This is a genomic window from Paenibacillus taichungensis, from assembly GCF_013359905.1.
Taxonomy (GTDB): Bacteria; Bacillota; Bacilli; order Paenibacillales; family Paenibacillaceae; genus Paenibacillus; species Paenibacillus taichungensis.
On record NZ_JABMCC010000121.1, the window covers coordinates 922,742 to 1,140,002 of the forward strand.

A 217,261-nucleotide genomic window follows, 5' to 3' on the forward strand; every position below is an offset into this window, starting at 1 on the left:
GATTTCGATATTGGTCAACGATCAGCCTGGCGTCCTGCAGCGGGTATCGGGGTTGTTCGGTCGACGGGGATTCAACATTGAGAGTATCACGGTAGGTCAATCCGAGGAACCGGGTTTGTCCCGGATGGTCATTGTGACGATTGGTGATGACAAAACGCTGGAACAGATTGAAAAGCAACTGTACAAAATCATTGATGTCATCAAAGTAGTTGATTTTAGTCTGAAGCCGATGGTTGCCCGTGAACTTGCATTGATCAAGGTCAAAGCAGAGCCATCCGAGCGTCCAGAAATTCTGGGTGTGGTGGAGACATTCCGCGCATCTGTTGTAGATGTTGGTCCAGGCAGCCTGATTGTACAGGTGGTTGGGGATACAGATAAAATTGATGCGATGATTGAATTGCTTAAGCCATACGGCATTCGCGAACTGTCACGTACAGGCGTAACTGCATTGGTACGAGGCAACGTTTAAACAGTCATATTGAAATAAAAGCTTGGTCTGATGCTTATCAACGGAACGACAAAGGTGTGTTAGCAGCATTAAGCTGAGAAATATCGTTAATCTTAGATAGGGTGCCAGTCCCGCATAAGTTGCAATTTAACATTTTAGTGATGTAACGCTTGACAATATAGCCACACACCCGCATTAACGGGCGTGTGTCTGAACGGATCGGATCAGACCAGAGACGCTAAAGCAGGAAAAGCGTGCCGGTCCCTTGAGACACCCGCTCATTAATGAAGGGTTCTTTACAATACAAAGGAGGACTTATAAACATGCCAGTAACTACTTATTATGAACAGGATGCAGAGCTTAGCGTATTGAAAGGAAAAACGATTGCGGTCATCGGTTACGGTAGCCAGGGCCATGCCCAAGCTCAAAACCTGCGTGACAGTGGATTGAACGTAGTCATCGGACTTCGTGAAGGTAAATCTTTTGACACTGCAAAAAATGACGGATTTGAAGTTCTGTCCCCGGCTGAAGCTACTAGCCGCGCAGACGTAGTTCAAATTTTGCTGCCTGACGAAACACAAGCTTCTGTATACAAAAACGAAATCGAACCAAACCTGAAAAAGGGCGCTGCATTGCTCTTCTCCCACGGTTTCAACGTTCATTTCGGTCAAATCGTTGCTCCAAAAGACAGCGATGTATTGCTGGTAGCTCCTAAGTCCCCTGGCCACATGGTACGTCGTACCTACGTGGAAGGATTCGGTGTACCGGGCCTGATCGCAATTGAGCAAGATGCAACAGGTAAAGCAAAAGATATCGGTTTGGCTTATGCTAAAGGTATCGGTTGCACGCGTGCAGGGGTTATCGAAACTTCCTTCCGTGAAGAAACAGAAACAGACCTGTTCGGTGAGCAAGCTGTTCTGTGTGGCGGTGTAAGCGCCCTGGTAAAAGCTGGATTCGAAACATTGACAGAAGCGGGTTACGCTCCTGAAATGGCATATTTCGAGTGTCTGCACGAATTGAAATTGATCGTTGACCTGATGTATGAAGGTGGACTTGCAAGCATGCGTGATTCCATCAGTAACACAGCTGAGTACGGTGACTATGTAACTGGACCTCGCGTGGTAACTGAAGATACGAAGAAAGCAATGAAAGAAGTCCTGACAGATATCCAACAAGGTAAATTTGCACGTGACTTCATCCTGGAAAACCAATCCGGCCGTGCATTCCTGACAGCAACTCGTCGCAACGAAGCTGAACACCCAATCGAAGTGGTTGGCGGACAATTGCGTGAGATGATGCACTGGATCAAGAAGTAAGCATTCATTTTAAGTATTCTAGTAAACTTACAGCTTTAACCGGGAATAGCGGCCGTGCATATGCGTGTGCCGCTATTACTGGTTTAGAGGAACATAAAATACAAGTCTAGGAGGTGCGAGGCGTGCGTAAAATCTATGTATTTGACACAACGCTGCGTGATGGAGAACAATCCCCGGGGGTCAATCTGAATACTCGTGAAAAGGTGGAAATTGCGCACCAGCTCGAGCGGCTTGGTATTGACCGGATGGAAGCCGGTTTCCCCGCGGCCTCTCCAGGCGATTTGGCGGCAGTTAATGCAGTAGCTAAAGCGGTCAAAAACGTTACCGTCATTGGCTTGTCCCGCTCCAGAGAGCAGGATATTGATGCGGTAAAAGAAGCGTTGAAGGGCGCTCAAGACCCGTGTATCCATATCTTTTTGGCAACTTCACCTATTCACCGTCAGCATAAATTGCGCATGGACAGAGCCCAGGTTCTCGATACAGCTCGTTCCGCAATTCGTTATGCGAAGAAAACTTTTTCGAAGCTTGAATTCTCGTTGGAGGACGCAGGTCGTACCGAGTATGATTTCCTCGTTGAGATGGTAAATATGGCTGTGGAAGAAGGCGCAGCTGTTGTAAACATTCCGGATACGGTGGGCTATCTGAGCCCATATGAATACGGTAATATTTTTAAACATCTCAAGGAGAACGTACACAACATTGATAAAGTGCAGCTGAGTGCACACTGTCATAATGATCTGGGGATGGCAACTGCCAACACGCTTGCAGCCATTCTGAATGGAGCCGATCAAATTGAGGGCACCATTAACGGCATTGGTGAACGTGCAGGTAATACCGCGATTGAAGAGATTGCTATGGCACTGGAGACACGTCAGGAATTTTTCCAGGCGAAAACTTCGTTGCAACTTTCTGAAATTGCTCGGACCAGTCGTCTGGTGAGTCGTTTGACGGGGATGGTTGTACCTGGCAATAAAGCGATTGTTGGTGCGAATGCGTTTGCACACGAATCCGGAATTCACCAAGATGGCATGCTGAAGGAGAAAACAACGTACGAAATTATGACACCAGAGACCATCGGTCTGAAGGAAAGTAAGCTCGTACTGGGTAAACACTCGGGACGTCATGCCTTCCGTGAGCGCTTGATTGAGCTCGGTTATGAACTGGAAGATGAAGCCTTGAACCGTGCTTTTGCCCAATTCAAAGATCTGGCTGATAAGAAAAAAGAAGTGACAGATGAGGATTTGCTGGCGGTCATCGAAGAGAAATTGCAGGATGCACCTGAGGTGTTTAAACTGGAATCCATCTTTGTAACGTATGGTGATGAATCCACTCCAACGGCTAAAGTTCGTATTGCTACACTTGATGGTGATACGGTGGAACAACAAGCAGAAGGAAATGGATCGGTAGATGCCATCTATAATGCGATTGACCAAGTGAGCGGAGAAGAAGTAACGTTATCCGACTACTCGATCAAATCGGTTACACATGGTAAGGATGCATTGGGTGAGGTACACGTCGTACTTACTCAAAACCAAATATCTGTACAAGGACGTGGTGTAAGCACCGATATTCTGGGTGCCAGTGCACGTGCTTATGTCGATGGATTGAACAAGTTGATTGAAAAACGCAAGACTTATACGAATCGCGTTAATGTGAACCTGTAACACATCATTTGCAGCAAGCAAAGCTCTTCATTGGACTGGAATTCGTCTGGCTGGAGAAGCTGAGATGGAGTTCCCAGCCCTAAGTATTGTAGTTCAGTGAGGTACATAAAAAGTCTGACCCTCAACATTTGAAGGTCAGACTTTTTTGTTGTTACGTTACGTATAGGATAATTGCATTATTATTTAGAGCATTTTTATCGAAATGACGTACTCAGTTAAGCCGATATGCTCTTACCAAGCATAAGCGTTCGGAGCATGTCCTCCCGGACCTGGGAAGATTTCATCCAAACGTTTGAGGACAGCTTCATCCAAAGTAACATCCAAACATTTGAGCGCAGTTTCAAACTGCTCTAGTGTACGCGGACCAATAATGGGTGCGGTAACTGCCGGATTGGCAGCAACCCAAGCCAAAGCTATGGTATCCTGTGGTTCGCCGAGTTCGCGGCAAAGTGCTGCGAATTGTTCTAATTGAGTTTGATGGGACTCAATCCGTTCAGCAATGCCACCACTGCGTGTACCTTCCAGCTTCTGGAGCGCATTGCGTCCAAGTAACCCACCGTCAAGCGGACTCCATGGAATAACGCCAAGGCCCAGTTCTTTCGCTGCGGGCAGCACTTCGAGCTCAGGCAAACGGCAGTTAAGACTGTATTTATGCTGCTCGGATACAAGACCGAGGAAATGGCGATTTTTGGCTTCACTTTGGGCAACGGCAATCTGCCAGCCAGCAAAGTTACTTGAACCTACATAACCAATTTTGCCTTGATGAACAGCGTTCTCAAACGCGCCCCAAAGCTCGTCCCATGAGATGGCGGGATCAACGTGGTGCATCTGGTACAGTTCAACATGATCAGTTTGCAGGCGGCGGAGGGAACCCTCCAGATGTCGTCTGATTTTGTATGCGGAGAGACCTGCATCATTGTTTGGACCGTCCGTATCATCATGCATGGAGCCATAAACTTTGGTTGCAAGAACGACTTTTTCTCGTCTGCCGCCGCCTTGTTTAAACCATCGTCCAATGATCTCCTCGGTGAGACCTGAATTTTCGCCCCAGCCGTAAATGTTAGCGGTATCAAAAAAGTTCACACCGGCATCGAGTGCCGCATCCATGATGCGGAATGCCTCTTTTTCGTCTGTCGCAGGACCAAAGTTCATCGTGCCGAGACAGATCCGGCTGACTTTAAGACCTGATTTTCCCAAGTACGTGTATTGCATGATTGCAATCCCTCCTGAGTTACCTGAATTTGTCTTCAGGCTTTATTTTAACTCAGTCAGAGGTACAGAACAACCAATCTTAAACCGCTTATAGGTAAAAACTATTAAAGTCATAGATTGTATATCTTGGTCAAATGACCTCCGAATATGATACAAAAGAGAGAGTTAAAAATGACACGTTAATCATTGAAGTGAATAACCGAATGAATGGATATAAGGAGTGGACAACCCATGGCAGACGTGAAAAAAATTGCAGTTATCGCAGGTGACGGAATTGGTCCTGAAGTTGTAGCGGAGGCAGAGAAAGTTCTCAAACGTACGGAGGAAGTGTTCGGATACCGTTTTGAGACAGAGCATGCGCTGTTTGGTGGAATCGCTATTGACGAAAAAGGTACACCACTTCCAGAAGAAACACTGACAGTATGTAAGAGTGCAGATGCTGTGCTGCTCGGAGCCGTTGGTGGTCCAAAATGGGACAACAACAGTAAGGAATTGCGTCCGGAAACAGGCTTGCTTGGTATTCGCAAAGCGCTCGGATTGTTCTCAAATCTGCGTCCGGCAGTGGTATTTGATTGCTTGAAGGATGCTTCCACCTTGAAACCGGAAGTGCTGGAAGGTACGGATCTGATGGTCGTGCGTGAGTTGACTGGTGGAATCTACTTTGGTGAAAAGTTCAGACGTGAAGGTGCACAAGGCGAAGAAGCAGTAGATACTTGCGTATATAATGTAACCGAAGTGGAGCGCATTGTTCGTCAGGCATTTGTAATTGCCCAAGGACGTAGCAAAAGATTGGCTTCAGTAGATAAAGCCAACGTGCTGGAAACTTCCCGTCTTTGGAGAGAAGTTGTTAACCGTGTAGCACCGGAATATCCGGATGTTGAAGTGGAACATGTACTTGTAGACAACTGTGCAATGCAGTTGCTGCGTCGTCCATCCAGCTTTGATGTTATTGTGACTGAAAATATGTTCGGAGATATCCTTAGTGATGAAGCAGCGATGCTGACAGGTTCAATCGGCATGCTCGCATCTGCATCACTGGGTGAAGGCAGTTTTGGTCTGTATGAGCCAGTGCACGGTTCAGCGCCGGATATCGCAGGTCAAGGACTGGCGAATCCGATCGCAACGATCCTTTCGTTGGCATTGATGTTCCGTACAACCTTTGGTTATGCAGAAGGTGCTGACGCAATTGAAGCAGCTGTGTCTGATGTGCTGAATGCGGGCCATCGTACAAGCGATATCGCTGTAGACAAGAGCAAAGCGATCAGTACGACGGAAATGGGCGATCTGATCGTCGCGGCAATTCAGAAACAGGCTTAATAATAGTAAGAACAGTACAGCCCTTTGCTCCGATCCGGAATTGCAGAGGGCTGTTCCTTTATGATTTTTTGCCACGAAAAATCCTTATTTATAATTATTATAATAAAACAACGATTATAATCTTGACTTTGAGAAGTCCGGATGATAACATTTTACTTGTACTTGTTATCAAGTAACAAACCCATTTTAATTACAGGAAAAGCGTTCTCGTTTTTCTTGATGATGAGCATTCAAACTTGAGTGCTTACATAATCCCAAAGGAGGAATTGTTAGTTATGGCAGAACGTTTGGTTGGTAGACCCGCACCGGATTTTGCAATGGAAACAGTATCGGGAGATGGACAAGACTTTGGTTCCGTAAAACTGTCCGATTATCGTGGCAAATGGCTCGTATTTTTCTTTTATCCTTTGGATTTCACTTTTGTGTGCCCAACTGAAATTACAGCTTTGAGTGATGCTGCTGAGCAATTCAAAGCTTTGGATACTGAAGTTCTTGGCGTGAGCGTTGACTCCGTACACAGCCACAAAGCTTGGATCAACACACCTAAAGACAGCAATGGTCTTGGTCAATTGAACTTCCCACTTGCTTCCGACATCACGAAACAAGTTGCTAAAGATTATGGCATTCTGATCGAAGAAGAAGGCGTTGCACTGCGCGGCTTGTTCATCATCGATCCAGAAGGCGAATTGAAATACCAAGTCGTTAACCACAATGATGTAGGCCGTAGTGTTGAAGAAACACTTCGTGTACTGCAAGCTTTGCAATCCGGTGGATTGTGTGCAATGAACTGGAAACCAGGCGACAACAACCTGTAAGCCTGATTGAACTTGAACGTTTATTGTTCAAGCCCTCATCCCTCATGGGATTGAGGGCTTTTTGCACCCTTTTGCGAGAATATAAGGCCTAAAGGGAGAAAAGTGTTTAAACAGGGACGTAAACGTGGTAATGATGTAATAGAAGAAAGCCTTCATTTTATCTCTGGAAAGAGGAATCGAAGGGCCTTAAGGCGAATAGGGTATGGAAACCCGGTAAATATTCCGGTGCTCTGCATTTATAATTTGTACATGAATGTGATACACTGATGGAACTATTCCTTTTTCGGAAGTGCTTGAAGTGTACGGGACTGCTATCCATTATAAAGTCTCGGCACGTTATAAGGAGGGTGAACAAAAATGAGTTACTGTTGTGGGGCAAGTATGGTGGGAACAAAGGGCACGCTGAAGCATTACCGCACCCAGGTTCATAATGTTCCCCTGCTGTTTTGTCCGGTGTGTCACCGGGTAGAAGTGCATTATAAAGTGGAAAATGAATATGAAATTTTGGCTGAATATGCGCATGGAGATGGTGCGTCGGAGATTGATTTTCAAGATTACGTGACGGAAGATGAAGATGCGATTTTTGAAAATTGCGTGAATCGTGAAAGCGAAGATGCTATGGTCATTGTGCAGCGTCAGATCGACATGTCTCTGGATCTACTTCGTCTTGCCAAGGAAATGAAGGATGAGAAGTGGGAAAGTGAACTCAAGCGTCGCTTAGCCGTCATGAGTCAGCGCAGACTCAAAATTCAGCATAACAAGAGTGGACTATAGATTGAATTTAATTATTTAAAATTTAAACTATACAAACGGAGCTTATTCGCTAATCGAGCGAAAAAGCTTCGTTTTTGTTGTATATAGAAACTAATTCACGGTTTTTCTTAAAATAATTTCCATTCGACACTTTCTCCGATTGACTCCCTTCTATAAACTTGTCTATGATAAAAACAGACTTGCAAAAGAGGCGGAGCAAAAAATGTTCGTGTTTGGGAATAGGAGAAGGTTAGAATGGAACAGACGTATAATGTTTTCCGGATCGACTCTTGGTTACCCGGAATAGACCAGCTTGGGTTCCGGACATGCCATCCATATTTTCGGCTCAGCCCCCTAATGAAAGGGCACCGGTAATGAAAAATAAAATCGGCCCTTCCTGTTTCTGTGATGATATGATGTCCGAATGGCAAGTTTATCATTTACGTGAAAAGGAGGAACCTGACATGATTAGTGAATTTCAGGATACAGTGCCTCGACCAACGAATGGATTCCCGCCTGTACATCTGGATAACAACAAGTATGAGAATGTCCTGGAGCATCTGGATAGCGGTATAATGTTGTTTGACAGTAATGGTGTATTGACGTTTATTAACGTTCAAATGGCAAAATTGTTGGAGCTTCCTAGGAGTCTATTGAGCGGCTGCACCCTGATGCAGATGCTGCATCATCCACAGATGAGCCGATTCAAGAAAAAGAAAATTTTACGCATCTATCGGGAAACTATCTTTCATCGTAAGCGCTATCATGAATTGATTGACGAGTATGGCAGGCATTGGCTGGTTACAGTAACGTACGGGGATCAGATGGATGGGGACTTCCTTTTCAGTGTGAAGGATGTCTCCGATTATAAACAGATTGAGCAGACCGCTTATCAAAATGACAAACTTGCAATGTTGGGGCGGATTTCGGCATCGATTGCCCATGAAATTCGCAATCCTTTGACGGCTATCCGCGGATTTATCCAGTTGCTTCGTCCTCATTTGCTGCAATTGGGGAAAGACGAGTACGCTCGAATCATTCTAACGGAGATTGACAGGGCGAACGACATTATCTACGAATTTCTGAATTCCTCGAAACCGTCAGCTCCTCAGAAGACCATTATGTCTGTTAACTCTTTGCTCAAAGAGGTGGTCTTGCTGACAGAAAGCGAAGGATTAATGAAGGGGTGCGAGATAACCCTGGATGAAGCAGAAGTCCCGTTAAATGTGTCCATTGATGTCAAACAGATTAAGCAGGTAATTTTGAATATGGTTAAAAACGCAATGGATGCCATCGAGGATGTGGGCGAAGAGCATACTGGCTTGATTCAGATTTCCACGGGAACCGAGAACAAGTATGTGCAGATCTCTATTGCTGATAATGGACAGGGGATGGACCACAACACCCTTGTGCGCCTGTTTGACCCGTTTTTCACCACCAAGGAGAGCGGAACAGGACTGGGGCTTTCCGTGAGTTATCGCATTATCAAAAATCACGGAGGCAACATCTCTGTGGATAGCAAAAAAGGGGAAGGCACCCGGTTCATCATCATGCTTCCCTTAGTGTAAAGACAGAGTTATGCGAACAGGAATTGGCCTACCCGCCGATTCCTGTTGTTTTTTGTTGGGACGATTAGGGTTATAGTTAGAATGAATGCGAATACATAGCTCAATTTACGGGAGGAAGAACCAATTATGAATATCCAGGGAATGGAACAAATGAACAAACAGCTAATGGACCATGTAGGGAAGATCATTGTGGGCAAAGACCATACGATTGAGCTTGTGATGACAGCAATCATTGCCTCAGGGCATGTCCTGCTGGAGGACGTACCTGGTACGGGGAAAACCATGTTGGCCAAATCAGTAGCCTCTTCACTGGATTGTACCTTCCAGCGTATTCAGTTCACACCGGATCTGTTGCCATCTGATTTGACGGGTATTCATTTTTTCAATCAAAAAGAAGGTGACTTTGAATTCAGACCTGGCCCCCTGTTTGCCAACCTGGTGCTGGCAGATGAGATTAATCGGGCTACACCGCGTACCCAGTCCAGTTTGCTGGAGTGTATGGAGGAACGGCAGATCAGTATTGATGGTTCGACCAGACAGCTGGAACGGCCATTTATCGTCATTGCCACCCAAAACCCGGTAGATAACCAGGGAACTTTTCCATTACCCGAGGCACAGATGGATCGTTTCATGATGAAGATCCGAATGGGCTATCCAAGCAGTGAAGAAAGTGTAGAAATTCTGAGACGTACGGTAGCGAGCCGATCTGTTGCCGATCTGTCCGCTATCATTAGTCGCGAGCAGCTGCTTGAGGCACAGAGCACCTATACATCGGTCCAAATTGACGAAGATCTATTGCGATATATTATCCGTCTGACAGAAGCGACTAGGCAGCATCCCGAGCTTTCACTGGGCGTAAGTCCACGAGGAGCTCAGGCGTTGCTCAAGGCAAGTCAGGCCTGGGCTGCTTTACATGGCAGAGACTTCGTTCTCCCTGATGATATTAAAATATTGGCGGAGCCCGTGTTAGCCCATCGGCTTGTATTCCGCAACCGGGTGAGACAACAAGAGGGCTTGGCAGAGCGTATTATTCAGGAACTTCTGAGCCAGACTGAAGTGCCGACGGAGCATTTTGCTACAGGCAGCGGGCGATAACATATGGCATTACTATGGCTAGTCATTGTCGGAGGCATTGTTATTGGAGTACACGGCATATGGTTCGGCCGTCCGGCTTTACGCAAGCTGAAGTACACCAGAGAATTCAGCAAAATGCGTTGTTATGCTGGGGATGAGCTGGAGATGGTTGAGACGATTGCGAATGAAAAACGAATATCGGTTCCATGGCTCAGACTTGAAGCTATGATGCCAGTTTCATTTGTGTTTCGTTCGGGCTCAGGCATGGATATCAGTCAGGGAGAAATTTATCAGAATCATAAAAGTATCTTCACTTTGAAACCATTTACCCGTATTACGCGCAAGCATCCTTTTGTATGCAGTAGACGTGGGATCTACACGTTAAACACCGTAACCATGACCGGAGGGGACTTGTTCGGCCTTTGGCGTACCTCGAAGCCTATTCCCGTTCATCTGTCCATGGTCGTATATCCTTCACTTGTTCATGCGGAGGATCTGCCTGCGATCTATCAAGTATGGCAAGGTGAGGTTGAGGTATCCCGTTGGATTGTTGAAGATCCTTTTCTGATTCTCGGGGTACGACCGTATGGTGCGGGTGATCCGATGAACCGTATTCATTGGAAAGCGAGTGCACGCACAGGAGAATTGCAGGTTTATAAGCAGGGATGGACTGCGGACCCTCAATCCTGGATTGTGGTTAACATTCAGGAGTCAGCGGACATGTGGAGTGTCGTTACCCGCCCGGAGATGATCGAACGGGCACTTCGTTATGCAGCAACAGCAGCGGTAGATGCAATTGGAAGAGGGTTACCCGCGGGATTTGCTCATAATGGCTATCGTGTGAGTGGAGGGCGCGATCCATTGCGGATTGAGCCGGATTACGGTAGTCCTCATCTGGAAATGTTACTGGAAGCTATGGCAGAGACGGAGCTGAAATGCATGGTTCCCATGGAGCAGTTCCTGAGTGATGAAGTAGAACGGAATGAAGAGGCTCAGCAGGTTCGCAGTTATCTCTTAATTACGTCCTATGTATCTCCAGCTATGGAACATGAAATTGCGCGTTTGCATGAGCAAGGCCACCGTGTGACCATACTCCCCGTAGAGGGCGGGAAAAGCGATTTCAAGGCGGTGAGTGCATGAATGAGACCAAAAGCAACAATACCAAGGGAACAGTACTTATATCCATGTCAGCCGTTCTATTGATTGGGGTATATTTTTATCCGCTATTAATGCTTACTTCTCTCTATTCAACGGGTCATTTTCCATACACATTAATGGCTATCTTTGTTATTGCTGGCTGGTTAGGTCAATGGGTACAGCACAGGTTACCAACCATCAGTGAAAAGAACACGTTTATTCGATGGGGTGCAGCGTTGCTTTTGGGGCTGTTAATCTCATTGGTATTTGCATTAGTGTGGGCGTTTCCTTTACCTGAGTTGCTGACGGCAGTTGTATGGGGAGTTATATCAGCCTATATTGGGTTGAATTTTCAACCTGTCTTCCGTTCGATTTTGATTTGGCGCTTGCAGATTTGGGGTGTTGCCAGTGCAATTGTGCTCAGTGGGGCGGCCAATGGAATTGAATTCATGCAGCCTCTGCTTGCTTACACCGGCACCATATATGCAGCGGGAGTAATCAGTTTTGTTGGTTGGTTGGTAGGTCAATACAGTGTGCAGCTGGATCGTGCGATATTAAATGATGGCTCAAAAAGAATTGTGTTACGTGAGTTTGCCCGGGCGAATCACCAGCGTCTGTTATGGATGCTGATTGTGATCGCGGGAATTGGTGCTTTTCCCAGTCTTGTTGCCTGGCTAGGACCACTGCGTGACCGTCTGCTTGCATGGATCAGAGGTTTAATAGGCTCGAGTTCCAATCAGGAGCCGCCGATTACGCCTACAGCTCCAAATGAACCGCCAATGATACCTGAAGGAATGGAACCGGCAGGGGAGCCCTCTATTTTCTGGGATATCCTGGGGTGGGTCGTCATGGGGGCTGTCGCAGTTGTGATCTTGTGGCTTATCCTGCGTTTGGGTCAGAAGGCGATAAACAAACTTATGGAGCGTTTCAAAGGGCTGCTGCAGCCCGGTCAGAAGAAGGCAGAGCCTCGGACAGAGTATGTGGACATTAGCGAAACGTTAGAGGCGCCTGCAAAAACGCGCAAATCCTGGTTCCGCAAGAAGGAGTCGCTACCCTCACAGGATGACGAACGTGTTCGATTTTATTATCGGAAGTGGATCGACAGAGCTGCACACCGGGGCGTGCATATACAGGGTGCACATACGCCACTGGAGGCTGCAGAGACAATTGTTCAGCATGGGGCCAGAGAAGATGATCAGAAGCTCTCTGCTATGCTACCAGATACCTATAACGCTGTGCGCTATGGGAAGAAATCTCCAGACGATTCCGAGATGAGTGAGATTGATCGGATATGGAAATCTTATCGAAGTAAATAAGTCGGGAATCCCTTTACTTTTCTTGTTACGTTCAAGTATCATGAGAGGAATACACAAGTTGGTCAGAAAAGGAGCAGACATTAATGAAGACAAATCATTGCAAAATAGTAGATTGTACAATCCGTGATGGTGGATTGGTAAATAACTGGGACTTTAGCGTGGACTTTGTTCAACAGCTCTATGCTGGATTGAATGAAGCCGGCGTTGATTATATGGAAATTGGATACAAAAACTCACCTAAGCTCTTGAAAGGTGCAGAAGAAGCAGGTCCATGGCGTTTTCTGAATGATGATTTCCTGCGCAAAGTAATTCCGCAAAAAGGAAATACCAAACTGTCTGCACTCGTTGACGTTGGACGTGTGGACGAGAATGACATTCTGCCGCGCAGCGAAAGCATGCTGGATCTGATCCGTGTAGCTTGCTACAGCAAAGATGTAGACAAGGCACTTGCTCTGGTTCAAACATTCCACGATCGTGGCTATGAAACAACGTTGAACATTATGGCATTGTCTAATGTTATGGAAAATGAACTGCTGGAAGCTTTTGAACTGATCAAGGAAAGTTCTGTGGATGTTGTATACATAGTAGACTCCTATGGAAGCCTGGATCATAACGATGTGAAATATCTGGTGGAGAAGTTCAAGACTCATCTGCCGAACAAACGTCTTGGCGTTCACACACACAATAACATGCAACTGGCGTTCTCGAACTCGTTGGTAGCAGCTGAGCTTGGTGTTGAACTGCTGGATGCTTCCGTATACGGTATGGGACGTGCTGCAGGAAACTGTCCTACTGAACTGCTCGTTGCTCATTTGAAAGGAACAAAATACAACCTGCGTCCAGTACTTGGTGTATTGGAGCAATTGATGGTGCCTCTCCGTGAAAAAGAAGAGTGGGGTTACATTTTGCCTTATATGATTACAGGTACATTGGACGAGCATCCTCGCTCGGCGATGGCACTGCGTTCGTCGGAAGACAAAGATAAGGTTGTTGATTTCTACGATAAATTGACAACACCAGAAGTTAATTTTGATAAATAAGCTTGTTGCATAATTCTTGAAATTGACTTCAAGTCAACAAGAGAAGGGATCTAATACGTCTATAACTTTAGCGCATTAGCGTTTTAAGTCGAAAAGTACACATATGGCGAAAATTAGTCTGAAATACAGTTGCAAACTAAAGAAACATGGACTCCAATGGGGAGTTCATGTTTTTTTAGTTCTTATTGCCTTGTTTTTCTACATATCTATGAATAAATATTCCTAGGAATGCTCATTTTTTTTGTTCACGTCTGCGGAAATAAATGTTATTATGTACCAGATAGCATGTTTTCACATGTGAATTGAACGTTGATAGAGATGAAAATGTCGAATATTGTAACAAATTAGATTTATATCGTTAAGGTTATTTCAGGATAGGCGATCCCGGGAAGGAAAAAACACGGCATGAAGGCTAATCAGCAAGATCAGAGAAAAATAGGTTGGGTCGCAATAGGCGGCTTATTGTGTTTCCTCGCAAGTCAATGGTTTCGTTCCTCCGCAAGCTCTGATCTGATCATATCGGGTTACCCGGTTTTGACACTCTTGGGTGGCTTCGCTGCAGCAGCGGCCTGTATCGGCATTTATAATCAAAGCTGGTTATTTCAGACTCAAAGACTGACCCTCCGTAGGGTCCTCATGACTACGTTATTTTTATTGATTGGTTTGTTTGAGTTGGTTCACATCGTTTCTTTTGCCGAAGAAATGCCAAATGGGGCGATGGTGGAATCGGAATTCTCGCTGAAGATGATTTCGCTTGGATCTCTTGTTTGTGCGGCAGGTTTGCTGTTCATATATGCAGTCAACGAGAGGGAAATTGCGTTACCACGCAAATTTTTAATTTTCAGTGGAACACTCGGTATTTTTATTGTTTTGTATACAGTTGCAATTCAGGAATGGGCTATACTGCCGAACTTGTTGGAGGGGAATGTGCTTGGTGGCATGTTTACCCGAATTCATTTTCTGATCGGAATGCTGTATGGCGTGACTGCGGTCGTGTTATTCGTTCAATGGAAAAAAGGCAAAGATGGTGATCTGCCTACCATTCTTTGTGCAATCCTTTGTTTTTTCTTTGGGGAATGTTACTTTGTCTCTGCTACGAAGATTAATGATCTCAATCTGTTGCTAGGTCTGTTAAGTGATTGTTTGGGCTATTTCTTCATCCAGAAGGGACTGTATTCGTCTGTGGTAGATACGCCTTTCCTGAAACAGCAGGTGGCGGAAGCGAAAATGAACTTTATTGCTCACCATGATGATGTGACAGGGCTGCCGAATCGCCGTCGTCTTTCTCAGCGACTGAAAGTGATGATGAATGCAGCTATGGTAGAGGAGCAGCTTGTCGGTGTCTTGGTATTGAATATCAACCGGTTCAAAACGATTAATGATTCATTAGGCCAACAAGCGGCTAACCGTGTGCTTCGTCAGGTAGGACAGCGTCTGAAGCATTCTTCGCTCCCGGGAGAGGAAGTGTTCGGACTAGGAAGAGACGAGTTCGTATTGACAATGACAGACTTCTGCACAACAGATACGGCGTTGCGGCGGACAAGATCGATCTTACAACTGTTCGAAAAACCTGTAACGGTGGATGGGAACGAGTATCATCTTACGTTGGGTATTGGTATGGCGATATTCCCGCATGACGGAGACACACCGGAAGAGATCATCCAGAATGCGGATACGGCGCTGCATAATGCCAAAGAGCAAGGAATAGAGCTAAACCGATATGCCCATGCGATGCAGATGAAAGCCCAGGAGCGTTTGCAGCTTGAGAATGATTTGCGCAAAGCATTGGATCGTGGGCAGTTCTATCTTGTTTATCAGCCGCAGGTTAATCTGGCGAGTGGGTTGATTGTGGGTATGGAGGCTTTGGTGCGTTGGCAGCATCCGCTGAGAGGCTCAGTATCCCCTGGGGAATTTATTCCTCTTGCTGAGGAGAGCGGGCTGATCGTGCCGCTGGGAGAATGGGTATTGCGTGAGGCCTGTGCACAGAACAAGCGCTGGCAAGAAGCAGGTTATCGCAAGCTTTGTGTGTCGGTTAACCTGTCCATGAGACAATTCAGGCATTCCCATCTGCTGGACAACATCAGCGGTATTCTCAAAGAGACAGGCTTGGAACCTGTGTGGCTTGAACTCGAGATTACGGAGAGCATGACGTTTGACAAGGATCGTGCGTTTGAGCAGTTGCGCAAGATTAAGGAAATTGGTGTGCACATTAGTATTGATGATTTTGGCACCGGGTACAGTTCACTGCACTATTTGAAAGATCTTCCGATTGACCGCCTCAAGATTGACCGTTCCTTTGTCAATGAAGTGATGGAGGACAGCAATAACGCGGCAATTGTGTCGACCATTACGTCGATGGCTCATCACCTGCAGTTGAAAGTGACTGCTGAGGGCGTTGAAAATGAGGACCAGCTTTCATTTCTTCGTGATCAGCATTGTCATGAGGCTCAAGGGTACTTTTTCAGCAAACCGATTGTGGCAGCCGATTTTGAAAAAAAGTTTTTGAGAGATGTGGATAAACCCACGGGGTAAGGATAGACAGGGGCGTGGACACGCTTCTGTCTTGTTTTGTTTCGAAAGGATAGAGGGAAAATGGTAAAAAGAAGTTGCAAGCGTTGGATGATCATGGTATATTAATTTTGTGAAATTCATGTTAATGTTCCTCGGAACTTGACGGGACGTAGCTCAGCTTGGTAGAGCACCTGGTTTGGGACCAGGGGGTCGCATGTTCAAATCGTGTCGTCCCGATCGTCATTCGCGCGGGTGTAGTTCAATGGTAGAACTTTAGCCTTCCAAGCTAATAGCGTGGGTTCGATTCCCATCACCCGCTTAACTAATGTAACACTTGAAACCCTTGTGAAAACAAGGTTTTTTTCTTTTTCTAGAAGTTAGTTAGTGTATTTTAAGTCATGTTTGAGTGGAGAATATCATGGCGCTGAATTGAAAACCTTTGCTTTTTCCCCATCATCTGGTACAATAACGGAGAAATTGATACTACACATGAATGAGAGGTAACCATACGTCCCATGAAGTAAAACACATGAATTCAACCCCAGTAACTGCAGAGAGTTTATGACGCAGTCAGCCAAAAAGCGGCTGAGCAATGAGGGGATTCGTGTGTCCAAATTCAGCTATGGGATCAGGTATGGAAACAGGCAGGCTGTTCTGGCTTAGCTTGTGTATACCCTTTTAAGGGTTCTTTGTTCATACCGTGGGGTATCTTATGCTTGTTTTTTGACGCTTTATCCAATCCTGAATTGCCAGACCGCCGGCTGATGCCAGCGGTTTTTTTTATTTTGAATTGCAGGAAGGATGAGGCCTCATGATGACAATGGTACGCCTACATGAAGTATCGAAAGAGTGGAACGGGAATGAGTTGTTTGCAGGATTAAATCTTGAAATAAATGAAGGTGAGCGGCTAGCCATTCTAGGTCGCAACGGCTGTGGCAAGACCACCTTATTAAGCATCATTCTTGGAGAAGAAGAGGGTGGCGGACGCATCGAACGTCACATTCCGCAGCAGGAGTGGGGTTTCATGCGCCAGCGCTCATTGATCAAGCCTGAGATGAATGTGCTTGATGCTGTCCGACAGGAAAGTGGACGGATTTACGAGGTGAAGCGGGACCTGGAATTACTGGAACAACGGATGAGCAACAGTGGAGCGGCAGATGAGCAGCGGCTGCTCGAAGCTTATACGATAGCGATGGAGCAATATGAGCAATTGAACGGGTATATGTGGGAGACTGAGGTAGAGAAGGTACTGACGCGTCTGGGGTTATCGTCGGAACATTGGAATCGGCCGTATCATTCTTTGAGTGGTGGGCAAAAAACGAAGGCCCGTCTCGCAGGATTACTGGTCAGTAAACCCAAATTTCTGATTTTGGATGAACCGACGAATCATCTGGATGAAGAGAGCATGCGCTGGCTTGAAGAATGGCTTTCCGCCTATGCTGGAACATTGTTGTTTGTTTCTCATGACCGGACCTTTATTGATCAGGTCGCAACGGGTGTCATTGAGTTTAGTCCGGATGCACTGACCAAATATAAAGGCGGTTACACGGATTACAAAGGGCATAAGGAACGCGAATTACGTGAGCAGGAAGCAACCTATCGCAAGCAGGAGCTGGAACGGAAAGCGCTAGAAGAGACGATCCGCAATTATCAGCAGTGGTTTCATCAGGCTCATAATTCAGCAAGCGATGTGGAAGTGAAAATAACTCAGAGCTTTTACAAAGCGAAAGCCAACAAGAACATTTCCCGCTACCATGCCAAGCAAAAGCAACTGGAGCGCCTGGAGAAAGAACGCGTGGATAAACCCCGCGAAACTGCAAAATTGAACATGGAGCTGCAAGTGAACACGCTGGCTGCCCGCCAACTCTTTGCACTGGAAGACGTTAGCTTTGCTTATCCGGGGAGCCAGACATTGCTTCACCATATCCGGATTGCTGTCGAACGTGGAGATCGTCTTGCCGTACGTGGTTCGAATGGCACAGGCAAGACGACACTGCTCAAACTGATGATTGGAGAGCTGGAACCATCCCAGGGCAAAGTGACACGACATCCACAACTGAAGGTCGGTTATTTTTCGCAAGAGCTTGAGGGGTTACCGGAAAGTGAGATACTACTGGATAGTTTGCTCAGTCTTCCATCCATGACACAAAGTGCTGCACGTACCATTCTCGGATGCTTTTTGTTCTCAAGAGATGATGTGTTCAAGCGTATTGGGGATCTAAGCATGGGAGAGAAGTGCAGAGTTGCATTCCTACGGTTGTATTTCGGAGGATCTAACGTGCTAGTGCTGGATGAACCGACCAATTATCTGGATATTGACACACAGGAAGTGATGGAGAATATATTGAAGCAGGCATCCGGAGCACTGGTGCTCGTATCCCATGACCGCATGTTGACCAAAGTACTCGCCAGCCGCTTGCTTGATTTAGAACCCGGCGGGAAGGCTACACTGTATGAAGGTGGAGTGGAGGATTGGGAGCAATCCATTAAATTGCGAGAGTCCGCCCTTGAGGTTCGGGAGTCAGATGATGAACGGTTGCGGCTTGAAATGCGTTTATCCGAGTTATTATCTCCTATGAACAGTGCGGGCAATGATGTGTTGACTAAGCCTGATGATGTAATTGAACGGGCGGCTGAAGTTGCCGAGGTTCGCGAAATTCAGCGTCGTTTGAAACAGTTGCACGAGCTGCGAAAACATAAGTAATCTATTGATGAAGCTTATGCTGTTTTACTTTTTGGCTTAACGTTTGAACATGTGGCTTTACGGCTTGCTATTTCGAGCGATTTTGCATATAATAATGGACGATCATCAGTAAATTTGAAGGTTTATCTGACATGTAAACGTGATGATGGAGACAAGTAAGCAGTGCCTCTGTACAGGGAGGAAGCGCCGTAGATTGAGAGCGCTTCTGTAGAACAAGGCTGCTGAAATTCACTCCGGAGCGGTTCCCTGAACCAAATCTTGCGATACATCGCAAGAGTCAGTAGGGGGTAACGGTTAACGGTCGTTATTCCGTATAGAGTGAGGCAAACATGTTGCAGGCCGGAAGGGCCGGGCAGTACTGAATGTCTAACAAGGGTGGTACCACGGTCTTTTCGTCCCTTCAGGGGAGAGAAGGCCTTTTTTTGTTGCATTTAACCACATAAAGGGGGCATTTACACATGAAAGAACGTTTGGAAGCATTAAAGATCGAAGCGCTGGAGCAACTGTCTGGCGTGAACGATCCACAGACGCTGAGTGATCTGCGTGTAAAGTATTTGGGGAAAAAGGGTGCATTAACCGAGATTTTGCGCGGCATGGGTGCGCTTAGTGCAGAGGAACGTCCGGTGATTGGTCAGGTTGCCAATGATGTTCGCGGCGCGATTGAAGAAGTCATTGATAGCAAGCAGGAGCAGTTCCAGAAGGAAGAGACGGCGAAACGTCTGCAATCCGAAAAAATTGATGTGACCCTGCCAGGACGTCGCGGACGTCAAGGCGGACTGCACCCACTGACCAAAGTGGTACAGGAAATTGAAGATATTTTCATCGGTATGGGATACCGCGTAGCGGAAGGTCCTGAGGTTGAAATGGATTATTACAACTTCGAAGCACTGAACCTGCCGAAGAACCACCCGGCGCGTGATATGCAGGATTCTTTCTATGTAACAGAAGACCTGTTGATGCGTACGCATACGTCTCCGGTTCAGGTTCGCACGATGCAAAGCATGAAAGGTGAAGTGCCTGTTAAAGTCATCTGTCCGGGTAAAGTATACCGTCGGGACGATGATGATGCGACGCATTCGTTCCAGTTCAATCAGGTTGAAGGTTTGGTTATTAGCGAGAACATTCGCATGAGTGACCTGAAAGGTACCTTGCTGCAATTCGTACGCGAAATGTTCGGTTCACACACCGAGATTCGTCTGCGTCCAAGCTTCTTCCCGTTCACAGAGCCAAGTGCTGAAGTGGATGTGACTTGTGTGCAATGTGGTGGCAGTGGCTGCCGTGTATGTAAACAGACAGGTTGGCTTGAGATTTTGGGCGGCGGTATGGTTCACCCGAAAGTACTCGAGATGGGCGGTTATGATCCGGAGAAATACAGTGGGTTTGCATTCGGAATGGGCGTAGAACGTATCGCCATGCTGAAATATGGCATTGATGACATTCGTCATTTCTACAACAGTGATATGGCGTTCCTGAAACAATTCGGACGACTGTAATTACCGAAGTAGCATACAGGGCGAACGCCCGTCATTTGCAATACCAATTCATAGATTAGGAAGTGAACGTCCATGAGAGTATCGACAGATTGGCTGTCTGATTATATCGCGCTGGAAGGCGTGGAACCGCAGGAGTTGGCAGAGAAATTCACCCGTGCGGGGATTGAGATTGATGTAGTGGAGAACCGGAACCAGGGCGTAAACAAAGTGGTTGTTGGTTACGTGAAGAGTAAGGAGAAACACCCTGACGCTGATAAGCTGAATGTATGTGTGATTGATGCTGGACAGGAAGAAGATCTGCAAATCGTATGTGGTGCGAAAAATGTGGATGCCGGTCAAAAGGTAGTCGTTGCCCTGGTAGGAGCGAAGCTCCCTGGTGGACTCGATATCAAAAAAGCCAAGCTGCGCGGCGTTGTATCCCTTGGCATGATCTGCTCTGCGAAAGAACTGGGCATGAACGACAAGTTGCTGCCGAAGGACCAACAGGAAGGCATTCTCGTATTGCCGGCACAAACGGAAATTGGCACACCAATCAGCCAAGTGCTTGGTCTCGACGATCATGTTCTTGAACTGGACCTGACACCGAACCGCTCCGACTGTTTGAGCATGCTGGGTGCTGCTTATGAAGTAGGTGCAATTCTCGGTCGTGAAGTGAAACTGCCTGATCCAACTCAAAAGTTGGTGGAAATCGGTGATGCGGCTGCGAATCATATCTCGGTTGAGATTACGGCTGGCGAACAATGCAGTCATTATGCAGCTCGCTATGTAACTGGGATCAAGCTGGGAGCTTCCCCGCAGTGGATGCAAAACCGTTTGATGGCCGCTGGCATCCGTCCGATCAATAATATCGTTGACATCACGAACTATGTCATGCTGGAATACGGACAGCCGCTGCATGCTTTTGATGCAGATAAGCTGGAGAAGGGCCACATTGAAGTGCGAATGGCCAAAGAAGGCGAAACGATCGTGACGTTGGATAGCCAAGAGCGCAAGCTGGAGCCGCATATGCTGCTCATTACGGATGGCGTAAAACCGGTAGCCATCGCAGGTGTTATGGGTGGCGAGAATTCCGAGGTAACGGAAACTACAGTGAATCTGTTGCTGGAATCCGCCAAGTTCGACGGTGGAACCGTTCGGAAAACGTCGCGCCAACTGGGGCTGCGTTCCGAAGCAAGCATGCGTTTTGAGAAAGAAGTCGATCCGGCTGCTGTCATTACGGCATTGAACCGTGCGGCTGAATTGATCCAGCGTTATGCGGAAGGCGAAGTTCATCAAGGGATCGTGGAAGCTGGAACAGCCGCAGCGGATAAACATGTTGTGCAGCTGTCGCTGGATAAACTGAATCGCTATCTGGGAACTGAGTTGTCCCTGCTTGAAGTGAAAACCATTTTCGCTCGTTTGCACTTTGCGTGTGGTGATGCGCAGCAGGGCTTGCTTGATGTTGAAGTGCCTAGCCGCAGAGGGGATATTACACTTGATGTGGATCTGTTTGAAGAGATTGCTCGTCTGTACGGATACGACAATATTCCAACTACTTTGATCGAAGGACCAACAACACCGGGTGCATATACACGTTCGCAAGCAATGCGTCGTACCATTCGTGGCCTGTTTGCAGGTAGTGGCTGGCAGGAAATGATCAGCTATTCATTCGTACACCCAGATAAAGTATCTTTGTTCCCTGCTCTAACAGAAGGTAGTAAAGCCGTGAAGTTGGCTATGCCAATGAGTGAGGACCGCAGCGTGCTTCGTAAGAGCATCTTGCCTCAAATGCTGGATGCAACGGTGTATAACATGAACCGCAAACATGATTCACTAGCTGTATTTGAAGTAGGCAGTGTGTTCTTCACTGAAGAAGAAAAGCTGACGAAGCAACCGCATGAGATTCCGGTTCTGAGCTTGTTGCTTACCGGAAATCGTGCATCCCAGCAGTGGAATGTGGGAGCAGAGAAAGTGGACTTCTTCGATCTGAAAGGTGCACTTGAGAACCTGTTCGCCTATGTGGGCCTGGAGCAGCGCATTCGCCTGGTAGCAAACAGCCCAGAAGGCTTCCATCCTGGTCGTTCCGCATCGGTATACCTTGAAGCAAAAGATGGCGGAGAGAGCAAACTGATTGGTACGATGGGTCAATTGCATCCTGAACTGCAACAGCAATATGATTTGAACGATGTATATCTCGCAGAGATCGGGCTTGAAGCGATCTATAGTGAAGCGGATGCGGATATCCGTTATCGTGAGCTTCCACGATTCCCGGCAGTTGAGCGAGATATCGCGGTTGTTGTGAGTAAAGATATCGAAGCTGGGGATATGCTGCGTTCGATTCGTGAATCTGCTGGCGAACTGTTGCAAACTGTACAGGTATTCGACGTGTTCACAGGCAGCAAGTTAGGTGAAGACAAGAAGAGCGTAGCGATGGCTCTCGTTTATCGCAACCGTGAACGCACATTGACGGATGAGGAAATTACTGAGGTTCATGCTCGTGTTGTTGCTCGTCTGGAGGAGCAATTTGGAGCCGAATTGCGTAAATAGAACATAAGTCAATTTTTTGAACAAAGATTAGCAGGAATTGCTTGAAGTCACATCGAATCCTTAGCATTAGAGGATCGATGTGACTTTTTTTGTTTTACAGCTTAGAATCAACATACAGACTTTAAGGAGGGCACAACTGTGACTATACCTGATCGTACACGCGTCACCGTAGAGATCTACGGGACTTCCTATAAACTGGTTGGCAGCAGTGCCGACTATATGAAACAAGTAGCTAACCTGGTGGATGAGCGAATGAGCGCCATCTCCAAACATAATTCCCGACTGGATACCCCGCGTATTGCAGTTCTAGCAGCTGTACATATGGCTGAGCAGTCTCTTCAGACTCAGGAAATTCGGAATGAGCTGAAAATGCTGACCGGTGAACGTACCGAAATGAGAAATGAACTTAATCGGCTGAATGCCATACAAAATGAACATCAGCAGGAACTGGAACGCAGGGACCAAGAACTCGCTGAAGCAATGAAGCTTAAGGCTGAGGTGGAACAGGCTATCGCGAAACTCCAGAAGGATCAGCAGGCAGAAGTAGCCAAGCTGAATACATTATTGGAGCAGGAACGCGCTCAGGCAGCAAGTCGCGAGCAAAAGCTTCAAGCCCAAACTGCTGCACAGCTGAAAGCGGCTGAGGAGAAGGCGCAGGCGCGTCTCAAAGAAGCAGAAGAAAAAGCAGCGAATCAAATCAAGAATGCACAGACTCAGGCGGCAGCGCAGCTGAAGGAAGCACAGACACGTTCAGCAAATGAGATGCAGCAAGCCCAGGCCAAAGCGGCTGCACAATACAAGGAGCTGCAGGAGAAGACGGCAGTTCAACTGAAAGAAGCCGAAGCTCGGGCCGTAGCAGAACGTCAAAAAATCGAGATGCAGGCTGCACAGCAGGTACAAATGGCGAAGGAACAAGCGGAAGCGGCAATTTTGTCTGAACTGGAACAAGCCGAAGCTCAATTGCAGAAGGTTCAGGATGAAGCCCAGCTTCAATATCGTGAACTTCAAAATAAGATGGAGCAGCGTATACAGCAGGCAGAGCAAGCTGCCGTCAATCAGGCTCAAGAACTGACTGAGAAGGCAAAAGAAGAACAAGTCGCACTGCAGCAACGAGCAGAGCAGAAGCGATTGGCTGAAATTGAACAGCTGAATGCAGCATTCAAGGAGTCATCCGAACTGGCGGAATTGGAATGGATGGAAAAAGAAGCGGCTTATGAAGAACAGCTTCAGCAAATCCATGAAGCAGCCCAGACCCAGGCGAACGAAGCTGCGGCAACTGCTGAAGCTTTGCTACAAGAAGAGCAAGGCAAGCTGAAGCAGCAGTTGGAAGAAGAGCGTAAACAGGCCAAATCGCGCTTAATCGATGTTGAAGCCCAATTAACCGAGGTACGTAAGCAGCTCAAGAATGCTCAAGAGGTGGTTGTGGATCAGGAGCAACAGCTCCAACACGAGCGTAATCAAACTGAAACGTTGCGCAGTGAACAAGCCGTATACAAACAGGAGCAAGATGTTCAGCTTCGTCGAATTACGGAATTGGAGCAGCAACTGGAACAATTAAAAGCAGATAGTGCTCTGCTGACTGAACAACTCCGCAACACAGAAGCTGAGGCCGAACATTTCCGGGAAGCGGAACAGCAATGGAAACAGCAGTATAACGAGACCGTTGAACGTGAATCTTCTCTGACAGCACAGCTGCGAAAAGTACAGGAGCAGCACAGTCAACTGGAGCAGGAAATCAAGAAACTTCGTGAAGCCGAAGCGAAATCCGAGGATGAGCAGCGCAGGCTGCAAAAAGTGCTTGAGCAGGCCCATGCGGCAGTACGCACATTACAACATGAACTTGGCGCACTGACGCAGAGCGAGCTGTCCTGGAAAGAGCAGGCTGAACAACGTCTGATCGAGATCGGCGAATTGGAGACACAGGTGCTTGAAGCTGCAGAACAGAATGAAACGTTGGAGTCAGGTGTACAGTCTCTTCATGATGAATTATCCGTTGTTAAAGAAGAAGCTCGTCACGCCAGCGAAGAAGCGGAACGTTACATTGCACAAGCTGGTCGTCTGGAGCTACAACATAAAGAGCTTGATGGTGAATTGAATGATGCACGTGAAGAACTGAGCAAGCTGCAGGAAAATTATAAACAAATCCGCAAGGATTATGGTGATGCTCTGCAGCGCGAAGAGGACTATACTCGCAAGCTGAATGAGATGAGCGAAGAAAAGAGAGAGATTGAGCGTGCGCTTGAAGAATCAAGACAGAATGCCAATCAGCTATCTGCTCGGATCGATGAGCAAGGCAGCTTACTGACTCAGACAGAAGAAGAAGCACTTGAGTGGCAGATTAAGCATGAAGAATTGTCTGCCCAACAGGCAGAGCTCTCCTCTCGCCTGCAAGAGCTGACTGCACGGGAAGTTGAACTGAAATCCAGAGTAGAACAAGCTGAACAACAAGCAGAACAACAAGATCAGGTTTGGCAACGTCGTGCTGATGAATGGGCGGCTCAGGAACAGTCCTGGCAAGATCGATGGGCTGCACTGGAGAATGAATTGAATCTCTGGCAGAAAGAAAGTGCTGCCAGTGTGGAGAAGGTAGAAGAGTTGGAACACGAGCGGCAGCAGCTTGCCCAGCAGCGTGCAGAAGCAATCGAAGAAAAGCAGACGATGGAAAATGAACTGCTGGATATCGGTGAGCGGTATGAACTTGCGGCCAATCAGTTACGTTTGCTGCAAGTTGAACGTGAGATGGAGCAGGAGAAGGCGGAGCAACTGAATACGGATTACCGCCAATTGCGGGATGAATATACGAAATTGCAGACGGAATATAACGAATGGATTGAATTGATTGAGCAGGATCAGACCTAGCTGATGATTATGTCATAACTGGAATCCTGGACAGCGCACTCTTGTACAATTTGTTATAATGAAGAAAGAGCTCCCGTCGCTACGGGGGCTCCTTGTCTTGAACACTATTCTTCAACAATAATTTTGGAGATCATACTGCCGTGACCGCTTCCGCAATAGACGGAACAGGACATTTCAAATTCCCCTGCTTTGTCGGGAGTGATCACTTTGGAACTGTTCTGGGTATCCAGCCGAAGGTTCAGCTCAGGTACTAGAACACCATGGTTTCCGTTTGTATTTTCATAAACAATCTTAACCGGGACACCTTTTTTTAAATGGTATTCAGGTTGGTCAAATTCATAGTTGCTTGCTTTGATTACCAGTTCTTCGCTTGCAGTTGCACCCGAGTCGGACTCACCGTTTGATTCTGCGGATTGTCCAGTTCCACCACATGCAGCAAGGACCAGAATCAACATACAGGCTGCAAGCCATGCCAGGCCTTTCTTCATCATATGCCTCCTCAAAAAGCGTGATATGGATAAAATTTGAATGATTTCTCCAGTCATCATACCGCAAATTGAAGATGCCTGTACATGCTGCCTATGTCGTTTTTTTGAACATCAGCATGCGCACAACCTAAAAAAATAAACCTCATCAGGCGTTTAAGCCATCAGAGGTTTAGGGGAAGCCTATGGAGAGTAGGTACGTTGGAGCCTATGCGTGATCTTTGGATCTTCTTCCGGCATCAAAAGGGGTGGAAACCGGGATGAACAGATCAATGATCCCAATGACCAATGCAGCCAGAACAGCACCAAGCAGACTGACATGTACATGATCTACGACATATTGACCAATCCAGATCACTAGTGCGCTGACGATGAAGCCGACTATACCGCGGCCAAAAGGATTAACCCTTTTACCGAAGATGCCTTCAACAACCCAGCCAAGCAGAGCAATAACCAGAGCAAGCATCAGTGCGCTCCAGAAACCACCGACGGCGAATCCGGGTACGATCCAGCTGACGACCATCAATACAATTGCGGCGATGATAAATCGCACGACATGTCCCAGAAAATTCATGGTGTTATACCTCCTTTATTCAAATCGGATTGAGCATTGTACATCCTGTTCACTGGTGAGGTTGCACAATCCTGACACCTGTAGTTTGCGGCGCTATGTCCCAAGTTATGTGTGGAAGGATTCGTTAAATAGCGCTAGAAAGTTTCTTTCGTTATAATACAGTTATAGTTTGGAAGGAGTTGTACACTTGGACACGAAAATTTTACAAACACTGGAATATCGCAAAATTTTAAATACATTGCAAAGCTTTGCCCAGACTACGATGGGAAAAAAGAAAGCGGAACAATTGGAGCCGATCAGTGAACTGGAAGAAGTGAAGAGACTGCTCCAGCAAACCGATGAAGCTTTTACGTTTGATCGTCTGAAAGGCTCTCCATCTTTTGGGGGAATTGTGGATATTACCGCGTCGATCAAACGTGCTGAAATAGGGGGCACGTTGAACCCGCATGAGTTACTGGGAATTTCCAACACCACTTTGGCAGCACGTCGATTGAAACGTCAGATCGCTGCCCTCCACGATGATGAAAAAGTGGAATCCATTTTCTATATCAGTGATCAGTTATCTGAGCAAAAAACGCTGGAAGATGCGATTCGTATCTGTATTGACGACAATGCTGAAGTTTCAGACAGCGCGAGTGTAACACTGGCGCAGATTCGTCGTGAGCTGCGCGGCGGTGAAGCTCGCATCCGTGAGAAACTGGATTCAATGATACGTTCTTCTACGGTATCCAAAATGCTGCAGGACCAGCTGATTACAATTCGGGGAGACCGTTTCGTGATTCCCGTGAAATCGGAATATCGCTCGTACTTTGGTGGGATTGTACATGATCAATCCGGTTCGGGAGCAACGCTGTTTATTGAGCCAGAGTCCATCGTTGCGATGAATAACAAATTGCGCGAGACCCGAATCCGGGAAGAACGCGAAATTGAAGTGATTTTGCAGAAATTAACAGCACTTGTCAGTGAACAGGCAGAATGGTTATTGTATGATGTTGACCTGCTGGGATCGCTTGATTTCATTTTTGCCAAAGCACGTCTTGCCCGTGAACTGAAAGCCACATTGCCACGTATGAACGATCGCGGATTCATCAAGCTCAAAAAGGGACGCCATCCTCTGATCTCGATTGAAAATGTGGTGCCAACCGACATTGAACTCGGCAACGATTATACGTCCATTATCGTAACGGGTCCAAACACAGGTGGTAAGACAGTAACGCTCAAAACGATTGGGTTACTGAGCCTTATGGCGATGTCGGGTTTGTTCGTTCCAGCCGAAGACGGCAGCCAGCTCTGCGTATTTGATGCGATTTATGCGGATATCGGTGATGAACAAAGTATTGAACAGAACCTGAGTACGTTCTCCAGTCATATGACTAACATCATTCGGATATTGAAAAACATGACGACCAAAAGTCTGGTGCTGCTCGACGAACTTGGGGCAGGTACCGACCCAGCAGAAGGTTCTGCGCTGGCGATCTCCATTCTGGAGCATATGCATCAGACTGGATGCCGCATGGTAGCAACAACGCATTACAGTGAGCTGAAAGCTTACGCTTATGAGCGAAAAGGTGTTATTAATGCCAGCATGGAATTCGACGTTAACACTCTGAGCCCTACCTACCGACTGCTCGTTGGTGTGCCGGGACGGAGTAACGCTTTCGCAATTGCGGAGCGGCTCGGCCTGCCAGGATACATTCTGGATTACGCGCGTGGCGAAGTGAAAGAGGAAGACCAGCGCGTAGAGCATATGATCGCTTCCCTGGAAGAAAACCGGCTTACTGCGGAGCAAGAACGTGAGAGTGCAGAGCGTTTGCGCCAAGATATGGAGAAATTGCGCAGCCGTCATCAAGCCGAACTGGAGAAATTGGAACAGCAGCGTGACCGACGCATTGAAAAAGCGGAAGAAGATGCTCGTAACATTGTGGACAAGGCCAGAGCAGAAGCTGAGAAGATTATAGCTGATCTTCGCCAGCTCGCCATGGAAGAAGGCGCATCCGTGAAAGAGCACAAACTTATTGCTGCTCGCAAACAACTGGATGAAGCTGAACCTGAGAAACGCAAGAAGACAGTTAAACGCACTTCAACGGCAACGAAGTCTCGGGCCATCGGACCGGGCGATGAAGTTCTTGTCTACAGTTTGAATCAAAAAGGTCATGTGGTGGAGATGTCAGGCACCAAGGATGCCATGGTTCAATTGGGGATCATGAAAATGAAAGTATCCCTGAATGATCTTGAATTACAACAGTCTGCACCAGCAGAAGCCAAACCGAAGCAGAAACCGGTAACTGGTGTGAAACGAACTCGCGATGATAATGTGAAAAGTGAACTGGATCTGCGGGGGACGAATCTGGAAGAAGCCTTGATGGAGACAGATCGTTTTATTGATGAAGCTTTCCTTGCTAATCTGGGTCAGGTTTATATTATTCACGGTAAAGGAACAGGAATTTTACGTTCCGGTATTCAGGATTACCTGCGTAAGCATAGACATATAAAAAGTTACCGGCTGGGCAATTACGGAGAAGGCGGAAACGGTGTGACCGTCGCAGAATTGGAATAGCCCGACCAGGAATCAAAGAAGTTCTGCCGCCTGACGAGTTCAGGCAGCAGAATGGGGAAGGGGAACGGTGAGTGAAAGGGACGATTGACGAATTGCTGTCTCATCCCTTGGGGATGGTGCTCGGATTTTTCTCCGTAGCGATTATGGAGCTGCTTGTATTTCTGGCTTGCTTTGAACTGGTGACCAAGTACAAATGCTGGCATGAAATCAAGAAGGGCAATGTGGCGGTTGCGATGGCTACAGGAGGCAAAATCTTTGGAATCTGCAACGTGCTTCATTTCTGCATTCAGACCAAATCATCGGTGTATGAAGCGATGACGTGGTCATTTGTAGGATTTGTCCTTCTGCTCATTGCCTATTTTCTATTCGAGTTTCTGACACCGGTGTTCTCCATTGACAAGGAGATTGAAGCGGATAACCGGGCCGTTGGATTGATATCTATGATTATTTCCGTCTCGTTGTCATTTGTTATTGGCGCGAGCATCATGTAGGGGGACCGTTCATGAAAATATTGATACGGATTCTGTTTGCTGCATCGATTGTATTTTTTGCCATTGGCGTCATTTATGTTTTAAACACATGATTATTCGAAAGAGAAAGGTTGATTCAATATGGAACCAACAGTATGTCCATGGTGCCACACCGAGATTGTATGGGATGAGGAGCTAGGTCCTGAAGAAGAATGCCCTTACTGTCACAATGAATTAAAGGGATACCGTACACTAAACATCAATATCGGTGATGAAGAGAACAATGAATCTGAGGAAGACATCTATGATATGGATGAAGTTGAGGACGATGAACAAACTACCGATCTCGCCAATCTGTGGGGTGATGAAGTAGAGCTGAAAATGCCGGAGCTTCGCACATTGACGAAGTATGCGGATGAGGGCAATGATCTGATTCAATACGAAGAAGGCGTGGAGAAGCAACTTGATTTGCAAGAAGAAGTTCCAGAATGTCCACACTGCCGTGAATTCATGATTCTTACGGGTACACAGAAGGCAAGCAAGGATACGTTCAATCCTGTTGCCAATGCCGTAACTGGTACGGATTCGTTGCTTGATGCGCCGTTCTCTGTACAAATGTATGTATGCTCAGGCTGCTTCCAGGTTCAATATAACCTGTCCGAGGATGACCGTCTGCGTCTGATCCAGAATTTGAGTGCGCGGAAATAAGGGAGTATACTGCTCTGAAAATATATAATATTCCGAAAATTCATCATGTTTTCCTTCTGCTTGGGGTACGTTAACCCTGAGACCTTGCCTGTGAAGTGCTGACTTCAGGTGGAATAAGGAGGGAGCAGATGAAGATTTCTCTGGGCCGACAATCCATTCTGCTACTAGGCGTGAATGGATTGTTTGTGTTAGCCGGAGCTTTGTCGGGGACGTTTCTGAACGTGTATCTATGGAAAAGCCGCCCGGATTACGCCATGCTGGGATGGTTCACGATAAGCCAACAAATTGCACTGGGACTCACTTTTTGGCTTGCGGGAAAGTGGGTCAAGGAACATAACAAAATGAGTGCGTTGCGCTTGGGAACAGCCTTGTCAGGTATTTTTTACATGCTTGTGTTATGGGCAGGGCCAAAAGCGGTTGACTGGATATGGCCTCTGGGGATTTTGTTTGGATGTGCACTGGGATTGTTCTGGATTGCGTTCAATGTGGTTTATTTTGAGGTGACTGACCGGGAGAATCGGGACCTGTTCAATGGTTGGGTGGGTTTACTGGGTTCGATGACAGGTATTATCGGTCCTTGGTTCTCAGGTCTAATTATTTCACGGATGGTTGATAATTCGGGTTATCGCCTTATTTTTACGGTGTCGTTGGTAATTTATGTGATTGCCGTTGTGTTCAGTTTTTTTCTGAAAAAAAGGGAGGTCAGCGGAACATACCGCTGGTCTGAACCGTGGCGACAGCTGTCTGCCAAAGATAGCGCATGGAGGCCGCTTGGCATGGGATTGTTTGCGCAAGGCGTGCGAGAAGGCGTATTTGCCTTTCTGATTGCGTTGCTCGTCTATGTGGCAACTAAGCAGGAATATAAGCTTGGGCAGTTCTCACTAATCACTTCTGCCGTAGCACTGGTGAGTTACTGGGCTGCAGGAAAATGGTTTAAGCCGCAATACAGGTCCAGGGGGATGTTAGCCGGTGCGATATTGTTATTCATCGTGTTGATTCCGCTATTATGGAAGGTCAGTTATGGTACGCTTTTAATTATGGGAATTGGATCTGCCTTGTCGATGCCGTTGTATATTTTGCCGATGATTTCGGCAGGATTCGACCTGATGGGGGCGAACGGCGAAAATGTAGAGAAAAGGGTTGAACTTGTCGTATTAAGGGAGCTTTGTTTGATGGTCGGTCGTTTATTTGGCCTTGCTGTATTTATTCTGACGGTTATGAATGGCCCTTCGTTACAAACGTTAACCTGGCTTATTGTGACACTTGGAGCTTTCCCGCTCATTGGCTGGATATTTATGCGCAAAATACTTGGACATTGGGATCAACAAGGACCTTCTGTGTAGCAAAAAAAGGGGACGGCTCAGGAGTTCATTCCTGAGCGCGTACCCTTTTTTTTCGATTAGAGGGGAGAGGGTTTACTCGTTCTGGTTAATGAGAAAAGTTCCAGATCCTTATTCTCTTTCCCTGTTATAGTATCCGTTAAGATGGATGCAGCAATCATGCTGTATACGGTACCATTACCGCCATATCCTTCCAGGAAATAGGAGTGTGGATACTCCGGATGCGGTCCGATAAAGGGAAGTCCGTCATGTGTATTGCCAAAAGTGGCTTCCCAAGCATAATCAATTTCGAGGTCTGGCAGTGGAAAATACTCCGCAACTCTCTCCAGTAGAACCCGTGCTCTGTTCAGAGCTCGAATAGCACGCTGGTCCTCATGAGGCGTATTTTCATCGAGACCACCAGCAATAATCCTGCCATCTGGTGTTGTCCGCATGTACAGATAAGGACGAGATGTTTCCCAAATCATGCTTTGCTTATACCAGTTGCTGAGGTCATTCAATGGTTTGGTCGCAATCGCATAAGTACTCTGTAAATAGGCACCACGATCATTTTTGATCTCCTGCGTTTCATAACCTGTGGAGAAGATTACATTTTTGGCTTTGATCGTGCCATTGGGGGTATAACAGACAACGCCATCTTCCTTAAAGTCACAGTGTGTCATTTCAGTCTGTTCGAATACCCGTGCGCCCTTTTGTACAGACGAATGAAGAAGAGCATGCACTAATCGGTAAGGATTAACTTCAGCATCCCCATATGTATATAAAGCCGCTGAACGGCTAAATGGGAAATGACTCTCGATCTTCTCTTGATTCCATAACTCTACTTCAAATCCATAACGTCTCAGGGTATGATACTCCTCTTCCAGTTTGGTCACATCGTCTTCTGTGCTGGCACAGTATAGACTCGTCCGAGGAATAAACCAAGTATCCATTTCAAGACCCGACACGACTTCCTTTAACTGCTGCATCGCATTGCGGCACAATTCATAAAATCTCACCCCTTGTTCCTCACCAAACGTATTAATGCACGAGGTAAGTGTTTTGTCATTGGTATACTGAAGCAATCCCGTGTTAGCCATGCTGCTCCCCGTGCCTATTTTTCTTTTATCAATGACAACCGTGTCTATTCCACGATCTGTTAAGAGCTTGGCTGAGAGCGCCCCCCCCATGCCTCCTCCGATGATCAAGGTATCACAGGAGAGATTTGTTTCGAGAATGGGATAACTGGAATTTGATTGTAATGTGGTAGGCCAGAATGGATTACCATTTATAAGTTCCATAGGATTCACCTCAGTAAGAATGTATTAAGTGAGTATACTTTTGAGTGACCGGGTTAACAATAATTGCGCATAACTTAATGCCGAGGAGGTCAACCAGAATATGCAGAATCAATCCATGCAAGCGCTGAGTCCGAAAGAGTTAAATTATATTGCGGATTCAATAACCAATGAAGAATTGCTAATCAAACAGTGTGCGGCTACAGCTTCCATCTCACATAATCCGCAAATCCAGCAGGCACTGAATCACTATGTTCGTTCCCATGAACAGCATCTGAACACACTTGTCAATGCTTTGCAGCAACATCAATCTATTGCTCCAACACAAGCACAGTAATAGAAGCCGAATCTAACCGTATAGGAGGAAACTTTGTGTATTCTCAATCTTTATCATCTAATGGATCATTTATGCAGGAGCAGGATTTGTTGAAGTCGATTCTTGCGGATTTAAGACGAACCGCGCGCGAATATACGACAGCAACTACCGAAGCTTCCTGTCCTATTACACGTCGGATGTTCACAGACTTGACCAATGATACACTCCGTTTGCAAGGTGAGCTGTTCAATGTGATGCAGCAGAACAACATGTATTCGGTAGGTTCGAAGGCATTGCGCCAGGATGTGGACAAGCAGATTCAATCGGCCCACCAGACCCAACAGAAATGTCAACAGTTCATTCAGGAAAAGAATACGCAGACGAGTGCTTACAGCCAGGCGCCTAATGTACCCCAGCATCAACCGAATTACGGTAACCCTTATTACATGTAACCTTTGTCATTATGATTTGAAGCAGGTACTGTTGCAGACCATACCACCGCTTGCCCGAATTCAGGGCGGGCGGTTTTTGTCTTTGCATGATCGTTGAATTCATGTAATATAAGTATTAATTCATTTTCAGGAACCTGAATGACGCTGGAGGGAAAGACATGAAGGATCTGAACGATCTGCAATTAAAAGTTCTGGATTTGTTGAAGGAAGACGCGAGAAGGACTCCCGCACTGCTGTCGACGCTGCTGGGGGAGTCGGAAGATAAGATCAAGAACGCCGTGGCCCAGCTTGAACAGGACCACGTGATTGTAAAATACGCAACCGTTGTGAACTGGAGCAAGATTGATGATGAGAAAGTAACAGCCTTGATTGAAGTACAGATTACGCCTGAGCGTGGTCGTGGCTTCGAAGGGATCGCTGAACGCATTTATCTGTATCCGCAAGTGAAATCGGTATATCTCATGTCAGGTGCATATGATCTGCTCGTAGAAGTAGAAGGTGGCAACCTGCGTGAAGTCGCTAATTTTGTATCGGAGAAATTGTCTCCGATTGACTCTGTACTTTCAACCAAAACGAATTTTATTCTTAAAAAATATAAGCAGGACGGGATTATTTTTGAAGACCATCAGGAAGACAACCGTCTCATGATCTCGCCGTAAAGGAAGATGTGTCATGATAGTGAATGAACAGACAACAGGAAACAACAAGAAAATGACTTCGTACTTGGCTCCATTGGTTCAACAGATACCGCCATCCGGCATACGCAAATTTTTTGATCTAGTTGGCGATAACAAAGATATCATCACACTGGGTGTAGGTGAACCGGACTTTGTAACACCATGGCATATGCGTGAAGCTTGTGTGTACTCACTCGAAAGAGGAATGACCAGTTACACTTCCAATGCAGGGATGCCGAAACTGAGGGAAGCCATTAGCGAGTACCTGGATACTCAGTTTGATACCAAGTATGATCCAAAAGACGAAATTATTGTTACCGTTGGTGGCAGTGAAGCCATTGATTTGGCATTACGTGCCTTGATCGTACCCGGAGACGAAATTCTGATTCCAGAACCTTCGTATGTAGCATATTCACCGATCGCTTCGATTGGTGGAGGTATACCGGTTGGTGTAGAAACGTATGCGAAGGATCAGTTTAAACTGACTGCCGAGGCGCTGGAAGCGGGAATTACGCCGAAGTCCAAGGTTCTTATTCTATGTTATCCGAGCAATCCTACAGGTGCCATCATGACCTATGAAGAATGGTTACCGATTGCTGAAGTGATCAAAAAGCATGACCTGATCGTCATTGCGGATGAGATTTATGCTGAGCTGACATATACGCAAAAACATGTTAGTTTCGCTTCGATTCCGGATATGAAGGAACGAACCATTTTGGTGAGTGGGTTTTCCAAGGCTTTTGCCATGACCGGCTGGCGGATCGGGTATATGTGCGGACATCCTGAACTAATTGCAGCCATGCTCAAAATTCATCAGTATACGGTGATGTGTGCACCTGCCATGGGACAGGTGGCCGCGCTTGAGGCATTGACAAACGGTTTAGGTGAGAAGGATAGAATGGTTGAATCCTATAATCAGCGCAGACGCCTTATCGTGCAGGGTTTTAGAGATATCGGGCTGGACTGTCATGAACCCCAGGGAGCATTTTATGCATTTCCTAGTATCCAGAAGACGGGGCTGAGTTCGGATCTGTTTGCTGAGCGTTTGCTAACGGAAAATAAAGTGGCGGCGGTTCCGGGTAATGTATTTGGTCCACAAGGTGAGGGGTTTCTTCGTTGTTCCTATGCAACATCGGTGACCCAATTGAATGAAGCACTGGAACGAATCGGAAACTTTGTTTACAAACTGCAAAAAGAGGGTTAATAGGGATTAGAAGCCTTTGAGTAATATGAACATTTTTCAAACTAGAAAAAAATAACTTTCTTTTACAAAATATTGTGATATAATTTCAATTTGAAATATGTTTTTCTTGTATTTGGAAACTAATTTTTCCAAGGAGGGGTTGGCTTTGTTTTGTGTTGAATATGATTTACCGACTAATCGTGGGCATTATTTGGCAGAAGGCGATCATGGCGACCGATGGTCGGTGAAACCGGATCACGCATCTTTGCATAACGTTTCCTTGGAAGATGAGATCCATATGCTACGCCGCAAGATGGAACAGATATTCCTTGAAGAGAAATCATTCACATCCGATATTGTAATTGAAATTAGCAGTTTACTAGATTTGAAGATTAATGAATACATGAAGGCTAATCCGATCAAAGGAAAGTAATTTTTCGTTGTATCGAAACGTTACGCATATGCAATTCAAAGAAGACCCGGCAGGGGTCTTTTTTTTGATCTATGAATAGATTGCTTCGGATAGGCAGGGTTATTTTTTTGCGTGGAACAATTGTGATATATTGTACATAGGAGACTAAAGGGGGAACTGGAATGAAGAGATTTTGGGGGCTTGCCGCAATCATTTCTATGATTTTTCTGCTTGCTGGCTGTGGCGGTAAGGACGGTTTTACAATTTTTATCATTGATAACCAAGGAAATCCATCCGTGATCTCGGAGCAGTTGCAAGCTAATTTGCAGCAGAAGCTGGGCGAGGAGCCCAAGGTGGAGGTTATCACCAGTGCGATGTATGATGTGCAGAAAATTATGGTAGAGTACGCGGCCGGTGGTCATGATATTTTCATTTTGCCTGAGGCTGATATGAAGCAGTACGGAAGTAACGGCTCCAATATTCCGCTGGATGATACATTTGATGCGGAGAAGTATAAGCGCGGTGTATTTGAAGGCGGGGTCTTGGTTGAAAAGGGTGAAGGAGATGACGGTTCAGATATCAAGACAGAATCACATCTCTATGGCATTCCGCTGGAAGATATGAAAATGTTCAAAGATGTAGATTATGCTGCGCAAAATCTGTTTGCTACCATTCCAGTTTCGGCGTCTAGTGTCGAAGAATCCAAGAAAGTGCTGAAGGCGCTGACAGAGTAAATGCAATCTAGTATGGCTACTGAAGGAGGGGAGCGGATTGCTAATTACGGTCACAGGCGGCATAGGCAGTGGTAAAACCCGATTTGCGCTTGGATACGCAGCCCGGATTAGCCGGGAGGGCATCTATTTATCCACTGGTGATCATGATCCCGTGATTCCCGAATTGCCATCCGCTCATTATCGTGCCATCCAGGCTGGGAATGGCCAGCACCTGACGGAGGTGCTTCACCAGATTAATCGGGAATCCAATCTCTTCTTGGCAGATCAGCGTATTGTCATTGTGGATAGTCTGACCGCATGGATGGCAGCCGGGTTCAGGGCAAGTGATGATCTGGATCAGCAGCGTTCAGAGACACAGCTGTTGCTGGACGCCCTTCTGTCTTACCAGGGAAAACTGCTTGTGATTACCAATGAAATGCACGGCTCTTTGTATCCTTCAGAGGAAGAACGAATTTTTGCAGCAAGAATGGCGTCAGTTAACCGGGCGTTGCAGGCGCATTCGGAACAGATGTATCTGTTAATATCTGGCCTGCCTGTAGATCTCAAAGATCGAGGGCTGCGCTATGAAGATTAACATTTCATTATGTTAACGATGGACGAGCCTAAAGAAGCCTCTGTCACCACAAATGTGGTGCGGAGGCTTTATTTTATGACAAATGCGATGCGTGTAAATTTCTTTATTTCCGAGTTTTATTTCTTCTGATCCACCAAATTATACAGCCCACAACAATAATCGCTAGAAGTACATATACGACCAGGGAGTACACGTCCATAAAGTGCAGGATACTCTCCCATGACGCACCGAGAGCCGCACCAACCGAGACGAGAATAATATTCCAGGCCAGTGTTCCAATGGTTGTGAAGAGCAGGAATAAACCAAATTTCATGTTGGACATGCCGGCAGGAATCGAAATCAGGCTGCGAACAAGGGGGACCATGCGACAGAATAATACGGTCCACATTCCATATTTGTCAAACCATGCATCGACACGGTGGATATCTTCTTTTTTGATCCGCAGAATATGACCCCAACGTTCTACAATCTTCTCCAGCCGATTAACATCAATCAGTAGTCCGATCCCATAGAGAATGACTGCCCCAAGCACAGAACCAATGGTAGCAGCAAGAATAACACCGGGAAGGGTCAAGCTGGTGTAGGTGGTCATGAAGCCGCCAAAAGGTAATATGATTTCGGAGGGGATGGGGGGAAATACGTTTTCAAGCGCAATAATGAGTGCAATGCCTATGTAGCCGTATTGTTCCATGAAATCGGTTATCCAGTTTTGCATAATCGTCTCCTCTACTTTTGGTTTGCAAGGATTTGGCGTATACTCGGCAGAGTACACCAACTCATATATACGTGTGAAGGATCTCACTGGTTTCTGAAAATAATAGCATTCCCGTATTCATAGCAGGTCAAGTATACTGATTAAGTTAAACTCTAGAAGGGCATGCATTTATATTTAACCCCAGCGTTCTACCATGCGAATGATATTAAAAATAGGAGGGATTACAATGGGCATATATACACGAACAGGTGACGAGGGACAAACCTCAGTCATTGGTGGACGGGTCATCAAGGACGATGATCGGGTTGAAGCATACGGGACAATTGATGAGCTGAATTGTTTTGTTGGGCAAGCCATCAGTTTTATTGATCAAGCAAACGGGAAATTTGAGGATTTGCGTGAACACTTGCTCGAAATTCAGCAAGAATTGTTTGATTGCGGGTCCGATCTCGCCTTTGTAAAAATTAGCGAAACCAAATATAAAGTACGGGATGAGATGGTCACCCGGCTTGAGCAATGGATAGATCTGTATGATGCGGAAAATCCGAAGGTGGAGCGGTTTATTTTGCCTGGGGGCAGTCTGCTCTCTTCCACATTACATGTCTGCCGCACAGTATGTCGCCGCGCTGAGCGCCGCGCCGTAACACTCGGACAGCATACGGATATCAACCCTTCTGTACGACGTTATTTGAACCGTCTGTCTGATTATTTCTTCGTTGTAGCACGGACTGCCAATGCGAGACAGCAGGTAGCTGACATTGAGTATGTGCGGAGCAAAAAAGTATTCCGCCGCAAAGACAAAGAATGAGCGATTATTATTCACCACTTACTTACACGGTTCCCGAAAATGAAGATGGCTGGTTGCTGAAGACCGTGCTTCAGCGGCGCCTACAGGTTTCGCGCAAGCTCCTGTCGAGAATCAAACTTACAGAGCAGGGAATTATGTTGAATGGCGAGCGAGTATACATCAGCGTCAAAGTTAGCGCAGGTGACGTCCTGGAAGTCAGGATGGAACAGGAAGAGTCGGATGATATTTTACCTGAGCCGATTCCCTTTACGATACTGTATGAAGATGAGCACTTGCTTATAGTGAACAAAGATTCTGGTGTCATCGTACATCCAACACATGGGCATTACACAGGTACACTGGCAAACGGGGTTGTCCATTATTGGAAGTCCAAAGGCGAGCGTTTCCGTTTCAGACCGATTCATCGACTGGATCAGGAAACATCGGGTGTGCTGGCAATCGCAAAAAATCCATATGTGCACCAGCATGTGTCTGAACAGATGATCGCTGGAACGGTGGATAAACAATATATTGCCTTTGTGCACGGTAGTCCTGCCCAAGAAGAGGGGGCCATCGATGGGCCGATTGATCGTGATCCCGAAGAGCCGCATCGTCGAATCGTTACACCTGACGGGTATGCCGCAAGAACGTTATACACGACCGTTGCAAGGTGGGTGGGCGGAAGCGCCAGTGCGGTGAACCTGAAGCTGGAGAGCGGCAGAACCCACCAAATAAGAGTGCATATGACATCGATTGGCTGCCCTTTAATTGGGGATCGGATGTACAAGACCCTTCCTGTGCATGAGATCGATGAGCAGACCATGGCTGTTCGAGATGAACGAGACACTTGGATTGCCCGTCAGGCATTGCACGCATGTGAGCTGGCGTTTGACCATCCCATTTTGCAAAGTCGGATGACGTTCCAAGCCCCGTTGCCCGCTGATTTGGCAGCCCTGGAGGCACGTTTGGATGCCGAGGCATCACCGAGAGAAGTGTTGTAGGAATCTATCAAACAGCCTGCAATTCGGCTGTGTGTAGTAGCTCAGAGTACATTTGTGGCCAGCTGTAAGTCAACGGTTAGTTACCTTAACCCATGTGAGGTATGCAAACTGCATCCGAACAAAATGCCGTAGGCTAATTTTTAATATTTTCAGGTTGTAAGATTTTATGTTTTAGGCTTTTGATCCTAAAGCCGAATGGACATTTTTCTCATTCGCAAAGAGGTTTAAATTTACAGTGCGATGGTATCGGTTTGGAGCGACTTTTGGATTTGCGAAGCAAACCAAGGGAAGCGAGAAATCGAAACCGGAGCACCCGATACCGGAGCAATTTTAGGAGGACCAGTAACGATGAGTAATCTAAAAGTATATCAATATGCCAAATGTGGCACGTGCCGTAAAGCCGTAAAATGGCTGGAAACTCAGGGGCATGAGCTGGAATTAATCCCTATTTTCGACACACCTCCATCCGAAACAGAATTAACGGAATTGATTCAGAAGAGCGGACTTGAAGTGAAGAAGTTCTTCAATACGAGTGGGGAAGTATACAAGGAGCAGCAATTGAAGGACAAGCTGCCGGGGTTGTCCACAGAAGAGCAGATTCGTTTGCTGGCTTCCAATGGTCGTCTGATTAAACGTCCAATCGTTACGGATGGTCACAAAGTGACCGTAGGTTTCAAGGAAGATACGTATGAGCAGGAATGGAACAACGCGTAATTTATAGACGAATGATTTCATTGATTGTTAAATGAACCAAGGTGAAAAAGGCTCTGAATGTTCAAATTTCAGGGCTTTTTTGGCTGGTCGATCCTTGGCGGAACTATGCTATAATGATAGAATTAGTTCGATATTTTATTTGCTAGATACAGGACAGGAGAGAACAAATTCAAGTGAATCAACGTAATGAACCTACTTTGTTGCTGGTAGATGGTATGGCGGTGTTGTTCCGTGCATTCTATGCAACATCTGCAAGCGGATATATCAGACGTACAAAGGCAGGCGTGCCAACCAACGCAGTATACGGATTTATCCGTTATTTCTGGGATGCGGTTCAGACCTTTGGGCCAAGTCATGTCGTATGCTGTTGGGATATGGGGGGCAAGACGTTTCGCGGTGAAGAGTATGCAGCGTACAAGGGGAACCGTCCGGAAGCTCCGGATGATCTGATTCCTCAGTTTGCTCTGATTCGCGAAGTGATGGATAGTTTGAACATTCCGAATATTGGCGCTCAAGGATATGAAGCTGATGATTGCATCGGTACACTTGCCAAATACTACACCGAGCAGACGGATATGAACGTGATGGTACTTACGGGTGACCATGATATGCTGCAACTGATTGATGATCGCACAAGCATTATTATTATGAAAAAAGGTCATGGCAATTACATGGTGTATACGCCTGAATCTCTAATGACGGAGAAACAACTGACACCTCGTCAAGTGATTGACATGAAAGGTCTGATGGGCGATGCCAGTGACAATTATCCTGGGGTACGGGGCATTGGGGAGAAGACGGCTTTGAAACTTGTGCAGGAGTTTGGCTCCATTGAAGGTATTTTGGACAATATGGATAAGCTTACCCCTTCGGTACGTAACAAGATTGAGAATGATCTCGACATGCTTCATCTGTCCCGCAAACTGGCAGAGATTCACTGTGCTGTTCCGGTAGCATGTGCACTGGATGTATGTGAATTGCGTCTTGATCCGGATATGGTGATGGACAAGTTCGAACAACTTGAGATGAAGAGCCTGGGCTCTTGGATGGGAGTGGCAATAGGGTGAGTAGCATGCAGACAAAACGGACGGGCAAAAAGTGGTGGACAGGGGCTATGGCCCTCGTCCTTGCTTTGCCTGTAGTCCTTTCAGGAGCAGTGAGTGTTCCACAGACAGCAGATGCCAAAGCGACAATTAGCACCAAGGTACAGAAAGTAAAAGCAGCAGGACGCAGTTTTACCGTGCAGACGGTTAGTATTCCCAAGGGTACACCAGTTACCGTAGGATTAGCGAAGAAGCAGGTTGGTCAGACTGCAACATTACCTTCGATTGTTAAGGCATATGGCGCGCAAGCGGCCATTAACGGAGCGTTTTTTGAAGCGTATAACGGAGCTCCAGATCCATACGGCATGTTAATAGCAAACGGCAAAGTTATACATATTGGAAGATACGGAACAACGATTGGATTTAAGGAAGATGGCTCAGCCATCATGGATTCGCTTCAAGTGAGCCTGACGGGTAAAGTAACAGATAAAGAAGGGAAATCACGCAGTTGGTATGCGACCTTTATTAACCGAACACCTTCCGCGAATGCGAGTATTACGATGTTATACACGCCAGAGCGGGGATCTACAGTCGGGTTCAAAGGAGGTACGGCGGTTGTGATGGAGAAAGGGATTGTCACCAAGAAAGCACCGAATACCGATGTAGCCATTCCGAAGAATGGCTCGGTACTGGTCTTCACGGGGAATCAGAAATCTTCGTCCGACCGCTTTACCGTTGGATCAACTGTAGAGATGAATTATAAGTACACCAATGCAGCGGGCACGGAGATCCCTTGGCAAGATGTAGTCACCGCTGTGGGCGCAGGTCCACGTCTGGTGAAAGACGGCAAAGTTGCCGTAAATCCAGCAAGTGAGGGCTTCAAGGATACCAAAATTCTCAATGCCTCCGGCGCAAGAAGCGGTATTGCCATAATGGCCGACGGTTCGGTTATGTTGGCTACCGTGTCAGGAGCGACAATTAAGGAATGGGCTGCTGTCATGCAGAAGCTTGGAGCCAAACAGGCAATGAACCTGGATGGTGGTGCATCTTCTGGCATGTATGCTGGCGGCAAAATGCTTACTTCCCCGGGCCGCTTGTTAAGTAATACACTTGTTTTTGGGGGCTCTGTTCATTAAAAGAAAGCTAATATGGGAGGTAGGATCAGATGACACTCACACATAACCGGAAGCCAGATGAAAGCAAAACGGCGGTATTAGCTGTAAACGTAGGGCAAGTTCAGGCCTTGCCTGGCCAGAAGCGCGAAGTGATGAGCGGCATTGTGAAACATCCCATATCCAGCCCGGTCTTTCTGTCATTCACCGGAATGACAGGGGATGCCCAGGCTGATCTGGAGCATCATGGTGGGCCTGACAAGGCGGTTTGTGTATACGATTACAGTCGCTATGCGGCGCTTGAACAACTGATGGATCGCAAGCTGGACTGGGGAGCTTGTGGAGAAAATCTGACAGTTGAAGGCTGTATGGAGGAAGAAGTCCGCATTGGTGATGTGTATGAATTGGGGAAAGCCACGGTACAGGTCAGCCAGCCGAGACAGCCTTGCTTCAAGCTTGGTGCACGGTATGATTACAAAGAGCTGCCTGTTTATTTCCAGGATAGCGGGCATACCGGATTTTATTTTCGGGTGTTGCAAGAGGGCGAGGTAACTCCTTCTGCAACTTTCAGACGAATAAGCACGGATCCTGCATCAATGACCATTCTGGAAGCTAATCGAATTATGCATCAGGGGAAGCAGGATGTCGCTGCTATGCGTGCTTTGCTGGACATTCCAACGTTAGCCGACAGCTGGAAGCAAACCTTATTGAAGCGACTGGCTAAGCTCGAAACTGCTGAACAGGATTAATTCATGCCCTTGTTTAGAGAACAGATTCGAAGATCCATTTTAATTTTAAACTACTTGGGAGTGTGACTAACATGACGATTTTAGGCGCAATTGAAGCTGGAGGAACCAAATTTGTATGTGGTATCGGTACGGAAGAAGGAGAAGTTCTTGAACGCGTAAGTTTTCCAACGACGACACCGGAAGAGACGATGGCTCAAGTAATCGCTTTTTTTGAAGGTAAAGGTATTGAAGCATTAGGTGTAGGTTCATTTGGTCCGATTGATCCGATTGAAGGAAGCCCGACTTATGGTTACATCACAACAACACCAAAACCACATTGGGGTCAGTACAACCTGATTGGTAAGCTCAAAGAGCACTTTGATGTACCGATGACGTTCGACACCGATGTAAACGGTGCTGCGCTTGGGGAAGCAACCTGGGGGGCTGCACAAGGCCTAGATAGCTGTCTGTATATTACTGTCGGAACGGGTATTGGTGCAGGCGCAGTTGTAGGTGGCAAAATGGTCCATGGATTGTCACATCCAGAGATGGGACACATCATTGTACGCAGACATCCTGAGGATACGTATGAAGGGTTCTGTCCGTATCATGGAGACTGTCTGGAAGGGCTTGCCGCAGGTCCTGCCATCAATAAACGTTGGGAGCAACCGGCTTACGAACTGCCAGCCGATCACAAGGCTTGGGAGATTGAAGCACATTACCTGGCGCATGCTCTGATGAATTATGTATTGATCCTCACACCTCAGAAAATTGTAATGGGTGGCGGTGTGATGAAGCAGGAGCATCTGTTCCCAATGGTTCGCAGTAAACTGCAGGAATTGCTCGCTGGATACGTTCAGCATCCTGCACTTCAGTCCGAAATTGACCAGTATGTCGTTTCACCTGGACTTGGCGATAATGCGGGGTTGTGTGGTTCACTTGCCCTGGCGAAACTAGCTTTGAACAAGTAAATAGCTTTACAAACAAGTAGTTGACGAATTTTTCCATTGTGGTAATATATGAGCAACAGCATAGCACGGTTAATGAGGAAGCACCTCTCTTGCAAGGATTTTGCAGGAGAGGTGTTTTTTTGTGCTGCTTAATTTAGCACAATACAGACTGTGTCGAGCTGAACTATTGAAGGAGGGACAGGATATGGAAGTCATTTTCATGAACAGATTATCCAGAATGTCAGGTCAGAATGAAGAGCATGCGCAGCTGTGGATTGGTGAAGAAGAAGGGGCGTGGCATCTGGGGTGGAGCCGATATGAGGAAGGAGATCGTACGGATGCCATCTGGTATGATGGCAGTTCGTGGGACGAGCTGTTGCATGTGTATCGTCATCAGTTAGCCATACAGATGGGCGAAGGATATCGTCCATTGTTGCAAGGTTTGTTCCACGAAAATGATGATTTGAAGTCGCGCAGTTATGGCGGTCAACGTCTTCATTGCTACAGTGAATTATATGGCAATGAGGGGCTGTATATGGACCTGTGCATATGGCGCAGGAAGAGAGCAGCGTCTGACCGGAAGGCCCCCTATTTTATTGCAACGAACCGGTTGCTGCGCATGATCAGTGCATTTGTTCCACAAACCATCGATGAATTGATGCAACTGCCTGGCGTAGGGGAGAGCAAGGCTTCCGAGTACGGAGAGCAATGGCTGGAGCTTACGAATGGACTGGAACGTTCCACATCTTTCCCGCTAGATTGGGTGTACTCGGTTCTGAAAGAACAAGAATATGAGAGCTGGCTGTACAAACAGAGAGAGCAGAAGTACAAGCAGGAGCTAGACAGATTCACCACACGGAAGCAGGTACTTGAGGGTATGAAAGAAGGATATACATTGGAGGAGATTGTGAATCGTTCCGGATTGTCCCGTCGGGAGCTAATTGAACTGTTGGAGACACTGGATTTGGAGGGGTATGACACCGATTGTCTACTTGATGCGGAGCTTGCTGTCATGTCTGAAGAGGAGCAAGAGGCGGTATGGAGTGCCTACGAGGAGCTGGGAGATACGTTCCTGAAGCCCGTGTTACATAAGGTGTATGGAGAAGAGAAGCCTGGCGGGAGCAATCTGGAGCAGGTCTACGAAAGACTGCGCATGATTCGCATCCGGTTTCGTCGTCACACAGAGACGGAGCAGAATGCAGGCTAGATTGGAAATAGGACGTTAGTTGTCATACATTAAGCGGATAATAAAAAAAAGACGAGACGTCTCCAGAAGTGGAGCGCTTCGTCTTTTGCTATTTCAAACCCAATCTTTTTTGCGGAAAATAAAGAACATACTCAGGCCCAGTGTAACCATCAGGCCAATAACCACAAAATAACCATACTTCCAGTCCAACTCGGGCATGTTCGTAAAGTTCATCCCATAGATGCCAGTGATAACCGTCAGCGGCATGAACACCGTCGTAATGGCGGTGAACACACGCATGATTTCATTCGCCCGGTTGGCGATACTGGATTGGTAAGCTTCTCGTAAGTTCCCCATCAAGTCGCGATAAGTCTCAAAGGTTTCGGATATTTTCACAGCATTTTCATAAATGTCACTAAAATACTTTTGCAGTTGATCATCAATAAGACGCAGATCTTTTTTATTGAGTGTGTTAATGACCTCTTTCTGAGGTCCAAGCACTTTCTTCAGCCACAAAATCTCACTGCGCAGCCCGATAATCTCATTCAGATGTGACTTCTTGGTATGCATCAGAATGTCCTCTTCAAGCTTCTCAATGCGCGCTTCAATTCGGTCACCGACAGTAAAATAATTATCAACAATCAAGTCAACCAGCAGATACAGCAGCTTATCTGGCGTACTAATTTCCTGTTCCCAAAGGATCGGTTTCAATGTCCGCAATTCGCTGACTTTCTGTTTGGTAACACTGATAATAAAGTGTCTGCCAAGGAACAAGTTGACGGCACGTAAAAAAATCTCTTCATCATCAAAACGAATGCTATTAATAACAATAAAATAATGGCTCTCATAAATTTCAATCTTCGGACGTTGTTCTTCGTCACTCAAACAGTCTTCCACGGCCAGATCATGCATCATGAACAGCGGTTGAAGTACCGCCAAATCGTCTACGTCCGCATCAATCCAGTAAAACCCCTCCGCTGGTGGAGTCAGCGCCTGCTGAATGTCGTCCACCGGAATAAATACACCGTTATTTACCAACCGGATTTTCATTATTCATCTACTCCTTCTGCACCCGCCAAATGGGCGGATTTCATCAATATGGGCGCAAAAAGAACAGATCAGCCGGTCGGCAGCGGAGCCTGGAAGTCAGGACTGCGTTCGCTCTATAATCAAACGGAAGTAACGTCCCGCTGCCGGCATGCTGATATCAATTCTCTATGCAGTTTGTCGGAATTCGGCTGCCAGTCAGGCCTCGGGTCGCCATCCATTGAATATGTCACCTCTCACATAAGGGTTTATAACACTTGTCTAGTATACCGCTGGTACAGGGTCCTTTCAAGCGCAAAAATGTGTCGATTTCGCGCCCTGGAGCAGTGTATGACAACGGATGATGAACGGTTCCGATCCTGAGGAACAGACATTGAACTACACCTTGACGTGAGGGGATTAATGTCTTAAAGTAAAAGGTGAACCACACTAGTTTTTACAATTGAATAAAGCGAAATCTTATCAAGAGTAGGTGGAGGGACTGGCCCGATGAAACCCGGCAACCGGCGGTATACCGCACGGTGCTAATTCTTGCAGCGACCAAGTGTCCAAGTGGCACTGTTGTAACTGAGAGATGAGAGAGGCGCATATCTATTTACATATGACCTTTCTCGGAATCCGAGGAAGGTCTTTGTTATATGCACCGACTTCTCAGCAGTGATTTTCGCTAAGGAACTTGAGCTTGCCGCCAGCAATGTGGTTGCAATTCAGCGCCTGCAGGCAAGCTCATGGCAGCCTAAAACTGTACGGATGCGAATCGTATCGAGTCCGCAGTGGCTGCATCTATTTATGCACAAGGAGGAGTTAGAACCACCATGCCAATCAAAATTCCAGACACACTGCCTGCCAAAGAAGTACTTGCAGGAGAGAACATCTTTGTCATGGACGAGACATCTGCTTACCAGCAGGACATTCGTCCACTACGTATCGCTATATTAAACCTGATGCCCACAAAGGAAACGACAGAAACTCAATTGCTTCGTCTGGTGGGTAACACACCAATTCAGGTAGATATCGTTCTGGTTCATCCGAAGTCTCATACGTCCAAGAACACTTCCCAGGAATATTTGGACTTGTTCTACAAAACCTTTGATGAGATCGAACACCGCCGTTTTGACGGCATGATCATTACAGGTGCTCCTGTAGAGCAAATGGACTTTGAAGACGTGAACTATTGGAAAGAAATCCAGGAGATCTTCGAATGGACCAAAACCAATGTGACTTCGACCATGCATATATGTTGGGCTTCCCAAGCGGGGTTATACCATCATTTCGGAGTTCCCAAAGTTCCGCTGGATGAAAAATGTTTTGGCGTATTCTCACATACGATCAACAGATCCAATGTGCAGCTGCTGCGCGGATTTGATGAAGTATTCAACGTCCCGCATTCCCGCCATACGGAAGTGCGACGTGAAGATATTGAAAAAAATGAAAACCTTGAAATATTGGCTGAATCAGAGGAAGCGGGTATTTTCCTCGTTGCTACCAAAGACGGCAAACAGATTTTTGCAACCGGACATGCCGAGTATGACCCGCTTTCATTGAAATGGGAATATGACCGTGATGCAGCTAAAGGTATGGACATTGCGCTGCCTAGACATTATTTCCCGAATGACGATCCTTCCCGTGTTCCCCCGGCCACTTGGCGAGCACATGCAAACTTATTATTCTCTAATTGGCTCAATTACTATGTGTATCAAGAGACACCTTACGATATTGGTCCGCAAATTTAATCGACATTACAGGAGGATGCTGCAATGGAAGACAACAAGTTGAAAATCGAAAGTCGATTGGCCCAAATTGGGTCTATCAATGAACCGGTAACGGGCGCCATTAATTTTCCGATCTATCAATCCACTGCGTTTCGCCACCCAAAGCTTGGACAAAGCACGGGATTTGATTATATTCGTACGACCAATCCAACCCGTAAAGTGTTGGAAGAAGCAGCGGCAGCGTTGGAATCCGGTGATGCAGGTTTTGCCTGTAGCTCCGGCATGGCTGCTTTGCAAACGATTTTCGCTTTATTCGGACAAGGGGATCATCTGATTGTATCGCTGGATCTGTACGGCGGAACGTATCGTTTGCTTGAACGCATCCTGTCTCGATTTGGTGTGACGGCAAGTTACGTTGATACTAATGACTTGGCAGCTCTAGAAAATATTCGTCAACCAAATACAAAAGCGGTATTTATTGAAACACCAACCAATCCACTAATGATGATTACGGATGTAGAAGCGGTATGCTCCTGGGCCAAGAGCCACAACTTGCTCACCATTGTGGATAATACACTACTGACTCCGTTCTTCCAGCGTCCAATTGAACTCGGTGCTGATATCATCATTCATAGTGCCACGAAGTATCTGGGTGGTCATAATGATGTACTTGCCGGATTAATTATTACCAAAGGTGAGGAATTGTCGGCCGAAATGGCATTCCTGCACAATTCCATTGGAGCCGTATTGTCTCCAAGTGACTCCTATCAGCTGATGAAAGGCATGAAGACACTCGCTCTTCGCATGGAGCGGCATGAGTATAATGCTCTGACGATTGCCAAGTACCTTTTGGAGCACCCAGCCGTTAATGAAGTGTATCATCCTGGTTTGTCGGATCATCCCGGATTTGAAATACAGAATAAACAATCCAGTGGAAATACAGGCATTTTCTCCTTTAAGGTAAAGGATGCTCGTTATGTTGAACCATTGCTTCGTCACATTAAACTGATTGCTTTTGCGGAAAGCCTCGGGGGTGTAGAGTCATTGATGACTTATCCTGCGGTGCAGACCCATGCGGATATTCCGATTGAAATTCGTGACGCTGTAGGTGTAGATGACCGTCTGTTGCGCTTCTCAGTAGGGATCGAGCATGCCGAAGATCTGATTGCCGATCTGGGCAATGCACTCACAGCTGCACAACAGGAGATAGAAGGGGGAACCGCATCATGAGTGAGCAAAACAATAATGCCAACAATCATGAACGGAATGTTCATTCCGACCTGAAGTTCGATACCAAGCTGCTGCATTTCGGTGACGAAATCGATAAAACCACCGGGGCTTCCAGTGTGCCAATTTACCAGGCCTCCACATTCCATCATTTTGATATTTTTAATCCACCCCAACATGATTATAGTCGTTCCGGTAACCCGACTCGTCAGGCATTGGAGGATTACATTACATTATTGGAAGGTGGGGCACGTGGATTTGCCTATTCCTCAGGAATGGCTGCCATCTCCAGTGTGTTCATGATGTTCTCGTCAGGCGATCACATGATTGTGACGGAAGACGTATATGGAGGAACGTATCGACTGCTTACTTCCATTCTGAGCCGGATGCAGATTGAGACTACCTTTGTGGATATGACCAATATTGAGGAAGTAAAGGCAGCGCTCAAACCGAACACGAAGGCAGTCTATATGGAGACACCATCCAACCCGACACTTCGGATCACGGATATTGCTGCGGTCACCTCCTGGGCAAAGGAACATGAACTAATCTCCATTCTCGATAACACCTTCATGACGCCTTATTACCAACGGCCGATCGAGCTTGGTGTGGATATTGTCGTACATAGTGCGACCAAGTTCCTTGGCGGGCACAGTGATGTGCTGGCAGGTTTAGCCGTTGCTCGTACGGATTCATTGGGTACACAGCTAAAACAATTGCAGAATGGACTTGGAACCGTGCTTGGTGCCCAGGAATCCTGGCTGCTGATGCGTGGCATGAAAACTTTGGGTGCGCGCATGGCACACAGTGAACAAAGCACAGCGAAGCTGGCTGCTTGGCTTAGTGGACGCAGTGATATTACGGCTGTATTTTATCCGGGGCTGCTGGATCATCCCGGCCGTGAAGCTCATGAACGTCAGTCAAGCGGTTACGGCGCTGTCGTGTCGTTTGACGTTGGGTCGGGAGATCGTGCCAAGGCTGTACTCAACCGTGTGAAATTGCCAATTGTTGCCGTGAGTCTGGGTGCGGTTGAAAGTATCTTGTCTTATCCTGCGATGATGTCTCATGCGGCTATGCCGGCTGAGGTTCGCCGTGATCGAGGTATAACTGACGGATTACTGCGCTTCTCGGTAGGTCTGGAAGACATCGATGACCTGATTGCAGATCTGGATCAGGCACTTCAGGATTCGTAAGTTGGCTGTATTGAAACACGGGTGTTAGAGCCCGCTGAAAAAGAAATGAAATAGATGGCATATGTAAACATTTTTATTAATTTTTAAAGCACCTGCTCATAAGGTGCTTTTTTTCACATGTAACCTGTGTTACGATATGTGGAGTACAGAAATGCGATGTTGCCACCAAAACTTTCATCTATATGAGCAAGTTGGGACGGATCGTGATTATATTTTCTCTTCATGAGGGAGGCTTTTTTACGATGAGTACGGTAGACCGTATCTTAGATAAAGCCCTTCGGGGCGAACGTTTGGACTTGGAAGACACGATTCAGCTGTTTGAATCCAATGAAGTAGACAAAATCGGGGCAGCCGCCAACGTGATTGTAAAACGCATGCACCCCGAACCATACAGAACTTTTGTAATTGGGCGTAACGTCAACTACACGAACGTGTGTGATGTGTACTGCCGTTTTTGTGCTTTCTACCGCAGACCTGGCTCTGACGAAGGATATGTACTTCCCGATGAAGTCATCTTCCAGAAGATTCAAGAAACCGAAGACGTGAATGGTACCGAGATTCTGATGCAAGGTGGAACGAATCCGAATCTGCCGTTTAGTTATTACACCGACCTGCTCAAAGCGATCAAGGAGCGTTTCCCTAATATTACGATGCACTCCTTCTCGCCAGCCGAAATTATGAAAATGGTTGAAGTGTCCGACGGTCTTACTTTGGAAGAAGTTGTACGTGCAATTCACGAAGCGGGACTCGATTCTCTGCCTGGTGGTGGTGCCGAAATCCTGGATGACCGTACACGCCGCAAAATCAGCCGTCTGAAAGGTTCATGGCGTGATTGGATGGACGTTATGCAGACAGCTCACCGTATCGGTATGAACACAACGGCAACGATGGTTATCGGCCTTGGTGAAACGATGGAAGAACGCGCACTGCACCTGCTTCGTGTACGTGAAGCTCAGGATGAGTGCATTGCGAACAAGTATGATTCTGAAGGATTCCTGGCGTTCATTCCTTGGACATTCCAACCGGATAACACAAACCTGAAGCTGGAGCGTCAGACGCCAGAAGAGTACCTGAAGACGGTAGCGATCAGCCGACTGGTATTGGACAACATCAAAAACATTCAATCCTCATGGGTAACGATGGGACCTGAAGTCGGCAAAAAATCACTTGAATTTGGCTGCAACGACTTTGGTAGCACCATGATTGAAGAGAACGTGGTATCTGCTGCAGGCGCAACGTACAAAGTCAACATTGGTTCCATTACGCAACTGATTCGGGAGTCCGGTTATATTCCAGCACAGCGTAACACGAGATATGATATCCTGCGGACGTTTGATGAGAATAATGCCATTCAACAAGATTTTGTAATGCAGAACTAATATTTATTTTATAGCACATCACGCTGATGAAATGAATGGATAAGTTCATTCAGTCAGTGTGGATATGAAGTCCGTTGATTACCCTTTATAAGGGGAATCGGCGGACTTTTTAATTTCACTTCACACCAAGCGATAATTCACAGATCATCAAACAGTACATAATACGCATTTGGCGATATTTTAGTTTGAAATTCAACTGTTACAATGAAAGAACACGTGAGTATGCAGACATGCTGGGAAGGGGCAGGCCGATGAAAACGAGAAGACTTGGTAAGACTGGACTGGAAGTACCTGTGCTGAGCTTTGGAGCATCCTCTCTAGGTTCAGTATTTCGTGATATTGACCGAGGTGAGGGTGTTCGTACGGTTCACGCCGCTGTAGATGCAGGGATGAACTATATAGATGTTTCGCCCTATTATGGATTAACGAAGGCTGAATCGGTGCTTGGAGAAGCCATCCGTAGTTTGCCACGTAGCTCGTTTACGTTGTCGACCAAGGCTGGACGTTATGGGGAGAATGCATTTGATTTTTCGCGTAAGCGGATACATGATAGTGTACAAGAAAGTCTGGGTCGACTGCATACTGATTATATCGATATCCTGTTCTTGCATGACATTGAGTTTGTCCCGGCCGATATTATTATTGAAGAAGCTTTTCCAACCTTGCTTCGCCTGAAAGAGCAGGGAGTCATTCGCCATGCAGGGATTTGTGGCTTACCGCTGCCGTTATTCGAAACAGTGTTGCCACAGATTGATGCTGACGCCATCATTTCCTACTGCCATTATGCATTAAATGATACTTCACTGCTGTCCTTGCTGCCCCTTTTGGAAAAGAAAGAAGTTGGCCTTGTGAATGCTTCGCCACTTTCTATGGGCTTATTAAGCACAAGAGGAGCTCCTGCCTGGCACCCGGCAGATGATCGCATGAAGCAGATCTGCCAGCAAGCGGCGCAGTTCTGCGCGGAACAGGGCACTGATATTGCGAAGCTTGCCGTGCAATTTGCAACAGCCAATGAACGGATTCCAACAACATTGGTCAGCAGTGCAAGTGAACATAATATCCGCAACAATGCAGCCTGGATTGAGGAACCATTAGACCAGGAACTGTTATCAGAGGTGCTGCGTATTCTGGCTCCAATTCGTAATGAGAGCTGGGCCAGCGGACGCCCTGAATATAACATTGAACATAACATGAAGTCACAAGCATCATCCGAGGGGGAACAGGAATGAGAGCTGTTATATGTGAAGAAATAAATCGTTTGGCGTTGCGAGACATAGCTGAACCTGAAAGAAACGAGAAACAGGCGCTGGTAACCATCCGCCGAATTGGAATCTGTGGCACAGATCTGCATGCCTACAAAGGTAATCAGCCTTTTTTCACCTATCCTCGTGTACTGGGTCATGAGCTTGCAGGAATTATTGAAGAAATTGGGGACAATGAAGCGGGACTGAAGAAGGGAGATCAGGTTAGTATTATTCCATATTTGCATTGTGGTCATTGTATCGCTTGTCGATCAGGGAAGACGAATTGTTGTGTGTCCATGCAGGTGATGGGTGTACACGTGGACGGCGGCATGCGAGAGAGAATCGTTGTGCCTGTCTCCCATCTGATCCAAGCTGAAGGACTTACACTGGATGAAACTGCGATGGTAGAACCGCTCAGTATTGGTGCTCACGCGGTCAGAAGAGCAGCCCTAAGGCCTGGTGAACAGGTTGTTGTCGTTGGAGCTGGACCTATTGGTCTGGGTGTGATGGCATTTGCCAAACAGGCGGGTGCTCGGGTCATTGCTATTGACCGGAATCTGGACAGGCTGGAACTTAGCCGCACATGGGCCGGAGTGGATGCTATGGTTCAGGCCAATGAACAAGCGGCACAGCAAGTTGCTGAAATCACGAATGGGGACTATGCGACGGCTGTCTTTGATGCAACAGGAAACATGCAATCGATGAATAATGCCATCCAGTACGTGGCTCATGGTGGACAATTAATCTTTGTTGGACTAGTCAAAGCCGATATTTCCTTTCATGATCCAGACTTTCACAAGCGTGAGATGAGCATTTTAGGTAGCCGAAACGCCACACGGGAAGATTTTGAACAGGTCATGTCGATCTTGCGGGAGAAGAAGTTGAACATGGACGGCTACATCACACACAGGACGAGTTTTGATCAATTGCCTGATTCGATCGACACCTGGTTACAACCGGATTCGCATGTAGTGAAAGCGATAGTGGAGTTATAAAAAGAATAACTGAAAAAAACTCTCTCTGATCCTGAATGAATGGTTAACATCCATGGGAAATCAGAGAGAGTTTTTGTGCGCCTAGCCTATAGAAATCTTGATTATTTTTCCGGGTTCGTCACAATACCTGCATGTGGATCAATATGACGCACAATGGATTTGAGCCAGATCATTTCAAGGAAATGAATCTCATAGTAGAGTGCTCCCGGAACGTGTTGGATCCAACCTTCAGCTACAGCAGGGTGTCCTGAATCCGCTGAAGGATCCAATGTTCCAGGTTCACGGCGCAGCCGTTTACGGATGGCTTTTTCAACTTGAGCGCTTTGTGTGGTTAAAATACATATTTTGCGCTTAGCTGTGAATCCGCGGAATGCAATATACACCATTTCATATGCAATGAGATAAGCAATTACCGAGTACATCGCTTGATCCCAACCGAAGACAACACCAGCGGCGGTTAGAATCAACAAGTTGAGCAGCATGATTATTTTTTCGATAAGCATCCGTTTCCCGCTAAATACACGTTCAGGTGGACGGGAGGACGGATCACCGATTTCCAGCGTATCCAGTGTCCCACCATACCGCACGACTAGACCGATTCCTAGACCGAGACATAATCCGCCAAACATGGCGGCAGCCAGCGGGTGCTCGACAAGCGGCGGCATGGGATGAAGCACAATGGCACCAATCGAAAAGACAACCAAACCCAGAACAGTGACCAGTACGAATTTCTTTTGCACGAGTCTATAGGACAGAAAAATAAATGGAACGTTGAACAAAAACAGGAACAAACCAATCCTCATTTCGGTCCAGTGGGCGAACAACGAAGAGATGCCTGTAATGCCTCCAATAATGATCTTATTGGGATGTAGAAACAATTCAAGTCCCACGGAGGCCAGAATTCCACCCGCTATTACAAACAATAAATTCAACATGCGACGGGCAGATGATAATCTGGTCTTGGCGGTTTGTGGCACCGGATTAGCCGATATCAGAGGTGCTTTCATAGGTCATCCTCCTTTGTGCGGCTTTCGTGCAATTCTCCCTGGGTTAATCACAGAAAGATCGGCGGTAGAGCCGCGATTACGATACGTTGTCTGTCTGAACAGACAAGGGGGTTACCCTTCTTTCTGTAAAACCTTCGGTTCTTCTTTCTTTTTCCGAGGATCCTTGAACTTGAATATTTTGTCCAATAAACGGAATACATGTTTGGATTCTTTGGTTAATAAAGGACCCAGAATGGCCAGAATTAGGACATAGAGCGCGGCAAACGGTTGAATCATTGGCAACAGTCCCCCGGCTTTACCCATGTTGGCCAATATGATGGAAAATTCACCCCGTGACACAATGGTTAATCCAATATTCGCCGATGCTTTGGGAGATAGTCCTGCACTGCGTCCGGCCATCATACCTGCCAGGAAGTTACCGAACAATGTAATAACAACTGCAATCAGAGCTAACCATACGGCTTCGCCACCCAAGGACAACGGATCAATGGACAATCCAAAGCTGAAGAAGAAGATTGCTCCGAAGAAGTCACGGAACGGTAGAATCAAGTGCTCAATCCGTTTTGCGTGTTCTGTTTCAGCAAGCACCAGACCAACCAGTAATGCACCAATCGCTTCGGCAACATGAATGGTTTCAGAGAAGCCGGCTACCAGGAACAAGGCTCCGAATACAACGAGAGAGAATAGCTCATTCGATCGAATTTTAAGCAATTTGTTTAGTAGCGGTGTTGCTTTGCGTCCAAGGATAATCACGATAAGCATGAATCCGAGAGCAATAAGTGCGGACATGATGACGCCTCCGATGGAGGATGAATCACTAAGCACAAGTCCGGACAAGATCGAGATATATACAGCGAGGAATACATCTTCGAACATAATAATACCCAATATCATCTCTGTTTCCGGATTGGCCGTTCGTTTCAAATCCACGAGTACCTTGGCCACGATGGCACTGGAAGAGATGGTAGTTATACCTGCGATAATAAGTGCTTCTGCAACTGGGAAACCGGACATAAAACCGAATATTAATCCCAGCGTAAAGTTAATGCCGATGTAGATCGAGCCGCCAACTGCAATAGAGCGACCCGATTTAATTAAACGACCTACCGAGAATTCAAGTCCAAGGTAGAAGAGAAGGAACAGGATACCGATCCGGCCCATAAATTCAATAAAAGGCTGACTCTCAATAAAGCGGAAGTCCAGATGCCAGATTTTCATAGCATGTGGCCCAACAGCCATCCCGATCAGAATATAAAACGGAACGACCGAAAATCTTAGTTTTGCCGATAAAAGGCCGGCTGCCGCAATGAGCACAAGGGCCAGACCTACTTCGAATATCAAATGATCCATCTATTTACCCCCTTCCAGTCAGGAGGAGGGATTTAAACAGTTTCTGCTGATTGCGTTCGCCAACGGCTACTACCGTGGACTCTGCACTAATCACGACCTCCGGACCGGGGCTGATATGTTTTTTGTGATTCTTCTCTACAACGGCAATAACCGTTGCCCCTGAGTTTTGACGTACGTCCAGTTCACCAATTGATTTACCGATACATCCGTAGGATGGCTCGATTTTGTACCATTCAATAATCAGATCGTCAAACGTTACTTCAATATTTTCAAGCTGCTTTGGTTTATAGGTCAATCCACCAACGATGGCAGCAATCTGTCTTGCTTCATAGTCATCAAGTGTAATCATGGAGATGCTTTGGTCTGGATCATCGTACTCAAAATGGTACATTTCCCGGCGACCGTCATCGTGAATAATGACAATAATTTTATCTCCACTGCTCGTTTCAATCTGAAATTTCTTGCCGATTCCCGGCAAATCTGTTTCGCGTACATCCATGGATAGTATGCCTCCTTATATTGAGGGCTGGCCACAGAAGACAGGCTTATTTCCCGAAAATAGAATGAACTGTTGCGCTTAGGAACATTAAATGATGCGGGTAAACAGAGCCAGGGACTCCTGACACACAGCCTTGTGTTGTGAATTTTTAGAAGATGGGGATAACAAAATAGACGTTAACAAATAGGTGTTGCCAAATAAAACTGATCGATATCTAACATTTGCTAAAAGGATTAAAAGTTATGCACAAGCACACCGTCTCACAGACAGAGGTGTCTCCATGCAAAGCAACCTAAATTACGGTGTAACGGCTAGCTAAGAGCGTTCACGTAAATTGGTGCTATCGGGGTGGGAGATACATACATACTGGTGAATTTGATGGGTAGCAGAAATAATCTGCGTTTAAACAGACAAATCAACGGTTTAAAGGGTAGACGCGGTGTAGGAATTCGCAGCATTAGCAACAAAGCGAGCACAAGAAAGACAGGTTTGTTATGCGTGACCGCAATCAACTTCGACATGACTTGTGGGTATTTGCGAATGGCAGGTTTCTGCTGAGACTCCAAAGTGTGGACAAGCACTTCCTTGTTGGAAGTCGTCTCAACGGTTACCTCGACAGCGGATTCCGACTGCATCGGAATAGGGAAGGACAACGCTTGGAATACGCACAAAATGATAATAAAGGCGTAACGGAGTATTCTTGGTTGTTGTCTCATTTTGGCTTCCCCCCTTTTCCGTGAAACATACTGTTATAAAAATAATAACACATTTTTGTCTTAACTCCAAACAGATTGATAATATACTGAGAAATCATGACACGCTTTCCATCAATCCGCTTCGTATATCCCTATCAGCCTTGCCATATACTTTGAACAGGAAGGAAAGGAGTGATTCTTATGGAACTGTTCGCCGTATGGACCGATGTATCAGGGCAGGAAGAAGCGGATCAATTTTATCGTTGTGTGAAGGAAAAAACCAAAGGTTTACATATAAGCAAAAGAGGATTTCGGCTCACCTTCAAACATAATGACGGAAGAGCGGCCTGGGTATGCAGAGGCAATGAGAATCACGCTGACTTCCAGCAGTGGTTGCCCCAGATCAGTGATTTGCTTGCCAACGGACTTGCAGATTTCATTATGGATACGCGTGAACGTATTATGGTGGAAGAGATGATCTCAAAGGCCTGCTCAGTCATGGATGAACATGAGGTGGAGAAGGTAAACCGGATATGCATGCCTTTATTATTCAATGGTGACTTGGATCAACCAGGCCTGCGCGAGCGTCGCCGTAACACTTTGGCCAATGGATTGAAGCAGGATTTGGAAGAGGTGCATTTTTTTCATCTTGAAGGCATTCTTAATTTCCGGATTCGGCCATATAAGCAGGAACTTCACGAGCTGGTAGAGTATGCACTGGATGAATTCTGGATGGATCGTCAATATGAAGAGTTTATGGGGCTGCTCAAATATTTTGTGTTCTTTCAGGAGGCGAAAGTACCTCTTGTGCATTTGATACACAAAGGATTACATGAATTTCAAGTATTGGATGCTGCGCTTAATGTGCTGCCCGTACAAAAGGATGAACAGGTCGTCGTGGAGATGCCGGGGCTTGAATTGGAAATGGATATTGAAGATATGATCGTGAGTACGCTGATCTCCATCTCACCTGAAAAGGTCATGCTGCATACACGTACTCCTGATCTGCCTATCATCTCTACGATCCGTCAGATCTTTGAAGACAAGGTGCAATTATGCCATCATTGTCCTGAGTGTGAAGTCCTGCGCTCCGGATTGTTGACAGGTCTTGACGCAAGTGATATCGGCAATTATAATAACTGTTGATCCATGATTTATTTGAGTTGTTATGGAACAATAAACAAAAGCGTTGACAAAGACAAGAACCATACGCACGGTCGGTGCAGAGAGAGGGAACCAGGCTGAAATTTCCTCCGGATGCCACGTTTGGTTTACCCCTTTGGAGCTGCAGTTTTGAAAATGGATATAAATATTGCCTCTATAATACAGGTAGTCATCCATGAGTAAGGATATGCCGGGTCATGCCCGTTACCGTCATGCCAATGAGGGCTGTACTTCCAATATGGATGAAGCAGCTGAATTAGGGTGGAACCACGAGAGTATACAACACTCGTCCCTTTGCCGGGACGGGTGTTTTTTGCGTTCCTTTGCAAAATTGCAGGAACAGCAATAGATTATCCATCCATGAAATACATGGACAGAGGTTGAATTTACAGGAGGAATGAGACAATGGCAGTTAACATTAAACTACCCGATGGTTCGGTTCGTGAGTATGCCGACGGAAGCAGCATTGAAGATGTGGCCGCTTCGATTAGCAGCGGACTTCGCAAAAATGCCGTAGCCGGCAAACTGGATGGAATCGTAGTGGACTTGTCCACAACACTTCATGAGGGAGCATTGGTGGAGATCGTAACACTGGATTCACCAGAAGGTCTGGAAGTGATGCGTCACAGTACAGCTCACTTGCTCGCTCAAGCTGTGAAGCGTTTATATGGAAACAAAGAGGTTCATCTCGGCGTTGGTCCTGTCATTGAAGATGGTTTCTACTATGATATGGATCTAGAACAACCGCTCAATCCAGAAGATCTGCAAAAGATTGAGAAGGAAATGGAACGTATTGTTAATGAGAACTTGCCAATTGTACGTAAGGAAGTTAGCCGCGAGGAAGCGATCAAAATCTTCGAAGAAGTGGGCGATCCTTACAAGCTGGAATTGATTCGTGACTTACCAGAAGACAGTGTTATCACTATTTATGAGCAAGGTGAATTCTTCGACTTGTGTCGTGGACCACACGTGCCATCCACCAGCAAAATCAAAGTATTTAAACTGATGAATGTTGCCGGTGCTTACTGGCGTGGAGATAGCAAAAACAAAATGCTGCAACGTATTTATGGTACAGCTTTTGTGAAAAAAGCACAGCTTGATGAGCATTTGCACTTCCTGGAAGAAGCACGTAAACGGGATCACCGTAAATTGGGTAAGGAACTCGAAATCTTCACATTCTCCCAACTGGTTGGACAAGGCCTGCCAATCTGGTTGCCTAACGGTGCGAAGCTGCGCCGGACGTTGGAGCGTTATATCGTGGATCTGGAAGAGAGCCTCGGATATCAGCATGTATACACACCGGTGCTTGGTAATGTTGAGTTATACAAAACATCCGGACACTGGGAGCACTATCAGGAAGACATGTTCCCTAAAATGGTTATGGACAATGAGGAACTCGTTCTTCGTCCAATGAACTGTCCTCACCACATGATGGTGTACAAGTCCAGCATGCACAGCTACCGTGATCTGCCGATCCGGATTGCCGAGCTTGGCATGATGCATCGTTACGAAATGTCGGGCGCGTTGACAGGTCTGCATCGTGTACGTGCGATGACGCTGAACGACTCTCACATATTCGCACGCCCGGATCAGATCAAGGAAGAGTTTGCTCGTGTTATTGAGCTGATTCAAACGGTTTATAAAGATTTCGGCATTCACGAATATCGTTTCCGTTTGTCCTATCGCGATCCTCAGGATACCGAGAAATACTTCCAAAACGACGAGATGTGGGAAATGTCCCAACGCATGCTGCGTGAAGTTGTGGAAGAACTTAACCTTCCATTCTATGAAGCAGAAGGCGAAGCGGCATTCTATGGTCCAAAACTGGACGTTCAGATCAAGACAGCACTGGGCAAAGAAGAGACATTGTCTACTGTTCAATTGGACTTCCTCTTGCCAGAGCGGTTTGAGCTTGAATATGTGGGAGATGATGGACAGAAACATCGTCCGGTCGTTATTCACCGCGGTGTAATCAGTACGATGGAGCGTTTCACTGCATTCTTGCTGGAGAACTTTGCAGGGGCTCTGCCACTGTGGTTGTCTCCTGTACAGGCGAAGGTTATTCCGGTATCCGGCAACTTCGACGACTATGCACGTGAAGTGGAAGCGAAGCTGAAACGTGCGGGTATCTCTGCTGAAGCGGATCTGCGTAACGAGAAGCTTGGTTATAAAATCCGTGAAGCACAGCTTGAGAAAATGCCTTATATGTTCGTCGTTGGTGAAAATGAACGTAATGCAGAGGGTGTATCTGTGCGGAAACGTGGAGAAGGCGATCTCGGCATGAAACCTGTGGACGAAATTGTAGCCCAACTTAAAGAAGAGATTGCAACAAGACTGGTGTAATCCTGAATTGTAGCTTCTATAATAAAGAACCGTTTAAATCGTATTGGAGTAAAATCCAATGGTTTAGACGGTTTTTTTGTTGTTTTAAGGTTTTCTGGATATCCGATTTAAAAGCCTTAATAGGTGAAAAGTATAGAATTTTTTCATTTTGGAAAACCTTTGCAGTAAGGGGGAGGTTCTATAATGAAAAAGCAATTCTTAATTCAGAAGAAAAACATAAGGTTCATCATCTCTTGCTGTGTGGTGCTCACTGGAATAGTCTTAGGCTTGAATCAGGCAGAAGCATATACCTTTGAAGAGGAAAATGAAGTCATGTATGTGGAGAATCGGCATAGCGAAACTTTAGGAGAGCTTGAAGGTGTACATTCAGAAGCGGCAGTGTATGAATACAGCGATCAGGCTCAACTCACTACTTTGGTCTATATGGGGTTTTTGTGGTCTCCACAGCCTATTGTTATTCCACGGCCGGAAGTTCCGGAGAAGCAGACCGGAGTTGACCCATCCATGCCGGTACTCGCTCCGCGTACAGAACAGGTGTTGGATACACACAAGGTGACGGCTACCGGATACACTGCAGGTGTGGAATCAACCGGAAAAGGTCCGAAACATCCTCAATACGGAATTACGTATTCAGGTGTAAAGGTGCGCCGTGATAAAGAAACAGTTTCGACAATTGCAGCTGATCCAAAGCTGTTCCCACTGGGTTCCATTTTATATATTCCCGGTTATGGCTACGGCATCGTTGCAGATACGGGCTCGGCGATCAAGGGCAATAAAATTGATCTTTATTTCCCAACAACAAAGCAAGTATATAAAGAATGGGGCAAAAAGGACGTCGAAGTACAGGTGATCAAACAAGGTGCTGGAAAATGCACTGAAAAAATGCTGGAAGAGTTATCGGAAGCTATCGATGTGTACAAATCCGTACCCGATTCATGGCTGGACAAGGCCGTATAATGATGATGAATTTTAATACATGAATAACGCACGCGCACTCTTCACATAATACTCTCTGGGGACGAACCCCGCGTTGCAGACATGCAATGTAAATATGAAGAGAGAGGTGATCGTCGTGGCTAAGAAATCTCAAGGTTCACAAACGCCAAACGAGAAGTACAATGCAGAGTTTGGAGAAGAGAATGCAGCAAGCAAAGTGAAGCAATCGCACCAAAACAAAGTGAAGGATAACTTCCAAACACCTGATGAAAAATACAATGCTGAGTTCGGTACTGAGAACACAGGCAAAACACAAAAGTAAATCAATGCACAAACACCTTGGAGAATTTCTCCAGGGTGTTTTTAATATTTTACATAAATAACCTTCCGCCTCGGTCTGGAGACCGAGATCAATTCCATCTGCCGCCGCTGTTAACCAATCCTTGTCTGATGTAAACTGGATACAGAATACAGACAAAGGAGACATGAGCGATGAAACGATCTACGCGGGACCGCTGGTGGGTTGGCATTCCTCTTATTGCGATTGGCGCAATAATATTGTTCAGGCAATTGGGCTATGACATAGATATCGGATACATGTTCAGAACATATTGGCCGTTATTTTTGATTTGGTGGGGTGTAAAAGGGTTAACCGAAATTCGGCGTAATGGGAGTCATGCATTGATTGGACCGGCCATTGTACTGGCGATTGGTGGATACTTCTTGGCACGCAATCTGGGGTGGATTGATTATTCCATGGGCGAGTTCATTCGCTACCTAATTCCGGTAATGCTGATTGGTGGGGGATTGTTCGTTCTGATCGGACCCCGTCGTCGTGACCGGAAACACCATGACCAAGTACCACCGCCTCCTCCACCGGAGCCACCTTATAAGCCATTGTCCCCTGAGGACCTGGAAATGCCGTCTTCGTTTGATGAACAGTTCGAGAAAACATTTGGCAAACCGGAACAGGAACACAAGAATGATTCACATGGCTCATTCTATACAGATAAGGAAGACCCTAAAACACACGGACATCAACACCATCATAAACATCAACATCATCATCACAAGCATAAAGGTTACGGTTCAAGTAAAAAGGAATATGAAACATTTGATCACGATGACCACTATGATGATGATCCGAATTACTATGGTGGCCATGGGAATACAATTAACAAATCGGCATTTATCGGTGATATGTATATGGGACAGGAAGTGTTCTCCCTGAAACCGATGAATATTTCGGCATTTATTGGCGATACGGTGATTGATTTGACGAAGGCGCAAATACCTTACGGTGAGACGAAAATTAACATTTCCTCTTTTATTGGGGATGTGAAGGTATTTGTTCCTGAAGATATGGATCTCGGTGTGACTGTGACGACAAACTCGTTTATTGGGGACATGTCGCTGTTAAATCAAAAACGAGGCGGATTCCTAAGCAGTGCTCAGGCTGAAACGGCGCATTATCGCGAAGCAGGAAAAAAAGTACGGATTGTCGTTAGTGTGTTTATTGGAGATGTCAAAGTGAATAAGGTGGGTTAACGCATGATTCGAACGATTCTCAAAGCAAATAAGTGGGAACTGATGATGTATTTTGCGCTGACCGGACTCATTACTTTGGGCGGGTTTTACTTGCTGTACGGGGAAGTGCTAATGGGAACAGGGCGACAGCGTGCGTGGACCTATGTTGCTGTTGTCCTTCTGGCTACCGTAATCACGGGGTATATTGCTGCTTTGCGACTTCAACGTAAGATTGATCTACTGGATCTCAACATGCTGAAAGTGTCAAAAGGCAATCTTGCTGTTCGTATGCCTGAGGCAGATGATGCCTCATTCGGGCGGGTATATCAGGAATTCAATGTCATGATGGATTCGATTGAGAAAAAAATGAGATTGCTTCAGCGGCTCGGTGAGCAGGAAGTCATTGAAAAGGAACAGGCATCTGAGCGCGCTGTAATTGAAGAGCGTAAACGGATGGCAAGGGATTTGCATGATACGGTCAGCCAGCAGCTTTTCGCCATGCATATGTCGGCTTCCTCCTTACCACGTCTGCTGGAGATGAATCCCGAGCATGGCAGCAAAGTGCTGGACCAACTTATTCAGATGTCGCATATTGCCCAGCGGCAGATGCGTGGGCTTATCGCTCAGCTTCGCCCAGTGGAGTTGGAGGGAAGGAATCTTGGCGAAGCGCTGGATAGCTGGTTCCCTGATTATTGCAGGCAGAATGGTTTAAAAGGAGTGAAAGAGCTGGAACTGGATGGCGGAATTTCCGATGCCATCGAGCACCAGCTGTTTCTTGTTATTCAGGAAGCGGTCGCTAATGTGGTCAAACATGCGGAAGCGGGTCTGGTCAGTCTGTCCATACGAGAGAGTGAACATCAGATCAGCATGAGCATTAGCGATGACGGTCAAGGTTTTTTGCAGCAAGCGGAACGGCCTGGCTCATACGGATTATCAACGATGCGTGAACGGGCAGAGAAGCTTGGGGGTCAGGTTCAGATTATATCGAAGCCGGGAGCGGGGACGACGGTGCGGGTATTCATCCCGAAATTCCCGAAAGAACCAGAGGGGGAAACAGAATGAGCGTAAAAGTGAATGTAATGATTGTGGATGATCATGATATGGTGCGAATGGGATTGAAAACGTATCTTATGTTGGAACCCACATTTCATGTGATGGGGGAAGCAAGTAACGGACAGGATGCATTGAATCAGTTACGCAAGCTGGGAGAAAACGAACTGCCTGACCTGATCCTGATGGACCTGATGATGCCGGTGATGAATGGTGCGGAAGCGACACAAGCGATCATGGCCGAATTTCCGGGCATGAAAATTGTGATGCTGACCAGTTTTCTGGAGGATGACCTTGTGGTACAAGCGATTGAAGCTGGAGCGGTCAGTTATGTGCTGAAGACGGTATCTGCTGAAGAGTTAATCTATGCTCTGCAAGGAGCATACCGAGGTATGCCTGTAATGACAGGCGACGTATCACAGGCATTGACCCGTGGTATCAGGCAGCGCACGGCAAGAGAGAACGAATCCGGCCTGACGGAACGGGAAAAGGAAGTGCTTTTGCTGATTGCAGAGGGCAAGACCAATAAGGACATCGGGGAAGAACTACATATTAGTATCAAAACTGTCAAAACCCATGTGAGCAATCTGCTGATGAAGTGTGAAATGGACGATCGGACACAGCTGGCAATCTACGCTCATCGTCAGGGCTGGGTGAAGAAATAAGGGTTAGAATGCAGATTTGGCGGGAAAAATGTTCTATAACAGCGTGCTTTTATCTCCTTTTTAATTGTTTTTAAGGTACGGTTAAGGTTTAAAGTACAAAATAAGGACAGTTAAAGAATATCTCTTGCGAAGAAGAGATTGGGAGGTAGAGAGGCATGGACGAACGTAATTACAGAGCGAACCGTCAAGACGAGGAAAATGAAACTAAACAAGCGGAGAATCGCAATTCATCCGGGACGGACGATTCCTCCTATTATTATTCTTATGGACCTTTTCAGTCCGTGAATCAGGAAGATACAGCAAGTCATAATGGGGAACATAATCTACGTGAAGAAGGAAATGTAGAGATTACAAGACCTGACCCCGTGAAGCCCGTACCTACTTACTACAGTAATTACAGTAACGAATCATCTGATCAAGCCAATACGTCCTCCAGAGGGGGCGGCGGCAACGGTTCAGGTGGCAACGGAGGAGATCAGGGGAACGGAGGCAAGAACAATGGCAATTGGAATTATAACAACCGTCGGCCACGTTCTTCCGTAAGATCGCTCCTGTTCTCTTTCATCGCCGGGATGCTGGTCATTACAGTGCTGATGTACACAGCGGACAGAACAAATATGTTTACACCACAGGAAGCGCTGACAAGTGCAGAAAATGAAAGCTCCAGTCAGTCATCTTCTCCTACTAACTCAGGCAGCAGCAATAACGTAACAGCGTCATTACTGCCAACGGGCAAAGAGGATGTATCCTCTGTAGTAACGAGTACAAGTCCGGCTGTCGTCAAAATCGAAACACTAGCGAAGCAGTCTTCACGCAGCAGCAGCCAGGGCGGTTCTACGATGAGTGATCCATTGTACCAATACTTCTTTGGTAACGGAAGCAATGGCGGAACAGACAGCTACCAAGGCCAAAATCAGCAGCAACAGCAACAAAGCAGCAATCAGTTGGTTCCACTCGGCATTGGCTCCGGATTTATTTTTGACAAAGAAGGCTACATCCTGACGAACCAACACGTGGTTCAGGGTGCAGATGTGATTCAAGTAACGCTGGAGAACAACAGCAAACCATATGAAGCGAAATTGCTGGGAAGCAGCTTCGACCTTGACCTTGCCGTATTGAAAATCGAGAAAAACAGCGGTGATGATGCTTTCCCTGTTGCTCCATTGGGTGATTCCAACAGCACACAAGTGGGTGAATGGCTTGTAGCTATTGGTAACCCTGAAGGATTTGAACACACAGTTACTGCAGGTGTGTTGAGTGCGAAAGAACGTACGATCAGTATTCCGGACGAAGAAACAGGCAAAACCCGTGAGTACAGCCACTTGTTACAAACGGATGCTTCCATCAATCCTGGTAACTCCGGTGGACCATTGCTTAACCTGAATGGTGAAGTCATTGGTATGAACGTTGCGGTTAGCGCGGATGCACAGGGTATTGGGTTTGCCATTCCTTCGAGTGTAATCTCGGATGCGGTTAAATATCTGAAAGAAAACAAAGAAGTTCCCAAAGAGCCCGTACCGTTCATTGGTGCATCTCTGATGGCCCTCACGCCTGAAGTGGCTAAACAGATGGGAACGGATATCACTGAAGGTTCAGTTGTAGCCAGCACGATCTATCAATCCCCTGCTTACCAAGCAGACCTGCGTGCTTATGACATCATCACAGGTGCCAATGGTACAGCGTACAGCACAAGTCAGGATTTGATTGATTTCATCAAGAAACAGGAAATCGGCAGTGAAGTGACACTGAATGTTGTTCGGGACGGCAAAAAAATGGATGTGAAACTCAAAATCGGCAACAAAAACGATTACGATACTACACAAACGACGGATCAACAACAGCAACAACAACCATAATGCTGAAACATGGGTTATAAAATAAGGTTTAGAAGAGCGGAAGGGTTCGAGGGCCCTTTCGCTTTTTTTGCACTATATTCGTTTGTACTCCATCAAGGTCTGACTCGCAAAGCAACAAGGTGTTTGGAAAGATGCAGATTGCGCTTTTGGCTGTTACAATAAGATTAAAACGTTAAGGGATAAAGGAGAAAGACCATGCGCTCAACTATTCTGATTGTTGATGATGATGAAAAAATCGTTTCCATGCTTCGGCGGGGACTTGCTTTTGAAGGATATGATGTACAGACAGCTTCGAATGGGGCGGAGGGCCTCAGTAAGCTGATGGATAAAGAGCCGGATATCGTGGTTCTTGATGTCATGATGCCGCAAATTGACGGGTTTGAGGTATGCCGCAGACTCAGAGAAGCGGGGAGCAAGGTACCCGTGCTGATGCTTACTGCCAAAGATGAAGTACAGAGCCGGGTAATTGGGCTGGATACAGGTGCAGATGATTATCTCGTGAAGCCGTTTGCGCTTGAAGAACTGTTGGCTCGTGTCCGTGCCTTATTGCGTCGTAAAGCGGATATAGCAGACACGCCTGATAATCGACTAATGTATGAGGGTATTATTCTGGATAATGATTCTCGTGAGGTGTTGCGTGACGGTCAGCGTCTGGAACTGACTGCCAAGGAGTTCGAATTGCTGAATCTGTTCATGCAAAATCCGAAACGTGTGCTGTCCCGTGATCTGATTATGGATAAAATCTGGGGTTATGATTACAGTGGTGAGTCCAATGTGCTCGAAGTGTATATTGCCATGCTCAGACAAAAAACCGAAGAATACGGCGGTAAACGTTTGATCCAGACCATCCGGGGAGCCGGCTATATTTTGAGAGGTGACTCCTGACATGTCCATTCGGTTAAGATTAACCGCGTGGTATTCAGGCATCTTGGCAGCCGTGCTCATTTTTTGGGGAGTTGTGATCTACGCTTTTGTTTATTTTAATACGTATCAAGAAGTGGAACAGCAACTGAAAGATAAAAGTGAACGAATTACGAATCAGATTGGTGTCAATCCACTTTCACAATCGCTGGACCTGGACCCTTTTACGGAAAGTCAGCTTCAGGAAGCTCAAATATACATCCAGTTGTGGGACTACCAGAGCAGATCTGGTAAAATCTCAGGCAATATGGAGAAACTTCAGATTCAATTTCCTGTTGTGAAATCCAATGAGATCCAGAAAAAGCGTGGAATATCCAAGATCTATGTGAATGGGACCCCTTTCTTGGTGAATCAACAGCCCCTGTCTCTTCAGGGAACCAATGAAATAAGGGGGCTTCTTCAAGTCGGCGCCAATGTTAGTTCCCAGGAACGACTGCTGGAAGCTTTACGAAATATTCTGGTTTTTGGCTGGCTTGTCGCAATGGCGCTTGCCATTACTTCGGGGCTGATTCTGGCTCGCAAATCCATGCGTCCGCTCGTCAATGTGATTGATGCGGCCAATCAGATTCAGTCCGGGGATGACCTTAGTGTGCGCATTCAATATACGGGTCCCATGGATGAGATTGGACGTCTGATTGAAACAGTCAATAATATGCTTGAACGAACAGAGCTGTCATTCAGAGGTCTCGAGGAGACGAATAAAGCTCAGCGCAGATTTGTATCTGATGCCTCGCATGAGCTGCGTACACCGCTGACCACGATCCGTGGAAATGTGGACTTCCTTAAGAAGCTGTGGGATCAGGAGAGCACGGACCGACCGAATCTGGACGAAGAAACGGTTAAACAAATGTCGCTCGAAGCGATAGAGGACATGGCGGATGAAGGAAAACGCATGAGTAGACTGATCAGTGATATGCTGTCTTTGGCCAGAGCCGATACAGGACAGAAAATCGAACTGAATCCGATCCCGTTGCAGATTCTGGTACAGGAAGTGGCTCGCAGGTCGCAATTCCTTGATCATCAGGCAGACTGGCGTCCAGGAGATCTATCGATTCTGAATGGCATATATGTGAACGGCAGCAAGGACTATTTGCAGCAGATGTTGTTTATTTTTATCGAGAATGCCTTCAAGTACACTCCAGATGGCTCGGTTACGCTTGATGCAATACTTTATAAAGGTCAGGTAGGACTACGCATCAGTGATACGGGAATCGGAATGGATCGGGATGAAGTTCCATTTATCTTTGATCGGTTCTATCGGGCGGATGAGTCGCGCGGTGCCACACCAGGTATAGGTCTGGGACTGTCGATTGCCAAGTGGATCATTGAGGAACACCAAGGGTCTGTCGAGGTTGTAACCAGACGTGGAGAAGGAACGACCTTTATCATTTGGTTGCCGGTAGTCTTTGCTCCGCCTATCGAATAAGGTTATAATAGACAGGACTGCAATTACATCGGCTATCTTTGCCGAGAAAGAAAGCGGGTGGCAACCAAGTGGAAGTACTGCGAATTTCGCCGCGGGGATATTGTTACGGAGTTGTGGATGCGATGGTGCTCGCGCGCCAGGCGGCACGCAATCTGGACCTACCACGGCCTATTTATATATTGGGTATGATTGTGCATAACCAACATGTGACGGACTCTTTTGAAGATGAGGGCATTATTACACTGGACGGACCGAATCGGATTGATATTTTGAGCCAGGTCGAGAGTGGAACAGTGATCTTTACGGCCCATGGTGTATCTCCAGAAGTGCGCAAGATGGCACGTGATAAAGGTTTGACTACAGTGGATGCAACATGTCCGGATGTAACCAAAACCCATGACCTTATTCGGGAGAAGACGGCAGAAGGATATGACATTATCTATATTGGGAAAAAGAATCATCCAGAGCCGGAAGGCGCGGTTGGTGTTGCACCCGATCATGTTCATCTGATCGAGAAGGAAGAGGAGATTGACGGTCTGAACGTACCTCCTGGCAAAATCCTTATCACAAATCAGACAACGATGAGTCAATGGGACATTAAACACATTATGAGTCGTCTTCTGGAGAAGTATCCAGGCGCAGAGATTCATAATGAGATATGCTTGGCTACCCAAGTCCGTCAGGAAGCTGTTGCCGAACAGGCAGGGCAGGCAGATCTGGTCATTGTTGTAGGTGATCCTCGCAGTAATAACTCCAACCGACTTGCACAAGTATCGGAGGAAATTGCGGGTGTAACGGCATATCGTGTATCAGATGTGGCTGAGATACAGCAGGAATGGCTGAAAGGTGTGAATAAGGTGGCGGTTACTTCAGGCGCTTCTACGCCAACTCCGATCACGAAGGAAGTCATTCTATATCTGGAGCAATATGAACATGACAAGCCGGAAACATGGGAAATCAAACGTACGGTGAATATGAGCAAGCTACTACCTCCTGTAAGGGAAAAGACTCGTACGACGTAAACAAAACATGAATATAAGAATCTTGCAGCACAGAGCCGAAATTCGGTGACTGACTGCAGGATTCTTTTTTTTTGTAGGGGATAAGAGTCGGCTTGACTGAAAAGGGTGAATATGTTATATTTACTTTAGTGGATAAAAGCTTAAAAGCGAACAAGCGTTTAAGTGGAGAAGAGTTTTGAGGATTAAATCAGACGCGCTTAGGCGCTCTCATACAAGGAAGGATGGGAATTATAATGATCGTTATTGCAGGTAAAGCTACTCCGGAGGAACATATTCAGGATATCGTCGCTACAATTGAAAAGGAAGGACTTCAGGTCCATATCTCGCGTGGAGAGGACCGCACCATCATTGGCCTTATTGGTAAAGTAGAACCGAAAATGGCTGAGCATCTCCGTCAAATGAAAGGTGTAGAGAATGTCGTTAAGATTTCGAAGTCTTACAAATTGGCAAGCCGTGATTTCCATCCTCAAGATACCGTGATCTCCATCAAAGGTGTAGATATTGGCGGGAAAGAACTCGTCGTTATGGGCGGACCGTGTGCGGTTGAATCAGCTGCACAGATTGATGAGATTGCCGGGCTGGTTAAGGCTGCCGGTGGACAGGTGCTTCGCGGTGGTGCATTTAAGCCACGTACAGGTCCGTACAGCTTCCAGGGAACGGGCGTTGAAGGTCTGATCATGATGGCAGAAGCAGGGAAGAAACATGACCTGCTGACGATTACAGAAGTCATGACGCCTGAATATGTGGATATCTGTGCCGAGTACGCAGACATTCTGCAAGTAGGTACACGTAATATGCAGAACTTCGATTTGCTACGTAAATTGGGTGAGTGTGGCAAACCGGTATTGCTGAAACGTGGCTTCAGTGCAACTTACGATGAGCTGTTGAATGCCGCTGAATACATTCTTGCGGGTGGCAACCCGAATGTAATGCTGTGTGAACGTGGTATTCGTACATTCGAATCCTACACACGTAATACGCTCGACCTCTCGGCCATTCCTGTCTTGCAGTCTCTCAGTCATCTACCAGTTATTTCGGACCCAAGTCATGGTACGGGGCGCCGTGAGCTGGTTGAACCAATGACGAAGGCATCTGTCGCTGCTGGTGCTAACGGCCTAATTATCGAAATGCATACGGACCCCGATAACTCTATGACGGGTGACGGCGTGCAGTCTCTGTTCCCTGACCAATTTGCCAACCTGCTTCAGGATCTGGAGAAATTGGCACCAATCGTCGGTAAAACATTCAATACAGCCAAACAACCGGCGGAGTTCTTTCCAGCACGAGTTGGCGTATAACTGATCTTCATAGTATAGGTAATATAGTTCACCCGGGCATCTGCCCTGGCTCCGTTCAATGAGAATGGGGCTAGGACAAAATGTCCGGTTTTTGTGTTATTTGGAGCTTTGAACGCATTTATTAATCATAGGTGATAAGAAACATTTATGATGTGATGTTTTTTTCCATAATTTAGGCTAAATATAGCCTTGCTTTACCGCATTAAACCAGTTAAATGTAATGTATATACGTTGTTAAGTGAAATCAATAGGTTTATAAAATGTGAGCATAGCTTACATAGTTGCAAAAAATACCTTACATAAGTATTGACGATGTCATATTTGAGATTTTATAATGACGACAGAAAAAAATTCGAATATGGACATTTTCTTAGTGGGGTTGTTTAATGTTCGGAATATTTGGGAGGACGAATACATGTCGGTTGAAAACGTATTGAAATCAATTCAAGAGAACAACATCGAGTGGGTAGATTTTCGTTTTGTAGATTTATCCGGTCGTGCGCACCACATCTCGTTACCAGCTTCGGCAGTTGACGCAGACACTTTTGTAAATGGAGTAGCCTTTGATGGTTCTTCTATTCAAGGTTTCCGCGGAATTGAAGAGTCCGATATGGTTATGATTCCAGATCCTGAAGCGACTTTTGTCGATCCGTTCACAGCACACCCTACATTGAATGTTATGTGTGATATCTTCACTCCGGATGGCGAGCGTTATGAGCGTGACCCACGCGGTATCGCAGTCAAAGCGGAAGAATTCCTGAAAGAAAGCGGAGTAGGTACAGCAGCATTCTTCGCACCTGAATCCGAGTTCTTCATTTTCGACGATGTACGTTATGAGAGCGGCACGAACAGCTCTTCCTATTTCGTAGATTCCGAAGAAGCTTCTTGGAACACCAACCGTAAGGAAGATGGCGGTAACCTGGGTTTCAAAGTTCGTACTAAAGGCGGATATGTTCCTGTAGCTCCAGTGGATACACAACAAGATATTCGTAGTGAAATGTGTCGCATTTTGGAAGAAGCGGGCCTGTCGATTGAACGTCACCACCACGAAGTGGCGACAGCTGGTCAAGCCGAAATCAACTTCCGTTTTGATACGTTGAAGAAAACAGCAGACAACCTGCTTGTATACAAATACATCGTGCATAACACTGCACGTCAATATGGTAAAGTAGCAACATTCATGCCAAAACCACTGTTTGGTGATAATGGTAGCGGAATGCACGTTCACCAATCCATCTTCGATGGCGATTCCCCATTGTTCTATGACAAAGCGGGATATGCAAACCTGAGCGAAATGGCTCTGCATTACATTGGAGGAATTCTGTACCACGCACCGGCTTTGATTGCTTTGACTAACCCTAGTACGAACTCATTCAAACGTCTCGTACCTGGTTATGAAGCACCGGTTAACCTGGTTTACTCCAAAGGTAACCGTTCAGCAGCAGTACGTATTCCGGTTGCGGCTGTGACACCAAAAGGTTGTCGTATCGAGTTCCGTACACCGGACTCCACAGCTAACCCTTACCTGGCATTCGCTGCAATGCTGATGGCGGGTCTGGATGGTATCAAACGCAAAATCAACCCAACTGAGCTTGGATATGGTCCACTCGACAAAAACATCTATGATTTGTCTGATGCAGACAAAGAAAATATCCGCAGTGTGCCAGCTTCCCTGGAAGAAGCGCTTGACGCTCTGGCAGCGGACAACGAATTCTTGACTGAAGGCGGCGTCTTCACGAAAGAATTCATCGAGAACTACATCAACCTCAAACGTGACGAAGCGAAAGCAGTAGCAATTCGCATTCATCCACATGAGTACAGCCTCTACTTCGACTGCTAATCCAGTCGGAACAGAAACTGTTCCCAATGTATAGCCTCCGGGACTCGCTCTCGGAGGCTTTTCCTTGAATTGAACGATGTAGTGCATTAACTTTGCAGGGTGATAAAGGAATTTGATAACCCTGATTCGCAGCTTCGGTGCTTATTGCCCTTGAAGCAGATAGGGAATACTGATATCATAGCGATAATATTCACTTCATATGTCAGCTACGGATGGAAAGGGCGGGGGATTTTGTGACAAAGAGAGCGTATAATTTCAATGCAGGACCTGCGGCGTTGCCACTTGAGGTTCTGGAGCGTGCTCAGGCAGAATTTGTTGATTTTCGGAATACAGGAATGTCGATTATGGAGATGTCTCACCGTGGAGCGGTGTACGAATCTGTACATAATGAAGCTCAGGAACGTTTGTTGTCTCTGCTAGGCAATCCAAAAGGATATAAGGTCCTCTTCCTGCAAGGCGGAGCCAGCACTCAGTTCGCCATGCTGCCGATGAACCTGCTCGGGGAAGGGCAGACAGCCAGTTACGTCATGACAGGCAGCTGGGCCAAGAAGGCACTGTCTGAGGCGAAACTGATTGGGGAGACGCAGGTCGCTGCATCTTCCGAAGCGGATAAATATATGAAATTGCCGGATGTGTCGAATCTTAGCTTCCCGGATCGCACAGCTTATGTTCATTTGACGTCTAATGAAACAATTGAGGGAACTCAATTCAAGTCATTCCCGGATACCGGTTCAGTTCCACTTATTGCCGACATGTCGAGTGACATCTTCTGCAAACCGTTTGATCTTAATCAATTCGGCATGATCTATGCAGGTGCACAGAAGAACCTGGGCCCATCAGGAATTACGGTTGTTATTGCTCGCGAAGAACTGGTTAGTGAATCTCCTAAAACGATCCCGACGATGCTTCGATATAGTACACATGTGGATAACAATTCTCTCTATAATACACCACCGTCCTTCTCCGTATACATGGTGAATGAGGTTCTGAAATGGATCGAAGAACAAGGTGGATTGGCTGGAATTGAACAGAAGAACATGAAGAAAGCTGATTTGCTCTATAATGCGATCGATTCCTCCGGAGACTTCTACCGTGGTTGTGTAGATCCGGCAGATCGTTCCCTGATGAATGTGACCTTCCGCCTGGCTAACGAGGAGCTGGAGAAACAGTTTATCAAGGCTTCAGAGCAAGAAGGCTTTGTTGGTCTGAAAGGGCATCGGAGTGTTGGTGGCCTGCGTGCTTCCATTTACAATGCTGCTCCATATGAAAGTGTTAAGGCACTTACGGACTTCATGAGCCACTTCCAGAAGACAAATGGTTAAACAACCTGGCAGCGAGTTGTGAATTCAAGCATTCACACTTGTGCTTTACCAGAGCCTTCCACATTGACGTGTGGAGGGCTTTTCTTTAAGATTAGAGAATTGTCGTTTACATGAAATGAAAAGGAGATTGAACACATATGGCTTTACATATCGTTCTGGTTGAACCGGAGATTCCGGCAAATACAGGAAATATTTCCCGTACATGTGCGGCTACCGGTACACATTTGCATCTCGTGCGTCCACTCGGATTCCGTACGGATGATGCCACACTGAAACGCGCGGGTCTGGATTACTGGCATGCCGTTCATATTGAATATCATGATTCGTTTGCTGAGGTTCAAGAACAGTACCCTGAAGGGCGTTTCTTCTACGCAACCACGAAGGCGAAGAACCGTTATAGCGATTTTAATTTTCAGGATGGAGATTTTCTAGTGTTCGGTAAGGAGACGAAAGGCCTTCCTCCAGAATTAATTGCTGCTAATCCAGATACTTGTATGAAGATGCCAATGACAGGTGATGTCAGATCATTGAACTTGTCAAACTCAGCAGCAATCATTGTGTATGAGGCGTTGCGTCAACTTAATTTCCCGGGTCTGGATTAGTCTAATTCGCGTTTAAGTGACGGTTAGAATTCGCTAAAAAAACATTTTTCAAAAAAAAGGACAAAAAATGTTTATTTCCAGCAGGATTCGACAAAATCTTGGCGAATTAATAAACATAGTACAAATGTACCTAGAAATTTAGAGTAAGATAGGAGAGGTGTGCCGTAGCTATGAAGCCAGCTGGAGTCGTTCGCAAAGTTGACCAATTGGGTAGGATCGTATTGCCTAAATCTTTGCGTAAAAGGTATCAAATGAATGAGGGAGATCCTGTAGAGATCTTAGTACAAGGGGACCATATCATTCTGGAGAGATACCGTCCAAAATGTATTTTTTGTGGATCGATGGAAGAAGTCAATGAGTTCAAAGAGCGTTACATATGCGCACAATGTTTAGATGAAATGACCCAGCTTCCACAGCACGGGTAAAATAAAAAGTATCATGGCCTCTAAAGGTCATGATACTTTTTTTGTGTGGAAAAATCATGTCCACTTCCAATTTACCTGGATCAAACGAATGGATTCAGCTATTCGTGTTGTATTCCATCACCCAATATTTCTCCCCGGGTGTACCTTCTTCAATGACTTTTTTCCAACCCTGTCGTTCGTAAAAGCCTATTGCTTTATGATTATCAGATACACATTTCAATCGAACAGGCTGCTGCATGAGTGAAACTGACGCATCAAGTAAGCGTGAACCTGTACCCCCGCCGATAAAACCGGGATGAATAAACAGAAGGTGGATAAAGTTCTCGGGAAGGTACAGCGAAGCGAAGCCGAGAAGCGGTCCATCTTCATTTTCAGCCACAAGGATATGCTCATCCACGGTATCTGTATCAAAATCCTGCAGAGACAGTTCTTCCGGCTTAGCCCAGTGGAATCGGGCACGTCGCGACTCCAGATAAATGTTTCTCAACTCCGCATAATCTGCCTCAGTGGCTGGCCGTATAATCAAATGTTCCCCTCCAGAATAGGCAGTATATCCGACCATACATTGTCAAGAATGGCTTGCATATTTTGTTCATCACTATTGATGGCAACGACGGACTCCAGCTCCGGTAGGACAACGCATAGTTGACCATTGGCGCCATCAGCACGGTAAGCGTTATGGGAACATCTCCAGAATTGATATCCATAACCTTGTCCCCAGTCGCCGTCTCCTGGTGTAGGGATCTGTTGTGTTGTCGCTAATCGGATCCATTCCGCAGGAATGAGCTGCTTGCCATTCCAGTGGCCCTCCTGAAGCAACAGTTGACCGAATCTACCTAATTCCTCGTTGGTGAGCTGCAGGCCCGCACAGCCCAATGTAATGCCCAAGGGAGAAGTCTCCCACTCTACATTCGTAATGCCCAGTGGTTCAAATAGCCGGGGAATCAGATAGTTCTTAACGGTTTGACCGGTGGCCGCCTGAAACATGGCGGAGATCATAAACGTATCTGCACTGCTGTATGTAAACGTTTCACCAGGAACTCTATCCAAAGGAAGGGACATGTAATATTTTGCCCAATCTTTCTCAGGCAGGGTGGCTCGCTCTTCTGCCCATAACACAGGTACGTCATGCCCCGATGACATTCGCAGCAAATCGTACAGGGTGAGGTCCGCAGGAGGGAAGGCTGTTAAATGGGAAGCAGGTGTTGGTGAAGTGAAGTAGTCCCCTAGTTTGGATTCAAGTGTAAGTGTGCCCTCATCCAAAGCCAGTCCAATCGCCATGCAGGTGAACGATTTGCTGACAGAGTGTTGTAAGCGGCGCATATCGCCGGTGCGATCCCACGCTCCGATTGTAACCCCTTTCTGCAATACCCGAACAGAATGAACGTTTAACTGCTGCTCATCTATATGATGAACAAAAGAATTAATAATACTAGACATCTTAACATCCTTTCTAAAAAAAGAAGAATTTTAACTCTTGGTGAAACGTTTCCGCAATCTGGATCAAAAATTAGAACTTATGTTATTACAAACGAGGTTCAATGTCAATGAATAGGTGCAAACGGTTACTTAAAGGAAAATGTTTTACTTTAAAAGTGCCTTTTGACGCAAATTTCATCACGAAAAATCAGTTTTTTGAGAAAAAAGCGCGAAATTTGTAAAAAGGTTATTGACAGGGTTTGTACTTCGGGATTATGATTTATTCGAAACGATTCGAAGAAATCGCTTCCACATAAAAAGTGTTGTAATCAAGTCCAAGTAAATCAACGTTGGCTATGTTTTGAAACGATTCGAGAAAATCGTTTCGATAACCGAGCGAAATACGGGGGAATCACTGGAATTTGCAACAAAAAGGCAGAGAAACAGAAGTTTACAGACAGCAGCCGACGATGAAAGGGGTTACTTATGGCGCATATAACGATCGAAACCGGATCGCCTACGTTATGCATGAACACAAGCATACATGTAGTGTCCAGTGACTCCGGAGACACTTCAGGCGGTACGCTATATTTGCTGCATGGGGCAGGCGATAATGCAAGTACATGGCAACGTTTGACTACAATTGAAATGTACGCGCAACAATATGGCTGTACCATCATTATGCCGGAAGCGAACCGAAGCTATTACACCGATATGGAATACGGCCTGAATTACTTCCATTACATCACTCAGGAGCTGCCTGAATTCTGCAGGCGCCAGCTCAATCTCAATACAGACCCGGCAAAGAACTTCGTCGCCGGTCTATCCATGGGTGGGTATGGTGCATTGAAATGTGCACTGACATATCCCGAGAGGTACCGCAAGGCGGTGTCCTTATCAGGTGTAACTGATATTCAGACCCGGCTTCACGATCCGGAAATGCCATCAGGCATGATCAAGGAAATGAAAGCGGTTTTTGGAGAACGGTTACAGGTAAAACCTGATCAGGACCTGTACGCACTGTCTGCCAAGCTGTTGAAGCAAGGTGGAGATTTACCGGATATTCTGAGTTGTTGTGGTGATATTGATCCGTTTGTGGATATGAATCGCAAATTCGCGGAATACATGCAGGAAACGGATTTTGAGTTTCAGTATGTGGAGACGCCGGGTACCCATGAATGGAGATTCTGGGAGCAACACCTGAGAACAATGTTTGATTTTCTGTATAACGACAAGACCAAAGTAGAGTGAGGAGATGCAATTTGAAACCTGCAGCCGAAGGACCTAGCAAAAAGCTGAAGGGAAACTTGAAAGGCAATTCGCTCTGGAGTGAAATCTGGAAGCACAGAATGACGTACACCCTGCTTATTCCAGGGCTCGTCTGGCTGATCCTGTTTGCCTACATGCCAATGGGTGGCCTGTCTCTTGCGTTTAAAGACTACAAGGCAAACCTGGGGATCTGGGGAAGCCCATGGAGCGGATTTGAGAATTTCAAATACGTTTTCCGGGATCCAACCTTTATTGACGCCGTATGGCGGACGCTGTACATCAACATTCTAAAACTGATTATTCAGTTCCCGTTCCCGATTATTCTGGCCCTGTTGCTGAATGAATTGCGGATGCGCAGAGGGAAAAAGTGGTTCCAGACAGTTCTTACGTTCCCTCACTTCCTTTCATGGATCATCGTATCCGGGGTAGTCATCAACGTCCTGGCTTATGACGGACTGGTAAACAGTGCACTTGGTTTGCTTGGATTGCCAACCATTAACTTCCTGGGTTCCGAGTCCAACTTTGTACCGATGCTGCTGTTGACGGACATCTGGAAATCAAGTGGATGGGGTGCGATTATCTTCCTGGCTGCCATTTCTGGTATCGATCAGGATCAGTATGAATCAGCACAGATTGACGGAGCATCCCGTATGCAACAGATGTTCCGCATCACATTGCCAAACATTCTTCCTACAATCACCGTCATGTTCATCCTGTCGGTTGGTGGATTGATGTCTTCCGGTTTCGACCAGATCTTCAACTTGGCAAATGCCGCAACTAAAAATGTATCGGAAGTATTGGATGTATATATCTATCGGATTACGTTCCAGTCCTCAACGGACTTCTCATTCTCGACAGCGGTCAGCTTGTTCCGTTCCCTCGTGAATATGGTCTTGCTGCTTCTCGCAGACAGATTTGCCAAGTGGCTTGGCGGAGACGGTTTGTTCCGATAAGAGAGGAGGAAAAATGAAATGAGTAAGAAAGCTAACAAAAAGCCGAGAATTGGTACAGAAAAAATGACATTTCTCGATTACATTATTTTCGCCATTTTACTTGTGCTTGCTCTGATGATTCTGATTCCGTTCTGGAATGTCATCATGATCTCGTTCGCAACACAAAAAGAATATGCTGACAATCCATTTTTGATGTTCCCTAAAGAATGGACATTGGATTCCTATAAGGCGTTGTTCGCTGACGGAACGATTCTGTCGGGGTACAAAAATACAATTATTTTGCTAGTTATCGGTTTGCCACTTAGCTTGTTCCTGACAACAAGCATGGCATATGGCCTTAGTCGCAACAAATTTCCGTTCAAGAAATTTCTCTTTTTCCTAGTGCTGTTCACCATGATCTTTAATGGTGGTATTGTACCGCTGTACCTGATCATGAAATCACTTCACCTTACAGGTACGCTGTGGTCTGTTATCCTGGCGGGAAGCTTCAGTGCGTTCAACATGATTCTGATGATGAACTACTTCTATACCTTGCCTGAGTCGCTTATGGAATCGGCGAGATTGGATGGAGCAGGAGAGTGGAGAATTCTGTTCTCTGTTGTTCTTCCGCTGGCTACACCAATTATGGCTACAATCACGTTGTTCTACGGTGTGGCGTACTGGAACAGTTGGTACGACGCGATGATATTCCTGCGAAAAGCGGATCAGTTGCCGCTCCAGAATGTTCTCAGAAACATTATCGTCACATCCCAGACGAACGCATCTAATGCATCCAGTGTCGATGCTGCCCAAGCAAGCAATTTCTCAATGGGTATGAAGATGGCGGCAGTATTTGTCACCATGGTACCAATTATGTGTTTCTTCCCAATGCTGCAAAAACACTTTGCCAAAGGGGTATTAACAGGGGCTATCAAGACCTGATTATACGTATAGGATTTTGCATTAAAATTCTACTAAAAAACATGGGGGTAAAACATGAAAACGAACAAAAAGTTGTCAGTAAGAGCTCTCTTTGCCATCACGCTTAGTGTAGTTATGCTGATGGTGACCGCTTGTTCCAGCCAAGGAGCTTCAGGTGGTAACGAAAAAGATGCAGAGGGAAATTACAAAGATAACCTGACCATCTCTGTAGCTAACCTGACAGAAATTAAAAACGGGAACTTGGATAATGACTTCCACAAGTTCTGGACAGACAAGTTCAATGTAACATGGGATTACAACTATATCGATTGGGATTCATGGGGCGAGAAGCTTCGTCTATGGATCAACTCTGGCGATTTGCCGGATGTAGCAGTATGGAACTATGTGCATGGCGATGCCATGAACAGTATTGATCAAGGCCTGTTCTACAAATTCCCGGATGACTGGAAAGAACGCTGGCCTAACGTGGCAGCAGCCTACAAGTTGACCGGTCTTGGAGACAAGCTGGAAGAACTGACGGGTGGAACATACGTCCTGCCAAGACCAATCTATTTCGAGAACAAACCTGCTGACCCATTGACGAACCAAATTGGTGTCATTGCACTTCGTAAAGACTGGGCTGAAGCGGTTGGTTTCGAACTGAAAGATGCATATACAACAACTGAATTGAATGAATACGCTGAGCTTGTAAAAGAAAAAGATCCAGGCAAAGTGGGCAACAAACTTGTACCTCTGTCCTACAATGCGGCAGATGCTATGACGAATATCATTATGCCGAACAGTGTGCATGCCATGACCGACACGCCGTTCTACAAAGGTGAAGATGGTCAGTTCCACTGGGGACCAGCAGATCCTGAAACTCTGACAGGACTTAAATTGATGCAAAAAGCCTACAAAGATGGTTTGCTCAATCCTGAATTCTACACATGGAAAAACAATGAAGGTCAAAACAACTTCAAAGTAACAGGTACAGCTGCAGTAACAAGTCTGGGCGGACTGGCTTCGTACAGACAAGGTCTGGATTCTGATATGAGAAAGAATCTGGGTGTAGATAGTGATGAACTGGTACACACAGCAATCGTAGTGGGCGACGATGGAAAATACCGTAACATGGAGCAAGCTAACTTCTGGTCTGCATTGATCTTCAATCCAGACATCAGCGACGAGAAATTCGAACGGATCATGGATCTGATCGACTACTCGACTACCAAAGAAGGACAACTGCTCATCAACATGGGCTTCGAAGGAACAGATTGGAAATATGATGAGAACAAAGAACTGGTTAGCTTGCTGCCAGAAGGTACTGTTCTGGAAGACAAATACCCAGCACGTTTCGAAGGTCTGTATCTTCTGGGTGACGACTTCAGTGTTGTAAACCCTGCAATTAAAAAGGATTATCGTGATAGAGCTGTGAAACTGTTCGAGGAAAAAGCAAAACTCGGTACAGAAGGTCAATCACTCGCAACATACGACTGGGATGTCAACCTGTACGATTCCAAAGCTAAAAGTCAGGCTTCATTCGACTACCAGAATGAATATGCCAACTTGATCCTCAAAAATGGAGATCTGGAAGCGAACTGGAAAGAATGGGTAAACAGCAAAATGTCCCTGGTTCAACCTTACCTGGATGAACTGAACAAAGAATTCAAGTAATCATTCAGTAATTAGCAAGATGGGATATGACAGGTGTGTTCTGTCTGTCCCATTCAATCGAACCCGGTGCGCGGTCTCTCCCCGAACGCAGCCGGGTTCTTTATTTCAACAACATGTAGTGGAGGATAATGTCTATGAATAACGAGCAGTTGCTAGACCTTGTAAAACAAATGACCTTGGAAGAAAAAACGGCCCAGCTGCTTCAGCTGACCGCTAACTTTTATGAAGGAACCAGTGTTGAAGGTCAGATCACAGGTCCAATGGAAGAGATGGGAATCACGGAGCAGTCCGTGGATGCCAGTGGCTCCATTCTGGGATTGTCCGGTGCACAGGCCATTATTGATGTACAACAAGCATACCTGAAAAAAAGTCGTCTCGGCATTCCGCTCATGTTCATGGCGGACGTTGTGCATGGTTTTAAAACTATTTTCCCCATCCCACTAGCCATTGGCTGTTCATGGGACACTGAATTGGCAGAGAAAAGTGCTGAGATTGCAGCACGTGAATCCGCCGTATCTGGCCTCCATGTTACTTTTGCACCGATGGTCGATCTTGTTCGTGATCCGCGCTGGGGTCGTGTAATGGAGACAACAGGCGAAGATCCTTATTTGAACAGTCTGTTCTCTGCGGCATTTGTACGTGGATATCAGGGCGACAATTTGAAGGATGAGCCGGATCGTCTGGCGGCTTGTGTAAAACACTTTGCAGCATATGGGGCAGCAGAAGGTGGTCGTGATTACAACACGGTCGACATGTCTGAACGCAACTTGCGTGAGTACTATTTACCGGCTTACAAGGCAGCACTGGATGCAGGCGTAGAAATGGTTATGGCTTCATTCAATACCGTAGAGGGTATTCCAGCGAGCGGAAATGAGAAGCTTATGCGTGACATTTTGCGTGACGAGTGGGGCTTTGATGGTGTATTGATCTCCGATTGGGCTTCCATTCGCGAGATGATTGCTCATGGCGCTGCTGAAGATGATCGTGAAGCCGCGTACCGCGCCATTCGTGCAGGAGTGGATATCGAGATGATGACACCTTGTTATGTCCATCATCTGCCAGAGTTGATCAATAACGGAGAAGTGGAAGAAACGCTCATTGATGAAGCGGTGCTGCGTATTCTGCAACTGAAAGAAAAGCTGGGATTGTTCGATAATCCACTGCGTGCAGCTGATCCGGAGCGTGAGCGTGAGATTGTCTTCTCAAAAGAACATCGTCAGGTATCGTATGAGCTTGCAACCAAATCCGCTGTATTGTTGAAAAATGATAATGACGTTCTTCCGCTGAAGCCAGAAGCCAATGTAGCGTTAATTGGACCTTTTGCTCAAAGTGAAGACATTCTCGGATGGTGGTCCTGTGAAGGTGTCAAAGAGGATGCCGTTAAACTCGGAACTGCTTTGCAGGAACGTCTTACTGCAGGAAAAGTTCATATGGCTCAAGGCAGCAACGTTCACACGATCACCGCTGAACAGATTGCTGAAGCGCTTGAAGTAGCAAGCAAAGCTGATCTGATCGTGCTTGCACTTGGTGAAGATTCCGAAATGAGTGGTGAAGGTGGATCGCGTACGGATATTCGTTTGCCGGCAGCTCAACTGGAATTGGTTAAACAGCTCAAAGCAGCGGGTAAACCAATCGCCACCGTTATTTTCAACGGTCGTCCTCTGGACTTACATGGTGTATTTGAAGAATCCGATGCTGTGCTTGAAGCGTGGTTCCCGGGCAGTGAGGGTGGAGCGGCCATTGCCGATGTATTGACAGGTGTGGTGAATCCATCTGCGCGTCTGACAATGTCCTTCCCGCAATCTGTAGGTCAGATACCGGTATATTACAATCATTTTAATACAGGACGTCCACTCAATCCGCAAAAGACGGAAGAGCGTTATGTTTCCAAATATATTGATAGTCCGAATGATCCACTGCTTCCGTTTGGCTACGGCTTGTCATACACCTCGTTTGAGTATGGTGACCTGGAAGTTTCGAGCAATGAAATGACTGCTGCTCAACCTCTGACGATCCAAGTGCGTGTAACCAATGCTGGCGAGCGTGCTGGTGTGGAGACGGTTCAGTTGTACGTACGTGATGTCACTGGTGAAGTTGTGCGTCCAATGCGTGAGCTGAAAGGGTATGTTAAGCTGTCACTCGCACCGGGTGAAAGTGGTACGGCTACATTTACATTAAACGAAGAACAGCTTCGTTATCATCATTCCGATTTGAGTCATCGCAGTGATAAAGGAACATTCCACATTTTCGTAGGGCCGAATAGCCGCGACACATTGGAGAGTACGTTCAAGCTGGTGTAATGGGATACACCTCATATCGATGAATGATTGAACTCATCATACAAAAGCAGCAAAACTGCACTGCCTTCTTCTCTTCTGTTCAGCAGCGGGGAACAAGGCAGGATAGGAGGATATGAATAGATATATGAAGACCATGAATAAATCTCAAATCAACGTACAATCCGGCGATCTGTGCTTTACGTTCTGGGAAAGCGGTGATTTGTTTAAGGCTGTAAGTGGAACAACGATGATTAATCAGTGGATGGCTAGTCCAGTGGACGGCTCCATGAACAATCTGTACTTGCGTTTTCACAGTGAATCTGCCATTCGGTTTGTGCCAATGCTTGGCATTCACTCCGACAGCCAGGTGAGCACCGACGGTAGCCGTATAGTATGGACAGGTACCGCTGAGGGCGTAGGCTATCAGGTTGTATTTGCTCCAACAACCCGAGGTGTATGGTTCTGGGATGTAACCGTAAACGGTAATGGAGAAGAGGTCGACGTGGTCTATGGCCAGGATGTCGGCAATGCCGATCCAGGTGCGGTACGTAGCAATGAGGCTTACTTGTCGCAATACATTGACCATGCCGTATTTGAGGATACGAAGCTGGGATATATCGTAGCCTCACGGCAGAATCAGCCACAAGGCGGGGCTTTTCCTTATCTTCAACAGGGTTCATTAACCCGTGCAACAGGTTACTCCACAGATGGATTTCAGTTCTTTGGCTTGAGTTACAAGGAAACGAATGTCCCTGAAAGTCTGAGCAAGCCAACACTTGCAAATGAAGTGTATCAGTATGAATTTGCATACACAGCCCTACAGTCCGAAAAAGTGGTGTTGAGTGGCGAAGCTCGCTTTGTGTTCTATGGACTCTTTCAGGCCAACCATCCTGAAGCGGTGAAGGAACTTGAATACCAGGATGTTGTACAACAGGCTTGGGACGAGTATGAAGCGAAGCGTCAAGAGAATACAAGCACGGTACAGGCAGTAACCAACGTATTCCCAAAAGTATCTCTCCATCCGGTAATGGGTGAACCCTTGCCTACTTTATCGATGACTGAAGAAGAAGTGAATTCCCACTTCCCGGCTTCGAAGAGACATCAGGAAGAGCGTGCGGATGGCGAATTGCTGGCGTTCTTTACAGATACGTATGAGCATATTGTGCTGAAGGAAAAGGAAATGCGTGTTGAACGTCCACATGGACACATTCTGATGAGTGGCAACAATGTGAAGCTGGGTCAGAACGTAATCACTACGTCTTCCTATATGTATGGTATTTTCAATTCCCATGTGGTTGTAGGAAATACGAACTTCAATAAAATGATGAGCAACGCACGTAGTGCACTCAACATACCCAAAACATCCGGGCAGCGGATCTACGTTGAGATGGAGGGAGTCTTCCACCTACTCACGATGCCTTCCCTGTTTGAAATGGGCTTCAACTATGTTCGCTGGTATTACAAAACAGCTGAGGATACGCTGATCATCACAAATTATACAACTTTGGATACTCCTGAAGTACATCTTCATGTGAAGTCGGAAAAAGGAATAGCTTATCGATACCTAATCACCAATCAGATTACGATGAATGTGAATGAATATGAACTTCCTGTTCATGTTTCCGAGCAGAATGGTGAACTGAGCTTCAAGGCAGATCATAGCTCCCTCAGTGGGGAAGTATATCCGAATCTGGAGTACCGCATGCGGGTAAGCGGAGCAGGAGTGAAGGTTGGCGATGAGACTGAGCTGGCTAGTGGAGTAAACGCAGGCGACGACTCACTGACGACTTTACGTCTGGACAGCAGCGCTGAATGGACATTGACCATTCAAGGTCTGTTGGAAGAAGGACAGACTGCATCCTCGACGCGCAGCTTCGAAGAGGAAGTGTCAGCTTATCGTACCTTCTATGCAGAAGTAATGAATGGATTCCATTTGTCCCAACCTCAGAAGCAAGGAGCGGACGAGTTGTTCAAAGTGAATGCTCTTGCATGGTGGTACACCCACAATATGCTGGTGCATTACTCTGTTCCTCACGGACTGGAGCAATATGGCGGTGCAGCTTGGGGAACACGGGATGTCTGCCAGGGGCCGGTCGAATACTTTATGGCTACACAAAAGTATGAGCAGGTTCGCGATATTCTGAAGACAGTTTACTCCCATCAGTATGAGGATGACGGCAACTGGCCGCAATGGTTTATGTTCGATCGTTATTTCAAAGTTCAGCAGGAAGAAAGCCATGGTGACATTATTGTTTGGCCTCTTAAAGTGCTAAGTGATTATCTGATTGCTACCAAGGATTATTCGATTCTGAATGAGGAAGTACCTTATACCGTAAAACATGGTTTTGATTTTACTGATCAGACAGCCAGCGTGCTGGAGCATGCCCAGAAAGAGCTGGAGTATATCCGCAGCCATTTCCTGCATGATACATTCCTCTCTTCATATGGTGACGGTGACTGGGACGATACATTGCAGCCTGCCAATGCTCAATTGAAGCAATATATGGTCAGCAGCTGGACTGTGGCGCTCACCTATCAAACGTTGAAGCAGCTATCCAGAGCGCTTGCGCCTGTGAAACCGGAGCTTTCTTCCGAGTTAAGTGACATGGCAGCGGGTGTGAAAAGAGACTTCAGCAAGTATATGCTGGATACCGATGTGATTCCAGGATTTGTATATATGGAAGACCCGGCACAAGCAAAACGCATGCTGCATCCGGATGACAGCGAGACAGGTATTCAGTACCGTTTGCTGCCGATGACACGCAGCATGATTGCCGAGCTGCTGGAGCCTGAGCAAGCGCAATCCCATTATGAACTGATCAAAGACAAGCTGTACTGCCCGGATGGTGTCAGATTGATGAATCGTCCAGCACAGTATGATGGCGGCGTCAGCACTCATTTCAAACGTGCAGAGCAGGCATCCAACTTCGGACGTGAAGTGGGCTTGCAATATGTTCATGCTCACATCCGTTATATTGAAGCCATGGCGAAGCTGGGCAACCCGGATGAAGTCTGGAACGGCCTTGGCATTATCAATCCAGTGGGTATTCAGGAAGCTGTTCCTAACGCAGATTTGCGTCAAAGTAATGCCTATTTCAGCAGCTCTGACGGGAAATTCAACAACCGTTATGCAGCGCAGGAGCAATTCGATAAGCTTCGCACCGGAGATGTACAGGTGAAGGGTGGCTGGAGAATCTATTCCAGTGGACCGGGAATCTACATGAATCAGCTCATTTCGAACGCTCTGGGTATTCGTCAGGAGGAAGAAGATCTGGTTCTGGACCCTGTGTTACCTGTCAGCTTGGATGGATTACATTTTGATTTCCAATTTGCGGGCAAAAAAGTAACCTTCGTTTATCATCTCAGTGGAGAGGCCGTACAACGTATTGTGCTGAATGGCAAGGAACTGGATGCGACTAGGCTGCAACAACCTTATCGTCTTGGTGGACTGCGTATTTCACGTAAGGAGCTTGAACAGAGCCTGAGCGAGAATAACGTGATTGAGATTTACAGTTAATGGTGTAAACGTTAGTCCATTTTATCAAGTATAAATATTTTAGATGTCAGGTCCTTCGATTTCGAAGGGCCTGATGAACATAACAGGGGAGCGAAGAATGTGGTCAGTATCAAGGATATCGCCAAACAGGCGGGAGTTTCGATCTCTACCGTGTCATATGCTCTGAATGGTAGCAACAAAGTGACAGATGAGACCCGTTCCAAAATTTTGGCTATCGCCAAAGAGCTGAACTATGTTCCCAATGCTGCTGCCAGAACATTGAAGAAGAGAGAATCCAAAATTCTGGGTGTATTTCTGACGGATTTTAGCGGGGATGTATATGGAGACTTGCTTAGTGGTATGAAATCTGTATGTAACGCGCAAGGGTACGACCTAATTGTGTGCAGCGGGAAACAATCTCATCGAATGCTTCCGGAGCGAATGATTGATGGTGCTGTCATTCTGGATCATACATTTGCGAGCAAGGAACTAATGCAATATGCAGACAGAGGACACAAGATTGTCGTTCTTGACCGGGAACTGGATCACCCCAATATTAATCAGGTTCTGCTGGATAACAAGGCAGGAGCAACCCTTGCGATGGAGCATTTGATTGAACAGGGACACACGAAGATCTATGTCGTGACAGGTCCTGAAGGTTCATTTGACTCAGCTCAGCGGTTGAAGGCTGTAAGGCAAGTATCGGAGCGGGAAGCGAACGTGGAATGGATTGAGATCACCGGAGATTTCGAGAAGAGTGGCGGTGAACGGGCAGCGGAACGTATTATTCAGGAATATACTCAACCAGTTGGGGTGTTTTGTCTCAATGACGAGATGGCGATTGGGATGTGTGACCGGCTTGCTGATAGCGAGTTAAACATAGGTCAGGAGATTGATATTATTGGATTCGATAATATTGAACTTAGCAAATATGTGCAGCCAAGACTGGTCACAATTGATTATTCCAAACGAAAATGGGGCGCACTCGCAGCCGAACAATTAATCAAGATTATTGCCGGAGAGCCTGTCGATCATGAACGCATCTACGTGACACTGGTGGAGGGCGGGTCGGTAAACAGCAAGGTTCAGTCAGAATATCTTGCACAAGCCCAAGGTGAAAAGGCGGTTAGCTATTGACAACGCTGCCCCCTCTTCATTTCATGCATGTTGTGTTGAACGACGACTGTACAGCAAGAGACAAGGCTTAGAAGAATTGAAGCATTCTTTTAAGCCTTGTCTCTTGTTTAGCTTCTTTAATTGACCCATTATAAAAAGAAAAAACCTCTCACCAGGAGAGGCTTGGCCCTTAAAGGCCCTTGGTTTTGTCATTGTTGTAGGATGAAGTGAGAATGCCTGTAAGGAAGAGAGCCAATACAATTGCAATAATCCAAAATGTCAGTGAAAATGACATACCATAGCACCTCCTGCAAATCTTTACTTCTATTATAACCATTATAGGAAGAAAAGAAATGCTTCACTCCATCATTTGTAAAATAAAAAGTGAGTAGGTACAGGTCGGAGGCTCCCGTCCGAGGGGTTATTCACAACCCGGTTGTTCACGATGAGTGAGGACGATCCGCCGCCATCCAGATTATAGGCGTCCACGACGCCAAGCTTGTACAAACGTCCTTGCAGCTCTTCCAAGGTGGCTCCTGAGCTTCCACCTTCGTTATACCCGTCAACAACGATAATCAACAATTGATCGTCCTTGTAATTGCCGATCACAGTGCGTGGAGCCCGCTTGGGTGACACTTTCCATTTGGCGGGAATGACCGTTTTTTGCCCATTCTGCAAAAGAACGGGTACAAATGTGGCACCAAATTGTGGTTGTAGGCGATCCAGGGAACTTTTGTCGAAAAATTTACCGCCTACCAGCTTACCGGCATCATCAAGACCTACAAAAAACAGATCCTTAAAGCTGGCCTGAAAACCATTCACATACTTGCCATCCATAACTGTTGTACTCAGCGGATACCGTTTACCGCCACTGTCGGCAAACCCGCCGGCATTAATTCCGGCAATGGCACCGCTGCGCTTGACCGCCTGCATGGTTGTCTCAGATCGGCCTGGCTCGCTGTCCAGAGCCATCTTCATGGCCGTGGGATCTTTTAGCTTGATTTTCATCGCATAGCCTTTATAGGGGCCTGGATTGACCCTATAGAGTTCAATCGTAAGTCGATCACTGTCTATCCGTTCAAACGGAACGCCCAGCTTGGATGAGATTCGTTGATTATAGATCGTTTCCGGGCGAGCGGCTTGAACCGTAGCCTTCTGTACAAGCGTCGACATCGTACTCGTTGTCTGATTGTACAGCTGTGTTGTTCTTTTAATAGAAGAAGAAGTCTGAACAGCAGCTTCTTTTGCCCCTGCAAGCTCCTGACTAATTGCCTGGGTCCGGGGTGTAACATTCTCTTCAGCCAGACCGGAATGAATGAAATCTCCGGGGTCAAGCGGAGGACGAATCAGCAGCATGCATAATATCAATCCAACAAAAGGAGCAAGAGCAAGCATAAATAAACGATTAACCTTTTTTACGGGTGTAATCATTTGAGCAGGTCCATCTTTTTCTGGAGTGTCTCCAGTTGTTTTTTGACTTCGCTCAGCTGAGTATACAATTTGTTGCTGTTGTCGGTTTTATCGTTTGCATTATCCTTGGTGAAAGTCAGTAATTCATTAAAGGACTGCACCTGGCCCTGCAGGTCCGCTACTTCCTTGGATATCGTTGTTAGCTGCTTTTCGTAGTCGGCTTTGAGCGCTGCAATCTGCTGTTGATTATGGGTCTGAAGCTGATTAATCATCTGTTGCTGGAGGTGGTTACTATAATAGTAGGTTCCGAGTACTCCAAGTGCAATGAGAACAATCCACATGACCAGAAACAGCTTGACTGAAGATCCGGCCTTACCTTTGGCGCTCCGGGTGTGATGGATGTCAGAGGGTTGGACAGAAGGTTTCATATCATCACTCCTGGTTATTTATAGGTACAAAAAATTTTCCAGTCCTCATTCTATCACGCCACTATTGATTACGCAAAAATGAAATTCTTTGAGTAATAGGATAAAAAGAGATTGCATCGGAAGGAAGTCCTAGGATACAATTTCTTATAGATGCAATAAGTAGGAACTTTGGGCAAGTTTTTCGACTTTTTTAGATAGAAATGCAGGAAATTTATACTATATTTTGATCTTTCTTCACTTGGGAAGACAAAAGTCCTGATGTGATGACAGCAAAATACAGTAGAAATAGAGCTGTTCTTACAGCTGTATCAAGTGTTTTTCTATTTTTCGACATTATCCGACTTTTACTTCTTCTATACACGGACTGTCGCAAGGGTAGAGGCATCATCATGGCTGATGGTGGAAAAGGAATTTGTACAATACATAACAGGGGGAACAACAATGAAAAAAGTATGGCAGGTGGTCATCGTAGATATCCACCCCACCAGCATGCTGGGTACGAAATTGATTTTGGAAGAACAGCAGGATCTGTTGGTACGGGGGATGACTTCGACTGGGTCCGAAGGTCTTGAACTGGTGAACATTCACCAGCCCGATCTGATTTTGATGGATTATCGGCTTCCTGAGGGCCAGGCAGATCAGTATATATCCCAAATGAAAAATCTGTCGGCTCATAGTCACATCATTATTCTAACGGACGAGGATAATGTAAAATTATTTCGTCATCTAATCAGTCTAGGTGCAAGTGGCATGCTGTCCAAACAGGCTTCCCCTAGCCAGCTGATTCATCTGATATCTGGGCTGCGTGAGGGATGTGTATCCATCCCATTATCCTGGTTAGCCAGTTCGGAATGGGCCCAACCCGTCGAATCTCCGGCAGAAGAACTTATTGTTGAATTAACAGAAACCGAAACTTTTATCATGGAAAGAATTGTTCAGGGCGTAACCTATGATAAAATAGCCAGTGAGATTAACGTTAGCAGACGTTCGATTGATAATTACCTGCGTAAAATATACGTCAAGCTGGATGTAAGCAGCAGGGCACAGGCGATTGAACGGTACGCTTTATATGCGAGGCAGACCAAAACCGTATCCTGACGAGCATCGCTCCATGAATCCCTATGTACGAATGCTCGTCAAGTGTCCGGTCTGGTCATATTTAGTGTCCAACAAGAATAGGTTGTAGGGGCTACGGACTGCGAGCACAGTTCGGATTAGGGATGAAAGGGGAACGGACCGATGAAATATTTCTTCGCCTCCCGTACAAACAGGCTTTTGACATCACCGCTGAGGGACATACGTGAGATGTCTGGTCGGGATTATTTCATTTCTCTGGCAGAAGAACTGCCTGCGGAGGAGCTGTTTCCATTCAAATTGCTGGAAGAAGCAGCGGTGTCTGTATTTAGTTCCGGACCCTCCGCATTGCAGTATGGTGAACCGGCAGGGTATAGACCGTTGAGAGAATGGCTGGACAACGATTGGAATGCTCGCAAGGGCATACGGACAGTCCCGGAGCAGATTCTATTGACTACAGGGACCCAGCAGGCGATCGATCTAGTGATGCGTTTGCTGCTTGAGCCTGGAGATTCCGTGTTGGTCGAGCATCCTACTTCTCCAGGCTGTCTCGAGGTTTTGGAGATGCAAGGTGCCAAAATCGTGCCCGTCACAGGCGATGGGGATGGCATTTTGCCTGACCTTTTGGAGCATCACATGCAGCAGGTGAGACCGAAGCTGCTTTTTGCTGCACCCAGTTTTTCCAATCCAACCGGCGCGCTGTGGAGTATGAAACGGCGTGAGGCAGTGCTTGATCTGTGTTCACGCTACGGCGTGCTGCTCGTGGAGGATGATTCCTATGGCGAACTTCATTTCGATGGATTGGAGCCGGGAGACTTCTACCGGAAGTATCCTTCCCTCTTTGCGCTGGATACAGCGGATCAGGGTGGACATGTTCTCTACATTGGTTCGTTTAGCAAAACTGTAGCACCTGCCCTGCGTACAGGTTGGGCTGCCGGGCATCCGGCCTTGATCCAGGCTATGGCCTCGGTGAAACGGATAGCAGACGGACAGTCCAGTCCCATGAATCAGAGGTTATTGTATCAATTGCTCGCCCATTCTCCTTTTAAGTGGAGTGATCATCTCTCCATGCTGAACCGGGAGTATAAGACTAGGCTCAAGCTTATGCTCGAATTATTGAAGCGTCCGGGATGGAAAGGGAGCCAGTACAGCATTCCTGAAGGGGGAATGTATCTGTGGGTACAGTTGCCGGATGGATTGGACAGCGGAGCTCTGCTCAAGGCAGCGTTGTTAAAAGGAGTATCTTTTCTTCCAGGTTCCCTATGCTCCACGGGTGAACAGGATCGTCGGTACATCCGATTGAACTTCAGCCATCCCGGCCGGGATGAGTTGCTGCTTGGTATGAATCTGATCAGTGAGTCCATAACAGAGTTTACAGCCCGGAGCTAATCCGGATATAGAAAAGAAAGAATGTAGGGTCAAATTCATGTTTGGAACCTGTGACAGCAGAAGTTCCAGGCATTGGATTTGGAAGCAAATAAGTTACCCCCAAAGTAATTACGTTATTGCATCCACTAACATTTTTATATATAATATGTATTAATGAGTTGTTGTTTTCTTTATATAAGCTGCATTCATTGCAAGTTCAGGAGAAGCACTCATATATTTTAACTAACGGGGGAACGAACATGTCTAACATTTTATTTGTCAAAGCAAACGACCGTCCTGCAGATCAAGCAGTCAGCGTACAATTGTACGATGCATTTTTGAGCGCATACAAAGAATCCCACCCAGGTGACACAGTTACCGAACTGGATCTCTACAATACAGATATTCCTTACTACGGCAACACTGTAATTACAGGTGGATACAAAGCCGCTAATGGTATCGAAGCAACTGCTGAAGAGCAAAAAGCAGCTGCACTGGCAGCACAATTGCAAGATCAATTCTTGGCAGCAGACAAAGTAGTATTTGCATTCCCACTGTGGAACTTCACTGTTCCAGCACCACTGGTAAACTACATTTCCTACCTGAGCCAAGCTGGCAAAATGTTCAAATACACTGCTGAAGGCCCTGTAGGTCTGGTAGGCGACAAAAAAGTGGCATTGTTGAACGCGCGTGGCGGAGTTTACTCCGTTGAGCCAATGGCATCCGCTGAAATGTCCGTTAAATATGTAACAAATGTACTGAACTTCTGGGGTATTCAAAACCCTGAACTGGTTATCGTTGAAGGCCACAATGCTTCACCTGACCGTTCCCAAGAGATCGTAGCAGCAGGTCTGAAATTGGCTTCCGAAGTAGCAGCAAGCTTCTAATAGCTTATATATAGAAACACGAAAAAGCCCATTATCTCCGTTGGAGATGATGGGCTTTTTTTGCATCTGCATTTTGCATGGAACTACACTGCCTGTTGCCTCAGTCATCCCTTCCATGGATCAGGTAGGGCTCCGCTACTTCCGCAATATGTTCCAGCTCACTGTCTTCATGTTGATTCAAGGAAAAATCTATTTCTAGTTCATTTATACTCCGTTCAATCATATCATTATCCTCAAGCATATGAGCATGCTCGGTTAGTGCCTGCACACCCTTAACCGTCAGCACATATCGTCCACGGGATAGCCGCTCGAACCAGCCATAATAGTTTTTTTGCAAAATGGCCGCAGCGGAGCCCACACTTGTCTGTTTGCTGATCGAGGCTGGGGAGGCTTCTCCCTGAGCGCGAAGGGCGAAAGCTACACGTAATGCCTTTTCTCTGTAAGCGGTGACCAGCTGCCTGCGTGTGCTTCCTCCCGTGTTGTAGTCACCACTGCGCTCGTCGAATTCCTTCAGCAGTCGCTGCCGCCGGATACCGCCTTTACGGACAACGGTGCCGCTACCAGGTATAAGAGATTGGACAGCAGGTTCACACAGCACATCAATCAGAGGTGATTTGGTTTTGTAGAACGTAACGGTGATAAGGCCCAGCCCAAGTTGTCTGCATAGTGCTGTCAAATCGCCCCAACGCTGGTTCACAGCACCACGCTTGCTACGATTCCGCTCAACAGCCAGATACACGAAGGGGCTGAGCTTCAGGCGCTGCATTCCCTGTAGCAGCAGAGACAGATTAAATGTTTTTTTCATCTCCACAATGAGTGGTTCACTTTGATCCGATTTGACCCCAACCAGGTCACAATGTTTGACTTCAGCCTTCACGTCGTAGCCGCGTCGTTCGAAAAAAGCCTTTACAGGTGAATATAACTCAGTTTCGTACTTTACTGCCATCGTTTCTGCTCCTTCCCTGAAGTGGCTCGTCTCTGGCCATCTATTGTCCCGTTTTTTGAATTTAGAACCTTCATTATATCATATCCGTTCTTTTTTTTCTGAGTGCACAAGATGTCTGATAGAACAGGGAAAGCCTCAAATTAAGACCCGCGGATTGAAAAAAAGAGGTCAACTTATCCGATTTGCCGCATAGGTATGTAATACACTTTTCACAACAATACATGATGTTTGGACAGAGGGTGGCGGGACTAATCCGGACCGCAAGATTGGTATTCAAGCACAAGCCGTAATTCTATTGATTTCTTCATACCATTCGGAATGGTTGACAATCACACTAAAGGAGCCATGGGAGGTACCAAGCATGAATATTTTTGAACGCGTTGCGGAACATCGGGCAGAGAGTGACCGTTTATCATGGAACGGGACATTTGAAGATTATATTGCACTGCTGAGAGAGGACCCGACTCCGGCAATGACGGCTCACGCACGAGTGTACCAGATGATTGAATCGTTTGGCGTGGAAGAAGTTGGGGGGCACAAACGGTACAAGTTTTTTGAACAGGAGATTTTTGGGCTGGATCGTTCCATTGAAAAGCTGGTGGAAGAATATTTCCACTCGGCAGCACGTCGTCTGGATGTTCGTAAACGTATTCTGCTGCTGATGGGCCCAGTCAGCGGAGGTAAGTCAACACTGGTAACGCTGCTGAAACGTGGCCTTGAACAATTCTCCCGCACAGAGAAGGGTGCTGTATACGCCATTGAAGGATGCCCAATGCATGAGGAGCCTCTGCATCTGATTCCGCTGGAGCTTCGTCCCGAAGTGGAAAAGGAGATCGGTGTCCGCATTGAGGGCAATCTCTGCCCATCCTGCCAGATGCGTCTTCGGACGGAATATGGGGGTGATATCAGTAAGGTGCGGGTAGAACGGGTCATCATTTCCGAGGATAACCGGGTGGGAATCGGAACATTCAGTCCATCCGATCCCAAATCCCAAGATATTGCCGATCTGACAGGAAGTATCGACTTCTCAACCATTACCGAATTCGGCTCTGAGTCTGATCCGCGCGCCTATCGTTTTGACGGTGAATTGAACAAGGCCAACCGTGGATTGATGGAATTTCAGGAGATGCTGAAATGTGATGAGAAGTTTCTGTGGAACCTTTTATCGCTGACGCAGGAAGGTAATTTTAAAGCAGGCCGATTTGCCTTGATCAGTGCGGATGAAATGATTGTGGCGCATACGAATGAATCCGAGTACAAATCATTTATTTCCAACAAAAAGAATGAAGCCTTGCAATCCCGGATGATCGTCATGCCGATTCCCTACAACCTGAAGGTCTCCGAGGAAGAGAAGATTTACGGCAAGCTCATTCAGCAAAGTGATATGAAGCATGTCCATATTGCACCGCATGCCCTGCGGACTGCAGCCATTTTCTCCATACTTACCCGCTTGAAAGAAACGAAGAAACAAGGCATGGATCTGGTCAAAAAAATGCGGATGTATGACGGTGAAGAAGTCGAAGGGTACAAAGAAGCTGATCTGCGCGAGATGCAAAATGAATATTTGGATGAGGGCATGTCGGGCATTGATCCACGTTATGTCATCAACCGGATATCCAGTGCTTTGATTAAGCAAAACCTTCAGTGCATTAACGCGTTGGATATTCTCCGGGCGATCAAGGATGGTCTGGATCAGCATGCTTCGATTACAAAAGAGGAACGCGAGCGTTACCTGAACTTTATTGCCCTGGCTCGGAAAGAGTATGATGAGCTGGCGAAGAAGGAAGTACAGAAAGCATTTGTCTACTCGTTCGAAGAATCGGCCAGAACGCTGTTCGAAAATTACCTCGATAATATCGAGGCATTCTGCAACTGGTCCAAAATTCGTGATCCACTGACGGATGAGGAGATGGACCCGGATGAGCGTTTGATGCGTTCGATAGAAGAACAGATCGGTATTTCCGAAAATGCTAAAAAAGCTTTCAGGGAAGAGATATTGATCCGCATCTCGGCTTATTCCCGGAAGGAACGGAAATTCGAATACAGCAGCCATGATCGTTTGCGTGAAGCGATTGAAAAGAAACTGTTCACTGACTTAAAGGATATTGTGAAGATCACAACTTCAACCAAGACACCAGATGCCACTCAACTGAAACGAATGAATGAAGTGATTAAACGGTTGATTGAAGAACATGGATATACCGCAGCTAGTGCGAATGAACTGCTCCGTTATGTGGGTAGTCTGTTGAATCGCTAATCTGCAACGAACCATTCCGGATCAGGCTCCTGACTCCTGCTGTGAGGCTCCTTCACAGCAGGGTCAGGGGTCTTTTTATATAGGTATTTGTACAATTATGACTAGTAAAATGACAGAGAAGGTCAATTCCATGACAAATTAGTTCTAATGGTATATGTAAAATTAGGTCATTTAGTCTATAATCGGTAAACAGATATTTACAATTTAATATTTTTTGTGGTTATTAAGGAGCTGACAGAACTAGTTATGAGTATTACTATAGCAAGACAACAACAACTTGATTATATTGGGTTGACCGCCGGAGATCTACAATTGCTTGCGGATCATCGACCTGCTTTTGAGAAAGTCGTGGACGAAGTGGTGGACCATTTCTACAATCATGTAGGCAATTATCCGAATTTGGTCGATCTGATTGCCCGCTTCTCGTCCATTGACCGTTTGAAGGAAACACAAAAGCTATACTGGTTATCCATGACCGATGGTGTAGTTGATGATGCATACATTGAACAGCGCATTGCAATCGGACTGGTCCATTCCCGCATTGGTTTGTCCGAAGATTATTATCTGGGCACGTATATGGTTTACCTCGATATTGCAACAAGTATATTCCAGCAAGTCATCCCCGAACACTGGCATCTGGTCATCCAGGCTCTTAGTAAAATGTTCAATCTCGATTCACAGCTTGTATTGGAGGCTTACGAGAAGAAGGAAAAGGAAAAATTAAATCAACTCGCTGAAGATCAGCAGCATACGTTGCTGGCCATCACGGAGATTACCCAGCAGTTGACGGGCATGATTAGTGAATTGAATGAAAATGCTCAGGCGATCTCTGATGTGGCCAGAGAAACGGCTGCTTCTCAGGATCAGGCAAATGGATTGTTGGAAGAGCTGACTAAGGAAATTCATCAGATTGGCAAAATGGGTGAGATCATTCGTGAAATCTCGGATCAGAGTCATCTCGTGGGTTTGAATGCCGCCATTGAAGCTGCACATGCAGGAGAATTTGGCCGGGGATTCGAGGTGGTTGCCAGTGAGGTTCGCAAGCTTGCGGCTAGTTCCCGAGAGGCTCAAGGGAAAATTCAGTCGAACTTGGCACAGATCATGAAGAAGCTAGGTAGTGTTCAACAGGAGTCGGAGCACACTGCTTCGGGAGCAAGGCGTCAGGCATCCCGATCAGAAGAGCTTGCGGTTTTTGCTACCACTATGGAGAAACTGGCACTTGATCTCAGGAAATTGGATCATCAGGAATAGGCGTTAATACTGGCTGGAAGCTGTGATACCGTTTCTGGCTGTTTTAAGCTATAATGGGTAGACAAACCTGCCGATGTTATAGTGAATGCAGCCGGAGACAGGGGATTTGAAAGAGGTTGAGGTGATCAGGTGGCTTCTATCCATGATGTGGCCAAAGAGGCGGGCGTATCTGTTGCAACCGTTTCCAAAGTGCTGAACGATTATCCCGATGTAAGTGACAAAACTCGCAAAAAAGTCAATATAGCTATCGAACTATTGAAATATCAACCAAATGTGGTTGCACGTGGACTTGTAAAACGCCGTTCTTGGACGGTAGGTGTGTTGTTGACGGTTCCTTTTACCAATCCGTTTGTATCGGAGCTACTTGAAGGAATCAAAACAGCACTGGAAAACAGTGGATACGATCTTGTTCGCTTATCTACACGTTTTGATGATCCAACATACTCGTTTATTAAACATTGCCGCAGCCGAAATGTAGATGGCGTCGTTGTATTCGGGGAAGGAAGAGACAACAAGAGTCTTCAGGAATTGGTTACTGCGGAGATTCCTACGATGTTCATCGATACCGACTTGTTTGGCAAGCGGGCAGGATACATAACGACGGATAATGCCAATGCCATTGCCATGAGTGTGAAGCATTTGCATGAACTGGGTCACCAGAAAATTGCTTATATTTCAGGTACACTTGGGCCTGCTGTAGCGAATCTTCGACTGGATGGATATCGGGAAGGCTTACGTGTATGCGGCATTCCATATTCTACGGTGTACCTGGAGGTTTGTGACTATTCTTTCGATGGGGGCAGTAAGGCTGCTCGCCGATTGCTTGCATTGAAGGACCAGCCTACGGGGATTGTCTGTGCTTCAGATATGTCTGCTTTTGGTGCGATCCACGAAATTGAGAAGCATGGTTTACGGGTGCCCGAGGATGTATCTGTTGTCGGATTTGATAACACATACTATGCGGAAGTGTTCAAACCAGGGTTGACCACGATTAATCAAAATATTCATTCCATTGGGATCAAATCGATTGAATATCTGATCGCCATGATTGAAAATCCTGCTTATACGCCACCAGTTATTACGGAGCCATCCAATCTGGTGATTCGTCAAACGACTGCACCTGCGCAAGCGTAAAGATCTTCCAACCAGCACAGCCTATGGGCTGTGCTTTTTTGGTATGTCGTTTCATTTTAAGAAATAACGGGGTTCAGAAGTTGCTGAGCAAAGCTGGTAAGAAAAGCTGTTGACTTTTTGCCACACAGACCCTAACAATAAAAGGCAGAATAATACAAAAACTTATGTAATCGCTTACTTTTGCTGATGGATATAGGGAAACTGCAATTGTCATTCAATGGGAAGGGTGATGGTCATGCATCGGGTACTGCTGGTTGATGATGAAGTATATGCTCGCAAAGGACTTCGAAAACTGATCCGCTGGGAAGCATGCGGGTTCGAGGTGGCTGGAGAGGCGAATGATGGGGATGAGGCTTGTACCCGGATTGAAGAGCTGCAGCCAGACGTTGTCATTACGGACATACGTATGCCGGAGACGGATGGACTGGAATTGATCCGGCGTACGGTTGAGCGTGATGAGCAGGTTCTAACCATGCGCAAACAGCCCTATTTTATCATCGTGAGTGGATATAATGATTTTGCTTATGCCCAGCAGGCTGTAAGGTATGGGGTGCAGGATTATATTTTGAAGCCAATTGATGAAATTGAACTGGAAGGGACTTTACGCAAGCTGGCGGAGGAGTTGAATCGTCACAAACATGCTGAACAAACCAGACGTGAGCAGGAATACGTCAGACTAATTGATCAGTTTATCTATGGCGAATCGGAATTGGGAACGCTTGAACAGTGGACTGAACTGACGGGTACATGTGCTGGCGACGCACTGGCATATCTGCTGTTTGAGAATAACACACCACATTTCCGAGTTTCGGATAATGCTCAAGAAGAGGAGCCGGGAGCCAGGAACGGAGAGAATTTTGGCCGGATTGTGCAGTCTGTTCTTGGAATGATGTATGCAAATCGCTCGTATCTTCATGTAAAAGAGCATGGAGAACGTATCGGAGTTCTGTTAACTGCGGAACATCTGCACCCCTATTCAATGAATCTTCATGAGGTTGCCAGGCAGATGCAATCTTGCTTCGCCGAAATGGGTCATGACTCTGTAAGCATATATATCGGAAAGGTTTGTTATGAACCTTTACTTATTGGACATGCCTATCAGACCGCACTCAAGGCTATTTCCTATAAATTCATTTCAGAGAAGAGTGGGATCGTCCTGTATGATGACATGCAGCATGAACCTGTACAGTGGGTGCATACCGATCATGAAAAGGAGCAGGAACTCCTGACACTTATGGAGGAACAACGGGTTGAGGCGTTGGAGAATGCAGTGGGTGAATGGTTCAACGGAATGAGAACGGCCAATTACGCTCCTGTTGCCGTGACGTCAGCAATTCACCAATTGATCTCAGCGGTTCTATCCATTCTGAAATCCGCTGAGGCGAATGTGAAAGAGATACCTTCGTTCAAGCTAATTTTGGCATGGCAAGCAGATCGGGGAACGTTGGCTGAAGCTAAACGGTTGTTGACGGTTTTTATGCTGGATTCAGCACGTAAACTGGCGGAACAGCGTCAGTACAATCACAGGGGAGCCATGACTAAAATCAAACATTATATTGAAGCCAACTACAGCAGCAATATTAGTCTGAGAAGTATTGCCTCCGAATTTTACATGAACCCGGTCTATTTGGGTCAACGCTTCCGCAAGGTGTATGGTGTGTATTTCAATGACTTCCTGCTTCAGCTTCGGATGGAGGAAGCCAAGAAGCTGCTGCGTCAGACGGATATGCGAGTATATGAAATTGCCGAGAGGGTTGGGTTCGGAAGCAGTGACTATTTCGCGACTCAATTTGAGAAAAAGGAATCATGTTCCCCTACGGAATATCGAAATCGCATCCTGGATGAAGGGTAGGGAGATGACACCGTGAAGCTCAACTTTTTTAATAATATCCGCCTACGGGATAAAATGCTGATTTTGTATCTTTTCTTTGTACTCGTACCCGTTATCCTGACGAATGTTATTTTCTATCAGGTGACCATAGCGAACGTGAAATCCCAGCGAATGGCAGACCTCTCCAAAGGAATGGAACAGATTCGAAGTCAATTTATGGGGGAGATTCGCAATGCGGCCGATTTTTCCTCAAGCTTTTATACGGACAGTATATTAAATGACATGCTGGATGTGAATTATACAAATCCGGTTCAGTATATCGAAGCCTATGATTCTTATCTTCGCAAAATCCTGAATACCTATTACTCCGGCTACCGCTCCCTCCAAGGCTTGACGATATATGTGGATAACAAAAGTGTACTGCCTTCCGGGGGAGTTGAGTTTCTGACTGAAGAGGTTCGACAGTCCGAGCCATACAGGCTGCTGGCAAACAGTGAACACTCCGCACCCATTCTGATGAGATCCGGTCCTGAAGGGAATCGGCAGACGTTCAGCATTTTACGCAAACTCAATTATTATGATGCTCTTCCCGGATGGAAGGAAAAGTTCGTACGACTGGATCTGAAGCCGTCGACGATTCGCCAAATTTTCACCAACCTTAACGTTCAGGGCAGCCTGTATCTGATTAATCCGGCTGGACAAATAGACTACTCGACGGATTCTGGTATCCCATGGACCAGTCAACTCTTGAATTATGGCGATGTCATGGATCAACAAAGTAAGAAAGAGTTCGAAATGGCCTATCCATTGTCCGGTGAAATGGAGGGATGGAAAATCAACGGAGTGTTCGATGAATCCGAAATTTATAAGGAATTGGGCAAACCCAGTCACCTTGTTGTTGTACTGGCCTGTATCAATCTGATTCTGCCAACCTGGATCATTATCTGGATGACACGTACAATCCACGTGAGGCTGGCACGAATATTGAAACACATGGAAAAAGTGAAGCATCAGCGATTTGAACCGATCAGACAGCCGGAATCGTCGGACGAAATTGGGCAGCTTACAGCCGAATTCAATCGCATGACGATGACGATCCATCGTTTGATTAACGACGTCTACGTGGCAGACATTCAACATAAAAATTTGGAGTTACAGCGGCGGCATGCCCAATTAAACGCATTACAGAGCCAGATTAATCCACACTTTTTATTCAATGCGCTGGAGACCATCCGCATGCGCAGTCTCATGAAAGATGAGGATGAGACGGCACGAATTATTTATCATATGGCTAAAATTTTTCGGAATGCCCTAACCTGGAATCGGGATAAAGTCAGCATTCAGGAAGAATTGGAGTATGTGACCTGTTTTCTTGAAATCCAGAAATATCGTTTCGGTCACAAGTTGAATTATAGGATTGATTTGGACCCAGAGGCTGCAGATTGTTCCATTCCCAAGATGACATTGTTACCTTTTGTTGAAAATGCCAGCATTCATGGGATCGAACCACTGAAGGAAGGTGGGGAGATTCGGCTTTGTATTCGGCGAACAGGTACAGAACTAATCTGTGTGGTGGAGGATTCCGGGGCAGGTATGACAGAGGAGAAAAGAAAGCAGCTACTTTCTTACGTGGAAACGGAAGATTCAATGGGTGATCGCGTAGGAGTACAGAATGTCATCTATCGTCTGAAGCTGATCTACGATAGTCGGTTCCATATTCAGATCGATAGCGCTCCTAGGACTGGCACACGTGTCGAGATTGGTTTACCCCTCGAAGATTAACCAAATACGTTAAAGTATTAAAGATTATAAGGCAATAATATATAGTTTATCAGGTAAACAAAGTTTGTCATCAACCTTATAATGAGAGTGCTTACATCAGTGGGGGGAGAAAGAGGGGGCGTTCATATTGGTTAACCATATGCTGAAGCGCTGGCTACTGGCAGCATTAGCTTTAACCATGATGACGGCTTGTTCCTGGGGAAGAAGCGAGATTAATCCGGAATCCGGAGCAGTGCGAGGCGGTAAAGAAAGCACAGAGAAAGTGACATTCACCTATTTTAAAGCGGGTTCCGGCAAGGACATCAATACAAATGAAACTACAATCGGTAAAAAGCTGGAGGAACAAACGGGGGTTAATTTCAAAATTGAATACCTTGTAGGTGATATTAATACCAAAATCGGAACGATGATTGCAAGTAATAAGTACCCCGATGTGATGGTCCCGGACGGGGCTATTGACAAAATTGTGGATGCGGGTGCATTTATTCCTCTCAACGATCTGATTGATCAGTATGGCCCCAACATTAAACGGGTGTATGAGTCGTACTACAACCTGATGAAAGAGGAAGATGGCAACATTTATTTTCTGCCCATGAGCGCAGTGGTTGGAGACTATCTGCCTAATCCGAATGTGGATCAAGGTGCATTCTGGATACAGCGGCGTGTATTAAAGGAGACTGGATATCCAAAGATCACAACACTGGATGAATACATGGATCTGATTAAACAATACGCTGACAAATACAAAGATGAAGGATTGACTGGATTCCTGTCATTGACGTATGATGATAAATTTTTTACGATCACTAACCCGGCCATGCATCTTGCAGGTTATCCGAATGATGGAGCCATTATGGTGGATATGCAGGCACAGGAAGCCAAGGACTATGGGCTCACCGAAGAGACCAAACGCTGGATGCAGAAGTTGAATGAAATGAATTCATTAGGGCTATTTGATAAGTCCTCCTTTGTCGATAACTATGACCAGTATCTTGCGAAAGTGACCAGTGGGAAAGTGCTTGGATTCTTTGATTATGCCTGGCAGGTAGGGCAGGAAATGAACAATCTGAAGGAAGCCGGTAATGACGATTTGCGTTATATGGCACTGCCGATTGTGTACGACGCAAACACCAAGGATCAATATACTGATCCGCCGAGCTTTGTTAATAACCGGGGAATTGGCATTACCGTAAGCGCAGAAGATCCTGTCCGTATCATCCAATTCTTCGATAACCTATTAACGGATGAGAATCAAATTCTGTCCAACTGGGGGATCAAAGGAGAGACCTACGAAGTGGATGATAAGGGGCGATTTACGCGCTCTGCGGAAATGATCCAGAAAACAGATTCAGATGAGTTCCGTGAATCTTTCGGATTCAAATATTTTGAGTACAGCTGGCCGCGTTACGGTAATGGTTCGACTCTGCCTGACGGTAATTCTGTCGGTGTAGAACGACAACCCGAAGTTGCCCAATTCTCCTATACGGATGGAGATAAGCTCATTCTGGAGAAGTATGGCGTGGAGACGTTCTCCCAATTGTTTGCTGCGCCAGATGAACGTCCATGGTACCCGGCTTGGAGCATTGCTTTTGATCAAGGTTCCCCAACCCATATCTATGGACAGAAACGTACAGATTTGCAAAAGAAATATGTACCCAAACTAGTCCTCTCCAGTCCGTCTGACTTTAACAAACTCTGGGATGAATATGTGAAGGAATTCAACAAGCTTGATGTGAAGGACTATGAACAGACGATGACCGAAGAAGTTCGCAAGAAGGCAAAATTGGTCCAAGGTGAATAAGGTGGCGAGGAAAGGATGGCGCGGAGGGATAAACGCCTGCAAGGCGCGTGGTGAATGGGAATTCGACAATATTAAACATTCGTTTTATCTGGAAAAAAGTGTTGATTTTCACGTCTGGGACGTTTAGACTATATACATCAATATTAACGGGTTAGAGATGTATGACTTTGGCTTTATAACAAGTCGGTGGTCTCCAGACAAATGATGTGGAGGGAGTGCCTGTCATCCAGACAGCGCACTCGCTTTTTTTTACATTTTGCATACATACAAGGCATTTCCCGGTTGAAAGGACAAAGTGAGTGGAGCACCTACATGGAACGTACAACTTAGAACTGGTTATTTTATCTTACATTATTGCAGCGTTGGCTTCTTATGCAGCGCTTGACCTTGCGGGCCGGGTAAGTCTGGCTAAAGGCATGTCCCGAAATATCTGGCTTACCTGCGGGGCAGTCTCAATGGGTTTGGGAATCTGGTCCATGCATTTTGTGGGCATGCTAGCTTTTGTTCTTCCTATGCATGTGTCGTATTCCACAGGTGAGGTCTTTCTATCCGTTCTGCTTGCAATTATTGCATCTGGTGTAGCGTTAAATATTGCAGGTCAGCAGTCAGGTAAAATAAGCAAACTCCTGATTGCAGGAGTGCTCATGACCGCAGGCATTAGCAGCATGCATTATATTGGAATGGCTGCCATGTCGGTTACCATTACTTATGAACCAGGCATAGTGTTATTATCCATCCTGATCGCAGCTTTAGCTTCATTTGCTGCCTTGTGGCTCATGTTTTTCTTCCGGCAGCATCAGTCACGTTATACATGGGTGTACAAGATGGGCAGCGGACTCATTATGGGGCTGGGCATCTCGGGCATGCATTATACAGGGATGTCAGCTGCACAGTTTCATCATGCACATGATGCAATGGCTGGTTCGGGGATGCAGATTGAACCTTCGCTTCTCGCATATCTGATCGCTGCGGGTACTTTTATTGCCTTGGGGTTGACCTTGTTCGGTATCTTTATTAATCAACGTCTAACTCAGAAGGATCGACGGATTCATGAAAATGAACAGTGGTATCAAGCCCTGTACGAAAACCATTCAGATGCCATTATTTCGGTGGATAAACAAGGGGCTATCAAGGGGATTAATGCTGCAGTCACACGTATTACAGGGTATCAAGAAAGAGAGATCATTCATCATTCTATTGATGAGATTTCAAAGCATGTTGACATTCATTGGGCAAGTGAAATGCATCATGTGGAATGGGATGATGATAGCCGTGAGCAGCAGCATTTCATGGGGAATATGAAAAACGTTCATGGAAACCTGATTGATCTAAGTATCGCTGTAGTGCCTGTACTGATTGATGGTAAACACCAGGGAAGCCACATTCTGATCAAAGATATCACCGAGGAGAAACAGGCTCAGGAAAGCATCCGCCATCAGGCTCTGCATGATCCGCTGACCGGGCTTCCCAATCGACGCAAGCTGGATGATGTGCTGGAGAGCACGATCACGACATCTGGGGCAACAGGAAGTTCATTTGCGGTTATGGTGATGGATATCGATCGTTTCAAAATGATTAATGACTCTCTGGGACATTCCATTGGAGATGTGTTTCTTCGAGAAGTGAGCAGCAGAATCATGAGTGCAATTCAGGATTCAGACCCGAACGCGACGGATAATGTCATGCTTGCCCGTATGGGGGGCGATGAATTTACACTGGTTGTTACGAATGAGCAGGGGAATGAGGAACTGGTCGCTGAACTGGCAGAACGGATTGTTCGAGCGATTCAGCTACCTTATCGATTAAAGGAAAATGACTTTTACGTTACAGCCAGCATTGGAATTGCAATGTATCCGTATCATGGAACAGGAGCGGATGCGTTGTTGAAGCATGCAGACTCTGCCATGTATGAGGTCAAGAAAAATGGCAAGAATGGTTTTCAGTTTTACACGGCCCAGCTGGATTCGGAGCTATATGAACGAATTGAACTGGAAGGGTATTTGCGCAAAGCACTGGAACGGGACGAGCTGGTCCTGTATTATCAACCTCAGATACGTACAGAAGACAGCCGTATGATTGGCGTAGAGGCTTTGATTCGCTGGAATCATCCAGACAAGGGTATTCTGTCTCCGAATGTGTTCATTCCACTGGCAGAAGAGACCGGCTTGATCTATGAGATCGGGAACTGGACACTGCGCGAAGCGTGCAGACAGATGAAACTTTGGCATGCGAGTGGCGGGCCGCTCATTCCGGTATCTGTTAACTTGTCTAGTCAGCAGTTTCATCAATCCAATCTGGTGGAGCAGGTCAAAAATGCACTCACGGAGACGGGCCTTGATGCCCGTTATCTTGAATTGGAAATTACAGAGAGTATGATGATGGATGCATCCGTATCCACAGGTATTCTGAATGAACTTACAGCGCTTGGAGTCAAAATCAGCCTGGATGATTTCGGAACAGGATATAGCTCGCTGAGTTATTTGAAGCATTTTCCAATTCATAAACTGAAGATTGACCGTTCCTTCGTGACGGATATTACGGAGAGCCGAAGTGACCAGGCGATTGTGGCCACGATCATATCAATGGCTCAGAATCTCAAGATGGAAGTGATCGCGGAAGGGATCGAAACGAAAGGACAGTTGGATATTCTGATGCAAAATGATTGCCGCGAAATTCAGGGATATTATTTCAGCCGTCCATTACCGGCAAGTGAAGTGGAGCATGACTTTTTTGTGCCGCTGCGGCTGCATGGAGCTCCAACAATTCTCTAAGTCCAATACTGACAACAGAAAAATGGATTGAAATGCTGAAGCGTTGGAGATGATGGGAATAGTTAGGCACGGGGCTGTAGGCGGTTATAATGTTATTATTTCATGGCTGAGTTGCAACACGGTTGTATGCTATAATTCAGATTAAGGTTCTCATCAGCAGGTTTAGCGATATCATCGAAGGAGGTTGCAAGGGATGAATTTTAGTCTGAAAGCTCCTGATGGCACCGTCATTGAATCCTATGAGAAAGATCATAAGGAATTCATTCGTATTGCCGGCTTGGAATATGAAGTGTATAACCCGGTGGATGAGCTGGATTCTGATCCGGAATTACGACAAATGATTGAAGCATCCGAGAAAGACATCAAGCAAGGCAAGCTGTATTCGACAGATGACCTCATTGAACTGGTGAAGCGTGGTGAGTTGTAATTGATGGTTCAATGGACCGCCACGGCGATGAACCGACTTCGCCAGATCAAGAGCGAACATTTTACAGATCAAGAAACAATGGAATATAAAATGAATCTCATTCGCCGAGTGGAACAGAAAGTGGTCACCATGGGCACATTAATGCCGTCACGTGAGTATCGAAACACATATTACTGTATCGTGGATCAATACGTTGTATCTTACAAAGTGTTGGACAAAGGTGAGCGCTATGTGATAACTTCATTGAAGCACGGTGCAATGAAACGCAATTTAAAATATTGATTTTAACACGTGCCTGATTCTATTGATTTGCAAACTACTATTCACTTAATTGCCAAGCGGCAAGTCCCCGCCATATGCCAGGGACTTGCCGCTTTTTTGTGTTCTTATGATAAAAACTTGCGGTGATGCTTCTTGCCATCATATGTGAACCAGATCGGTTTATCTTCCACCCGTGTTTCTACATGGACGGTACGCCCCCAGAGACGGTACAGATAAGGAAGGGTCCGTTCCATATATTTCAGATCCAGCTCGATGCCCTCGTATTGATGCTTGAGCACGAGTTCTCCTGTTCGCAGATAATCGGCGTCCTGAACGACGAGATACGGAGAACCACCGTTGATGCGTGAAAATACAAGCTGATCCCGTATGTTTTGCCAGGACTTGTCGGTAATTTTCCAGTCCGGGCCCTTTTTCTCGAATACATAGAGGTCGAGGTCTTCGGTTAATTGCTTGGTCATGTAATTGCGGATAAATGAAGTATCGGAATCGAATTCACGCACCTCAAACATTTTGGTACGACCTTGCCCAGGTTGACGTCCAAAACGTTCTCGTTCTTCTTTGGACGGGTTATCCCAGCGACGTTCAATATCCTCGAATATTTTCAGCCCTAAATAGTAGGGATTCAAACTTTGCTTGGATGGCTGCACGACGGAAGAGTTCAGTTTGGCAAATTCAATCGTATCCTCACTGTTCAGGTCGAGCTCCCGTATAATACGTTGATGCCAGTAGGAGGCCCAGCCTTCATTCATAATTTTCGTTTCCATCTGCGGCCAGAAATAGAGCATTTCCTCACGCATCATACTCATAATATCCCGCTGCCAATCCGTCAACACTTCAGAAAATTCCTGGATAAACCACATGACATCCTTTTCCGGTTCTGGTGGAAAGTGATGCACTTGTATTCCTTCCGCAGGTGTTTCCTCGATCCGGGTATCATCAAGGGACCACAAGTCATCATAGCGACCTTCCGGCCTTGGCGTTTTCTCCCCACGCTGCTCCCGCATTTTCATCTCCATATAACGTTGTTTGTCCAAGTGGCGGGGTTTGATCAACTGTGGATCGACATGTTCCTGAATCGCTATAACGGCATCAATGAACGCTTCAACGGCCTCTGTACCATATTCCATCTCATAGTTGCTGATCCGATCAGCCGTCGCTGCCATGCTCTCCACCATATTACGATTCGACTTGGAGAAGCGGGCGTTGTTTTTGAAGAAATCGCAGTGAGCCAGCACGTGTGCGACGATCAGCTTGTTCTGGATCAGCGAGTTGCCATCCAGCAGGAAGGCGTAACAAGGGTTGGAATTGATGACGAGCTCATAAATTTTACTGAGTCCAAAATCATATTGCATCTTCATTTTATGAAAAGTCTTCCCGAAGCTCCAGTGACTGAAGCGGGTCGGCATACCATACGCTCCAAAGGTATAGATGATATCGGCAGGGCATATTTCATAACGCATCGGATAATAATCCAGGCCGAATCCATCGGCAATCTCCATAATCTCGGCAATGGCGTATTCAAGGTCGCGGATTTCATCTGTCATCTTACGCTGCCTCCTTCCCGTTTCTGGAAAAAGCTGCGCAAAGCTTTGTACACTTCGCCTTTTTCTTTGATCACATAATACATGAACTGGTCGATCTTGATATGACGATAGGCGGACATGAGTGTGCTGCTGCGGTTGTACTGGTTCACCTCGCCATATCCAAACATATTGCTGCGCTTCATCAATTCCCCAATCAGTTTGACACACCGCTCATTATCCGAGGTCAGGTTATCTCCGTCCGAGAAATGGAAAGGGTAGATATTGTAGCTGGAAGGTGGATAACGGCTATCAATAATTTCCAGTGCCTTCATATATACAGAGGAGCAGATGGTGCCTCCACTTTCGCCGCGTGTGAAGAATTCTTCCTCGGTCACTTCCTTGGCTTCGGTATGATGGGCGAGGAAAACAATCTCGACCTTCTCATACTGACGGCGGAGGAAGCGGGTCATCCAGAAGAAAAAGCTCCGAGCGCAATATTTCTCAAAGGAGCCCATGGACCCGGAAGTGTCCATCATGGCGATAATGACTGCATTGGACTGTGGAATGATTTTGTCTTCCCACGTCTTGTAACGCAGATCATCCGGACTGATATGGTGAATACCCGGATTGCCGGTAGTGGCGTTGCGACGCAGGTTCTCCAATATGGTGCGTTTCTTGTCAATATTGGACTGCATGCCTTTTTTGCGAATATCGTTGAATACCACTGTATGTGTCTCAATCTGATCCTTGTCTTTTTGCTTCAGATCCGGAAGCTCCAGTTCCGCAAAAAGCATATCTTCCAATTCCTCGATGCTCACCTCGGCTTCAACAATGTCATGCCCGGGTTGATCTCCGGCCTTCTCACCTTTGCCTGGTTTCTTTGAAGCGGGATCACGACCGATGACATCCCCGACCTGACTGTCACCATCTCCCTGCCCCACATGTTTTTGCTTTTGGTAGTTATACACAAAACGGTACTCATCCAGGCTGCGGATTGGTACCTTGATGATTTGTTGTCCATCGGACATAATGATGTTTTCTTCAGTAATCAAATCAGGCAGATTCTGCTTGATGACATCTTTAACCTTTTGCTGATGGCGTTGCTGGTCCTGGTACCCTTTGCGGTGAAGCGACCAATCTTCACGGGATACGACGAACGAGTAAGGCTGGTGTGAATTTGACATGTAGGCACCCCCCATTGATTACGCGGCACAGTTTGGCCTGTCGGTAATTAAGTATATTCACGGGCGGGGACGATATGTGATGCGTGAGTAGATAAAATGATACAATTACGCGAGTTTGCCTTATGGGATCATCTAAAATTGTACAAATCGTCCGGAACTTTTTTACAGAAACGATGAACAAGTGTGACGAACTTCCTTTACAATAGGGACAGGTGTTTACTTGGCATCCCTCAGAGGGATGTGTGTAAAGGAAGGATACCATTTGGATAAAAGGGCAGTTAAGGCATGGATTATGTATGATTGGGCCAACTCGGCCTATGCGACGACGGTACTTGCTGCCGTTCTCCCCGTCTTCTACGCTTCCGTGGCTGCAGCTACACTCGATGCAGATACCGCAGCATCTTATCTGGCATACACCCATTCCATCGGTATGTTATGTGTAGCGCTGTTAACCCCTTTGCTGGGGACATTAGCGGATTTATCGGGACGCAAAGGTGATTTTCTGCGTGTATTCTCAATTATTGGCATCGTCGCAACACTCGGTTTCAGTTTCATTGGGGAGGGAGACTGGCTGCTCGCTTCTGCACTGCTGGTCATTTCGACGATCGGATTTGCAGGTGGAAATACATTCTATGATGCAATGCTACCTGATCTGGTGTCTGCCGATCGAAGAGATATGATCTCCTCCAAAGGCTATGCTTATGGTTATATTGGTGGAGGATTGTTGCTTGCGATCAATATGCTCATGATTCAGCAGCCAGGGTGGTTTGGGATGGCTAGCACACTTGAGGGAACAAGACTTGCTTTTATTTCCGTAGCGTTGTGGTGGTTGGTATTTTCCATTCCTTTATTCCGCCATGCCCCGCGTCGACCTGCTGCACCGGATATGCCCAAGTCATGGAAAGGGTATGCAGGAGTGGGTGTACGCAGACTCGGCCAAACTTTTCGCCAGATACGGCGTTTTCCGCAGCTGATGCGCATGCTGGTTGCTTTCTGGTTTTTCAATGACGGCATTAACACGATTATCTTGATGGCAACGATCTATGGAACAAGCATTGGGATCGGAACAGCAGATCTGATGCTTGCTTTGTTACTGACCCAGTTTATCGGATTTCCTTGCACATTGTTGCTGGGGGCATGGGCACAGCGTTGGGGCGCAAAGCAGGTGTTGATGGTAAGCTTGTCTATTTACATATGCATCGTTATCTTAGGGTATTTCATGACGTCAGCCATCCATTTTTATCTGCTCGCTGGGCTGGTTGGTGTAGTGCAGGGCGTAAGTCAATCGACAGCGCGTTCCTTGTTCAGTAATTTGATACCTGCTGGTAGAACTGGAGAGTATTTTGGATTTGTGAATATTACAGGAAAATTTTCTTCCATTTTTGGGCCGTTTGTATTTGGTTGGGTGGGCCAATTAACAGGGTCAACCCGTTGGGGGATTCTGTCTTTAATTTTCTTTTTCGCTGCGGGGATTGCAGTGCTGGTGACTGTGAAAGTGCAGCAGGGGATGTCGGATGCGATTCAGGCGGATCAGGAAGAAGGGCAGGGCTGGATGCATCTTTCCATTTCGGGAAAAAGCTCAGAGGAAAGATCGACTGGATAAGTGGTTATTAACGTTTTATAGCTAATGTTCATCATTAATAATAGTAGCTCCATGGGCATGTTTATTCGTAAACTGCTCTGGAGCTTTTTCATGTTCATGCAATAGTTACAAATGATGAGGGTCATAGAATAAGTATAAGTGCTTAAACGACAGAAAACAGAATAGAGTGGATAGAAAGATATTATGAAAAGGTGAAAATAAAAGATTGACATGATACATTTTGTATCATAGAGTAAAAGCATGAATACATATCGTATCTAAAGATTGTCGAAAGTACATCATCCATTTTACCTATTCCCATATGGGAATATTAGCGGATATTGATATAAAGAGCTATACCAACTGCATGCTTATTTTAATTTTACAGAGGAGAGGCTGCCATTGGTAGATGTTCATGGTAACGGACTTGTCTTACTACTATGTGTACCTCGCAGTGGAAGTTCGCTATCCACCGTGATGCTGCAAAATCACAGCCGTGTATTTGCCACACAGGAGATGTGGTTTCTGATGAATCTTGTAGATTTACAGAAGGCTGATTCCCGCCCCTATGGTGGAAGTGCCATTATCCGTCAGTTTTACAGCGCTATGGTTTCAGACGAAGGTTTTGAGAAGGCGTGCAGAAGCTTTGCTCTTGAAATCTATAACGGATTTCTGGAGGGGAGCGGGGCAGACTTCATCGTAGATAAATCTCCTCGTTACTATTATATGCTGGAATGGCTTGATCGCCTGTTTCCACAGTCCAAGCGCATTCATCTCCAGCGTAACCCCCTTGCCATAGCTGCTTCCTACAAAAAGGTAAACCGCCATACCGGAGAAGGATTCGAACTGATTCGCAGCTTGCAGAGTCCGAACCTTAATATGAAAGCAGTTGATCTCACATTGGGCATGCTCCGTTTAAATGATTATTTTGCGGACAAACACACGAATGCCTATGAAGTTCAATATGAACAACTTGTCTCCAACCCTCGGGACGAAATGGAAAAGTTATGCGGTTTTCTTGGCATCGGATATGAAGAGGGAATAGAGCAATATGGACGCTTTGTGGACAGTACAAAGTCCAATATGTTCTATAGTATGGGTGTCGGTGATCCGTTTCTATCCTCGCATCAGGAAGCTCATAAAGATTCTGTTAACAACTGGAAAAAAATACTCGATCCACAGGAAGTTGAATTCTATTGCCGGGTGATAGGCACAGATCTATTCCATCGGATGGGCTACAGTGAACAGCTCGAAGAAGCCGAGCAATGGACGGGTGTACGTTACGAAGCTGGCCCGGATGAGGAAGTCATCTCCAAGTTAACGCATCAATTCTCAGAAGCAACGGGCAGCAGCTGGCAGCAAGGTTACCGGATGCAGCCTGTAGACCTAGCGAGCAACACTCCAGATGGAAACAAGGATAATCAGGCAGCGAATGAACCCGATGCAATTGACCCGACACTGGCCGCACTGGCAACGATCAGGCAGTTGGAAGCCGCATTACGTGCAGCCGATAATCGGCTGGAGCGAGGGTACAATGAGCGGGAACGGTTGAAGGTACAGCTTGCGTCTGCTCACAGCAAGATTCAGCGTATCAAATCCTTGATTCCGTTTGGGAACCAGATAAGCGCCTGGGCTTCACAGCGCAAGATACTCCGGGGAGGAAAGTCATGAGCGCTATAGCAGGAATTGTTCACACCGATGGTCAGCAAGCGTTATGGGAGGACAGCTGGCGCTTATATGCCAGTCTGGGCCACGTTCCGGCGGATACAACGGGAGTATGGAAAGGCAATGAAGCTTTTCTAAGCTGCCACGCCCAGTGGATTACGCCGGAGTCGGTCAACGAGCAATTGCCCTTATATGATGAAGTGAGTGGTCTGACTATCACGGCGGATGCCATTTTGGATAATCGGGAGCAGCTGGCAGATCAACTGTCCATATCGAGGGCGGAGTTAGCCGGATTGTCGGATAGTGAACTGATCTTGCGAGCTTATCAGCGGTGGGATGAACATATGGCAGAGAAACTGCTTGGCGATTTCGCTTTCGCAATCTGGGATGATCGCAAGCGTAGACTCTTCGCTGCCAGAGATATTACGGGCATGAGATCCTTTTATTTTCGGCATGATGGTGAGCGGTTTGCCTTCTGTACCTTAATGAATCCGCTGCTGCAATTGGAAGGTGTACATAAAGAACTGGACGAAATCTGGTTGTCCGAATTTCTTGCCATTCCCGACATGCATGACTCAGCAGATATCCATTCGACCGTCTATCGGGGAGTGAGCCAGCTGCCCCCTGCCCATACGCTTAGCTTTAGGGATGGCAGGCTGGAACAGAAACAATATCATCGCTGGGACGAAGTGGAGCCTCTACGGCTCAAGTCCGACGGGGAATATGTAGAAGCATTCCGTGAGGTATTTGGTCAAGCTGTTGGATCGCGTTTGCGAACGCATCGACAGGTGGCTGCTGCTTTAAGCGGAGGACTGGATTCTGGGGCTGTGGTTGGATATGCATCAGGAACTCTGCGGAGTCAAGGGAAAACATTAAATGCCTACAGCTACGTTCCGGTGTCTGATTTTACGGATTACACATCGAAAACACTGTTAGCAGATGAACGCCCGTTTATCCAGTCTACGGTTAATCATGTCGGTAATATCAAGGAGAATTATCTTGATTTTGAGGGTAGAAGCCCACTTAGTGAAGTGGACACCTGGCTTGATATTATGGAAATGCCTTATAAATACTTTGAGAATTCATTCTGGATTCGGGGTTTTTATGAAAAAGCGAGCCAGCAGGATGCAGGCATTCTATTGACTGGAGCGCGGGGCAACTTCACGGTCTCCTGGGGCCCAGCACTAGATTATTACGCCAGTTTGCTAAAAAGCGGACGTTGGTTCCGGTGGCTCCGGGAAATGCAGCAGTACAGTGAACGTACCGGGATGAAGTTCTCACGAATTGCCAAAATTACGGGTCGTAAAGCGTATCCGGAATTGTTCAAATCCATGGCAAAGGGGGCTGCCCAAGCTGCGTCGGTGCAATTAATCCATCCGGAGTTTGCTAGACGAACAGGCGTATTGGAACGGCTCAAATCTATTATTGTTCTGCAAGGTGGTGCTCAGGCAGATGCGCTCAAAGTACGGGCAGAGAAGTTCAACAATCTGGCCATTGCGAACAAAAATGGTGCTGTCGCCACCAAATGCTCTCTACGTTATCGGGCGTGGGAGCGTGATCCTACGAGTGACGCTAGAGTGATCCGTTTCTGTCTGTCAGTCCCGATTGAACAATATGTTAATCAAGGGACGGATCGTGCTTTGATTCGGCGGGCTACATCACCTGAGTTGCCTGACAAAGTTAGGTTAAACCAGCGAGTGCGTGGTGTTCAGCCCGCGGATTGGTTGCACCGCATGATTCCAAATTGGGGCGATTTTACTGCCGAATTGCGTGCGTTATGTTCTGACAGCCGGGTCGCTGGCATATTGAACACAGAGCGAATCAAGTCCGCACTTGCTAATTTTCCAAACCCTCGGCCGGAGCTTGCTTCCCACCCCGACTTGCGGTTGATGATGCATAGCCTGATCGTGTATCGATTCATTCGAAAGTTCTGATGTAGCTAATGGATGTAGCGATATGAACTAGGCTACAGGTTCATTGATCAGTTGACACATGAGAGGAGGTGAACACGATGCAAATGGAAAAAAAGGAATGGCAAGCACCAGCACTGGAAGTATTGGAAGTGAACCAAACGATGGCAGGAGTAGGTTACAGACAGATCGACTGGATCACTGTCCACGATGCTGATCTCTACGATCCAACTTCCTAAGTTGTTTAGTTTTAACATGTGCCATCATACTTAGAAGGGCGGAAAGGACAATATTCCAACTTTTCGCCTCCGCCCTTATATTGAGCAATGCGAATATAAGGGCTTTTTTACTTACAAGCAGAATTGCGAAGGAGGAGTCATTCATTGTTGCCTGTGCAGTATGAAGCGTATGGCTTGCGTTGGTTGAGCCAATTCCCAATGCCTGAACTCCAAATCGTACAGAGCGGTACAGATTCTCTAACTGCCCATACGGATGTACACATTGAAATAGCTGATTTGGCGGCACAGTGGGAAGCGTGGGATGTGGGGAGCGATAACTTTGTATCCCGAAATGGCAGTCTTTTTTTTCGGATCGAGGATACGGGACTGTTTCTTATGGAACAAGGACGCCGCATCGTGGTATCCCCTCAAACGGGAGCTGATGACAAAAAGGTTAGGTTATTTGTGCTGGGCACATGTATGGCCGTCATTATGATGCAGCGCGGCATTCTTCCGCTGCACGGAAGTTCGGTGGTCATTGATGGTTGGGCTTATGCATTTGTTGGACACTCGGGTGCAGGCAAATCCACTTTATCAGCTGCACTTGCCTCACGCGGCTTTCCGCTCTTAACGGATGATGTCGTGGCACTGACATGGGATGCAGGAGGAAGAGCAATCGTATCACCGGGTTATCCGCAGCAAAAGTTATGGCAGCCTAGTCTAGACGGATTCGGCATGAAGGAACAGGATTACGCAACGGTTCATGCTGAAATTACGAAATACGCGATACCGGTTCAGCACTATTTTTATGATAGACCTGTTCCGCTTGCCGCTGTTTTTGAACTTGATCCGAAGCCGGAAGAGATGCTTAAACCCGTACAAATGAAGGAGGTTGCCGGATTGGAACGCCTTCACATGTTGTGCTCTCATACATTTCGTAGTGGACTTGTTTCCAGACAGGGTCTGGCACAATGGCTGTTCGAGACGGTCTCACGGCTGTCTGCCGGTATTGAAGTTTTTAGAATCACGAGGTCAGGCTCTGATTTTACGGCATTTGAGATGGCTGACCGAATTACAGAATATGCGCGCAAAGGAGTGTATACGGGACAATGACAGCAACGAAGCCAATGAATGGGGAAGACCGTGTGTTGCGTAAGGAAGGCAATCTTGTCAGTGACATGGGCGGGGAAAAAGTCATGATGAGCATCCATAACGGCAAGTACTATAATCTGGGCAGCACAGGTGGACGAATCTGGGATCTAATCAGCCAAGAACGAACATTGACTGAATTGGTTGAAGTGTTAGCTTCAGAATATGAGATTGAAACAGACATATGCCGTGAGCAGGTTGTACAATTTCTAGAGCATTTGACGCATGAAGGATTAATTGACGTTACCCGCGGAGAGTAGACCATGTTGCGAAAAATAAAAGCATATCGTTCATTGCCGCGTGAAATTCGTGGATTGGTATGGGAAGCTTATGTCCACCTTGGATGGGCACGAATACTAAAGGCGATGCCTTTTGCCAAGATTGCTCCTGGTCTCGGTACACCCATGTACGAAACGCCGATGACGGGACTCAATCGAAGTGATGTGACGACAATACGAAATATTTCTAAAGCTATACTCATTGCTAGCAGGTATACATTATGGGAGAGTCGTTGCCTTGTCATGGCAATCGCAGCTATGAAGATGCTGGAACGCCGCAAAGTAGAGACTACTCTATATATGGGTACTGCGCGTAATAAACAAGGCCAAATGATGGCTCATGCATGGCTGCGAAGTGGGAAATTGATTGTGACTGGAGCAGATACAATGGACCAATATACGGTTGTCGGCGTGTTTGGCAAACGGTGTCCTGAGAAGGGAGCTGGGGAGATTGTCTACGATACATGAGTGGGAACAATATACAGCGGGTTTTCCGCAGGAGCTTAAGCTGATTTTGAGCATGATTAAAGGCGATCTAACAGCAATAACCCCTGAGGACGCCCAAATACGGATGAAGGACATAGACTGGCAGCTCTTTTTGCAGCTCGCCCATCATCATCGACTGTACTCTGTTCTATATCTGAAAATAAAAGAGTTGTATTCAGCGGTTATTCCCGCTTTTGTAGTGGAGAAACTGAGGCAGCAATATACAACTAATACGTTCCGTATGTTACATCTGACAGCCGAGATGGAGCAGGTATGTGGTGCTTTTCGTGAACGAGGCATACGGAATATTACGCTCAAAGGGCCTGCGCTGGCACATGATCTATACGGAGATATTTCTTTGCGGACCTCTAAAGATCTGGACATTCTCATTCCCTTTGATGATGTGGAGTTTGCGGAAGAGATTCTTGAATCGCTTGGTTATGAATCGAAGGAAGGCAAGAGAACACCGACTGTTTCCAGCTGGAAATGGCGGGAGCATCATATCTGTTACAAACACCCGGTCAAAAGAACCCAAGTGGAGATCCATTGGCGGCTTAACCCGGACTCCGGAAGAGAAACTGATTTTGAATTATTGTGGAAACGCAGCCGATTCAGCACCTATACCCAGACGCCTGTCCGTATGCTGGAAAGGGAGGATCTGTGGGCATATTTGGTGACGCACGGCGCAAGACACGGGTGGTTCAGACTGCGCTGGTTACTGGATATCGACCAGATGATTCGCAATATGCCACTGGATGTCAAAAAAGTGGAGCGACGCCTGAAAGCAGAAGGCAGATTATCTATAGGATCACAAGCTCTTCATCTGGCTTCGGTATTACTGGACACCCCGTTGGATGCTAATTATGTAGCTTTGTTGTCTTCTCACGAACGTGTGGGAGAGAAATTAGCCAGACGCGGCGTAGTGTTCATGAATGAGATGATTGAGAGCCCGGCAGATGTAAAAAGTTATCGTTCCTATCTGTTCGCACTGCGAAGCACAAGGCAGAAGCTGTTTTTCTTCATCGAACGTTTGTATCCGAGTACCTGGGATGTAGACCAACTACCACTTCCGCGTTCACTGCATTTTTTGTATTTTCCGTTACGTCCGTTTCTCTGGTTCTGGCGGCGAATCAAAAGGAACACGATGACGGAGAGGGGATAACGTATGATTTCGGAACTACAATTTTTTATGCGAAAACTGCATCGTGTAACGGGCCCAGTGTTGTATTGGAACCTGCTGGGTATGATCTGCATCAGTCTGATGGAAGGAATCGGCATATATATGCTTGTTCCGATGTTAAGTCTTATTGGTATTTTTGAAATGGGCTCAACAGGTCTGCACTTACCCTGGATTTCAGAATTTTTAAATCGTTTTCCGGAAAATGGCCGGCTGCTGCTGGTATTGTTGACCTTTGTCCTCATTGTCTCTGGACAGGCGTGGCTACAACGTCTTCAGACGATTCGCAACACTCGAATTCAGCAGCAATTTGTTCGAACGCTGCGCATGGAAACCTATCGTGCCATCATTATGGCGCAGTGGTCTTTTTTTCTCCAAAAACGAAAATCCGATTTTAATCATATATTAACGACCGAACTCGCCCGTGTCAGTCAGGGAACGAATATTATGCTGCAAATGGCGGCTTCCTTGATCTTCACCGGCATTCAAATCGGCCTGGCATTCTGGTTGTCTGCCAAATTAACCTCCCTTGTCCTGGTCTGCGGATTGGTATTGTTTATTGTCTTAAGAAAATTCGTGAAACGGGCAAAACAGATCGGGGATCAAACATCGGAATATTCCCAGAGCTATTATAACGGTATTACAGAGCACTTTAACGGTATCAAGGATATTAAGAGCAATATGCTCGAAAAATCACATATTAGCTGGTTTGAACGTATGTGTGGGCGAATTGAACGTAACGTGATTCAGTTCAGCCAGTTGAACAGCGGCACACAATTGATTCATCGAATATCCGCAGCTGTCATTATTGCTGCTTTTATCTATTTATCCCTGCATGTGCTCGCTGTCCCTCCGGCAAGTTTGTTGCTCATCATTCTGATCTTTTCACGGTTGTGGCCACGTTTCACGTCCATTCAATCTAATCTGGAGTATATGAGTTCGATGCTGCCCGCGTTTCAGATTGTGAGAGAGTTACAGACAGAAACCGAGAAAAGTCGTGAGATTAGCGAAAAAACGGGTAATGCTGGTGAACAATATGATGAGGAGTTAACGGTTCCCGGTCCACGTTCCGTTAGAATGAAGGCCCAGGTCAAGCCGAATGAGCAGGAAGATGACGCTGTGCGTATTATTGAACCCTTGGTACTTCAGGAATCCATCGAGTGTCAGCATGTGAATTATCGCTACGAAGGCAGTGATACCTACTCGTTACTCGAAGCGAATGCATCCATCCCTGCGAAAGGCATGACGGCCATTGTAGGCAAGTCGGGAGCCGGGAAGAGCACGATGATTGATCTGATTATGGGACTCATACGTCCGGAGAGTGGTCAGATTTTGGTGGATGGGGTGCCGTTAACCGAGAATCGATTGTTAGCCTGGAGAAGTTCAATCGGATATGTCTCTCAGGACCCTTTTCTGTTTCATACAAGTATTCGTGAAAATTTGCGTTTGGTTGATCCAAATGCCAGTGAGGAACAGATGTGGCATGCATTACAGTTTTCTTCGTCTGCAGCGTTTGTCCGCAAACTTCCACAAGGACTGGATACCATTATCGGTGATCGGGGCATCCGCCTGTCTGGTGGTGAACGTCAGCGTTTGGTGCTTGCCCGCGCCATGCTTCGGAACCCTTCTGTATTGGTATTGGATGAGGCGACAAGTGCGCTGGATAGTGAGAACGAACAGCATATTCATGAGGCTCTTGAACGCCTGAAAGGGCATGTTACCGTAATTGTTATCGCACACCGACTATCCACTATTCGAACAGCGGATCGAGTGATTGTATTGGATGAGGGTCGGGTTATCCAACAAGGGGGTTATCAGCAATTGTCTACTGATCCGGTGGGCACGTTCAGCAAACTGTTGAATATGCAGGCAGGTGTCGTGGGGCAATAATTCTCTCTGTAAATCTGGAAATGAACAAAGCAAAAAGGCGCGCCATTAAAGGCAGCGCCTTTGAAGCATGTGTAGTAGGAAAGTAATTCAATCTGATCGCCATTTGCAGTTAGTGAACGATGGCATTGCTAACAGGTTGCGGCAGCTGAAAAGCACCAACACGTTCCAGATGCTGCACAATTTCATGCACGGCCTCTTCGATGGACAGCTCTTCGGTATCAATAATCAGTGTAGGATCTTCTGGAATATCGTAAGGGGCAGAAATGCCTGTGAAATGTGGAATAACACCGCTGCGTGCCTTTTTGTAAAGTCCCTTCGGATCACGGCGTTCGCATTCTTCGATCGAACAACGAACATAAATTTCAATGAAATCATCAGCTTCAAAGAGCTGTTTAACCATATTCCGGTCTTGTGCATCTGGCGAGATAAAGGCGGAAAGAACAATTAACCCGGCATCTACCATCAGCTTGGATACTTCACCAATCCGTCGCAGATTTTCTTGCCGATCCTCGGCCGTGAACCCAAGATCCCGATTCAGTCCATGACGTACGTTATCCCCATCAAGTACGTAACAATGAACCCCTTTTTCATACAGGTACTGCTCCAGGGCAAATGCAAGCGAGGATTTTCCTGCACCGGATAGGCCGGTGAACCATAAGGCTCGACTGCGATGACCGTTATGTTTTTCCCTGTCCTGCCTGTTTAAGCTGGATTGCTGCCAGGTGATGTTACGCTCTTCCTTTGACATGGGTATCCGCCTCTTCCTACTTATGATATGTATAATATTTTAACATATTTACAAGATTATAGCACCTTCTGAATTTGGCGGAATTTAGCGTGAATCAACAACAATTCGGGTATAGATGTAGTACATACATAGCAGGAGGAAGACCAAGATGAACAATAACATACACAACATACAGGTATATTTTCAGTGCGCGGATTGTGATCAGGATATTCGGGCAATCTTTGCTCAAGAGCAGGTCAGTGCGGTTCGCTGTTCAGAGTGTGGTAGAGCATATACATTGATGAAGCCTACCATTGGTGACGAGATTTTACTTGATTGGGAGCAGGAGGCTCTGTATCATAAATTGCGCGCAGATCGCTCTGAGCATGATAATCATAATATGTCTGCCCTGATTATTAAAGTCATTGAGCTGCTCACCTGGCGGGATAGTGGTGATGGTCAGACACGTGCAATAGAGATGGTTAGAGAATGGTTGGCTTCCAGTGGAAAACCTCAGACCTTACTTGAATTGTTTCATCATCCCGAGCGAGACAATAAACGGTTTTGAACGGAGAAATGAGAACTGGGCTCCATGATGTATAAGTATGTGAAGCGATCTGTAATCGAAATTTACATACATTAGCTGTTCCTGTGGCATATTACCTGAAGGTGTTCGTGATAGGAAACGACAAACCGAATTTTTCAGGAACAGGAGCGGATAGCAATGAAGCGAATGGTTCTTTACATGCTGCTGGCTGTATTGACGTTCGGTATATTACCGGCACATACTGAAGCATCGCCAATAAATGGAGCTTATCATTTTGGCTTCAAAAAGAGCCAAAACGGCCAGTTGCCTTCCATTGATCAGGAAGGATTTAAGGAGATATTGCAGCATAACGATGCCATTTTCCTGGGGGATACAAAACAGAAAGAGCTGTATCTTACGTTTGATAACGGTTATGAAAATGGGTTTACGCCAGCTATATTGGATGTTCTGCGCGACAAAAAAGTGCCAGCTGCTTTTTTTGTCACCGGACATTATTTGAAAGACCAGCCTGAATTGGTGAAGCGAATGTCAGCAGAAGGCCATATAGTGGGTAACCACTCCTGGAGCCATCCCGATATGACCCGAGTTTCCAATGAAAAAATAAGAACAGAGCTTGATCAGGTACGATCTGAGGTCAATCGGTTGACTGGACAGCAAGCGACCTTCTTGCGGCCACCACGTGGCATTTTTAACAACCGGACGCTTGCAGAGAGCCACGCCCAAGGTTACGTTAATGTGTTTTGGTCTGTTGCTTATAAAGATTGGGATACCAAAGTGCAGCGTGGGACAGAGTATGCACGTCAGCAAGTCCTGAAACAGCTTCATCCAGGAGCAGTCATTCTGCTTCACTCTGTGTCGAAGGATAACACAGAGGCGCTTGCTTCCATCATTGATGAGGCACGTAAGCAAGGATATGCGTTCAAAAGTTTGAATGACCTGAAAACAAAAAGTTATTAACTTTACATGTTTACAATAGAAAAAGGGCATCCTGAGCTACGGTAGCTTGGGATGCCCTTTCTGGCTTGTCTTTGAGCCCTTTTATAGAACTGTGTTATAAATGATACCGATCGTTTTGGGACCACAATGACTACATATAACGCAACCAGCTGTAGTTAATTCCACTCGTGCTCCAGTCTGCTCCTGCAGAGACTTTTGCAAATCAAGCGCGTCTTCTTCGGCCATGGTATGCACGACGATAACGAGATCACGATCGATCTGTTCCTTATGGTTCAGTGTGTTTTGCAGCATTTGTTCCAGCGCCTTTTCCCGTTTGCCACGGACTTTGTAGGCAGGAGACATCTTGCCATCGGCTACTCGAATGACGGGGCGAATTTTTAGCAGACTGCCAATCAGGTTTTGCATGCCAGAGCAGCGTCCACCTTTATAGAGATACTCCAACGTATCGATGACAAACTCCGTTCGCACATTTGGCTTGATGGCTTCAACGAGATGTGTAATTTCCATCAGGCTTTGCCCTTTTTCTGCTGCATGAACTGCCTTCATGACCATCAGGCCAATCCCGGAAGAAAGATTCAGAGAATCCACGACAGAGATGCGACCTTCTGGAAATTCGGAACTGGCCAATCTTGCATTTTGGTAAGTTGATGAAAGTTCAGAGGACAAGCTGATATATAAGATATCATACCCTTGTTCTATGTAAGGTTGAAATGCCGTCATGAAATCAGCAGGTGAAGGTGCTGCTGTTTTGGGCAGACGCCCATCCCTGCTTACACGTTCATAGAGCTGCTCCGGCTTAATTTCAGCACCGTCCTTCAGTGATTCCTCACCGAACACGACATATAAAGGGATGATACCGATATCGTGCTGCTGGATCCATGCTGGGGCCAGATCACTTGTGCTGTCCGTGAAAATTTTGATTCGTGACATGTCAATCTCCTTTGGATACGAAAATTTGGCAATAGAATAGATCATATGGATCAAGATAAGATGGATCAGTGTTAACATTTTTGAAGAATGAGAATGAAGCGGAGTTACGCTTTTACATCATATAGATCCCTGCAATTATAAGCCCTGCAAACGCCAGGATCATGACTCCACTGAGAATGGTTCCGATGATAGCAAAGACTTTTTTGCGATTTTTGAGAATGAGCCCGATCACACCGAGAATGAGTCCAGCCAGATTAAGAATCAGACAAACCAGAACAGCCAGAGAAGCCAGAACAACTGCTGGATGTAATGCGATCTCTTCCACTTGGATCGGTGTAGTTACGACGCCAATTGTACTGTTGATAGCCATTGTGGCAATACCTAAAGTCAGCATGTAACCAATGATAGAGACCAATCCAATCACAAAACTTGCAATACCAGGCCCGGAATGTTTCAATCGACCCATGGATGGATCTTCAAGGTCGGAGGGGTAAGGTGTAAACAGATTATCATGATTGGGATCTGAATAATCCGCAGCGGAACTGGATTGGTAAGGATGATGGTTAGTCTTGTTATTTTGATTATCCATAAATGGGTTATCCCTCCCTTAATCGTGGTCATGAGTGTAATTAACCTAATCCGGGTATTATGATTCTCATCAAGAGGATGAAGGCATTCCTTTTTACTTTTCCATAAAAATCGATAAAAATCAAGGTTTAACGCCAGTTTTCGTCGATTTGGAGGCAAAAGCGAAGTAAAGTATATATAACCAGACATATAAATGCCTTCGCATCGTAGCTGGCTGGTAAACACTGCAAGGATTCGCTAAAATAATAGTTGAGAGATGAATTAAGGGAGAGAAGTTAAATGCAACGGAAATGGATGATGCTTGGTGCTGTAATGACAATGCTTTCGGTAGCTATTGGTGCGTTTGGTGCACATATGCTAAAGGAAAAAATTGGTGCAGACGCCATAGCCGTGTATGAAACCGGAGTGCAGTACCACATGATACATGCAATCGCACTGCTGATTATTGGTCTTACAGCGGGTCAGCTTGGTCCGTCCACCAAGCTCAAGTGGGCAGCACGCCTGCTGTTTATTGGAATTATCATATTCTCGGGCAGTCTGTATGTACTGAGTATTTCGGGTATTAAAATATTGGGAGCCATCACGCCAATCGGCGGGGTAGCCTTTATTGTCGGATGGTTGTTATTAGCAATAGACGTATGGCAGCGGGGAAAAGATCGCTCATGATGACGGATTTACAATAGCTGGGCGTAGTTATGGAGAACTTATGATGTAGCAGTTCATTGTTACATGAATGATTACCTAAAAAAGCAACTTGCCTGGGAAATGTTGTGGAATTCCCCTGTAAGTTGCTTTTTGTTTGAATACACATTGAGTTAGAGAAACTCATCAATTTCATTGGTTCGGAACGTATACACTTGTTTTTCATCCACATGGTAGACGCTTACAATGCTGGTATCCCGATCAAAATTCAAGATTCGGCATGGAATGCTCTGATGCCGGCCGTTCTTGTTGTTCACAACGATCCGAGTAAGACGGTTTTCTTTGATAAGGGTATCAATCCATACATCGAATGAATTTCCGTTGGTAGTGTTGGATGCTTCGGTTGAAGGAGCTATCTGGGAATCAGGTGTTTCGATTTCACTTGGTGGTTTGACTGGAACGGTTGAAGCCGTCGCTTGATTTGGTGAAGAGTTCTTCTGTCTTGCATTGGATTGTGATTTTTTTCTTTCTTTATGAAGAAAGGCGAATGAGTCCTTTTTGGACTGCAGTGTCACTTCAATAATTTTGCCAAGCTCTATACCGGATTGAATCCGGAAGTCCGCAATTTGTTCCTCTTTGTTTATGAACTCCAACAGGGACTGCAGTGCCAATGCATTCGAGCGGCTCTTAATAAGAATATCGACATTGAATAAAAAGCCGATTTCTTCTTCGTTGGATAAGGTTTCTTTCATTCATCCCAGCCCCGTTAAAAGATATGTCAGCAAAAACATGCTTCAATACACTATATCATTAAAAAGGCAATAATCATAGTACTGGAGACATAGAAAATGAGCAACCACTTAGGCAAAATCAAGTAAAACCATATGCATTTCCAATCCTTTTCCGCAGGTGTCCACACGGCTATCCAGAATGAGGCATACAATTATCGTGACCTGTGGAAGAGGAGGTGTATCGGGAAATTATGGTGACGATGGAGCCGATTGTGGTTGGAGAGCACGTCTTGGTCGGGGTAGAGGTTAAGCTGCCCAAAACGACATTGTTGACAATTAATACATCCAAAGGATATATCATGTGCGGAGCACTCGATGTGGGATTACTTAATGAGAAGCTTGGGGATCGCAAGATTATTGCAGCTCGGGCGGTTGGCGTGCGCACATTGGAACAGCTGCTGCATGCACCTATGGAGTCGGTGACCACGGAAGCCGAAGCCATGGGCATTACGGTTGGCATGACGGGTGTAGAAGCATTGCTCAAGATGATCTAATCCCTGAATATTAGACGATTAAAAAGGCTCCCCTACTGGGGAGCCCTTTCTTTAATTTACATGTACCAATCCTATATCAAACAATCAAACTTACTTCTATTAATTAAGCTTCATCCTTGGCGAACAAGGCAGCCAGATTCTCTTTGAAAGGAGCGCGAACGACGCCTTTTTCCGTAATAATGGCCGTTACATATTCGTTAGGTGTGACATCAAACGCCGGGTTGAATACTTTCACACCTTGTGGTGCCGTACGTTTGCCAAATCCTTCGGTTACTTCTTCCGCAGCACGTTCCTCAATCGGAATGAGATCTCCGGATGGCGTAGACAGGTCAATAGTGGACAGTGGGCTGGCAACATAGAAAGGAATGTTGTGCGCTTTGGCCAGGACCGCTACGCTGTAAGTTCCGATTTTATTAGCTACATCCCCATTGGCAGCGACGCGGTCTGTACCCACGATAACTGCCTGAATCCAGCCTTTGGACATCACCATGCCAGCCATGTTGTCGCAGATCAGAGTAACGTCAATACCGGCTTGCTGGAGTTCGAAGGCCGTAAGGCGTGCACCCTGAAGGACAGGACGCGTTTCGTCTGCGAATACTTTCAGGTTGATGCCACGCTCATGAGCGAGGTACATCGGTGCAGTCGCCGTTCCGTATTTCGCGGTTGCAAGTCCGCCTGCATTACAGTGTGTGAGCACACCCATACCGTCTGCGAACAAAGGAAGAGCATTTTCACCGATAAGGCGGCACACTTCTTCGTCTTCTTTTTGAATCAAAAGTGCTTCCGCTTCTAGAGCAGCATTGCTATCTTCGATGCTTGCACCGGATTCAGCGAGGTCACTGGCTTTTTGCATCATACGATCCAATGCCCAGAACAGGTTCACAGCCGTTGGACGGGAAGTGGCAAGATGAGCACAGATGGATTTTACATGATCGAGCCAGCCTTGTACGGCAAGTCCGTCATATGCCTTGGCACCGAGCACGACACCAAATGCAGCAGCAATCCCGATCGCCGGAGCACCGCGTACTTTCATCGAGTGTATGGATTCCCATACCTCTTCGGGCGTGTACAGTTTCAGCATCAGAATTGTTTCAGGCAGCAGACGCTGGTCAAGCATTTCAAGCTTGTCCTGTTTCCATATAAGGGAGGACAGAGGCTGATGTTCAGGGGTTGTCATGGATGTTCCTCCGTTCCTTGAGTTAAGCCGTATCTTTCTTTGAGTTAGGCTTTAATAGAAGTAACCGCAGTATCTACTGTATCTAAAAGTTCACCAATGGTATTCAGATTGCGATTACGCTTGATGAGTGCTTTACCGATTGCCAGCGCTTTGCGCTGAGCACGTTCGCGTTGTGTTGCATCTTCAATCGTATCGATATCTGCGACATGCGCAAGTCCGACAATACGGCGGACCATTTTCGCGCCCGCAAAGCCAGCAGAATCTCTGAATAATTGTTGTACATAAAGATCTTCGTATCCAGGCGCCTTAGCCATAGGATCAACCAGATCTGAAGCCCACAGGCTGCGGAAACGTGATTCGAATTCAGTCCATACGTCACGAACCATATCCAACAATATCGTTTCACGCTCATGAAGAGCCGTCTGATCCTGGATTCGACCTGGCAGCGAGGCGTAGTGGAGTAGCAGATTGGCAAGCACGGCTCCTACATCAAATCCCATTGGACCGAAATAGGCAAATTCGGGATCAATGACTTTCGTGGATTCAGCTGTGACAAAAATACTGCCTGTGTGTAAATCACCATGAAGTAGAGCTTGACCATGGGTGAGAAATTTCTCGCGCAGCAAAGCCACTTCAAGATGGAGTTCTCCATCTGTACGAAGTGCTTCCGCTTCGTCTTCAATGGCAGCCTCATAATTATTTTTCTCCGCAATGCGATAGGGTTCATCAAAGATCAGATCTTCGGTTATTTTACATTGATCCGGATTGACGAATCTTCCCTGTTTTTCTTTCTTCAGCTGCTGGTTCATACCAAGATCTGAAGTGAAAAACAGCGTTCTTGCCATGAACTCCCCGATATGTTGTGCAAAAAGAGGATATGTTCCGCCATCGATGAGGCCTTTACGCATAATCACATGATCGCTCAAGTCTTCCATCACGGTTAAGGCGAGATCATCATCATAATGGTACACTTCCGGTACCATTCCCGGACATAGACGATACTCTTCCTGTAGAATTTCCCGTTCAATTCTGGCACGCACCAGAGACAATGGCCATGATTCTCCGACCACTTTCGCATAAGGAAGAGCTTGTTTGATAATGATACTTTTATCGGAGTTCTGATCCGTGATATGGAAGACCAAATTCAGATTGCCGTCACCGATCTCACGACATTCCAGATTCGCATCTGCCGCAAACGTACCCGGTAAAGTTTTGGCCAGTTCGATTGCATCCTGGGGTGTAAAAGGGTGATATTGGGACAAGAATGCCACCTCCATATATATGAAGAAACAGGAAAACCCACTTCTTTGCTTGGTATATGTCAGTATATCGGAAATAACTGTGATTTTGTACCCTTTTTTTGAGACAAACTATACCGGTCTTGTTTCGAACTTCCGGTGTACGGGTAAAAACAAATAGGCCGGACGGTTGATAGAAATGCCGCCGACAAGGCTCTCCACCACTTGGTGGTGCCGAAATGTTAAATCTCTGTCATTTACGGCAGGATACCCTGCTTATAGTGAATGTCAGACTAATTTTATAATAAAAGGATGGGATTAAGATGGCTACAAAAAACAAAACAGATCAAGCAAAATCGGTGGAACAAGTACTTAATCGTCAGGTGGCAAACCTGAACGTCCTGTATGTAAAAATCCATAATTATCACTGGTATGTAAAAGGACCTAACTTTTTCACACTGCACGTAAAATTCGAAGAATTCTACAATGAAGTGACTGTACAAATGGATGAAATCGCTGAACGTATTCTAACCCTGAAAGGTAGCCCAGCAGCTACGATGAAAGAATATCTTGAGCTGTCCTCCATTCAAGAGGCTGCTGGTGGCGAAGATGCCAACACAATGGTACAGAATCTAATCGAGGATTTTGCTACATTGTCGAACGAGTACCAGGAAGGTATTGAAGTGGCAGACGCTGCAGAAGACCAACCAACTTCTGATATGCTGACAGGTTTCAAGGCTGATCTGGAGAAACATATGTGGATGTTGCGCTCTTTCTTGGGCTAATTCCATTCTCGTTTACGAGTTCGTTGGCTTATAAACCATAAAGTTACTCTATCCTACCTTTCACGTTGTCAGGACAACGCCGAGCGTCTATACTGCTCACAAGACTGACTTGGGGAGGAGCACTTTATGATAGGCACAACGATACCGGCATTAAAAGAATGGGCCTCCGCAATCAAAGCGCTGGAAACGGGTCGCCAGACTATGGTAATGCGCAAAGGCGGGATTGTGGAGGAAACCCGACGTTTTGAGTTGAAAAGTCCAGCGTTCTATCTGTATCCGACTTATGAACATCAGCGTAAAGAACTGATAAAGTCCTCTGATCATTTCTATGTTGAGGAATCATTGGCCGAATGGGTGCCTGAAGCCTCGACGATCCGTCTCACAGCATATGCTGAAGTGGCACAGGATTTGGAGATCAAGGATCAGGAGATGCTGGATCGACTTCTAGACTTTCATATGTGGACTGCTGATTTTGCCGAAGACCGCCTAAAGTGGAAACGCAAAGATCCACTCCACGTATTGATACTCCGAGTGTACCGTTTGAAGGAACCGATGGAAATTCCCGTATTACCTGAATACAACGGATGCCGTTCTTGGATTTCCATTCCGAATGGTCCGGTGCCGCGCGAAATGACGCCGGTGGTGGACGTTGCGGATTTTGACGAACAGGTACAGAAGATTAACGAGACGCTCAAAATGTAATGTTATTTATCGGAAGGACTTGTCCATGATATGGATAGGTCCTTTTTCGATTGAGAGGAGCAGATTGGATAAAAGGTTGAATTCCTGTGATTTTTCTCACTGTCTATTTATGACGAAGAAGTTTTGTCATTTGATTCAATCTGGCTTTTATTATAGAATCAGATAGAATAATGTTTCCTGTAAGGGACAAGAGTTCTTAGGAAATGACTTGATAATCATTGAGAATCAGTTTAGAATTATTCTAAAGTGATTCTTGCTTTGGAGATTGGAGTACAGGAGAAATTCAGGGGAAGCCCTGTTCAGATATTAATAGGTGCTTTTTCGTTTTCGACAGTAAACATCAATTTAATCAATGGAGGGAAACAATACACATGGCTACGAATTTCGTCATTGAAGGTCTGAAAGCGACGATCGAAGGTAAGGAAATCCTGAAAGGCATCAACCTGGAAATGAAAGGTGGAGAAATCCACGCAATCATGGGTCCTAACGGAACTGGTAAATCAACACTGGCTTCAGCACTTATGGGGCACCCTAAATATGAAGTAACAGACGGTACGATTACACTTGACGGTGAAGATGTACTGGATATGGCTGTAGACGAGCGTGCTCGTGCTGGTCTGTTCCTGGCTATGCAATACCCGAGTGAAATTGCCGGTGTAACGAATTCCGACTTCCTGCGTAGCGCAATCAACGCACGTCGTGGTGAAGGTAACGAGATCTCCCTGATCAAGTTTATTCGCCAAATGGAAGGTAAAATGAAAGAACTTGATATGAATCCTGAATTTGCTCACCGTTACCTGAATGAAGGTTTCTCCGGTGGTGAGAAAAAACGGAACGAGATTCTGCAAATGATGCTGCTTGATCCAAAAATCGTAGTACTCGATGAAATTGACTCCGGTCTGGATATCGATGCTCTGAAAATTGTGGCAAACGGTGTAAATGCAATGAAGAGCGAAGATCGCGGCTTCCTGATCATCACTCACTACCAACGCCTGTTGAACTACATTACGCCTGACTATGTACACGTAATGATGCAAGGTCGTATCGTGAAATCTGGCGGACCTGAACTGGCTCACCGTCTGGAAGCTGAAGGATATGACTGGGTTAAGGAAGAGCTGGGAATCACAGACGAAACTGTAGGTCAAGCGTAAAGACAAAACGGAGGAGGATAATCAATGACTACACAAACAATTCTTCCGGTTGAATCTGAAGCGCTTCGCGCCTTGTCGGAAAGCAACAATGAACCCGGCTGGTTGACCGAGCAGCGTCTCGAAGCCCTTAAGCTAGCAAGTGGGCTTGCGCTTCCTAAACTGGAAAAACAAAAAATCGAACGCTGGAATGTCAGCGAGTACGGCACATACAAAGCTAGTGAAGCGATTGCTTCCCTTGAGGAAGTACCAGCTTCCATTAAAGATCTGGTTAAGGACCAAGCGGAAGGCAGTCTGGTTATCCAGCGTAATTCCGGTACGGTATATTCCAAGTTGTCTGCTGATCTTGCAGCAAAAGGAGTTATCTTCACAGATCTGGCTACAGCAGTTCGCGAACATAGCGATTTGGTAAAACCATATCTGAATACGGCTGTAAAAGCAGATGAGCATTCCCTTGCTGCACTGCATGCAGCACTTTGGAACGGTGGGGTATTCCTCTATGTTCCGAAAAACGTAGAGATTGAAGTTCCGCTACAAGCGGTACTGCTCACAGATGATGCTACTGCAACATTTGCACCACACGTGCTTGTCGTTGCTGAGTCCAACAGCTCCGTTACTTATGTGGATAACTATGTATCTGGCGAACTGTCTTCACCTGTGTTCCATAACGGTGTTGTGGAAGTATTCGTGAAAGCTGGTGCCAAAGTCCGTTTCGCATCAGTTCACCAACTGAGCACAAGTGTTACTGACGTATCTTTCCGCCGTGCAGTGGTGGAGAACGACGGTTCGATCGAGTGGATCGTTGGTGAGATGAACAACGGTGATACTGCAAGCAACACGATGACGGTTCTTAAAGGGAACGGCTCAAGCTCCGATTCCAAAGTGATCGCAGTAGGTTCCGGTTCCCAAAAACTGAACTACACAACAGAAGCTCGTCACTTTGGCAAAAACACGCCAAGTCAGATGATTACACGTGCAGTTATGCGTGAAGAGGCTTCTGCGATCATTAACGGAATCACGAAGATTGAGAAAGGTGCTACCAAAGCGGACGGACAGCAAACAGAGAAAGTACTGATGCTGAGCCCGAAAGCACGTGGAGACGCCAACCCAATCCTTCTCATTGATGAGGATGATGTAACAGCAGGTCACGCGGCTTCTGTAGGTCAAGTCAATGTGGAGCAAATTCATTACTTGATGTCGCGCGGGATTAACCGTACGGATGCGGAACGCCTGATCATTTACGGCTTCCTGGCTCCGGTGGTGGCGGATATTCCTCTGGAAGCACTGCGTACCCAATTGCAGTCTCTCATCGAACGGAAACTGGGACAATGAACCCGGCTATCCGCGAGCAGTTCCCGATCCTCCACCAGGAAATCAACGGACACCCGCTCGTATACCTAGATAACGCAGCGACTTCCCAGAAGCCGCTGGCTGTAATCGAAGCGATTAAACATTATTATGAATATGAGAACTCCAATGTGCATCGTGGTGTTCATACGCTTGGAAGCCGTGCAACGGATGCTTATGAAGGCGCACGTGAAAAGGTTGCCAAGTTTATCAACGCACGCCGCACACAGGAGATTATTTTTACCCGTGGGACAACGACCGCTCTGAATTTGGTGGCTTCGTCCTACGGACGCTCAGTTTGCAAAGAAGGCGACGAAATTGTTATTACACAGATGGAACACCATAGCAATCTGATTCCTTGGCAGCAGGTAGCCAAAGAAACGGGTGCGACACTGAAATACATTCCGCTTCAGCCGGATGGCAACATTGATTTGGCTGATGTGGAGAAGACGATTACGAACAATACTAAAATTGTAGCAATCGCTTATGTATCCAATGTTATGGGTGTTGTTCATCCGGTAAAACAAATCGCTGAAATTGCACACCGCAAAGGTGCTGTCATCGTTGTGGATGGCGCACAGAGCACACCGCACATGAAGGTGGATGTGCAGGATCTGGACTGTGATTTCTACGCATTATCCGGCCATAAAATGTGCGGACCAACCGGGATCGGTGCACTTTACGGCAAAAAGGCGCTGCTGGAGTCCATGGAGCCGGTTGAGTTCGGCGGTGAAATGATTGATGATGTGGGTCTCTATGAATCCAATTGGAAAGAGCTTCCTTGGAAATTTGAAGGCGGAACGCCGATTATCGCAGGTGCGGTTGGATTGGGCGCTGCTATCGATTTCCTGGAGCAGATTGGCATGGATGAGATTGCTCATCATGAAAGTGTGCTGGCAGCTTATGCAACGGAACGTATGGCCGAGATTGACGGACTGACCATTTATGGACCAGCCAAGCGTCATGTTGGAGTGGTTACATTTAACCTCGGTGATGTACACCCGCATGATGTGGCAACTGTGCTGGATGCGAGTGGCGTAGCCATTCGTGCCGGACACCACTGTTGCCAACCGCTGATGCGCTGGCTTGAAGTCAGTTCAACAGCTCGTGCCAGTTTCTATCTATACAATAACGAACAAGATGTGGACCGGCTTGTCAGCGCCTTAATCCAGACAAAGGAGTATTTTGGCGATGCAACTTGATGATCTGTACCGGCGTGTCATAATGGACCACTACAAAAACCCGCGGAACCGCGGAACGTTTGATAATGAAGCTGTCACGGTGAATTTGAACAATCCAACGTGCGGCGACCGGATTTCACTGCAACTTTTGCTGAAAGACGGAATCGTTCAGGAAGCCAAGTATACGGGGGAAGGTTGTTCCATCAGCATGTCCTCGGCATCAATGATGACGGAGGCAGTCAAAGGCAAAACGATGGATCAGGCACTCGACATGGCTAACCGTTTCTCCTCACTGATGAAAGGGGAAGAAGTCGATTTCGACGATTATGAAGATCTCGAAGCCCTATCCGGTGTGAACAAGTTCCCTGCACGCATCAAATGTGCCACATTGGCCTGGAATGCACTACGCAAAGGAATTGACGAAGAGGACAATGTACAATAACGATAGGGAGGTAGAGCAAGATGGCTAAAAAAGCACCAGAAATGGAAGAGTATAAATATGGTTTTCGCGACGAACACAAATCCATCTTTCAAACCGGTAAAGGTCTGACTGCAGAAGTCGTTACGGAGATTTCCAAAATCAAGAACGAACCGGAATGGATGTTGGAATTCCGTTTGAAATCCCTGAAACAATTCGAAAAAATGCCGATGCCTAAATGGGGCGGAGATCTCGACGGATTGGATTTCAACGATATTCAGTACTATGTTCGTCCTTCTGAAAAACAAGGGAAAACATGGGAAGAGGTACCTTCCGAAATCAAGGAAACTTTTGATAAACTGGGTATCCCTGAAGCGGAACAAAAATTCCTCGCAGGTGTATCGGCTCAATATGAGTCCGAAGTTGTTTACCACAACATGCAAAAAGAATTGGAAGATCAGGGCGTAATCTTCATGGATACGGATACTGCACTTAGAGAGCATCCGGAAATCCTGCGTGAATATTTCGCAACCGTTATTCCACCAGCAGATAACAAATTTGCTGCATTGAATAGTGCGGTATGGTCCGGAGGAAGCTTCATCTACGTGCCTAAAGGCGTAAAATGTGAAGTGCCTCTGCAAGCCTACTTCCGGATTAACTCCGAAAATATGGGACAATTCGAGCGTACACTCATCATTGCGGACGAAGACAGCTTCGTTCACTATGTAGAGGGTTGTACAGCTCCAATCTACAGCACGAACTCACTGCATAGTGCGGTTGTTGAGATCATCTGTAAGAAAAATGCCCGTGTTCGTTACACAACGATTCAAAACTGGGCACCAAACATCTACAACCTGGTTACTAAACGTGCCGTTGCTGAAGAAAATGCAACGATGGAATGGGTCGATGGCAACATCGGTTCCAAACTGACGATGAAATATCCAGCAGTTGTACTGAAAGGCCGCGGAGCTAAAGGTTCGGTTCTGTCCATCGCTGTAGCTGGTAAAAATCAGCATCAGGATGCAGGTGCGAAAATGATTCACTTGGCTCCAGATACAACATCAACAATTGTATCCAAGTCGATCAGTAAACATGGTGGTAAAGTAACCTATCGTGGTCTGGCTTCCTTTGGTCGCCAAGCGGAAGGTGCAAAATCCAATATCAAATGTGATACACTCATTCTGGATAATGAGTCCACATCCGATACCATTCCTTACAATGAAATCATGAATGATAACATCATGCTGGAGCATGAAGCTACGGTATCCAAAGTGTCCGAAGATCAACTCTTCTACCTGATGAGCCGTGGTTTGACTGATGCAGAAGCAACACAGATGATCATCATGGGCTTTATTGAACCGTTCACGAAGGAACTGCCGATGGAATATGCGGTAGAGATGAACAGATTGATCAAGTTTGAAATGGAAGGGTCTATTGGTTAATCCACCTGCCCTAGCACGTTTCGAAAACGTCGATTTTGATTGTGGCGAAGTTATGCTGAATCAGTTTCACGTGATCTATATACAGCATCAAGAAAGATCGAGGGAGTTTATCCCTCGATCTTTTTTTATTGCAGTAAAAAACATACTTGAATGCTCTATCTGGGTTTATTTGTAATAAAATAGGATCAATAGCACAAGCCATTTACTAGATTTAAGCATCTAATGATAGAAAAGGATGTGAATACATGAGCATAAATCCGTTTAAGGGATATCGGATTACAAGTTCATTTGGCTACCGAATCCATCCTATTTCTGGCGGCCAGACATTTCATCGCGGAATCGATCTCGTCACAGAGCCATGGAATGGCCCCATCCATGCATTTATGGACGGGACTGTACGCTTTGCTTCGGAAGGTGCTACAGGCTCAGGATTCGGCGGCTACGGGCTTACGGTTGCGGTACAGGATCATAGGGGCTACTTACATTGTTATGCTCACCTTTCCCGAATTGCAGTGAAAGTTGGACAGCAAGTAAAACAAGGGCAGCTTCTTGGCAATCAGGGAAGTACAGGTGAAAGCACGGGTCCGCATGTGCATTATGAGGTACGCAAAACGAGCTCCCCTTCGTATGGATACACGGCTAGTGAGAATGGTGTTGTTGATCCAGGAATCTACTTGCAATCTGAATATAGTTCAACGGTTGAAGGACAGGAGGGAACCCCAATGACGACGGAGGAAAGAGAGCGGTTAACAGCGATGGAGAAGATGCTGGAATCCCAGTCGGCCTGGATCCAGCAGCAGAAAAACATTTCAAGTATGGCTTGTCCGTCCTGGGCTGAGGAAGCTTATCATTATTACCAATCGTATATAAATAACGAAACAGGTAGTTATGACTTTTGGAGATTGCTTGTCATCCTGTATCGCAAGGAGAAGGGCATTAAGGTCTCTTCCGCTTCCTCAAGTTAACAGGCAAAGCAGGCAGATAACTATTTATTGAATGTTGCCAGTTCGCCCGGTTCATCCATACGCAAACGTCATATGTTAGGGTATACCTGATGAAGAGGAGGCAATCACATGAGCGAAGTTGGATATGGCTGTGGTGGCAACGTAGGCGGCGTAGGCGGATACAATATGTTCACTAACACAGGTGCGATTTTGGTACTGTTCATTCTGTTGGTTATCATCACTAAAGCATTCTGCGTTTAATCGGAATGAACGATTAATAATAAAACAAAGGGAAGCCTTAACGGCTTCCCTTTGTTTACATGTAAAGCATGTAAACGTGACATGTTCTCTCTTGAATTTGATTACTCTAACTGCTGCTGTGCATAACTGAATGCTAATGCTTACTGGATATAAATTTCAACGATAGCTACATCTCTTTCCTTTGCTAAATCAATGAAGGCTGTAGAGGTCTGAACGAGTGGGCGGAAGTAATCCGCAGGGTTGTTCAAGACAATCAGACCGGTTTCGCCTGTCGTGAGCAGAACCCTTTTGCCAATAAAATTGGGTAGCATATGTTTGATGAGTTCCTGCGTAACTTCAGCATTCAACTGACCGAAACTGAGGCTGTACAATTCGCATAGCACGGAGATTAGTTCTTGCTTGGTCTGATACACCCGAGTGGTCGTCATCGCGCTGTAAACATCGGCAACAGCCGTTATACGGGCAAATGGATGTATCTCGTCACCTTTCAGTCCATGAGGGTAGCCGCTTCCATCCTCGCGCTCATGATGCTGGAGCGCAACGGTTGCAAGGATCTCGTCCTGAGTGGACTCTTTAACAATCTCATAACCATATAACGTATGTTTCTTCATTTCTTCGAATTCTTCGGGCGTTAATTTGCCCGGCTTATGTAAAATTTCAGAAGGAATCTTGGACTTGCCAATATCGTGAAGATATCCTGCTTTGGCTACAGTTAGACACTCCTCAGGGTTGTATCCCATCCAGCCGGCAATATAAAAAGCGAGCATTCCGACTTGTAAGGAATGGTTGTAGGTGTAGTCGTTATCTCCGTCAAGCATCAGCAGCAAGGAGACAACGTCCTTTTGTTTTTCAAGTTGTCCCGTTAAGGTTATCAAAATTTCATCGACCTGAGTCTCATCAATAAAACCCTTCTCCATGGCTTGTTCAAATAGAGATTCTGTACCTTTGATCGTATCGTTAAACAGGTTAGTTAACAGACGGGTTTGATCGGAAGGTAAGGTTTGTGCATCAGAGTGTAGGTCAGATGTTGTATGTTCTACATCTGCGTAATCGATTCCGTGCTGCAGCAGCTTGGCAATATCATCGTCGCTGAGTGTGGAACCTTTCATCAGCATGTGGAGACCCGAACTGTTGTACACATCATTTTTTAACAGGTCGCCAGTTTTAAGATCAGTAACATGCACTCTCACGTATAAACCACCTTTTCCTCGACTAATATCGACATATATGATTATAATAACAAGAAAAAAATGGGTTGACAACGACTTATTTACTAATTTCATCACCTTTTGGACAGGTCGAATGACTAGTTAATTAATTGTCTGTGGGGTTCCAGGGTCCTAATTGATGACCTTTCCACTCGGAACCATCTTCCCATATTTCTTTTTTCCAGATGGGCACATTCTGTTTGAGTCTTTCAATCGCGTAACGGCTTGCGTCGTAACAGTCACTGCGATGAGGCGAGGAAACGGCAATAACGACGCTGATCTCTGTTACGTCTACCTTCCCAATCCGATGGCTAATCGCACATTTTACGCCTGGCCAGCGTTCAGTAATTTCATTACCGATAGCTGCCATCTGAGAAAGTGCCATAGGTACATAGGCCTCATATTCAAGATGAACCGTTCGTTGCTGTCCGGTCATTTCACGGGTGGTGCCAACAAAGGTAAGGGCTGCTCCATGGTTTGCAGTGATGACAAGCTCCGTTGTAGCTTCCACGGACAGTGGGGACTGGGTGATCAGGAATAATCCATCATCCGTACGATGCTCAGGATGGGATGAACGATGTCCGTCACCATTCAAATGGGTACCATCTCCTCCCGACACAGGGGGAATTAAGGCAAGTTCATCCTGAGCCTTGATTATAATATCGGCAGAAGCATACTGCTGGTTTACTGCCAGAAAAGAAACACGTATTTGATCTGCCGCTTCAGGATAAGCAAGGCCCAGTTTTTCTTTTAATTGCACAGGAGTTGGATCCGTTCCGGGGTATTCATATTCAAGCAGGGATGTGCCCAGACGTTCAGCGATTCCTGCAAATAGTTGAATTGTTAATTTCATGGAAATTACTCACCTCTTTTTAATCTCTAAACCCTATAAATATATCATAACGACGCGGAAAATGTTATGCTTATCCATTAGAGGAATGTACGTTATTGACGATAAGAGGGAGGCGGTGTGATGAGCACCAAGAAGGCGCAAACATTAACGATTCTACACACCAATGACATCCATAGTCATTTTGGCTCCATGAGCTCCATCGCCGCCATGATTGGACATGAGAAAGAACAGGCTGGAGAATTTCTGGTCGTGGATATCGGAGATCATATGGACCGGATGGCAGTTGAGACGGAGGGAACCCTAGGGGCGTCCAACGTGGATATCATTAATCTGACCGGTTATGATGCGATAACGATCGGGAACAACGAAGGACTAACATTTACACCCGAACAACTGACGCAGTCATATTCTGGACTTCTGTGCCCTGTTGTTTGTGGAAATGTTGTGGATCAGGCTACGGGCCTGCCACCAGTCTGGATGAAATCCTCTCTCATATTGGAGAAGGGGCCATTTCGCATCGGTTTGCTTGGTGCTACAGCACCCTTTACTGCCTTTTATGAATTGTTGGGTTGGGATGTATTGGACCCAGTAGAGACGCTGCGTGAGCAAGTTGAAGCTTTACGTTCTCAGGTGGATGTAGTCGTTATCTTGTCCCATCTGGGGCTTTCCACAGATCGCAGATTGGCCGAACAGATTCAGGGCATCAATGTCATTCTGGGCGGTCATACACATCATATACTGGAAGAACCTTTAGTCATTGGTCAGACGGTGCTTGGAGCGGCAGGAAAGTTTGGCCAGTGGCTGGGTAAGGTGGTACTGGAGCGGGAATATGAAGCGAATGAACTTACACTGGTGAGTAGCGGCTGTGTTCCAGTCCAGAACATGTTGCTCGAAGAAAGCGTGTCGCTGGCTATAGATACACACCGGACGGAAGCTGAGCGTTCGCTGGGCCAAACAGCCGTTATTACGGATAGGACGCTGACCATTGATTACGATCATGAGTCTCCGTTTGCGTCTTTGCTTGCCCAAGCAGTTCGTCAGTTCACTGGAGCACAGCTGTCTCTGGTTAACGCGGGGCAGCTTCTTGGAGATCTTCCGCAGGGGAATATCACAAAGGGAATGTTACATTCCCTATGTCCATCTCCCATTAATGCCTGTACAATATGCTTGAATGGAATTCAAATTCGGGAAGCTCTGGAGCAGTCCCTGTTGTCAGAGTTTTCACGTAAACCGATTATCGGATTTGGATTTCGCGGTGAGATTTTAGGAACATTGTGCATGGATGGAATGGATGTGGAGTATGATCCCCATTCGCCTCCATACGAGAAAATTCGTGCCATATATATTGGGGGCGAGCCGATGCGCGATGAACAAGAATATGTCGTAGGAACACTCGACATGTTTACGTTTAACGTAGGTTATACGTCCCTTGCTCTTGGAACGGATACAGCGTATCGACTTCCTGAATTCATACGTGATCTGCTCGAATCGGAACTAAAAAGGCCAGGGGCGCTGGATGACAGCCTGCGGTCCCGTTGGCATGAAATCTAACAAGTTACTTGCCTTCTGCTGAAGCGGCGGCTAGTGGAAATTACATCTACGGAGCGGGAGAGGATAGGCTGTGCGTTTAGTACATATAAACCTATTGCAGCCTGGCATGAAGCTGGGGAAACGAATTTATAGTGAAGAGGGTTTGGTGCTGCTCAGTGAGGGAGTAGAGCTGACCAGTCGGTTGATTGGACGTCTAAAGGACCTGGGGATTGGATATGTGTATATATCGGATGCAGCAACAGAGGATATCATTATTCCGGATATGCTGCAGGAAGAGACTAGGCGCAGAGCGCTAGTCGAGATCAAACAGCAGTTTCAGAGCATGTCGGGTCTCAAAACCAAAAGCCGAATCCCGCACTTCGGAAAAGCACTTAGCGGAGTAATGAATACGATTCTGGAGGACATTGGCAGTCAAAAGGAAGCGATGATTATGCTGATGGATATGAACGCCAGTGATTTTGATCTGTATAATCATTCTCTTAATGTATGTGTGTATACGCTGGTTCTTGGTGTGGCATCAGGCTATACTCGGCAGCAGTTAATGGAGATTGGACTAGGAGCTCTGTTGCATGATATCGGTAAAACGCAGATTGCTCCAGAAATTCTGCACAAGCCGGCCAAATTGAGCGATGAGGAATTTAAAATCATACAGCAGCATACTACATATGGACATCGTATTCTCAAAGATGAACCGGGTATACCGCTCCTTGCTGCCCATTGCGCATTACAACACCATGAACGGATTGATGGTAGCGGCTATCCTTTTGGTTTGAAAGACAAAGAGATTCATGAGTACGCCAAATGGCTGGCCCTTGCTGATTCGTATGATGCGATGACAACCAATCGGGTATACAAACAAGCTTTGCTGCCACATCAAGCTGTGGAAGTATTATACACGGGTTCAGGGACTTTATATGAACAGCGAATGCTGGAGAAATTCCGTGATTGCGTAGCCATTTATCCCTTAGGTATCTCCGTCACGCTGAGTACAGGGGAGGTCGGGGTTGTTGCAGACATCCATACGCGCGTTCCGCAACGACCACGTATTCGTGTTCTCAAGGATGCGGACGGCCAGACATTAAGTGCACCCTACGAGATCGATCTGTCCACAGCGTTGTCTGTTATGATTACAGGCGTTGAGGGTGTGGAAGACGCTACGCCAGCTTCAGTACGTGGCGAATTATTTTGATAACCTGACGTCAATGGATAATGGGTAACGCTCATATTGTAATATCAGGACCGAGCCGGCCTGATATTACACGGGCGTTTTTTGTCATGTAATGGACAGAGCATGCTCATGCCAGAGCACAGGAAATTGTGCTATGATTAAAGATAACTCCAAAAGTTGAAGACGGGGTATGTTGTAAATAAAACTTTTTAGGTTAATAAAAGGAATAAGGTGAAGAACAATGACCATGCTAAACTCAGGATCGGTAGAACCGATGCCTTTATCGCCGACTAATGATCCTTGGGATCCGATCGGCTCTTTGCGTACATATGGACGCCATGTGCTGACCAGTGTAGAAATGACCGTGACTCATCTGTGCAATATGCGCTGCGAGCATTGTGCGGTAGGAGATATGTTAACGATGCGCGAAGCACCTGCGCTTCCGCTGCCTTTGATGCTTAAAAGGCTGGATGAGGTTGAGCACCTTCAGACGATTAGTCTGACGGGTGGTGAGCCGAGCTTTAGCCAGAAGACCGTGGATGAGATGATCATTCCGCTCCTCAAATATGCCAAGGAACGGGGCATTCGTACCCAGATCAACTCGAATCTGACGCTGGATTACCGTCGCTATGAGCAACTTCTGCCTTATCTGGACGTAATGCATATCTCATTCAATTATCTGAATGCCGATGATTTTCACCAAGTCGGGTTTGCCAACAGTGGTAGACCTGTAAAGCGGGAAGTCGCGGTGAAGATGTATGAGAAAATGATTGAAAATTCCCGTAAACTCAGTGAAGCGGGCATGTTTATCTCTGCGGAGTCCATGATTAATTTCCGTACCCATGACAAGCTTGAGGGCATTCATCAATTGATCCGTGAGATGGGCTGTGTCCGTCATGAAGTGCATCCGATGTATAATTCGAATTTTGCTTCTTCGCTGCCGGTACTTTCCCTTGATCATATGAGAGCGGCTATTCATCGTTTGTTGGATGCGCGTGACAAGGATATGTGGATGCTGTTTGGTACACTTCCGTTCTTCGCATGCAGTGCAGCAGAGCAGGATCGTGAACTGATTAACCGCCTGTATAGCGAGCCTAAAGTCACGGTTCGTAATGATCCCGACGGTCGTAACCGCGTTAACGTCAACATGTTCACCGGGAACGTGTATGTGACCGATTTTGCCGACATCCCGGCGTTTGGCAACATTCGTGACCGGAAGCTGGATGATGTATTCCATGAGTGGTCAGCTGAACATCCCTTGAATCAGACAGTGAACTGTCATTGTGATGCTGCTTCTTGCTGCGGTCCGAATCTGCTAGTGGCAGATATGTATTATAAAGGTGTGGATTTCAAATCGAGAAAAGCAATTACACGTTGATATTCCAGGTGTATTCCTGAAATAGATAGAAAAGGGGAGTTTCGACTTGGGTATTCATACCGAATTTCATCTTGGGCAGTTGGTATTTAATCTGGTCTGTGTGTTTCTGCTCGTATTTTTGAATGGCGTATTTGTCGCAGCGGAATTTTCTCTGGTCAAAGTTAGACAAACACGCCTCACTCAATTACAGAGTGAAGGGAATAAGTTGGCTGGTTATGCCCTGAAGGTGAATGGTAAATTGGATGCCTATCTATCGGCAACCCAGTTCGGAATCACGTTGACATCGCTGGGGCTTGGTTGGCTCGGTGAACCGGCCATTTCCGAATTACTGGTCGAGCCTCTGATGTTCAAGCTTGGTGTAGCAGATACAGGACTTATATCCACGGTATCGGTCATCATCGGTTTCTGTATCATTACGTTTTTGCACATTGTGCTGGGTGAGCTTGCGCCCAAATCTCTGGCAATCCAAAAAACAGACGGAGTGGCTTTGCTGCTATCGGCACCGTTGCTGTTATTTTATAAAATTTTCTTCCCATTCATCTGGGTACTGAACGCGTCAGCCAATGCACTGCTGCGATTGGCAGGCATTGAACCCGCCAGCGAAGGAGAGGCCCATTCGGAAGATGAGCTTCGAATTTTGATGAAGCAAAGTGCGAAAAGTGGCGTCATCGATAAGGATGAAATCAAACTGATGGATAACATCTTTGATTTCTCGGATATGCTGGCACGTGAAATTATGCTGCCACGTACGGATATGGACTGTCTGTATACTCATATGTCGCTGGAAGAAAACCTGAAAATCATTAATGCAACGAAGCATTCCCGTTATCCTGTGGCTGTTGAGGATAAGGATGAGATTATCGGATTTATCCACATTACCGATCTGCTTCTTGCTGAACCTGACCAGCAGCATGATCTGGCTGCGCTTGTTCGTCCGATTCTGAATGTTCCTGAATCGATGGAGATCAGTCATGTACTTCGTCTGATGCAGAAAAAGCACTCCCAGATGACACTGGTGGTCGACGAATATGGCGGTACAGCGGGCTTGCTGACTGCTGAAGAGATTTTGGAAGAGATCGTTGGCGATCTGTATGATGAGTTCGAAGACGAACGTCCGCATATGGAGCGCAGTGGAGAAGCCTTTTCCATTGATGGTCGCTCCCTGATTGAAGAGGTTCATGAATGGACCGGTGCTGTCATTGAGGATGAGGAAGTCGATACGATTGGCGGCTGGCTGTTCAAGGAATTGGAAGGCAGCGTGGTCAAAGGTAAAACACGGGAGCAAAACGGTTATGTCTTTGAAGTGGAAGAATCCACCCGTCTCCGAATTACCAGAGTGAAGGTATATAAGCGACCTGATCCTGAAGAAAATAAGGTCGAAATAGGAGAACAGGAACCAGGTTCGATGCAGGATGATCGTGAACGTGACAGGGACTGAGTATTGATGAAATAATCATTGGGCACATAGCCTCCATATCAAATGAAGTGACCTTTGGACACTGCCCAGCGGGGTAAGTCGTTCGAAGGTCTTTTTTTGCGTTCAGCTAAATATGGGATTAACTTGGGGGACAGCGACATATGGTTATAGAGACGGGAAATGAAAGCTTGGAATGAAGCGATGTCGAATGTACCAAATCAGTGATGGAGGAGGCGTTGTTCTGTGTCAGATCCGCAGCTTCGTGCTTACGCCCCTTTTGTGGGGCCGTTTGATCCATGTCCACCGAAGACGATTCGGACGTACCTAGTTCCTCCGCAATTGTTTATCCCATTTCAGCCGATGGGCTGGCCGCAGTTCAGTCCCGCAGAAGCCTTAAGAGTTGGAACGTTGTGGCCTGCTTTATACAGTCCTTATACACCTGCGAGCTCGAAGGGAAGGAAGGTGGAAGCAGATGGAACCTGAAGCACCTAAAGCCTGTGATGCAAAATACTATGAGCTGCTGGAGGAACTTCAGGCACTCGATTTTGTATTGGTTGAGTTGAATCTGTATCTGGACACCCACCCGGGCGACTATCAAAGCATCGAGCAATACAACAAATTCAGCCAGGAGCGGATGAGGGTGGCGCATGAGTTTCAGCAATTGTACGGACCTCTGATGAATTTTGGGCATGCTTTCTCCAAATATCCGTGGGAATGGTCCCAGACGCCATGGCCTTGGCAAGTATGAGATAACAGCCTCGGGTTTCCTTGCAGACGTTCCAGGCTAGGAGCTCGAGGGATCGTAACAGGTTGAATTTGATTTTATAGAGGAGGCGTCTGCATGTGGGTGTATGAGAAAAAATTGCAATATCCCGTTCGGGTTAGCAAATGTGATCCTCATATGGCGAAATTGCTGGCGGAACAGTATGGGGGCGCAGACGGAGAACTGGCGGCTGCCCTGCGGTATTTGAACCAGCGGTATACGATTCCGGACAAGATTATCGGGCTGTTGAATGATATAGGAACCGAGGAATTTGCTCACTTGGAAATGATTGCAACGATGATATATAAATTGACAAAAGATGCATCGGTGGAGCAACTGGAAGCAGCGGGGCTTGGTCCAAACTACGCACAGCGTGACTCTGCACTGTTTTATACCAATTCTTCCGGTGTGCCATTTACAGCAGCCTATATTGCCTCGAAGGGAGATCCTATCGCGGATTTGTACGAGGATATTGCAGCGGAAGAGAAGGCACGGGCTACATATCAGTGGTTGATCGATCTTACGGATGACGTTGATCTACAGGATAGTCTCAAGTTTCTGAGGGAACGGGAGATTGTGCATTCCTTGCGTTTTCGTGAGGCAGTCGAGATTCTGAAGGATGATCGGGAGACGAAGAAGATTTTCTGAAAAGGACAACATATTGTTCTCATTGCCGTTCTCTCTCAAGAGAGCGGTTTTTGCGATGAAAGGAATTGTTCAGATCATGCTCCTCATTGGTTTTGAGGTAAGGGTAATGGGATGTATCCAGTAAAAGTTATCATCTCAAAAAAATAATAAAAAAACAGGACCGTCCTTTTTTATTAAAAAAGGCTGCCCTGCTTTTTGGGGTTCCGTGTCAAACTCTCAGTATTCAACGACCATGGCAACATTTTGCCACCCAGCGCCAACGGTCCAGAACAGCACTTTATCACCACGCTGAATTTGGCCGGATGTTATGGCTCGATGGAATGCAATAAACGGACTGCTGGTTGAGGTGTATCCGAATTCGTCTCCAATGTAGACGGCAATATCTTCGCCAATGCCAATGTTCTCGGATACAGCACGTATATTGCCAATGGATAATTGGGAGAAACAAGCGGCTTTGATCTCATCTGCACCGATTTCATTACGACTTAGCAAAGTTCGAATCGAATCAGAGGCAGCGCCTACACAGATGGAATCATCAAACGGTATGAATTTTACATGGAAGGCACCTGCGTCAACACCGGTTTGGCCTAGTTTTGCAAGACCTTGTGCCGGGAAGAGAGAATTGCCGTACACACAGGTATCAGTCTGGTAAATCGAGTCAATAAATCCGACTGCCTGCTCGTCCCGTTCAACAATAACAGCTGCTGCTGCGTCCCCAAAATTCGCGAAGTACACAGGATCGTCTGGACTGGCGTGAGGAGCGATGTAATCCGAGCCAATAATCAAAGCACGACGAATTCTGGGATTGCCCAGCATCTGACGGCTAACTTGTTCAAAGGCTGCGGTCATGCCCGCACAGTTGGCATTGCTGTCAATGCAGATGGTATGGGATGCCCCGTTAATCAGGCGATGAATCATTAAGGAATTCGTAGGAAAGATGTATTCCGGCGTTTGACTTGCATAAGTAATCAGATCGATATCGGCACCGGTGAGTCCGGTCTTTTCGAGCAAATTACTGGCGGCCTCAAAGGCCATGCTTAGTGAGTTTTCATCATCGTTGTCAATTTTGTAACGTGTATCACGCCCAAGTGCCTTTAACAATCCCCGAATATCTACACCTCTTGCATCAAAATGTTCAATATAAAAGTCATTGCCCACCTTGTTCGTTGGATGATAGATATCGATATCTACAATACGAATTCCAGCCATCTTCATTCTCCTCTTGAGCGGATGGGTGAACCCTCAGCATGTCCGCCTGGTTTATTATGTCGTTACCGTGGAGATGATCTCAAGATTGTCCAATCCGACAGACCGTCCAAGACGGGACAGCTGCATTTTCAGAATGGCATTATTCTCAAGCGTCAACACCACTTTTTTATATTCATCTTTTTTGAACATTTGCAGGCAGCCCTCGAGAAGAGGCACAATTTCCGGAGCAGTAACATTCAACTTTTTGCAATCAATATTCAGCTCATACTCCTTGGTGTTAATCGGAGCGATCGTATCCTGATATGCCGAGATGGAACGTAAACCGTCTTCTTGAGAGAAAGAGCCCTCCAGTTCAATGTTCAACACCTTGTTCGGAACGTCAGTTTTCAGTATAAAACTTCCCATGATTGTTCTCTCTCCTTTAAATGAGTTAAGGCTATCCTGCTAACCAAGACATAGGCCTTGAGGCCCTCGCTGACTGCTTCTGAGATGTAGCTGATTCGAAGGATAATTTAACCATATTATAAAGGTAGAGATGTAATAAGATCAATAAAAAAGTCGAATCGTGTATAAAAATGTAGAAGAGTGAATTATTGGATTTCATCCAGTGTAGTGAGCAATATATTAAAAGCACTGATGATTCGTGGGGCGCCAACACAAGGTGCCAGATGCAGCAAAATTCCTTTGAGCTGATCCACGGTTACACCGACACTTAGCGCCATCGTATAATGAACCCCCAACTGCTCATACTGCCCCTGTGAGATCAGTGAGGAGATAATCGCAACTTCCTTCCATTGATCGGTGATGGTTGTACGCTGAAAAATATCCCCGTAAGCTGTTCCCATAATAAACTCGGCGAGCTCAGGGAACTGATCCTTAATCGGTGCCAGTGCTTTTGCACCATATTCACCGGAAAGCTTTGCAAAACGCTCCAATCCTTGAGTCACTTGTTCACTCATGCTATGTTCCTCCTAATTCAAAGTCACGGTACGGTGAGCCGTGGGTGGGATCTCGTCGCGATCGGTAAGAAGCTCAATGACAGTAACTTGGTTCAGTTGCTGTGCGGTTTGGAGAGCTGAGATGAATTCAGCTCGTGTTTCTGCCCGAAAAGCAACAGCACCGAGCGACTCGGCAAACTTTGTCGCATCCAAGGGAACCTCAAATAAAGTGCCATCAATTCGACCTGTTGTTTTTTCCATGCCTTTCAGTGCCATATCCAGCTGTTTATTGTTTACAACGATGAAGATGACCGGCAGATTGTTGCATACAGCGGTGTTAATCTCGGTTCCAAGCATCATAAAGCATCCGTCACCTGTAATGCATACAATGGTTTCTTCCGGTGCGGCAGTCTTGGCCCCAATAGCCATGCCTATGGCATTGCCCATGCAGGCAAAGTAGGCGTCAAACACAAAGCTGCCGGGTTTCTTGACTTTATATCGTTGAACCGCATGAAAACCATGACTGCCATCATCCACAAACAGCTTATGATCAAATGGAAGCAGTTCACTCATTTCTTCCAAGATGGAAGCCAAGGACAGATGCGGCAGATCCGGGAGAGGTACGGTGTAATCCACAGTGGTCGTTTCTCTTGGAACAACAGGACGTTCTGTCAGTGTGCCTAGCAAAAACTGCAGGTTGTCCTTCAGGTCGCCGGTGATATGTAAGGTTTGAGCGTTAAGTATTTTACCAACGAATGTAGGATCAGCATCGAATTGAATCAGATGTGCAGGGTGGTTTGCAGGTTTCAAATTACAGATTGTCATATCACTCAGACGTGAACCGAGTACGATATAAAGATCACTTTGATTCAGCAGTTCATCTGCATGAGGGAAGCCGCCAACACCGCAGGGCCCATGATATAGGGGATGATCCCAGGCAATGGCACCTTTTCCTCCTGGAGAAGTAATGACAGGAATATTGAAATGTTCAGCAAAATGGAGCAATTCATCATGGGCTCTGGCGCGGCTGACACCTTTGCCTGCAATAATTAAAGGATGACTGGACTGTTGAAGTAAGGGAAGGATACGATTCAGGTTGGATACGCTAATCAGGGGTTCTGGCTCCGGGATGACCACCCGGAAATCAGCGAGCTGTTCAGTTTGTACATCAAACGGAAGACAGAGATGGACCGGACCTTTGTTGGGACCGAGTGCAATGGAAAGGGCGTGATTCAATATGGTGCTGAAATGATCACCGCGCTCCACGAGCTTGCTGAACAGGGTGGCAGGACGAAACATTTCCGCCAAATCAGCCAAGTAGGAAGAGGAGTCCTGACATTGCGGAAGCCCCAATTCCTGAATGGATTGATGACCTGTAATAAACAGGACGGGCAAATTATTGGCCTTTGCATGGGCAGCAGCGGTGAGTAAGTTGGTTCCGCCTGGACCAGAAGTGGCGAAGGCCACACCCAGTTTTCCTGTTTGGAGGGCATAGCCCGATGCGGCAAAGCCTGAACTGGACTCATGGCGACCTGGAATGAATTCCAAACCGTAATCAACCATTTTCAGGACAGCAGGACATATAGATTTTCCGATAATACCAAAGACATGAGTAACGCCTAAATTACGCAGAGCTTCTGCCAAATAGTCCGCAACTGTTCTCATGCGGGACACCTCGCTTCACAAAATAGGTTTTTGGACCCACAGGTCAAGTTCCATTTTTGGGATGTATGTCGTTGTCTAAGGTTGTAAAAGGAAATAAATCCTTGTTAATAGGAAGAGTAGCTTTTTTTGTGGTTTTTTGTCAACCGATTTTATGAGTATAAGTTCCTGATTCTTAGGTTGGAAGCGCTTAATGTCTTACCCTATAAGAGAAAATAAATTGGTTATATATTCCTGCAACAATTTACCTATGAACAAGATTTATAGAATAAAATGTAATATAAAGTAGAATATGATGGATTTGTTTTATATGTATCCAATGAAGATCATATGCTTTTCATTTCGCATCCGTGCAAAGATTGGCAATGTTAAGCTTTCTGTTATACTGAAATTCGATGGGAGTGAGTTGAATGACAATGATAAAAATGGCTGTAATTGGGCTGGGCAAAATGGGATTACATATGATACATCAGGCAACACAGGTAGAACTATCCGAAAAAGTAGAGATTGTAGCGGTATGCGATGCCAGTGAGGAAAATTTGACCTCGTTTGCTTCCTCTCATCCAGAGACGAAGACGTATACGGATTTCAAGCAATTACTAGACACACATGCGGTTGATCTGCTGTACATTGCGGTCCCGCCTAAATATCACTATGCCGTCGTTATGGAGGCACTAAAGCGCAAGATTCATGTATTCTGTGAGAAACCACTGGCAAACAGCGTGGAGGAAGCCAGAGCAATGCTGAAGGCAGCCGAGAAGGCCGGTGTAGTACATGCAATCCATTTCTCCATGCCGCATGAACCATCAGTATTGAAGCTGCAAGAGTTGATTCGTCAGGAAACGATTGGCGAGATTCGCAAAATTGATCTGATCCTGCAATTCCCTCAGTGGCCTCGAGCGTGGCAGCAAAATACCTGGATTACCAGCCGCGAGCAGGGCGGATTTATTCTTGAAGTGGGGATTCACTGGATTCATATGATCCAAAAAGTGTTTGGTGCTATACGCGTGATTAATAGTCAGGTTCAATTTCCTCAAAATACAGTTGAATGTGAACATGAGGTTCAGGCTGCGATGGAGCTGGAGGATGGAACCCGAATCCAGTTAAATGGGATTGCTCATTTTGCAGGTGAAGAGCGTGTATCTATGGTGGTCTACGGTACTGAAGGAACAATTGCCTTGGAAAACTGGGATCAACTATGGAATGGACGCATCGGAGAGCCACTTGTTCCCGTCGAAGTTAATGAATCCTTAAGCCAATTGCCTGTACTTAAACACGTCATCGCCCGTATTCAAAGCCAACCTGCCCAAATATACGATTTCAACGATGGTTATCATGCACAGCTTGTCCTTGAAGCGCTGCGTAATTCGGATCAATCCTGATCCAATAAGGTACTGAGCTAGAAGAGGGTTCGTGTTAAATGTTCTTTCTTTTTGAATAAAAGAAGCAGATCCCTGTAAAGTAGGGACCTGCTTCTTTGTGTTATCTGGATCTATCCATAAGATCAAGACAATTTGAATCGGTTAACCAGTTGATCAAGCGCATCGGACATTTCGTTTAACTGCTTTGAGGTGTCTGTCATTTCCTGTAGAGAAGCAAGTTGTTCTTCGGTCATAGCGGATACCTCTTCCGTCGCTGATGCAGTATCTTCAACTACGGCGGATACTTCGTTAATGGACTTCATCACCGTTTCACTGCCGGATGTCAGTTGTTCTACAACAGCGGATACGTCCTGAACTTCACTGCTGAGATCATGAATATGCTGGGTAATATTTGTGAATGCATGCCCTGCATCTTCAATCGTCCGTAATCCTTCGTTGACATGGAGTGTACTTTCGTCCACAACCTGCGCTGTGTTTTGGACTCCGGAAACAACGGTTTCCAATATGCTTGTAATTTCTTTCGCTGATGTGGCACTTTGATCGGCCAGATTACGGATTTCAGAGGCAACGACAGCAAATCCACGTCCATGTTCCCCCGCACGAGCAGCTTCAATTCCTGCATTGAGAGCGAGCAGATTCGTTTGTCTTGCGATCCCTGACATGGAATCGGCAATGTTAATAACTTGATCAGACATTTCGGAGATTTCATTAATCGCTTCCTGCACTGACAAGAAGGATTGTTCAATGAACGTTATTTTCCCTACGGCATTATCGATACGCTGTTGTCCATCAACGGCAATGGATTCGGTGCGCACGGCACGTTCAGCCACGTCAGCAGTTGAAGCCGCTACTCGATTAAGTCCGATGAGCGATTGTTCCATGGCAGCGACCATGGTCTGGGTAAGGGCAACTTGTTCATCAGCACCCTCAGCGACTCGCTCCATGGCAGTGGCCACTTCTTTTCCTGCGATGTGATTGTCAGAAACGCCTTTATCCAGTCGATCAGAGGCTGTGCTCAGAATGGTGGCATTACTTTGAATGTCGAGCATCATTTGTTGCAGACCCAAGAGCATGGTATTGGCAGCTTCAGCCAAATCTCGTGTCTCGTCTTTCATCGGAGTAGCAATTCGCAAGGTCAGATCACCATTGGAGGAGCCGATATCATTCAGTGCATGTGTAACTGCACGGATGTTTCTTACAATGGACCGGGACAGGACTAAGGCAGCGATGACTGAGATTAAGGCAACAAGGACCAATGCTCCGTACAACTCCCAGTTGAGCACCTTGTTTTTCTGTTTCAGTTCTTCTGTACGGGTTTCAGTCAGAGCCAGTTCATTGGTACGGAATGTAATCAGAGATTGCCGAATTTGGTCCATATCCTGTTTACCGGGATCTGTTGTGAAAAATTGTCGGATCGAAGGTAGGTCATTGGCCTGGCGCAGCGTAACAACCGGTTCTCCTGCGATTTGAATCCAGTGTTCCATGGTCTTATGTATATCTTCCAACAGCTTCAACTGTGAGGGGTTGTCCGAGATCAAAGTAGCAAGTTGATCCTTAAGTACAACCATCTGTTCTTTTCCATGGGTATACGGATCAAGATAATTTTCCTGCCCTGTAATAACGTAGCCTCGTTGGCCTGTTTCCATATCGACCATATTCTTTTCAATCTCATAAGTCAGGGCGTGTACATTCATATCGTGATCCACGAGAAAATCCAATTCGCTTTGAAGTTTGCTGGTACTGTTCTGGATCAAAAGAATGCAACCCGCCAAAACAGCAAGTACGAGCAAATAGCCCAAACCAATCTTATAAAAAATTTTGAAGGTTCTGTGCTTTTTCATGTTTGTTATGCCTCTCCTTGGGGTATATGTATTTGTCGAAAAAACTTGGATGAGAGCTATTTTAGTTCTTTGGATGTGGTGTCTAAAGAACTATTTTCAGTATTATACTTAATGAAAGTTAAATTGTATATAGTTTGTTTAATTTAAGTATAATGTTTGTAGATTTTGTATAACGTTGATGACACAGATGTTTTACATTGCACGGTTTACACTGCCAAACGTTTATGTTTATCATGGAAGGGGAACGATTCCGAATACATATCCCAATCCGAAAGGAACATTGGACATGACAAAAGAGACGGTATTACGTAAACCGGAAGCAATGATTTTTGATATGGATGGTACTTTGTTTCAGACGGAAACACTGTTGTTGCCAGCCTATCATCAGTTGTTTGATACATTGCGGGCTGAAGGGCATTTTGAGGGAGAGACTCCTCCTGAAGAACGAATGCTGGGAAGCCTGGGGATGTTGCTAGAAGATATATGGAAAGTGGTTATGCCTGAAGCTTCAGTTGCGGCCCATCGACGTGCAGATGAACTGCTGCTTCAGTTGGAGATTGAAGGGCTGGATGGGGGAAGCTCGCAGCTGTACCCACATGTAAAAGAGACGCTGGAAGCACTGAAAGAACAAGGTGTGCGGTTGTTTGTCGCCAGCAACGGGCTGGAGGACTATGTTAAAGGTGTGGCCTTTGCCCATGAGATCATGCCGCTCTTTGAAGGTGTTTATAGTGCAGGACAGTACAAGACCCCTTCCAAAGTTAACTTGGTTCAGATTCTGCTTGAGAAGCATCGGATTCAGGATGCATGGATGGTCGGGGACCGCTCTTCGGATGTGGAAGCAGGTAAAATGAACAAACAGACCGTCATCGGCTGTGCTTATGCAGGGTTCGGACGAGATGAAGAACTTGCAGGATCAGATGTACTAATCTCTGATTTTACGGAACTGCTTCGTTTATATCGGGAAGCAGAATAGAAAAAAATGACCACCCTAAATCCATTCGGATGTTGGATGGTCATTTTTTTGGTTCAAGGAGAAGTTGGTTCACTACTAATGAAGTCTGACGGTCATAACCGGGATCTTCTGGTCCTTTTGAGGGTGGCAGACTTACCTTTTACGCGTTTGACTGGTTTGGTTACCTTTACGCCACGAGGGGGACGATTCGCACTTGGATGGTTGTGGTACACCCATAGAGCGTACTCCAGTGGTTGAGTGATTGCCTTGGAATAAGTATCTTTCTCTCCAATGCGGGCAAATACTTCACGTGCAGGTTTTGGATTCACTTCGAGCAGATAGATACGTCCACTCTTGTCAATCGCCAGATCCAGAGCCAACTCACACAAGGTGCCATAGGTACTCTCCAGAAATGAAGCAACGTCAATCCCGAATTTCTCGGCAGTGGTGTTGATCTCAGCCCGTTCCTTCTCATCAGTAATCCACTGTTTCATCAATTTGTGCATCGCAATGGCCTGGCCACCGCCATGCAGATTAGAGGTAACACTTTTCTCCGCACCCATACGTCCAGCGCATCCAGTTAATTCCCACTGCCCTTCACCATTCTTCTGGACCAGCATTCGATAATCATGAACCCGGCCATTCGGAAGCTGAAGCTGAATGCCCTGTTGAACGAGGTATTTATCTTTCATATTCCAATGCTGTAGCAGTGAACCCAAGCGTGACAGATGGACTTTACGTGGGGTGATGATCCGTCGCTTCTGGTCCCGTCCCTGTACAAGAACCGTATTGGCCTCGCTGCCACTGCGTTCGATGCGAAGAATTCCGCGCCCTCCGGTTCCATTGATGGGTTTCAGATAGATGAGGGAGGAGGCTTTCAGCATACGATTCACATCGGACATATCCTGAAACAGAACGGTATCTGGCAGATGTTCACGGAAGGCTGATTTGGCCGAGAGCGTTTGATGAATGGTCCATTTATTGCGCAGAGGACGGTTTAGAAAAAGCAGATGTCCATACTTTTCCCGAAAGGCAAGCAGTTGCTGGAATCTGCGATTGCGCTGTATACGGCAGCGATCGAAGATCATGTCCGGGAATGAACGCCATTCCCGGGACCAGCCTTTTTCCGAATGAAAGACCATAGCCTCAATCTGTTTGCCTCCTGAGTGTACATCGGCAGGTGTGAACACATAGATATCGAGTCCCCGCTTGCGCCCTTCAAGGATCATTCTGCGGTATATGCTCCGTTCTTCCAGAGCGCGATGTTCATTTAAGTACAACGTCATAATGCCCAGAACAGGTGAGGACACAAACAATCACCTTCTTTTGCTGTTATTCCTGTTCATCATCGTTTCGATTGGCGGGCAAGGTAGGCGCTGTACTGAAAAATGCGTTCCAATGACCTGCGTCGAATCTGCGGTTCATCGAACTTCATCGGCTTCGCATTCGCTTCAAAGAACCAGATCTCGCCCAGATCGTCAATGCCCAGGTCCATGGACATTTCACCAAGCGTATGCCCTGAACCTCGTTCCACTTGACGCGCGATCAACAATGAAGTGGATTTCACCCGCTTCATCAATGTATTCGACATTTCTTCTCCGAAAAGGTCGGTAAGCAGCTTTTCAGGGTCCTCTACACTACCGCCACGCGGCACATGGGTCGTAATGCTTCGAGAGCCGGCGAGCCGGGCCCCGACCCCTGTTACGCTCCACTGTCCTTTACCGTTTTTCTGCACAAGTACACGTAGATCGAATGGACGCTTCCGGGACGAAGCCAGCTCAATACCCTGTTGCATGATATAAGGCGTGTGTCCGGTCTCCTTACGAATTCTTGCCCATAATTTGGAAAGGGTAGCGGCTTTGTACGTTGTGCTTTTTCGGGTACTCTGTATTTTAAGCCGGTAAGGGAGACGTTCTTTTTCCTGAAACTTGAGCATCATGATTCCTTTGCCGGCTTTGCCGCTTTCTGGTTTCAGATACAGATAAGGATACGATCGAAGGACCGTCCCCAAAGCGGTTGCTGTTCGCATTCGGCGAGTATAGGGAATCAGCTGCTGGGTAGACTTGGATTTCTTGAGCCATTCGAACAAATTCCATTTATTGAAGAAAAACGGGTTGTATAGTTCGATTCCGGAATGCATGCACTCTTCAATTTTTCGCTGTACTGAAGGTTTGCGTTCATCTTCCCGATTGGGAATCCGATTGTAGAGTACATGGGGAAGGGGGAAGGACTGTGAAGTCCATCTCCCAATCCCATTGTTGTACGTGTACCCTTTCACAGTGGGGCCGCTCACATTTAAATCTCGTACAGTCACGACGTACACCACATATCCCATATTTTCGCCCGTTTGTACAATATCTAAGAAGTTTTGCTGGTTTCCTCTGAACATCCGACGATCATCATGCATGGTCAAGACAGCAATAACGGGTCTAAAATCATCCTGCAAGCTCATCAAATGCCGTCTTTCTTCCGGAATTTGCTCAAATACAGGCAATGTTCCAGGATGTGCTCCACCGATGATTTTCCTTCCAGCCGCAGCGAAGGGTGACGGAAAATGGAGCGGCCGGGTTTGGCGTTCGCTTCGAACATCCATACATGTTCCTCCTGATCAATGCCCAGATCAAAGCCAATCTCACCAATTAGATGCTGGTGCTGGGTTTCAATCGCCTGGGCCAGTGTTATTGCGACAGATTTGGCATGCTGAAGCACTTCTCCAGAGCGGTCACCAAAGTTCCGCTTGAGAGCCTGCTCGGGTGTCATCAGGGAGCCGCCGTTTTTAATATGGGTGGTTACACTGCCGCGACCAGCTTTTTTGGCGCCGATGCCAACGACGACCCATTGGTTGTTTCCATTTTTATGCATGTGAAAACGAAAATCAATCGGACATTCGTCAATCTCAATGAGCCGGATACCCTGTTGAACGACATAACCGCGAAGTTGTTTGCCGTGTCTGCCTTGAAGCATGCGCATCAGGCTGTTGAATGAACCAAAACGAAGCAGGGCGTTGCCGCCTTTTTTACGATAACGGGCGAAATATCCACGTTTGGGCGAATAGGTCAATCGATAGATCCCGTTGCCCAGACTTCCTGCTGTTGGTTTGTAATAGACAAACTGATGGCGTTCCAGCATTTCTTTCATCTGTTCTACCGTCGGGTTGGTGATGGATTCAGGAATATAACGTCCTGCCGCCGGGTCGTTCTCCAGCAGTTTATAAATATCTGACTTGTTGAAGAAACTCCAATTGAAGAAAGGGATCTTGCGTCGGATAAATCGCTCCCGCAGCTGGTTGATCGCCGGTGAGAAGTCAGAGCGACGGCTGGGTAATCGGTTATACACGACATCGGGCAGAGGTACGGTTTTGCGGCTGAAGCTTCCATTGTCGTTAAGGAAAAAACCGGACACTGTTTCGTTCTGCCAGTTGATATCTCTTGGAGTGAACGCATAAATATAGGATTTACGGCTGCCTTCTCGGAGCAGTTGTTTGATAAAACCGGTACGGGAACCAAACGGGTTGGAGCCAGACGAAGGTCCGTCAGACAGCACGCCGATCAGTGGACCCAACTGGACTTCATCGTTCTGCAAGTTGCGGAGGTAGATGCTGCCCCGTTTCGGAACGTTCATCAGATTACGTATACCCGAAGCGAGATAAAGATGTTTGCCAGCCTTTTTGATTGGTTTGATGGTTGCGGGCACCCGGTCACGGCCAAACCGCAGATGAATCGTTTTTTTGCCGGATAGATTTAGGCTTTTCATTAATGCGTTGGATACATAAACCACTTTATCCGGCTGCTGTGTGAAATGCAGATTGCAAAAGGTCAAACTCATGATTTATCCTCCTATCCTGAAAAGATCCTTCGGCTCCATGGCAAGCGGGGCGCTGCGTGCCTCAACCGCCGTGAATCGGGATGGGTTTCAGGCCAGCTGTGCTGGATGTATTCGGCATTTTCGTTGTACGCTTCACGTCCGTGAGAACATGTTGTTGCAGCAAATAACGGGCATAGGCAAGCGGCCGGGCGTAGGTCAGACTGTGCATACGGGGGTCACCCGCCTCTGCGAATGAGGAGCGTCCCGGCCTGGAGTTCACTTCAAGCAGCCAAAGGCGACCATCAACATCTGCTCCAAAATCAAGGCCCAGTTCGGCCAGTCTGCCAAATCGGCCCTCCAACAGGGTAGGGATGCGGGCAGCAGCCTGCCTGATCGTCTCGAGCAGAGCGTTGGATTGCTTGCTCCCATATCGTTCCAGTAGATAAGGATGCACGGGGTATGCTTTTCCCCCTCCATGCAAATTGGAAGTGAGTGAGCCAGCCGGTCCTTCCCGTACCATACATCCGGTTAGAGACCAGTGTCCTCGCCCATTTTTTTGCACCAAGGCCCTAATGTCGAACGGTCGTTCATGATGACTTAGTTCCAGGTAAGGCTGTAAGATCATCTTTTTACTGGCCTTGTGTGAATCCAGCCAGGCAGAGACATCCTGGCGATGCTCAAATGTACGGTGTATCAATTCATTGCGAGTATTTCTGCCCTCCATAATCCAGGAGGTGTGGCGATCTTCACGATAGAGGCGAAACGTATCCTTACCATGGGTGCCCGATACAGGTTTAAAGAAAATACCTTTCGGCCAGCGCTCCAGCCATTGCTCCCATAGGGTATCCGACTTAAGAAGTGTCGTAGGCGCAAGAAGAGCACGAAGTCTTATATCAGTAGACAAGGCGCGATATACCTTCCATTTACCAGGTAAAGAAGCAGACCAGTAACGGGCAGGGTGTCCGTTTCCTGAGGATGCTAGCTGCTGAAGCTGTTGTTTGAATGTTCTGGGAAGTGGCAGTAGACAGCGGTCCATGATCAGGTCTACAGCAGGAAGAGGCACGATGTTCCATTCACCTCTGTCGAATACATAGCCCTGCGTGAGACGAGACACGCTAGGGTTATTCGATACGGCCAGCACAATGATATTTAGGCCGTAACGATGGCTTTCCAAACTGAGACGACGACAGAAGAGTTCATCTACGAAAGGAGGCGAGCCTTCTGTTGCCCGAACCAGGATAGCAACTGTGTTTGTCTGATGTTGCAGGAACATTCCGCTGCACCTCCTCTAATGGATGACTCTTCAGAATCCGGCCAGATAGGTGGAGTATTCCAGCATCGCTTTGACCGAAGGCCGGATTTTACTCTCGCTAAGTGGCGTGTTATCGTTCTTGGATGGTTTGGAGTTCACTTCAAGAAGCCAGACCCTTCCATTGGTGTCCAAGGCCAAATCGATGCCGAGTTCGCCGAAATGAGCGGGGATGGCACCTTCAATGCCTTTGGCGATATCCAGCGCCGCCGTATGCAATCCTGCATAAGCAGAAGCTTTGGCTGATCCGGACAATTGGGTTTTGGCTACAGCTTCCTTGACGGTGCTGAGACTTCCACCTCGTGCCAAGTTGGATACATAGTGACTGCCGCCTGCAATACGTGCGACGATGGAAGTGACACTCCATTTGCCCGTACGGTTTTTTTGCACAAGCGCACGGAAGTCTACGGGTCTGCCGCTGTTATCAATCAGGGAAAGACCCTGTTGGATCTGGTAGCGCGTTGTTTTCATTTTCCCGGACAGACTGGCATACAGTTTATCCAGTGAAGCATACGTTTGTTTTCGGGTACCCCCAACGCTTGTAGCGAGGGTGAGGAAGCTGCCGTCGCTTTGACGGGAGACCCGGATGATACCTTTGCCAAGCGACCCACGAACCGGTTTCAGAAAGACAACCGGATATCGATTGCACATCGTTTTGAGTGTGGCGGAAGCTTTGAGCAAATGGGATTCGGGTAGCACTTTCTTCAGTGTTGAAATGGACTTCAAGGCATCGAATACTTCATTTTTGTCCAGAAACTTTTCATTGAAGGTTTGTGTACCGTAGAGCGATTTTACTTCTTTCATAAAATGCTGTACGCTAGGTTTGTTCTCAAGCTTACGGGACGTCAGCCGGTTATTGACGACGTCTGCTATAGGCAGAACGGTCTTTTTCCAGCCGTCATCATACACCCAGCCTTTCATATAACCCGTTACCGCTCCAATATCCTCCGGTGTGAAAAAGGATACATAGGCGCCCTGCTTCCGGCAGGCGTTCACCAGTTCTTGACAGAACATCGTGATGGAGCCAAAGGGCCGATCGGGCTGATCGGGGTAATCCTGGCTAACTAATACACTGATGTAAGGTCCGAGGCGCAGCGTGCGGCTGGCTGAACGATAAGATATCCTCAGGACCGAACGGGGAACAAGGCCGGTCTTGCTGGCTACCGTCTGATTGATGCGCAGACCGTCATACCTAGGAACAGGGATGACAGTGACCTCACGGCGGAAAGAGCCGAATTGTAACTGAAGCGGTCGGCCTGAAGGGATTTTAAGTGCTTTGAGCACCCCTTCGCCCAGCATGATGACGTCGTCCTGCAGGATGCCCGAGCCGGTAACCTGAATCGTTACTTTTTTAGTGGACATCACGGATCTCCTTCCGGGCGGCAACTTGATGTCTGATCTCGAAGTTGAACGGCATCTGAACATGGCATGTGCTTCATCATATGAGGACATATAACCCTTGGTGATTGACCCATTTGGATTAAATGCATTTGATGCCCGATAGGTAATGGATGGCATGTTTCCGCAATCTTTGTTTGACGGAAGTGAAATACGTGTATTAACACGGGTGAACGTTGCGATGAGAATGCGAATGAATACGAATGGATAACAGAAGAACAACCCAATTTGAGGAGGAATTATAGTGAACATTTATGACAAAGCCAATGATTTGGCCAAAGCACTGAGAGAAAGCAGCGAGGTGGAAGAAATTACTTCTGCGATGAAGCTGATTGAAGCAGACCCGGAAGCAAAGGCTATGCTGGATAATTTCCGTGATCAACAGATGGAATTGCAACAACGTATGATGAGTGGGGATATGCCTGCACCGGACGAAATGGAGAAAATGGAGAAACTGTTTGAGGTACTGAGCCTGAACCTGAATATCCGTCGTCTGTTTGACGCTGAACGTCGCCTGAGTGTTATTATCGAAGACGTGAACAAAATTATTGCAGACAGCCTGGGTCATCTGTACGGTGGCGCTGAAGCCTAAACCGAAAACCTTGTCCCGTTTTTTTGCCTGAACCTCTCATATTAGCTCCTTATCGTTCATAGACTAGACATATAGAGTCGATCAAGAACGAAGGAGCTGTGAATGGTGAAAAGGTTGAAGAAAGCAAAACATGTGATCTATCTGCTTATCGCGTTGTCGATGCTAGTCATTGCGTTGCCGCGGATTTCCTTTGCTGGGGGAATGGACTGGGTTAATATTTTTGGCATCGTATGGGTGCTGTTCTCCTTATTAATCATTGGTGCACATCTACATTTTATTCTCGGTGTGGATGAAGAGAAGAAGCGTGCACTGGAAGCTGTTCGGCGAGCGAAGTTGCGGCAGTGGGAGATGAAACTGGTGGACAAGCAGGAGCAGAGCAAATCTGTATAAGGTTTGGAACACAGATGACATGGTGATAGAGATGGTTCTATCTGTCTAAGTAAGGCCGGATTCCCTTTGGTATGAAAGGGACCGGTCTTTTTTTTATACCCGTAATTAGCTGTTCCGATTATTCAGATCAATGTAGCGTGGATCTTTAGGAGAATGGTGCGTAGAATGGGGTTATTTTCCTAAGGTCGTGTTATAATAGATACAGAATAGTACAGATGCATCTTCGGGGGTGGTACAGATGGACGGACAGGAAGAAAACGTGACGAAGCACGAACAATTGCTTCAACATATTGAACAACTGAAGGTAGGCAGCAAAATATCGGTGCGTGGACTGGCGCGGGAATTGGGCGTAAGCGAAGGAACAGCGTACCGTGCAGTAAAAGAGGCAGAGAACTTCGGCCTGGTCGTGACCAAGGAACGAATTGGAACAGTGCGGATCGAGAAAAGACCTCGCGGTATGACCGAGCAGCTGACTTTTGCCGATGTGGTAACCATCGTCGAAGGTCATGTGCTGGGTGGAAGTGACGGTCTGGCCAAACCGCTTCACAAGTACGTGATCGGTGCGATGAAAGAGCAGGCCATGGCCCGATACATTGACGCGGGAAGCCTGTTGATTGTTGGTAACCGGGACAATGCACATTCCCTCGCACTCGAACAGGGCGCAGGTGTATTAATTACAGGTGGCTTCGGTACAAGCCGTGAAGTGAGAGTGATGGCTGATGAGTTGGGTCTTCCCATCATTTCCTCCAGACATGACACGTTTACAGTAGCTTCAATGATTAACCGTGCGATCTTCGATCGACTGATTAAGAAAAAGATTATGTTGGTGGAGGACATTATCGGTCAAAAGCCACGTCTTCAGGTGCTAAAGGTGACCAGTTCAGCCGCGGATTTTCATCTGCTGGTCTCCGAAACGGGAGAGCATCGCTTTCCGGTAGTAGATGAATGGAACCGGGTTATCGGTATCGTAAGTCTCAAAGATGTGAGCGAGTTAAAAGAGGATCAGAGTATTGAGAAGTGTGTCGTACGTCGCCCAATCACAGCCTCGCTGCAAACCTCACTGGCTTCGGCTGCACAGATCATGACCTGGGAGGGTATTGACTTCCTACCAATTGTGGATCGGAATCGTAAACTGATTGCATCCGTCACACGTAAGGAAGTGCTGCAGGCGATGCGTGATGCACAGAAGCAGCCACAGCTTGGAGAGACGTTTGATCATCTGATCTGGAACGGGTTTGCGGAAGAGCGCGGAGAGCAGAACGAATTGTTTTTCCACGGATTCATCATTCCACAGATGGCGACAGACCTCGGTACGATCTCGGAAGGTGTTCTGTTGAATGTGATGACACAGGCGGGACGGCGTGCCGCATGGGACGTTACAGGTAACGACCATGTGGTGGATAATGTAACAACGTATTTTGTTCGTCCGGTACAGATTGAAGATCAGATTCTGGTTCGTCCCATTATTTTGGAGACAAGTCGCCGGACCTGCAAAATGGATATTGTCATTTCCCGTGATGGGAATGTTGTATGCAAAGCGGTGATGACCCTGCAATCCATCGACCATGCCTAGAAAAGCGAGAAATCCTGGATTTGAAAAATATTATAAGTTCAGAAAAAAGAGAGTATCCTCTTATCGAAATAGCGCACTGTACCCGAAATCAACGTGGCTCAGGCTTGTTCGATAGATGAGGATACTCTTTTTTTGGTAAAACGTAATGACATCGTGCTAATGCATCAGGCAGATTGTCCGGATGTCTTGCCAGTTGCACCGTCTGCATGCTGCTGAAGACGGGCATAGTAACTGCGGTTACGTAAACCGGCGAACAGGTTGTACGCTCCCATAATTAGAAATAGCGCTTCCACAACGACGGATAGCGTAGAACCGGTAAACACAAACATCAGGATGAGGGAAAGAATAATCAGCATGCTACCCATCCAGACGTTGGTCCATGAGCGATAAAGACCTGTCGCGATGGGATCAGTGGTTCTGCGGGAACGAATGCTGTTCAGAGCTGAACAGACCATGGCCAGGGCAAAGAAGGCGATTAGGACATATTTGAGTACATCGATGAACACAAAGACGCAGCTCCTTTTCTGGAAAGCATTTACTGCCCTTATTGTACCATGCAGGCAGAGGGCAAGGGCAGTTTTTTTCCGGGGCTATCATCTATTTCTAAGCCGGAACGTGCATCCGAATCTGTACCCAAACTTGCAGCACACCTTCCATCACCAGCATTGTTTTCACCTGAACGGTATATTCCTTTTCTCTGACCGTGTACACTTTTTGGTTCAGCATGATGCGCGTCATTTTGCTGTACTCATCGATGTTGAATACGTCGCGGCCCCGGAGCACCTCAAGTTCATCGCCCAGTTTCTGTAACATCACTTTCAGGGAGGCCTCGTCCGGACCTTTGTCAGAATCTTCTGCACGGACCTTGATTTCCTTAATGACGGTTTGGCGTTTACTGTATTTTTTCAGCGTTTTAATATCCTCCTCATTCTGATGCAGCTGAAGCTGCAACTCCTGATTGTTGAGCCACAACTCGTTGTAACTCAAGTGAAATACACCGTTGTACACGACACAACCGGCGATCATTCCCAGAACAAAGACAGCAGTCATGCGCATAAGCGGGCGGTAACGTGCAAAAGGCGGGATTCTCATGGGCGCTGTTCTGGAGTCATGCTAACCCCGTCCTCCACCACATACCCATTTCACCAGTTCGGTGCCCATGTGGGCGCCCATAAATGCGGATATTAAATACAAAATTTGTTTGACTGCCGGAGACAGATTGCCGTCCAGCACGTTGCTTTCGATCACCCGCATCGGATCGATTGTACCGCCAACGGCCGCCGCGAGCGCCCAAATTTTTATTTTCCCAGCGACGTCAAGCATCGTCTGTGTCGGAGGCTGGAGAGAGACCACCGCTCCAATACCTCCAATCATCGCGCCGCCCAGCACGATCCCAAACGCAATGAAGAAATCAAGAATAGCTTTGGACAAAAATGTGCTCATCCGGCAACACCCCTTTCAGACCCAGCAGCACACCTCCTGTCTTCGGTCCGTAACAGGGGGAGCGGCTTGTACTTCTATTGTATGGGCGTGCCCCCGAACGTTATGATAAAATAGAATAATAAAACACTCTTCAATAGGATGAATCCTTATATTTTCATTCATTTCATTAATAGAGCATTTTACATGAAAACAGAAAGCAACTTTCGGTCTGAACCGAAGGATGAAAAATACGGATAGAAGAAGATAGTGCTGTAACCTGATTCAAGAAGGTTGCTGCGACTATCCATGGCGAAAGGAAGAAAAAAACATGAGTTCTTTTGTGCATTTGCACGTTCACAGTGAATATAGTTTGCTGGACGGCGCTGCGCGTATACCGGATCTCGTGAATAAAGCCGCGGATCTCGGAATGACTACGCTGGCATTGACCGACCACGGTGTAATGTATGGTGCTATTCCTTTCTATAAAGCATGCGTCGAGCGGGGAATTAAGCCGATCATTGGATGTGAGGCTTATATGACTGCCGGGTCTCGCAAAGAGCGGGGAAGCCGGAAGGATCAGCCGATCCATCATCTGATTTTACTGGCCAAAAATATGACGGGTTATCGCAATCTGATGAAACTATGCTCCATCGGTCATTTGGAAGGCTTCCATTACAAACCACGTATTGATATGGAGAGTCTGGCTGCTCATCACGAGGGTATCATCTGTTTAAGTGCTTGTCTGGGAGGCGAGGTTCCCCAGCATTTGCTGCATGGACGCGAGGAAGAGGCGAAGCGTGCGGCGCTGCGTTACAAACATATTTTTGGTGCCGATTTCTATCTGGAACTGCAGGATCACGGGCTATCTGAGCAAAAAAGAGTGAACCCCCAACTGATCCGTCTGGCAGCAGAGCTTGATATTCCACTGGTGGCGACCAATGATGCGCACTATCTGTCCGAAGAGGACGCCGAGCTTCAGGATGTGTTGATCTGCATCGGAACAGGGAAAACGGTAGATGACGAGAATCGGCTGCGCATCGGAACCAATCAGCTCTATCTTAAGAGTGAAAAAGAAATGGCGCGTTTGTTCCCCCATGTGCCCGAGGCTTTGACGAATACGGTTCGCATCGCGGAGTCGTGTGAGTTGCAGCTGGAGTTCGGTAAATCCATTTTGCCGGAATATAGACCGCTTCCTGAAGGGAAAACTCCTTCTGCCTATCTGCGTCAGTTGTGCGAAGAGGGAATGGAAGAGCGCTATAGTGAATCATCACGTTGGATGGATACGGAGCTCAGAGTCGAACTTGAACAGCGGCTGGATTATGAGCTCCGGGTTATAGACAGTATGGGATTCTCGGATTATTTCCTGATCGTATGGGATTTTATCGCCTATTCTCACCAGCAGGGAATTGTCACCGGACCGGGTCGTGGCTCCTCGGCGGGTAGTCTGGTTGCCTACACCTTGCGTATTACAGACGTTGATCCCATGAAATATAACCTGCTCTTCGAGCGGTTTTTGAATCCGGAGAGGATCTCCATGCCGGATATTGATATCGACTTCAGCGATGAACGTCGGGACGAAGTCATTGAGTATGTTGCGAAAAAATACGGTAAAGCCCATGTCGCCCAAATTATTACCTTTGGTACGATGGCTGCCCGTGCTGCTGTTCGGGACGTTGGACGTGCACTGAATGTGCCTTACGGCGAGGTGGACAAGGCAGCGAAGCTGATTCCTGCACAGCTTGGTATTAACATTCAGCGGGCAATGGAAGCCACCCCTGAACTGAAGGCTTTGTATGAGACCAAGCCGAAAACACGTGAATTGCTCGATATGGCTATGAAGGTGGAAGGCATGCCTCGTCATGCTTCCACGCATGCGGCGGGGGTTGTCATCTCCCGTGATCCGCTGACGGATGCTGTTCCGCTTCAGGAGGGCAGTGAGGGAACGGCCCTAACGCAGTATTCCATGGAAAACCTGGAGTCTATTGGACTGCTCAAAATGGACTTCCTCGGTCTGCGTACCCTTTCAATTATTGAACGATGTCTGCGCTGGATTGGTGAAAATGGCGAAATTCCGGATTTTCGTCATATTCCGGACGATGATGCACTCACGTATGAGATGCTTGGTCGAGGTGACACGATGGGTATATTCCAGCTCGAATCCGCAGGAGTGCGTCGTGTCCTGAAGGAGCTGAAGCCGAGTGTATTTGAAGATATTATTTCCGTACTGGCCTTGTATCGTCCGGGCCCGATGGAGTTCATATCCAAATACATTCAGGGCAAACACGGACAGATCGAAGTGGATTATCCACATGCGGATTTGGAGTCCATTCTCAAGGATACGTATGGCATCATTGTATATCAGGAACAAATTATGCAGATTGCTTCCCGGATGGCAGGCTTCTCTCTTGGTGAAGCGGATTTGCTCCGTAGAGCGGTTTCCAAGAAGAAACGGGAAGTACTGGATCTCGAACGTGGGCATTTTGTTCAGGGCAGTCTTAAGCAAGGATACACTGAAGCGGAGGCAGACCTGGTCTATGACATGATCGTCAAGTTTGCCAACTATGGTTTCCCGCGTGCTCATGCCGCTGCGTATGGCGTGCTTGCTTTCCAGACGGCTTATCTGAAAGCACATTATCCCATTCATTTTATGGCATCCATGTTAACAGCCGTTATGGGCAGTCACCGTAAAGTAGCGGAGTACGTTGTGGAATGCAGACGCATGAATATTGAAGTGCTTCCACCGGATGTGAATGAGAGCGGCATTCTGTTTACACCTGTGCTTGCATCATCTAGCAGAATTAGTGCTGGACAAGCGGCAGAAACCCAACGTTTAGGGGGAGAAAGTGGTGAGAACGGTACAGCAGGTTCTACGGTGGAACGTGCTGTACATGATGATCATTATTCCGGACAAGCAGAGTACGGTGAAGCACCTCTGCCGGATGACCCGGGTCCCGAACCAGACGAAGACGGTAGTGGTGCATATGAGTGGCAGGCAGCGACGACAGTGCAAGAGCAGTCCGAAGATCGAAATAATTCTGGCGTAGTGACTGTTTCTACAGCAGAACGCCTGCATGGGACTGGGGAAGAGGAGTCCTCGCATTCCGAACAGCATGGAATGTCCGCTGTACAGGAGAAAGATGGATTGTCGAATCAGAACTCTGATGCAGATACAGCAACCGGGGCGATACGTTTTGGTCTGGCTGCGGTGAAAAATGTAGGTACCCAGGCGATGGAGAGTATCATGATTGTACGGCAGGAAAGACCGTTCGACAGCCTGCTCGATTTTTGTCGTCGCGTCGATTTGCGTGTATGCAACAAACGTGTAATTGAATCGCTTATTCAGGCGGGAGCCTTTGACACATTGCCTGGGCACCGTGCCCAATTACTGGCGATGCTGGATGAGACCGTGGAAGCCGCTCTGAAATGGCGCAAGGAACGCGAGGATCTGCAAATTCAATTGTTTGATTTTGTCGAGACGCCGAACTGGGAGATTGAATATCCCGAAATTCCGCCTTATTCCGGGAGCCAGCAGTTGGAGCTGGAGCGTGAGCTGTTAGGTTTGTATCTGTCTGGTCATCCACTGGATGATTACGAAGATGTGCTTGAATCCAGCGGCGCAGATCGCATTATGGAACTGACGGAAGCGGCTGACGATACGATGGCCGTCGCAGCCGGTATGGTTGTGTCTGTGAAGTCGATTACGACGAAACAGGGCAAGGCTATGGCGTTCATGGAGCTGGAAGACCAGATCGAACGCTGTGAAGTGGTTCTCTTTCCCGAAGTATGGCGGCGCAGCCAGCAGCATGTCGGGAAAGGTGAACTGCTCGTCGTGCGCGCCAAGGTGCAGCAGCAGGACGAAGGGTTCAAGCTGCTGGCTGAGGAAGTGGCGCCGTTGTCATCGGCGGCACTGGAACAGCAGCTGCGCAGCCGCGAACGGCGCGGTAAGCCCGGCAGCGGCAGTGCTTCGCGCCCGGCGGCTCCACCACGGCAGGCGGCTGGCGCGGGAGCCGGAGCACAGCGCAGCAGTGGAAGCCAAGGCCCGTCAGCGACGCACAGCGCTGCGGGTGGATCTGGAGCGGCCGATGCTAATGGGGCTGCTTCCGTGGCTCGCCGGGCTGATGAGGCCGCTGGCGGCACGGAGCAGAGTCGTGGGCCGCGAGTGATGGAGCAGCGGGTGTTCGTGAAGATCACTCCGCAGGCGGAGAATCCAGAGCTCCTCGCCCGACTGAAACAATTGCTTCAGCAGCATTCGGGTCCGGTTGCGACGGTGCTCTTCTATGAACAGCAGCAGAAGCTGCTCGCATTGAGTGATGCCTACCGGATTAAACCTTCGCCCTCTTTGTTCTCCGAGATGGAGAAGATGCTGGGTGAGGGTACGGTCAAAATAAAATAATTGGTTTTCATGCACGTAATTGTTTTCTCGATTCAAAGCTCTAACGAAACTACCGCGCCTTAACAGGCGGATGATCGTAAAACGCGAAGTTTAACGAACTTCAGTAACGTCACTCAGGTACAAAACTGCGGCACGACCTATAGAATGACGAAAAAACATCTCTGTGATTGTTAAGCCGCAGTTTTGTGAAAAATTGGAGCTAATCGCGTGCGTTGATTTCGTTTGGCCCGAATCGAATAAAACTAAAAAGGTATCCCAGGCCATGTTCATGACTTTGAGAAACCCCTCTTTTCCCAAGATGAAGCCTGTTCGGCCAAATGCCGAGCAGGTTTTTTGTATTTATTTTACCAAATTACATCAAGAATGAAGGGGAAGGAGATATTGAACACAAGCATGTAATATGTGAATCTTTTTACATAATTTAAAGGATAAGCAGACTGCCAAAGCGAATGCGCGTTTCGCATTTTTTATGAACATTTTGCGAGTTTGCCGCATACACTTGAGAACACCGAAGGACCTGGGGGTCCTCGGGGGAGCGATGCGGGAGGTCGAGATATGTCATATGAAATCGTAGAAGCCATGCTGGCCCGGCGGGGTGTACAGATTGATGCAATCGCGGAAATTGTATATCGTCTGCAAAAAGGGTACCACCCGGAACTGACTATGGATGACTGTGTCACGAGTGTAAAATCGGTACTGCAGAAACGTGAGGTGCAATATACGTTATACACAGGTATAGCCCTCGACGAGCTTGCTGAGAAACGCCTTTTGCCGCAACCTTTGCAGGCAATTATGGAGGCGGATGAATCCCTGTATGGAGTGGACGAGACTCTTGCTCTTGGCATTACCCATGTGTATGGTATGATCGGTTTAACCAGTTTTGGTTATCTGGATAAAGAAAAGATTGGTGTCATTCATGATCTGAATGAAGCAGGACCAGCTATACATGTTTTTCTGGACGACCTGGTTGCCGGGCTCGCCGCTGCTGCTTCTGCCCGAATTGCTCACAAAAATATTAAAGCCAAGAAATATCCATCGGATATCTGATTTTCTTCATTTGTGTTTTCATTCATTTGGTATCTTTTGTTTGTTCAATGGAAGGTCATCCAGGGTGGCTGTTGCTGCCCTGAGCGGCCTGAAATCCCTTTTTTGAAAAGGAAAGTCCTAGGATCATTGCATCACCATATCGGTTATCCTCGCGGGACAAATGTCCCTATAGATCTCGTTTTCTCCCCAAAGGTCCCGAACCCTTCCTTGCAGAAAAAAAGTGAGGTATGTTATCATTAGTCCAATATACGGGCTCTGAACATTAGCTTAGGGGGCGGACATGGCATGTGGACGGTGATTTACATTGCACCGACAGCAAAGGTTGCGGACAAGATTAAGACCAAGCTTTCGGAAGAAGGTTTTCTGGTACAGACCCGTCCCATCAGTTTATCCAAGCAGCAATTTGAGATTCGCGTCCCTTCAGGGGAATTGGAAGAGGTTCAGGAAGTGCTGAATTCGATTCTGCATTCCTGATTCATTCGATATCAGACGTGCCTTGGCAGATGAAGAAGTACCAATGGTACATAAGGGACTGACCGCGTAAGCGGAGTGAGGAATCGACTTGCATGTATTGTATGCTGCTGTCCTTCCTTCTTTTTTTGTTAGGACAAGGACCGACCAGATTGCTCCCAGAGACCCTACCAAGACAGATTCAAACATCGGCGCAACAATCTTTCGGTTATTGCAGGTAACATCAATCGTGCTGACAGAAGCCGCTGATCCTTGCCTTATACCGGCGGATTTTTTTGTTGTGAATGCTGGACAAGGCCCATGGCAGCGTATGGGTCGTAAGCGGTTTACCGCAGCGCGCGGATGAAGTTGCTACATGCAACGGACTGCAGGTTGCGGCCATCAAATCAACGGCTGGAGAGGTGTAGTTGTGTTCAAAGATATATTCCAAAAAAAACGGAAGTACGCCACCATACCTTCCGAGCGTGCGCTTCGTGGCGAAGGTCAGGAAGCTGGAGAACGTCCAAAACGGGAAATACCTGAAGGGCTTATGAACAAGTGCAGCAAATGCGGCACGATTCAATATAGCAAGGAATTGGAAAAAAATTTAAAAGTATGTCCGGCTTGCGGTTACCATATGCGGTTGAACGCAATGGAACGTATTGCCATGGTTCTAGATGAGCAAGGGTTTGTGGAGCATGACGCTGATATGATCTCAGTTGATCCGCTCGACTTCCCTGGATATAGCAATAAACTGGAACAACAGCGCCTGAAATCCGGACTGAAGGAAGCTGTCATTACGGGTGAGGGAACCATAGAAGGTTTGCCTGTGGTTGTTGCTGTCATGAGCTTCGACTTCTTCACAGGCAGTATGGGTTCAGTAGTAGGGGAGAAAATTACTCGTGCGATTGAGCATGCAACAGAGAAACGTCTGCCTTTGATCATTTTCTCAACATCTGGGGGTGCCCGGATGCAAGAGAGTATTCTTAGCCTTATGCAAATGGCAAAAACAAGCGCGGCTTTGTCCCGTTTGGATGAACAAGGCGGGTTGTATATTTCGGTCATCACCGATCCGACGACAGGTGGAGTTTCGGCCAGTTTTGCGAGCCTTGGTGATATTATCATTGCTGAGCCGGGAGCTGTATTTGGCTTCGCCGGTAGAATCGTCATTGAGCAGACAATCCGTCAGAAACTGCCTGATGATTTCCAGACGGCAGAATTTAATTTGCAGCACGGCCAGCTGGACATGGTGGTCCATCGCAAAGAACTTCGAGCCACCCTTGGCAAGCTTCTAGACATGCATAGTGAAAAAGGAGGGGTCTAAATGGCGGGTGAGTTGCCATATGAAGCGCCTCTGGTTGAGATGCGCAAAAAGATCGAAGAGCTCGTACAGTTTGGACAGGAAAAAGGCATCGACTTCACCGACGAAATTGCCCGCCTGGAAGAACGTTATCATAGACTCGAAGAAGAGATTTATTCCGGCATAACGGCTGCCCAGAAAATGCATTTGGCGCGGCATCAGCAGCGTCCAACGGCACTGGATCTGATCCAATTGATATTTACCGATTTCATGGAGTTGCACGGTGATCGCATGTTCGGAGATGATCTTGCGGTCGTTGGCGGACTGGCGAAGCTGAACGGAAAAACAGTAACGGTTATCGGCCAACAGCGGGGGAAAGATACAAAAGATAATATCGCCCGTTTTTTTGGGAGCGCACATCCGGAAGGATTCCGAAAAGGGCTGCGTCTGATGAAGCAAGCGAACAAATTTGGTCGTCCAATTATTACATTCGTTGATACTAAAGGGGCGTATCCGGGTAATACTGCTGAAGAGAGAGGTCAATCGGAAGCTATTGCCCGTAACCTGCTTGAAATGGCGAAGCTCTCGGTGCCTGTTATCATAGTGGTCATCGGCGAAGGAGGCAGCGGCGGGGCTCTAGCTATGGCTGTGGGTAATCGTGTGTTGATGCTGGAGCATGCTATTTACTCTGCGATCTCTCCGAACGGTGCTGCGTCCATTCTTTGGAAAGATGCATCCAAGGCAGATCAGGCGGCCGAAGCGATGAAAATAACGGCCAAAGACCTTCTGGAGATGGAGGTCATTGAAGAAATAATTCCTGAGCCACGCGGCGGTGCTCATCGGGATTATGAAGAATCTGCGGCTGCGATAAGCGAGGCTTTGGTTCGTCATCTGGACGAGATGAAAGGTTGGAGTGGTGACCAATTGAAACAGGATCGGTATGAGAAATTCCGTAAAATTGGATCAGTCACGTTTGAACCTGAAGTGCAGATAGAAGTTCCCCAAGTGCCTGTTGAAGTCGATACAGCAGGTAATTTGTCGGGAAATGCAGAATGATGTGACGAATTTCCTATACAAATGAGCAAAAGTATAGTAAATTTAATAGTTGGAAAAAGAAAAAGAGATAAAAAGATAGACCTTTAAAATCGGAGGAAACCCAAAATGCGCAAAACAAAGATTGTATGTACGATTGGTCCATCCAGTGAATCATTGGAAAATACCAAAAAATTGATTATGGCCGGTATGAACGTGGCCCGTTTGAACTTCTCCCACGGTGATTTCGATGAGCACGGCGGACGGATCACAGCAATTCGCCAAGCGTGCGAAGAGCTGAACAAGACAGTAGCGATCTTGCTGGACACCAAAGGACCGGAAATTCGGACAGGTAAACTCGAAGTGGAGCCTATCGAATTGGTTCAAGACGAGTACATCACTTTGACAACAGAAGAAATTCTGGGCACCAAAGAACGTCTTTCCATTACGTATGCAGATCTTCCGAGTGATGTTGAACCGGGATCTACAATTCTGATCGACGACGGTCTGATCGGACTGACTGTGGTGGAAGTGCAAGGCACCGAGATCAAATGCCGTATCGTTAACGGTGGTACGATCAAAAGCAAAAAAGGTGTTAACGTTCCGGGAGTTGCTATTTCTCTGCCGGGTATCACTGAAAAAGATGCCAACGATATCGTATTCGGTATCGAACAAGGTGTCGATTTCATCGCAGCTTCTTTTGTTCGTAAAGCAAGCGACGTCCTTGAGATTCGTGAATTGCTTGAAAAACACAATGCCGGACATATCCAAATCATCTCCAAAATTGAGAACCAACAAGGTGTGGACAACTTGGATGAAATCCTTGAAGTGTCCGATGGCCTGATGGTTGCTCGTGGAGACCTGGGTGTAGAGATTCCTGCGGAAGAAGTACCATTGGTACAAAAACGCATGATCGAAAAATGTAACGTTGCAGGCAAACCGGTTATCACAGCTACACAAATGTTGGATTCCATGCAACGCAACCCGCGTCCAACACGTGCAGAAGCAAGTGACGTGGCTAATGCGATCTTTGACGGTACAGATGCAATCATGTTGTCTGGTGAAACAGCTGCGGGTAAATACCCAGTTGAATCCGTTCTGACAATGTCCCGTATTGCCGAAAAAGCAGAATCCGCTCTGCCTTACCAAGAGCTGTATCTGAAACAACGTGTTGCTCAACAAACAACGGTTACTGAAGCAATCAGCCAATCTGTTGCCCTGTCAGCTCAAGATCTGAACGCTAAAGCGATCATTACTTCGACTGAATCCGGTCATACAGCACGCATGATTTCTAAATATCGTCCAGAATCTCCAATCATCGCGGTGACAACGGAAGACAGAACTTCCCGTCGCCTTGCATTGGCTTGGGGTGTAACACCAGTCAAAGGAAGACTTGTGGATTCCACTGACGCTTTGTTTGAAAATGCAATTGAAGGCGGCGTGAAATCCGGACTTGTAAAAGAAGGAGACCTTGTTGTTATTACAGCGGGTGTACCTTTGGGTCGTTCGGGTTCCACTAACCTGATCAAAGTAAGCCAAATTCCAAACAACGCATAATTGTGTTTGGACGAGAAGCAACAGGAATGAAGCAATGGGGCGTTTGCGTCCCGTTGCTTTTTTTCCATCTTTATGACACTTTAACGCCGCTAGATACGTAAGCATTGGTATATCGAAGGAGGCCTGTAACATGCAACAACAAAGCAATGGCAGTTGGTACACGGCACGCCTTCGCGTGCGTTATCAAGAAAGTGATCAGATGGGTGTTGTCTATCACGCTAACTATTTGAATTGGTTTGAAATCGGTCGAACCGAGATGATTCGCCAAATGGGGTATACATATCGTAAAATGGAGGAACAGGGGTTACTGCTTCCGGTAACCGGACTTGATGTGAAATATCATAAACCTGCCCGGTATGATGATGACATTGTCATTTTCACCCGTATTGCTGCATTTAGTGGTCTGCGACTGAACTATGAGTATGACATAAGGCGCATGACTCCAGACCTTAATGAGCAGATAGACGTTGGGCAACGAGTATGGTCATCTGAGGAGTCCCTTCCTGGTGAACGGTTGGTTACAGGCTCTACCCAGCATGTATGGGTCAACGGGGACTGGAAGCCAGTCAGGCTGGATAAGGCAGCTTCTGAGCTCTACAGCGCGCTTGAGAAAGTGTGGCTTTCAGGAAAGGGGTAATACGTAATGCGAAAATGGATGTGGGCCCTGCTATTAATCATTCCGGTGATTGAACTGTTTGGTTTCATTCTTATGAGTGACTGGATTGGAGCCGGAAAGACACTGCTTCTCATGATTCTCACGTCCTTGATCGGTATAGCAATGTTGCAGTTTGAAGGACGAAAAGTACTTATTGATGCCAAATCCGAGATGGAGCGCGGTAAGGTGCCCGGAAGGAAAATGGTAGATGGACTTTTTATTTTTGTCGGTGGTTTCCTACTGTTGATTCCGGGATTTATCACAGATCTGATCGGTTTTACACTGTTGTTTCCAGTAACACGTTCAGTATACCGTCTATTCTTCCTGGGCTGGCTGGAGAAAAAAATGAGAAACGGAAGTATTAAGTTTTATCGTGGTCCGAAAAAATAGGATATACCAGCACGAGTTAAAGAAAGGCACCCACCACCAGATTCGTTCTGATGAGCGGTGCCTTTTTTAATTTTGATGATATGAGGAAAACAGAAAACAGAAATCATGAATTCATCGGACACGTCCGTTAATAATGTATGTTCGGAGATCACGGAATACGTTCGCTCGATTGAATGCATCAAGGATAACGAGGCTGACAGGACCGATGATCAAACCGAGTACACCAAATAGCTTCAATCCGACGAACATGCCAACCAATGTGGCGAGAGGGTCCAACCCAACACTGCTGGCAAGCACTTTGGGTTCAATGATTTGGCGTGCAATCAGCACAATAAGATATACAATACTGATGCCGATCCCCAGGTAGAGATCTCCATTCATAAGCAGGTATGCGGCCCAGGGAACCATCACCAAGCCGACGCCGAGATAAGGAAGCAGATCCACCAGACCGATGAGTAAAGCAATTGTGAAGGCAGACTTAACCTGGAGCACAAGCAATCCGATCATGACAAATAATGCGGTGATGGAGATCATGATCAACTGGGCTCGTGCATAACCGAACAGTGCTTTTTTGAGATCATTCCATATGTCAGTAATCGGTTTGCGAATGGAAGAGGGCACCCAGCCCGATACGGTAATGCTATGTCTGGTCCAACTTTTGCTAATAAAGAAAGTTGACAGCAGGACCACGATTAATACGGCTCCCATATTGGGTAGAGAAGTGAGCAGGTTCAGGATCATGTTGAAAAATCCGGTGACCAGATCCGTTACTGCTGTACCTACCGTTTCGGTTGTTTTGCTAATATTGCTGTTAATGGTCTCCTGATAATTGGGATTTTCTTTGTAAAATTCATTAATCTGTCCAATTAAACTCTGAATCGTATCATTCTGAGTCCAGCGGACGAACGTAGCTTTTATCTCATCGACATGAAGGTCGAAGCTCGTCGTTAGTGAAATGACTTCCTTGACCATACGGGTTACCGCGGCAGATAATACGACGACAATGGCCCCGAAATAAATGATTAGTGATAAGGTTACAGCCAGCCAGCGGGGAAATCGGGCCTTGTATTGAAGCAACTTCACCAGAGGATTCATCGCATAGGCGATAATCCAGGCGATGGCAAAAGGATATAACAGCGGGAACAGCAGGTATATGGCAACGGCAATGAGTATGGTCGCGATAATCACCCATAAGCCGCGCAACAGGCGTTTCATTATGATTCTATCCAAGCATCAACTCTCCTTATTCCATTTCAAGCTACCATGAGGGAAGCACAGGAAGCTATCTAGTTAATATAGAGCAAATACACTGATTTGAAACGCCAGGATGTCGTCGAATTATATCTTTTCTTTTGCCTAGAGTATGCCTCATGTTCACAAAATATAGCAATAAAAACTTGATTTATAGCACGGATTTATATAAAAAGAATAAAATGTCAACCTTGTTTTTGTAAAGGTTTTCAAAAATGCTTTATCGGTCTGATAAAGAAGTTTGATGTGCGGATGACCTCGCATCATGTTCACATAAACGACAAAATCCAGTATGATGAGATAAGGAAATACCGATTGACAGATATGAAAACCGGATATTGAGGTATTTATTAATTTTAAAATGTAAATGGTTACAAAAGAAGGACGAGTGCGTTTAAGCACGTAGATGACACTCTGGATGGGTTCTTGATTTCGTTTATTAAAGGAGAGATGTAATATGACAGCTACCAAAGGTCTGGAAGGCATCGTTGCAACAACCTCTTCGATCAGCTCCATTGTAGACGGTGTGCTTACATACCGTGGTTACGATATTGACGATCTGGCAGAACATGCAAGCTTTGAAGAAGTTGCCTATTTACTGTGGTTTGGTAAATTGCCAACTACGGATGAACTGAAATCCCTTCGCAAAAGCCTGAGCGATTACGCGCCGATTCCGAGCGAGTTGATTGCACAAATCCAATTGTATCCGAAAAACATGAGTACCATGGCAGCACTGCGTTCCGCAGTATCCGCACTGGCTCTGTACGATGAGCAGGCTGACGAGATGACAGCGGAAGCGAATGAGAACAAAGCGGTTAAGCTGCAAGCGCAGTTGCCAACCATTGTGGCAGCCATAGCCCGTATCCGTCAGGGCAAAGAACCTGTGGCCCCAAAAGAAGGCGCTTCCATCGCAGAAAACTTTTTATATATGATGACTGGAGAACAACCAGCCGAGACTGCTGTTAAAGCCCTTGATCAAGCGCTTGTCCTGCATGCGGATCACGAGTTGAACGCTTCTACATTTGCAGCACGTGTAACAGTAGCTACGCTGTCCGACATCTATTCGGGAGTAACTTCTGCGATTGGCGCATTGAAGGGACCATTGCATGGCGGTGCAAATGAAGCCGTTATGAAAATGCTGAATGAGATTGGTACACCTGATCGTCTGGAGGCGGCTATTCAAGAAAAATTGAACAACCGTGAGAAGATCATGGGCTTTGGACACCGTGTATACAAAAATGGAGACCCACGTGCAAAACATCTACAAAAGATGTCCAAGGAACTGGGAGAAATGAACAACGATACACGCCTGTACGAAATGTCGGTGAAGATCGAAGAACTGGTAACAGGACAAAAAGGTCTGAAACCAAATGTAGATTTCTATTCCGCTTCCGTATACACCCAATTGGGTATTGAAGAGGTACTGTTTACACCAATCTTTGCGATTAGCCGTGTATCAGGTTGGACTGCTCATATTCTGGAACAACTTGCGGATAACCGTATTATTCGTCCGCGCGCCGAGTACACAGGCCCAACAGATCAGAAGTACGTTTCAATCGAACTTCGCTAATGGCATCAAAACCAGTATAATAAAAAAGGACGGAGTGAAGGGTATAACCTGTTGGCTAATACGGTCAGCCTGTTCATAACCCTTCCTCCAACAAGACAAGCGGTATGTCATCATACTGCATCTACGAAACCCAAGGAGGAATTATACTAATGAAATTAGAAAAATTTGCTCACCCAACTGAAGGCGAAAAAATTCAAATTGATAACGGTACACTGCAAGTACCTAATAACCCGATCATTCCATTTATCGAAGGTGACGGTACAGGCCGTGACATCTGGAAAGCTTCGAAACGTGTATTGGATGCAGCTGTTGAAAAAGCATATGACGGCAACAAAAAAATCGCATGGTACGAAGTGTTTGCTGGCGAGAAAGCATTCAATACATACGGGGAGTGGCTGCCAAACGATACGCTTGAAGCCATTCGCGAGTATATCGTAGCGATTAAAGGACCACTGACTACACCAATCGGCGGCGGAATTCGTTCCCTGAACGTAGCGCTTCGTCAAGAACTGGATCTGTACACTTGCTTGCGTCCTGTTCGTTATTTTGATGGTGTACCTTCTCCGGTTAAACGTCCTGAGCTGGTAGACATGGTCATTTTCCGTGAGAATACGGAAGATATCTATGCGGGTATTGAATACGCAGAAGGTTCCGAAGAAGTGAAAAAAGTAATCCAATTCCTGCAACAGGAGATGGGAGCAAACAAAATCCGCTTCCCTGAAACTTCCGGTATTGGTATCAAACCAGTATCCTCTGAAGGTTCCAAACGTTTGGTACGTGCAGCAGTACAATATGCCATCGATCACAATCGTAAGAGCGTTACATTGGTACACAAAGGTAATATCATGAAATTTACAGAAGGTGCCTTCAAAAACTGGGGTTATGAAGTTGCTGAAGAAGAGTTCGCTGATAAAGTGTTCACTTGGGCACAATACGATATCATTAAAGAAAAAGACGGTACGGATGCAGCTAATGCAGCTCAAAAAGCAGCTGAAGATGCTGGCAAAATCATCGTGAAAGATGCTATTGCCGATATCGCTCTGCAACAAGTATTGACTCGTCCAGGTGAGTTCGATGTAATCGCAACGTTGAACCTGAACGGTGACTATCTGTCCGATGCACTTGCTGCACAAGTTGGCGGAATTGGTATCGCTCCAGGAGCGAACATCAACTATGTAACAGGACATGCTATCTTCGAAGCTACTCATGGTACTGCACCTAAATATGCAGACAAAGATGTCGTGAACCCTGGTTCCGTTATTCTGTCCGGCGTTATGTTGCTTGAGCACCTGGGATGGCAAGAAGCAGCTAACCTGATCTACAAAGGTATGGAAACTTCCATCAACAACAAAACAGTAACTTATGACTTTGCACGTCTGATGGACGGCGCTACTGAAGTGAAATGTTCTGAATTTGCTGATCAAATCATTAAAAACCTGTAAGGGGAGATGTGAATCGTGACTATTCAGCGCAAAAAAATCACAGTAGTCGGCGCCGGATTTACCGGAGCTACAACGGCTTTGATGCTTGCCCAAAAAGAACTCGGGGATGTAATTCTGGTTGATATTCCACAACTGGAAAACCCGACTAAAGGTAAAGCGCTCGACATGTGGGAAGCTAGTCCTGTTCAGGGCTTCGACAGCAATATCGTCGGTACTTCCAACTACGAGGATACTGCAGGTTCGGAGATTGTTATTATTACGGCAGGTATTGCCCGTAAACCGGGTATGAGTCGTGATGATCTGGTCAACACGAATGCAGGAATCGTGAAGTCTGTTTGTGAAAATGTGAAAAAATATTGCCCTGATTCCATCGTCATTATTCTAAGCAACCCGGTAGATGCAATGACATATGCAGCTTATCAGACGCTTGGTTTTCCTAAAAACCGCGTAATCGGTCAGTCCGGTGTACTGGATACTGCACGTTATTGTACATTCATTGCACAAGAGCTGAATGTATCGGTTGAAGACGTCCGTGGATTCGTGCTTGGCGGACACGGAGACGATATGGTACCACTCGTTCGTTATTCCAGCGTTGGCGGGATTCCAATCGATACCCTCATCCCGGCAGATCGCATTGAAGCCATCGTACAACGCACACGTGTTGGCGGCGGTGAGATCGTGAACCTGCTTGGAAATGGCAGCGCATATTATGCACCAGCAGCTTCATTGGTGCAAATGACTGAAGCCATTTTGAAAGACAAAAAACGAATCATTCCGGTTATTGCTTACCTTGAAGGGGAATATGGCTACAACGACTTGTTCCTTGGTGTGCCAACCGTTCTGGGTGGTAACGGAATCGAAAAAATATTTGAACTGGAACTGACTGCTGAAGAAAAAGCGGGACTAGACAAATCTGCGGATTCGGTTCGTAACGTCATTTCAGTAGTAAACCTGTAAGTTTGAAATTTTTTTGACAGGAACAGACAGAAAACCTCCGGATCATCCGGAGGTTTTCTTTTCTTTGGATAAGTTCCCCAGTATAATGAGATGTGATGTATAGCACACTGAATGAAATTTTTGAGGAGGATGGACATTTTGACAATGATTATGTATTTGCTCCATATTATTGGAGCACTGGCGATGGGCTTCTATCTGATCTTGCCATTCGTAGTTGGCAAAATCCGGACCTTGAGTGTCGCCGCTCAAGAGGGAGCATTTGCATCGCTCCGTTCATTGAACCGTATCGCACAGTACGGACTTGTGATTCAGCTTCTTACGGGTGGTTACTTGATGACCAAGGGTGACTATTCCTATGTGTGGATGGGCGTAGTAGTGGTATTGTTGCTGGCTATCGCAGCAATTGGTGGCATTATGGGGAAACCGCTACGGTTGGCAGCAGAGGCTGTGAAAAGCAATCGTGACGTCAGTGCAGAGCAGAGCAAGATTCGTACGTTCAGCACATTACTGGCCGTATTCCTGCTCATTATGGTATATCTGATGGTAAACAACCAGGTAATCTAATAACTGCTGCGAACAAGTTTTATTGGCGAGCTTAACTTAAAACGTTTGCACTTCTAACGTTGGGACAAGCTGAATAAGAAAGTGAAATCTTGAATCGTAGTGAAATAGACAGCCCAGAGGCTGTCTATTTTTGTTCGCTTTATTTTGGCAAAATGTCTGACAAGAAGCAAGGTGTGTGGTGTTGAACTAGCGGCATGTATAGGTTCACTTTGTTTACTCTACATTTAGTTAACTCAGGCTCACAGCGTGGGCAAATACGGTGTTACGACCGTTACGCTTGGATTCATATAGTGCTGTATCGGCATCACGCAGTAAGGATTCCAAAGAATCGGACCCTCCATTATATTGCGCCACTCCAAAGCTTGAAGTCAGTGGAATACGAGTACCTTGTACCTCCAGCGGGTCATTCAACAAAGCCACGCGTAACTTCTCAGCAAGCTGCTCACCGTCTTGGAGGGAGGCATTGGGTACCGCGATAACAAACTCTTCTCCTCCATAACGTGCAAACAACATCTCCGAATTCAGATAACGATTACATACAGAGACCACATGAATGATCGCCTGATCGCCAACGTCATGTCCATAGGTATCGTTAATTCGTTTGAAAAAATCAATGTCAAATAATATAAAGGCTGCAGGCCGCAGATTAAGCTGGGCTTCGCTCAGTATCTCTCGACCTCTAAGTAGGAACTGCGTACGGTTATAAATTTTGGTGAGACCATCAAAGTAAGCCATTTGTTTCAGTTGTTCCTGAAGGAAACGTTGCTCTGTAATATCAATCAGCATAATCAGAGTGCCAACGGCCTGTCCTTCTTTGTTATAAACATAAGAGGTCCTTACTTGATAACAGACGGTCTCTCCGCTCAATTGCCAGTACAAATCGGTTTGCAGACCTTCTCGGCCATATTCTACTGGAAAGGTCTCGCCGGCAAGGGACAGCCATATATCGTTTAAATGTTGACCCACCATGCTGAAATCAAGCTCTGGAAGCATATCACGCAGAGATTTGTTGTAATCGACGAGACGATTGGAACTATCCAGCACAATAACGCCTTCACGCATGCTCTCAAAGATACTATCTTTGGCAATAGGTACAATGGTTAGCAGTCGGGATGATAGAATGGCCCAGATGTACATTGCGGATGTAATGCACATGAGAACCGGAACCGGGTCCATACCACCTGGGGTCAGACCAAGCAAATACACAAAGGCCGCTACCATAGGAATAAGTTGTGAAGTGATCAGTGTGAGTAACTGACGACGATACATCTTTTTGGTATGTTTCCATTGTCCGACGAGAATAAGGCAGGCACATAGCAGACAAGAAAAGGTGAATGCACCATGAACAACGTACCATTGCCCTATAGCAATATCCATTAGAGGGACGGGACTGTCTTCTCTTAGCCATACTCTTTTATAGAAAAGATGATGAAAATCATTTGTTGCGACCATGAACAAGGTAATGGAAGGGATTACAAACAGCGCCGCAGAAGCTTTTTTGGATAACTTCTTACCTGTGTATTGCATCATGAGCATCAGTCCAAGAGAGGCGGAGAAAGGCATGCCGATGTATTCGACGACCGTCCAGAATTTCATCTGCTCCAGTGTATTGCTGGCGAGTTCAATCGCGTATCCGAAGGTGTAAACAGACAGAGCTGCTGTATAGAGAATGAATATCTTCGAACTGGGGATTTCTGCTCTTCTAACATAAGTATATAAACACAGAAAAACATTCAGCACAGCTGAAGTAGTTACAAGTGTTATATAAGAATTAATGTGCGATTCCATGGGTTAGGTCTCCATATTAGATCAGAATATTTGCTAAGTTGGAAGTACGACAGTTTCATTCAAACTGAATTAATGCTGTTTAAAGCTTATCTGTATACTGTACATTGTACATCAGCCCCTACGGCATAGGAATACAATTTGGGTGGTGAATCGGTCAATTTCGAAAAAATTTCGAATGTTTGGAAATATAGATCGAACTCAATGCGGCTTTGCCCCAGTTACAGCATGTTTACGAGAGAAGATAAAGAAACAACCATTTTAGTATAGGGAATTTGTTGTTTAACCGCCAAAAGCGAGTGGTAAGTATGTATCGAGGCAATAGATCAGGGACTTTGGAGCATGACAATTGAAAAAGGGAATAATCTGTAATGTTCATGCCATCCTACAGAATGAGACTAGATCAGATATTCCATTTTGAGAGGAGAAATGCCAGATGTCAACCAACACACAAAACAAAAAGACGATGCCAGCCCAACATCAGAATCAGCGCCCGGGTATTGAATCGGAGATGCACCCTAAGCCAGAGTTTGAGAAACCTGAATATAAAGCAGCCGGTAAATTGTTGGATAAGGTTGCTCTGATCACGGGTGGAGACAGCGGAATTGGACGTGCTGTTGCCGTTACCTATGCGAAGGAAGGCGCAGATGTAGCGATTGTATACCTGAGTGAACATGAGGATGCAGAAGAGACCAAACGTCAGGTCGAGCAGGAAGGACGCAAATGTATTTTGATTGCCGGTGACATTGGTGACAATGCCTTTGCCAAGAAATCCGTGCAACAGACAGTAGATCAGCTGGGCAAGCTGGATATTGTCGTGAATAATGCAGCGGAGCAGCATCCCCAGCAGCAGCTGGAGGATATTACTCCAGAACAGTTGGAGCGTACGTTCCGCACAAATATTTTTGGCATGTTTTATATTACACAGGCTGCTCTGCCACATCTTAAGAAAGGCAGTACAATCATTAATACAACCTCCATTACCGCATATCGCGGAAATCCGACGTTAATTGATTATTCATCTACGAAAGGAGCTATCACTTCATTTACACGCTCCTTGTCGATGAACGTTGTGGAGAAGGGAATTCGTGTGAATGCTGTCGCTCCAGGGCCGATTTGGACCCCGCTCATTCCATCCACATTTGATGAGAAAAAAGTGAGCGAATTTGGTGCAACTCAGCCGATGAAACGTCCAGGGCAACCGGATGAACTGGCTCCAGCTTACGTGTATCTCGCTTCGGACGATTCTTCCTACGTGAGCGGTCAGGTGATGCACGTTAATGGCGGCGAAGTGGTCAACGGATAATCCATTGACGGCGTAATTCGAATGAAGGCGTATCGTTTACCAGCACGACTGGTCGATACGTCTTTTTTTATGAGTATATTGCGAAATGGATTTAATTTTGATCCTGTTTACAAAAGTCGTGATCGGCGTTGATACAATCATGATATTTTATCATTAGGCTTGCCAGTGGATAGTTCTAGAACAGCTGCCGCTCTGCTGCTTATCAAAAATGGCAGGGTCTCCATGCTATCTGTGATATGATATAGACCGAACAAGTAAGCTTCGGGGGCGGTCATATGAAGATTAGCAAACAAAATGCAGCACACTATATATGGGGTGGACAATGTGATGGCTGGCATCTCGTCCAAAATGAAGCACTGAGCGTTATTCATGAACGTATGCCTGCAGGAACATCTGAAACCCGGCATTATCATTCGATAAGTCGTCAGTTCTTTTTCATCCTTAGTGGTGAGGCCTGTATGGAACTTAACGGGGAAGAGTTCATGCTCGGACCCGATGAAGGGATAGAAATTGCGCCGAAGATGCCACATCAGATGCAGAATCGTGGAGAAGCAGATGTGGAGTTTCTTGTTATTTCACAGCCCACCACTCGTGGTGATCGAATAGAAATGGATACGTAATTATTAATTTTATAACAAAGGAAGAGATAGATGAGACCGTTCCGAATTCGCCTTGCCATCATTATGATGGTGCTGATCGGTATTTCCGTCATTGTTGCGGGTTATACGATGGGCAGAGTTTTTAAGACTACTCACATTACCGCACTGGAGCAAACGATGGTGCGTGAGATCAACTTGCTCAAAGCAACGTTCCCGTTTCATGATGCAACTGATCCAAACAATGCAGAGACACAGAAATATTACTCTGAACGTGCTGTCGAGCTGGATCGACTGACGGATTCACGGGTAACCTTTATCAATAAAGACGGAACGGTCATTGGCGACTCGGAGAGCGATCCCAATTCAATGGACAACCACTTGAACCGTCAGGAGATTAAAGAAGCGGTTGGACAAAACTATGGTCAGTCAATTCGTTATAGTGCAACATTAGGACAGGACATGCTGTATGTTGCGCTTCCTGTGAATTCGGATCAAAGCGACATGATTGAGTTACCCAATGGGAAATTTGACGGTTACATTCGACTATCCATGAGCCTTGAAGCTGTAGATCAGGGCCTTCAGCAGGGATGGATTTTGATGTTCTTCACCCTGGGCCTTCTGTTTCTGATTGTGGCTCTGGTAAGTTACCGGGTTGCGCGGGGACTGACATCACCCATTGAGCATATTACGAAGGTGGCTCACCGGATCACCAAGCTGGATTATGATGCGAGAGTGGATGTAACTCGAAATGATGAGATCGGTCAACTGGGACTTGCCATTAATGGAATGGCAGACAGCCTTCAGATGCAGCTAAAAACGATTAGAGATAATGAAGCGCTGCTGCAAAGCGTGCTTGCCAACATGACAGGCGGCATTATCATGATTGATGCAGGTCAATCCATTGCGCTGGTTAACCGGGAAGCGGAGCGTATGCTTGGCATTCAGGCGGAGCGGGTTACCGGGAAACCTTATATTGAATTGAAGCGGCATTATGAGCTGACGCGCACGATTGAAGAAAGTGTTGCATTGCGAGAACCAATGCATGAAGAAGTAAGTGTGTTCAATCCGGTGGAAAAATTGATTCGTATTGATGGAGTACCGATGTCTGAAGATGACGGCGCTTATCGGGGAATGCTCTTCCTCCTTCAGGATGTAACAGCAATCCGCAGGCTGGAATCGATGCGCAGTGAGTTCGTAGCAAATGTATCTCATGAACTTAAGACGCCGGTAGCTGCAGTCAAAGGTTTTGCCGAAACGCTTCTTAGCGGTGGCGTACAGGATAAAGAGACAGAGCGTTCATTCTTGCAAATCATATATGATGAAGGTGACAGACTGAACCGATTGATCGGAGATATTCTGGAATTGTCCAAAATTGAGTCCAAACGGGCTCCCCTGCAGTGTTCACCCGTGCATGTGCATTCGTTCTTCGAGATGGTTCTGGGTACCTTGTCCAAGGTGGCGGAGAAGAAAGAGATTCGGCTGGAGATGAATGTTCCCGAAGAATTGTATATTGAAGCTGATGAGGATAAAATGAAGCAGATCTTTATTAATCTGTTATCCAACGGCATTAATTACACTCCTGAGGGTGGGCGGGTAAAACTACAAGTGTCGGTTGAACATAATGAGGACGAAGAAGAAGTTGTATTTGCAGTATCCGACACAGGAATTGGTATTCCGAAGAAAGATTTGCCGCGGATTTTTGAACGCTTCTATCGGGTAGACAAGGGCAGATCCCGTAATTCGGGAGGAACTGGACTTGGACTTTCAATTGTGAAACATCTGGTAGAATTGCACCATGGCAAACTGTCTGTAGAGAGTGAACTTGGCATGGGGACTACGTTTCGTGTTATCCTTCCATTAATTCAGGATGAAGAAATCTAGTGCAATGGAAGTGAAATGTAAAAGGAATGCGCTGTTTTACACAGAGTTAACAATTAGGTGCTATGATAAACAAAGTGTTGTGGCAACAGACAACCTATAGGAGAGAAGGGGTATCATGGCGCAGCGTTTGCTCGTTATTGAAGATGAACCAACATTATCAAGATTGCTTACGTACAACCTGACACAAGAGGGCTATGATGTTATTGCTGAGGATCACGGATCTTCAGGTTATGATCGGGCGTTGTCCCAGGAATTTGATCTGATTCTGCTGGATCTGATGCTTCCTGGAATGAATGGTCTGGATATTCTGAACAAGTTACGAATTCAGGGTGTCAGCACACCGGTCATTATTCTCACAGCCAAAAACGGTGAAGCCGAAGTTGTACAAGGCTTAAAATCAGGTGCCGATGATTATATTACGAAGCCATTTGGTGTATCTGAATTGCTTGCACGTGTAGATGCAGTATTAAGACGTTATTCGAATGGTGAAGATTTGCCGCAGCCAGAGGATAAGGACGGTTCACGTATTATTCTGGGAGAGCTTGAGATTTATCCTTTGAAGTATGAAGTGACACTGGGTGGACAATCCATCAGTCTTCGTCCCAAGGAATTCGAGGTACTGCTTTATCTGGCCAAGAAGCCGGGTGTTGTGCTTACTCGGGATGATCTGATGAATGCGGTCTGGGGCTTCGATTATATCGGAGGACAGCGCACGGTGGACGTTCATGTCAGTTCATTACGGAAAAAGTTGGAGCTTGATCCGGAATCGGTTCACATTGATTCAATTCGCGGTGTAGGTTATAAATTAGTTGTAAAAAGAAAAACTCCCCATCATTCAAGTTAACAATGATCGGGGAGTTTTATTTTACATTCCGTTAACACAAACAATTATTTTCCTTTACGTATAGGGAGTAGGATGAAGCTGTCTGAGTGATACTTTGTACCTACATATCCCACCTCAGGACGGAGCTCATACGTAAAGGAGATTGCGCATTTATGCCCATGTTGCTCGAAGTGAAGCTCGACCAGCCCGAAGAAATAATAGATACGCAACAGGATCAAGTTATAGCTCCCATGGGAGAGCAAAAAGATGATGATAAAGTTGGGGTCACCAAAGAGAATGTAATCTCATTAAGGGATTATTGCCGTCAAATACCTGTAATTGACGTTCACACTACCTGTGGGGAAGCGGCAAGCCTGCTCAATCAGGATCAGGAGTACCCTTGTATTGTATTATGTGATGATCACATGCACCCATTAGGTTTGTTGATGCGAGAGACCTTATACCGGATGTTGAATGGACGCTTCGCGGCAGATCTCTTCTATCGGAAGCCGGTTGTTCATGTAGCGGACACTTCTCCTGTTATTGTCGATGTGCATGCAGAAGCGACTGCGATTATTGACATTGCTCTGGCGCGCAGTGAGCAATATTTCTACGATTGTTTGATCGTTACGGAAGAAGACCGATTTCTAGGTGTGCTGACGATGAGGGATGTCATGTCCCTTTCCCGTAAGCTGCAGCATGTGGCTTCGGAAGAACGTGTACATATTATTACACAGAGCAGGCAGGAAATAACGAGAATTAACGACTCTGTCATCAAACTGGTTCAAGCAGCTCGAAAGGCGGGGCAAGAAGCGTCTCAGATCATGCAGTTATCCGAACGGGGAGCAAGCAGTCTCAATCAGGTTGATGCTTCCTATAACCGTGTATATCAGCATATGGAGGGCCAGCAGAAGCACGCGGATGACATGCTTCGCTCCATCGATATGGGTTCCGGGATGGCGCGTTCCATTCGTTCATTGGCTGACCAAAGCGGGCTACTCGCCATGAATGCTTCCATTGAAGCGGCACATGCGGGGGATTATGGACGGGGTTTCCAGGTCGTCGCTGGTGAGATTCGCGCACTAGCGAAGCAGACCCGTGAGGTTGCGGGTAGTATGTCCTCTTTACTGGATGATATCGGGGGATTGACCAGACAGACTGTAGAACTGGTGAGAGCAAGCTCGGCAGAGATTGATAACAGCTCTGTTCATGTAAACGAAGGTGGGGCTGCGTTCAAACAGTTGAACACGGCTGTAGCAGGCATGTCCCATATTGCAGCGGATATCGCGATGGAAGGCAATACGGCGGGAGAATTGGCTGGGCACATTCGGGAGAGACTGCAAGATATGGTCCAGGCGGATGACTAAACGAAGGTAGGATGGACATCATTCATACACAATGATCGGATAGGAGGGTCGTGGGTGTGAAAGATGTCTCTTTTTACATTCCGTTAACATGAAAGTGATACTGTTTTTACAATGAGAGGGTAGGATATTATAGATGACCGAGAGCCAAGTTCAATCATTGGCATCGGTCTACGTAAGGGAATCTGGTTGTCCCTGCCGCGAAGGAGAAGTGAACATCCATGAAGGACCTCATTCACATTGAAGGACTTAATTTATACTATGATACGCATCACGCGCTTAAAAATATATCGATGGACCTGCCGGAGAAGACGGTTACCGCATTTATTGGTCCGTCGGGCTGTGGTAAATCGACCTTGCTTCGTACATTGAATCGGATGAATGACATGATTCCAGGCGTACGTGTGGAAGGACAAGTTATGTTGGACGGTTCTGACATTTATAGCAATGAGATTGAAGTAGAGACGCTGCGCAAGCGGGTCGGAATGGTATTTCAGCAGCCTAACCCTTTTCCAAAATCCATTTACGATAACGTGGCCTATGGACCACGACTTCACGGGGTGACGCAAAAAGCCGAACTGGATCGTTTGGTTGAGCAGAGTCTCGTTCATGCTGCACTGTGGGATGAAGTAAAGGATGTGCTCAAAAAATCAGCACTCAGTCTCTCTGGTGGACAACAGCAGCGCCTCTGTATTGCGCGTGCTCTGGCCGTGCAGCCTGACGTACTGTTGATGGATGAAGCAACATCTGCACTTGATCCAATCTCAACGCTTAAAATTGAGGAACTGGTCAAGGAATTGCACCACAAATACACGATTGTAATGGTAACCCACAACATGCACCAAGCTGCACGTGTATCGGGTCGTACAGTATTTTTCCTGAACGGAGAAGTGGTGGAGGCAGCAGATACAGAAACGTTGTTCTCCACACCGCAGGATTCCAGAACCGAGGATTATATATCCGGACGGTTCGGATAAGCAGCTGAGTTCGAACGATCCCGGCGTGTCCGGAGATGATGGATAAGGAGGACATGGAATCTATGATTCGCAGAAAAGAATTTGATCAGGAGCTTGAGGAACTGCGCACATTGCTTCGGCAAATGGGTGAGCATGTAGGCACAGCTTTGGATGGTGCTATTGAAAGTTTACAGACGATGGATGCCGAGAAAGCTCAGGTCATCATCAAGAATGATGCGAATCTGAATGCCCTGGAAGACAAGATTATGGAACTGGGTTCCAAGCTCATCATTACACAACAGCCGGTAGCGAAGGATTTGCGACGCATTATTGTTGCCTTCAAAATCTCAAGTGACTTGGAGCGTATGGGTGACCTTGCGCTGGATGTGGCCAAAGTGACCCTTCGTATGGACGGGCAGGAGCTCATTAAACCGCTTGTGGATATTCCAAGAATGGCGGAAATCGTGAAGTCCATGATTGAGGAATCCATTGAATCTTTCCTGAAAGAAAATACGGATCTGGCCTACAAAATGGCTCAGACCGATGATCAGGTTGACCAATTGTACAGTCATATGATCAGTGATCTCTACTCGTTTATGACAGACCATCCAAATAAGGCTTCCCAAGCGATGCTTTTGATGTTGGTAGGACGTTATATCGAACGGATTGGTGACCACGCAACAAATATTGGTGAGAGCACGGTGTATCTGGTAACAGGAAAACGCCCTGATTTGAATCAATAGGTAACCGCTTATAGTGGAATTGGGGTATTATTCGTAGCGAAATGAAGGGACTTTCTCTCGGGCGGCCTGTGAACAGGTCACCCGCTGAGGGAGTTCCTTTTTTTGCAGGCCAAATCATGACCTATAAAGATGACTAATTTTTTTGTTGTAACTGGTGTGTATGGTATCATGAGAGTAGATGTAATTGAAGGATTGACCATACGATACGCGAGGTGCTGGAATGGACAAGTTTATTCTTATAGATGGAAATAGCATTATTTACAGGGCGTTTTTTGCAATGCCACCGCTAACTAACTCGAAAGGCTTGCACACCAATGCGGTTTACGGCTTCACCACGATGTTGCTGCGCTTGCTGGAAGAGCATAAACCGACACATGTGATGGTGGCATTTGATGCAGGCAAAGTTACGTTCCGGCACGAAGGTTACCAGGAATATAAGGGTGGTCGTGAGAAAACACCACCGGAGTTGTCCGAGCAATTTCCGCTGCTGAAAGAGCTGCTTCAGGGCTTCGGGATTGCCCAGTTTGAGCTTGCAGGGTTTGAAGCGGATGACATTATCGGAACATTAACGAAGCGTGCGGACGAAGCTGGAAGACAGGTTCTCGTTGTGTCAGGTGACAAAGATATGTTGCAGCTTGCCTCTGAACATGTGCATATCGGGCTTACGCGCAAAGGGGTAACCGAGATTGAGCTATACGATCCTGCTCAGATTAAGGAGCGATATGGTCTGACCCCGCTGCAAATCATTGACCTCAAAGGTCTGATGGGCGATGCGTCCGACAATATTCCGGGCATTCCAGGCGTCGGGGAGAAAACGGCTCTGAAACTGCTGCACCAGTTCGGTTCGGTTGAAGAGGTTCTTAATGGTACAGGTGAGTTAAAGGGAAAAATGAAAGAAAAGATTGAGGCTCACGCCGAAGATGCACGTATGAGTAAGCAGCTTGCCACGATCCACCGTGAAGTTCCATTGGAACAAACTTGGGAAGATATGCAGTTTGCTGGCTTAAAAGAGGAACTGGCAGGTCCGGCTTTGGCCAAGCTCGAATTCAAGTCTTTGCTTGAGCGCCTGTCATTCCGTGCAAGTGTAGTTTCTGAACAGGAAGCCGTTCCGGCTGCCGCAGTGGAATCCTCCATTGCAACAGAAGAAACGATTAGTGAACTGTTCGGTTCACTCGAATCCATTGATGTGCTGCATGTGGAGACACATGGCGATAACCCGCATCAGGCGAAACTAATTGGACTTGCTGTTGGTTCAGCCGGAACCTATACATTCCTGTCTCCCGAATTGCTTCAGTCTGAGGCAGCGGCCCCGGTAAGAGAGTGGCTTGGCAATGCAGATCAACCCAAGCGTGGTTATGATCTGCACCGTGTTGATCTGGCATTGCATGCGCATGGCATTGAGTTTGCTGGAGCGTCATTTGATGTGCAGCTGGCTGCCTATTTGCTAGATCCAACCGAATCGAATCAGACGATCAGTGGCCTGACCACGAAGTATGGTCTGCCTTCCCTTGTGGAGGATGATACGGTTATGGGCAAAGGTGCAAAATACCGGGTGCCTGAGGCGGATATACTGGGCGATTTTCTATGTCGCAAAGCGGCCGCAGTAGCAGCCATTATTCCACTCCAGGAGCAGGCACTGGAGAGCAATGAGATGAACGCACTTTTCCATGAACTCGAGATGCCGTTGTCACGTATTCTTGCAGATATGGAGAAACAGGGCATTAAGGCTAATACGGCAGATTTGCAGGCTTTGGGTAGTGAGTTCGAAGAAAATATCAGCAGGTTGATGGCGGAAATCTACAAGCTTTCCGGCACGGAATTCAATCTGAATTCACCGAAACAGCTGGGTGAGATTTTATTCGATAAACTAGGTCTGCCTGTGGTGAAGAAAACAAAAACAGGATACTCTACGGATGCCGAAGTATTAGAGAAGCTGGCTCCATATAATGATGTGGTCAAACATATTCTGCAATATCGTCAACTTGCCAAGTTACAGTCCACATATGTAGAAGGACTGCTCAAAGAGATTTCAGATAAGGATGGCAAGGTGCATACGTTTTACCGTCAGACGATCGCGGCTACTGGGCGTCTGAGCAGCCAGTTCCCGAACTTGCAGAACATTCCGATTCGGATGGAGGAAGGTCGTAAAATCAGGAAGGTATTTGTTCCTTCCGAGCCGGGCTGGTCCATTTTGGCAGCAGACTATTCGCAGATTGAACTGCGCGTCCTTGCACATATTTCAGATGATGAGCGGCTGAAGGAAGCTTTTGTTCAGGACATGGATATCCATACGAAGACGGCCTCCGATGTGTTTGGTGTGAAGCCAGAAGAGGTGGATGGAGACATGCGTCGTTCTGCCAAGGCGGTTAACTTCGGGATTGTATATGGCATCAGTGATTACGGCCTTTCGCAGAACCTGCACATCACGCGGAAAGAGGCAGCACAGTTTATCGATCAATACTTTGAAGTATTCCAGGGTGTTCGCCGATATATGGATGATATTGTGAAGGAAGCCCGTCAGGATGGTTATGTCAAAACGTTGCTGGAACGCCGTCGTTATCTGCCAGAAATCAATGCAAGCAACTTTAACCTGCGTTCCTTCGCGGAACGGACAGCGATGAATACACCGATTCAGGGAACTGCGGCAGATATCATCAAGCTTGCCATGGTACAGATGGATGAAGCGCTGCGTGAACGCAAGCTGAAGAGTCGCATGCTGCTACAGGTGCACGATGAACTTGTATTCGAAGTGCCTGCGGATGAGCTGGAACTGATGAAAGAGCTGGTTCCTTCTGTGATGGAAAAAGCATTGGAGCTGTCAGTACCGCTAAAAGCAGAAGTCAGCTACGGAGAGAACTGGTACGAGGCTAAATAATAGATCCTAAGCGGGTTTTCCGTTATTTTACAAAATATTTTTCAACTGTTTTCGACACAAGAAGGGGTCCCGCTGAGCGCCATCTTCCGTTATAATATAGGGGAGGTGAGAACATCATGCCGGAATTACCGGAAGTCGAAACAGTCAGAAGAACATTGAATCAACTTATTGTTGGCAAGACCATTGACTCCGTTACCGTTAGCTTGCCGCGGATTATTCAGCGGCCGGACGACATAGATGCATTTGCAATGGAACTTAAGGGACATACCGTGATCGGTGTGGAGCGCAGAGGCAAGTTTTTGCGTATTTTGCTGGACGGGCTGGTGCTTGTCTCCCATCTGCGGATGGAAGGCAGGTACGGGGTGTACCAACAGCATGAGGAAGTGGAGAAGCATACCCATGTTATCTTTCACTTTACCGATGGTACAGAATTACGTTACAAGGATGTCCGTCAATTCGGTACAATGCATCTCTTCAATGCAGGGGAGGAACTGGTATCCAAACCTTTGTTGAAACTGGGGCTGGAGCCGCTTGATCCTGCGTTTACTGTAGCTGCATTCCGTGATGCTGTTGGCAAACGAACGACCAAAATCAAAGCCGTCTTGTTAAATCAGGCATATGTGGTCGGCATCGGGAATATTTATGTGGACGAGGCATTGTTCCGCGCAGGTATTCATCCCGAGACCATTGCCAAGACATTGACCGAAGCCCAGTTAACCGTGCTGCATGAAGCGATCGTGGTTACGCTGCAGGATGCGGTGGATGCAGGAGGTTCCTCCATTAAGTCCTATGTCAATGGACAGGGCGAGATGGGAATGTTCCAGCATCAGTTGAAAATATATGGACGCAAGTCTGAACCCTGTGCAACGTGTGGCACATTAATCGAGAAGAGTGTAGTAGGCGGTAGGGGAACGCATTACTGTCCAAACTGTCAACCGCTGCTCTAAATCGTTGATGGGTTTGGTAGCATGAACGAAATCGTCAAATTGTAGCACCCTTGGATTCCTCCCTCCATATACTGATATGGCAGAAATAAGCGGGCGTATACCCATACTGGCAGCTGCCAGATGGAACGAGTTCCGCACAGGGGAGGAATCCGGGGTGCTGCATCATTTTATTTCATTACTGGCGCTTGCTTTGGCGCTTAGTTTAGATGGTTTTGGAGTCGGGATTACATATGGGCTGCGGAGAACTAAAATTCCGCTGTTATCCATTGTCGTCATTTCCATCTGTTCGGGTCTGGTTATTGCATTATCGATGCAAGTAGGTGTGCTGCTGTCTCATGTCGTATCTCCGGACGTGGCTTCAATTGTTGGAGCGGTTATTCTGATCGGTATTGGCGCATGGTCGTTGCTGCAACTCATTCGAAAACGGGGCAAGGAACAGCTGGAAACGGACAATGGAGTGGGTGAGGGAACAGGAGCAGGAACAATCCGCAGTAGTACGCAAGCCTCACCAGAAGCTCAGCCGAAGGGCAGAAATCAGGTGCTCGCGCTTGAACTTGAGCCATCTGCTTCTGGAGGATCTCTGGAACGAATGGTCTTTACACTTGAGCTACGGAAGCTGGGTGTAGTTATACAAATTCTGCGGAGTCCCTCGAAGGCAGATATGGATAACTCGGGCAGTATATCCGTCCAAGAAGCGATGTGGCTTGGTATAGCCCTTTCTCTGGATGCTTTCGGTGCAGGATTAGGGGCAGCGTTATTGGGATTCCCAACTTTGTGGACAGCATTAGTTATTGCGTTGTTCAGCGGGGCATTTCTGTCTCTGGGCATGAAAGTTGGATTACGCTTTGCTGCTTTGCGGTGGATGCGAAGATTATCTGTATTACCTGCGCTTTTATTAATGTTTATGGGAATAATGAAGTTGTTGTGAGGTGAAATAATGAATATTGGCTTAACCGGCGGGATCGCGACAGGCAAAAGCAGCGTGTCCGCCTTTCTCGCCAGTAAGGGAGCGTTGCTCATTGATGCAGATGTGATTGCCCGGGAAGTAATGCTGCCCGGGCATCCCGTTTTGGCTGCGGCTGTACAGCGGTTCGGACAAGCCATATTGAATGAGGACGGAACATTGGATCGGAAAAAGCTTGGCAGTATTGTGTTTCAGAATCCAGAGGAGCGTAAGGCACTTGAGGCGATTACACATCCAGCGATCCGCAAGGAGATGCGCGAGCGCGCTGCTCTGTATGAGCTTGAACATCCGGACAAGCTGGTCGTATCGGATATTCCATTGTTGTACGAGTCAGGGCTGGAGGATGGCTTCGAAGAAGTGATGGTTGTTTACGTTCCGAGATCAGTGCAGCGGGAACGACTGATGAGCCGGGATGGAATGACGGCGGAACAGGCAGACGCCCGTATCGACGTGCAAATGGATATTGAAGATAAGAAGCAGCGTGCTGACGTGGTTATTGATAACAGCGGCTTGTGGTCAGAGACGGAGCAGCAACTCATTTCTTTTTTGCATCGTAAGGGCCTAATATGAGATTGCTGCGTAAGAAACGGGTATTGTTGTTGATGTTTGTGTCTTTTGTATTGGTGCTGTTCCTGAATACCAATTGGATGTCATGGTTCTATCCGATTCATTATAAGGAAGAGATTCGTGCCCAGTCTCAGAGTTATGAGGTTGATCCGTTTCTCATCGCTTCCATCATCAAGGTGGAGACCAATTTTAAGACAAGCAAGGAATCCAAGAGAGGTGCCATCGGATTAATGCAGCTGATGCCAGACACTGCTAACTGGATTATGGAGCAAGCCAAAATTCCTGGCACCTCACTGGAAGAATTGAAGCACGAGCCTGAAAGGAATATTCAGCTGGGTACCTGGTATCTACGCAACCTGTCAGATCAATTTGACGGGAATGAAGCGGCTATGATTGCTGCTTACAATGCAGGTCCAGGTAAAGTGAACTCATGGCTAAGGGATGGCGTATGGGATGGTTCATTCGAGACGGTCAAAGATATTCCGTTTGGTGAAACCCGGCACTATGTACAACGCGTCATTTATTATTATAATCAGTATGTAAAGATCTATAATACGTTCTAAGTTAATACAATCTGGATTCATGGTCTAAAATAAGTAGAAGCACCGAGCAGGCCGGTTGTTCACCGGCCGCTCCATGCTCCTCTGTGTACCGTATTACGATGCAGATATTATTGGTATTGACCTGCCAATTGCTGTTCTGCAATTGTTACCAGACGCTTCGTGATGTATCCACCGATCGAACCGTTCTCGTAAGAAGTCATGTTACCTTGGTATCCGTCTTGTGGGATGCTGATTCCGAGTTCTTGAGCAACTTCATATTTCAGTTGTTCGAGAGCTGCGGAAGCTTTAGTTACCACCAAGTTGTTGGAGTTACCATTGCTTTGTGCCATTGCTGTTCACCTCCTCGCGGTTGGTAAAAGTATTATGTGTCGGCAATACGATTTTCATAACTAAATGCATGTAGGCAATTTCTGGTAAAAAGTAAAACATGGGAAGTGATCTGATTTGAAATGTCCTTATTGCGCCTATCTGGGCACAAAGGTGCTTGATTCAAGGCCGGCCAATGAATCGAAATCGATTCGTCGTCGTCGTGAGTGTGAGCAATGTAGCCGTCGATTTACAACTTTTGAAATGGTGGAAGAAACACCGCTGATCGTCATTAAGAAGGACGGCAGTCGTGAGGAATTTAGCCGGGACAAGATTCTTCGTGGCCTGATCCGGGCTTGTGAGAAACGTCCGGTCTCTGTGGAGACACTTGAAATGATGGTATCTGAGGTAGAGAAGTCTCTGCGAAATACAGCCGATGCTGAAGTAGAGAGCCGTCAGATTGGCGAACTACTGATGGAACAGCTATTTCCAGTGGATGAAGTAGCCTATGTGCGCTTCGCTTCGGTGTACCGTCAATTCAAAGACATCAATATGTTTATGAAAGAACTCAAATCCCTATTGTCCAAAGATGACAACGTGGATTAGTGAAACGGGTAAAAGGGGAAGAGCATTCTGGGGTTACCATCTGTGTGTTCCAGTAAAAAGGTTGTTCTTCTCCAATCACTTTAGCTTCAAGAAAAAGTTGTTGACAGCAAAAGCTGTATTTTATATGATATAGGAGTCGCCTGCGGAGCATTGCAGATTTGGACAACTTGTTATATTCATAATTTGGGGCCTTAGCTCAGCTGGGAGAGCGCATCGCTGGCAGCGATGAGGTCAGGGGTTCGATCCCCCTAGGCTCCATACAAGAACATCATATGGACTCTTAGCTCAGTTGGTAGAGCAGTTGACTCTTAATCAATTGGTCCAGGGTTCGAGTCCCTGAGAGTCCATCAAAAAGAACGGCAGAGATGCCGTTCTTTTTTTATTAGGAGACAACTTGATTGCTTTTATACAGTTACAGAGTCTTTAAGTGGCAAAATGCTTAACTATATGACGAAATTGTCGTGCTGCGCCACGGGAAGAAAAACAAATTCCTGACCCGACTTGAATAGAAAAACAAAAACCAGGGTGCTGTAAATTAGCAGCCTGGTTTTTTTGGGGAGATTTGAATTACGCACAAGTCTCGACTAGGCTGCATTTTACTTCTTCGCGGCGTTTGCGCAAGTAGGAAATACGGAAGAAGGTAGCAGCAGTTACAGCAGCCAGAATGACGCTCGTTGCGCCGATCCAACTGATGTAGCTCAGTGATGCCTGCTCGACGACAACACCGCCAAGACCAGCACCAGCGGCCATGCCAAGATGCAACACGGAGGTATTCATACTAAGCATAATGCCCGATGCCTCTGGAGCAAGTGACAATAAATAAAACTGCTGGGTAGGGCTCGAAGACCAAACGGTGAAAGACCAAAACATCAGAAGTGGGAATACGATCAACGGCGATTGTCCATCTAGTGAGAGCAGAACTAGAGCCATGGTATTAAACAGCATTCCGATGACTAATGTGCGGGGAGCTCCCCATCTATCGGTGCTGTAACCGCCGAATTTAGAACCAAACAAGCTAGCGATACCGAAAGAGAAGAGTGCGATGCTTACGCTTTGCTCGCTTAATTTGGTTATGGTCAGCAAGTAGGGCGAAATATAGGTGTAAACAACAGAGTATCCACCAATCCACATGAAGGCGACAACCAACGCGATCGCAATTTCAGGTTTCTTCAACAGTGCAAACTGTTTGCGAATCGGAACAGGCGCCTCGCCATTGGATTGGGGAATAGCAATAAGGATTAAGAACATGGCAAACAAACCTAGTAGACCGATAACGCCGAAAATGAGCTTCCAATCATAAACCGAAGCGGCGACTCTTCCAAGTGGAACTCCGATAATTAAGGAGGCACTGAAACCCATTATAAGAGTTGCAATCGCACTTCCTTGTTTGCCAGGTGCAGCGAGCTTGGCAGCAACCGTCAATGAGGTAACGAGAAACACGCCGGTACTAATTGCGAGAACAATACGCGATACGAGCAAGAATGTAAAGCCGGGTAACGTGACGGCAATCAGGTTGCCTACTGCAAATACACCAAGCGCATAAAGGAGAAGTTTACGTCTCTCCATACGTGCAGTGACGGCTATGACGATCGGTGTGCCGAAGGCATAGGCCAGAGAAAAAACGGTAATCAGCTGACCTGCGACCGATACGGAGACACCTACATCTGCAGCCACCTTATCCAAAATCCCTGCAATAATATATTCGGATGTCCCAACTAGAAAGCTAATAATAGCCAGCATATAAATTTTCAATGCATTCGACATACTGGTAAAGCTCCTCTCTATACTTTAATGTTTTATATTTCTAGTTCTATAGAAATAATGTTCAAAAAAAATTACTCCAGCAAATAAGGCGCATATTTCTGTGCCATTTCGCGGTTTACGCTGTAGTAGATATACGTTCCTTCCTTGCGGAGGTTCAACAGTCCACAGTCTGTCAATTGCTTCAAGTGATGGGAAAGCGTTGAGCTGGCCACTGATTCCAGCTTAGACTCGATATCCGAGCAACACAAAGTTGTCTCCTCCGTAAGGAGTAAGGCAATTTTGATTCTCGTGGGTTCTCCGAGCGCTTTGTACACTTTAATAGCTTGACGCACATTCGCATTTTCTTCTACCATCGTAAATTCACCTTTTTTTTAAATGTAGTTATTTCTATATCCGTAAAAATAATGTAGCACACCTTTTTTTGAATGTAAACAGAGAATAAGACTGTGTAGTTATTTTAACAGATGAGTCGCTTGGGCTTTCCGTCAAAATAGCTACCACCTTGCCAGGCTCTCATGCCAGGAACACCTGAAATCTGGTGCTTCCGGCTTCTTGGGTTCGCAGCCTGAATCAGCTCTCCCCGCAACATGATTAAACTTCGAGTTAAATAAGGATAGGATGGAATGTTTTATTTGAGACCGTTATGTAAAAGTAACTTGCGTTGTAGAATACGGTTGAAATTTTTGCCATACTTATGGCGACAATCGTAAAAGCTATTTATAATTGAACGCTAGTATTCTGGAGGAAGCCACAATGTTAAAATAGTCATACAGAGCCGTTTATCAGGCATCATCCCTCATCAGTAAGTGGAATGAGTGACCCCAGAACGGACGATTAATTTAGTTTCCCGCTAACAGGCATAACAGTCACGGAGGATAAGAAAATGAACAACTCGGAATGGGCAGAGTCCTATTTTCCAATATATACAGCAGACAGCATTCAATCATTATATAGTACGTCAACCATGCCGATACATAGAATCCATGAGAACTTGACCGTTCTATTGGCTGTTTCGAGTGGTAAGGGCTCACTTCATCTCGACGATCACATCTACGAACTCACCGATGGGATAGTAATCCTTGTTCCGGCGAAGAGTGATGTTGTAATACAGGGGAATCAGATGCATCCTCTTCATATATTCACGCTATCCATCAGCACACAAGAACAGAAGAGATCACTGCCCGTGCAAGCCATGGGGCGGTCCAGTGTGCTTGCGTCAGGAACCCTTATTGAGTTCTATGAACCAACGATTGCAGCTCAGCTTGAGGAGCTCTATATGTATCGTTTACCTGGCAATGAAGTCAGGCATATGCGTAACCAGATTCTGTTTCATCAAGTACTGATGAGTCTTTTGGAACGAATGGAAGCAAAATATATTGCGAGTGAGCAACCGTCTATGGAACGCAGCATCGTATTTATGGAGAACCATTTTAGTGAGAAAATAACAACCGAAGGACTTTCCGAAATTGCGGGGGTCAGTCGATCTCACTACTCCACTCTTTTTAAGCAGCTAACTGGATTCGCACCGAATGAGTATCTCTCACGCTTGCGTGTTCACCGTGCCAAAGAGTTATTGATTGGCGGGTCCGCTTCACTTCGTGAGATCGCGCTGAAGGTTGGATATAAAGATGAATTCTATCTTAGTCGTCGTTTCAAGCAGCAAACAGGAGAGAGTCCATCAGGTTACACACGTCGCAGACCTTCTCAACGAGTGGCTGTGTGGTGTGCACCTTATGCAAGCCATCTAATGTTACTTGGATTGGAACCAGCGGTAGTCATCTCGGAAAGCAGCGAATATGTAAGCACAGAGGGAGTTAGCCCACCTCAAACGATACGTTTTATCCATTCTGACAGTTCACCTGAACAAATAAAGTCCGTATTGCTAGATGCTAATATTGAGCTCATCATTGCAGCAAATCAGCATCTACATATGAACGGATTAAGTTCTGAACGTCTGAGATCCATCGCTCCTATTGTTGAAATTGCGTGGATGGAGCTTGGGTGGAAAGAACATCTGCGGTTTATCGCACAGGCGATTCAAAGATTGGAGAAGGCAGAACAATGGCTGGCAGACTTTGAAAGGGAAGAACAGCAGGCACGTGAAGCCATTCAAACAAGCCCGATTGTGAATGAGACACTGACCATTCTCGTCATAAAACCGGATACCTTACAAATATATGGAATTAGAAATGTCGGATATGTGATGTATCAATCGCTCGGATTACGACCTTCGGCCAAGATTGCCCAGGAAATAGAGAGGTTTGGCGACCAATTTCATTCGGTTACTATCCAACTTTCGCAACTTCAGGATTACGAGGGCACTCGTATGCTCGTCATTGTTTTTCCAGATGAAAAAGGGTCAAAGGCTCATTCAGAAGGTATATTTAACTCGGAATACTGGAAAGGGCTTGAGGCAGTGAAGCGAAATCGGATCTATCATCTGGAGCAGGAAGAGTGGATACCCTACAATCCGGTTTCCATTCGTTTGCAGCTCGGACGGGCTGTATCCTTATGGACTGCCATCCAATAATCCAAAGGTTTTCTCAAACAAAAAGGCATGGTTAGGTTCATCCTGCATGCCTATAATTAGCTATTGTAATGAGAATGATTTTCATATTCAAAGAGAAAAGGGAGAGAGTCATCTAATGAGAAAGCTTTTTGTTCCATTTATATTAGTTCTGGTTTTATTGCTTAGCGCTTGTGGAAGCAACTCAGCCAAAGATACAACGGAGAATGCAACTACATCCAACGAATCCAATTCTTCGAACACGGATTCAGCAGGTTCTTCATCCGAGTCAGATTCGGGCACGTTCACTTATCAATCGGAGACAGGTCCTGTGGAAGTTCCCTCCCACCCGCAACGTGTGGTTGTGCTGACCCGATTCCTGACAGGAAACGTGATGGCACTGGATGTACCGCTGGTCGGTGTGGATGAAATGTCCAAGGAGAACCCAAATTTCAAAGATAAACTAGCGAATACAGAGGCGGTTACCGATGAAAGTCTGGAGAAAATTATTGAATTGAACCCAGATCTAATTATCGGCCTGTCTGATATCAAGAACGTAGACAAGCTGAAGCAAATTGCTCCAACAGTCACCTATACATATGGTAAGGTGGACTTCCTCAAGCAACAACTGGAGATCGGAAAACTTGTGAACAAAGAAAAAGAAGCACAGGCTTGGGTTGAAGATTTTGACGCTCGAAGCAAAAAAGTAGGGGAAGAAATCAAAGCTAAAATTGGCGCAAATGCGACTGTATCCGTTATTGAAACGTTCAATAAACAACTTTATGTTTATGGCGAGAAATTCGGACGTGGAACGGAAATACTGTATGATCAATTCGGTTTAGGCATGCCAGATAAGGTCAAGGAAGCTACCAAGAAAGACGGATTCTTTGCTGTATCGAACGAAGTACTGAAAGACTACATGGGAGACTATGTAATATTCAGTAAAAATGCCGATGAGGACAATTCGTTCCAAAATACCGAAACATACAAAAATATTGATGCGGTGAAAAATAATCGAGTATTCGAAGCGGATGCCAAGGCATTTTACTTCAATGATCCACTGAGCATGGAATACCAGCTGGAATTCTTTATCGAACATTTTCTTGGCAAGTAAACCTTGAACGCGATGAAAAATAAACAACTTCCTTTTCGGTTTGCAACCAAGCTGCTGGGTAGTGTACTCGTACTTATCGTGTGTTTCATCATCGCCATGATGTTTGGCGCAGAAGAAACGACATTTCGCAATCTGTGGCTGACCCTGACCTCTGCGACGAAGAACGATAATATTCTTATTCTTCGAGAGATCAGACTTCCACGGGAACTCGCTGCCATGCTGATTGGAGCGGCTCTCGCCGTCTCCGGAGGCATCATGCAAGGAATTACTCGCAATCCGCTGGCTGATCCTGGACTGCTTGGTCTGACTTCAGGGGCCAATATGGCACTCGCCCTGGCTTTTGTTTTCATGCCATCACTCGGATATTTTGGAATTATGGTTGCTTGTTTTGTTGGTGCTGCACTTGGAGCAGCTTTGGTTATTGTGCTTGGCTCGATGCGGAGGGGCAGCTTATCCCCTATCCGGGTAGTGCTAGCTGGGGCAGCGGTATCCGCTTTTATGTATGCCATCTCGGATGGTATCAGTATCTTTTTCAAAATTTCCAAGGATGTATCCATGTGGACTTCGGGAGGACTCATCGGAACGACATGGGGGCAGATTCAAGCTATTGCGCCTGTCATACTGATTGGTTTAGCTGTAGTTCCGTTTCTTTCCAACCAGATCAACATTCTTAGCTTGAGCGATGAAGTGGCGACTGGACTGGGGCAGAAGCTTGTACTCGTCAAAACTGTTCTGTTCCTGCTGGTCATCGTGCTTACCGGAGCGTCGGTTGCATTGATCGGAAATATGGCCTTTGTCGGCTTAATGATCCCGCATATTGTCCGTAAATTGGTAGGCACGGACTATCGGTATATTATACCCGTATCCATTTTTGCCGGAGCATCGTTTATGCTGCTTGCCGAAACACTGGGTCGAACGATAAATGCACCTTACGAAACACCGGTGGTCGCCATTGCTTCCATGCTTGGTTTACCTTTCTTCCTGTTCGTTGTGCGTAGAGGGGGCAAAGCATTCTCATGACAATGTCTGCGCGAATTCGCAAGCAACGAATGATTCTGCTCGTGTGTTTGCTGCTGATCCTCATCACAGCTGTGGTAGGTATGAGCTGGGGTTATTCCTCGTTGTCTTTCAAAAGGGTAATTCCGGTGTTATTTGGCCAAGGCACATTCAAAGAAGACTTTGTTCTGTTTTCGGTCCGATTACCTCGAATTTTTATTACATTACTAGCTGGTATGGCGCTTGCGCTGTCAGGCTCTATTTTGCAAAGTATTACGCGTAATGATTTGGCCGATCCAGGCATCATCGGAATCAATTCAGGTGCAGGTGTTGCTGTTGCGATCTTCTTTCTGTATTTCCCGATTGAAGCGGGCACGTTCGTTTATATGTTGCCGTTAGCTGCTTTTATCGGTGCATTACTGACTGCGGCGCTCATCTATCTGTTCTCCTATAGTCGGACCAAGGGACTTGATCCCATAAAAATGGTGCTGGTCGGGGTTGGATTCTCGATGGCGCTGTCAGGCATCATGATCGTCATTATCTCTTCCGCGGAGCGTTCCAAGGTCGACTTTATTGCCAAATGGATATCCGGAAACATATGGGGGGCAGACTGGCCATTCATATGGGCTTTGCTGCCTTGGCTGATTGTGTTAATCCCGCTTACTTTGTTCAGAACCAGACGGCTTGATCTGATGGGGCTGAACGAAGAAACAGCGATCGGAGTGGGTTTGAAGCTTGAGCGGGAACGCTTGGTACTCATGGTGATTGCTGTTGCAGCCGCCGCATCTGCTGTATCGGTTACGGGAGGGATCGCGTTTATCGGTTTGATGGCTCCACACATCGCCAAAGCGCTGGTCGGTCCACGTAATTCGTTATTTATTCCTGTTGCCGTTCTGCTTGGAGGCTGGCTTCTATTAATTGCCGATACGGTTGGGCGCAACCTGGTTGACCCTGATGGAATTGCAGCTGGAATTATGGTCTCCCTAATCGGTGTGCCGTATTTTGTCTATTTATTATTGAAGAAATAATCTAAAAAAGTTTTAGACTAATTCAATACTTAGCTAATCAGGCTATCTTTTTGTCGTCAAGACAAGGGATGGCCTTTGTTTGTAGTTTTGACGGTGGAGGGTGAACTCAGGCAACCCAATATGACTTGATTTGTGTGATAAGATAAAATAGGCACAGTTTAAACCGATTCTAAAAGATAGGTGGAATTACCATGACAGATGTGGGCCAATTAGCTTCAATATTTGCAGATCATTCTTATAAAATAGATGGAATCAATCGATTGGTTTTGCAACCCAAAAGTATATTGCGTGAATTCAGAACATTAAATCATGGATTTCTTTTTGTGGTACGGGGAGAAGCCAGTATGTCAGTAGATGGAACGTTATACGAGTTACAGCCCGGGTCTGTTTTTCATGCAGCACCTGGCATGCAGCTGGACTCACAAGTGAAAGGCCATTCGGAGTATGAATATTATTTACTGTTTTATAGTTTTGACCAATTGGAAAAGGGCGACAGTGTTCAGGAATGCGACTCTCATTTCAAATTGGAATCCGGTGCCAATCCAAGGGTTGTTGAATTACTGGTCATGCTGCAGGAACAATTGCACTCGCAAGGGGGAATTGGCAAACTGCGAGTCAAAGAATTATTTTTGAGCATCATGGTTCAGGTTTTTACAGGCTGCAGTCAACGGGAAAGTGGAACTTCGCCGAGTGAAAAGGTGATTGAGCAAGCCATCTCTTATATACATGGACATTACATGAATCTGCTGACACTGGATGAGCTAGCAGAGTTACATGGTATGAGTTCAAAGCGTTTCTCATACTTTTTTCACAAATACACGGGATTCCGCCCAATTGACTATGTCATCCATTATCGCATGGAGAGGGCAGGGGAGCTGCTGAAATCAGGTAGTTATTTGATTCGCGATGTTGCGATCAGTGTTGGTTATACCAATCCGCTCTATTTCAGTCGAATTTTTAAAAGTAAATTTGGTGTTTCTCCTTCGGAGTACATGCATCTTGATTAAGCCTCCATTAGACAATAGTACATCCCAAATTGGTGATTTGTGCATTCGCATTTTCAATGATCCTTGCTATAGTATTAAATGATAATGAGAATCATTATTATAAAAGGTTGGAAGGTTGACTGAGATGAATACAATAAAAGCTCTTTTTTCTCTCGATGCGTCCTCGGTCGTTCTAACCATGCAGGAATAAATTGAAGAATGTTGGACAAACCAATTCGGAAATGAGGGTATTCAAGATGAAAGATCATGAAGTGTTTGATGTAACGATTATTGGTGGTGGGCCTGCCGGATTATTTTCAGCTTTTTATAGCGGTTTGCGTGAAATGAAAACCAAAATCATTGAATTTCAGCCCTATCTAGGCGGTAAGGTGCATGTGTATCCTGAAAAAATGATCTGGGATATAGGGGGATTACAACCCGTTCCGGGCGCACAACTAATCGAACAAATGGTCAATCAGGGGCTGACTTTCCAGCCAGAGGTTGTTCTTGGAGAAAAGGTCACCTCCATATCCAAGGATGAGCAAGGACACTTCGTACTGCACACCGCTTCTGAGGAAAAACATTACTCCAAAACTGTGATTTTAGCTATTGGTGGAGGAATTCTGAAGCCGATTAAACTGGAAATTGAAGGTGCAGAACGTTTCGAGGTTACGAACTTACATTATACAGTCAAATCACTGTCCCGTTTCAAGGACAAAACGGTTCTGATCTCGGGTGGTGGTAATGCGGCGATTGATTGGGCAAACGAGCTTGCCCTTATTGCCAAACAAGTCTATTTAACGTATCGGAAAGATACGCTGAAAGGCCATGAAGCTGAAATATCACGTCTTGAGAACAGTTCAGTCGTATGCCTGCTTAATACAACGATTGAGAAGCTGATCGCTACAGACGATCATCAACAGATTGAGACAGTTGTGCTGAAACGTAATGAGGACGGAGCTTCATTGGAGCTGGCCGTGGATGAGGTCATCATTAACTACGGTTATGAGCGGGACAAGGAATTGCTGGTGAATAGTCATATTAAAATTGATATGAAGGATCATTGGATCGCAGGCACACCAGTCAGCGAAACATCTGTTCCGGGCATTTTTGCTGCCGGAGATATTTTGCATCATGAAGGGAAGCTTCTTTTGATCGCAGGAGCGTTCCAGGACGCAGCCAATGCCGTGAACAAAGCCAAACTATACGTAACACCCGAAGCCAATACACATGGAATGGTTTCCTCACACAATGACTTGTTCACGCAGAAAAACCGTGAGCTGATGAAGCATCTATACACCAAATAAAATACACAAACTAAAATGGTCATCATAAAAATCTTCGTTCAATATCAAAAAAGCCGCTCACCGTCAGCATGACGAGGAGCGGTTTCTTTTTCACAAGCCGACGATCTCGTCGGTCTGCTTAATTAATTAGTGTAAGGCTCATGTTTTAGCGTTTAACCGCTTCTCCAGCGAATACTTCAACGTTCATTGGAGCGGCCATGAATGCTGCTGCTTGTTGAACGAAAGCCTGGAAATGGGCGCTAGCATTATGGGAAGCTGTAGCGGCTTCGTCTTTCCACAGCTCAATCATCGTGTAGTGATGTTCGCGTTCAGCACTTTTGGCGAGATCATAGCTGATGTTGCCTTCTTCATTACGTGTTGCAGGGATCAGCACTTTTGTAGCTTCCAAAAAAGCTTGTTCCTGGTCTGGTTTAACTTGCAAGTGAGCGTGAATGATAATCATAATATTCAACCTCCATTAGTGTATTTAGAATGTTGTTATTGTTTGAAATGTAACTGGTGCTGGAGCACGTATTGACTGATATTATGCCCAAGTCGTAATTGTCTCAACAGGCAGACGGTAGGAAGGGTGACCTTCTTTGGCCGATTTACCGATCGAGATCAGCATAACGGGTTGGTAACGATCTTTATCCATACCGAATGCTTCAGCAATTTGATCTTTCTCATAACCACCGATTGGGTTAGTATCATAACCATGAGCACGTGCAGCGAGCATCAATTGCATGGAAGCCAGACCTGCGTCAATCAGATTGACATCGCGAAGAGCGGAAGCGGGCATATTTTCGTAATAAGGCATTACAGTTTTGAGCTGCATATCCTTGACTTCCTGTGGCATATAACCAAGCTCTACCGCTTTACCAAAAATTTCGTCCATGTACTCGACATTGTTCATATCAATAAATACACCAACGACTGCTGCGGAAGTCAAAACCTGATTTTGGTTGAATCTAGCGAGAGGAGCAAGCTTTTCTTTGCCTTCAGCCGTATCTACAACGAGAAAACGCCAAGGTTGCAAATTGATGGAAGATGGGGCGCGAGAAGCTTCTGACAGAATTTCTGTCATTTCTTCACGGCTGATTTTGACTTCAGGATCGTATAGTTTTACAGACCGGCGGCCGTAAGTAATTTCGTTAAAATCATTTGTCTTTTGAAAAGTGCTTTGGAATGTACTCATGTATGATTCTCTCCTCTATATATGGTTTAGAAATTGTTTTGCATTCGTTCCAGGAAATCGGCGAGAGCGTAAACTTCATCTTCGTTGAATCCCTGTAAAATCTGGTTAATATAATTGGTTTTCTCTGCCTTGTAGCCTTCAATCTGCTTCCGACCATGGTCCGTCAGACGAACAAACGTTACCCGGTTATCATCGGGATTTTTACGTCTCGTGACCATCAGGTCCGCCTCAAGCTGTTTCAAGTGACGTGTGATTGCAGCACTATCGATGTTGATGATTTTCTGGAGCATGGACTGGTTAATCTCGTCCACCTGATCCAACTCATGCAAAATCTCAAAGCGAGAGGAACTGATACCAGTACAGCGTTCGAATTTGGGACTAATTTTATTCCCCAGTACGTTCAGCAGATTGATTATCTGCTCTTCTTTGGAAACAATACGTGTCATGACTAGACCTCCCGGGTGAATCTCGACCATGAACAACGGCTTATGTGAACAAAATACATAAAGTTGCCATTATACAGTGCCATTGCTTAGTCAGTGAAATATGCTAAGTTAATCTTTGACGTATCAATATTTGATGCATCAATCATTGATGGCTCAATTAATATATCATGAGTATTTTGATTTTGCAACAGGGTAGTCATGAGAAGATAAATCCATCTATTCCAAAGCGAAAGTCTTCTTAGTTCCGTAGGTGTAGGTTATCCAATTAAGTAACTATATATCGATTTCCAGCCGGACGATAATAGCATATGGGAGGGCTGCCGAGTCAGTTTAGTTGATCAAGGATTAGAGTGATGAGTCTCTTTGCAATGCATTAGACTTTCCTATATACTTCAAGCTATTGATCAATTAATTACTAATGAATGGAGGCGTGATTACCATGGCTAAAGATGCAGCGGTGTCGGTTAATCGACGTAGTGATATCATATCCGCAGCTATTGAGGTGTTTGCTGAAATCGGCTATTTTCGGGCGACCACAGCTCAAGTAGCAGAAAGGGCAAATATTTCGCAACCGTATATCTTTCGTTTTTTTAAAAGTAAAGAGGCTTTGCTTCTAACAGCGCTGGAGGTATCTTGGACGCGAGTAATTGATTCATTCCGAGCGGTGGTGGAGACAGCTACTCCAGATCAATTGGAGAACGAGTTAACAGAAGCCTATGAGGAGATTCTTAAATCTCACAAGAACGAAATTTTGCTGCAAATGCAGGCTCAGACGATTCAGGAGGAAGTCATCCGTCAAGCCATGCAAAAAGGGTTCACTGAGGTGCGAGATATGGTATTGGAAGCTTTCACAGCAGCAGGCAGTGCCAATCCAAAGCAAAGAACGTTAATATTCCTGGCAATTGGCATGTTATGTAATATATCGACCTCACTGCATATGCCAGAGCTTATGGATAGATAGAAAGGGAAGAATCCCTTTTTGCATTTTAGTTATTGATCAATCACTAAATATACGTTATATTGTGTTTAAGTAAGTAATTGATCAATAACTAATTGAGAGAAAGAGGTTGAGATGAAATGAACAGAGCAATCGTAGTTGGGGCAACAGGTGGAACGGGCGCAGCAATTACAGAGGAATTGATTAAACGTGGCATTTCTACAACCATTTTTGGTCGCTCACGTCAAAAACTGGAGCAACTTGCGGTAAAGCTTGGTTCCCCTGATTACCTTCAAATCGCTGTGGGAGATGCGTTCCGACCTGATGATATAGTAGCTGCTTCACTAGGAGCTGATGTAATGTTTCACTGTGCGAATGTACCTTATAACGAAATGGAGAGTAAGCTGATCCCTTTGGGTGAATCCGTTATGGAGGCGGCAGAACAACTGGGCCTGAAGGTGGTCGTCATTGACGGGATTTATCCTTATGGCAGAAGACAAATGAAAGAAGTGACTGAAGAACATCCAAAGCAGCCGCATACTCGAAAAGGCAAAACTCGACTTGCCTTTGAGCAGATGTTATTTAGCGGTCAATGGCGCAAAGCGCAAGTGATGATTGTTCGATTGCCTGATTATTATGGCCCTACTGCCAATCAGGCTTCATACCTGGGGTCTACGCTTGAAGCAATAGCGGAAGGGAAAATGACTTTTTTTATCGGAACTATGAAAACGCCACGAGAATATGTCTATTTGCCAGATGCGGCGGTCATGGTTGTGGAGTTGGCGAGCAGAGATGATGCCTACGGGCAGAACTGGAATATTCCTGGTGCTGGCGTAATATCGGGCAAGGAAATCGTACGTATTGCACAACAGGTCGCGGGTAAAGCGAAACCGGTCATAGCCCTCGGCAAAACAGGACTTTCGCTGCTTGGATTGGCCGTACCGGTAATGAAAGAAATTGTTGAAATGTTATATTTGACAGAAGAACCGCTGGTGTTGAGTAAAACGAAATACGAGGCCAACATTGGGCCGGTGAAGATGACTTCTTTTGAAGAAGGGATTACACAGACGATAGGTGAGCTGCAAAAGAAATAAATGTGTTATGTTCAATTGTAATTGATCAATCAATAATTAAAATACGTTATGACTCGGTTAATGCTTACGACCTAAACCCAAATGATGCATGGTGATATGACTTCATTAATGGGCGGTGCACAAGACCTGTCCTAGACATAGAGTGTAGTATTGCAAAAGCGGAGAATTGATACGGTGTACAAGGAGGGGGGATTTTCTTGTGAGCTATATATCCAAAAAGGAGCGCAAAATGTCCTCCATCAGTACAACCAGACGCAAATTAAAAAAAGCAGGCACTCGCGTTTCTAAAAAAGGAAAAGTCAAATGTAAATCTAAAAAGAAGCTTACGCTAAAAAAGAAAAGAGCACTCAGATCCAGATGTCGTGTGCTTCGTGGACCGAGGGGATATAGAGGGTTTCAAGGAAAAACAGGAGCTATTGGAGCTACGGGAACCACAGGAGCTATGGGATTAGCAGGTAAGATGGGGAGTACGGGAGCTACTGGCTTGATAGGAATAACAGGATTGACTGGAGTAACAGGTAAAGCTGGTGGCCGGGGAGTTACAGGAAGTACAGGGGTAACTGGGTCAACCGGAATCCCAGGCATAACTGGTGTGACAGGTGCAACAGGAATTACTGGTGATCCAGGAGTCACAGGTGCAACAGGCTCGACAGGGGTAACAGGAGCGATGGGCGATCCTGGGGTGACCGGAGTGACAGGTAATACAGGTTCGACCGGAGCTACCGGAGCTGTGGGAGCAATGGGCACAACAGGTGTAACTGGAACCACAGGTAGCACTGGAGTGACAGGTGTTACAGGTAATACAGGTGTGACTGGGGCTACTGGAGTAACGGGGCTTGATGGGGTAACTGGTGCAACCGGGGCAACTGGAACGACAGGTGCGACTGGCTTAGCTGGGATAACCGGTACGACAGGATCAACGGGATCAACAGGAACCAGCGGCGCGACAGGATCTACTGGGGTAACAGGTGTGACAGGTGCCACCGGAATAGGAACAACTGGAGCCGCCGGCGTGACGGGATCAACGGGTGTAACCGGAGGAACGGGGCTTGATGGGGTAACTGGTGCAACCGGGGCAACGGGAACGACAGGTGCGACTGGCTTAGCTGGGATAACCGGTACGACAGGAGCCATCGGAACCACCGGACCCACAGGATCTACGGGTATAACCGGTGAGACAGGTGCCACTGGAACCGGAACAACTGGAGCTACAGGTGCGACGGGTTCAACTGGGGTAACAGGTGCGACAGGTTCAACTGGAACTACCGGCGTCACTGGCACGACAGGATCTACTGGGGTAACAGGTGTGACAGGCGCAACTGGAGTAGGAGTCACCGGGGCTACTGGAACTACCGGAGCAACGGGTCTTACTGGAGTAACAGGTGCGACAGGCGCAACCGGTACAACTGGCGCCACAGGATTTACAGGTGTGACTGGTGCAACCGGAATAGGAATCACCGGGGCTACCGGAGCCACAGGTACGACAGGGTCTACTGGTGAAACTGGTGCGACAGGCGCAACCGGAACCGGAGTTACAGGAGCAACGGGTCTTACTGGAGTAACAGGTACGACAGGAGCCACGGGAACAACAGGAGCTACTGGTGCACCAGGGCTTACTGGTGAAACTGGTGCGACAGGTGCCACCGGAGTAGAAGTCACCGGGGCTACCGGCGCCACCGGCGCGACGGGTTCAACTGGGGTAACAGGTGCGACAGGTGCAACAGGAACAGGAGTCACCGGGGCTACTGGAACTACCGGAGCCACCGGCGCGACGGGTTCAACTGGGGTAACAGGTGCGACAGGTGCAACAGGAACAGGAGTCACCGGGGCTACTGGAACTACCGGAGCCACAGGCACGACAGGATCTACTGGGGTAACAGGTGCGACAGGTGGAACGGGTCTTACTGGAGTAACTGGTGCAACCGGCGCAACCGGGACAGGAACAACTGGGGCCACCGGCGCAACAGGATTTACAGGTGCAACTGGAGCAACAGGAATTGGAGTCACCGGAGCTACCGGAGCAACGGGTCTTACTGGGGTAACAGGTGAGACAGGTGCCACCGGAACGGGAGCTACAGGGGCCACGGGAGCAACGGGTCTTACTGGAGTAACAGGTGCGACAGGCGAAACCGGAACGGGAACAACTGGAGCCACTGGTGCAACGGGGCTTACTGGAGTAACTGGTGAAACAGGTGCAACCGGAACCGGAACGACAGGAGCCACAGGATCTACTGGAGTAACAGGTACGACAGGAGCCACGGGAACAACAGGAGCTACTGGTGCACCGGGGCTTACTGGTGAAACTGGTGCGACAGGTGCAACAGGAACAGGAGTCACCGGGGCTACTGGAACTACCGGAGCCACAGGCACGATAGGATCTACTGGGGTAACAGGTGCGACAGGTGCAACGGGAACAGGAACAACAGGAGCCACAGGTGGAACGGGTCTTACTGGAGTAACTGGTGAGACAGGTGCCACTGGAACAGGAACAACGGGAGCCACCGGAGCAGCGGGTCTCACTGGGGTAACTGGTGCAACAGGCGCAGCCGGAACCGGAGCTACTGGAGCTACTGGAGCTACTGGAGCAACAGGATTTACAGGTGCAACTGGTGTGACTGGCGTAACCGGAGTAACTGGTACAACAGGAGCCATCGGACCCACAGGATCTACGGGTATAACCGGTGAGACAGGTGCCACTGGAACCGGAACAACTGGAGCTACAGGTGCGACGGGTTTAACAGGTGCAACAGGTGTGACAGGTGCAACCGGAGTAGGAGTCACCGGGGCTACCGGCGCCACAGGCGCGACGGGTTCAACTGGAGTAACAGGTGCGACAGGCGAAACCGGAACGGGAACAACTGGAGCCACTGGTGCAACGGGGCTTACTGGAGTAACAGGTGAGACAGGTGCCACCGGAACGGGAACAACGGGAGCTACTGGTGCAACGGGACTTACTGGTGAAACAGGTGTGACTGGAGCAACAGGAATTGGAGTCACCGGAGCTACCGGAGCAACGGGTCTTACTGGGGTAACAGGTGAGACAGGTGCCACCGGAACGGGAGCTACAGGGGCCACGGGAGCAACGGGGCTTACTGGAGTAACTGGTGAAACAGGTACAACCGGAACCGGAACGACAGGAGCCACAGGCGCGACGGGACTTACTGGTGCGACAGGTGCAACCGGTACAACTGGCGCCACAGGATTTACAGGTGTGACTGGTGCAACCGGAATAGGAATCACCGGGGCTACCGGAGCCACAGGTACGACAGGGTCTACTGGTGAAACTGGTGCGACAGGTGCGACAGGTGCCACCGGAGTAGGAGTCACCGGATCTACTGGTGTGACCGGTGTAACAGGCGTAACTGGAGTAGGAGTCACCGGGGCTACCGGCGCCACCGGCGCGACGGGTTCAACTGGGGTAACAGGTGCGACAGGTGCAACGGGAACAGGAACAACAGGATCCACAGGTGGAACGGGTCTTACTGGAGCCACCGGCGCAACGGGTTTAACAGGTGTAACAGGCGCCACGGGAACAGGAATAACAGGAGCTGCTGGAGCAACAGGTCTTACTGGAGTGACAGGTGCAACAGGGCTTACTGGGGTAACTGGTGCGACAGGAGCCACCGGAACCGGAGCTACGGGAGCCACAGGTGCAGCGGGTCTTACTGGAGCTACCGGAGCAACGGGAACAGGAGCTACAGGCGCGACGGGTTTAACAGGTATAACTGGTGTGACAGGTGCAACGGGCTTAACTGGGGTAACGGGTGCGGCAGGAGCAACGGGGATTACTGGAGTAACTGGTGTGACAGGGGCAACCGGAACAACTGGAGCCACCGGTGCAACGGGACTTACTGGAGTAACTGGTGCGACAGGGGCAACGGGAACAGGAACAACAGGCTCTACTGGTGCAACTGGTGCAACTGGTGTGACTGGCCTAACCGGAGTAACTGGTACAACAGGAGCCATCGGAACCACCGGACCCACAGGATCTACGGGTATAACCGGTGAGACAGGTGCCACTGGAACCGGAACAACTGGAGCTACAGGTGCGACGGGTTTAACAGGTGCAACAGGTGAGACAGGTGCAACCGGAGTAGGAGTCACCGGGGCTACCGGCGCCACAGGCGCGACGGGTTCAACTGGGGTAACAGGTGCGACAGGCGCAACCGGTACAACTGGCCTCACAGGATTTACAGGTGTGAATGGTGCAACGGGAATAGGAATCACCGGGGCTACCGGAGCCACAGGTACGACAGGGTCTACTGGTGAAACTGGTCCGACAGGCGCAACCGGAACCGGAGTTACAGGAGCCACAGGATCTACTGGAGTAACAGGTACGACAGGAGCCACGGGAACAGGAGCTACTGGTGCACCGGGGCTTACTGGTGAAACTGGTGCGACAGGTGCCACCGGAGTAGGAGTCACCGGGGCTACCGGCGCCACCGGCGCGACGGGTTCAACTGGGGTAACAGGAGCCACAGGTGGAACGGGTTTGACAGGAGTAACTGGTGCAACCGGCGCAACCGGCGCAACCGGGACAGGAACAACTGGGGCCACCGGCGCAACAGGATTTACAGGTGCAACAGGTGTGACAGGCGCAACCGGAGTAGGAGTCTCCGGGGCTACTGGAACTACCGGAGCAACGGGTCTTACTGGAGTAACAGGTGCGACAGGCGAAACCGGAACGGGAACAACTGGAGCCACTGGTCCAACGGGGCTTACAGGAGTAACTGGTGAAACAGGTGCAACCGGAACCGGAACGACAGGAGCCACAGGCGCGACGGGACTTACTGGTGCGACAGGCGCAACCGGAACCGGAGTTACAGGGGCCACAGGATCTACTGGAGTAACAGGTACGACAGGAGCCACGGGAACAACAGGAGCTACTGGTGCACCGGGGCTTACTGGTGAAACTGGTGCGACAGGTGC

Annotated in this window: 191 protein-coding genes, 4 tRNA genes and 1 riboswitch (1 of these 196 only partly in view); of the genes, 149 read left to right on the forward strand and 46 right to left on the reverse strand. The window is 46.6% G+C overall.

The annotated features are described in order from the left end of the window. From ilvN to HP548_RS32090, 3 genes are all read left to right on the forward strand, one after another. Window positions 1-469 carry the 3' portion of an acetolactate synthase small subunit gene (gene ilvN, locus HP548_RS32080; protein ID WP_076289931.1) on the forward strand. The gene continues 14 nt to the left of window position 1, outside the view, so only the last 469 of its 483 coding nucleotides appear in the window; the start codon falls outside the window, past its left edge; the stop codon is at window positions 467-469. A 302-nt stretch (window positions 470-771) separates the two neighbouring features. After that, window positions 772-1,764 carry a ketol-acid reductoisomerase gene (gene ilvC / locus HP548_RS32085; protein WP_024628318.1) on the forward strand — a complete coding sequence of 331 codons (993 nt, stop codon included), beginning with the start codon at window positions 772-774 and terminating at the stop codon, window positions 1,762-1,764. Window positions 1,765-1,886: 122 nt separating this feature from the next. Then, window positions 1,887-3,428, forward strand: a complete 1,542-nt coding sequence (locus HP548_RS32090) for a 2-isopropylmalate synthase (RefSeq protein ID WP_064639488.1) — start codon at window positions 1,887-1,889, stop codon at window positions 3,426-3,428. A 231-nt stretch (window positions 3,429-3,659) separates the two neighbouring features. Here the strand turns inward: HP548_RS32090 and HP548_RS32095 are convergent, their stop codons facing one another. Then, on the reverse strand, window positions 3,660-4,640 hold the full coding sequence (locus HP548_RS32095; RefSeq protein ID WP_076289930.1) for an aldo/keto reductase: 981 nt from the start codon (window positions 4,638-4,640) through the stop codon (window positions 3,660-3,662). A gap of 231 nt (window positions 4,641-4,871) precedes the next feature. On the opposite strand from HP548_RS32095, the gene leuB reads away from it, so the two are divergent. The 15 genes from leuB (at window position 4,872) to HP548_RS32170 (ending at window position 25,753) form a co-directional block, all read left to right on the forward strand. Further along, a complete protein-coding gene (leuB, locus tag HP548_RS32100) occupies window positions 4,872-5,957 on the forward strand; it encodes a 3-isopropylmalate dehydrogenase (protein WP_024628321.1) in 1,086 nt (361 codons plus the stop codon). Window positions 5,958-6,232: 275 nt separating this feature from the next. Continuing rightward, a complete protein-coding gene (locus HP548_RS32105) occupies window positions 6,233-6,772 on the forward strand; it encodes a peroxiredoxin (protein WP_024628322.1) in 540 nt (179 codons plus the stop codon). A gap of 357 nt (window positions 6,773-7,129) precedes the next feature. Continuing rightward, window positions 7,130-7,546 carry a hypothetical protein gene (locus HP548_RS32110; protein ID WP_024628323.1) on the forward strand — a complete coding sequence of 139 codons (417 nt, stop codon included), beginning with the start codon at window positions 7,130-7,132 and terminating at the stop codon, window positions 7,544-7,546. A 443-nt stretch (window positions 7,547-7,989) separates the two neighbouring features. Continuing rightward, window positions 7,990-9,093 (forward strand): ATP-binding protein, encoded by a 1,104-nt coding sequence (locus tag HP548_RS32115; RefSeq protein ID WP_076289929.1) that lies wholly within the window; start codon window positions 7,990-7,992, stop codon window positions 9,091-9,093. Between the two features lie 126 nt (window positions 9,094-9,219). Further along, window positions 9,220-10,188, forward strand: a complete 969-nt coding sequence (locus HP548_RS32120) for an AAA family ATPase (RefSeq protein WP_175383938.1) — start codon at window positions 9,220-9,222, stop codon at window positions 10,186-10,188. A 3-nt stretch (window positions 10,189-10,191) separates the two neighbouring features. Further along, window positions 10,192-11,307: a DUF58 domain-containing protein gene (locus HP548_RS32125; protein ID WP_175383939.1), complete on the forward strand. Its 1,116-nt coding sequence runs from the start codon at window positions 10,192-10,194 to the stop codon at window positions 11,305-11,307. After that, on the forward strand, window positions 11,304-12,620 hold the full coding sequence (locus HP548_RS32130) for a DUF4129 domain-containing protein (protein WP_175383940.1): 1,317 nt from the start codon (window positions 11,304-11,306) through the stop codon (window positions 12,618-12,620). Before HP548_RS32125 ends, HP548_RS32130 begins: the two co-directional genes overlap by 4 nt. Before the next feature lie 83 nt (window positions 12,621-12,703). Beyond that, on the forward strand, window positions 12,704-13,660 hold the full coding sequence (locus tag HP548_RS32135; RefSeq protein ID WP_063564204.1) for an aldolase catalytic domain-containing protein: 957 nt from the start codon (window positions 12,704-12,706) through the stop codon (window positions 13,658-13,660). A gap of 405 nt (window positions 13,661-14,065) precedes the next feature. Next, the gene (locus tag HP548_RS32140) at window positions 14,066-16,192 is read left to right on the forward strand and encodes a bifunctional diguanylate cyclase/phosphodiesterase (RefSeq protein ID WP_175383941.1); all 2,127 of its coding nucleotides are present in this window, start codon (window positions 14,066-14,068) and stop codon (window positions 16,190-16,192) included. 142 nt (window positions 16,193-16,334) lie between these two features. Beyond that, a tRNA-Pro gene (locus tag HP548_RS32145) sits at window positions 16,335-16,408 on the forward strand. 11 nt (window positions 16,409-16,419) lie between these two features. After that, window positions 16,420-16,490 (forward strand) — tRNA-Gly (locus tag HP548_RS32150). Window positions 16,491-16,982: 492 nt separating this feature from the next. Further along, window positions 16,983-18,875 carry a ribosomal protection-like ABC-F family protein gene (gene abc-f, locus HP548_RS32155; RefSeq protein ID WP_175383942.1) on the forward strand — a complete coding sequence of 631 codons (1,893 nt, stop codon included), beginning with the start codon at window positions 16,983-16,985 and terminating at the stop codon, window positions 18,873-18,875. 458 nt (window positions 18,876-19,333) lie between these two features. Then, window positions 19,334-20,368, forward strand: coding sequence for a phenylalanine--tRNA ligase subunit alpha (pheS, locus tag HP548_RS32160; RefSeq protein WP_024628331.1), 1,035 nt, complete (start codon window positions 19,334-19,336; stop codon window positions 20,366-20,368). Between the two features lie 72 nt (window positions 20,369-20,440). Next, window positions 20,441-22,894 (forward strand): phenylalanine--tRNA ligase subunit beta, encoded by a 2,454-nt coding sequence (gene pheT, locus HP548_RS32165; RefSeq protein ID WP_099854862.1) that lies wholly within the window; start codon window positions 20,441-20,443, stop codon window positions 22,892-22,894. Window positions 22,895-23,032: 138 nt separating this feature from the next. Continuing rightward, on the forward strand, window positions 23,033-25,753 hold the full coding sequence (locus tag HP548_RS32170; RefSeq protein ID WP_175383943.1) for a hypothetical protein: 2,721 nt from the start codon (window positions 23,033-23,035) through the stop codon (window positions 25,751-25,753). A gap of 104 nt (window positions 25,754-25,857) precedes the next feature. Here the strand turns inward: HP548_RS32170 and HP548_RS32175 are convergent, their stop codons facing one another. After that, complete coding sequence (locus HP548_RS32175; protein WP_076289921.1) at window positions 25,858-26,241, reverse strand: cupredoxin domain-containing protein; 384 nt, start codon at window positions 26,239-26,241, stop codon at window positions 25,858-25,860. Between the two features lie 205 nt (window positions 26,242-26,446). Further along, window positions 26,447-26,812 carry a phage holin family protein gene (locus HP548_RS32180; protein WP_053780442.1) on the reverse strand — a complete coding sequence of 122 codons (366 nt, stop codon included), beginning with the start codon at window positions 26,810-26,812 and terminating at the stop codon, window positions 26,447-26,449. Window positions 26,813-26,999: 187 nt separating this feature from the next. Here HP548_RS32180 and HP548_RS32185 point away from each other — a divergent pair, with 187 nt between their 5' ends. The 4 genes from HP548_RS32185 (at window position 27,000) to HP548_RS32200 (ending at window position 31,890) form a co-directional block, all read left to right on the forward strand. Further along, window positions 27,000-29,369, forward strand: a complete 2,370-nt coding sequence (locus HP548_RS32185) for an endonuclease MutS2 (protein WP_076289920.1) — start codon at window positions 27,000-27,002, stop codon at window positions 29,367-29,369. A gap of 113 nt (window positions 29,370-29,482) precedes the next feature. Further along, a complete protein-coding gene (locus HP548_RS32190; RefSeq protein WP_175384043.1) occupies window positions 29,483-29,860 on the forward strand; it encodes a DUF350 domain-containing protein in 378 nt (125 codons plus the stop codon). A 120-nt stretch (window positions 29,861-29,980) separates the two neighbouring features. Then, on the forward strand, window positions 29,981-30,547 hold the full coding sequence (locus tag HP548_RS32195) for a hypothetical protein (protein WP_175383944.1): 567 nt from the start codon (window positions 29,981-29,983) through the stop codon (window positions 30,545-30,547). A 128-nt stretch (window positions 30,548-30,675) separates the two neighbouring features. Further along, window positions 30,676-31,890, forward strand: a complete 1,215-nt coding sequence (locus HP548_RS32200) for an MFS transporter (protein ID WP_099854858.1) — start codon at window positions 30,676-30,678, stop codon at window positions 31,888-31,890. Between the two features lie 56 nt (window positions 31,891-31,946). On the opposite strand, the gene HP548_RS32205 is transcribed toward HP548_RS32200, so the two are convergent. Continuing rightward, on the reverse strand, window positions 31,947-33,167 hold the full coding sequence (locus HP548_RS32205) for an NAD(P)/FAD-dependent oxidoreductase (RefSeq protein WP_175383945.1): 1,221 nt from the start codon (window positions 33,165-33,167) through the stop codon (window positions 31,947-31,949). A gap of 100 nt (window positions 33,168-33,267) precedes the next feature. Between HP548_RS32205 and HP548_RS32210 the strand changes: the two genes are divergently transcribed. The 7 genes from HP548_RS32210 (at window position 33,268) to HP548_RS32240 (ending at window position 37,512) form a co-directional block, all read left to right on the forward strand. Further along, window positions 33,268-33,501 carry a hypothetical protein gene (locus HP548_RS32210; RefSeq protein ID WP_063564215.1) on the forward strand — a complete coding sequence of 78 codons (234 nt, stop codon included), beginning with the start codon at window positions 33,268-33,270 and terminating at the stop codon, window positions 33,499-33,501. 35 nt (window positions 33,502-33,536) lie between these two features. Beyond that, window positions 33,537-33,932, forward strand: a complete 396-nt coding sequence (locus HP548_RS32215; protein WP_076289917.1) for a spore coat protein — start codon at window positions 33,537-33,539, stop codon at window positions 33,930-33,932. A 158-nt stretch (window positions 33,933-34,090) separates the two neighbouring features. Beyond that, a complete protein-coding gene (locus tag HP548_RS32220) occupies window positions 34,091-34,591 on the forward strand; it encodes an Lrp/AsnC family transcriptional regulator (RefSeq protein ID WP_024628343.1) in 501 nt (166 codons plus the stop codon). A 13-nt stretch (window positions 34,592-34,604) separates the two neighbouring features. After that, complete coding sequence (locus HP548_RS32225) at window positions 34,605-35,813, forward strand: aminotransferase class I/II-fold pyridoxal phosphate-dependent enzyme (protein WP_090895166.1); 1,209 nt, start codon at window positions 34,605-34,607, stop codon at window positions 35,811-35,813. Window positions 35,814-35,958: 145 nt separating this feature from the next. Then, window positions 35,959-36,225 (forward strand): aspartyl-phosphate phosphatase Spo0E family protein, encoded by a 267-nt coding sequence (locus HP548_RS32230; RefSeq protein ID WP_053780449.1) that lies wholly within the window; start codon window positions 35,959-35,961, stop codon window positions 36,223-36,225. 161 nt (window positions 36,226-36,386) lie between these two features. Further along, window positions 36,387-36,938 (forward strand): type 2 periplasmic-binding domain-containing protein, encoded by a 552-nt coding sequence (locus HP548_RS32235; protein ID WP_175383946.1) that lies wholly within the window; start codon window positions 36,387-36,389, stop codon window positions 36,936-36,938. Between the two features lie 37 nt (window positions 36,939-36,975). Continuing rightward, complete coding sequence (locus HP548_RS32240; protein ID WP_072734039.1) at window positions 36,976-37,512, forward strand: bifunctional adenosylcobinamide kinase/adenosylcobinamide-phosphate guanylyltransferase; 537 nt, start codon at window positions 36,976-36,978, stop codon at window positions 37,510-37,512. 103 nt (window positions 37,513-37,615) lie between these two features. Here the strand turns inward: HP548_RS32240 and HP548_RS32245 are convergent, their stop codons facing one another. Next, window positions 37,616-38,227, reverse strand: a complete 612-nt coding sequence (locus HP548_RS32245; protein WP_076289913.1) for a DedA family protein — start codon at window positions 38,225-38,227, stop codon at window positions 37,616-37,618. A gap of 226 nt (window positions 38,228-38,453) precedes the next feature. Between HP548_RS32245 and HP548_RS32250 the strand changes: the two genes are divergently transcribed. From HP548_RS32250 to HP548_RS32285, 8 genes are all read left to right on the forward strand, one after another. Beyond that, entirely contained in the window at window positions 38,454-39,035 is a 582-nt protein-coding gene (locus HP548_RS32250) for a cob(I)yrinic acid a,c-diamide adenosyltransferase (RefSeq protein ID WP_076289912.1), read from the forward strand. Beyond that, entirely contained in the window at window positions 39,032-40,015 is a 984-nt protein-coding gene (locus tag HP548_RS32255) for an RluA family pseudouridine synthase (RefSeq protein ID WP_175383947.1), read from the forward strand. Before HP548_RS32250 ends, HP548_RS32255 begins: the two co-directional genes overlap by 4 nt. A 348-nt stretch (window positions 40,016-40,363) precedes the next feature. After that, window positions 40,364-40,729, forward strand: coding sequence for an arsenate reductase family protein (locus tag HP548_RS32260; protein WP_175383948.1), 366 nt, complete (start codon window positions 40,364-40,366; stop codon window positions 40,727-40,729). Between the two features lie 173 nt (window positions 40,730-40,902). Further along, on the forward strand, window positions 40,903-41,796 hold the full coding sequence (locus HP548_RS32265) for a 5'-3' exonuclease (RefSeq protein ID WP_072734037.1): 894 nt from the start codon (window positions 40,903-40,905) through the stop codon (window positions 41,794-41,796). A gap of 5 nt (window positions 41,797-41,801) precedes the next feature. After that, window positions 41,802-42,908 carry a phosphodiester glycosidase family protein gene (locus tag HP548_RS32270; protein WP_217504877.1) on the forward strand — a complete coding sequence of 369 codons (1,107 nt, stop codon included), beginning with the start codon at window positions 41,802-41,804 and terminating at the stop codon, window positions 42,906-42,908. A 29-nt stretch (window positions 42,909-42,937) separates the two neighbouring features. Next, window positions 42,938-43,633 carry an MOSC domain-containing protein gene (locus HP548_RS32275; RefSeq protein ID WP_175383950.1) on the forward strand — a complete coding sequence of 232 codons (696 nt, stop codon included), beginning with the start codon at window positions 42,938-42,940 and terminating at the stop codon, window positions 43,631-43,633. 71 nt (window positions 43,634-43,704) lie between these two features. Then, the gene (locus HP548_RS32280; protein ID WP_063564224.1) at window positions 43,705-44,583 is read left to right on the forward strand and encodes an ROK family protein; all 879 of its coding nucleotides are present in this window, start codon (window positions 43,705-43,707) and stop codon (window positions 44,581-44,583) included. Between the two features lie 184 nt (window positions 44,584-44,767). Beyond that, the gene (locus tag HP548_RS32285) at window positions 44,768-45,769 is read left to right on the forward strand and encodes an HRDC domain-containing protein (protein ID WP_099854848.1); all 1,002 of its coding nucleotides are present in this window, start codon (window positions 44,768-44,770) and stop codon (window positions 45,767-45,769) included. A gap of 93 nt (window positions 45,770-45,862) precedes the next feature. On the opposite strand, the gene corA is transcribed toward HP548_RS32285, so the two are convergent. Then, on the reverse strand, window positions 45,863-46,798 hold the full coding sequence (gene corA, locus HP548_RS32290) for a magnesium/cobalt transporter CorA (protein ID WP_053780458.1): 936 nt from the start codon (window positions 46,796-46,798) through the stop codon (window positions 45,863-45,865). Between the two features lie 453 nt (window positions 46,799-47,251). Further along, window positions 47,252-47,376: riboswitch (SAM riboswitch) on the forward strand. A gap of 234 nt (window positions 47,377-47,610) precedes the next feature. On the opposite strand from corA, the gene metA reads away from it, so the two are divergent. From metA to HP548_RS32320, 6 genes are all read left to right on the forward strand, one after another. Beyond that, window positions 47,611-48,528: a homoserine O-acetyltransferase MetA gene (gene metA, locus HP548_RS32295; RefSeq protein WP_063564335.1), complete on the forward strand. Its 918-nt coding sequence runs from the start codon at window positions 47,611-47,613 to the stop codon at window positions 48,526-48,528. 24 nt (window positions 48,529-48,552) lie between these two features. Next, on the forward strand, window positions 48,553-49,737 hold the full coding sequence (locus tag HP548_RS32300; protein WP_076289906.1) for an aminotransferase class I/II-fold pyridoxal phosphate-dependent enzyme: 1,185 nt from the start codon (window positions 48,553-48,555) through the stop codon (window positions 49,735-49,737). Next, entirely contained in the window at window positions 49,734-50,927 is a 1,194-nt protein-coding gene (locus tag HP548_RS32305) for a trans-sulfuration enzyme family protein (protein WP_175383951.1), read from the forward strand. Before HP548_RS32300 ends, HP548_RS32305 begins: the two co-directional genes overlap by 4 nt. A 242-nt stretch (window positions 50,928-51,169) precedes the next feature. After that, a complete protein-coding gene (gene mqnC / locus HP548_RS32310; protein ID WP_063564227.1) occupies window positions 51,170-52,306 on the forward strand; it encodes a cyclic dehypoxanthinyl futalosine synthase in 1,137 nt (378 codons plus the stop codon). 251 nt (window positions 52,307-52,557) lie between these two features. Further along, window positions 52,558-53,535 carry an aldo/keto reductase gene (locus tag HP548_RS32315; RefSeq protein ID WP_175383952.1) on the forward strand — a complete coding sequence of 326 codons (978 nt, stop codon included), beginning with the start codon at window positions 52,558-52,560 and terminating at the stop codon, window positions 53,533-53,535. Next, a complete protein-coding gene (locus HP548_RS32320) occupies window positions 53,532-54,545 on the forward strand; it encodes a zinc-binding alcohol dehydrogenase family protein (RefSeq protein ID WP_175383953.1) in 1,014 nt (337 codons plus the stop codon). Before HP548_RS32315 ends, HP548_RS32320 begins: the two co-directional genes overlap by 4 nt. Window positions 54,546-54,646: 101 nt before the next feature. Here the strand turns inward: HP548_RS32320 and HP548_RS32325 are convergent, their stop codons facing one another. The 4 genes from HP548_RS32325 to HP548_RS32340 form a co-directional block, all read right to left on the reverse strand. After that, window positions 54,647-55,552: a YitT family protein gene (locus HP548_RS32325; RefSeq protein ID WP_076289902.1), complete on the reverse strand. Its 906-nt coding sequence runs from the start codon at window positions 55,550-55,552 to the stop codon at window positions 54,647-54,649. A 111-nt stretch (window positions 55,553-55,663) separates the two neighbouring features. Further along, window positions 55,664-56,902, reverse strand: a complete 1,239-nt coding sequence (locus HP548_RS32330; RefSeq protein WP_076289901.1) for a cation:proton antiporter — start codon at window positions 56,900-56,902, stop codon at window positions 55,664-55,666. 4 nt (window positions 56,903-56,906) lie between these two features. Then, on the reverse strand, window positions 56,907-57,401 hold the full coding sequence (locus HP548_RS32335) for a cation:proton antiporter regulatory subunit (protein ID WP_053780467.1): 495 nt from the start codon (window positions 57,399-57,401) through the stop codon (window positions 56,907-56,909). A 311-nt stretch (window positions 57,402-57,712) separates the two neighbouring features. After that, window positions 57,713-58,117: a hypothetical protein gene (locus tag HP548_RS32340; protein WP_076289900.1), complete on the reverse strand. Its 405-nt coding sequence runs from the start codon at window positions 58,115-58,117 to the stop codon at window positions 57,713-57,715. A gap of 180 nt (window positions 58,118-58,297) precedes the next feature. Between HP548_RS32340 and HP548_RS32345 the strand changes: the two genes are divergently transcribed. From HP548_RS32345 to HP548_RS32425, 17 genes are all read left to right on the forward strand, one after another. After that, window positions 58,298-59,242: a putative sporulation protein YtxC gene (locus HP548_RS32345; RefSeq protein WP_076289899.1), complete on the forward strand. Its 945-nt coding sequence runs from the start codon at window positions 58,298-58,300 to the stop codon at window positions 59,240-59,242. A 193-nt stretch (window positions 59,243-59,435) separates the two neighbouring features. Continuing rightward, window positions 59,436-59,609, forward strand: a complete 174-nt coding sequence (locus HP548_RS32350; protein WP_175383954.1) for a hypothetical protein — start codon at window positions 59,436-59,438, stop codon at window positions 59,607-59,609. A 56-nt stretch (window positions 59,610-59,665) separates the two neighbouring features. Beyond that, the gene (gene thrS / locus HP548_RS32355) at window positions 59,666-61,603 is read left to right on the forward strand and encodes a threonine--tRNA ligase (protein ID WP_064639432.1); all 1,938 of its coding nucleotides are present in this window, start codon (window positions 59,666-59,668) and stop codon (window positions 61,601-61,603) included. 183 nt (window positions 61,604-61,786) lie between these two features. Further along, window positions 61,787-62,560, forward strand: coding sequence for a 3D domain-containing protein (locus tag HP548_RS33575; protein ID WP_306553832.1), 774 nt, complete (start codon window positions 61,787-61,789; stop codon window positions 62,558-62,560). A 115-nt stretch (window positions 62,561-62,675) separates the two neighbouring features. Continuing rightward, window positions 62,676-62,861 (forward strand): hypothetical protein, encoded by a 186-nt coding sequence (locus HP548_RS32365; RefSeq protein ID WP_076290141.1) that lies wholly within the window; start codon window positions 62,676-62,678, stop codon window positions 62,859-62,861. Window positions 62,862-63,031: 170 nt separating this feature from the next. Continuing rightward, window positions 63,032-64,087: a cell wall-active antibiotics response protein LiaF gene (liaF, locus tag HP548_RS32370; protein ID WP_076289898.1), complete on the forward strand. Its 1,056-nt coding sequence runs from the start codon at window positions 63,032-63,034 to the stop codon at window positions 64,085-64,087. A 3-nt stretch (window positions 64,088-64,090) separates the two neighbouring features. After that, complete coding sequence (locus tag HP548_RS32375) at window positions 64,091-65,128, forward strand: HAMP domain-containing sensor histidine kinase (RefSeq protein ID WP_076289897.1); 1,038 nt, start codon at window positions 64,091-64,093, stop codon at window positions 65,126-65,128. Next, on the forward strand, window positions 65,125-65,781 hold the full coding sequence (locus HP548_RS32380; RefSeq protein ID WP_076289896.1) for a response regulator: 657 nt from the start codon (window positions 65,125-65,127) through the stop codon (window positions 65,779-65,781). The genes HP548_RS32375 and HP548_RS32380 overlap by 4 nt, the downstream gene beginning before the upstream one ends. Window positions 65,782-65,936: 155 nt before the next feature. Beyond that, window positions 65,937-67,637 carry a S1C family serine protease gene (locus HP548_RS32385; RefSeq protein ID WP_099854834.1) on the forward strand — a complete coding sequence of 567 codons (1,701 nt, stop codon included), beginning with the start codon at window positions 65,937-65,939 and terminating at the stop codon, window positions 67,635-67,637. Between the two features lie 195 nt (window positions 67,638-67,832). Further along, entirely contained in the window at window positions 67,833-68,522 is a 690-nt protein-coding gene (locus HP548_RS32390) for a response regulator transcription factor (RefSeq protein WP_175383955.1), read from the forward strand. A 1-nt stretch (window position 68,523) separates the two neighbouring features. Further along, window positions 68,524-69,984 carry a sensor histidine kinase gene (locus HP548_RS32395; RefSeq protein ID WP_076289893.1) on the forward strand — a complete coding sequence of 487 codons (1,461 nt, stop codon included), beginning with the start codon at window positions 68,524-68,526 and terminating at the stop codon, window positions 69,982-69,984. A 68-nt stretch (window positions 69,985-70,052) separates the two neighbouring features. Then, window positions 70,053-71,006, forward strand: coding sequence for a 4-hydroxy-3-methylbut-2-enyl diphosphate reductase (locus tag HP548_RS32400; protein ID WP_076289892.1), 954 nt, complete (start codon window positions 70,053-70,055; stop codon window positions 71,004-71,006). Between the two features lie 233 nt (window positions 71,007-71,239). After that, window positions 71,240-72,304 (forward strand): 3-deoxy-7-phosphoheptulonate synthase, encoded by a 1,065-nt coding sequence (gene aroF / locus HP548_RS32405; RefSeq protein ID WP_063564242.1) that lies wholly within the window; start codon window positions 71,240-71,242, stop codon window positions 72,302-72,304. A gap of 415 nt (window positions 72,305-72,719) precedes the next feature. Continuing rightward, window positions 72,720-74,144 carry a type I glutamate--ammonia ligase gene (glnA, locus tag HP548_RS32410; RefSeq protein WP_063564243.1) on the forward strand — a complete coding sequence of 475 codons (1,425 nt, stop codon included), beginning with the start codon at window positions 72,720-72,722 and terminating at the stop codon, window positions 74,142-74,144. A gap of 233 nt (window positions 74,145-74,377) precedes the next feature. Further along, window positions 74,378-75,466, forward strand: a complete 1,089-nt coding sequence (serC, locus tag HP548_RS32415) for a 3-phosphoserine/phosphohydroxythreonine transaminase (protein WP_099854828.1) — start codon at window positions 74,378-74,380, stop codon at window positions 75,464-75,466. Window positions 75,467-75,603: 137 nt separating this feature from the next. After that, the gene (gene trmL / locus HP548_RS32420) at window positions 75,604-76,068 is read left to right on the forward strand and encodes a tRNA (uridine(34)/cytosine(34)/5-carboxymethylaminomethyluridine(34)-2'-O)-methyltransferase TrmL (RefSeq protein ID WP_053780483.1); all 465 of its coding nucleotides are present in this window, start codon (window positions 75,604-75,606) and stop codon (window positions 76,066-76,068) included. Between the two features lie 170 nt (window positions 76,069-76,238). Continuing rightward, complete coding sequence (locus tag HP548_RS32425; RefSeq protein WP_024629045.1) at window positions 76,239-76,493, forward strand: AbrB/MazE/SpoVT family DNA-binding domain-containing protein; 255 nt, start codon at window positions 76,239-76,241, stop codon at window positions 76,491-76,493. Between the two features lie 94 nt (window positions 76,494-76,587). Here HP548_RS32425 and HP548_RS32430 read toward each other — a convergent pair whose 3' ends face one another. Beyond that, window positions 76,588-77,019 carry a GNAT family N-acetyltransferase gene (locus HP548_RS32430; RefSeq protein WP_076289889.1) on the reverse strand — a complete coding sequence of 144 codons (432 nt, stop codon included), beginning with the start codon at window positions 77,017-77,019 and terminating at the stop codon, window positions 76,588-76,590. After that, a complete protein-coding gene (locus HP548_RS32435) occupies window positions 77,016-77,933 on the reverse strand; it encodes a serine hydrolase domain-containing protein (RefSeq protein ID WP_175383957.1) in 918 nt (305 codons plus the stop codon). Before HP548_RS32435 ends, HP548_RS32430 begins: the two co-directional genes overlap by 4 nt. Window positions 77,934-78,398: 465 nt before the next feature. On the opposite strand from HP548_RS32435, the gene HP548_RS32440 reads away from it, so the two are divergent. The 7 genes from HP548_RS32440 (at window position 78,399) to HP548_RS32470 (ending at window position 89,620) form a co-directional block, all read left to right on the forward strand. Next, window positions 78,399-79,163, forward strand: coding sequence for an alpha/beta hydrolase (locus tag HP548_RS32440; RefSeq protein ID WP_076289887.1), 765 nt, complete (start codon window positions 78,399-78,401; stop codon window positions 79,161-79,163). Between the two features lie 11 nt (window positions 79,164-79,174). Further along, a complete protein-coding gene (locus HP548_RS32445) occupies window positions 79,175-80,134 on the forward strand; it encodes an ABC transporter permease (protein ID WP_062320079.1) in 960 nt (319 codons plus the stop codon). A gap of 18 nt (window positions 80,135-80,152) precedes the next feature. Continuing rightward, window positions 80,153-81,055, forward strand: coding sequence for a carbohydrate ABC transporter permease (locus HP548_RS32450; protein ID WP_076289886.1), 903 nt, complete (start codon window positions 80,153-80,155; stop codon window positions 81,053-81,055). A gap of 54 nt (window positions 81,056-81,109) precedes the next feature. Continuing rightward, window positions 81,110-82,708, forward strand: coding sequence for a type 2 periplasmic-binding domain-containing protein (locus HP548_RS32455; protein ID WP_076289885.1), 1,599 nt, complete (start codon window positions 81,110-81,112; stop codon window positions 82,706-82,708). Between the two features lie 134 nt (window positions 82,709-82,842). Continuing rightward, window positions 82,843-85,008 carry a glycoside hydrolase family 3 N-terminal domain-containing protein gene (locus HP548_RS32460; protein WP_175383958.1) on the forward strand — a complete coding sequence of 722 codons (2,166 nt, stop codon included), beginning with the start codon at window positions 82,843-82,845 and terminating at the stop codon, window positions 85,006-85,008. Between the two features lie 124 nt (window positions 85,009-85,132). Then, on the forward strand, window positions 85,133-88,504 hold the full coding sequence (locus HP548_RS32465) for a GH36-type glycosyl hydrolase domain-containing protein (protein ID WP_175383959.1): 3,372 nt from the start codon (window positions 85,133-85,135) through the stop codon (window positions 88,502-88,504). Between the two features lie 99 nt (window positions 88,505-88,603). After that, window positions 88,604-89,620 carry a LacI family DNA-binding transcriptional regulator gene (locus tag HP548_RS32470; protein ID WP_076289882.1) on the forward strand — a complete coding sequence of 339 codons (1,017 nt, stop codon included), beginning with the start codon at window positions 88,604-88,606 and terminating at the stop codon, window positions 89,618-89,620. A 345-nt stretch (window positions 89,621-89,965) separates the two neighbouring features. Here the strand turns inward: HP548_RS32470 and HP548_RS32475 are convergent, their stop codons facing one another. After that, window positions 89,966-91,030, reverse strand: coding sequence for a phosphodiester glycosidase family protein (locus tag HP548_RS32475; RefSeq protein WP_076289881.1), 1,065 nt, complete (start codon window positions 91,028-91,030; stop codon window positions 89,966-89,968). After that, entirely contained in the window at window positions 91,027-91,437 is a 411-nt protein-coding gene (locus HP548_RS32480) for a hypothetical protein (protein WP_063564256.1), read from the reverse strand. Before HP548_RS32480 ends, HP548_RS32475 begins: the two co-directional genes overlap by 4 nt. 441 nt (window positions 91,438-91,878) lie before the next feature. Here HP548_RS32480 and HP548_RS32485 point away from each other — a divergent pair, with 441 nt between their 5' ends. From HP548_RS32485 to HP548_RS32495, 3 genes are all read left to right on the forward strand, one after another. Continuing rightward, window positions 91,879-92,535: a response regulator transcription factor gene (locus HP548_RS32485; RefSeq protein ID WP_090895259.1), complete on the forward strand. Its 657-nt coding sequence runs from the start codon at window positions 91,879-91,881 to the stop codon at window positions 92,533-92,535. A 141-nt stretch (window positions 92,536-92,676) separates the two neighbouring features. Next, window positions 92,677-93,900, forward strand: a complete 1,224-nt coding sequence (locus tag HP548_RS32490; protein ID WP_175383960.1) for an aminotransferase-like domain-containing protein — start codon at window positions 92,677-92,679, stop codon at window positions 93,898-93,900. A 239-nt stretch (window positions 93,901-94,139) separates the two neighbouring features. Continuing rightward, window positions 94,140-94,766 carry an FMN-dependent NADH-azoreductase gene (locus HP548_RS32495; RefSeq protein ID WP_063564259.1) on the forward strand — a complete coding sequence of 209 codons (627 nt, stop codon included), beginning with the start codon at window positions 94,140-94,142 and terminating at the stop codon, window positions 94,764-94,766. 100 nt (window positions 94,767-94,866) lie between these two features. Here the strand turns inward: HP548_RS32495 and HP548_RS32500 are convergent, their stop codons facing one another. Further along, window positions 94,867-95,712 (reverse strand): DUF2161 domain-containing phosphodiesterase, encoded by an 846-nt coding sequence (locus HP548_RS32500; RefSeq protein WP_175383961.1) that lies wholly within the window; start codon window positions 95,710-95,712, stop codon window positions 94,867-94,869. A 361-nt stretch (window positions 95,713-96,073) separates the two neighbouring features. Between HP548_RS32500 and HP548_RS32505 the strand changes: the two genes are divergently transcribed. From HP548_RS32505 to HP548_RS32545, 9 genes are all read left to right on the forward strand, one after another. Continuing rightward, a complete protein-coding gene (locus HP548_RS32505) occupies window positions 96,074-97,969 on the forward strand; it encodes a PrkA family serine protein kinase (protein WP_076289877.1) in 1,896 nt (631 codons plus the stop codon). 246 nt (window positions 97,970-98,215) lie between these two features. Continuing rightward, a complete protein-coding gene (locus HP548_RS32510) occupies window positions 98,216-99,220 on the forward strand; it encodes a globin-coupled sensor protein (protein WP_076289876.1) in 1,005 nt (334 codons plus the stop codon). A 129-nt stretch (window positions 99,221-99,349) separates the two neighbouring features. Then, window positions 99,350-100,354, forward strand: a complete 1,005-nt coding sequence (locus tag HP548_RS32515) for a LacI family DNA-binding transcriptional regulator (RefSeq protein WP_076289875.1) — start codon at window positions 99,350-99,352, stop codon at window positions 100,352-100,354. A gap of 217 nt (window positions 100,355-100,571) precedes the next feature. After that, a complete protein-coding gene (locus tag HP548_RS32520) occupies window positions 100,572-102,206 on the forward strand; it encodes a response regulator (RefSeq protein WP_175383962.1) in 1,635 nt (544 codons plus the stop codon). 12 nt (window positions 102,207-102,218) lie between these two features. Beyond that, window positions 102,219-103,967, forward strand: a complete 1,749-nt coding sequence (locus tag HP548_RS32525) for a sensor histidine kinase (protein ID WP_343054964.1) — start codon at window positions 102,219-102,221, stop codon at window positions 103,965-103,967. Window positions 103,968-104,106: 139 nt separating this feature from the next. Further along, a complete protein-coding gene (locus HP548_RS32530) occupies window positions 104,107-105,768 on the forward strand; it encodes an ABC transporter substrate-binding protein (protein ID WP_175384046.1) in 1,662 nt (553 codons plus the stop codon). A 299-nt stretch (window positions 105,769-106,067) separates the two neighbouring features. Continuing rightward, on the forward strand, window positions 106,068-108,539 hold the full coding sequence (locus HP548_RS32535; protein ID WP_175383963.1) for an EAL domain-containing protein: 2,472 nt from the start codon (window positions 106,068-106,070) through the stop codon (window positions 108,537-108,539). Between the two features lie 193 nt (window positions 108,540-108,732). After that, window positions 108,733-108,966, forward strand: coding sequence for a hypothetical protein (locus HP548_RS32540; RefSeq protein ID WP_099854811.1), 234 nt, complete (start codon window positions 108,733-108,735; stop codon window positions 108,964-108,966). A gap of 3 nt (window positions 108,967-108,969) precedes the next feature. Beyond that, entirely contained in the window at window positions 108,970-109,248 is a 279-nt protein-coding gene (locus tag HP548_RS32545; protein WP_175383964.1) for a hypothetical protein, read from the forward strand. Between the two features lie 104 nt (window positions 109,249-109,352). On the opposite strand, the gene HP548_RS32550 is transcribed toward HP548_RS32545, so the two are convergent. Beyond that, on the reverse strand, window positions 109,353-110,792 hold the full coding sequence (locus tag HP548_RS32550) for a SpoVR family protein (RefSeq protein ID WP_175383965.1): 1,440 nt from the start codon (window positions 110,790-110,792) through the stop codon (window positions 109,353-109,355). After that, window positions 110,789-111,955, reverse strand: coding sequence for a sporulation protein YhbH (gene yhbH / locus HP548_RS32555; RefSeq protein WP_053780501.1), 1,167 nt, complete (start codon window positions 111,953-111,955; stop codon window positions 110,789-110,791). The genes HP548_RS32550 and yhbH overlap by 4 nt, the downstream gene beginning before the upstream one ends. Before the next feature lie 262 nt (window positions 111,956-112,217). Between yhbH and HP548_RS32560 the strand changes: the two genes are divergently transcribed. The 9 genes from HP548_RS32560 to HP548_RS32600 all read left to right on the forward strand — a co-directional run bounded on the left by HP548_RS32560 (window position 112,218) and on the right by HP548_RS32600 (window position 122,310). Further along, window positions 112,218-113,558, forward strand: a complete 1,341-nt coding sequence (locus tag HP548_RS32560) for an MFS transporter (RefSeq protein WP_175383966.1) — start codon at window positions 112,218-112,220, stop codon at window positions 113,556-113,558. A 381-nt stretch (window positions 113,559-113,939) separates the two neighbouring features. Next, a complete protein-coding gene (locus tag HP548_RS32565) occupies window positions 113,940-115,208 on the forward strand; it encodes a sulfotransferase family protein (protein ID WP_175383967.1) in 1,269 nt (422 codons plus the stop codon). Next, window positions 115,205-117,136, forward strand: a complete 1,932-nt coding sequence (locus HP548_RS32570) for an asparagine synthase-related protein (protein ID WP_099854805.1) — start codon at window positions 115,205-115,207, stop codon at window positions 117,134-117,136. The genes HP548_RS32565 and HP548_RS32570 overlap by 4 nt, the downstream gene beginning before the upstream one ends. A gap of 77 nt (window positions 117,137-117,213) precedes the next feature. Further along, entirely contained in the window at window positions 117,214-117,351 is a 138-nt protein-coding gene (locus HP548_RS32575; RefSeq protein ID WP_175383968.1) for a paeninodin family lasso peptide, read from the forward strand. Between the two features lie 144 nt (window positions 117,352-117,495). Then, a complete protein-coding gene (locus tag HP548_RS32580) occupies window positions 117,496-118,443 on the forward strand; it encodes a hypothetical protein (protein WP_083678947.1) in 948 nt (315 codons plus the stop codon). Beyond that, complete coding sequence (locus tag HP548_RS32585; RefSeq protein WP_175383969.1) at window positions 118,440-118,739, forward strand: lasso peptide biosynthesis PqqD family chaperone; 300 nt, start codon at window positions 118,440-118,442, stop codon at window positions 118,737-118,739. The genes HP548_RS32580 and HP548_RS32585 overlap by 4 nt, the downstream gene beginning before the upstream one ends. A 3-nt stretch (window positions 118,740-118,742) precedes the next feature. Beyond that, window positions 118,743-119,225 carry a lasso peptide biosynthesis B2 protein gene (locus HP548_RS32590; RefSeq protein ID WP_076289865.1) on the forward strand — a complete coding sequence of 161 codons (483 nt, stop codon included), beginning with the start codon at window positions 118,743-118,745 and terminating at the stop codon, window positions 119,223-119,225. Further along, window positions 119,209-120,405: a nucleotidyltransferase domain-containing protein gene (locus HP548_RS32595; RefSeq protein ID WP_175383970.1), complete on the forward strand. Its 1,197-nt coding sequence runs from the start codon at window positions 119,209-119,211 to the stop codon at window positions 120,403-120,405. The genes HP548_RS32590 and HP548_RS32595 overlap by 17 nt, the downstream gene beginning before the upstream one ends. A 27-nt stretch (window positions 120,406-120,432) precedes the next feature. Then, window positions 120,433-122,310, forward strand: coding sequence for an ABC transporter ATP-binding protein (locus HP548_RS32600; protein ID WP_246318285.1), 1,878 nt, complete (start codon window positions 120,433-120,435; stop codon window positions 122,308-122,310). Between the two features lie 109 nt (window positions 122,311-122,419). Here HP548_RS32600 and cysC read toward each other — a convergent pair whose 3' ends face one another. After that, entirely contained in the window at window positions 122,420-123,058 is a 639-nt protein-coding gene (gene cysC, locus HP548_RS32605; RefSeq protein WP_175383972.1) for an adenylyl-sulfate kinase, read from the reverse strand. Window positions 123,059-123,206: 148 nt separating this feature from the next. Between cysC and HP548_RS32610 the strand changes: the two genes are divergently transcribed. Together HP548_RS32610 and pdaA are read left to right on the forward strand one after the other, a co-directional pair. After that, complete coding sequence (locus tag HP548_RS32610) at window positions 123,207-123,605, forward strand: hypothetical protein (protein WP_053780509.1); 399 nt, start codon at window positions 123,207-123,209, stop codon at window positions 123,603-123,605. Between the two features lie 156 nt (window positions 123,606-123,761). Further along, window positions 123,762-124,541, forward strand: coding sequence for a delta-lactam-biosynthetic de-N-acetylase (gene pdaA / locus HP548_RS32615; RefSeq protein WP_076289863.1), 780 nt, complete (start codon window positions 123,762-123,764; stop codon window positions 124,539-124,541). A gap of 81 nt (window positions 124,542-124,622) precedes the next feature. On the opposite strand, the gene HP548_RS32620 is transcribed toward pdaA, so the two are convergent. Together HP548_RS32620 and HP548_RS32625 are read right to left on the reverse strand one after the other, a co-directional pair. Beyond that, complete coding sequence (locus HP548_RS32620; protein ID WP_076289862.1) at window positions 124,623-125,471, reverse strand: DegV family protein; 849 nt, start codon at window positions 125,469-125,471, stop codon at window positions 124,623-124,625. 112 nt (window positions 125,472-125,583) lie between these two features. Next, on the reverse strand, window positions 125,584-126,060 hold the full coding sequence (locus HP548_RS32625) for a hypothetical protein (protein ID WP_083678944.1): 477 nt from the start codon (window positions 126,058-126,060) through the stop codon (window positions 125,584-125,586). A 278-nt stretch (window positions 126,061-126,338) separates the two neighbouring features. Between HP548_RS32625 and HP548_RS32630 the strand changes: the two genes are divergently transcribed. Further along, the gene (locus HP548_RS32630) at window positions 126,339-126,725 is read left to right on the forward strand and encodes a DUF423 domain-containing protein (RefSeq protein ID WP_099854794.1); all 387 of its coding nucleotides are present in this window, start codon (window positions 126,339-126,341) and stop codon (window positions 126,723-126,725) included. Window positions 126,726-126,874: 149 nt separating this feature from the next. Here the strand turns inward: HP548_RS32630 and HP548_RS32635 are convergent, their stop codons facing one another. Next, window positions 126,875-127,453 carry a hypothetical protein gene (locus HP548_RS32635; RefSeq protein WP_076289860.1) on the reverse strand — a complete coding sequence of 193 codons (579 nt, stop codon included), beginning with the start codon at window positions 127,451-127,453 and terminating at the stop codon, window positions 126,875-126,877. Window positions 127,454-127,683: 230 nt separating this feature from the next. Here HP548_RS32635 and HP548_RS32640 point away from each other — a divergent pair, with 230 nt between their 5' ends. Continuing rightward, window positions 127,684-127,986, forward strand: coding sequence for a YunC family protein (locus HP548_RS32640; protein ID WP_017689545.1), 303 nt, complete (start codon window positions 127,684-127,686; stop codon window positions 127,984-127,986). A gap of 103 nt (window positions 127,987-128,089) precedes the next feature. On the opposite strand, the gene mtnA is transcribed toward HP548_RS32640, so the two are convergent. Beyond that, the gene (gene mtnA / locus HP548_RS32645; protein ID WP_099854766.1) at window positions 128,090-129,163 is read right to left on the reverse strand and encodes an S-methyl-5-thioribose-1-phosphate isomerase; all 1,074 of its coding nucleotides are present in this window, start codon (window positions 129,161-129,163) and stop codon (window positions 128,090-128,092) included. A gap of 44 nt (window positions 129,164-129,207) precedes the next feature. After that, window positions 129,208-130,425, reverse strand: coding sequence for an S-methyl-5-thioribose kinase (gene mtnK / locus HP548_RS32650; RefSeq protein ID WP_175383973.1), 1,218 nt, complete (start codon window positions 130,423-130,425; stop codon window positions 129,208-129,210). Between the two features lie 299 nt (window positions 130,426-130,724). Here mtnK and HP548_RS32655 point away from each other — a divergent pair, with 299 nt between their 5' ends. From HP548_RS32655 to HP548_RS33145, 9 genes are all read left to right on the forward strand, one after another. Next, window positions 130,725-131,186: a Dps family protein gene (locus HP548_RS32655; RefSeq protein ID WP_053780517.1), complete on the forward strand. Its 462-nt coding sequence runs from the start codon at window positions 130,725-130,727 to the stop codon at window positions 131,184-131,186. Window positions 131,187-131,312: 126 nt separating this feature from the next. After that, window positions 131,313-131,888, forward strand: coding sequence for a DUF1802 family protein (locus HP548_RS32660; protein WP_175383974.1), 576 nt, complete (start codon window positions 131,313-131,315; stop codon window positions 131,886-131,888). Window positions 131,889-132,259: 371 nt separating this feature from the next. Then, window positions 132,260-133,039, forward strand: a complete 780-nt coding sequence (gene sufC, locus HP548_RS32665; RefSeq protein WP_062320002.1) for a Fe-S cluster assembly ATPase SufC — start codon at window positions 132,260-132,262, stop codon at window positions 133,037-133,039. Window positions 133,040-133,063: 24 nt separating this feature from the next. Next, window positions 133,064-134,368, forward strand: a complete 1,305-nt coding sequence (gene sufD, locus HP548_RS32670; protein WP_099854760.1) for a Fe-S cluster assembly protein SufD — start codon at window positions 133,064-133,066, stop codon at window positions 134,366-134,368. Further along, the gene (locus HP548_RS32675; RefSeq protein WP_099854758.1) at window positions 134,365-135,585 is read left to right on the forward strand and encodes a cysteine desulfurase; all 1,221 of its coding nucleotides are present in this window, start codon (window positions 134,365-134,367) and stop codon (window positions 135,583-135,585) included. The genes sufD and HP548_RS32675 overlap by 4 nt, the downstream gene beginning before the upstream one ends. Beyond that, window positions 135,575-136,006, forward strand: a complete 432-nt coding sequence (gene sufU / locus HP548_RS32680) for a Fe-S cluster assembly sulfur transfer protein SufU (RefSeq protein ID WP_063564289.1) — start codon at window positions 135,575-135,577, stop codon at window positions 136,004-136,006. The genes HP548_RS32675 and sufU overlap by 11 nt, the downstream gene beginning before the upstream one ends. A 20-nt stretch (window positions 136,007-136,026) precedes the next feature. Next, window positions 136,027-137,424 carry a Fe-S cluster assembly protein SufB gene (gene sufB / locus HP548_RS32685; protein ID WP_062319997.1) on the forward strand — a complete coding sequence of 466 codons (1,398 nt, stop codon included), beginning with the start codon at window positions 136,027-136,029 and terminating at the stop codon, window positions 137,422-137,424. A gap of 245 nt (window positions 137,425-137,669) precedes the next feature. Next, window positions 137,670-138,389 (forward strand): M23 family metallopeptidase, encoded by a 720-nt coding sequence (locus HP548_RS33820; protein ID WP_175383975.1) that lies wholly within the window; start codon window positions 137,670-137,672, stop codon window positions 138,387-138,389. 108 nt (window positions 138,390-138,497) lie between these two features. Continuing rightward, window positions 138,498-138,629 (forward strand): YjcZ family sporulation protein, encoded by a 132-nt coding sequence (locus HP548_RS33145; protein ID WP_208642727.1) that lies wholly within the window; start codon window positions 138,498-138,500, stop codon window positions 138,627-138,629. 140 nt (window positions 138,630-138,769) lie between these two features. Here HP548_RS33145 and HP548_RS32695 read toward each other — a convergent pair whose 3' ends face one another. Both HP548_RS32695 and HP548_RS33825 read right to left on the reverse strand, forming a co-directional pair. Then, window positions 138,770-139,819 (reverse strand): HD-GYP domain-containing protein, encoded by a 1,050-nt coding sequence (locus HP548_RS32695; RefSeq protein WP_076289852.1) that lies wholly within the window; start codon window positions 139,817-139,819, stop codon window positions 138,770-138,772. Window positions 139,820-139,943: 124 nt separating this feature from the next. After that, window positions 139,944-140,690 (reverse strand): molybdenum cofactor biosynthesis protein, encoded by a 747-nt coding sequence (locus HP548_RS33825; protein ID WP_175383976.1) that lies wholly within the window; start codon window positions 140,688-140,690, stop codon window positions 139,944-139,946. 120 nt (window positions 140,691-140,810) lie between these two features. Here HP548_RS33825 and HP548_RS32705 point away from each other — a divergent pair, with 120 nt between their 5' ends. The 7 genes from HP548_RS32705 to HP548_RS32735 all read left to right on the forward strand — a co-directional run bounded on the left by HP548_RS32705 (window position 140,811) and on the right by HP548_RS32735 (window position 147,615). Then, window positions 140,811-142,241 (forward strand): bifunctional metallophosphatase/5'-nucleotidase, encoded by a 1,431-nt coding sequence (locus HP548_RS32705; protein ID WP_175383977.1) that lies wholly within the window; start codon window positions 140,811-140,813, stop codon window positions 142,239-142,241. 70 nt (window positions 142,242-142,311) lie between these two features. Continuing rightward, window positions 142,312-143,430 carry an HD domain-containing phosphohydrolase gene (locus HP548_RS32710; protein ID WP_175383978.1) on the forward strand — a complete coding sequence of 373 codons (1,119 nt, stop codon included), beginning with the start codon at window positions 142,312-142,314 and terminating at the stop codon, window positions 143,428-143,430. 220 nt (window positions 143,431-143,650) lie between these two features. Beyond that, window positions 143,651-144,787, forward strand: coding sequence for a radical SAM/CxCxxxxC motif protein YfkAB (yfkAB, locus tag HP548_RS32715; protein WP_143764736.1), 1,137 nt, complete (start codon window positions 143,651-143,653; stop codon window positions 144,785-144,787). 52 nt (window positions 144,788-144,839) lie between these two features. Further along, window positions 144,840-146,225 carry a hemolysin family protein gene (locus HP548_RS32720; RefSeq protein WP_373561707.1) on the forward strand — a complete coding sequence of 462 codons (1,386 nt, stop codon included), beginning with the start codon at window positions 144,840-144,842 and terminating at the stop codon, window positions 146,223-146,225. Window positions 146,226-146,447: 222 nt separating this feature from the next. Continuing rightward, the gene (locus HP548_RS32725; RefSeq protein ID WP_076289847.1) at window positions 146,448-146,687 is read left to right on the forward strand and encodes a spore coat associated protein CotJA; all 240 of its coding nucleotides are present in this window, start codon (window positions 146,448-146,450) and stop codon (window positions 146,685-146,687) included. Then, a complete protein-coding gene (locus HP548_RS32730; protein WP_063564297.1) occupies window positions 146,677-146,952 on the forward strand; it encodes a spore coat protein CotJB in 276 nt (91 codons plus the stop codon). Before HP548_RS32725 ends, HP548_RS32730 begins: the two co-directional genes overlap by 11 nt. Window positions 146,953-147,045: 93 nt before the next feature. Beyond that, window positions 147,046-147,615 carry a manganese catalase family protein gene (locus HP548_RS32735; RefSeq protein WP_099854743.1) on the forward strand — a complete coding sequence of 190 codons (570 nt, stop codon included), beginning with the start codon at window positions 147,046-147,048 and terminating at the stop codon, window positions 147,613-147,615. A 216-nt stretch (window positions 147,616-147,831) separates the two neighbouring features. Here the strand turns inward: HP548_RS32735 and HP548_RS32740 are convergent, their stop codons facing one another. The 4 genes from HP548_RS32740 to HP548_RS32755 form a co-directional block, all read right to left on the reverse strand. Next, the gene (locus HP548_RS32740; protein WP_175383979.1) at window positions 147,832-148,824 is read right to left on the reverse strand and encodes a 3-oxoacyl-[acyl-carrier-protein] synthase III C-terminal domain-containing protein; all 993 of its coding nucleotides are present in this window, start codon (window positions 148,822-148,824) and stop codon (window positions 147,832-147,834) included. A gap of 54 nt (window positions 148,825-148,878) precedes the next feature. Further along, window positions 148,879-149,229 carry a hypothetical protein gene (locus HP548_RS32745; protein ID WP_076289802.1) on the reverse strand — a complete coding sequence of 117 codons (351 nt, stop codon included), beginning with the start codon at window positions 149,227-149,229 and terminating at the stop codon, window positions 148,879-148,881. Window positions 149,230-149,414: 185 nt separating this feature from the next. Further along, window positions 149,415-149,783 carry a carboxymuconolactone decarboxylase family protein gene (locus HP548_RS32750; protein ID WP_076289801.1) on the reverse strand — a complete coding sequence of 123 codons (369 nt, stop codon included), beginning with the start codon at window positions 149,781-149,783 and terminating at the stop codon, window positions 149,415-149,417. A gap of 12 nt (window positions 149,784-149,795) precedes the next feature. After that, on the reverse strand, window positions 149,796-151,427 hold the full coding sequence (locus tag HP548_RS32755) for a thiamine pyrophosphate-binding protein (protein WP_175383980.1): 1,632 nt from the start codon (window positions 151,425-151,427) through the stop codon (window positions 149,796-149,798). Between the two features lie 407 nt (window positions 151,428-151,834). Between HP548_RS32755 and HP548_RS32760 the strand changes: the two genes are divergently transcribed. After that, the gene (locus tag HP548_RS32760) at window positions 151,835-152,806 is read left to right on the forward strand and encodes a Gfo/Idh/MocA family protein (RefSeq protein ID WP_175383981.1); all 972 of its coding nucleotides are present in this window, start codon (window positions 151,835-151,837) and stop codon (window positions 152,804-152,806) included. A 122-nt stretch (window positions 152,807-152,928) separates the two neighbouring features. On the opposite strand, the gene HP548_RS32765 is transcribed toward HP548_RS32760, so the two are convergent. Further along, a complete protein-coding gene (locus tag HP548_RS32765; RefSeq protein WP_175383982.1) occupies window positions 152,929-154,647 on the reverse strand; it encodes a methyl-accepting chemotaxis protein in 1,719 nt (572 codons plus the stop codon). Window positions 154,648-154,933: 286 nt separating this feature from the next. Here HP548_RS32765 and HP548_RS32770 point away from each other — a divergent pair, with 286 nt between their 5' ends. After that, complete coding sequence (locus HP548_RS32770; protein ID WP_076290130.1) at window positions 154,934-155,620, forward strand: HAD hydrolase-like protein; 687 nt, start codon at window positions 154,934-154,936, stop codon at window positions 155,618-155,620. A gap of 92 nt (window positions 155,621-155,712) precedes the next feature. Here HP548_RS32770 and HP548_RS32775 read toward each other — a convergent pair whose 3' ends face one another. The 5 genes from HP548_RS32775 to HP548_RS32795 all read right to left on the reverse strand — a co-directional run bounded on the left by HP548_RS32775 (window position 155,713) and on the right by HP548_RS32795 (window position 162,074). Next, on the reverse strand, window positions 155,713-156,909 hold the full coding sequence (locus HP548_RS32775; RefSeq protein WP_076289797.1) for a YheC/YheD family endospore coat-associated protein: 1,197 nt from the start codon (window positions 156,907-156,909) through the stop codon (window positions 155,713-155,715). Between the two features lie 35 nt (window positions 156,910-156,944). Then, window positions 156,945-158,051, reverse strand: coding sequence for a YheC/YheD family endospore coat-associated protein (locus tag HP548_RS32780; RefSeq protein ID WP_076289796.1), 1,107 nt, complete (start codon window positions 158,049-158,051; stop codon window positions 156,945-156,947). Continuing rightward, the gene (locus HP548_RS32785; protein ID WP_064639328.1) at window positions 158,051-159,424 is read right to left on the reverse strand and encodes a YheC/YheD family endospore coat-associated protein; all 1,374 of its coding nucleotides are present in this window, start codon (window positions 159,422-159,424) and stop codon (window positions 158,051-158,053) included. The genes HP548_RS32780 and HP548_RS32785 overlap by 1 nt, the downstream gene beginning before the upstream one ends. A gap of 61 nt (window positions 159,425-159,485) precedes the next feature. Beyond that, the gene (locus HP548_RS32790) at window positions 159,486-160,676 is read right to left on the reverse strand and encodes a YheC/YheD family endospore coat-associated protein (RefSeq protein WP_175383983.1); all 1,191 of its coding nucleotides are present in this window, start codon (window positions 160,674-160,676) and stop codon (window positions 159,486-159,488) included. Window positions 160,677-160,706: 30 nt separating this feature from the next. Continuing rightward, on the reverse strand, window positions 160,707-162,074 hold the full coding sequence (locus HP548_RS32795) for a YheC/YheD family endospore coat-associated protein (protein ID WP_099854736.1): 1,368 nt from the start codon (window positions 162,072-162,074) through the stop codon (window positions 160,707-160,709). Between the two features lie 280 nt (window positions 162,075-162,354). Between HP548_RS32795 and HP548_RS32800 the strand changes: the two genes are divergently transcribed. From HP548_RS32800 to HP548_RS32810, 3 genes are all read left to right on the forward strand, one after another. Beyond that, complete coding sequence (locus HP548_RS32800; protein WP_076289793.1) at window positions 162,355-162,702, forward strand: YlbF family regulator; 348 nt, start codon at window positions 162,355-162,357, stop codon at window positions 162,700-162,702. Between the two features lie 102 nt (window positions 162,703-162,804). Continuing rightward, the gene (locus tag HP548_RS32805; protein ID WP_076289792.1) at window positions 162,805-163,092 is read left to right on the forward strand and encodes a hypothetical protein; all 288 of its coding nucleotides are present in this window, start codon (window positions 162,805-162,807) and stop codon (window positions 163,090-163,092) included. Window positions 163,093-163,330: 238 nt separating this feature from the next. After that, complete coding sequence (locus HP548_RS32810; protein ID WP_064639320.1) at window positions 163,331-164,665, forward strand: DRTGG domain-containing protein; 1,335 nt, start codon at window positions 163,331-163,333, stop codon at window positions 164,663-164,665. 164 nt (window positions 164,666-164,829) lie between these two features. On the opposite strand, the gene HP548_RS32815 is transcribed toward HP548_RS32810, so the two are convergent. From HP548_RS32815 to HP548_RS32825, 3 genes are all read right to left on the reverse strand, one after another. After that, window positions 164,830-165,171 carry a YtpI family protein gene (locus tag HP548_RS32815; protein ID WP_343054967.1) on the reverse strand — a complete coding sequence of 114 codons (342 nt, stop codon included), beginning with the start codon at window positions 165,169-165,171 and terminating at the stop codon, window positions 164,830-164,832. Between the two features lie 97 nt (window positions 165,172-165,268). Next, window positions 165,269-165,757 carry a hypothetical protein gene (locus HP548_RS32820; RefSeq protein WP_076289791.1) on the reverse strand — a complete coding sequence of 163 codons (489 nt, stop codon included), beginning with the start codon at window positions 165,755-165,757 and terminating at the stop codon, window positions 165,269-165,271. Between the two features lie 21 nt (window positions 165,758-165,778). Further along, a complete protein-coding gene (locus HP548_RS32825) occupies window positions 165,779-166,108 on the reverse strand; it encodes a YtrH family sporulation protein (RefSeq protein ID WP_024629128.1) in 330 nt (109 codons plus the stop codon). Between the two features lie 307 nt (window positions 166,109-166,415). Between HP548_RS32825 and HP548_RS32830 the strand changes: the two genes are divergently transcribed. The 8 genes from HP548_RS32830 (at window position 166,416) to HP548_RS32865 (ending at window position 176,911) form a co-directional block, all read left to right on the forward strand. Continuing rightward, window positions 166,416-170,480, forward strand: a complete 4,065-nt coding sequence (locus HP548_RS32830) for a DNA polymerase III subunit alpha (RefSeq protein ID WP_175383984.1) — start codon at window positions 166,416-166,418, stop codon at window positions 170,478-170,480. A gap of 555 nt (window positions 170,481-171,035) precedes the next feature. Then, window positions 171,036-171,527, forward strand: coding sequence for a phosphatidylglycerophosphatase A family protein (locus HP548_RS32835; protein ID WP_024629130.1), 492 nt, complete (start codon window positions 171,036-171,038; stop codon window positions 171,525-171,527). 285 nt (window positions 171,528-171,812) lie between these two features. Next, window positions 171,813-172,001, forward strand: coding sequence for a hypothetical protein (locus tag HP548_RS32840; RefSeq protein ID WP_017689496.1), 189 nt, complete (start codon window positions 171,813-171,815; stop codon window positions 171,999-172,001). A 406-nt stretch (window positions 172,002-172,407) separates the two neighbouring features. Further along, complete coding sequence (accD, locus tag HP548_RS32845) at window positions 172,408-173,301, forward strand: acetyl-CoA carboxylase, carboxyltransferase subunit beta (RefSeq protein WP_053783533.1); 894 nt, start codon at window positions 172,408-172,410, stop codon at window positions 173,299-173,301. Further along, window positions 173,302-174,333: an acetyl-CoA carboxylase carboxyltransferase subunit alpha gene (locus HP548_RS32850; protein WP_076289789.1), complete on the forward strand. Its 1,032-nt coding sequence runs from the start codon at window positions 173,302-173,304 to the stop codon at window positions 174,331-174,333. Window positions 174,334-174,438: 105 nt separating this feature from the next. Then, window positions 174,439-175,866, forward strand: a complete 1,428-nt coding sequence (pyk, locus tag HP548_RS32855) for a pyruvate kinase (protein WP_063568089.1) — start codon at window positions 174,439-174,441, stop codon at window positions 175,864-175,866. A 130-nt stretch (window positions 175,867-175,996) separates the two neighbouring features. Continuing rightward, entirely contained in the window at window positions 175,997-176,503 is a 507-nt protein-coding gene (locus HP548_RS32860) for an acyl-CoA thioesterase (protein ID WP_076289788.1), read from the forward strand. A gap of 6 nt (window positions 176,504-176,509) precedes the next feature. Further along, window positions 176,510-176,911, forward strand: coding sequence for an FxsA family protein (locus HP548_RS32865; RefSeq protein ID WP_076289787.1), 402 nt, complete (start codon window positions 176,510-176,512; stop codon window positions 176,909-176,911). Window positions 176,912-177,022: 111 nt separating this feature from the next. Here HP548_RS32865 and ytvI read toward each other — a convergent pair whose 3' ends face one another. Then, complete coding sequence (gene ytvI / locus HP548_RS32870) at window positions 177,023-178,141, reverse strand: sporulation integral membrane protein YtvI (protein WP_076289786.1); 1,119 nt, start codon at window positions 178,139-178,141, stop codon at window positions 177,023-177,025. Between the two features lie 478 nt (window positions 178,142-178,619). Between ytvI and citZ the strand changes: the two genes are divergently transcribed. The 4 genes from citZ to HP548_RS32890 all read left to right on the forward strand — a co-directional run bounded on the left by citZ (window position 178,620) and on the right by HP548_RS32890 (window position 182,695). Then, window positions 178,620-179,732 carry a citrate synthase gene (gene citZ, locus HP548_RS32875; RefSeq protein ID WP_076289785.1) on the forward strand — a complete coding sequence of 371 codons (1,113 nt, stop codon included), beginning with the start codon at window positions 178,620-178,622 and terminating at the stop codon, window positions 179,730-179,732. A 149-nt stretch (window positions 179,733-179,881) separates the two neighbouring features. Beyond that, window positions 179,882-181,174 carry an NADP-dependent isocitrate dehydrogenase gene (icd, locus tag HP548_RS32880; RefSeq protein ID WP_062329572.1) on the forward strand — a complete coding sequence of 431 codons (1,293 nt, stop codon included), beginning with the start codon at window positions 179,882-179,884 and terminating at the stop codon, window positions 181,172-181,174. Window positions 181,175-181,189: 15 nt separating this feature from the next. Then, the gene (mdh, locus tag HP548_RS32885; RefSeq protein ID WP_076289784.1) at window positions 181,190-182,131 is read left to right on the forward strand and encodes a malate dehydrogenase; all 942 of its coding nucleotides are present in this window, start codon (window positions 181,190-181,192) and stop codon (window positions 182,129-182,131) included. Between the two features lie 138 nt (window positions 182,132-182,269). Continuing rightward, window positions 182,270-182,695, forward strand: coding sequence for a hypothetical protein (locus tag HP548_RS32890; RefSeq protein ID WP_099854726.1), 426 nt, complete (start codon window positions 182,270-182,272; stop codon window positions 182,693-182,695). 228 nt (window positions 182,696-182,923) lie between these two features. Here the strand turns inward: HP548_RS32890 and HP548_RS32895 are convergent, their stop codons facing one another. Next, window positions 182,924-184,483 carry a histidine kinase N-terminal 7TM domain-containing diguanylate cyclase gene (locus HP548_RS32895; RefSeq protein WP_076289783.1) on the reverse strand — a complete coding sequence of 520 codons (1,560 nt, stop codon included), beginning with the start codon at window positions 184,481-184,483 and terminating at the stop codon, window positions 182,924-182,926. Between the two features lie 433 nt (window positions 184,484-184,916). Here HP548_RS32895 and HP548_RS32900 point away from each other — a divergent pair, with 433 nt between their 5' ends. The 12 genes from HP548_RS32900 (at window position 184,917) to HP548_RS32955 (ending at window position 198,068) form a co-directional block, all read left to right on the forward strand. Then, window positions 184,917-185,786: an SDR family oxidoreductase gene (locus HP548_RS32900; RefSeq protein WP_076289782.1), complete on the forward strand. Its 870-nt coding sequence runs from the start codon at window positions 184,917-184,919 to the stop codon at window positions 185,784-185,786. Between the two features lie 275 nt (window positions 185,787-186,061). Then, window positions 186,062-186,406 carry a cupin domain-containing protein gene (locus HP548_RS32905; RefSeq protein ID WP_175383985.1) on the forward strand — a complete coding sequence of 115 codons (345 nt, stop codon included), beginning with the start codon at window positions 186,062-186,064 and terminating at the stop codon, window positions 186,404-186,406. A 30-nt stretch (window positions 186,407-186,436) separates the two neighbouring features. After that, complete coding sequence (gene pnpS, locus HP548_RS32910) at window positions 186,437-188,266, forward strand: two-component system histidine kinase PnpS (protein WP_076289780.1); 1,830 nt, start codon at window positions 186,437-186,439, stop codon at window positions 188,264-188,266. A gap of 115 nt (window positions 188,267-188,381) precedes the next feature. After that, window positions 188,382-189,110 (forward strand): response regulator transcription factor, encoded by a 729-nt coding sequence (locus HP548_RS32915; RefSeq protein WP_053783546.1) that lies wholly within the window; start codon window positions 188,382-188,384, stop codon window positions 189,108-189,110. A gap of 152 nt (window positions 189,111-189,262) precedes the next feature. Further along, complete coding sequence (locus tag HP548_RS32920; protein WP_175383986.1) at window positions 189,263-190,456, forward strand: methyl-accepting chemotaxis protein; 1,194 nt, start codon at window positions 189,263-189,265, stop codon at window positions 190,454-190,456. 218 nt (window positions 190,457-190,674) lie between these two features. Beyond that, window positions 190,675-191,430: a phosphate ABC transporter ATP-binding protein PstB gene (pstB, locus tag HP548_RS32925; protein WP_063568101.1), complete on the forward strand. Its 756-nt coding sequence runs from the start codon at window positions 190,675-190,677 to the stop codon at window positions 191,428-191,430. 62 nt (window positions 191,431-191,492) lie between these two features. Beyond that, complete coding sequence (gene phoU / locus HP548_RS32930; protein WP_076289778.1) at window positions 191,493-192,152, forward strand: phosphate signaling complex protein PhoU; 660 nt, start codon at window positions 191,493-191,495, stop codon at window positions 192,150-192,152. Window positions 192,153-192,372: 220 nt separating this feature from the next. Next, a complete protein-coding gene (gene polA / locus HP548_RS32935; RefSeq protein WP_076289777.1) occupies window positions 192,373-195,027 on the forward strand; it encodes a DNA polymerase I in 2,655 nt (884 codons plus the stop codon). A gap of 116 nt (window positions 195,028-195,143) precedes the next feature. Then, complete coding sequence (mutM, locus tag HP548_RS32940; RefSeq protein WP_076289776.1) at window positions 195,144-195,974, forward strand: DNA-formamidopyrimidine glycosylase; 831 nt, start codon at window positions 195,144-195,146, stop codon at window positions 195,972-195,974. A gap of 154 nt (window positions 195,975-196,128) precedes the next feature. Next, a complete protein-coding gene (locus tag HP548_RS32945) occupies window positions 196,129-196,902 on the forward strand; it encodes a manganese efflux pump (protein ID WP_076289775.1) in 774 nt (257 codons plus the stop codon). 9 nt (window positions 196,903-196,911) lie between these two features. After that, window positions 196,912-197,508, forward strand: coding sequence for a dephospho-CoA kinase (gene coaE, locus HP548_RS32950; protein ID WP_099854714.1), 597 nt, complete (start codon window positions 196,912-196,914; stop codon window positions 197,506-197,508). Then, window positions 197,505-198,068: a lytic transglycosylase domain-containing protein gene (locus HP548_RS32955; protein WP_063568107.1), complete on the forward strand. Its 564-nt coding sequence runs from the start codon at window positions 197,505-197,507 to the stop codon at window positions 198,066-198,068. The genes coaE and HP548_RS32955 overlap by 4 nt, the downstream gene beginning before the upstream one ends. Window positions 198,069-198,175: 107 nt before the next feature. Here HP548_RS32955 and HP548_RS32960 read toward each other — a convergent pair whose 3' ends face one another. Continuing rightward, on the reverse strand, window positions 198,176-198,397 hold the full coding sequence (locus HP548_RS32960) for an alpha/beta-type small acid-soluble spore protein (RefSeq protein WP_053783555.1): 222 nt from the start codon (window positions 198,395-198,397) through the stop codon (window positions 198,176-198,178). Between the two features lie 115 nt (window positions 198,398-198,512). On the opposite strand from HP548_RS32960, the gene nrdR reads away from it, so the two are divergent. From nrdR to HP548_RS32975, 3 genes are all read left to right on the forward strand, one after another. Further along, window positions 198,513-198,980, forward strand: a complete 468-nt coding sequence (gene nrdR, locus HP548_RS32965; protein WP_076289773.1) for a transcriptional regulator NrdR — start codon at window positions 198,513-198,515, stop codon at window positions 198,978-198,980. Between the two features lie 185 nt (window positions 198,981-199,165). Beyond that, window positions 199,166-199,238 (forward strand) — tRNA-Ala (locus tag HP548_RS32970). 16 nt (window positions 199,239-199,254) lie between these two features. Next, window positions 199,255-199,327 (forward strand) — tRNA-Lys (locus HP548_RS32975). 220 nt (window positions 199,328-199,547) lie between these two features. Here HP548_RS32975 and HP548_RS32980 read toward each other — a convergent pair. After that, window positions 199,548-200,744, reverse strand: a complete 1,197-nt coding sequence (locus tag HP548_RS32980) for an MFS transporter (protein ID WP_175383987.1) — start codon at window positions 200,742-200,744, stop codon at window positions 199,548-199,550. Between the two features lie 71 nt (window positions 200,745-200,815). Beyond that, window positions 200,816-201,097: an ArsR/SmtB family transcription factor gene (locus tag HP548_RS32985; protein WP_063568292.1), complete on the reverse strand. Its 282-nt coding sequence runs from the start codon at window positions 201,095-201,097 to the stop codon at window positions 200,816-200,818. 530 nt (window positions 201,098-201,627) lie between these two features. Between HP548_RS32985 and HP548_RS32990 the strand changes: the two genes are divergently transcribed. The 6 genes from HP548_RS32990 (at window position 201,628) to HP548_RS33015 (ending at window position 208,681) form a co-directional block, all read left to right on the forward strand. Beyond that, on the forward strand, window positions 201,628-203,274 hold the full coding sequence (locus HP548_RS32990; RefSeq protein WP_175383988.1) for a helix-turn-helix domain-containing protein: 1,647 nt from the start codon (window positions 201,628-201,630) through the stop codon (window positions 203,272-203,274). A gap of 115 nt (window positions 203,275-203,389) precedes the next feature. After that, entirely contained in the window at window positions 203,390-204,364 is a 975-nt protein-coding gene (locus HP548_RS32995; RefSeq protein ID WP_076289770.1) for an iron-hydroxamate ABC transporter substrate-binding protein, read from the forward strand. Window positions 204,365-204,376: 12 nt separating this feature from the next. Next, complete coding sequence (locus HP548_RS33000; protein ID WP_175384047.1) at window positions 204,377-205,384, forward strand: FecCD family ABC transporter permease; 1,008 nt, start codon at window positions 204,377-204,379, stop codon at window positions 205,382-205,384. Beyond that, the gene (locus HP548_RS33005) at window positions 205,381-206,388 is read left to right on the forward strand and encodes a FecCD family ABC transporter permease (RefSeq protein WP_175383989.1); all 1,008 of its coding nucleotides are present in this window, start codon (window positions 205,381-205,383) and stop codon (window positions 206,386-206,388) included. The genes HP548_RS33000 and HP548_RS33005 overlap by 4 nt, the downstream gene beginning before the upstream one ends. A gap of 191 nt (window positions 206,389-206,579) precedes the next feature. Further along, window positions 206,580-207,395: a helix-turn-helix domain-containing protein gene (locus HP548_RS33010; protein ID WP_175383990.1), complete on the forward strand. Its 816-nt coding sequence runs from the start codon at window positions 206,580-206,582 to the stop codon at window positions 207,393-207,395. Window positions 207,396-207,631: 236 nt separating this feature from the next. Then, window positions 207,632-208,681, forward strand: coding sequence for an NAD(P)/FAD-dependent oxidoreductase (locus HP548_RS33015; protein ID WP_175383991.1), 1,050 nt, complete (start codon window positions 207,632-207,634; stop codon window positions 208,679-208,681). 145 nt (window positions 208,682-208,826) lie between these two features. Here HP548_RS33015 and HP548_RS33020 read toward each other — a convergent pair whose 3' ends face one another. The 3 genes from HP548_RS33020 to HP548_RS33030 form a co-directional block, all read right to left on the reverse strand. After that, window positions 208,827-209,123, reverse strand: coding sequence for a putative quinol monooxygenase (locus tag HP548_RS33020; RefSeq protein ID WP_175383992.1), 297 nt, complete (start codon window positions 209,121-209,123; stop codon window positions 208,827-208,829). Window positions 209,124-209,204: 81 nt separating this feature from the next. Further along, the gene (locus HP548_RS33025; protein WP_076289766.1) at window positions 209,205-209,855 is read right to left on the reverse strand and encodes a nitroreductase family protein; all 651 of its coding nucleotides are present in this window, start codon (window positions 209,853-209,855) and stop codon (window positions 209,205-209,207) included. 26 nt (window positions 209,856-209,881) lie between these two features. Next, window positions 209,882-210,301 carry a MarR family winged helix-turn-helix transcriptional regulator gene (locus HP548_RS33030; RefSeq protein WP_099853618.1) on the reverse strand — a complete coding sequence of 140 codons (420 nt, stop codon included), beginning with the start codon at window positions 210,299-210,301 and terminating at the stop codon, window positions 209,882-209,884. A gap of 439 nt (window positions 210,302-210,740) precedes the next feature. Here HP548_RS33030 and HP548_RS33035 point away from each other — a divergent pair, with 439 nt between their 5' ends. The 3 genes from HP548_RS33035 to HP548_RS33830 all read left to right on the forward strand — a co-directional run. After that, on the forward strand, window positions 210,741-211,262 hold the full coding sequence (locus HP548_RS33035) for a TetR/AcrR family transcriptional regulator (protein ID WP_076289764.1): 522 nt from the start codon (window positions 210,741-210,743) through the stop codon (window positions 211,260-211,262). Between the two features lie 116 nt (window positions 211,263-211,378). Next, the gene (locus HP548_RS33040; RefSeq protein WP_175383993.1) at window positions 211,379-212,332 is read left to right on the forward strand and encodes an NAD-dependent epimerase/dehydratase family protein; all 954 of its coding nucleotides are present in this window, start codon (window positions 211,379-211,381) and stop codon (window positions 212,330-212,332) included. 199 nt (window positions 212,333-212,531) lie between these two features. Continuing rightward, a partial coding sequence (locus tag HP548_RS33830) for a hypothetical protein (RefSeq protein WP_409347690.1) occupies window positions 212,532-217,261 on the forward strand: 4,730 nt, incomplete at its 3' end.

Excerpts from the sequence above, each read along its gene's own strand:
- HP548_RS32610 (WP_053780509.1), top strand. The coding sequence starts at position 123,207 with ATGAACAATAACATACACAACATACAGGTATATTTTCAGTGCGCGGAT.
- HP548_RS32770 (WP_076290130.1), top strand. The coding sequence starts at position 154,934 with ATGACAAAAGAGACGGTATTACGTAAACCGGAAGCAATGATTTTTGAT.
- HP548_RS32260 (WP_175383948.1), top strand. The coding sequence starts at position 40,364 with ATGAGTAATCTAAAAGTATATCAATATGCCAAATGTGGCACGTGCCGT.
- HP548_RS32195 (WP_175383944.1), top strand. The coding sequence starts at position 29,981 with ATGGAACCAACAGTATGTCCATGGTGCCACACCGAGATTGTATGGGAT.
- pstB (WP_063568101.1), top strand. The coding sequence starts at position 190,675 with ATGAAGGACCTCATTCACATTGAAGGACTTAATTTATACTATGATACG.
- HP548_RS33040 (WP_175383993.1), top strand. The coding sequence starts at position 211,379 with ATGAACAGAGCAATCGTAGTTGGGGCAACAGGTGGAACGGGCGCAGCA.
- HP548_RS32990 (WP_175383988.1), top strand. The coding sequence starts at position 201,628 with ATGAACAACTCGGAATGGGCAGAGTCCTATTTTCCAATATATACAGCA.
- sufB (WP_062319997.1), top strand. The coding sequence starts at position 136,027 with ATGGCTAAAAAAGCACCAGAAATGGAAGAGTATAAATATGGTTTTCGC.
- HP548_RS32840 (WP_017689496.1), top strand. The coding sequence starts at position 171,813 with ATGTGGACGGTGATTTACATTGCACCGACAGCAAAGGTTGCGGACAAG.
- HP548_RS32250 (WP_076289912.1), top strand. The coding sequence starts at position 38,454 with ATGGGCATATATACACGAACAGGTGACGAGGGACAAACCTCAGTCATT.
- HP548_RS33010 (WP_175383990.1), top strand. The coding sequence starts at position 206,580 with ATGACAGATGTGGGCCAATTAGCTTCAATATTTGCAGATCATTCTTAT.
- HP548_RS32490 (WP_175383960.1), top strand. The coding sequence starts at position 92,677 with ATGAAATATTTCTTCGCCTCCCGTACAAACAGGCTTTTGACATCACCG.
- HP548_RS32140 (WP_175383941.1), top strand. The coding sequence starts at position 14,066 with ATGAAGGCTAATCAGCAAGATCAGAGAAAAATAGGTTGGGTCGCAATA.
- metA (WP_063564335.1), top strand. The coding sequence starts at position 47,611 with ATGCCAATCAAAATTCCAGACACACTGCCTGCCAAAGAAGTACTTGCA.
- HP548_RS32190 (WP_175384043.1), top strand. The coding sequence starts at position 29,483 with ATGGTGCTCGGATTTTTCTCCGTAGCGATTATGGAGCTGCTTGTATTT.
- HP548_RS32380 (WP_076289896.1), top strand. The coding sequence starts at position 65,125 with ATGAGCGTAAAAGTGAATGTAATGATTGTGGATGATCATGATATGGTG.
- HP548_RS32675 (WP_099854758.1), top strand. The coding sequence starts at position 134,365 with ATGAACCCGGCTATCCGCGAGCAGTTCCCGATCCTCCACCAGGAAATC.
- HP548_RS32390 (WP_175383955.1), top strand. The coding sequence starts at position 67,833 with ATGCGCTCAACTATTCTGATTGTTGATGATGATGAAAAAATCGTTTCC.
- HP548_RS32575 (WP_175383968.1), top strand. The coding sequence starts at position 117,214 with ATGCAAATGGAAAAAAAGGAATGGCAAGCACCAGCACTGGAAGTATTG.
- HP548_RS32900 (WP_076289782.1), top strand. The coding sequence starts at position 184,917 with ATGTCAACCAACACACAAAACAAAAAGACGATGCCAGCCCAACATCAG.
- HP548_RS32640 (WP_017689545.1), top strand. The coding sequence starts at position 127,684 with ATGGTGACGATGGAGCCGATTGTGGTTGGAGAGCACGTCTTGGTCGGG.
- HP548_RS33000 (WP_175384047.1), top strand. The coding sequence starts at position 204,377 with ATGAAAAATAAACAACTTCCTTTTCGGTTTGCAACCAAGCTGCTGGGT.
- HP548_RS32130 (WP_175383940.1), top strand. The coding sequence starts at position 11,304 with ATGAATGAGACCAAAAGCAACAATACCAAGGGAACAGTACTTATATCC.
- aroF (WP_063564242.1), top strand. The coding sequence starts at position 71,240 with ATGATCGTTATTGCAGGTAAAGCTACTCCGGAGGAACATATTCAGGAT.
- yfkAB (WP_143764736.1), top strand. The coding sequence starts at position 143,651 with ATGACCATGCTAAACTCAGGATCGGTAGAACCGATGCCTTTATCGCCG.
- HP548_RS32795 (WP_099854736.1), bottom strand. The coding sequence starts at position 162,074 with ATGTCCACTAAAAAAGTAACGATTCAGGTTACCGGCTCGGGCATCCTG.
- trmL (WP_053780483.1), top strand. The coding sequence starts at position 75,604 with ATGGCTTTACATATCGTTCTGGTTGAACCGGAGATTCCGGCAAATACA.
- HP548_RS32395 (WP_076289893.1), top strand. The coding sequence starts at position 68,524 with ATGTCCATTCGGTTAAGATTAACCGCGTGGTATTCAGGCATCTTGGCA.
- pheT (WP_099854862.1), top strand. The coding sequence starts at position 20,441 with ATGAGAGTATCGACAGATTGGCTGTCTGATTATATCGCGCTGGAAGGC.
- HP548_RS32315 (WP_175383952.1), top strand. The coding sequence starts at position 52,558 with ATGAAAACGAGAAGACTTGGTAAGACTGGACTGGAAGTACCTGTGCTG.
- HP548_RS32735 (WP_099854743.1), top strand. The coding sequence starts at position 147,046 with ATGTGGGTGTATGAGAAAAAATTGCAATATCCCGTTCGGGTTAGCAAA.
- HP548_RS32755 (WP_175383980.1), bottom strand. The coding sequence starts at position 151,427 with ATGAGAACAGTTGCGGACTATTTGGCAGAAGCTCTGCGTAATTTAGGC.
- HP548_RS32620 (WP_076289862.1), bottom strand. The coding sequence starts at position 125,471 with ATGTCACGAATCAAAATTTTCACGGACAGCACAAGTGATCTGGCCCCA.
- HP548_RS32345 (WP_076289899.1), top strand. The coding sequence starts at position 58,298 with ATGGAACTGTTCGCCGTATGGACCGATGTATCAGGGCAGGAAGAAGCG.
- HP548_RS32825 (WP_024629128.1), bottom strand. The coding sequence starts at position 166,108 with ATGAGCACATTTTTGTCCAAAGCTATTCTTGATTTCTTCATTGCGTTT.
- HP548_RS32995 (WP_076289770.1), top strand. The coding sequence starts at position 203,390 with ATGAGAAAGCTTTTTGTTCCATTTATATTAGTTCTGGTTTTATTGCTT.
- HP548_RS32375 (WP_076289897.1), top strand. The coding sequence starts at position 64,091 with ATGATTCGAACGATTCTCAAAGCAAATAAGTGGGAACTGATGATGTAT.
- HP548_RS32625 (WP_083678944.1), bottom strand. The coding sequence starts at position 126,060 with ATGGATAATCAAAATAACAAGACTAACCATCATCCTTACCAATCCAGT.
- sufD (WP_099854760.1), top strand. The coding sequence starts at position 133,064 with ATGACTACACAAACAATTCTTCCGGTTGAATCTGAAGCGCTTCGCGCC.
- HP548_RS32850 (WP_076289789.1), top strand. The coding sequence starts at position 173,302 with ATGGCGGGTGAGTTGCCATATGAAGCGCCTCTGGTTGAGATGCGCAAA.
- abc-f (WP_175383942.1), top strand. The coding sequence starts at position 16,983 with ATGATGACAATGGTACGCCTACATGAAGTATCGAAAGAGTGGAACGGG.
- HP548_RS32275 (WP_175383950.1), top strand. The coding sequence starts at position 42,938 with ATGACACTCACACATAACCGGAAGCCAGATGAAAGCAAAACGGCGGTA.
- HP548_RS32985 (WP_063568292.1), bottom strand. The coding sequence starts at position 201,097 with ATGGTAGAAGAAAATGCGAATGTGCGTCAAGCTATTAAAGTGTACAAA.
- HP548_RS32225 (WP_090895166.1), top strand. The coding sequence starts at position 34,605 with ATGATAGTGAATGAACAGACAACAGGAAACAACAAGAAAATGACTTCG.
- HP548_RS32270 (WP_217504877.1), top strand. The coding sequence starts at position 41,802 with ATGCAGACAAAACGGACGGGCAAAAAGTGGTGGACAGGGGCTATGGCC.
- HP548_RS32520 (WP_175383962.1), top strand. The coding sequence starts at position 100,572 with ATGGGAAGGGTGATGGTCATGCATCGGGTACTGCTGGTTGATGATGAA.
- HP548_RS32705 (WP_175383977.1), top strand. The coding sequence starts at position 140,811 with ATGAGCACCAAGAAGGCGCAAACATTAACGATTCTACACACCAATGAC.
- HP548_RS32220 (WP_024628343.1), top strand. The coding sequence starts at position 34,091 with ATGAAGGATCTGAACGATCTGCAATTAAAAGTTCTGGATTTGTTGAAG.
- HP548_RS32865 (WP_076289787.1), top strand. The coding sequence starts at position 176,510 with ATGCGAAAATGGATGTGGGCCCTGCTATTAATCATTCCGGTGATTGAA.
- icd (WP_062329572.1), top strand. The coding sequence starts at position 179,882 with ATGAAATTAGAAAAATTTGCTCACCCAACTGAAGGCGAAAAAATTCAA.
- HP548_RS32115 (WP_076289929.1), top strand. The coding sequence starts at position 7,990 with ATGATTAGTGAATTTCAGGATACAGTGCCTCGACCAACGAATGGATTC.
- HP548_RS32740 (WP_175383979.1), bottom strand. The coding sequence starts at position 148,824 with ATGGCTGGAATTCGTATTGTAGATATCGATATCTATCATCCAACGAAC.
- HP548_RS32350 (WP_175383954.1), top strand. The coding sequence starts at position 59,436 with ATGAGTAAGGATATGCCGGGTCATGCCCGTTACCGTCATGCCAATGAG.
- mqnC (WP_063564227.1), top strand. The coding sequence starts at position 51,170 with ATGAGTACGGTAGACCGTATCTTAGATAAAGCCCTTCGGGGCGAACGT.
- HP548_RS32660 (WP_175383974.1), top strand. The coding sequence starts at position 131,313 with ATGATAGGCACAACGATACCGGCATTAAAAGAATGGGCCTCCGCAATC.
- pnpS (WP_076289780.1), top strand. The coding sequence starts at position 186,437 with ATGAGACCGTTCCGAATTCGCCTTGCCATCATTATGATGGTGCTGATC.
- HP548_RS32570 (WP_099854805.1), top strand. The coding sequence starts at position 115,205 with ATGAGCGCTATAGCAGGAATTGTTCACACCGATGGTCAGCAAGCGTTA.
- HP548_RS32245 (WP_076289913.1), bottom strand. The coding sequence starts at position 38,227 with ATGCAAAACTGGATAACCGATTTCATGGAACAATACGGCTACATAGGC.
- HP548_RS32530 (WP_175384046.1), top strand. The coding sequence starts at position 104,107 with ATGCTGAAGCGCTGGCTACTGGCAGCATTAGCTTTAACCATGATGACG.
- HP548_RS32585 (WP_175383969.1), top strand. The coding sequence starts at position 118,440 with ATGACAGCAACGAAGCCAATGAATGGGGAAGACCGTGTGTTGCGTAAG.
- HP548_RS32475 (WP_076289881.1), bottom strand. The coding sequence starts at position 91,030 with ATGATTACACCCGTAAAAAAGGTTAATCGTTTATTTATGCTTGCTCTT.
- HP548_RS32465 (WP_175383959.1), top strand. The coding sequence starts at position 85,133 with ATGAAGACCATGAATAAATCTCAAATCAACGTACAATCCGGCGATCTG.
- HP548_RS33025 (WP_076289766.1), bottom strand. The coding sequence starts at position 209,855 with ATGAGTACATTCCAAAGCACTTTTCAAAAGACAAATGATTTTAACGAA.
- HP548_RS32285 (WP_099854848.1), top strand. The coding sequence starts at position 44,768 with ATGGAAGTCATTTTCATGAACAGATTATCCAGAATGTCAGGTCAGAAT.
- HP548_RS32860 (WP_076289788.1), top strand. The coding sequence starts at position 175,997 with ATGCAACAACAAAGCAATGGCAGTTGGTACACGGCACGCCTTCGCGTG.
- HP548_RS32300 (WP_076289906.1), top strand. The coding sequence starts at position 48,553 with ATGGAAGACAACAAGTTGAAAATCGAAAGTCGATTGGCCCAAATTGGG.
- HP548_RS32780 (WP_076289796.1), bottom strand. The coding sequence starts at position 158,051 with ATGAGCTTGCAGGATGATTTTAGACCCGTTATTGCTGTCTTGACCATG.
- HP548_RS32540 (WP_099854811.1), top strand. The coding sequence starts at position 108,733 with ATGAATTTTAGTCTGAAAGCTCCTGATGGCACCGTCATTGAATCCTAT.
- HP548_RS32830 (WP_175383984.1), top strand. The coding sequence starts at position 166,416 with ATGAGTTCTTTTGTGCATTTGCACGTTCACAGTGAATATAGTTTGCTG.
- HP548_RS32135 (WP_063564204.1), top strand. The coding sequence starts at position 12,704 with ATGAAGACAAATCATTGCAAAATAGTAGATTGTACAATCCGTGATGGT.
- HP548_RS32730 (WP_063564297.1), top strand. The coding sequence starts at position 146,677 with ATGGAACCTGAAGCACCTAAAGCCTGTGATGCAAAATACTATGAGCTG.
- HP548_RS32125 (WP_175383939.1), top strand. The coding sequence starts at position 10,192 with ATGGCATTACTATGGCTAGTCATTGTCGGAGGCATTGTTATTGGAGTA.
- HP548_RS32180 (WP_053780442.1), bottom strand. The coding sequence starts at position 26,812 with ATGAATTTTCTGGGACATGTCGTGCGATTTATCATCGCCGCAATTGTA.
- HP548_RS32425 (WP_024629045.1), top strand. The coding sequence starts at position 76,239 with ATGAAGCCAGCTGGAGTCGTTCGCAAAGTTGACCAATTGGGTAGGATC.
- HP548_RS33015 (WP_175383991.1), top strand. The coding sequence starts at position 207,632 with ATGAAAGATCATGAAGTGTTTGATGTAACGATTATTGGTGGTGGGCCT.
- HP548_RS32330 (WP_076289901.1), bottom strand. The coding sequence starts at position 56,902 with ATGGATCATTTGATATTCGAAGTAGGTCTGGCCCTTGTGCTCATTGCG.
- HP548_RS32385 (WP_099854834.1), top strand. The coding sequence starts at position 65,937 with ATGGACGAACGTAATTACAGAGCGAACCGTCAAGACGAGGAAAATGAA.
- HP548_RS32210 (WP_063564215.1), top strand. The coding sequence starts at position 33,268 with ATGCAGAATCAATCCATGCAAGCGCTGAGTCCGAAAGAGTTAAATTAT.
- HP548_RS32915 (WP_053783546.1), top strand. The coding sequence starts at position 188,382 with ATGGCGCAGCGTTTGCTCGTTATTGAAGATGAACCAACATTATCAAGA.
- HP548_RS33820 (WP_175383975.1), top strand. The coding sequence starts at position 137,670 with ATGAGCATAAATCCGTTTAAGGGATATCGGATTACAAGTTCATTTGGC.
- HP548_RS32205 (WP_175383945.1), bottom strand. The coding sequence starts at position 33,167 with ATGGAACTTATAAATGGTAATCCATTCTGGCCTACCACATTACAATCA.
- HP548_RS32790 (WP_175383983.1), bottom strand. The coding sequence starts at position 160,676 with ATGTTCCTGCAACATCAGACAAACACAGTTGCTATCCTGGTTCGGGCA.
- ilvC (WP_024628318.1), top strand. The coding sequence starts at position 772 with ATGCCAGTAACTACTTATTATGAACAGGATGCAGAGCTTAGCGTATTG.
- HP548_RS33575 (WP_306553832.1), top strand. The coding sequence starts at position 61,787 with ATGAAAAAGCAATTCTTAATTCAGAAGAAAAACATAAGGTTCATCATC.
- HP548_RS33020 (WP_175383992.1), bottom strand. The coding sequence starts at position 209,123 with ATGATTATCATTCACGCTCACTTGCAAGTTAAACCAGACCAGGAACAA.
- HP548_RS32480 (WP_063564256.1), bottom strand. The coding sequence starts at position 91,437 with ATGAAACCTTCTGTCCAACCCTCTGACATCCATCACACCCGGAGCGCC.
- thrS (WP_064639432.1), top strand. The coding sequence starts at position 59,666 with ATGGCAGTTAACATTAAACTACCCGATGGTTCGGTTCGTGAGTATGCC.
- HP548_RS32105 (WP_024628322.1), top strand. The coding sequence starts at position 6,233 with ATGGCAGAACGTTTGGTTGGTAGACCCGCACCGGATTTTGCAATGGAA.
- HP548_RS32920 (WP_175383986.1), top strand. The coding sequence starts at position 189,263 with ATGCCCATGTTGCTCGAAGTGAAGCTCGACCAGCCCGAAGAAATAATA.
- HP548_RS32505 (WP_076289877.1), top strand. The coding sequence starts at position 96,074 with ATGAATATTTTTGAACGCGTTGCGGAACATCGGGCAGAGAGTGACCGT.
- HP548_RS32805 (WP_076289792.1), top strand. The coding sequence starts at position 162,805 with ATGGTGAAAAGGTTGAAGAAAGCAAAACATGTGATCTATCTGCTTATC.
- HP548_RS32750 (WP_076289801.1), bottom strand. The coding sequence starts at position 149,783 with ATGAGTGAACAAGTGACTCAAGGATTGGAGCGTTTTGCAAAGCTTTCC.
- HP548_RS32600 (WP_246318285.1), top strand. The coding sequence starts at position 120,433 with ATGCGAAAACTGCATCGTGTAACGGGCCCAGTGTTGTATTGGAACCTG.
- HP548_RS32655 (WP_053780517.1), top strand. The coding sequence starts at position 130,725 with ATGGCTACAAAAAACAAAACAGATCAAGCAAAATCGGTGGAACAAGTA.
- HP548_RS32440 (WP_076289887.1), top strand. The coding sequence starts at position 78,399 with ATGGCGCATATAACGATCGAAACCGGATCGCCTACGTTATGCATGAAC.
- HP548_RS32980 (WP_175383987.1), bottom strand. The coding sequence starts at position 200,744 with ATGTCGAATGCATTGAAAATTTATATGCTGGCTATTATTAGCTTTCTA.
- HP548_RS32765 (WP_175383982.1), bottom strand. The coding sequence starts at position 154,647 with ATGAAAAAGCACAGAACCTTCAAAATTTTTTATAAGATTGGTTTGGGC.
- yhbH (WP_053780501.1), bottom strand. The coding sequence starts at position 111,955 with ATGTCAAATTCACACCAGCCTTACTCGTTCGTCGTATCCCGTGAAGAT.
- HP548_RS32200 (WP_099854858.1), top strand. The coding sequence starts at position 30,676 with ATGAAGATTTCTCTGGGCCGACAATCCATTCTGCTACTAGGCGTGAAT.
- liaF (WP_076289898.1), top strand. The coding sequence starts at position 63,032 with ATGAAACGATCTACGCGGGACCGCTGGTGGGTTGGCATTCCTCTTATT.
- pyk (WP_063568089.1), top strand. The coding sequence starts at position 174,439 with ATGCGCAAAACAAAGATTGTATGTACGATTGGTCCATCCAGTGAATCA.
- HP548_RS32305 (WP_175383951.1), top strand. The coding sequence starts at position 49,734 with ATGAGTGAGCAAAACAATAATGCCAACAATCATGAACGGAATGTTCAT.
- HP548_RS32510 (WP_076289876.1), top strand. The coding sequence starts at position 98,216 with ATGAGTATTACTATAGCAAGACAACAACAACTTGATTATATTGGGTTG.
- HP548_RS32495 (WP_063564259.1), top strand. The coding sequence starts at position 94,140 with ATGTCTAACATTTTATTTGTCAAAGCAAACGACCGTCCTGCAGATCAA.
- glnA (WP_063564243.1), top strand. The coding sequence starts at position 72,720 with ATGTCGGTTGAAAACGTATTGAAATCAATTCAAGAGAACAACATCGAG.
- leuB (WP_024628321.1), top strand. The coding sequence starts at position 4,872 with ATGGCAGACGTGAAAAAAATTGCAGTTATCGCAGGTGACGGAATTGGT.
- HP548_RS33825 (WP_175383976.1), bottom strand. The coding sequence starts at position 140,690 with ATGAAATTAACAATTCAACTATTTGCAGGAATCGCTGAACGTCTGGGC.
- HP548_RS32835 (WP_024629130.1), top strand. The coding sequence starts at position 171,036 with ATGTCATATGAAATCGTAGAAGCCATGCTGGCCCGGCGGGGTGTACAG.
- HP548_RS32810 (WP_064639320.1), top strand. The coding sequence starts at position 163,331 with ATGGACGGACAGGAAGAAAACGTGACGAAGCACGAACAATTGCTTCAA.
- HP548_RS32630 (WP_099854794.1), top strand. The coding sequence starts at position 126,339 with ATGCAACGGAAATGGATGATGCTTGGTGCTGTAATGACAATGCTTTCG.
- HP548_RS32450 (WP_076289886.1), top strand. The coding sequence starts at position 80,153 with ATGAGTAAGAAAGCTAACAAAAAGCCGAGAATTGGTACAGAAAAAATG.
- HP548_RS33145 (WP_208642727.1), top strand. The coding sequence starts at position 138,498 with ATGAGCGAAGTTGGATATGGCTGTGGTGGCAACGTAGGCGGCGTAGGC.
- coaE (WP_099854714.1), top strand. The coding sequence starts at position 196,912 with ATGAATATTGGCTTAACCGGCGGGATCGCGACAGGCAAAAGCAGCGTG.
- HP548_RS32745 (WP_076289802.1), bottom strand. The coding sequence starts at position 149,229 with ATGGGAAGTTTTATACTGAAAACTGACGTTCCGAACAAGGTGTTGAAC.
- pdaA (WP_076289863.1), top strand. The coding sequence starts at position 123,762 with ATGAAGCGAATGGTTCTTTACATGCTGCTGGCTGTATTGACGTTCGGT.
- corA (WP_053780458.1), bottom strand. The coding sequence starts at position 46,798 with ATGAAAATCCGGTTGGTAAATAACGGTGTATTTATTCCGGTGGACGAC.
- HP548_RS32550 (WP_175383965.1), bottom strand. The coding sequence starts at position 110,792 with ATGACAGATGAAATCCGCGACCTTGAATACGCCATTGCCGAGATTATG.
- HP548_RS32460 (WP_175383958.1), top strand. The coding sequence starts at position 82,843 with ATGAATAACGAGCAGTTGCTAGACCTTGTAAAACAAATGACCTTGGAA.
- HP548_RS32325 (WP_076289902.1), bottom strand. The coding sequence starts at position 55,552 with ATGAAAGCACCTCTGATATCGGCTAATCCGGTGCCACAAACCGCCAAG.
- HP548_RS32455 (WP_076289885.1), top strand. The coding sequence starts at position 81,110 with ATGAAAACGAACAAAAAGTTGTCAGTAAGAGCTCTCTTTGCCATCACG.
- mtnA (WP_099854766.1), bottom strand. The coding sequence starts at position 129,163 with ATGACAACCCCTGAACATCAGCCTCTGTCCTCCCTTATATGGAAACAG.
- HP548_RS32545 (WP_175383964.1), top strand. The coding sequence starts at position 108,970 with ATGGTTCAATGGACCGCCACGGCGATGAACCGACTTCGCCAGATCAAG.
- HP548_RS32905 (WP_175383985.1), top strand. The coding sequence starts at position 186,062 with ATGAAGATTAGCAAACAAAATGCAGCACACTATATATGGGGTGGACAA.
- polA (WP_076289777.1), top strand. The coding sequence starts at position 192,373 with ATGGACAAGTTTATTCTTATAGATGGAAATAGCATTATTTACAGGGCG.
- HP548_RS32435 (WP_175383957.1), bottom strand. The coding sequence starts at position 77,933 with ATGTCTAGTATTATTAATTCTTTTGTTCATCATATAGATGAGCAGCAG.
- HP548_RS32785 (WP_064639328.1), bottom strand. The coding sequence starts at position 159,424 with ATGAGTTTGACCTTTTGCAATCTGCATTTCACACAGCAGCCGGATAAA.
- HP548_RS32960 (WP_053783555.1), bottom strand. The coding sequence starts at position 198,397 with ATGGCACAAAGCAATGGTAACTCCAACAACTTGGTGGTAACTAAAGCT.
- mutM (WP_076289776.1), top strand. The coding sequence starts at position 195,144 with ATGCCGGAATTACCGGAAGTCGAAACAGTCAGAAGAACATTGAATCAA.
- HP548_RS32235 (WP_175383946.1), top strand. The coding sequence starts at position 36,387 with ATGAAGAGATTTTGGGGGCTTGCCGCAATCATTTCTATGATTTTTCTG.
- HP548_RS32635 (WP_076289860.1), bottom strand. The coding sequence starts at position 127,453 with ATGAAAGAAACCTTATCCAACGAAGAAGAAATCGGCTTTTTATTCAAT.
- HP548_RS32820 (WP_076289791.1), bottom strand. The coding sequence starts at position 165,757 with ATGAGAATCCCGCCTTTTGCACGTTACCGCCCGCTTATGCGCATGACT.
- HP548_RS32760 (WP_175383981.1), top strand. The coding sequence starts at position 151,835 with ATGACAATGATAAAAATGGCTGTAATTGGGCTGGGCAAAATGGGATTA.
- HP548_RS32590 (WP_076289865.1), top strand. The coding sequence starts at position 118,743 with ATGTTGCGAAAAATAAAAGCATATCGTTCATTGCCGCGTGAAATTCGT.
- HP548_RS32320 (WP_175383953.1), top strand. The coding sequence starts at position 53,532 with ATGAGAGCTGTTATATGTGAAGAAATAAATCGTTTGGCGTTGCGAGAC.
- HP548_RS32955 (WP_063568107.1), top strand. The coding sequence starts at position 197,505 with ATGAGATTGCTGCGTAAGAAACGGGTATTGTTGTTGATGTTTGTGTCT.
- HP548_RS32255 (WP_175383947.1), top strand. The coding sequence starts at position 39,032 with ATGAGCGATTATTATTCACCACTTACTTACACGGTTCCCGAAAATGAA.
- HP548_RS33030 (WP_099853618.1), bottom strand. The coding sequence starts at position 210,301 with ATGACACGTATTGTTTCCAAAGAAGAGCAGATAATCAATCTGCTGAAC.
- HP548_RS32175 (WP_076289921.1), bottom strand. The coding sequence starts at position 26,241 with ATGAAGAAAGGCCTGGCATGGCTTGCAGCCTGTATGTTGATTCTGGTC.
- HP548_RS32110 (WP_024628323.1), top strand. The coding sequence starts at position 7,130 with ATGAGTTACTGTTGTGGGGCAAGTATGGTGGGAACAAAGGGCACGCTG.
- phoU (WP_076289778.1), top strand. The coding sequence starts at position 191,493 with ATGATTCGCAGAAAAGAATTTGATCAGGAGCTTGAGGAACTGCGCACA.
- HP548_RS32895 (WP_076289783.1), bottom strand. The coding sequence starts at position 184,483 with ATGGAATCGCACATTAATTCTTATATAACACTTGTAACTACTTCAGCT.
- HP548_RS33005 (WP_175383989.1), top strand. The coding sequence starts at position 205,381 with ATGACAATGTCTGCGCGAATTCGCAAGCAACGAATGATTCTGCTCGTG.
- citZ (WP_076289785.1), top strand. The coding sequence starts at position 178,620 with ATGACAGCTACCAAAGGTCTGGAAGGCATCGTTGCAACAACCTCTTCG.
- HP548_RS32335 (WP_053780467.1), bottom strand. The coding sequence starts at position 57,401 with ATGGATGTACGCGAAACAGATTTGCCGGGAATCGGCAAGAAATTTCAG.
- HP548_RS33035 (WP_076289764.1), top strand. The coding sequence starts at position 210,741 with ATGGCTAAAGATGCAGCGGTGTCGGTTAATCGACGTAGTGATATCATA.
- HP548_RS32500 (WP_175383961.1), bottom strand. The coding sequence starts at position 95,712 with ATGGCAGTAAAGTACGAAACTGAGTTATATTCACCTGTAAAGGCTTTT.
- HP548_RS32280 (WP_063564224.1), top strand. The coding sequence starts at position 43,705 with ATGACGATTTTAGGCGCAATTGAAGCTGGAGGAACCAAATTTGTATGT.
- HP548_RS32485 (WP_090895259.1), top strand. The coding sequence starts at position 91,879 with ATGAAAAAAGTATGGCAGGTGGTCATCGTAGATATCCACCCCACCAGC.
- HP548_RS32095 (WP_076289930.1), bottom strand. The coding sequence starts at position 4,640 with ATGCAATACACGTACTTGGGAAAATCAGGTCTTAAAGTCAGCCGGATC.
- HP548_RS32340 (WP_076289900.1), bottom strand. The coding sequence starts at position 58,117 with ATGAGACAACAACCAAGAATACTCCGTTACGCCTTTATTATCATTTTG.
- cysC (WP_175383972.1), bottom strand. The coding sequence starts at position 123,058 with ATGTCAAAGGAAGAGCGTAACATCACCTGGCAGCAATCCAGCTTAAAC.
- sufC (WP_062320002.1), top strand. The coding sequence starts at position 132,260 with ATGGCTACGAATTTCGTCATTGAAGGTCTGAAAGCGACGATCGAAGGT.
- HP548_RS32120 (WP_175383938.1), top strand. The coding sequence starts at position 9,220 with ATGAATATCCAGGGAATGGAACAAATGAACAAACAGCTAATGGACCAT.
- pheS (WP_024628331.1), top strand. The coding sequence starts at position 19,334 with ATGAAAGAACGTTTGGAAGCATTAAAGATCGAAGCGCTGGAGCAACTG.
- sufU (WP_063564289.1), top strand. The coding sequence starts at position 135,575 with ATGCAACTTGATGATCTGTACCGGCGTGTCATAATGGACCACTACAAA.